This is a genomic window from Bacteroides sp. DH3716P (assembly GCF_025914115.1).
Taxonomy (GTDB): Bacteria; Bacteroidota; Bacteroidia; order Bacteroidales; family Bacteroidaceae; genus Bacteroides; species Bacteroides ovatus.
Genome location: NZ_CP083673.1, coordinates 3,813,435 through 3,975,796 on the forward strand (window position 1 = coordinate 3,813,435; position 162,362 = coordinate 3,975,796).

Below are 162,362 nucleotides of genomic sequence, written 5' to 3' on the forward strand. Positions count from 1 at the left end.
AACTTTGGGTAATAACAAAGCCCGGGCTTGAGAAAGTCTGGGCTTTGCGCATAAAAAAAGGCTGTGTCAGCGTTTTGACACAACCTCTTCTCTTAAATATTTTCAGTTGTGTAATTATGCCTCAGTAGCAGGAACAACAGAAACATATCTTCTGTCTTCTTTGCCAACTTTGAAGCTAACTGTACCATCTACTAAAGCGAAAAGAGTGTGGTCTTTACCCATTCCGATGTTTTCACCCGGGTGGAATTCAGTACCTCTTTGACGAACGATGATGTTACCTGCTTTGCAAGCTTCGCCACCAAATATCTTAACGCCTAATCTTTTACTTTGTGATTCGCGGCCGTTCTTAGAACTACCGACACCTTTCTTATGTGCCATTTCTTCTTACTTTTTAATTGATTAAGCTACTACTTCTGTAATTGTTAATTCAGTGAACTGTTGACGGTGACCGTTCAGTTTTCTGTGTCCTTTTCTTCTTTTCTTGTGGAAAACAAGAACTTTGTCGCCTTTAACCAAGTTTGAAACAACCTGGCAAACAACTTTAGCGCCTTCTACGGTAGGAGCACCTACTGTTACGTTTCCGTCTTTGTCTACCAAAAGAACTTTTTCAAATTCTACTGTTGAACCGTTTTCTGCACCTTCGATGTGGTGAACGAACAACTTTTGACCAGCTTCTGCTTTAAATTGCTGACCGTTAATCTCTACAATTGCGTACATCTTATATATAAATGTATAAGTTAGCTCCGGCGGGTGGTCTTTAATCACTTAAAGAACTCTTTATCGAACCCGTTGCGGAATAATCGGGCACAAAAGTACTATTTTTATTCGTTCCCGACAAATATTTCTTTTATTTTTTATAGGAGATAAAATGATTACGGCAAATAAATGAGCATTTTAGCTCTCATTGTAGCCTATTGGACTAATTCTCCTAAATTCTGCATAATGATTTTGTGTGGATAAACACGAAGTTCCTCTCCCGTTGTCATTCCGTTCAGCACACCTGCAAAATCGACTCCTGCATTCTGCGCTGTTTCGGCATCTACGGTGCTATCTCCAATATACAATGTCTCTTCGGGGCTACTTCCCAGATGTTCCAATGCAAATTTAACTCCTTCCGGCGAAGGTTTCGGTGCTTTTACATCTTCTCCTCCCACTACTATATCAAGAAAATCTTTAGGCAGAAATTCTTCCAGATAACTCAATATCCGGAAACGATACTTGGTAGAGATAATTCCGACGCGGGCACCCCGTTTCTTCAATTCTTTCAGTGTAGACAATGTGTCGGGAAAAAGACGGGTATTTACATTCATGTGTACATCAGCTTCCAGTCTGTACTCCTGCCGGAAGGCCTCCAGCTGTGCCGGGTTGGTAATTCCGGTAAGGATACTGAATGATTCTTCCAATGTTTTGCCGATTGTACGCTTGATAGCTTCATCAGTAACGGTTAAATACTGATGCCGGGTAAGCACAATTCTGAAACACTTAACGATACCACGCGACGAATCGGCTAGTGTGTAGTCGAAATCGAATAAATAGGTTTTGTAGTTCATTGGGGAAAACTTTTCCGCAAAAGTACTAAATACTTTTCTTATTTCACAGCTTCTACTGTGTATCCTTGTCTTTTTAGTAAGTTTAATAATCTTTTTTCTCCGGGGAGGTGCAGGGCGCCTACTGCAACAAAAGTCGGGGCAGCCTTCATGATTGCCGGTAGTTTTTCAGCCCATGCTTTATTACGGTTGTAAATCATGGTATCTTCTTCGCCGGGAAGTGCGTCACATTGATCGCCTTTACGCTCTTCGCTGATTTTAAGCATGGTGTTCAGATCTTGGTTCATGTAGGCGTTTGTGAGCTTTTTCAGGTTTTCTACTTCAGTCTCTATATGGTTAAGAGTGCACATTAATAGTTGTGCTTGCCGTTGTAGTGAACTGCCATTGAAAAGCAGGTTGAATTGGAATTCTGCAGTTTCCAGTCCGTCCACCTTTTTTCCGTTTTGGATGGCTTGACTTTGAAAGAATGTGTCGAGTTGCTCTTGCGGGTTGAATTTCCCTATATGTTTTACGTAAGCCATCACCACTACATTATTTAATAAGAAGGCAGGTTTTAGCTTCGGAGCCATATTTAAATCTACCATCAGGTTTTCTTTGCAGAATTTATTAGCAGTCTCAAAGTCTTTCGGAGAAAGGAGAGAGTTTAGCGTGGTATCACTTTCAATCATCATTGCCTTTTGCATCTTTTCCATGGTGGCAGGCGATTGCATTTCCGACATTTTTATCTCTCCATATACTTGTTGAGTTTCATTCATAGCCTTTTTAAGTCCGGCAATGCTATCCATGATGCTGAACGGTGCTAGATGGTGAGTGCCTATGATGTAGGAAGGTTGGTTCAGTCCGTTGCCGGACACTTTCCATAAAAGCTGTGCATTGGCGCTGAATGCCACGCAAATAAATAGAACTGCTCCGATGAATGATTTCATAATTTTATATCATTAGAAGTTGATAATTAACGTATCCTGCCGCCGCTTATCCAGTGTTTGGTATAATAGTTTTCGTTCAAGTTGCTGACGATCACTCCTTTACTGGTGCTGGAATGAATAAACTTACCGTTTTTGAGGTAAATGCCTACATGAGCTACTTTATTTTTTGAACGACTGCTGGTGAAGAATACCAAGTCTCCTTCCCGGAGATTCCGTTTGGCGACTTTATTGCTTTCTTTTTTTAGATCTTCCGTGTTACGCGGCACTTGGGTGCGGTATACCTTACGGTACACTTGATAAACTAATCCCGAACAGTCGGCTCCTCGTTTCGAATCACCTCCACCACGATAGGGAACCCCTATCCAGTCGGCTGCTTCCAGATAGAGCTTATGGTTATCCTCCATATTAATATCTACCCCCAACAATATAGAAGCTCGTGCCAATGCTTGATAATCCAGCCGGGGTGCGGAAGTGCGGCAGGAACTAAGGCTGGCAATCAGTCCTAATAAAAGGATGAATTGCAGGAAGTATCTTTTCTTTCTATCAGGTTTCTTTATACTAGACTTATGGGTATCAGACTTTTCTGTTATATATCTCATCATAATTAGTTTATGCAATAATTTTAGTAAGGATGGATACTTACCATTCATTATTTTATCATTTCCTATTTACCGTTTACTCTTCTTCTACATTAAAATAATCCTCCAGTTCTTTCTCTGCGGAGTTGTCCTCGTTGATAATATCCCGGATGATGACACCGTGTTCCAATAAAACAATCCTCGGACATACATCTACGGTATGATTGAGATTGTGACTGGATATGATAACCGTAGCTTGATGCTCCTCATTATATTTCTTGAGCAGATGTTTGATGATAGACTGAGAACTTGGATCGAGAAAGTTGAATGGTTCGTCCAGTATCAGTAATTGCGGGTAATGAAGCATGGCAGAAATAATTCCGATCTTTTGCTTGTTACCTGCGGAGTAGTTACGGATTAGCTTCTTGTGCCCGATCACTTCTCCACTCATAAAACGTTCGAAAGGAATCAGACGTTCGTCCACTTCTTCTTTCTTTAGTCCGTACATCTTTCCGATGAAATAGAAATATTCTTCCGGAGTGAGATAATCAATCAGAAAACCATCGTCAATGAAAGCACCGGTAATGCTTTTCCAGTCTTCGCTTTGGCTGACATCAATATCATTAATAATCACCTTACCATCGTCTGCTTTTAACAGATCCAGCATGATTCGGAAGAGAGTTGTTTTACCGGCACCGTTGTTTCCCACCAATCCGAGCATATCGCCTTGATTGATTTCGTAGTGTTCTATGTCTACGGCAATCTTCTCACCGAAATTCTTTTTAAGTTTGTCAATGATAATCATGATCTTCAATGTTTATATGGTTAATGATTCATGAGCGTTTATTGGCGGCTGTCTCTGAAGCCTTCCATGTTTTCGTATCGCCGTTTCATGAAACGATGATATACATTTTTAATCCATAAAGGAGAAGTCAGGGTAAATCCGAGACCGACAACTAACAGAATAATGTAAGTGATTGTTTCACCTAAAAATGCATTTAATAGACTGTATAAGATGAGAGGCACACCGAAAGCAGCGAAATTAACCACCATCTGTATAGCGCTATTCGTTTGTCGGCTTGCCACTTTCTCGTTTAAGGGGACCGTCTGTTTGTTGTAGACAGCCAGTTGGAAAAAACAGAAATAAATAAAGCCGATGGTATAGAAAAACCAGGCGAAGGCGCCCAGTAAAGTGAGTTTATTCATGATGATGGCGGGAATCATGAGTATGAAAGGTATGATTTCGCCAATGCTGTATGTGTAATATTTGGCTTTCAGTAGACTCATAATTGATTCTTTACGAGACATCAGGCCATCAATGTAATTACCTTCGAATGACATAATCTGTGAAAGGATAATCATTCCGAATACGGCAAAGTTGTATACACAGATGAAAGAAGTCATGAAATTCCCGTCGTAGACACTGGAAAAGCTAAGTGCGACGGAGAAAGCCACCACTACAATTGCGATATTGCGTAATGCACCTTTGCAGCGGCGGTTGCGTAAAAGCATTTTCAGTTCCAGCCTCATATATTCGCCAACTTCCCCGTAGCGTTCGAAGAATTTATATTCGGAGACATGTTTAATCTGACTATCTTCTACTTTTGCCAGCTCTGCATAGATAAGTCCGGACATGATCTTGCGGTTAATCAACCATAAAATGGCAATCACAAGTATGGTGCCGAGAAAATAGAGAATGTTGCCCTGTATGTATCCGTCTCCCAGATCCATGAAGAAATAGAAGAGAGGACTATCTTCGGGAATAAAAAGAAGGCAGCCTATTCCACCGTAGAAAGCAATAGGTAATAGAATCCACCAAATACGTTCGTTGATAAGAGTGCGGCAAAGCAAGTACCAGTAATTATTGGCAATAATCAATAGCAAGATACCGATAAGATAGGTGATGACATCGGGGATACCGAAAAACTTGGTAATAGTGATGAAGGAAAAAGGGACAAACAGAAACAACCAGAACAGGTTGAACAGGCTTAGTCCCGAGCGGATTAGTAAAAAGTCGATGACACGAATTCGTTTAACCGGCAGCAGGAGGTAAGGTTTTACCTCCTGCGTCGGTGTTTTTTGAAACGGAACACGCAACAGAAAGTCCAGTGCCAGGATAAAGATCAGAACCACTGCGTTCATCACATGATATGGTTCCCGGTTGGGAACCATATCAGAAAATCCGAACGCGAACGTCGTACCGAAGAATATCAGGTAACCAGCCCAGAATGCGCCCATGACATAACCGAGTATTTTAGCAACTTTGTTCTTTTCATACATCGGATGCCGTTTGGCGGCAAGCCTTCCATGTTTGCGTAATTCGTTGAATATCATCATTCGGTAGATATACTAGAGAATTTTTATTTGTTTTCTTCCGGCACGGTCATGATGACTTGAATTTCGTTGTTCTGTTTCAGCAATTTGGCGAGGAAGTCTTGCACTTCTTTCGCTGTAATGCTGTTGACCAACTTTTCATAGTCTTTTGTATTATCTACACCCGTGTAGAGGTATTCGTCCATATTATTAAGCCAGTAGCCGTTTTCTTTCTGGGCGTCTTTATACTTCTTCAGCATATATTCTTTGATCTTCTGCATGTGTTCGGCAGACGGACCTTCTTTTGCCATTTTGTGAAGTTGTTCTACAACAACAGCAGACAATTTATCTTTCTTGGCAGGGTCAGTTTGGAATACAATCTGAAGAACAAGTTCCTCTTTCGGGTATTTACCAAGACTTCCGTTACAGCTTACACCGTATGTACCTCCTTCTTTTTCACGGATTTCAGCAGTGTAAACCAAATCCAGAGCCTGATCTAAGAAGCTAAGCAGGACATTGTTGCGCAAGTCATATTTGCAAGTGCCGCTATAAAGGAACATGATGGTAGCCATCGGAGTTTCCTGTGCTTTCGCAAATACATTTTTGATCTCTCCCTTGCGGATGTCCATCTTGTTATCTTTGAAAGTCTCTTTACGGTTGATAGATGGCAGACCTCCCAGATATTTGGCGATTAACGGTTTCATTGTAGCCAAGTCTACGTTTCCTACCAGGAAGAAAGTGAAATCACTTGCATCTTTGTAGCGGTCTTTGTACATTTCAAGAATACGGTCATAGTTGATCTGGTCTACCATGTTTTCTTTCATTCTGATAGCGCGTGGATGGTGACCGTATAGTACGCTTGTAATAGTGTCACTGAAAGCAGTCATCGGGTTAGCGTCTGCATTTTGAAGTTCAGCTTTCAAACGGTTCTTGTAAGATTCGAATGCTTCGTTATCCTTACGCGGAGATGTGAAAGTCAGATAAGTAAGCTGCATCATTGTCTCAAAGTCTTTCGGAGCACAGCTACCGGAAACAGTTTCCGTAGTGTTGCCGATACCCGCACCTACGTTTGCACGTTTGCCAGCCAAAGCTTTACCCAGATCTACTTTGCTGAAATTACCGATTCCACCTACTAGAGCTACTCCGTTTAATTGAGAGATATTGATAATTTCTTCGTTCGGGAATACGCTGGTACCACCGAAGCTTACACCTTTCATTACAATCTGGTCAGCCTTGAAATCAGTTGGTTTCACATATACGGTTACGCCGTTGGAAAGTACCAACTTAGTTGTACCATAGATTTCGCCAGCTTTTTCAGAAACAATCTTACCGCCTTTAATATCTTCAGAGATCAGCGGTTCGTTAGAAACTTTATCTTCATAAGGTTTCAGATCGAATGACTTCATTTGTTTCAATAAAGCAGCAATTTCTTCTTTAGTAGGGTATTTTGCTCCTTCTTTTTCCGGACCGGCCAGCAAAACCACCTGATTGTTGTCAGTGATTAGTTGTTGCATCACCTGATTGACAGCTTCTACAGGGATATTCGGAGCCAGTTTGTTTACCAGTGTATATTCAACTTCAATTCCCGGAATCGGTTCTTTTTCAAGGAAATTGTTAACGTATTCGTTGACGTAAGAACCACTTTTAGTCTTTTCACGTTCGTTGTAAGCAGATTCTACGGCTTGCAAATAGTTGGCGCGTGCGCGTTCATATTCTGAAGCGGTAAATCCGAAGCGGCGTGCACGTTCCGCTTCTTCCAAAACAGTTTTCATTGCTAAATCGATACCGTCTATTTTGCTGCTTGCATCAAGTGCGAGTGCTTCTTTAGTCTTGGCAAGGAAATAGTTTCCATATTCTGCGCTTGCACTAGTGAAAGGAGGATTAGCGGTTTGACGGAGTTCGTTCAAACGGTTGTTCAGCATATTCATAGCCATGCTGACCATATACTGAGTAGCATAATAAGCAATGGTGTTTTTCAAAGAATCCGGTGTAGCGTCTTGTTTGAAGAAGATGTTCACATAAGGATTCTTCACTTCCTTGTCTGTACCGATATAGATAAGCGGTTCCTGATTATCTGCCACTGGATAGTAGATACGTTCGGCCGGGTTTACCGGAGCTTTTACATCTGCAAATACCTTTTTCAGTTTAGCTTCAATTTCATCTACATTGATATCACCTACAATAACGATTCCTTGTAAGTCCGGACGATACCATTTCGCATAATAATCGCGGATATCCTGATAAGGGAAGTTGTTGATAACATCAATACTTCCGATAGGCATACAGTCTGAATATTTAGAATCCGGATACAGAGTCGACTGTGCATCAGTCATGATGCGAAGCATACCACTGTTGCGGCTTCTCCATTCTTCGCGGATAACACCACGCTCTTTGTCAATTTCCTTGTCGGCAAGGTTGATAGCGTTCGACCAGTCGTGAAGGATCAGCAGACAAGAGTCTACCACGTTTATATTTTCAGTTGGTACGTTGCTGATGTTGTACACCGTCTGGTCGACACTGGTATATGCATTCAGGTTCGTGCCGAATTTGATACCTTTTGTTTCACACCAGGGCACGATGCCAAGTCCGGTTTCATCACCTGGGAAGTGCTTTGTTCCGTTGAAAGCCATGTGCTCCAGAAAGTGTGCCAGACCACGTTGTTGTGGTTCCTCAAGAATGGAACCTACTTTCTGGGCGATGTAGAATTCAACTCGTTTTTCGGGAAGGGCGTTGTGGCGAATGTAATAGGTAAGCCCGTTGTCTAGTTTACCGATACGAACATTCTTGTCCACAGGTAACTCTTGCATGGGTTGTGCAAGTGCGAGCTGGAAATTGCAGCATATAAAAAGGACTGCAATAAATAATCCACGTAATAAATGTTTCATGTTCTATTTAGTTTAAATAAATATTTCTGTGTTATTTGTCGTTGTGCTTGGTTGTAAATCACAAATAGACAGGGAAAAGAGTTATTTTATAGCTTCCCGTATCCTGACTAGCTTAGTTAACAGTCCTTCCAGAAGGTCTAACTTTAACATATTGGCACCATCGCTTTTGGCTACGGCAGGGTTTTCATGTGTTTCGATGAATATTCCGTCGGCACCTACGGCGATACCTGCTTTGGCGACAGTCTCTATCAACTGCGGCATTCCTCCTGTTACCCCACTGGTTTGGTTGGGTTGCTGCAAGGAGTGAGTGACATCCAGAATCACCGGATAGCCAAATGACTGCATTTCGGGGATACCACGGTAGTCTACAACAAGATCTTGATAGCCGAAAGTTGTTCCACGTTCGGTAAGCATCACATTCTTGTTTCCGGCTTCCACCACTTTGTCGGCAGCAAACTGCATTGCCTGCGGTGAAAGGAACTGTCCTTTCTTGATGTTAATCGTTTTTCCGGTTTTGGCTGCGGCAACCAACAAGTCGGTCTGGCGACAAAGAAAAGCCGGGATTTGAAGTATGTCCACGTATTCGGCTGCCATTGCAGCTTCATCTGCGGTATGGATATCGGTTACGGTGGGGACTCCGAAAGTCTCATGTACCTTTCTCAATACTTTGAGTGCTTTCTCATCGCCAATGCCGGTAAACGAATCCAGACGTGAGCGGTTTGCCTTACGGTAAGAACCTTTGAATACATAAGGTATTTGCAGTGCTTCGGTGATCTTTACTACTCGTTCGGCAATGCGCATTGCCATTTCTTCACCTTCTATCACACACGGACCGGCCAACAGGAAAAAGTTGCCGGTGGGGTTGTTCTTAAGTTCTATCATTTTATTATTTACCAATTACAAATTATCAATTAGATTGTGAGTATATGTCTCTCTCCTTGGGGGGAGTGATCCTGATTAGTTGGGGATGATAAGCGTTGTCTTTTCCGGGAGCACGCCTACTTCTAAAGGAAAATGTTTAGGCAACAAACGCCCGTCCAAATCCACCGCTGCATTCTGTGCCCGGAGTACCTTTACTTTTCTCGTCCGGTAGCTTTTCACCACTTTGTGATTCAGGATTCTTCCCTGAATCAGCATCCATAGTCCGGAAATAATTTGCAGGAATTCCGGGCGGTAGATTACAGATACATCCAGCCATCCGTTGTATGGAACGGCACTGGGAGTTTGTCCCCATCCCCAGGCACTGCCTATACATACGGTCATGATGCGTCCACGGATATGTTCATCATTGATGCGGAGATGCATTCTGTAGAGCTTCCGTTCGAAAATGAGGGAGAACAGGGCAGCAACGTATGAAAGGAACTTCACCCCCCAGAAACGTTTGGTCTGATCGGTGATTTTAACGATTCGTGCTCCCAGTCCGATATTAACGGCATTGAGGAAATAGCGACGCTGGTGTTCGTTTCCGTCGTAGAAGTTGCAGTAGCCTACATCTATTTTCTTCAACCGATGATTGATGATACAGTCGACAGCCGGCTTGTATTCGGTGCTAAGTCCCCAATATTTGGCGAAGTCATTTCCGATACCGTTCGGAATCATGCCGAGGGCGATGTTCTCTTTGTCTTCGGCATCGGATAGCATAATGCCATTGATGGCATCGTTCAATGCCCCATCACCTCCCACAATGACAATCGTGCGATAACCATTGTTGGCCAAAATTTTAGCGAGACGCTCTACCGAACCGAAACCTTCGGATTGTACATAGTCATAGTCTACACCTTTACTGTCCATGTACTCCTTAATTTCTTTCCAGCGCTTCTTTACCTTTCGGGTACCAGCTTTTGGGTTGTAAATCACTCCCCATTTCTTCGGTTCTACACTCATATTTGTTTATCTATCCTATTGTGTATTAAAAATCGCACTATAATAACTGCCAAAGATACTAATTCCCTTGCAGTTTCTCTTTTACAAAAGCTATCTTTTCTTCCATTGGCAGCTCTGCATTCATCCAATGGATCGTAAATCCTCTTCTTTCCATGCCGCGGAACCAGGTCATTTGTCGCTTGGCAAACTGATGGATGGCTATCTCCAAACCATTGAACATTTCTTCATAAGTCAGTTTGCCTATGACGTATAATGTCAGGTATTTGTATTCCAGTCCATAGTAGATGAGATCGTCCGGTGTAATTCCCTGTTCGATCAATCGTCTTACCTCGTCCACCATTCCTTCATCCAATCGTTGTTTCAATCGGTGGGTGATCTTTTCACGGCGCAGTTCCCGGTCAATGTCCACTCCGATGATGAGACTGTTCAGTTCCGGAAATTCTCTTTCGGGAACCGGATGGGCTGCATAATACTCTTCAATTTCTATCGCACGTATCGCCCGTTTTACGGTATCCACATCGGTAGAGTTATGCAAAACCTTGTATTGACTTAGCATTTCCGTCAACTCTTCCAGCGAATGATTTGCCAAACGGTTGCGTAATTCCTGATTTTCCGGTACGGGCATCAGTTTATATCCTTTCAACACGGATTCCAGATACATACCTGTCCCTCCACATAAAACGGGAAGACAGCCTTTTTGTTTGATGCTTTCGTAAGAATTCAAGAAATCACGTTGATATTCAAACACATTGTATTTATATCCGGGGTCTGCGATGTCAATCAGATGATAGGGGATTGTACGTCCGTTTACGGTATAGTCGGCCAAATCTTTTCCTGTACCGAGATCCATTCCTCTATATATCTGACGGGAATCGGCACTGATAATTTCTGTGTTGAGTTCATAGGCCAAGGCAGCGGCAAAGGGAGTTTTACCCGAGGCTGTAGGTCCGAGTATGGCGATTAAATCATAGTCCGGCATAGCTTCATTCTTTTATATCTGCAAAATTACGAAATATTTTTAACCTGTTTGGTATTCAATCGCTTTTTTATCAAGATTAATAAGGGGGATAGGGAAGGTTAATTTGTATTTTAACCTCTAATTGGTGGTATTCAATCTAATAATAATGAAGTGTATGAGAATACCGCCATCTGATATTATCTACTATGATATTTGTGTTGTTTTTATTGTCAATCTGTCATGATAGTAGCTAATCTTTTGATTTTTAGTGGAATATGGCTGATGATAGGAGCTGACAATAGGCTGACAATAAAGGTCTTGTTTTTTTATTGTCAGCTTTGTTTTTGCTGATTAAATAGTGTAACTATTTGATAAACAGTTGTTTATCTCCTTTTTTATCATGATGCTATTTTTGTGATAACTTCTGTATATCTGTATGTTTTTACGTTATATTACCACTAAGGTTGTGTTGAAAAATCAGGTGTGATAACTCTAGTATGCTGATAGAATAACACGGAGATACGGGTAAAGTAGCTTAAAGATACTGGCATTGTTCAGCTAGAGTGCCTTTATTGTTCTGCTAGAGTACCGTTCTTGTTAGTTCTCCACGGCCGTGGTAGCTTCTTCCCACAGTCGTGGTAGCTTCTTCTCACGGCCGTGGGAAGATCTCACCACGGCCGTGGTGAATGAATGATATCGGTAGCTTAACAGATGTATACCTGCTTGATAGAATAAAGATAAAGGTGCCTTAATAGAGTTGTGCTTACTTGCGTAAGTCTATAAACCTAGCATTCAAAATCATTTCCACATTTATCTGTTGTTTATTGTCTGTATGATTCGGCATACCTTTCCGTTTTTATCCACACCTTCTATGGTTATATCTTCCGGTGCAGTGCTGTCCGGAGTATAGTATTCGATAGTTGCTTTTCCATTGGCATCCAGTTGAAGGGTAGGATTCCAATAGATCGTACTTCGTAAATCCGAGCGTTGGTCATTCTTTTTTTCGGGCGTATCATAAGTCGGATGGTAGAATTCGACCGAGTCGCTGTACCCTAGTGGAGTGCACGTGATAATACCTTGTGCCGGTCTTGCCGGGATATCTTTGCCGTCTTTCAGCGTAATAACGATAGCACCTGCCGAACCGCGGGAACCTAAGATCGCTGCATCGGCACCGCGAAGAAGGCTCAAGCTCGACATATCACTGGTTTGTATCATGGTCAAGATGTCGTTATCGTCTTCATACACCACGTCGTCAACAACAATGACAGGTTGCTCGGGATTGTTGCGGATATGTATTTCATTTCCGTTTGTCACGCTAATGCCCGGAAGTCTGGTAACTGCATCAAAAGCTGTTTGCGCACCGAATCCTTCCAGTCTGTCCCCTTCGATCGTGTAGGTGTTGATACCTCCTGTGTAAATACTTTCTGAACTGGCCTTTTTACGACTTCCAGTGACTACCACTTCTTTCAGATTGTACACTCTCATTCCACCTTTCATGTAATATTGGTCGCGGGTGTTGAGCAAATAATCTTCCATAAACGTTGCTGTTCCATCATGGAAAGGAGACTTGTGCGAAGTTGCCGGGTATTGAGGAGTGTCAATCACGATGTCCACTCCGGCAAATCCTCTTTTGGTACGTGCCTGAACAAGGAAAGTCGTGCTATCTCTGAAAGATGTGTTCACGATAAACTCTCCTTTTTCGTCTGTGGTGGTAGTGGCGATGATGTTCTGTTTGGGAGCCAGAATACAAATAGGTCCTTTCTTAACGTTACCTCCAAAGAAACCTTTGATACGTCCGCTGATAGTTTGCCCCTTTTCCATATAGTTGGTGAGGTTCATTGAAGGTGCAGTCAGTACATTCTGGATATGGTGTCTGCGCCATCCGTGCGTCATCATCAGGAAGTCTACCGTGCGGAGAGTCCGGAGGTCTTGCTGCAAAAAATAATATCCGGGATTTTCTACATATCCTTTTAAGTCGGAGGTCAATAGAAAATTCGATACGATATTGTCAGCAAGCGAATCCGGGCGGATACTCTTTCTGTCGGTAATGCTGATGGAAAAACTACCTTCTACCGGAGTACCGTTATCGTCTTTTGCTGAAATTTGCAGGGATACCTTTTCTCTTTTTCCGTATGTCGGCTTATCTGCAAGAATTTGCCATTGATGCGGATTCCGGTCGGGTATGAAAACCAGGCATTCGCTAAGTGCGTTGCCCTGTTGGTCGATCAGCATGAAATGGGTGATGCCTGCGTTGAATAAACTGTCGTTCATTCTTCCAAAAGTCCTGTCGATACTGACTGGCTGCAGGATGACCAGCTTTCCACGAGTGTGCGCAATCAAGAATAACTTTTGAGGCCATTCGGTAGCTTCTGTTTTCTGGATTTCGTAACGGATTTCCTTTTTATAATGTGTCATGGAAAGTGTGATTCCTTTTTCTTCTACAGCTGGGAGGTCGAATCGTTTACTGATACCGTCACCGGATTTGGCAATCACATAGTAAGAGTTTCCCACAGTCGGATTCAGTGTGAAAACTCCCATGCCGTCATGCTCCGAGCGGAAAGCTGTCAATGTGTCTCCGTTGGCATCGAACAGGAATCCTTCTATTTCTGTAGAAAAGCCATCCGATCCTTGAGCCTTGAAAGCTATATTCTGATGAGCAACGGTCAGGAGAGCACCTCCTTCCGGGAAGAACTTAACATCAAAGTCTTTTGTAAACGAAGGCAGATAGAAAGTCTTTTTATAAATATATTGGGGATCATCGAACTCTACTTCAATGTGGCGTGTGGCAATAGGCTTCAAATCCGGCAGGGAAATAGAAATCAACCCATTCTCGTCTGTCTTTCTTTTACCTTTATCTTTAATCTTTCCGTTTTCAATGTAGCGGTAGCGGATGGCAGTATTTCCGAAAGCCTCTTGGGTATTGCTGGTAAATCTTACCTTGGCTGTATAATGTGATTCGTCTTCTTGCTGATACTCAATATTTGAAACAATCGTATTATCAATCGAATTACCGATTTTCAGATTGCGTGAATAAAAGAATTCCGGTTCCTGATTAAGCATCCAGTTGCTATATCCCCGCAAATAATAATCACCTGCAGGGAGAGTGGGAGGGAGGGTGAAAGCATTATGAAAACCCAATGAATCTCTACGGATCTTTTTCCGTTCTACAATAGAGTCGGAACGGTTGACAAGCTCTGTAATGATGAAGTTGCTTTGTGTATTATCTTGATGTGTAACAGAGTTTACCAGATATCCCTTGAACCATATTTTTTCTCCTGCCCCATAAAAGGGCTTGTCCAGATGTAAGTAGAGTTTCTCCTGTGGGACTTTTTCCAGTAGATTAAAATACGCAATAATTGTATCTTGTACGTTTTGCCCTGACAATGGGGCAAAACAGAACAGTATTCCGAAAAAGAAAGCTATTAAGCCTCTATGGATAGAAAATGTAGTTTTGTTTTTCATACGTTATGTGTTTGATTCTACATCTATGATTTGTGCATCCAGATCGAAAGCACTTTCTTTTTTACTGCCAGTATGTTAATCACCGATACAACGATAAATAATAGAATACCCATACTGATTGCTGCCCATAATGATCCGGTTTCCAGCTGTGGAAATAGGATGCGGATACTGTCTATGTAATAACTGCGCAACCAGGAGACTAATCCGATGGATAATACAAGCACAATAACGTTCAATCCTACCGTGAGCAACTGATAAGGCAATGCTACCTTGTTGGGACTGTATCCGATTAGTAATAGACTTTCCAGCTTGGTTGTATTCTTTTGTAAAAGCAGGAAGATGCTCAACATCAGTATATAGAATGAAAGGATACTGATAAATAAACCCACTCCCAATACAATACCTACGATAAGACGGAGGAAATAAGTTGTTTTTCCGGCATCCAGCTTACCATCTTCCGTTTCATATCCTTTCTTCTGAAAATAACTGGCGATGGCGGAATCTGCCGGATTGCTAACCTCGATAATCAATCGTGCCGGTTGGGCTTCTGCATTCGGTGCGAAATTCTCATTAGCCCATTTCATAAAGGACTGGGGAACAAGAATCGTATTCAGACGATTGGAGAAACCGACAATGTTTCCTTTGTACTGTTCCACCCGTCCGTTGCCACGCATCATAATGTCCATTTGAATCAGACTCATTAACCCTTCCGATAGTTTGGGGAGGCTGCGGCTTTGCGCAAAACCGAAGTTATAAAGGTTCAGATAGTTGCGCGGAATGATAATGGGTATGGTATGTGTGTGTTCATCGAAATGCCATTTATCGAGTTTGATGTCGACAAACTCATCGGGAACAGACTCAAAAAACATATCTGTGGAAAGATGAATACCGGCTTCCTTCATTCCCAATCCTGCTGAAACTTTGAATTGAGAAGGAGTGAAAGCTCCTATTGTTTTGGTAAACGGTTGCTTTTTCAGATCCGCAATTTCTTCGGCAGAGAATGTATTACTCTTTCCTGCAAAAGAACCGAGAGCACTGATTTTCTTTGTAGCTATGATGAAATCCTTTTTCATAAAGCTGTCTCCTTCGGTGAATACCGGAATGACATCTTTATAAAACTGTACGCTAAGCAATACAATCATCATGCCGAATAGGTTGGCTAAAAAGAAACCGGCTAATTGACCGATACTGATATGTTGGCGGAGAAGCTTCCAGACAAGAGTTGGCATTTTATTTACGATTTTACAATTTACGATTTACGATTTGAAATGATGCTGTGAAAAGAGGTTGTTTATTACCTGCTACCTGTTATTAACCAGCTTACTACAGTTGAAGTGTATGGTTGTAAGGCAACTCGATATGTTTACCGATGGAAGTGGCGATCACTCCGGCTCCTTGTGCCTTTGCTTCGGCGATGATAAGTTCACCCATGATGCGGCTGTTATCATCGTCCAGGTGGCTGATCGGTTCATCCAGAAATAAAAAGTCGAACGGCTGGCAGAGCGCCCGGATAAAGGCGACGCGCTGTTGCTGTCCGAAAGATAGCTTGCCGGCTTTCACATTTATTTTATCTGCGATCCCCAGTTGTTCGAAGAACGATAAGATTTCTTTTTTCTTTTTGCATCCGGTGAGGTTATTCTTCAATTGCACATTTTCAAGAGCGCTAAGTTCGGTGAAGATGCGTAAATCTTGAAAAAGCATACTTAGTGAATGCTTTCGCAGGTCGACCCATTGCTTCACGGAGTATGCTTTGATATTGGTTTCATCGAAATTAATAATCCCCTGATAGTCGTTGCGGTAGCCATAGATATAGCTGCACAACGAAGATTTGCCGGTGCCGGAAGCAGCTTCAATCAGATACATTTCTCCTTTCCGGAAGAAAAGATCCTGATGCCATACGTCCGAAGTCACCGAATTACGGTCAGCAAACACTTGGGGAAGTGTTTGCTGTAAGTGAATACTATTCATACCGTTGGTTTATACATTTATTACATGCCGGCAAATTGCTTGGCAAAGTCTACAATTTGTTTGAGGGCATTTACATCTTTGTCTTTCAGGCAGAGGTCGATCTCGCTGACTTTCCCTTCCGAACTCATGGACAGGTAAGAAACCTTGTTGGCCAGTTCGATATATGTCTTAGCTTCCTGTCCTCCGAAACCTGCTACCATTTTAACGATAGGCAGATCGAGGATTGCTTCGGCATTGATTGCTATAAATAGGCTCTTTCCCTTCATATCCGATGCATAAGGAGCATCTTTGACTGATTTGTCGGCAGCTTTACCTACGTTTTTGTAGAGTAACTCATCATTGGTTGCATACATTTGTTTATCCTTGATGCCGAAGAATATATTCATGCCTCTTGTCTTGTAGACATATTCGTCTTTGCCAAGTTGCATGATATCTTCCCCTCTCTTCAATCCCAATGATTCCTTGTTCTTGTAAATCATTTCAAGAGCATTGCCGTTCTTCACGTCAGCGTACATCATGAAAGTGGGAGCACTGCTCATCGTTACGTTGATTAATCCTGCAGAAATATCACCATTGAACGAGCTGAACAACTCTTTTACTTCGTCTGCCTTAGCGATAGATACTGTGTTGCGGAATTCCTTGTTTTCGCTCAACAGGTTATACAGTTCGCCTCCTTTTACACCTACGTTGAAGAACATCAGGGTAGAAGCCGGGAAGTATTTAACGAAAGTATTGTTCGCTTTTCCAACAGATTCCATTTGTTTTTTTAGGAGAGCTTTCACTGCTTCGTTTTCAGTATAGTTTTCTGTTTTGAGGGCAATCTTTCCTTTTTCAAAGTTCAGTCCTCCTATCAGAGTGATGTCTTCCGCTTTCACTTCAGTAGGTAATCCCATGGTTATCTGATCGCGGTAGGTTGAAGGAATAGCTGTCATGGAAGCAAAGAAGTTAATATCATTTTTCTGTTTCTCCATTTTCTGGAAAGCTCCTGATTTCACGATACTATTGCTTGCTGTCTGTTTCAACAAATTAGTAATGGCTTCTTTGGCTTTATCAGTTTGAGTTGTTCCGCTGACATTGACTACCAATATAGTAGAACTATTGAAAACAAGCAAACCGCTATTCATCGTTGTAAAACTGTAACCGTCAGCTTCGCCTACCGGTTGGCAGATCTGTTCTTTTGCCATCACGTCGAGTGAAGCATGCAACTTATCTTCATTGTTCACTTTACCTACAACAGTAGGATAAGGGAAAGAAGATGAAGAGAACACATAGAATGGAGATTCAACATCGATTCCCGATTCGCCCGGATTCTTCATAACCTTTTCCAGTTGTTGGAATGTGGCCGCATTCATTCCGCTTTTCAGTGCTTCCAGTACTTTTTGTTTAGCAGCTTCATTCTCTTTATCATCCAATCCCGCTTTGCTTGCGAGGGATTTAAGGTTGATAGAGGCAACTACCGAAGCGTCAGCCGGTATCACATTTGTATATTCCGATGTTTTGGAACATGCTGCCAGAAAAACAATCAGTACTGCCAGTACCGAGAGTCGTGAAATCGTTTTCTTTGCCATACTTATGTTATTTAAAAGTTGTATAATCATTGATTCAGACATTTACTGCTGTTATTGATTTTGCAGATTCAGCGTGTGGCAGGCCACCAATGCCGCTGTTTCTGTACGGAGCCGTGATTTGCCGAGACTAATCGGTACGAATCCCCGTTCGATGGCCTTCTTCACTTCTTCTTCACTGAAATCTCCCTCGGGACCTATCAGAACAAGGGCGTCTTCTCCTGGTTTCAGAACATTCTTCAATAGAGGTTTCTCCCCTTCATAACAGTGGGCGATAAACTTCTGTCCTTTAAACTCCTGCCTGATGAACTGATCGAACTCAATCATTTCGTTCAATTTTGGCAGTCGTGCCTTGAGAGATTGTTTGATGGCTGATACCAGAATCTTTTCAATCCGTTCGGTCTTGATGACTTTACGTTCCGAGAAACGGCAGTTGAGGAAAGTCAGTTCGTCAAAACCTATTTCGGTAGCTTTCTCTGCAAACCATTCGTTACGGTCCATATTCTTCGTCGGTGCCATGGCAATGTGTAAATGGCACGGCCATAACGGTTCCTGAAAAATGGTTTCTTTGATGTTTACGAAACAACGTTTGTTGGTTGCAACAGTAATTTCAGCTTTGTAGAAGTTACCCTTACCATCGGTAAGCGTGATTTCGTCTCCGATACTTAGCCGCAGAACACGGATACAGTGTTGTGCTTCCTCTTCGGGAAGCTCGTTGCTTTTCTGTATATCTGGAGTATAAAATACGTGCATAATATTACTTACTGATTTTTATTTCTTGAATTGATTTGATCGCGTATCTGCGCGGCTAACTCGTAATTCTCATCTTTAATAGCCTGTTCCAGTGCTTCTTCAAGCGTTCTGGAAGTAGCACCGGGCAAATCATGTTCTTCTTCAGCCACTTCGTCGTTGTCCGTTTCTTCAGAACGGGTTCTTTCTTCTGACGACATGTGAAGACATTCCTGTTCAAGAATAGATTCATAAATAAGAATCGGGCAGTCGGCACGCACTGCCAGGGCAACTGCGTCTGAAGTCCGTGCGTCGATACGTATAATCTCTTCGTCTTTTTTGAGGTAAATATAGGAGTAGAAAATACCATCCTTTGCTTTGTAAATTAATACACGTATCAGGCTGGCTCCCAGTATAGTAAGACTTGTTATAAATAAATCATGTGTCAACGGACGGGGAGTTTTCACTCCTTTCAGATATAAAGCGGTAGCCTGGGCTTCCGCTGGACCGATGATGATAGGCAGTTGCCTTTCACCGTCCACTTCGCCCAATAGCATAGCAAACGCGCCTACTTGCGCCTGGCTGTTCGTGATATTTATAACTTGTAATTCTACCTTTTTGTCCATCGTTCTCTTTTACTTAATTTGTTTTACTCTCCTGCTGGTGTTTGTACTTGAATACCAAGGCAAACAGAATGCCGATTACCAGCGCATAAGCGGCAAAGATCAGCCAAATGTTCATCCATTCGCGACTCACCAGTCTGCCGTCGGCATATACAGAGAATGCATCAACTACCGCACCGCTGGCATATCCGCCCATGATGGCTCCCAATCCGTTAGTCATCATAAAGAACAAGCCCTGTGCACTGGCACGGATAGAAGATTTGGCTTCTTGTTCAACAAACAACGAACCGGAAATGTTGAAGAAATCAAAGGCCATACCATAAACAATCATGGAAAGGATCAGCATCCATAGTCCTGATCCCGGATCTCCAAAACCGAACAGGCCGAACCGGAACACCCAAGCGAACATACTGATTAGCATGACTTGTTTGATTCCGAAATGACGCAGGAAGAAAGGTATGGCAAGAATAAACAATGTTTCGGACATCTGTGAAATGGATAACAGGATGACTGAATGTTTCACTCCGAAAGAATCTGCATATTCAGGGATGCTGGCAAAACTGCCTAGGAAAAGGTCGCCGTAAGTATTCGTAATCTGCAATGCTGCACCTAGAAGCATGGAGAAAAGGAAGAAAATAGCCATTTTCTTTTTCTTGAATAACACCAGCGCATCCAGTCCGAAAGCGGAGAGCCATGATTTGTTTTCAGATTTAGCCGGTCGACAGGCCGGGAGCGTAAATGAATAAAGTCCGAGTAGCAATGCGGAAGCACCTCCTACATAAAGTTGTGCACTTGAATTCTTGAATCCGGTAAGGTCGACAGCCCACATGGCACAAATAAAACCGATTGTTCCCCATACGCGGATAGGAGGGAAGTCTTTAATCAGGTCACATTTGTATTGCTCCAGTGCATTGTACGATACCGTGTTGGCGAGGGATAAAGTGGGCATATATACCAACAGGTTGAGTAACATGGCCCAATACATCTGGTCGTATCCCGTTGCGGTGGAAGCGTAGAAGAGACATCCTGCTCCTGCAATATGGCAAAGTCCGTATAAACGTTCTGCATTAAACCATTTATCGGCAATAATACCGATAATACCCGGCATTACCAAAGAGGCAATCCCCATGGTGGCGAAAATGGCTCCGATTTGTCCTCCTTCAAAATGAAGTTCTCTTCCCATATAACCACCTAATGATATTAACCATGACCCCCATACAAAGAATTGCAGGAAGTTCATAATAATCAAACGAACTTTTATACTCATGACTTTTTTAATTTGTGTTTCTCTTCACATTCATAAACCTTGCAAATATAATATTTTCGTTGAATAGGTGGATAAGTAATTTGATAAAAAGGGGATAAAAATGGCATAAATGCGAAGAAAAGATGAGATTTGGGTGTGAAAAAACAAATGAAGGGGGTATAAAAAAAAGAAGGCTATCTATCCCAGACAGCCAATCTTTGTTAACCTTAAATCTAATACCATGAAAAACACAGTGCAAAGATATAGGGTTTATGTTATACAACATAATGTTTTCTCGAAAATATTCTATTTGTTAACTCTAATTAACTTTGAATCTTCCGTTTTTCTGTTACTGCCCTCTCTAATCAGCCATACTTCCGGAGAAATGTCTGATATCCGAATGGAAACTTGGTTCCGGCACCTTGCCGGTTATTCTACGTAGAGTACCAATCCTTTCAGATATTCTCCTTCGGGATGATAGATGTTTACCGGATGGTCGGCCGGTTGAGTCAGCTGGTGTAGAATGCGTACGCTACGCCCTGACATGGCTGCTGCGGTAAATACGGCAGTACGGAAATTGTCTTTGCTTACCACTTGCGAACAAGAGAAAGTAAACAGGATACCGCCTGGTTTGATTTTCTCGAATGCTTTGGCGTTCAGTTTACGGTAACCTTGCAAAGCATTCCGCAGTGCATCTTTATGTTTGGCGAATGCGGGCGGATCAAGGATGATTAAATCATACTGGTCGCCCATGCGGTCGAGATATTTGAAAGCGTCCTCGGCAAACGCCTCGTGGCGGGAATCACCGGGGAAGTTTAATTCCACGTTTTTGTTAGTCAGATCAATCGCTTTGGCTGAACTGTCGACAGAGTGCACGAGTTTCGCACCTCCGCGCATGGCGTAGAATGAGAATCCGCCGGTGTAGCAGAACATATTCAGTACCGAACGGTCTTTGGCGTAACGTTCCAGCAAAGAACGGTTTTCACGCTGATCTACAAAGAATCCGGTCTTCTGACCTTTCAGCCAGTCCACATGGAACTTCAAGCCATATTCTTGTGCGATATTATCACTGCTTCCTCCTTTCAGAAAACCGTTTTCGGGGAAAAGGTCTGCCTTAAAAGGAAGAGTTGTTTCTGATTTATAATAGATATTTTCGATCTTGTCACCCATTACTTCGGATAAAGCTTCGGCAATTGTCATGCGGTCTACATGCATTCCCGCAGAGTGTGCCTGCATAACAGCGGTTTTGGCATAAACGTCAATCACCAGTCCGGGGAGATTGTCTCCTTCACCGTGAACGAGACGGTAAGTGTTGTTGGTCGGATTAGTGGCGATGCCGATACTGCGGCGCATATCGTATGCAATTTCCAGTTTGCGTTTCCAAAAATCGTGATCGATAGGTTCCTGGCGGAAAGACAGTACGCGCACAGCAATACTTCCGATCTGGAAATGTCCTTCGGCAATAAATTCTTTTTTTGAGGTGTACACTTCTACAACTTCACCTTCATCGGGCTCTCCGTCAAAACGAGCGATAGCACCGGAAAAAATCCAGGGGTGGAATCTCTTAAGAGAATCTTCTTTACCAGGTTTGAGATATACTTTATGCATAATGTAGTCTTTCCTCAACCCTCTCCCAAGGGGGAGGGCTTCAGATCGTTTTATTATTGGTTATTAATCACTTATTTTATTACTTATCACTTCTTCCGCGGGAGAGACAGTAGCTGTCAGCGGAGAAACCTCCCAATCTCCCGTCTGTTTCAGTTCTTGCAACAGATTGTAGATATTGAGGCATGCCCATGCATCGGTAGCAGCGTATTGTTTCTGTCCGTCACTTAATACATCAGCTTCCCAGTTGGACAAGCGTTGTGATTTGGATATTTTTTCTTTGAATAAGATGGCGTAAATCTTTTGCAGACTTTTGTCCTGTATTCCGAATTGACGCACATAGTCCTGTAATTCGATACAGCTTTGTTGGGTGAAAGGTGCACGTTTGTGCAGCATCATAAAGTCGTCTTTCAGTGAAAGTCCCACTTTGATTACAGCCGGATTTTCTAACAAGTCAACCAATGGCTGAGTCAATCCCGTCATATTGAGCCGGAATAAGAAACAGCATTCTTCGGAAGAAATCTGGAGAAGTGCTACTTTGTGCGATTGTCCTTTGGTAAAGGAAGGGCGAGTTTCGCTGTCGATACCTATCACTGGTCTGGATTGGAGGTAAGCTACAGCTTTTTCCGTTTCAGCTTCCGACTGGATAACATAAATACGTCCCGGAAAGACTGTTTTCGGGAGTTCTTTTAGTTCATCTTTATCTATGGTTCTTCTTACAATCATTTTTATTTTAATTCATCATCGTGGCAATGGCAACCGTCTTCGTGACAGTGGCAATCATCATCGTGGCAATGACAGCCATCTTCTTCACAACAATCGTTGTCGTCGCTTGGTTCGTAAAATCCTTCTTCATTACCTACTTCCTCTTCTTCTTCCTCCTGGTTGTATTTCACGTCATGAAGGGCGCGAAGTGTGTTTACCAGTTTCTGTCCCCACAGTGTACCGAAGTTTTCCTGGCAGATGGCCAATGAATCATTCATTGTTTCGTTCAGTCCCAGTTGGAAGACAAATATGAAATCTTTAATATCCTGATAAATGTCGGCCAGGTCTTCCGATATAGACTTCTTGATAGGTTGGTCGCTATACACCATATCTTGCACGAATACGTCCAGATAATCATCCTTGTCAGCCATCAATCCGGAAAGGTTGATACGCAGAATTTCGTAAATCTCTTCTGTGACATACGTTTCAAGTGCTTCGTCCCCGATAGTCTCACATTTGGGCAGCATAGATGCTTTGAGATAGAGTAGGGGAAGTATTTTTAATGATGTATCAACGAAAGTGCTACGCTTCATGCGTTCGGCACGTTCGAGAAATGCACAAAATTCGGCAGCTACCGTTACGAACTCAATTACGTTTTTATCAAATATCGTTTGGCTTTCTTTTTCCATGATCTATATTGATTTGAAACGCAAAGGTAAGAAAAAGGATTGAATGAGCGTAGTGCTCGTTATTTTTTTATTATTTTTGCAGCTTAGAATCTCATTCCAGTTTTATAAAAAAGAATTAAAGACTCATGGCAAAGAAGAAATTAGATAAGGAGGCGGAACGTACTCCCTCTTCCCCCAGTAAAATTTTGGCTGTATTTAAGAATGAAACCATTCATTTTGTAATCGGATTGATGCTGGTCATCTTTTCCGTTTACCTGTTGTTGGCTTTTTCTTCCTTCTTCTTCACGGGGGCTGCCGATCAAAGTATTATTGATAGTGGCAGTTCGGCAGATTTGGCAGCTGTTAATAATCAAGTGAAGAATTATGCAGGTTCACGCGGAGCGCAGTTGGCCAGTTATCTGATTAATGACTGTTTCGGCGTTTCCTCTTTCTTCATACTTGTTTTCCTGGCAGTGGCAGGATTGAAGTTAATGCGTGTACGTGTTGTACGTCTGTGGAAGTGGTTTATCGGCTGCACACTCTTGCTGGTCTGGTTCTCCGTATTCTTCGGATTTGCCTTTATGGATCATTATCAGGATTCCTTCATTTATTTGGGAGGTATGCACGGATATAATGTCAGTCGTTGGCTGATTTCGCAAGTTGGAGTACCCGGTGTGTGGATGATCCTGTTGATAACGGCTATCTGTTTCTTCATATATATAAGTGCACGTACCGTCATCTGGTTGCGTAAACTCTTCGCATTGAGTTTCCTGAAACGCGAAAAGAAAGAAGAAAAGGAGAATGTTCCGGAAGGAGAAGGAGATCCGGAATTTACGACCTCCCAACCGCAAGAAGTGGAGTTCAATTTGAAACGGACGTATAAACAGACACCTCCTCCGGCACCAGTGATGGATATTCAGGCTGAAGAACCTGAAGACGACTTTCCTATTAATAAACCGGAAAAGGAAGATACTTCCGTATCTGACGAAAGTGAAGGAGTGACTATGGTATTTGAACCGACTGTTTCCAATCCTGTTCCTATTGTGCAGGAAGACTCTTTGGAAGAGGCGGAACCCGGATTTGAGGTGGAACCGGCAGCTTCGGAAGAAGAATACCAAGGACCTGAACTCGAACCGTATAATCCTACTAAGGACTTGGAAAACTACCGTTTCCCGACTATCGATTTGATGAAGCATTTTGAAAATGATGATCCGACGATTGACATGGACGAGCAGAATGCAAATAAAGACCGCATCATCAATACATTGCGCAGCTTCGGAATCGAAATCAGTACGATTAAAGCAACTGTGGGACCTACGGTAACTCTATATGAAATTACTCCGGAACAGGGAGTACGTATTTCTAAAATCCGTGGTTTGGAAGATGATATCGCATTGAGCCTTTCCGCTGATGGTATCCGTATTATTGCTCCGATACCGGGTAAAGGAACCATCGGTATTGAAGTACCGAACAAGAATCCGAAGATTGTTTCCGGACAGAGTGTGATCGGAAGCAAGAAATTCCAGGAATCCAAATATGACTTGCCTATTGTATTGGGTAAGACGATCACGAACGAAGTCTTTATGTTCGACCTTTGCAAGATGCCGCACGTATTGGTGGCAGGTGCAACCGGTCAGGGTAAATCAGTCGGTTTGAATGCCATTATCACTTCCTTATTATATAAGAAGCATCCGGCAGAATTGAAGTTTGTACTGGTCGACCCGAAGAAAGTAGAATTCAGCATCTATTCGGTGATTGAAAATCACTTCCTTGCCAAACTTCCTGATGGAGGCGAACCGATTATTACGGACGTAACGAAAGTAGTGCAAACCCTGAACTCGGTTTGTGTGGAGATGGATACCCGTTATGACCTTTTGAAGATGGCACATGTGCGTAATATCAAAGAATATAACGAGAAATTTATCAACCGCCGCCTGAATCCGGAAAAGGGACATAAGTTTATGCCGTATATCGTAGTGGTGATTGACGAGTTCGGAGATTTGATTATGACCGCCGGTAAGGAAGTGGAACTTCCGATTGCCCGTATTGCACAGTTGGCGCGTGCTGTCGGCATCCACATGATTATCGCTACACAGCGTCCGACTACTAATATTATTACAGGTACGATCAAAGCCAACTTCCCGGCACGTATCGCATTCCGTGTATCTGCCATGATGGACTCCCGTACTATTCTCGACCGTCCGGGTGCTAACCGTTTGATTGGTAAGGGGGATATGCTCTTCTTGCAGGGAGCCGATCCGGTGCGTGTGCAGTGTGCCTTTATCGATACGCCGGAAGTGGAGGAAATTACGAAGTTTATTGCCCGTCAGCAAAGTTATCCTACTCCGTTCTTCCTGCCAGAGTTCGTGAGCGAAGATGGTGGTAGTGAAGTAGGAGATATTGATATGGGACGGCTTGATCCGTTGTTCGAAGATGCAGCCCGACTGGTAGTGATCCATCAGCAAGGTTCCACTTCGTTAATTCAGCGTAAATTCGCTATCGGTTACAACCGTGCCGGACGTATTATGGACCAACTCGAAAAAGCGGGAATCGTAGGCCCTACCCAGGGAAGCAAGGCACGCGATGTCTTGTGCATGGATGATAATGATCTTGAAATGCGATTGAACAATTTACAGTAACCGTTCGTTTATTAATCAAATGAGAAAATACATTTTTAGTGTTTTAATAGCTTTACTGTCTTTGCCTGTGATTGCCCAACAACAGCAGTCGCAGGCTAAAGTCATTCTTGATAAGACGGCAGAGGCGTTTCGTAAAGCAGGTGGTGTAAAGGCCGATTTTACTGTAAAGGCTGTGACGAACGGTCTGGTAGAAGGTGTTGAAAATGGAACGATTCAGTTGAAAGGAGAGAAATTCGTACTGAAAACGTCGGATATCATCACTTGGTTTGATGGAAAAACGCAGTGGAGTTATATGACAAAGAATGATGAAGTGAACGTCAGCAATCCGACACAGGAAGAGTTGCAGCAGATTAATCCGTATACATTTCTATATATGTATCAGAAAGGATTCTCTTATAAGTTGGGAGCAACTAAGATGTATCGTGGAAAAGCTGTTTGGGAAGTCGTTTTGACTGCCAGAGATAAGAAACAGGAGTTGGAACGTATCACTCTTTTTGTGACGAAGGATACTTATGAACCTTTGTATATTTTGCTTCAACAGCGTGGTCAACAGACACGTAATGAGATAACCATTACAAGTTATCAGACAAAGCAGAATTATGCGGATCAGGTTTTTACGTTTGATAAAAAGCAATATCCCAATGCGGAAGTGATAGATTTGAGATAATATACGTTTATAACAAAACGAAAAAGATAAATTAAAATGGCAGAAATAGAAAAAGTAAAATGCCTGATTATAGGTTCAGGACCTGCCGGATATACGGCAGCGATTTATGCAGGACGTGCAAATTTATGTCCGGTACTTTATGAAGGATTGCAACCGGGTGGCCAGTTGACTACTACTACGGATGTGGAGAACTTCCCCGGTTATCCGGAAGGAATCAGTGGTCCGCAGTTGATGGAAGACTTGCGTGCACAAGCAAGCCGTTTCGGAACAGACATTCGTTTCGGTATTGCTACGGCGGCCGATTTGAGCAAAGCTCCTTATAAAATAACAATCGACGGTGATAAGGTTATTGAAACAGAATCATTGATTATTGCTACCGGAGCTACTGCTAAATATCTGGGACTGGAGGATGAGAAGAAATATGCCGGAATGGGGGTAAGTGCTTGCGCTACTTGTGACGGATTTTTCTATCGTAAGAAAGTTGTAGCTGTAGTCGGTGGCGGTGATACAGCGTGTGAAGAAGCTGTTTATCTTGCCGGACTTGCATCCAAAGTATATCTGATTGTCCGCAAACCTTTCCTGCGCGCATCGAAGATTATGCAGGAACGAGTAATGAACCACGAGAAAATAGAAGTTCTTTTTGAACACAACGCAGTTGGTTTGTTTGGCGACAATGGGGTAGAAGGTGTAAATCTGGTGAAACGTTGGGGCGAACCGGATGAAGAACGTTACAGCTTGCCTATCGACGGTTTCTTCCTGGCTATCGGACATCAACCGAATACTGAAATATTTAAAGAATATGTTGATACGGACGAAGTGGGTTATATCATCACGGAAGGTGATAGTCCTCGTACAAAAGTTCCCGGAGTTTTTGCGGCAGGAGATGTTGCCGATCCGCATTATCGTCAGGCTATTACGGCTGCGGGAAGTGGTTGCAAAGCTGCTTTGGAAGCAGAACGTTATCTTTCTGCCAAAGGACTCATTTAATCCGGTTTATATCCGACCATAGGAGGGTATTAAAACCCTTATGAATATGAAAATCACCCACGCTAGAGTTTAATCTGTAGCGTGGGTGATTTTGTTGAGAGGGGAGTCTTGCTCCCCTTTATTTTATAAACTCAAAGCTTTTCGAACAATATTTGTCGATTGTCTTTGGTTAATACGCTTCTATTTCATCTATCCATAATTCGGCAGGAATGATTTCCGGCCCGTTATTCTTTTCAAAGTTGACACCATTACGCAGTGTGCCGCCATTCTTGATTTTGACTTTCAGGAATGTAGCCTGTGCCGGTTCAAATTCAATGGAATCGGTGAATGCAATTCTTCCTGTTTCCGGATAATCGTGTTTCAAAGCTTTTTCGGCTATCCGTGTGTATTGCTTGCCGTCTGCTGATACTTCTACAGCAACTCCTTCTGCAGGAAGAATTCTCATGGCAGGATTGAATAAAGAACCGAAAATAACTTTGCTGACTTGTGTCGGTTTATCCAGATGAACGATAAATTCCAAGTCCTTACCCTCCACGATGCCAAAACTACACCACGGAGTATAAGAAGCATTATTGCCTCGTTTGCCGTTGGTCAGTCCAAAGGTGGTTTTGTCAGCTCCTAATACATCGTTTTCATCGAATATATCGCCTGTCCATCCCATCGTATAATTAACCGTATAGGACTTTCCTGTCAATAAATTGCCATACAGTGGCTTGTGAGCTACTTTGCCCAACATCTTTCCGTCTTTGAAAGCAGCGGCTTTCAGGTCGATATTACCTTCAAGAACGAAAGGCTTTTCATATAAGATGGACACTTTGGACGGTTCGCTGCCGTCCGTTGTATACCGGATTTCCGCATTCGGGTAGAAACTTTCCAGCAATACCATTAAAGGGCCGTTTTCATCTGCGTGCGTATTTATATTTACGTCATAGAAGTTGAGACAAGGTTGGGTGTTCATAACTTTCAAACGTTCAAATTCAGTCACCATCCGTTCGCAGAAATTCTTCCAGTCTTTGTTTGCGTTTTGTGTCCAGGCCGTTTCGGCGATAGCCATTGCACGTGGGAAAGCTTGGTAGTCTGTACGTTCTGAAGTCTGCATATATTCTCTCCAAATATTACCTTGTATTCCGATGATATGCTTCTTGGCAAGCTCGTCAGCGTCGTCCGGAACAGGGTTATAGCTATATGTTTTCTTCAAGGTATTGTATCCGCCAATAGTAGTCGGAGCAATTTCCGGCTCTTCCTGATAGTAGTCCAGATATACATAAGGACTCGGAGTCATGATGGCATTATGCCCTGCTTTGGCTGCGTTCATACCGCCTTCTACACCGCGCCATGACATAACAGTCGCATTGGGAGCCAGACCACCTTCGAGAATTTCATCCCAGCCAATGATGTTTTTGCCTTTGCTATTCAGGTATTTCTCCATACGGGTAACGAAATAGCTCTGCAACTTATCTTCTTTGCTGTGCTTTATTCCGTCTATCTTACTGGGAGTTGTATCATCTTTCAACCCTAACTGGCGGATTAACTGCTGGCAGAAAGCACTGTTCTTCCACGCTGTCTTGGGACATTCATCGCCACCGATGTGAATGTATTCGCTGGGGAATAATTCTATAACTTCATCCATCACTCCTTCAAAGAATTTGAAAGTCGTTTCACTCGGACAGAATACCTGTTCGAATACTCCCCAGGTAGGAGATACTTTGTAAGTCTGTGTAGAGTCGCATGACAATTCCGGATAGGCGGCAAGTGCAGCCAATGCATGTCCCGGCATTTCTATTTCGGGAACAACATTGATGTATTTACTTGCAGCATAAGCCACTACATCTTTGATTTGCTCCTGCGTATAATAACCTCCATGTTCTTTTCCGTCGAATACTTGCGGATAGTTTACATAGTAATAGTCTACTAATGTCTTTTCACGTTTGGAACCGATTCCCGTCAATTTGGGATATTTCTTGATCTCGATTCTCCATCCCTGATCGTCTGTCAAATGCCAGTGGAAGACATTCATCTTGTTCATAGCCAGTAAGTCGATAAACTTGTAAATGTAGTCAATCGGTACATAATGGCGGCAAACATCCAACATGAGTCCGCGATGAACAAAACGGGGTGAATCTTCAATTTCTACGGCAGGAACCGACCAGTCAGCTTTCTTATCCAACTGCTTTCCGTAAATTGCCGGAGGGAGTAACTGATAAAGAGTCTGCACTCCATAAAAGAATCCGTTTGGCTGGGAAGCGGTGAGTGTAATGAGACTGGGAGTGACCGATAATTTATAACCTTCTTTCGGCATACCTTCCTGTACAACAAAAGAGATCGCCGTTTTTCCATCTGCACTTTCAGCTTCTTTCAAGGAGATTCCTGCTGTCAGTTTTAGTTGTTCGGCCAGGCTGTCGGCAATGCTTTTTACTTCCGGAGCATCCGAGGGAACTACGAGGCAGACTTTGTTGTTTAGTTCAAAGCGTCCTTCCTGTGGAAGAATCTGGTTGGGTTTGGGAACGATGTTGTACTCGTTCGCCGCTTCTTTTGTCTTCTGGCAACTGGGGGTAATCATTAGCAAGGACAAAAGAAGAAGAGAAATACTTTTCTTCATGGTCAAAATGTGTGTTAAGTTATAAATAGATTTGACAGGGCAAATGTACTTGTTTATATGATAAGTTCCAATAATATGGAAATAAAAAAAGCCGGAATGATGTCCGGCTTTTAGCTAAAGTTTCAGATTAATGTAGTTATATAATTAAGAGAGAGTTTTTATTTCAGTAGTTGCTCTTCGATGATTTGTACGTACTTCTCCGGAGTAGCTCCGACTTCAATAATCGGTTTGCCGCCTGCAGGTATGAAGAATAAGGTAGGCAATGCCTGTACACCGAAGTGATTGCATAAATCCTTTTCTTTGTCCGCATTAACCTTGTAGAATACAACTTTACCTTTATACTTTTCAGCCAGCTTTTCCATTTCCGGAAGTAAGCGCATGCAAGGTCCACACCAAGTTGCCCAGAAATCAATTATAACCGGTTTCTCGCCATTATAAACGAAATCGTTCCCTTTTCTGTAGTCGAAGATGTGTTCGAGGAAGAATTGGCGGGTAATCGGATTCAGTTTACCGTCTTCAACTTTAGTTTCCGTTACTTTAGCTTCCGCTTCCGGTATAGGAACCATGTCAAACGGCTGGAAATAAATTTTCTGATGAATATAGTCAATGGATATGATTCCGTAGTCCAGTATCTTTTTGCCTAATACGGAGCGTTTCAGGTATGGATTCTTCACTGCCATGGCATCCTCAATCTTTGTTTTTACAAACATGGTTTCAGGTAAGATGAGGCTTTCCTCTTCTTGAGTCGCTTCTTTATATCCATTGGAAACTTTTTGGTTGGTTCCTTTGGTATATTGTGTGCTCCATGTATTGAAATCTTTTTCGGTAAGATTCACTAATCCTTCGCTCCATGTATCCAGAACAAGAGAAACGGGTTTTCCCTGAATGGATATTGGACATACGATTCCTAATCCTGTAATTAGCTCAAAGTTCTCCCGGTAGTTTAATTTCATGTAAGAAGGACGATAGGGCTGCGTAATTGTGAGTTTTTTCCGCTGCATATCAATAGTCAGAACGGAAGTGCGGAAAATAGCACCGCTTAATACACCCATCACTCCCAGCTTGCGCAGATATGGTTCGTCTTCCAGAGTGAAAGCAGGCAGATCGTTGTTAAACGTGTTGTTGCCAATAGCAACTGTTGCCATTTCATATACTTTTCCAACAGGTACTTGTTTGAATACAAAATCCTGATAAGCACTAAAAGTACCGTTCTTCCCCGTGTCGATGCGTAACTTCTTGAGAGCCTCAGGAAGCAGGGCGTTATGTCCTGACAGATCGAGGACGAAGTCTGCCACTTCGCCATTAATGGCGGCTTCTACGATAATCTTTCCATCAATGGTTTTGAATGGAATGACCTCTGTCATACTGTTCTGTGTCTGTGCACTGATTCCTCCGGCAATACAAAATGCAAGTAGACAGAGATACATCTTTGTTATTATTCGCTTCATATCTTTTTTCTGTTTAAAGTTTATTTCTCTTTCCTGATTTCAATCTTTTTCTCTTGATTGTCTTTCTTGACAATAATATAACCGGTATCACCGCGGATGGCGTTCATGATATCTTCCACAGCCATTTGGCTCATGGGACAATCGTCCAAAGAAGTACCGTTGATGTTAATCACCTGGTCGCCGAAAGCAACTTTATCTTTCATGCTGTCCCAGATCGTTGTAATTTCGAATCTGTCATTGCGTGGCAGAATACTCACGTTCCAGAGAGCGGGAGCACCGCCCATGTCGGTTTTTCCTTCTTCAAACGGGAAAAAGTAGAATCGTCTGCGCATATAATCGATAATTACTTTACCGTATTCCAGTAAATCCACCCCGATGATGCTTCCATTCATCACTGTGGTCGTACTACCCACGTTCGTGAATTCTTTCCCCATGATGTTGATAGGAGGAACAGTCACCTTCTTTATATCCACCGGCTTGCCTAGACCTGTTATTCCGGCAGCTACGATACCATATCCATGGTTAGTAACTTTCGAAATGTCAGACAGCCTTTCATAATCTTCTGTAGAATAAAGCAGAAAGCCTCCCGCACCTGTATCGAACAGAACCTTGAAGTCATTGTCCCCTAAGCGGACATTGACAATGGAGTGATGATCCGTCTCATCCAACAGCGGAATCCCATCCGTTACTTTTAGTCCTTCGGGACGATACGGATAATTGATAACCATTATTTTAGAACGGGAATCGAATGTGACTACCGACTGTGCGAAAGCGTCTCCTCCAAGAATACCGACAACCCCTAGTCCGGTGAAGAATGGATTCTTAGGCAGTACCATCGTCTTCAACTGCTTGATTTTATAGTTTTCCCCGATAGAAACATTCTGTACGTGCGCTTCCTGATAATTGGAGCCTTGTGCATTCACATCGGAGATACGCATATATCCTGCGGCAGTAGCTTTCATTTCCGTTGCGGCATCATACATCGTTCCGGTTCTTCCTCCCGTATCGACGATATATTTCACTTTTATACCGTTAACAGTGACGGGGATAATGATTTTCTCTTGTATAAACTCATAAGGAATGGTGTCGCAAACCTTATTCCGGATTTGCGCTGCCATTCTTTGTCCGCAGTTTAGAAATAATAGCAGCCATAAGCCGGTCAGTATTCCTATACTTTTCATATTATTCTTTTTCATAGATAATATCCTTTACTCCGGAAGCTGTCTCAATCGTCAGTTTCGTCTTCTTTTTCTCTTTCAATTCCGGTATTCCGTTCAGAATACTTTCGCAGAAGTCATATTTCTTAGCAGGTTTGCCATTGATTTTAACTACCTTGTCTCCGACTGCTATCTTACCTTTCGTACTGCTCCATACGGTAGATACAAACAAATCTCCGTCTTTGACCGTTAAGTCAAAATTGTTACCTTGATTGTTTATTTCATTGTCCGGTTGAAATGCTTCGAAATAGAATCTTCCGCGTGGATAGTCGATGGTCACTTTACCGTATTGCAACAGTTTGACACCCAATAATGTGTAAGGGTGATTGTTGGTGCTGGTTGTTACGTTACGGAATTTGGTGGCTCCGACTGATAGCAATGGAATACGAACCCTGTAAGAAGAAGCTTTGTCCGCCTGACCGGATACTCCGATACTCCCTTCTCCATACCCTTCGGAAACCACTTCCATAGAGGCTTCCGGTTTGATTTTTTCAAAATCACTTTCGATAAGTGATAACAGGCTGGGACTACCAGTATCAAATAATACATTTATATTGCTGACCGGAGCTATCTGTACGCTGACGATCGGCATACCGCCCCCTTTGGTGAAATTCAACATCTTTCGTAAAGACACTGTCGATGGCTTTTCAGCAGAGGTAACTATAATATTTTTGGCTTGTGAATCAATAGTGACAATGGTGTTGGCGAATAAATCACTGCCGATGATGCCATCTACTCCAAAACATTCCCAGCCTTTTACTTCATCAATGACCAGTGACGGAGCATTTTTGAAATTAATAACATGGTCGGGGGTAGTCAGGTTCTCTATCCGGGTAGTCTTGTAATAGCTTTCCACGTTATTCACATCCGTTACTTTAGTCGAGTCGGTGGCTGCCATTTGCAGTGCCTGGCAGGCTTGAGTCGTGAGTGCCGTACGTCCTCCCGTATCAAATATGAAAGGACGTGCCGTGCCGTTCACTTTCATTTCGATAATCATCTTTTCACCTACCATCCGGTAAGGTATGGTTGCCTTATATTGTTGGGCGAATACAGGAACCGCCATGCAAAAGGCGACGACGGTTCCTATCATACGAGTCGTATACTTCATAAGCTAATTTTATTTGCTGACTTTTTCTGCTTCCAAAATTGCCTGATAAGCGTTTACAATACCTCCGGAAATACACAAATCATCGAAAAGGAACAAGTCTTGTGAAGGACTGTCGTTTACGCGGATTCCTTTTTCCACTTCCACCCCTTTGCGTGAAGTGACACTCTTCAGTAGTATGTCACGGATTTGCGAGCCGGTTAATTTAGGAAAATATGATTTCACTAAGGCAGCTACACCGGCTACAGTAGCCGAAGCCATTCCTTCTCCAGTTCCTTTTTGATAAGTGTCACCCATATAAGATGAATAAATGTCTGTTCCCGGAGCATAAATATCGAGAGCAGTTGCACCGTAATTGGTGTTCAATACCGGATTTCCATTCTTGTCTGAAGAAGCAACCACCATAAAATTGGTAAGTTCTCCGTCTTTTCTCATCTTCCGGTTAGGGAAAAACTCGTCTTTATCCATGTCTGCTGACAGATCCCAGACCGGAACTATTACCAATGCTCCTTTCTTTTCAGCTTCTTTCAGTGCATCTGCTACCCATTGTCTCTGTTCTTCCGGGTATAATGAATTTTGTTCCGGCAATAAAATAACATCCGCTCCATGGTTTACTGCATACTGGATAGCCAGTGCCATATCTTTTAAATAAGGTTCTCCTTCTCCCGGGTGGATGCGTAAAGTCATGATTTCTGCATTGTCTGCAATACCGTTACTTCCGATACCGTTGTCACGTTTAGCTGCGATAACGCCGGCCTTCATTACGCCTGTTGCCGCATCAGATGTCAACAGTACATTATTGCCGTAATGCGTGTCGTTAATATCCAGAGGATTATCACCTACAATTTCTTTCCGGTTATCAGTTCCGTATTTCTTTAAAGCATCTTCATAGGAAGTTTTAGCTGTTTCCACACTTTTTTTCCCCATTCTTTGGTATACGAGATCCCATTTGTCCGTTTGGTAAATGCTGAATGAATAAGCGGTAAAAACAAAAGCAATTTCAGAAAGGCTGTCTCTTTCTGCCTTAGGATCATAGCAGCTCTGGAAATCATCGACAGTTAGCTCTTTTCCGGGGAAACGCTTTTTCATGTCCTTATCAAACTTCTCAATATATTCTTCAATGACATAAGAGAGTTGCAGTCCACCGTATGAACCACCGATTCTGGATTCAGGCATTACTTTATAACGATAGTAATTGTATTCTTCCAAATTTTCCGGTGCGGGTACTTCCTGACGTTTTCCGTTAATGATTTTATAATATTTCTTTCCGTCAAAGATATAATCTGCATATTTATCTTTCAGACGGAAAAATTCACGTTCTCCTTCGCGTGTCAGAGATTCCATGACCTGACCGTCTTTGCCACCGATGAAATTCCAACCATTGATGTCGTCTATCCAACCATTCTTGTCATCGTCTTTCTGGTTTAGTTTTTCTTTGGGATTCACCCAGATAGCCTGTTTCAGATCTTCGTGTTCTACGTCCATTCCTGTTCCGATCAATGCAACAACCGGTCTTTTCTTTGCTTTCTTTTTGTTGGCATTCAAGTAATCATAAGCTTTGTTTACTTCAGCTCCGTATACACTGTCCTGGTCGAAAGAACAGTTAAACCAGTCCAGTTCGGATTGTTTTTTTTGTGTTTCTGCCTGCTGTTTGACTAACTGGGCTGATACTGTCATGCTGATAAAACAGCATACGATTGGAAATATAAGTTTCTTCATTGTCGAAAGAGTTATAATTTATATAGTTTGTTTATTGTCTTATTTTTAAAATGGCTTCTCGTACTTGTTCCCCTCGGACATTACGTGCAGCGAGTTTACCTTCTTTGTCAATGACAACAAGGAAAGGGATGGAGTAGAAACCGTAAGCAGTCTGAATAGCACTTGGAGTCTTGCTGTTTTTGGGAAATCCTGTTTTATCCCATAGCATCACCCACGGCAGTTTTTCTTCATCCAGCATTTTTCTCCATTTTGCTTCGCTGTCATCCAACGAAACACTGATGAATTCTAAATCATCTGCTTTCAGATCATTGTATATTGTCAGCATACTGCGCATCTCTTTGCGGCAAGGGCCACACCAGGAAGCACAGAAATCCAGTACGACAATTTTTCCACGGAAGTCCTTTAAACCTATGCTCTTTCCATTGTTGTCAATGAACGTAAAACCAGGACATTCTGCACCGATAATCTGGTGGGAGAGGACTTCTACTTTGTTGATTAACCATTTGGCAGACAACGAATTCCTATCTTGTTCCGGTATCATATCCAATAACATTTTGTTGGATGGGTAATCATTCACATCTGCCAGATAAGCTAATGCGGATGCCATGGCAGATGTCAGCTTCTCTTTGGCAGAAGTCGGGATTGTTGCTTTATCCGGATCTCTTTCGGTCGGCATATAGTTTTGTAAAGTCAGAAACGGATCAATGCCGGTGAATGAAAGTGAACTTTGTTCGGGATTCTTTTCATCGAAAAAACCATGAATGGTTACAGGTCTGTTTTCGAGGTATATGTTTTGCTCCGTATTCCCAATATATAGTGTATATACATCGGATATAATGTCTTTTTTTTCGGTTTCGAATACTCCATTTTGGTTAATAGGACAACTTAAAATGAGGTTCCCATTCAAATCCTTAACTTGCAAAGTGGTTGGTTTGAGTAGTCTCAACTTTCCTTTGAATTGAAGTCCGCTGTCGCTCCATAGAGGAGTGGTGCTGCATAAGAGCAATAATATCAATGAGAGTCTTATTAATTTCATGATTTGGAGTTTATAATATATGGTAAATTCTAAATATCTTTATTCTTATTTTATCTATCCTTTAATGAAATGACTAACTTAATCGTTATGGAAGAGTTTCTTTACCAATCTCCCCAGTCTCCCCAAGGATCATCATCATCGCCATCTCCTTCATCAGTTTTCGGTAGTTCCGGATAAGGTTTAATATCCCAATCTTCCGGTCCTTTGGCGATAGCTTCCAAATCAATATTATATTTTTTTAGATAGTTTGTCACAAAATCGAACTTAGTGCTTAGAAATGGATAGGTTGCCGAAGGAAACATTACTTCCCGTTCTTCTTTGGTATGACGCATGGCTATTTGCAGATAGCCGATAAATGTTTCTTTGGCTGTTGGAGGATTATCGGAATCGGGTTTAGAATGTTTACCTGATAATGAATTTACATTACCAGGATAGCCTCTTTTAAGATAATAATTAGGATCGGCTTTACTTTCGATGTCTTCACTTCTGACAATCGGAGTTAAATGGTCAAATCCTGCATCAAATTCATCTTCGGGTATGATAATATTTCCGTTGGCGATAGCTGTATTTATAACTTCATCAATTATTTTGAAGCGGCGTATGGTAAAACTATCCTTATTGCCGGCAATAGGAGTTTTCCATCCTGTGATTGGGTCATCGTAAGTACTGTGGGCTTTATCTCCCCAGAAACAAGTTATCCAGCAGTCGGTTTGGCCGTCATCATGCTCGGGCAGTGCAACATAATATTCCAGTACTCCCGGTATAATGGAAGTAAATACAGAATAATTGTATACCATATACCAGTACATGGGAAATACTCTATCCGTAACTTCCCGGTTGAGGTAAGGAAAAATGTGGTTCTTCATAAAAGTAATATAAAATGCTCCCATTTCGTCATTGAGACAATTCTCGAAGACTCTTGATGAACTACCGACTCCACCATTAGTCCAATTTTTATTGAGATCTTTTTCTGTGATATCTTTATATATTATTTTCACTCCGAAGTCTTGGTAGATTTTCATAACATCATTGTCCCATGAATTATTTCCCTGCGGAAACTCAAATCCTCCGGCAAGTGCAAGTGGATCTGGTGTCGGGTTGATAATATCTTCATTATAACAGGACGAGAATGTGAGACAGAATAGTAATATCCATACATTATATATTGGCTTCATGATTCTCTGTTGTTTAAAATTGACGATCATTATTTCTTATATTTATAGTTATTTTGTAACAGGAACTCCAGTCCGTTCCGGTCCGAACGGATTTTGTTCCAATAATAAGTTTCTTTGCAACACTTCTGTAGGAATAGGTAATACGTATGAAGGATCGTTTTTTGTTAGTGTATAAACTTTGCCTTCCCATTTGTGCTGTATGGAAGGCATACCATATCGACGTAAGTCGAACCAGCGTTGTCCTTCGTAGCAAAGTTCTTTTCTGCGTTCTTCACGTATTTGGGTGATCAAAGCATCTCCGCTCAATCCGGAAAAAGACGGTGCGTTTCCTCTATCATATCGTTTCTCCAGCAATGTATTCATAGCGGTGATGGCATCTCCTTCGGCTTGGCTCATGGCAGCGGCTTCTGCATAGTTTAGATAAGCTTCTGCTATTCGGAAGGAGAGTGCAAAATAATCACTGCTTCCGGAAGTGGGGACAGAACGTAGTGTCTTATATTTGCCATAGGGGAGATAAGTATCATAAAATGTGCTGTTCTCCGGAACCGCCTCGTTATATTGCATTTCCCTAGTAATATAACGGTCTTTGCGTAAGTCACCTTCTGAGAAACTGTTGATTAACCCGTCTGCTGCTTTGAACATTCTTCTGGTCTTTTCTTCATCGCTGTTTTCATCTTTCTTATCGATATAACCTTCGTATTCACCTGTCAAGTCTCTGATAGTTCCATAACTCCAGATGACTTCCGGCGAATCATATGTATTGAATGTGTAATAAGGTTCTTTTATACCTGCTTCCGGTGCAGGAATAGTATTCAGATCGCGTAGTGAGAAGTTCCAATCTTTGATAACTTTCTCCGCATACGTTTTAGCTTCTTCCCAATTTTCCATATATAGAGCTACACGTGATTTTAATAATTGTACCATAGGTAAACTGACAAGGTAGTTCGGTTCATATTGTTGTGTGGCGGAGAGAGTTAGGAATAAACGTTCTGCTTCGTTTAGGTCGGTAACAATCTGTCGGTATACTTCTTCTACCGTGTTCCGTCTCATCAATATATTGTCATCATCTCTCATTTTACTGTCCAGCTTGAGAGGAACTCCCAATGATTCTTTGTTATAATTATAGGGAAGTCCGTACTGATTGACTAACATATAATAATAAAAAGCCCGTAGGGCATAGGATTGTGCCTTAATATAATTCTTTTCAATTTCTGTACCGGATACTTCGTCAATATAGTCAAGTGTGGCATTAGCTCCTAAAATATATTCATAAAGGTTCTCCCAAGTATTGACTGTTTGTTGTCCCAATTTTTCTCGTATTTCGAACATATTGGGTTGCCAGCTATACAGTATCTCAAATATTTCCATATCTGCTTTGTCGTTTTCTGGGAATTCGTAACCTTCCACCTGATTCTGCTCGACATCATCTGCGAGTATTTCCTGATAGTTGAGAAATTTGGTATCCTTTTGTTGGGGATAGGCTTCTCCGATAAGCATCTCTTGCAATGCATTAGCGTCTTTAGGTATATATTGGCTCTGTGACTTTGGCTCTAAGAAATCTCCGCAAGCGGTGAGGCCGGTCAGTGTAATTGTATAAATTAAATATTTAAGTTTCATATCTCTCTTTGTTTATTGTTTAAAATCCTATATTAAGTCCCAATGAGAAAGAACGTGGCATGATGCTGTTTTCTAATTCCGGATCAAAACCATTAAAACGTTTGCTGGCTATTACAAATACATTGTCCATATTAAAGTTAATAGACAGGTTTTTAGCATGTATCTTGTCGCACCATTCTTTTTTCATCTGCCAGGATAATCCAATGTTACGGCAACGCAGGAATGAAGCGCTGACTACCATAGCATCTGATTTTTCCCACATATAAATGGGTGATTCTGCGGTCTCCGTGTTAGGCAAAGTCCAAGCGATCCCTAATGGCCATATCGGCAACCCGGGGATATTTGTGTAAGCTTCGTCTCCTGTTTTTTGCCAGCGATTCAATAAATCGCGGTTTATATTCTTGGTTGGATCGGGCATCATATTATGTTCTCCTCGGAAATCATTGTAAGGTGACGTCAAACGCTTTTTGCTACCTAACAAAAGGGAAAAGCTGGTATTTAGTGACAAAGATTTGTAGCGGAAACTCAAACCGAGACCTCCGGTGAAATACGGCTCTTTTTCTCCGGAATATACAAGGTAAGTGGTCGGGTCGATGCCTTTACTTTTTTCTTCTTCCGGGACTTCAACATAGTTGAACATCGGTTTGCCGTTACTTCCATCAAGACCGGCAAAGGAATATGACCAGAATCCGCTTAACGGATATCCTTCTTTTAATATCTGGGTGTTGCTTCCGGTCAAGTACATCCCCGTGGTTCTGTCAATCGTGGTTTCTCCGCCTTTGTTCCAGTTTTTAGAGGCATTCAGGTTAATATTCAGGCTGAAATCACGTTTCTGAACAGGTGTGAATGATAACGTGTATTCAATTCCCCGATTGTAAATAATTCCGCCGTTACGTTTCATGTCGTTAATTCCATATTCGAATGGTAAATCTACGGTGATTACCGCATTGGAACGTCGGGTGTAGTATTCCAGATTCATATAAAACATATGAAACAGTTCCAGGTCCACACCGAAATTCCAGTTTTTGGTACGTTCCCAGGAGAGATACGGATTGGGGATCTGGCTAATAGTGGAGTAATATCGATTATATCCTGCTTGTACTCCGTTCTGACTTAAGATTAGTTCAGGACTTTCACGTGTCAAAGCGTTTCCCTGAATACCAAATGTTCCTCTGAAATTGAGTGTTGTGATCCATTTCAGATGCTTTTGGAAGAAAGCTTCTTCCGATGCTCTCCAGGAAAAACCGAATGAATAAGTCGGGTCGATACGGTGATTGATATCCTGTCCGAAAACGTTGGAAGCATCATTTCGTACATTGGCATTGACTACATAGCGATTCTTGAATGAGTATGCAAAAGTAGCGAAGAACGAAAGGAAGTTGTTGGTATTGTTTGTTCTTTTCCAACCTCTGTCATAAAGTTCTTTTAATATTCCCCAGCCTGTTGGACTTCCGCCCGGTGATACTACTTGGCTTGGTATGGTAGGCGCTACAATACGTTCACCTCTGTCCGGTACATATCCCCAAACTGTATTGGCTGTTCCTTTAGCTGTAGACGAGCGAAGTTCCATACCCAATAGCGCATTCAATCGGTTATTAGGATTGAATGCTTTGCTGAATTGTAGCTTGTTCTGGATATTGTAAGAATACTGGTTATTGTCGTTTGTGTACAATCTACCTCCGAATGGAAGCTGTGCAGCTTTAAAATCGGCACTGGTGGGAGTAACAGAATTAAAATCGTAACCACGATACAGGTTGGCAATGTGGTACGTGTGTTCGGTAGCCCAGCTTTCATTTGTACTGTTATTAGTCGAATAACCGCCTGTAAATTGATAAGTTAACCAGTCAAGGACATGCCAGTTGACATCTAAGGAAGCGGACATGAAGTTGGAGCGTGCTTTTGAACCGCTGTTGTCCCGTTCATTGATAAAATTGTATGAAAGGGTTTCTTTATTTCCTGTTTTATAATAGTATCCGTTTTCTTGCATATAATAAGCATCCGGGTCGATGATACGGTTTGTATTGGTAGCATAACCCATTGGATTGATATCGTCGAAAAAGCCGTTAGTAGTAGAAACGCTACCGTTTAAAGTCATACTGATAGTCAGTTTTTCTATCGGACGTAACATCAGAGCGATGCGACCTGTCATACGTTCGTTATCATTGCCTATTTCCTGACCTTCGCTGTTGTTATATCCCATAGATGCCGAATAACTAAACTTGTTCGTTCCACCGGAAACACTAACGTTGTGACTATGGCTGAACGAACGGCGTGTCAGGCGTTTGAACCAGTCAGTATTGCGGGTTTCCATGTCGTTGTAAAGTTTTCTATATTCGATATCAGAAATGTCATGTTCCTGCAACATCCGTAATATACCTTCATAGGTGTTAGGATCCTTATAAGGCATTGTTGCGTAAGTGATTCCTGCATCGAACGCCTCTTGTGAGAAACGGATGCGTTCTTGAGAGTTCATAAAGTTGAACATTCCATAATTAGGGCGTTGCCCGATGTTAAAGTTGGCGGAATAGTTCACAGTCAATCTGTCAGTGGTATTCTTTTTGGTTGTGATTTCGATTACACCGTTAGATGCTTTTGAACCATAGATAGCAGTGGCGGAAGCATCTTTCAAAATTGTGATGTTTTCGATGTCAGCGGGGTTTAGCCATGAAATCTGGTTGCCGATGATATCCTTTAAACTTTTAGTCATCAGTTCGCCGCTATCTAGTGTTACTTGGAAATCTTCCTGAATAATACCGTCTACTACCCACAATGGATCACGATTTCCTTGTAGCGTACTGGTACCTCGAATCTGGATCTTAGGCGCCGTACCTACACGACTACTTGAGTTAGTAACCACCATACCTGCTACACGTCCTTGTAACATTTGGTCGATAGTAGTGTAGGAAGGTATTATAATGTCTTTCGCTTTTATCGTAGTAATGGAACCAACAAGGTCGCGGCGTTGAATATTCTGATAACCGGTAACCACCACTTCGTCAATTTCCGTACTGGAACTGGTCAGAGTGACATTGATTGTTTTCTTACCTGTATATTTCAACGTTTTCTTTTCCATTCCGATAAAAGAAAAAGTTAGAATCAATCCCTCTTGTGCCGGAATATTAAAAGTATAATGTCCGTCCAATCCGGCGATGGCTCCATGTTTGGAGCCTCGAATCGTAACAGTGGCACCGGGTAATGCTTCGCCACTGGCATCTCGAATCCAACCACTGATTGTAACTTTCTGGCTTTGCTTTTTCTTTATAACAATTGCGCTACCAGAGATTTCGTAAGTCAGGTTAGTGCCTTCCAGACATTCATCCAGAATTTCAGTAATTGTCTTATCTTTTGCCTTGATGGTGATATCGGTCACATTAGCAATGTCTTCCGTTCCATACATAAAGACAAATTTCGTACGATTCTGCAGATACCAGAGTGCTGCTTCCAGCGTTTCTCCTCTCAAGTCGATGGAGATTCTCTGATTGTCCTGTGCTTGAATCATGAGTGAAGAAAGGGAGAATATCCATAAAAGACAGAACTTCACAAAGTTTCTGCTTGCATAAGATACCACCCACGGCAGGGATTTTACTCGTTTTTTCATAATGCGTTAGTTATATTATGTATTATTACTGTTTGTAGGAAATGTGCAGGATGCCCTCCCGTTGTTTGATATTGACCAGATTTAATTCTGTAATCATGTCGATAATCGGGTTCATGTTGGCGTAGCGGTTAAGGTAAGCTCCGATACGCACCTGTTTGGCTGCTTCGTCTTCAAAAGAATATTGGAATCCATACCATTTGGACAGGTATGACATCACATTCTCAAGAGGGACATTTAAAAAGATAAATGATCCGGATTCCCAAGATGTATACAAATCAGTGTTTACGTTGGCGACGGTATTTGTACCGGTATTTTTATTATATGTATAGTGCTGGTTGGGAACTAATTCGAATTCTTCATTTCTACTGTTGATTCTTACTGTTCCACTGATTAAGGTCGTACTTTCCGTATCTTCATCAGCGTAGGCTCTTACGTTGAACGACGTTCCCGTCACCCGGATAGATGTATGCGATGTTTTTACGATAAACGGATGCTCCTTGTCCGGGGCAACATCAAAATAAGCCTCCCCTTCAATTTGCACAATACGTTCTTTACTACTGAAACAAACCGGATAAGTCAGCCGGGTTTCCGCATTGAGATGTACCCTTGTGCCGTCGGAAAGCGTGATAAGGCATTCCATCCCCTGCAATGTGCGTAGTGTGTTTTGGATTTCTTTTACTTGCGGTTTGTTGGCGGGAATCTGATAGTTAATCCCTTTCGAATCGATCACAAATGCTCTGACCGCATTCTCCGGAAAATTATTGTCGGAAAGATTGAAAGATTTGCCGTCACTCAAGATCAGTTCCCCGCCAAGGGTTCCCGGAGTGATGTCGCTAATCGTTTCTTCGGATATCCAATGATAGATAAAGTAAGAAGCAGGTACTAATAACAATAAGATGAGAGCTGCATATTTCAGACTCTTTTTCCACGAAAAAACAGTACCCGATTGATTGCCTCCTAATAACGGATAGACTTTCTCCCACGCTTTTTGTGAAGAGAAGCTTTTTATTAACCGGCTGTTTTCTTCATACGTTTCCTTATTTAATATCCGGTCGGCTATCTTTTGATGTTCCGGGTTTTCATCCAACCATGCACGATAGTTCTTTTCCTCTTCGGGGGTAGACGAATGAGTAAATAAGGAAGCTAAGATTTTTGCAATTTTAAATTTTTCTTTAAATGAATTCATCGTTTTTTCGATTTGTTATATAAGTAAAACAATCCAATCGAAAAAACGGGGTAATCAAAAAGTTACTTTATTTGCATAAAAATAGTAATAAGGTGTAATTTATGCCTTTGAGACTTTCGCGAAGTTTGCGATAGGCGAATTTCTTTAACGTATGGACAGTGCCTTCTGAAATTTGCAATTTGTCAGCAATCTCATGGTTTTTTAACCCTTTCATAGAATATAAGATGATATTTCGCATTTGGGTAGGCAATTCTTCTACCGCTTTGCGAACCATGTGGAATGTTTCCTGTTCGATAATGGCAGCTTCGAAGCCACTATCGAACTCTTCCTGTCCAGAAAAATAGGGAATATCTAATTGCTCATGTTTTAAGTGATTCAGACATTTATTTCGGGTGACGGTATAAAGGAAGCTTTTTACTTTCAAAATGTCGTCAAAATCTTCTTTCCGTTCCCAATAAGCTAACAATACATCTTGTGCGATGTCTTTGCAAACTTCTTTGTCTTCAATATAGTGGGATGCGAACACGCAAAGAATAGGATAGTAGTCATCAAATAGCTTTTTGAAAGCCTGTTTGTTGCCACGTTTTATGTCTGCAATTATATTTTCTATATGTATGTTCACTATTTAGGGTGGAACGATTGGTGCAGAAACTCTCTTACCCAATCTTGCTTATTTTCTTCAGCTTTTCTTCTTCGATGATTTTGATTTTTCTTCCGTCGATAGTAATCAGTCTTTCCGTAGCGAATTGCGACAAGGTACGGATAGCGTTCGAAGTAGTCATATTGGAAAGATTTGCCAGATCTTCACGTGAAAGATAAATGCTCAACGTAGAACCGTCTTCTTCCAGTCCATAACTTTCTTTCAGGAAGATGAGTGATTCGGCCAAGCGTCCGCGAATATGTTTTTGTGTCAGATTAACGGTACGTTCGTCAGAGATACCCAAGTCAATGGAAAGTTGGCGGATAAAGAACATGGCCAAGTCATTATTTTGGGCAACCAGCGTAGTGATGGCACTCATAGGAATCAGGCAAACAACGGAAGGTTCGAAAGCTGCTGCGGCAGTTACAAAATCTTGTTTGGCAAAATAAGCACGATATGCAAAGTATTCGCGTGGTTTAATCATGCGGATAATTTGACTTCTACCCCCCACACCATCTTTGAAGATTTTCACTTTTCCACTGATGAGACACATCAGATGATGTGGCGTTTCTCCTTCACAGTAGATGGTTTCATTCTTTTTGTAGGTTTGTATCGTATAATTATTCATCAGAAACTCCTTTTGCTCATTGTTTAGAGGAGCTAACATATCGGATAATGGTTCCGAAATATCGATGTCTGACATATTCATTTTTACCATGAGTGCTACAAAACTGTGTTATACAGCACAAAAGTAAAAAGAAAAAATGAGAAAATGAACGAATCTATAAAAAGATTGCACAAAAGTGGGAGCTTTCGTGCAATCTTGCAGACATTTTATTTGGTAAACAACAGTTCTCTATATTTAGGCAACGGCCATATTTCGTCATCCACTTCCATCTCCAGGTGGTCGATGTGGTCGCGGATTTGGTCAAGATACGGGCGTACTTTTTCTTCGTATGCGAATGCCCTTTCTTTGTAGTTTTCCATGTGGTTGGCTACTTTTCTTGCTTCGGTCATGTCGCGCACGAGTACTTTGATAGAAGTGACCCGGTGTGAAATCTCACGAATCAGTTCTTTACGGTCGGCACTTAATACTTCATATTCTTCAGCCGGGAATATTTCTTTCAGTCCGCGAAGATTTTCGAGCAAACGGTTCTGATAGGCAACGGCAGTTGGTACGATGTGATTGATGGCGAGGTCGCCCAATACACGGCCTTCGATTTGCACCTTCATGGTGTATTTCTCCAGTTCCACTTCCAGACGGCTGTTCAATTCGGTCTCGTTGAAGATACGTTCGCCGATAAGTACTGATTTGGATTGGTTATCAATATAGTGCATCAGGGCTTCCGGTACGTGGCAGATATTAGTCAGTCCGCGGCGTGCAGCTTCTTGTTTCCATTCTTCGGAATAACCGTCCCCTTCGAAACGAATCGGCTCGGAGGCGATAATTGTTTCTTTCAGCAGGCGGAAGATAGCTTCGTCTTTGCCAACTCCTTCTTCCATCAGCTTTTCTACCGATGCCCGGAATTCGTTCAGCTGGTTTGCCATGGCCGCATTGATTGCAATCATAGAGGCAGCACAGTTGGAAGAAGAACCTGCGGCGCGGAATTCGAAACGGTTTCCGGTGAATGCGAAAGGAGAAGTACGGTTGCGGTCGGTGGTATCCAGTAAAATTTCGGGGATACGTCCGATGCCTAACTTCAGTGTGGTTTTTTCTTCCGGCGTCATTTTCTCATTTCCTACCTGGCGGACAATTTCGTCGAGAGTAGACGAGAGTTGTGAACCCAGAAAGCAAGAGAGGATGGCGGGAGGAGCTTCATTGGCTCCCAAACGATAGCTGTTGCTGGCGCTCATGATGGAGGCACGCAATAAATCCTGGTTTTTATAAACCATCATTAAGGCGTTTACCAGAAATGTGAGGAATAGCATATTGCCTTTCGGATTCTTTCCGGGAGCGAACAGATTGATACCGGTATCTGTGCAGAGTGACCAGTTGTTGTGCTTGCCCGAACCGTTTACTCCGCTATATGGCTTTTCGTGCAGGAGTACATTAAAATGATGCTTCCTGGCGATACGCTTCATCAAATCCATGACGAGCTGGTTGTGATCGTTGGCAAGGTTACAGTTTTCGAAAATAGGGGCCAACTCAAATTGGTTGGGAGCTACTTCGTTATGACGGGTTTTGGCAGGAATACCGAGTTTGTGACACTCGATTTCGAGTTCTTTCATAAATGCAGTGACACGTGGAGGGATAGAGCCGAAATAATGATCCTCCAACTGTTGGTCTTTGGCAGAAGAGTGCCCCATCAGTGTCCGTCCTGTCAGGCAGAGGTCGGGGCGTGCATTATATAAGGAGGAGTCTACAAGGAAATATTCCTGTTCCCATCCTAAATTGGTATATACGCGTGTGATGTTCTTGTCGAATAGCTGACAGACTTCCGTTGCTGCTTTATCTACAGCGGCAAGTGCTTTCAACAATGGAGTTTTGTAATCCAACGCTTCACCTGTATAAGAAATGAAGATAGTGGGGATACAAAGAGTGGTATCTACTACGAATGCCGGTGAAGAAACATCCCAGGCTGTATATCCTCGTGCTTCGAAAGTGTTGCGGATGCCGCCGTTAGGGAAAGAAGAAGCATCCGGCTCTTGCTGGATCAGTAGTTTTCCGGAGAAGCGTTCAATCACTCCGCCATCTTCGCCGAATTCGATAAAGCCGTCATGCTTTTCGGCTGTTCCGTCTGTCAGAGGCTGGAACCAGTGTGTGTAGTGAGTGACGTTGAGTGACTTAGCCCAACTTTTCATACCGTTAGCAATTAAATCTGCTATTTCACGGCTGATAGGCGTACCTTTTTCGATAGCGTCGGTTACAGCTTTGTAAGCTTCTTTGGGAAGATACTCCTGCATCTTCTTGCGGTCGAACACGTGGCTACCATAATAATCAGAGAGTTTGTTGGAAGGGGCAATAACTTCCAGAGGTTTCCGGTTGGAAAGCTCTTGTAAGGCAAAAAAACGCATTTTTGACATAAATGGTCTATTTTTTTATCGGTTGATGGCGCAAAATTATATGTTTTTTCTGAAAGTACCCCTATTTTAGAGGGGGTATTTTGAAAAATAATGTGTTTTTCTAAAAGTACCCCCTCTGTTGATTCTCCAACTTCTATTCTTATTGTTGCTGTTCGTTGATTTCTTTAGCCATCTGTTTAACCAAACTTTCCACTTGGATATAATGGTTGTGATAGTTCTTGAATAACAGTTTGAACACTGGGCTGTTCACAGCCATTTGGGTAAGAAATTGTAGGTGTTTACCCATAGAGGTGTTCATCTGCATACGCTCTTTTTTGCTCAAGTTGTCTTGTAGGGAGTAAACACCGCATGAAATTTGGATTTCTGCAATGCCTTCATCCCAAGGATGGGTGTTGAGGTGAGTCAATGCTGCCAGGATTTTTTTCAGGTCTTTCAGCAGAATGTTTAAAAGTTCGAATTCGGTGCGGTTTATGGAGCAGGAATCCGGGTTCAGGAGGAAAGCGAATTTAAGGTAGAAATCCTTTAATTCTTCTTTAGGAATAACAAATGAATCTTTGGAAGCCTTTATCATGCCTCCCACCGCTGGTTGAACGGTAACTTGTTTTGTTTCCATAATATAATTATGAATAAGGTGGTAGGCGAAGATTTTCTATGAAATAAGAGCGGTTCCGCCTTTCCCGTTACTCTTCACCAACCAGGCAGTGGGTGCATTAACACTCCACACGGGGGTACGAAACCGCCATATGAAGCATCAGGACAGGCATAAAAATGCCTGCCACGAAACGAGGCAGGTTCCCTGCCTGGTTGATATGAAGAGTATCGCAAAGATACGACAATTTTCTTCTTTGTCAAGAATAAAGTGATAAATAAAAAGATAGAAGGGTTGATTTAGTCATTAATATGTTTTCAGGGGGCTCTTATATTTACAGATATTGGAACTTTGTATTTTTCCCATTATTGTTGAAATCCCCTTCATATTATAACTTCTTCCATACAGGTTTTATTAATTCCTCTTTCAACCTATCACCGCTCTGTAAGTGCGATGAATAAAGAGTTTTAGAAAGGTGGTGATAGGTTGAAAGAGGATTTTCGTTTTTTATATATGAAGAGAATAGCAGAATATGCAGAGCTTCCTGCATTTATTTCGAGACAACCGCGCCAAAGATTTAGTTCATCTCCATGTTATTTTGAATAATGTGAAGGTTTTCTTCTGATAACTCTTTTTAGTGTCCAACTTCTCTTGCTTTTCGATATTCTTTTTTATATTTGCCTACGTTAATGAAGGAGATACGACGATTGAGAGATAAAATATTGATAGGATGCATATTGTGTCTGTTCTCTTTTATACCAAAGGGGACAGCCAATAATTATATAATGAATCCTTATACCCATCAGGAAATCTCTGCTGACTCCATTATAGAACGTGTGATGACTTTTGCACCTTTGTATGAAACGATAGTCAGTGATTATCGCGCGAACCTATATATAAAAGGTAAGATGGACATTCAGAAGAAGAATTTTATTCTCCGTTATGTACCTTCTATGTTTCGTTTGCAAAAGGGTGTTCGCGAATATCTGCTTGAAACATATAGTGATCTTCATTATACGGCTCCCAATATTTACGATCAGAAAGTAAAGGCTTCCCAGGGAACTGTGAGAGGAAATAGGGGATTGCCTGGATTGCTCGAGTACTTTAATGTAAATATCTACTCTTCTTCTTTATTGAATGATGAACGCTTATTGTCACCACTGGCCAAAAACGGACAGAAATATTATAAATACCGGATAGACAGCGTGATGGGAGATCCTAACAATCTGGATTATCGGGTTCGCTTTATCCCCCGCACTAAGAGCGATCAGTTGGTGGGTGGCTATATGGTGGTCAGCAGTAACGTTTGGAGTGTTCGTGAAATTCGTTTTTCGGGAAGATCGGAGCTGATAACATTTACCTGTTGGATTCAGATGGGAGATGTAGGCAAGAAAAATGAATTCCTGCCGGTGCGTTATGACGTAGAAGCTCTTTTCAAATTTCTCGGAAATAAGGTGGATGGTAATTACACCGCTTCTTTAGATTATAAATCCATCGAACTGAAAGAAAAAAAGGTGCGCAAGAAAGAGAAGAGAAAATATAATCTTTCGGAATCTTTCTCTTTACAGTGTGACACGAACGCTTATAAGACGGACGCCTCTACCTTTGCTATCATGCGGCCGATTCCTTTGAATGAAAGTGAGAAAAAACTATATCATGACTATACGCTTAGACGTGACACGACAACGGTAGAAAAGCCGTCCAAGAGTCAGGCCTTTTGGGGAACGATGGGTGATTTGATGGTAGAAGATTATAAATTCAATTTGTCCAATATCGGAAGTGTGCGATTTTCTCCGTTTATCAATCCGCTCTTATTCAGTTATAGTGGAAGCAACGGTTTGTCTTATCGACAGGATTTTCGTTATAACCGTCTTTTCAGAGGGGATAAATTACTTCGCATTGTGCCTAAACTCGGATACAACTTTACGCGTAAGGAATTCTACTGGTCATTGAATGCCGATTTTGAATACTGGCCGCAGAAGCGGGGATTCTTCCGGTTGAATGTGGGTAACGGTAACCGTATTTATAGTAGTAAAGTGCTGGACGAACTGAAAGCTATGCCGGACAGTATCTTCAATTTCGATTTAATTCATCTCGATTATTTCAAGGACTTGTATTTTAACTTCCGTCATACCGTTGAAGTAGTCAACGGACTGGATATCGGTCTGGGGTTCTCGGCCCATAAAAGAACAGCGGTAGAGCCTTCCCGCTTTGTAATCACTGGCGATTATCCGATGCCGCCCCCGGAATTTATGGATAAATTCAAGAACACTTATATCAGTTTCGCTCCCCGCATCCGGATAGAGTGGACTCCGGGACTCTATTATTATATGAACGGAAAGCGAAAGATTAACCTCCATTCTTTATACCCGACTTTCTCGGTCGATTATGAACGAGGTATTAAAGGAGTGTTCAAGAGTACGGGTGAATATGAAAGAATAGAGTTTGACCTTCAGCATCAAATCCGGTTGGGATTGATGCGTAATATTTATTATCGTTTCGGATTCGGAGCATTCACCAATCAGGATGAGTTGTATTTTGTGGACTTTGCCAATTTCTCCCGCCATAATCTTCCCGTAGGTTGGAATGATGAAATCGGCGGAGTATTTCAGGTGCTTGACTCACGTTGGTATAATTCCTCCCGCCGTTATGTACGGGGGCATTTCACCTACGAAGCTCCGTTCCTTATTCTCCGGCATCTGATGAAGTACACCCGTTATGTGCAGAATGAACGTATTTATATCAGTGCCCTCTCTATGCCGCACCTTCAACCTTATCTGGAAGTAGGATATGGCATCGGTACGCATATTTTTGACGTAGGAGTTTTTGTGAGCAGCGAAAATTGGAAATTCGGAGGAATAGGCTGTAAGTTCACGTTTGAGTTGTTCAACCGATAGTTTTCTTCGTTCCGGTTGTTTTATCGAAAGATTTTACTTATCTTTGTATAAGAGAGGATGAGGGCAAAATTTAGCATCAAAGAGGTGTAGTCGCCTCATAAGCACAGGTATTTTCCTAGAAAATAAATTCTAAGGTATAAATACCTAAATTTATTTTAGTAATAACTCATCCTCTCTTCTCTCTTTTTTATATGCATATACAAAATGGACGGAATTTTAATAACGATCATTGTTATCACCGCTTTCCTGGTTTATAAGATGATTTCCTCAAGCAGGAAACAGGAGGGGTATAAAAGATGGAAAGCAACAAGCAGTGGTAAGGAAGAAAAGACTACTAAGGTAAAATGGGAACACGGAGCCTGGCTTAGGCATGCTTTGGGGGGAACTGTTCCGAGAGCGCAGTATGTTCAAAAGTTTGATGAATCGGCTGTTGTTTGGTGTGCCAACTTGTTGGGAGTGGAAACGGCACGGTTGAAGGAAATTCTACGGGATGTTTCCGAACATTACCGGGAGTTCTGGATGAGAAAAAGAAAGGGAGGTTATCGGATGATTTCTGCTCCTGACAAAGAATTACAATCTATTCAAACCACTATTAATTCTCGAATATTATCATCTGTGACAATGATTCATCCGGCGGCAGTAGGTTTCCGGAGCGGTCATTCTGTGGTTGATAATGCCAGTCCCCATCTGGGAAAACGGTATATCTTGAAAATGGATATTCATGATTTTTTCTTTTCGATACGGAGCCGGAGGGTGAAAAAGACATTTGAGAAGATTGGTTATCCGGAAAATGTGTCTAAAGTATTGGGAGTGTTGTGCTGCTTGTACAGGCACTTGCCGCAGGGAGCACCTACAAGTCCGGCGTTAAGCAATATCGTGGGGTATGAGATGGACAAGAAATTGGCTGCACTGGCAGCGGAATACGGACTGACTTATACCCGCTATGCCGACGACCTGACTTTTTCGGGAGATGTGTTCCCCAAAGAACAAATCATTCCCCGGATCAAACAGATCATCCGTGATGAGAAATTCGAACCGAATCATAAGAAGACCCGTTTTATCAATGAGTATGGCAGGAAGATTATTACAGGAGTATCTGTTTCTTCCGGTGCGAAACTGACAATCCCTAAAGCCAGAAAGAGAGAGATCCGGAAGAATGTCTATTTTATCCTGACGAAAGGCTTGGCGGAACATCAGTGCCAGATTGGCTCGAGTGATCCTGTTTATCTGAAACGGCTGATTGGAGAACTTTGTTATTGGCGGTCAATAGAACCGGACAATGCGTATGTATCCGATTCTATTAACCGTTTGAAATGTTTGGAGAAAGGGTATTAATCTAATTGGCAATCGTTACCCGTTCATTTTCTATCTTGGCGTAATTCCTTTTCACAGCTTCGCGAATACCTCTTTGCATGGCAGCGTCTATGTTCGATCCCATACGGGCAAAGCCGAACTGTTGTGCGCATGCTTTTATCAAATCTGCCGCAGGCAGGCTGATGGAGTCGGTCAATAGTTGCCGGATGGCATTGGCTATTTCTTCAGGTGGTATGTCTGTCGCTTCCCGGTCGGAAACCGGGCGATAGATTGAATAGGAAGCGCATTGCTCTTTGTCGTTCCAGCAGAAGACAAGTCCTTCGTATTCTGTGCGATAGATATTCAATGTGTCGAGTGCTGTTTCTATCTGTGCCTCTACCCGTGTTCCCAAGCGGCTGATTCCCCATTCGGACAGGATTTTCTTACAGAGCAGGGATTTACTGATTGGCGCCTCGCTTTCCATAATCTTCCGTATTTGGGAGAGGAGGATAGCGTAACTGTCCGTAAAGAAAAAGTCTTCCGGTGAATAACTGTATGGGGTGATCTTTGCAAACTTGTACTTTTGTTCTATCCGGTTTTGAGTAGAAAGAACGGAAGCTGCTTGCTTTTCAGGAGCAACAGGCGATGCCTTGAGTACAAATGAAATTTCATTGTTGGTTATCTGTGCCGTCGGTGCAGGTGCTGCCACTTCTGTCGGAGTAGAATTGATTTCGGCTGCTGTCATTGAACCGACCTTTGAATTCTTTTTCCGGGCGATAGCCTCTTGGATAGTTGCCATTACTTCGTCCGGCTTTTCCCACCAGTCCATTGTCCATATCCGGTAGATGTCCCATCCGAGTGCTTTCAATACATTATTCTGCACAATTTCCCGGTCACGTGCGGTCTTGGTACGTTTGTAGTTTTTGCCGTCGCAGATAATACCTAACTGATAGTTAGAGGTATTTTCGGTGTCGACGATACCTATGTCTATTTTGTATCCGGAGCAACCAATGTCTGTATGCACGGTGTAACCCAATGAGCGCAGTCTGTCGGCAATGATCGTTTCGATGGAGGCTGTTGCTTCCGACAGTTGTCTTGGCACACTGCTGATGGTGCTCCGGGTTCCCTTCTCCGCATATTCGAGGAAACGTTTTAGTCCGGCTACTCCAATAGAAGAAGTCCGGTTCAGGTCGATCATATCCGACCTTAGGGTGGAATAGATAATCATCTCATACCGGGCACGGGAAACGGCTACATTCAATCTTCTTTCGCCGCCTGCCCGGTTCAGTGGTCCGAAATTCATGCTGACGCGCCCTTCTGCATCCGGGCCATAGCCCACAGAGAAGAGAATAACATCGCGTTCGTCTCCCTGCACATTCTCCAGGTTCTTGATAAATAACGGTTCGTCGCATTCCAGCGCAAGAGTTTCCAGTTCGGGGTAAAAGATAAAAAGGTCGGATAATAAGTCTTCTATCAAGGCTTGTTGGACAATGCTGAAAGTGACTACACCGATACTTTTCTTTCTTAATTCCTCGCTTCTCAATCTTCTGGCTATTTCGTCCACCACAGCTTGAGCTTCCGCCCGGTTCTGGCGCGACTTGCCTTTATCATAGTAACCGTTGATGTTGACTATCCTGACTTTCGATTCAATGTTGTCCGGTGAGGGGAAAGTCATCAGTTTGTTATCGTAATATTCGGAGTTGCTGAAAGCGATGAGGCTCTCATGTTTGCTTCGGTAGTGCCATAATAAATATTTGGAAGGGATAGACAGAGCGAGACAGTCGTCAAGGATACTCTCCAAATCTTCCATTTCAATGTTGTCTTCATCAATGGTGTTGACCGAGAAGAAACTGGTAGGAGGCATTTGTTTCGGGTCGCCTACGATAATGACGTTTTTACCCCGTGCAATGGCGCCCACCGCTTCATAAGTAGGCATCTGTGAGGCTTCATCAAAGACAATCAAATCAAATTTATCAGCGTCCGTATCGATGAATTGAGCGACGGAAAGAGGACTCATCAGCATACATGGGCACATGCGCGACAACAAAGTGGGAATTTGGTCGAATAGCTTGCGAATAGATATGCCGCGGGCATTGTTGCGGATATTCTTTTGAAGGATACCCACTTCGGAACTTTGGATGGCCTCGTGAGTGAAAGACGGAATGTTGGAGGCCAACCGGGCAAATAATTCTCTTTGCGTCGTTTCTTCGAATTTGGCGGATATTTGTTTGTATTTAGCAATGATGTCATTGAATATCTTACCGTTGAATAATTCCAGAGTCGGCTCTTTGGCAATGATATACCGGATAGCTGCCTGATAGAAACTCTTGCGGAAGCTGTCTGTAAGTTGGCTGGTAGGAATATTCTTTTCTTTATATTCCGTCGCGATAAATCCTATTCCCAGACTATGCAGGGTTTGGTAGGCTTGTAGCCACTGATACCAGTCCTTGAGCTTGTCGAGGTTCTCTTTCCAGGTTCGGGCTTTTGACAAGGCAATCGTTATCCAGTCGGCTGAATCGGTATAAAGTTCTTCGATCGAGATACCCAGCATGCCGGACAATTTCTTTTCGGTGGCTGTGAGTGTATCTGCGAGCTGATACAGTTCATTGAAAGAATGAGCATGGATGTCTCTGAATGTTTGAATTCCTTCAGTGAGTTGTGCGGACAAATTCTGCTTGATTTGCGAAACTTTGGCAATGTCTTTTGCGTAGTTCAACAAATGCGAATGAAGGGAAGTCATGTCGTCGATTATCTGCTCAATGGTGTTCCAATCCTCGTTCTTGCCGGGGCGTCCGAATAGGGAGGGAAGTTGCCCGATGTATTTCCGGACGGCTTCTGCTTCTTCCTGATACCGGATAATGCGGTGGAGCAGAGGTTTGATGTCTTCTGTTTCAATCGTTTTTAAAGCATATACGTTGATTGCCTTTCTGATTTTCCGTTGTCCGAAATATCTGGGAAGGAACCATTGATCGGATACCCGGTTCCATTCGGCTAACATCTGCTTTGCGTTGATGGACAGGATTTCTTGGGTGAATCCGGTTTCTATCTCTTTCCTTTGTTCATCCCGTTTCCGTCCGTGAACCACTACTTCCCGGTATTCATTCAGTGTTTCGTTGAGCAATGGCAAAGTCAGCAATCCGGGAGTCAGTTCTGGAATGTCGAGTATTCTCCGGATGATGTGGGAGATTGTCTGGAAATCCTTGCGTGTAGGGTGTATATCCGTATCTTTTAGAAGTATGGAGAATACATCCAGCTTCTGCCGGATGGTGGTCAACAGGTCGATAAATCCGGTGAGCAGTTGGGAGGATCCCTCCTTAACGGCTGATGAATATTCGGTAATCGAGATACCGGTTAATGGATGCTGGTAAGGATGTCCACACGCATTGGCCGTCCGGACTAGCAGCTCGATGGCATCTTCCCATTGGGCAAATGTGTCTTTATCTAATGTATCCAGATAAGCTTGTGGAATATCAAAACAAGATTCGACGTCCACGGATTGATAATGAATAATGGCGTCATATAATGAAACTCCGAACGGGTATTCTTTATGCAGGGCTTCGATATATTGATTCAATTCCGCTCGTAAATTCAGCAGGCGTTCCGCTTCCTTTCTGAATTCTTCGGGAGGTGTCTGCCTGATAATTTCCGTGGTTTCTTTTAGTTGAGAGATAACGGCGGATTTCTTTGTCTTGTTGGAATGAATTTCCAGACAGAACGGAGCCAGCCCGATAGCTGCCAATCTGTTTTGCACAACGGAGAGGGCGGCCATCTTTTCCGCTACAAATAAAACACGTTTTCCTTTGTAAAGCGCGTTGGCGATAATATTGGTAATCGTTTGCGATTTTCCTGTTCCCGGAGGCCCGTGCAGGATGAAAGTCTTGTCGTGTACGGCTTCGTAGATGGCTTCCAGTTGCGAAGAATCGGCGATGATGGGTAATACAATGTCTGCGGGCGACACTTGTTTGTCCATATCCGTTGCATCTATTTCCTCTGTGGCGGCTTCCCACTCTATCTTTCCGTTGATGAGGCTGGACACAATCTTGTTCTGAACCAGTTTGTTGGCATTGTTGTGAATGTCATTCCACATAATGAACTTGTTGAAAGAGAAGATACCCAGAATCGCTTGCTCTTCCACGTCCCATTTACGCTGGTTCTTGATGCTGTTGCGGATAATGGAATAGATCAGTTTGACGTTTACACCGCTTTCGTCGGTAGGCAACGGGTCCAATCCTGATATGGAGATTCCGAAGTTTTGGCGAAGCATTTCCAATAAGGTGATATTCATCATCGTTTCCTCTTCCCGGGAGCGGATTACGTAACCTTTGGCTGCCGATTTACGGATAATTTCAACCGGTAATAGCAAGATGGGGGCATATCGGGGGCGTTCGCTGGAAGGTGTCTCGTACCATTTCAAAAGTCCGAGAGCCAGATAGAGTGTGTTGGCTCCATTCTCTTCGATAGAAGTACGCGAAGAGCGGTATAAGTGAGTCAGTGCCTTACCTAAATCGTTTTCGGGCAGATAGAAACGTAACCTTTTCTGTGAAAGTTCCGAGTTGATGAAACCAACCATGGGATCAGACTCCGGTATGGAGGAATAAATCCCGAAATCCATCGCCGGACTTTCCCAATCGGCAGGGCGGTGGAGGATGCGGAATTCTTCTCCGTCGGCCAATGCATCTTCCAGACAGGATAGATTAGCCGGGATGAGTTGGAGCGTGTTTTTGGTAATCCGGATATTCAGCAGGTTGTTGCGCAGGCTTAAATCCAGCAACCGTCTTTCCCATAACAGTTGTTTGGTAATCACGGCCTGGGTTTCATTGCCCGATAAATCATACGGATTGATACTTTGCGGAGTGGCATGAACGGCACTTCTTTGAATGTCGGTCTCCTTTTCTTCTACTCCCCATACCTGCCCGTGCAGAGTACGTTGGGGGATGGGGCGGATGCCCGAATGTCTCGCTCTTTTCACATCTATGGCAAGAATGAAACTGTTTCCATCCGTCAGCTTTCCGTTCGCTTTCTTCACTGCATTGTCGAAATCGGACGAATGTCCCATGTTCATGCAGGTCGTTTCAACTAAAGTAATGTCGTATATTCCTTCGGCTGTCCGTTTGGTTAACAGGGAAACATCGTCAATGGTAGGATCCGGAAAAGTCTCCGGCACTAGCCAGGCTCCCGCAAAAGTATGCCCTTGAGTGATGATAATGAGTGCATTCAGACCGATTGCTTCCAGGCAGGAAGCATAGAGCAAGGCCATATCCAGACAGGTTCCCAGTTTTTGTGCCATTACGGAGTCGGCTAGCCGTACACGTTGCCCATATTCCTCGAAGCTGGCGGGGATGGTGCTGTATATAATCTGTTGTTCCGTGATAGCCGTGTAGATGGCGGCCATCTGTTTCCTTACCCGGTCCGGAGTGCGGCTTTGATATTCGTCGAGGGACGGATTATCAGTCCATTGTCCCAGGATGGAAGCGGCTCTCTTGATGATTGGCACAATGGCTGTATGATTGGGGGTGATGAAAGCGGCCAGCATTTCGGGCAATACATTGAGCCCTCCCCATTGGTCGTATGCCAGAATGTCGATAGGGTAGGTTTGGCAGAATACGGATTCTGCTTCGGAAGTAATTTCAATTTTCAGATTGCCGGATAAACGTTCGGTCAGCTGTGTGAAATAGTTGGCGGACAAAGTGAGATTGAATGACGACAGGCATATCGATTCATTGGGCGGAATTTGTGCCACAGCTATCGGAGCGGCGTTTCCGAAAGTCGGTTCTGTCGTGATTTGTACCTGAATGTCCTTCAGCGGGGCAGGCGTTGTATTCTCAATAGAAAGCTGATGAATGATTGATGCACCGTTTTGTTGTATCGCAAAATTAATAAGCGGTAAATAGTCGCATTGCACCTTGACTTTGTCCAATCTCTCGTCCATGGCAAAAACTGTATAAATTAAAGATTGCAATATTACAAAAAATACGGATATAATTCTCTTTTCTTCTGCCATTCTTTTGTCAATCAAGAAAATATTCCTACCTTTGCGCCCGATTTATAGATAATATAATGTCTTATTTAATTAAAGTATTAAACAATTTATTTATTAATGGAAAACTTAAAGAACGTAGCTCCTATTGAAGATTTCAACTGGGATGCTTATGAAAATGGCGAAACAGTAACCAACGTTAGCCACGATGAACTGGAAAAAGCTTACGACGGTACGCTTAACAAAGTGAACGACCGTGAGGTTGTTGACGGAACCGTAATCGCAATGAACAAGCGTGAAGTAGTTGTGAACATCGGTTACAAATCAGACGGTATCATCCCATTGAATGAGTTCCGTTACAATCCGGATCTGAAGATCGGTGATACAGTAGAAGTATACATCGAAAATCAGGAAGACAAAAAAGGACAGCTCGTTCTGTCACACAGAAAAGCTCGCGCTACTCGTTCTTGGGATCGCGTTAACGCTGCTCTGGAAAATGAAGAAATTATCAAGGGTTACATCAAGTGCCGCACTAAGGGTGGTATGATCGTAGACGTATTCGGAATCGAAGCATTCTTGCCGGGTTCTCAGATCGACGTTAAACCGATCCGCGACTATGATGTATTCGTTGGCAAAACAATGGAATTCAAAGTGGTTAAAATCAACCAGGAATTCAAAAACGTTGTTGTATCTCACAAGGCTCTTATCGAAGCTGAACTGGAACAACAGAAGAAAGAAATTATCGGTAAACTTGAAAAAGGACAAGTTCTTGAAGGAACTGTTAAAAATATCACCTCTTACGGTGTATTCATCGACCTTGGTGGCGTAGACGGTTTGATCCACATCACTGACCTTTCTTGGGGACGTGTTAGCGATCCGAAAGAAGTGGTTGAACTGGATCAGAAACTCAACGTTGTTATCCTTGACTTCGATGACGAAAAGAAACGTATCGCTCTTGGCTTGAAACAACTGACTCCGCACCCATGGGATGCGCTTGATACTGACTTGAAGGTTGGTGACAAGGTGAAAGGTAAAGTGGTCGTTATGGCTGACTACGGTGCATTCATCGAAATCGCTCCGGGCGTAGAAGGTTTGATCCACGTTTCAGAAATGTCTTGGAGCCAACACCTGCGTTCTGCACAAGATTTCATGAAGGTAGGCGACGAAGTAGAAGCTGTTGTGCTGACACTTGATCGTGAAGAACGTAAGATGTCTCTGGGTATCAAACAACTGAAACAAGATCCATGGGAAACTATCGAAGAAAAGTATCCTGTAGGTTCTAAGCATACTGCAAAAGTACGTAACTTCACTAACTTCGGTGTATTCGTAGAAATCGAAGAAGGTGTTGACGGCTTGATCCACATCTCTGACCTTTCTTGGACTAAGAAAGTAAAACACCCATCAGAATTTACTCAGATTGGTGCTGACATCGAAGTTCAGGTATTGGAAATCGACAAAGAAAACCGTCGTTTGAGCCTTGGTCACAAACAACTCGAAGAAAATCCTTGGGATGTATTCGAAACTGTGTTCACTGTAGGTTCTGTACACGAAGGTACAATCATCGAAATGTTGGATAAGGGTGCTGTTGTAGCTCTTCCTTACGGTGTAGAAGGTTTCGCAACTCCGAAACACCTTGTAAAAGAAGACGGTTCACAAGCACAGTTGGATGAGAAACTTGAATTCAAAGTGATCGAGTTCAACAAAGACGCTAAGAGAATCATCCTGTCTCACAGCCGTATCTTCGAAGATGTAGCTAAGGCTGAAGAAAGAGCAGAAAAGAAAGCTGCTTCTGGTGCTAAGAAGTCATCTTCTAGCAACAAGAGAGAAGATTCTCCGATGATCCAGAACCAGGCTGCTTCAACTACGCTGGGCGATATTGACGCTCTTGCTGCATTGAAAGAACAGTTGGAAGGAAAGAAATAATCTGAATAGAATATTTTCCAATGAAAGGCGCTCCCGTTTGGGGGCGCTTTTTTTATTCACCACAGATTTAAGAAATGAAGATAAGAGGGAATTTAATTCAGACATAAGAACAAAAGAATAAAATAGCAGTTCAATAAGCAACAGAAATAATTTTCAAAGCGCTGCCTTTATGTTCTTTTGTTCTTATGTCTAAAAATAAATTATCAAAATCTGTATTAATCTGTGTAACCCTGGGGTGAAATATTTCCTTTTCCTTTGCAAGATTAAATGTGAAATGTCCTATCTTTGCATACCATGGAAAAATTTGAGTTACATATATTGGGATGCGGTTCTGCTTTGCCTACTACGCGACATTTTGCGACCTCTCAAGTCGTAAACTTGCGTGAAAAACTATTTATGATTGATTGTGGCGAGGGAGCACAGATGCAATTACGCCGCTCGCGACTGAAATTTTCCCGATTAAATCATATCTTCATCTCTCATCTACATGGTGACCATTGTTTCGGATTGTTGGGACTGATCTCTACATTCGGATTATTAGGGAGAACTGCTGATTTACATATTCATTCTCCAAGAGGACTGGAAGAGTTGTTTGCGCCGATGCTTGCTTTCTTTTGCAAGACTTTGACTTATAAGGTGTTCTTCCATGAATTCGAAACGAAAGAACCGATGCTCATTTACGATGACCGTTCGGTGACTGTAACCACAATCCCTTTAAAACATCGAATTCCCTGTTGTGGTTTCCTTTTTGAAGAAAAACAGCGTCCTAATCATATCATCAGAGACATGGTAGACTTTTATAAAGTCCCGGTCTATGAACTGAACCGCATCAAGAACGGAGCGGATTTTGTAACTCCCGAGGGAGAAGTAATACCCAATTTACGTTTAACCCGCCCTTCGGCTCCGGCGCGTAAATATGCTTATTGTTCCGATACAATCTATCGTCCGTCCCTTGCTGAACAAATTAAAAATGTAGATTTGCTTTTCCATGAGGCCACCTTTGCACAGACCGAGCAGGCACGCGCCAAGGAAACTTATCATACCACTGCTGCACAAGCTGCGCAGCTTGCTTTGGATGCCAATGTGAGACAACTGGTGATCGGACATTTTTCCGCCCGTTATGAAGATGAATCTGTCTTACTTCATGAAGCGTCCGCCATTTTTCCACAAACCATTTTAGCGAAAGAAAATTTGTGTATTGACGTTGATGGAGGGACTGTCTATGAAAAGTAGTCGACTGCTTTGGGGAGTAATCATCCTGCTCTTCGGTTGCTTGGCAGCCTGTAAAAAAGAGAAACCTCAATCTCCGATACCGGATTCTTTGTCTTCCCTCCAGGAACTGTTCCATCCTGCTTATCAAATAAATGCAGACAGCATTCATCAGATGATTCGTATTTGCCTGAACGAAAATCCGGTAACTCCCTGGGATTCGGTTTTGCTGGCACATTATCAGGAAAAGGATGAATTCTTTTGGCTGAACGATTCTCTCATATCCGATAAACCTGCCGTACAGGTGGCAGACTCGATGTTATTCTGGTTAGGAAACATTTCACAACATGGAGTTAATCCGAATCTGTATCCTGTCGATAGCATCCGTGAGGAATTGCAACAGATACGAACCTTGAAACTGCGTGAAGGGAAAACGATGAACCGTCTGCTGGCAGACGTGGAGTATCAGTTAACAGCCGCCTATCTTTCGTATGTGTGTCAATTGAAATTCGGATTCTTGCCTCCGGAGCGCAGATGGAATGATTCGATCGACCACATTCCTTTAAAACAATGTGACGTGAAGTTTGCAATGGCCGCTCTCGACTCTTTGCGTGCAAATCCTAACGCCGCTTTTCACCGGGCGCAACCCGCTTCCCCGCTTTATCATAAGATGCAGGAAGAGCTGGTTCGTGTGAATGGCTGGGGAGTGACAGATACTACGGATTATTATCGCGACCGCCTATTGGTAAACATGGAGCGGGCACGTTGGCAATATGCATTGGATAAAGGACGAAAATATGTGATAGCTAATGTGGCGGCATTTATGTTGCAAGCCGTCAACGAAGAAACAGACTCTATCCTGGAGATGCGTATTTGTGTAGGGACTGTGAAGAATAAAACTCCTCTATTGTCAAGCAGGATTTATTATATGGAACTGAATCCTTACTGGAATGTGCCTCAAAGCATAATTCGGAAAGAGATCATTCCTACTTACCGCAGAGATACGACGTATTTTACCCGTAACCGCATGAAGGTATACGATAAGAATGGATTTCAGGTAGATCCCCACAGTATTAAATGGGCGAAGTATGCAGGAAGTGGCGTACCTTATACGGTGAAGCAGGACAATAAAACAGGGAACTCCTTGGGACGTATCATCTTCCGTTTTCCCAATCCTCATTCCGTATATCTGCATGACACTCCGTCACGGTGGGCTTTTACACGGAATAATCGTGCGGTGAGCCACGGTTGCGTCCGTCTTCAAAAAGCACTCGACTTCGCGTTCTTCCTGTTGAAAGAGCCGGAAGAATTGTTGGAAGACCGTATTCGTATTGCAATGGATATCAAGCCGGTGAGTGAAGAGGGAAAGAAGCTGCCCATCAGTGCGGCTTATCGTGAATTGAAACATTATAGTTTGGAACAATATATACCTTTATTTATAGATTATCAGACGGTTTATCTGTCTGCCGATAATAATTTGAGGTATTGTGAGGACATTTATAAATATGATCCGTCCTTACTAGAGGCGATGAATAACCTGAATTTGAAACCATAAATAAACATACAGATACGAGAGATTATGATTCCTTATAACGAACGCGAAGTTCTGAAACTCCTTCAGGAGGAGAGTACACAGCGGAAAGGATTTGAAATGATTGTGGGGCAGTATAGCGAGCAATTGTATTGGCAAATCCGCCGGATGGTACTGTCGCATGAGGATGCGAACGATCTCCTGCAAAACACTTTCATCAAGGCATGGACGAATATCGATTATTTCCGTGCCGAGGCGAAGCTGTCGACCTGGCTCTATCGCATCGCGCTGAATGAGTGTCTTACCTTTCTGAATAAGCAGCGTGCCATGACTACCGTGGATATTGACGATCCCGAAGCAGTAGTTGTGCAAAAGCTGGAAAGTGACGCCTACTTTTCGGGCGACAAGATACAGATGTGCTTGCAAAAAGCCTTGCAGACTTTGCCCGAAAAGCAGCGTATGGTGTTCAACCTGAAATACTATCAGGAAATGAAGTACGAAGAGATGTCGGAGATCTTCGGCACGTCGGTCGGTGCACTGAAAGCATCTTATCATCATGCGGTGAAGAAAATTGAGAAGTTTTTAGAAGAAATAGATTAAACCTTTTAAATGAGACACTGTCTAATGAAAAGAGAGGAGAAAAACGTATGAAAGAAGAAGATATTTTATTGAAGAAGCTTGGAAAGGAAAATTCCTTCAAAGTGCCCGATGGTTACTTTGAGAACCTGACTTCGGAGGTAATGAATAAACTTCCTGAAAAAGAGAAAGTTGCTTTTAAGGAAGAACCTGTCAGCACATGGACAAGACTGAAACCATTGCTCTATATGGCAGCTATGTTCGTAGGGGCGGCCTTGATTATCCGGGTAGCGTCAACAGATCATAAACCTGCTGCAGCAGATGATGTAGCGGTGACAGAAGTGGATACTGAAGTAGTCGTATCTGACGAAATGATTGATGTAGCAGTGGATCGTGCCATGCTGGATGATTATTCGTTATATGTTTATTTGAGTGATGCAAGTGTAGAATGATTTATAAAAACTGATTGAATACAGAAAATGAGAAAACTTATCGCATTGGTCGTTTTGTTATGTGGCTTTATGCCTGTTCTTTGGGCTGCTGATGGATGTGATCAGCATTTATCCCGGGAGGAGTTCAGGGCAAAACAAAAAGCTTTCATTATCGAACAGGCTGGATTGAATAAAGAAGAAGCAGCCAAGTTCTTTCCCGTTTATTTTGAACTCCAGGATAAAAAGAAGAAACTGAATGATGAGTCATGGGATTTGATGCGCAAAGGCAAGGATGATAAAACGACGGAAGCTCAATATGCAGAAATCAATGAGAAGGTAGCCAACAACCGTATTGCTGCCGACCAGCTTGATAAAACTTATTTGGGTAAGTTTAAAAAGATTCTTTCAAGCAAGAAGATTTTTCTCGTGCAACGTGCAGAGATGCGTTTTCACCGCGAAATGATAAAAGGTATGAATCGTAGCAAAGACAAGGGAGACGATTCAAAGAAGAAATAAAGAAAACAGAGCGTCCGATTCGTATGAACAGACGCTCTGTTTGAGTAAAATGGAGGCTCTGTCCGGTGGGAATAGAGCCTCTGTTTTTTTATGTCGGTAAGGAAGTTACAGTCCTTTTTTCTTTGCTTCATTCCAAATGGCATCCATCTCTTCGAGAGACATATCTTTCAGACTTTTTCCTTCCTTGATGGTGTGCTCTTCCAGATAATTGAAACGGCGGATAAACTTCTGGTTGGTAAGTTCTAGTGCATTATCGGGATTGATTTTATAAAGGCGTGCCGCATTGATGAGGCTGAACATCACGTCGCCGAATTCAGCTTCCGCTTTCTCTTTATCCATGTTGGCCACTTCCTCCTGAAACTCACCTATTTCTTCTTTCACTTTATCCCAAACCTGTTCCCGTTCTTCCCAGTCGAAACCTACATTGCGGGCTTTGTCCTGAATACGGTAAGCCTTGATAAGCGAGGGCAGGGCAGCGGGCACACCGCTTAATACACTCTTATTTCCATCTTTCTCTTTAAGTTTCAACTGTTCCCAGTTCTCGGAAACTTGTCCGGCTGTATCTGCTTTCACCTCTCCGAAGACATGCGGATGGCGGAAAATCAGCTTATCGCACAGCTTGTCGCAAACATCTTTGATGTCAAAATCTCCTGTTTCCGAGCCTATCTTAGCATAGAAAGCGACGTGCAATAATACGTCTCCCAACTCTTTGCAGATTTCTTTCTTGTCATCCCTCATCAGGGCATCGCAAAGTTCGTAAGTCTCTTCTATGGTGTTGGGACGCAGACTTTCATTCGTCTGTTTACGGTCCCAGGGACATTTAACACGCAGTTCGTCGAGAATGTCCAGGAAGCGTCCAAAGGCTTCCATCTGTTCTTGTCTGGTATGTGACATAAATCTATCTATTTAATTCATTTTTTTCCATTCCTGGTAAGAAATCAATAACCCTACTACTTCCGAGTAGTTCTGGCGGCCACTTTCTATCTTGTTTCCTTTCAGGTAAAGATCGTATATCCAATCCTGTACGGCTCCCACTACCGGGCTATACTTGGCAGCCCAATAGGCTTGATTATTCTTGGCTAATTCAATAATTTCCGGTCGGATGCGTTGAAAGAGTTTTGCATATTCTTCTTCTGAAAGTAATCTTTTTGCATTCCCCAGTACATGCCCCAGTACAGAGAAATATCCGGAGAAACGGATACCCATTGCCTGTGAACGGGTACAAACCTGATAGGCATAGAAATTGGCTTCCGCTTCGCTGGTGATACCTAACAAGTGGGCTAGTTCATGAGCATAAGTGGCGGGGTAGTTAGCGGGAAGCAAATCTCCGTTAAGGGTGAATTCGCAGAAGAAAGGTCCCATGCTACCGGTTACTCCTACCATGGAAATGAACGGAGTAAACAACATGGTCTTTACTCTCGGATGATCGTGTGGAGGTCGGTGCACGCCCAAGCTATCACTTAACTGATTATAGATTCGTACGGTTTCTTCCCGTATCAAATCCTGGTTGATACTATTTACAGGGGTGTACGAACGATTTAATTGGGTGATATAGTCGTCAACGAACTCCTGAAAATTTTCGGGAGTGTAGGCTGTATACGGGATTTCGGTTCGTTGGTAAAAGTTCTTTTGAGAATAATTCAGTCCCCAAGCCAGATAGAACCATACATAAATCCACAACAGATATTCGCCGTCGCGCAATAAAACTTTCTTCCAAGGCAACTTTTTGCGGAGACGGGCATAAATAGGATAAATAATCACGCCCGCGATACTAAGGAAGATAAATAAGTCTCCTATCGCAAAAGGAAATAAATTGGAAAAAAACGACAAAACGTAAGAGATAAAAGGGTAGATTGTTTGCGAATAGATTGTTGCCAGAGCAGGAATCCATTGCGTTAGCCACACCAGGATTAAGATTGCTCCTAAGGCTAAATATCTTACATTTGGCTTCTTTTTCATCATTTGTCTAATATCAGTCAACAAAAATATGCATTAAATAGACGTCGCGCGAAAAAATACCTCTATATTTGCAAAAAATCTGTTAACAATGGCTTTATAACTTGTATAATAGGGAAAGTCATTCAACATAAACCGGATAAAAGATGGCTACATCAGAAGAAATTGAAAAGTATTGCCGGAATTGCGTATCACGTGATTTCGTGAATGGTAAAGGTCTTGTTTGTAAGCGCACCAGAGAACTTCCTGCTTTTGAAGAAGAATGTGAAAGTTTTGAGAAAGATGAAGAGCTGGAAAGATTAGCCCCTCCCAAGCCGGAAGACTTCCCGGTATCTATGACAGAAGAAGAAATGCTTGCCGAAGAGAATCTCTCCAAAGGAGTACTGTACGCAGTCGCTGCCTGTATTGTGGGTGCGGTGGCATGGGGACTGATATCTGTTTCTACGGGTCGTCAGATTGGATTTATGCCCATTGCTATCGGATTTATGGTTGGCTTTGCCATGCGGAAAGGGAAAGGAATACGTCCCATTTTCGGAATTATCGGTGCGGCATTATCCCTGATTAGTTGTGTCCTGGGTGATTTCTTTTCCATTATCGGGTATATTTCCCAGGATTATGATATGTCCTATTTCGACGTTCTGGTAAGTGTGGACTATGGAGAAATATTCTCTATTATGCTGGAAAATGTGATGTCAATGACTGCTTTATTCTACGGATTCGCTCTTTATGAGGGGTATAAATTCTCTTTCCGTGCACAGAAACACCCCGAGGGTGGTAAGATTTGAATTTAAATTATTAATTTTGCACCCGTTATTTTTAGAATATACATTATCATATATACATAAAACAATATGGAATTAGCAAGTAAGTACAATCCCGCTGACGTGGAGGGAAAATGGTATCAGTATTGGCTGGACCATCATTTATTCAGTTCGAAACCCGATGGACGTGAACCTTACACCATCGTCATTCCGCCCCCGAACGTCACCGGTGTGTTGCACATGGGACACATGCTTAATAATACCATTCAGGATATTTTAGTTCGTCGTGCCCGTATGGAAGGCAAGAATGCCTGTTGGGTACCGGGAACTGACCATGCTTCTATTGCTACTGAAGCTAAAGTAGTAAACAAACTCGCTGCTCAAGGTATCAAGAAAACCGACCTGACTCGTGACGAATTCCTGAAACATGCCTGGGACTGGACAGACGAACACGGAGGTATCATCCTGAAACAGCTCCGCAAACTCGGTGCATCCTGCGACTGGGATCGTACTGCTTTCACTATGGACGAGAAACGCAGTGAAAGTGTACTGAAAGTTTTTGTAGACCTGTTCAATAAAGGATTGATCTACCGCGGTGTCCGTATGGTAAACTGGGACCCGAAAGCGTTGACAGCTCTTTCTGACGAGGAAGTGATCTACAAAGAAGAGCACGGAAAACTATATTACCTCCGCTATAAAGTAGAAGGTGATCCGGAAGGACGCTATGCCGTAGTGGCAACTACCCGCCCTGAAACAATCATGGGTGACACAGCGATGTGTATCAACCCGAACGACCCGAAAAACGAATGGCTGAAAGGCAAGAAAGTGATCGTTCCGCTGGTAAACCGCGCCATCCCTGTGATTGAAGATAATTATGTAGACATCGAATTTGGTACAGGTTGCCTGAAAGTGACTCCTGCTCATGACGTAAACGACTATATGCTGGGTGAAAAGTACAACCTGCCTAGCATTGATATCTTCAACGATAACGGTACATTGAGCGAAGCTGCCGGTATGTATATCGGCATGGATCGTTTCGATGTTCGTATACAGATAGAGAAAGACCTCGAAGCTGCCGGACTGCTGGACAAGACAGAAGCCTATACAAATAAGGTAGGTTACTCGGAACGTACCAACGTAGTGATCGAACCGAAACTATCTATGCAATGGTTCCTCAAGATGCAGCATTTTGCAGACATGGCATTGCCTCCGGTAATGAACGATGAACTGAAGTTCTATCCTGCAAAATACAAGAATACCTACCGTCACTGGATGGAGAACATCAAAGACTGGTGTATCAGTCGTCAGTTGTGGTGGGGACATCGCATTCCTGCTTACTTCCTCCCGGAGGGCGGTTATGTGGTAGCTGCTACAGCAGAAGAAGCATTGGCAAAAGCGAAAGAGAAAACCGGCAATGCCGCCTTGACAATCGAAGATCTCCGTCAGGACGAAGATTGTCTGGATACCTGGTTCTCTTCCTGGTTGTGGCCTATCTCTTTGTTCGACGGAATCAACAATCCGGGTAACGAAGAAATCAACTATTACTATCCGACCAGTGACCTTGTGACAGGACCGGATATTATCTTCTTCTGGGTAGCCCGTATGATTATGGCAGGCTACGAGTACGAAGGACAGATGCCGTTTAAGAACGTTTACTTCACAGGGATCGTTCGTGATAAACTGGGACGTAAAATGTCCAAGTCACTCGGTAATTCTCCCGACCCGTTGGAGTTGATCGAGAAATACGGAGCCGATGGAGTGCGTATGGGTATGATGCTTTCCGCTCCTGCCGGAAACGATATTCTTTTCGATGACGCACTTTGCGAACAGGGACGTAACTTCTGCAACAAGATATGGAATGCTTTCCGTTTGATTAAGGGCTGGACAAATGCCAAAGGCACTATTGAAATTCCTACCGATGCACATCTGGCAGTTCAGTGGTTTGACCAAAGACTGGATGCGGCAGCTGTTGAAGTGGCCGATCTCTTCTCCAAATATCGTTTGAGCGAAGCGTTGATGCTGGTTTACAAACTGTTCTGGGATGAATTCTCTTCTTGGCTGTTGGAAATCGTGAAACCTGCTTATGGACAGCCTGTTAATGGCTTTATTTATAGTATGGTTCTTAGCTCTTTCGAGCGTCTGCTTGAATTGCTGCATCCTTTTATGCCATTTATCACAGAAGAATTGTGGCAACAACTGCGTGAGCGTGAACCGGGTGAAAGTTTGATGGTTACTCAACTGTTTGAACCGGTCGGAGCAAATGAACAATTCCTGGCAGAGTTTGAAGTAGCTAAGGAAATCATCAGTAATGTCCGTAGCATCCGTTTGCAGAAGAACATTGCTCTGAAAGAAGAACTCGAATTGCAGGTTGTAGGCACTCATCCGGTAGAGAAATTGAATCCGGTGATTATCAAGATGTGTAACCTGTCTTCCGTAACAGTGGTAGAAAGCAAATCAGAAGGTGCTTCTTCTTTCATGATAGGAACGACCGAATTTGCCGTGCCATTGGGTAATATGATTGACGTGGAAGCCGAAATCGCCCGTATGGAAGCCGAATTGAAGCATAAAGAAGGATTCTTGCAGGGAGTGATGAAGAAACTTAGCAACGAGAAATTCGTCAATAATGCTCCGGCTGCCGTTCTTGAACTGGAACGTAAGAAGCAAGCCGATGCAGAGAGCATCATTAATTCTTTGAAAGAAAGTATTGCGGCTTTGAAGAAATCATAATCCTTTGATACTTAATTTTATATAATAAAGGGCATCTCAATTCGTTTTGGGATGCCTTTTTTTTGCACTAAAGAAATTAATACTATCTTTGCTTCCGCTATTTATAGAATACCACAAATGAAACAATCGTTACGGATCATTCCATTCCTCCTTGGATTATTCCTTTTTATTGAAGGGTTCTTATCACCTGCGTCAGCCCGAACCGAAAATACAAATAAAGAAGTACTGGTTTTAAACTCGATTAATTTCAATCTGCCTTGGGCTAAAAACTTTTATTGGTGTCTTCATGATGCTCTTCAGAAACAAAGAATTTCTGTGAAGGCGGAATCGCTTTCCGTACCTGCTCTGGTGAATGAGATGGAGGCGAATGCCGTAGTCACCCATTTGCGTCAGAAGTATCCGGAACCTCCCACTGCTATCGTGATGATTGGAGATCCGGGATGGATTGTTTGCCGCGAATTATTTGATGATGTATGGAAAGAAGTTCCGGTAATCGTGACAAATGCCCGCGACCATTTACCTGCTTCTCTTGAGGTCTTATTATCTCATGCCCCGTTGACGGAAGCCAATACAGTTTCCGGCGATGAATGGAGGCGGGGATATAATATAACTATCTTGAAGCAATATTATTATGTAAAGGAGACAATCGATTTAATTTATAAACTGATACCTGATATGGAACGTCTGGCGTTTATCTCCGACGATAGGTATATCAGTGAAGAAACTCGCGGAGATGTAAAGGAAGCTGTAGAAGAGAACTTCCCGGACTTGAATCTGGATTTACTTTCCACCACTCAATTATCTACAGAAATGTTGTTGGATACTTTACGTTGTTATAAACCGAATACGGGAATCATTTATTATTCTTGGTTTGAGTCGCATAACAAAAATGATAATAACTATCTTTTTGATCATATTCAGGAAGTGATTGTCAATTTTACTCCATCTCCATTGTTTTTACTTTCTCCCGAAGACTTGTCGAATAATACTTTTGCAGGAGGATATTACGTTTCGACGGAATCGTTCTGTAAATCTTTGCTGGAAATACTTGGTCGTGTCTTGGATGGAGAACAGGCACGTGATATTCCCGGTGGGGCGGGAGGAGAAGGAAGTGCCAATCTCTGCTATCAAGTGTTGAAATCCTACAATATACCTTCTTCCCGCTATCCAGACGATGCGGTTTATGTCAATGAGCCCAAGACTTTTTTTCAACAGTATTACATTCAAATACTTTCCTGTTCATTCTTTTTGTTGATTTTGATTGTTGCTATCATATATTATATCAGCATTCTTCGGAAAGCATATAGTCGCCTGCATGAAGCAATGGAAAAAGCGGAACAGGCCAATCAATTGAAATCCGCATTCCTGGCTAATATGAGTCATGAGATACGTACCCCCTTGAATGCCATTGTAGGATTCTCCAATATGCTTCCTCATGTAGAAAACCGTGAAGAAATGTCCGAATATGTAGAACTCATTGGAACAAATACGGATTTGTTGCTCCAGTTGATTAATGATATTCTGGATTTGTCGAAGATTGAAGCCGGTACATTCGATTTCTATCCTGCCTTGATTGATGTGAACCAGACGCTTGAAGAAATCGAGCAAAGTATGCAGCTACGTCTTCGGCACAATAATGTGACTTTCACATTTGCGGAGAGACTGTCCCAATGTACATTGTATACGGATAAGAACCGTTTGATTCAGCTGCTTGCCAATTTTGCAGTTAACGCCATCAAATTTACAGAGGTGGGTACTATCCGTATGGGATATCGTTTGCTTGATCCTGAAACGATTTATTTTTATGTGTCGGATACAGGCTGTGGAATGTCTTCTGAACAGTGTATTCATGTCTTCGAACGGTTTGTGAAGTACAATTCCTTTGTGCAAGGTACCGGACTGGGACTTTCTATCTGCCATACGATTGTAGACCGCTTGGGAGGGAAAATAGGAGTGGAGTCGAAAGAGAACAAAGGATCTACTTTCTGGTTTACCTTACCTTATCGGCAGAATTAATGCTTTACTTCTTTCCAATCTATCAGTAGATAAGTTGCTATACTCTTATTGCAAACTTCCTTTCCCTTATTGGATAAGTTGTCTTTGACCAAGAAGAAACTATAAACGCAAGTTCTGATTGTATAATTGCAAGTTGCATTTATATAACCGGAACTTGCAGTTGTATAAATGAAGCTTGCAATTATAGTTTTCTCGTAGCCAAAAAGAAGTTTGGCAGTAGGGGAATGCAAGTTTACCTCTAATACAACGGAAGTTATCTATTAGTACTTTAATAGACAGATAGTAATAGATAAGAAAATAGATGGTTGGTTTTAAGGAAATAGAATCGGTAGTAATAATGGCAGATAATCCTTTAAATCTACGCGTAGTTGCTTTAATGCTTGTTGAATACGGTAATCTACTGTTTTGGGAGATATTCCCAGAATTTCCGCTATTTCTTTATAACTCATATCCCGGAACCTATGCATCACAAAAGCTTCCCGATAACTTTCCGGCAATGTGGCGATGGCATCCTTGATGCGTTGTGTCAACTCTTCAACTTGATAAAGATCCGTATCTTGCAGCATCTCCTGCATCTCTTCATAAAATCGAGTGTCGGCACGTTGGGTGGCATCAATATGTGCAAGCTTGTTCAGAGCTTTGCGGTATATCATTTTAAAGAGGTATGAACTAAGTGAAGTTTCGATAATCAGATTTTCTCTGTTTTCCCAAATCCATAAAAGAGAGTCCTGCACAATTTCTTCCGCATCTTCCAGATCTACAAAACGATGACCATAAGCACACAGTGCCGGATAATACCTCCGAAACAGTGCATCAAATGCTTTTTGGTCGCCTCGCTGTATAGCAGATAATAGGAAATTGCTTTCTGACAGGTGAACTTCTTTCATGTATTAGTTTGATATTTCACTGCAAATATAGCTTTTTTATAAGAAAACAAAGATTTTCTGAAAAAAAATGAGATTTGGTTTAGGAATTCCACAAGTCTCTCTTGTCTTATAGTAAAAGGCAATAAAATACGAATATGGATAAGACTGATAAAAATACAATAGAAGAATTGCTTCCCCGTTATTGTGAGGGACTGGCAACGGAAGAAGAGCGTCTGCAGGTTGAGATGTGGATGGATGAGTCGGAAGAAAACCGGCGGATGGCCAAACAGATACATGCTCTTTATCTTGCTACAGATACCGTTCACATCATGACGAAAGTTGACACAGAGAAAGCATTGACAAAGGTGAAAAGTAGAATGACAGGTAACAGACAAAGGAAAACGACATGGTGGGAATGGGCGCAACGTGCGGCAGCAGTGCTGTTCATTCCACTTCTCGTTACTCTGATGGTACAACATTGGGGAGGAAGCGAACAGGAATTGGCACAAATGATGGAAGTGAAAACAAATCCCGGAATGATGACTTCTCTGACATTGCCCGATGGCACATTGGTTTTCCTGAATTCCGAATCTACCTTGAGTTATCCCTCACGCTTCGATAGCGACACGAGAAATGTAACATTGCAGGGAGAGGCTTATTTTGAAGTAGCCAAGAACCCGGAAAAGAAGTTTATAGTTTCTACTTCCCACCAATCACAGATCGAAGTACTGGGAACTCATTTTAATGTAGAGGCTTATGAAAAAGAAGACCGGATTGCAGCAACATTGGTTGAAGGAAAGATAGGTTTTATTTATTCATCTGACAATGGCTCGAAAAAGGTGCTGATGGATCCCGGACAGAAGCTGGTCTATGATACAAGAGACAGTAAAGTGCAGCTTTATGCCACCTCCGGTGAGTCGGAAATAGCTTGGACAGAGGGGAAAATCATTTTCAAAGACACCCCTTTAGAAGAAAGCTTGCGAATGTTGGAGAAACGATATAACGTAGAATTTATAATAAAGAATGAACGTTTGAAAAAATACTCATTTACCGGAACATTTACCCATCAGCGTTTAGAAAGAATATTGGAATATTTTAAAATCTCATCCCGAATTCGTTGGCAATACATAGATTCTGCTGATATAAAAGATGAGAAGAGCAGAATAGAGATTTATTGATTTACAAACCTTAAAAAATGAATAATATGAAAAATAGAGCTCCTTAAAAGAAAAACATACGGGAAAATATTGGCGTATTTCCCGTATGAAAAATAAGTAAATCTTTCTACCGCTTGTTTGGCGACAAGCTTAGATATACTTTTTATTAACTTTAAGTCATTACAAAATTATGCAAAATTATTGTAGCATCCAATTATTACGGATGATAAACTCGTTTTGGATTACCTTAAAACAAATTCCACTATCTATGAAACTATTTATTATTTGCCTCATTTGTTCTGTCAGTATCACATGGGCTACTGAAGCATATGCACAGCAAGCAATGATAAGCATTGATGTGCGTAATCAAACAGTAGGGGAAATATTGAAGGAAATAGAATCTCAATCCGATTTTGATTTTTTTTTCAACAATAAACATGTTAATTTGGAACGTCGTGTTTCTGTATCTGCTAATAATAGTAATATCTTTCAAGTATTGAAAGAGGTTTTTGCCGGTACTGATGTGAAATTTTCTGTGTTGGATAAGAAGATAATCTTGTCAACAGACATAATATCACCCGAGCAAGATAAACAAATGAAAGTTGTTGGTAAAGTTGTTGATAGGAATGATGAACCTGTAATAGGAGCAACTGTTAAAGAAAAAAACGGCTCGGGGGGAACTGTAACTGATATTGGAGGAAACTTTAATTTGTCCGTATCATCGGATAATGCGATGATTGATGTTTCTTATGTTGGTTATCAGTCTCAGACAGTTAAGGTGAGAGAAGGGAAAAATATTAAGATAGTTTTAGAGGAAGATACAAAACTGCTTGAAGAAGTGGTAGTGGTAGGTTATGGTACACAGAAGAAGGTAAACTTGACCGGTTCTGTAGCTACAATTTCCTCTAAAGATATTGCAGAAACTCATGCCAGCAATACTTCTACTTTGTTGGCAGGTCGGTTACCTGGTGTGATTTCAATGGCAGCAAATGGATTTCCGGGGCAAGGAGCATCGGTGTTGATTCGTGGAAAATCATCTTGGAACGATGCGCCTGTGTTATATGTTGTAGATGGAATTCAGGTGGATAAAGAAGCTTTTGATGCGATTAATATTGATGAAATAGAAAATATTTCTGTTTTGAAAGATGCATCGGCGGCAGTATATGGTTCTCGTGCTGCTAATGGAGTAATATTGGTAACGACGAAACGGGGTGAGAATGGCAGACCTAAATTCTCTTTTTCTACAAATTTGGGTATTTCCACACCTACTGCCTATCCAGAATTACTCAATGCTTATGAGTATGCAACTCTATGGAATGAAGCGCAGACTAATATGGGATACGATATAAATAACTCCTCGGACGCACATCTGTTTTACGATGAAGAACAAATAAGAAGAGCGCAGACAGAGGGATCCGACTGGTTTGGAGAAACTTTTAAAAAACATTCATTGAATCAGAAATATAATATGAGTGTGAATGGTGGGAGTGACCGGATTAAATATTTTATGTCTTTAGGATATTTACATGATGAAGGGATGTATGATGGGATTGATTATAAACGTTATAACTTGAGAGCCAATGTTGATGCTAAGATTAATAATTATATAAATGTCCGTTTGGATTTGGAGGGGATGGAAAGCACGTTGGAACAACCACAAGTTAGTTCCGCCTCACTTTTTGAATATGTTGTCAGACGGAGTCCGATGGATAAAATATATAACACGGACGGTAGCTACTATGATATGGGTAGCAGACATCCGTTGGCAGAACGTGATGATAGCGGATATAAAAGAAATAAAAAGAACAATTATCGTGCAAAGCTGGGTTTTGATATAAAAATTCCTTATGTGGATGGTTTAAAATTTAATGCTTTGTTTAGTTACGTACGAGGTGCGAATCATTCGAAGTCATTTTTAACACCTTATTCTCTTTATTTGTTAGGAGACGACGGTAGCGTTGCCAATGAACGCATATTTGGTAAAACTTCTCTTTCAGAAGAAATGTATATTGGTCATAATATGACATCCACTTTGACACTGACATATAATAAAAAAATAAAAGGGCATTCTGTTTCCGGATTATTGGTATATGAACAATTTGAATCACTAGGATCAACGTTGGGAGCTTCCAGAACCAATTTCCCCTTTACATCCATTGACCAGTTATTTGCAGGAGGAGACGATGAAGAACAATCAAATTGGGGAAATCCTTCTCAGGATGCTCGTAAAGGTTTTATAGGTCGTTTTAACTATGATTATAAGGGTAAATACTTAGCGGAGTTTTCTTTTCGTTATGACGGTTCATTAAAATTTCATCCGGATCGTAGATGGGGATTTTTTCCTTCAGTGTCTTTGGGATGGCGGTTATCGGAAGAAGCTTTCATGAAGAAGTTTTCTAATTTGGATAATTTGAAAGTCAGAGGTTCGTATGGCATTTTAGGTAATGACGCTGTAGGAGGCTGGCAATGGTTGACTAACTATTCGTTTGGTGACGCTTACATTTTTAATCAGACTCCTATAAAATCGATAGTCAGTGGTGGTATTCCGAATGTAGATTTGACTTGGGAAAAAACAGCGACATTCAATTTTGGGGTGGATGCATCTATTTATAAAGGATTGCTTTCTGTGGAAGCGGATGTGTTCTATAAACGTACGTACGATATCTTAGGTTCAAGGAACGCGTCAATGCCGCAAACTTTTGGTGCAACTTTGCCTTCTGAAAACTATGGGGTTGTAAAAGTTAAGGGGTTTGAACTGCAAGTAAAACATGATAATAAAATAGGAGACTTTCGGTATCATGTAGGTGGAAATGTCAGTTGGGCGAGAAATAAGGTTGTAGAAAAGGATTATGCGGCAGGAGCAGAACCATGGAATAATCCGATAGGAAAGACAATGGGGTATCGGGCGTGTTTTGTGGCACTGGGATTATTTCAGAGTGACGAAGAAGCCGCTGCATGGCCTCGGTTCAAAGGAACTCAGCCGACGGCTGGTGATGTGAAGTATGCGGATTTAAACAACGATGGGATTATAGACGAGCGCGATAAAAAAGTTGTTTCTCCCTATAGCAATACGCCTGAAATAATGTTTGGCTTGAATCTATCAGCTTCATGGAAAGGTTTCGATTTTAGTGCTTTGTTCCAAGGTGCTGCCAATAGGAATGTGATGTTAGGTGGTTTTGCTACCCAAATGTTTATTAACGGAGATGCTAATTTGCCTAGGTATTTGTATGAAGATCGTTGGACTCCGGATAATCGTGATGCACGTTATCCTAAAGCATGGGGACCCGATCATCCTTCAAATAATAAATCTTCTACATTTTGGTTGATTAATGGTAACTATGTCCGATTAAAGAATGTGGAATTAGGATATTCCATATCAAAAGATATATTGTCGAGAGTGGGAGTAGACCGTTTGCGTATATATGTTGGAGGAAGCAATTTATTCTCTATAGATCACATGCCGGGTTATGATCCGGAAAAACAGGATGGAGGACCGAATTATTATCCTCAGCAAAAGGTTTTCAACATGGGAGTAAACATAACTTTTTAAATGAGTATACAATGAAAAAATATATATTTTATTTAATCGCATTTTTAGCTATTTCTTGCGAAGATGTTTTGGATAAAAAGAATTTAGGTGCTATTGATGATTCGTATGTATGGAGTGATCCGAATATGATAGAATTGAACGTTAATTCGTTTTATGCCAATTGGATGCCGGCTGGTTTGTTTAAGCAATCTGCACTTATTCAAAATGGGATTATTTCGGATGAAGCTCGTAGTGGATATAATGGTCGTGCGGTGAATATTATTAATGGAGTACGTTTTGGGGCGGATCGTACAGATGTGCCTTTTCAAAATTGGTATTATGGCGGCATACGCAAAGCCAATGAGTTTTTGCAGAATATTGAAGAACGTTATATTTTGCCGGCTAACGCTACTCAAGCCCAGAAGGAGCAACGTGATCGTTTTATCGGAGAGGTGAGATTTTATCGTGCTCATTTGTATTGGGAGATGATAAAAGTGTATGGAGGTGTGCCCATCATAACTCAAGTCATAGATAAAGATGAAACAGATGAGAGTTTGTTATATCCTAAAAGAAATACTACAGACGAGAGTTTCACTTTTATCATTAAAGAATTGAAAGAGGCTGCGGATTTATTACCGGTTACATACAGTGGAGATAATTGGGGAAGAATAACAAAAGGGGCTGCACTCGCATATTGCGCAAGAATACAATTGTATAGGGCAAGTCCGATGTTTAATCCGTCTAATGAAAAGAAATATTGGGAAGATGCGTACGACACCTATAAAGATGTGATTGGATTAGATGTCTATGATTTGCATCCGACGTTCTCGGACATTTGGAAAGAAAAAGGAGAAAACAATAAAGAAATTATATGGTTTAAAGATTATAAAAAGGGAACCATTACTCACGGTTGGGATGCTGGTAATATGATGCGTTCGCAAGCAGTGGGCGATGCGACAGCCAATTGTCCGGTGCAGGAGTTAGTCGATGCGTTTCCTATGAAAGATGGCACTCCGTATGTAAAGAGTAATCCGGAAACCAATCCGTATGATTATCGTGATCCTCGACTAAGAGAGACTGTAGTGTGGAATGGAGATACATATGGACCAAGAAAAGAAAAAGTATACACATTTGTTTCTGAATCTACCGACCCTAATTCTCCTATGTATAATTTTGATGGAATCGATTCTCATCAATCGGCGACAAGTACAGGATATTATATGAGAAAAATGAAAGATGAATCTTTGGACGGTACGAAAGGTGATTATGGATATGGAAAAGGAAGCTATACACAATGGGTCGAACTCCGATATGCCGAAGTATTATTGGGCTTGGCTGAAGCTGCAAATGAAATAGGAGAAACGGAGGAAGGGGTAGAACAAATAAAATTGATTCGCAAGCGTGCTGGCATATTGCCGGGAGAAAATAAACGTTATGGAATACCTGAAAATATATCTGTGGATGATTTCAGAACGTTAGTTCAAAATGAAAGATATATAGAATTGGCTTTTGAGGACAAACGTTATTGGGATTTGCGACGTTGGAAATTGGCACATTTGAAGTTGAATAATCAGTTAACAGCAATGGAAATACGCAAAAAAATAAACGGTGAGGAGATTTCATATACGTATACGCGTCGTGTTCAGCGTCACGATAAAACAAACAAGCCTGTGTTTTTAGAAAAATTCTATTTTCTTCCTTTGCCTAAAGAAGAGTTGCTTAGGAATCCGAACTTAGAACAAAATGAAGAATGGAAATAAAAGAATATGATTATGAAAAAGATTTATTTATATATATTAGTGTGTGTGTTAGTTGGTTATTCATGTGATGACATGAATGATTTTGAGCAAGGAATATTAAAAGGGTACGTGTTGGATGCTGTAACAGGAGAGGGATTGGCGGATGTTGATGTGGTTCTGGAACCTGTTGTTGCAGCAAATGGTAGTGTGACTTCAAAATCTGACGGTCATTTTAATTTATCGCGTTTAGTTGCGGGTACATACAGTGTGAATGTTCGTAAGAACGGAGCTTCCATTATAGATAATGCTCAGGATGAAATAACGATAACGGATGGTTGTGTTCTTAATAAGGAATATAAACTGACTCCCAGGATTTCAGTTTTTGATTTTAATGTTGATTATGACAAGAATGATCCTACGAAATTTGTGGTTCATTTCAAGGCACGAGGAAATCAAGGGAATAAGTTTAATTATTATTCTGTGATGTGGAACGAATATCCGAATTTTATATTTGCGGACTTGCCTAATACTCAAAGAAAGGCAGTAAAACATGCGACTTCAGAAGAAGCGGAAGTTACATACGAAGTGAGTGGATTGGATTTAAAAAGAGGAACGACATATTATATCCGTGTAGGAGTAACTCATATAGCCAATGGCGGAGATTACAATCATAGTAGAATGATTCCGATCAAATTTGAGTAAGTAATTATATTTTCTCGATAAATACTAGTTGTAGGAGGGAATTGTCCCTCCTGCTTTAGAATTATTTGCCGTAAAAATGCAAATATTATATGAGTAAACAACTGCAACAAACATACCTTTAGAGTTAAAATGAATCAAAGATGAGAAATAACTTTTTTCTTTCCGGATTGTGTTTATTAACCGCTTCTCAAAATCTGGAAGCAAAGGATAATAAACTGGAGAATGTGAATATACTTTTTATTCAAGCAGACCAACATCGTTATGACTGTACAGGATTTTCTCAAAGGGGACTCGTGAAAACTCCTAATATAGATAAATTGGCTTCAGAAGGAGTTGTTTTCACCAATTCCTATTCATGTATACCAACAAGTTGTCCTGCTCGTCAAAGTTTGATTTCCGGTAAATGGCCGGAACAACATAAGGGACTTTGGAATTATGATATAACGCTGCCTGTCACTCCTTTCAATGGTCCGACGTGGACCGAGAAATTATCAGAGAAAGATATTAAGATGGGATATGTTGGTAAATGGCATGTCAGCGATCGGAAATCACCGAAGGATTTTGGATTTGATGATTATATACCGGAGTGGAGTTATAATAATTGGCGTAAGAAAAATAATCTGCCGGATTATGTATGGCAAGATTCCCGGTGGGTAATGGGAGGATATGATCCGGTTGATAAAATGCAGTCCCGTACACATTGGTTGGCACAACGTGTCATAGAAATGATAAAGAAATATCAGTCCGAAGGTAAAAAGTGGCATATTCGTTTTGATACGAGTGATCCGCATTTGCCATGTTATCCTGTTCGTGAATTTCTAGAAATGTATGATAAGAATAAGATACAGGAATGGCCAAACTACAAAGATAATTTGTCGAATAAGCCTTATATCCAAAGACAACAGATCTATAATTGGGAGTTGGAAGATTCTGACTGGAAGATGTGGCAAGGATATTTGCAGCGTTATTTTGGCAATATAACTCAACTGGATGATGCTGTGGGTATGGTTATTGAGGCTTTGAAAGAAATGGGAGTGTATGATAATACACTTATTGTATATACAACTGACCATGGAGACGCTGCCGGTTCGCATAATATGGTGGATAAGCACTATGTTATGTATGAAGAGGAAGTGCATGTACCTTTGGTAATGAAAATTCCCGGAGTACCACATCGGATAGTCGATCAATTTGTCAATAATCAATTGGATATGGCTGCTACGTTTTGTGATATGTATCAGTTGGATTATAAAACACAAGGAGAATCCTTATTTCCTTTGATTGAGGGAAAAAAGGAATCGTTAGGAGAATGGCGGAAATATGCGTTCAGTAATTACAACGGCCAACAATTTGGTCTGTTTGTGCAACGTATGATACGTGACAAGCGTATGAAATATGTATGGAACCTTACAGATACGGATGAATTGTATGATTTGGAAAGTGATCCTTGGGAATTGAATAATCTAGTTTATTCGAAAGAATATAAAGTGGAACTTGTTCGTATGAGAAAAGCTCTTTATGAGGACTTAAAACATAGAAGAGATCCGCTGATTTGGCAAGATGCGGCAAAAAGGCAACTGATTGATAATAAAAAGTTGTAATATTGGGAGTATAATCACTATTCGTAGGATTTTAGTCAGTAACAATTGTAATATTTCAGTAGGTATAAACAATAATAAAATGTATGATAGAATGAAACGTCCAAATATAACGAAACTCTGTTTGTCTACTTTTTGTGCACTGCCGTTCTTGAGTTTTGCACAGAAACGTCCGCATATTATTCTAATCTTTACGGATCAGCAGAATGTAAATGCTATGAGTGCAGCGGGTAATCCATTTCTATGTACTCCAAATATGGATGCTTTGGCTAATGATGGAATTCGTTTTACGAATGTTTATTGTACCTCTCCTGTTTCCGGACCTTCACGTGCAAGTATTGTGACAGGGCTAATGGCTCGTGAAGCAGGAGTTGAATGGAATGATAATTCAAAATTGAGAGAAGGTATACAAACCGTTGGTGACTTGTTGGGTGAGAATGGCTATCGGACTGTGTGGGCAGGGAAATGGCATATTCCAGAAATCTATCCGCAGCGCTCAAAAGACAGCGTTAAATATTTGCATGGTTTTGAATTACTCCCTTTTTGGGACGCACCTAACAAACATTGGCTGTTGGGAGCGGAAACAGATCCTCCATTGACGGACGCAGTCGTTTCGTTCTTGGATAGTTATGATAAAAGAGAGAAACCCTTATTTTTGGCGGTCAGTTATCACAATCCTCACGATATTTGTATGTATCCCCGTAAAGTCGGTTGGGAAACAATGTCGGATTCTTTGTTGAATCTCAGTCCTTTCGGCAAATATAAATTACCGGAACCGATGGGGATACACCCTGATTCGTTGTCTTATTTACCGCCATTGCCAGGAAATTTTACTATAAATGTAGATGAGCCGGAATTTGTCATTGACAAACGCACCAAGTCTAACTCTTATGGTGATGAGGTCCAGTTATCGTCCCTGTTTTCTAAAAGAGAATGGCAGGCTTATTTAAATTCATATTATAGATTGACGGAATTGGTTGATAAGGAAGTCGGGAAGGTGGTTGAAGCCTTGAAACGTAATGGAATGTATGAAAATTCTCTTATTATATTCACTTCAGATCATGGTGACGGTATGGCTGCCCATGAATGGGCGGCGAAACTTAGTTTTTATGAAGAGTCTGTTAAAGTCCCTTTGATTATGGTATTGCCGGAAAAGTTACAGCGAGGAGCCGTTAATTCTAATTTAGTATCTTTAGCCGACCTTGTTCCGACATTTTGTGATTATGCCAAAGTGAGAGCGAAGACGAATTTTGCGGGAATGAGTTTGCGCCGGGCTATATTTCCAACCGAAGAACGGTGGCGTGATTTTATTGTGGCGGAATTGGCGGATCATTTGAAAGACAGAACAAGGAAAGGGCGTATGATTCGTACCGGGCGTTATAAATATACTATATATTCATCAGGTGAACGTAACGAGCAATTGTTTGACTTGATGACGGATCCTGGTGAAACAATAAATCTGGCTTATTCGAAGGATTATCGGAAGATTCTTGAAAAGCACCGTAATTTATTGGGTGAATGGATGAAAGAACGCAATGATAATTTTAAAATAGTGACTTATGAGAAATAATATATGTTTTGTATATCTTTTATTACTGATCGTTTTGCCAGTTTGTTCAAAGAATGTTTCGCATTTTAGCATTTATGAAATAATGTGTGAGCAACAAGTTGAACCGTTGGGTATAGAAAATAAGTCTCCGCGTTTTAGTTGGAAGGTTGTATCACAGCAACGTGCTTATCGTCAATCTGCTTATCGTATATTGGTGACAGATATTGAGGGTGCCTTAGCGGCTGACGAAGGTACTATCTGGGATTCAGGAAAGTGTTTTTCTTCAAATTCTGTTCTTATTCCTTTTCAAGGTAGGGAGCTTCATTCTGCGACTAGATATTATTGGAAAGTCAAAGTTTGGAATGAAGCAGGCGAAGAGTCCGTATGGAGCAAGCAGGGATCGTTTGTGACTGGGATGATGAAGGAACGTGACTGGGGAAAAGCCCAGTGGATTGCTTTAGAAAAGGATGATCCGGAGAAAAATTTATATCCGGGAATACATGCTCCGTTGGTTGGGAAGATGATTGGTGGACGGAAAGTAGGGGGATATAAATTGCCTATGTTCCGAAAAGAGCTGCTTATAAACAAAGAAGTCAAAGAAGCAATTGTGAATATTTCGGGATTGGGACATTTTGATTTCTATGTAAACGGGGAGAAAGTAGGGAACCATTTTTTAGACCCAGGATGGACAAATTATGCAAAAACGGCTCTTTATCTGACTTTTGACGTGACACCGTTATTGAAAAAAGAGAATGTATTGGGAGTTATATTGGGAAACGGCTTTTATAATGTACCTCGTGAGCGCTATTTCAAACAATTGATTTCTTTTGGGGCTCCCAAAGTAAAATTGGTTTTGTCTTTGAAGTATACAGATGGTTCTTCCGAGTTGGTTGTTACGAACCGGAACTGGAAAGTATGTGAAAGTCCGATAACTTATTCGAGCATTTATGGAGGAGAGGATTATGATGCTAGAAAATATCAGTCTTCTTGGATGAACCCCGGGTTTAATGATGATTTGTGGACAGCCCCGGTTATTACAAAAACAGAGATGGAACTGAAAGTTCAAACCTCTGCTCCGCTTACTGTACGTGATCAGCTTCCTGTTGTCCGGAAATATCAGAATTCGAAAGGAAATTGGATCTTTGATTTTGGACAGAACTTCTCAGGAATCGTCCGTTTGAAAGTAAGAGGTTATGGCGGGCATAAAGTAACGATGAAGCCCGGAGAACTTCTGGAGAAGGATAGTACGGTCAATCAACGGGCATCGGGCGGGCCTTATTTTTGGAGTTACACATTGAGTGGAAAAGGTGTAGAAGAATGGCATCCGCAGTTTACTTATTATGGATTCAGGTATGTTGAAGTATCTGGTGCTGAAAAGCTTGAGTTGATAGAATTGGCGGGGATGCATACTACAAATTCAGCTCCGGAAGTAGGACATTTTTCTTGCTCTTTGCCGATGTTTAATAAGATATATGAATTGATTGACTGGTCGGTACGTAGTAACTTAGCAAGTATTTTGACAGACTGTCCTCACCGGGAGAAACTTGGATGGCTTGAAGTGGCTCACCTTATGCAGTATGCTATGCAGTACAGGTATCAGTTGAATGGTTTGTACAGTAAAGTAATGGGGGATATAAAAGATTCTCAGACACCGGAAGGTATTGTGCCCTCCATTGCTCCGGAGTATGTACGATTTGCTGATGGATTTGAGAATTCTCCGGAATGGGGGAGTGCATTTATTATTATACCTTGGTATATTTACAAGTGGTATGGAGATAAAAGTCTGTTATCTGCTTATTATCCATATATGAAGAGATATTTGGAATATTTATCGACTCGTGCGGATGATTATATTGTTGCTTATGGTTTGGGTGATTGGTTTGATCTGGGACCTAAGCATCCGGGATATTCGCAGTTGACATCGAATGGGGTGACGTCAACTGGTATGTATTATTACAATGCGACGATAATGTCTCAAATAGCAGAATTACTTGGAGAGGAAAAGGATGAAGAACGCTTTACGCAATTAGCTGCTTGTATCCGAAAAGCCTATAATGAAAAATTCTACAATACCGCGACTAAGCAATATGACCGCAATAGTCAGACGGCAAACGCAATCTCTTTATATTTTGGCTTGGTGGAAGAATATAATCGGGAAGTTGTATTTCAGAACCTGGTTGATGATATTCAGAACCGTAATTATGCCTTGACATCTGGAGATATCGGCTATCGTTATCTGTTGAGAGTCTTAGAGGAAAATGGAGATTCAGATATTATTTATAAAATGAATACAAAATATGATGTACCCGGATATGGATGGCAGCTGGCTTATGGTGCCACTGCGCTGACGGAATCCTGGCAGGCATATGGATTCGTATCGAATAATCATTGTATGCTTGGGCATTTGATGGAATGGTTCTTTAGTGGTTTGGGAGGTATAAGCCAACAAACGGAATCAGTCGGCTTTAAGAGGGTAAAAATAAAGCCTCAAATGCCGGTAGGGATTAACTCGGTTTCTACATCCTATGTGTCACCTTACGGTGATATTTCTTGCCGTTGGATACGCAAATCTGATAAAATCCGGTTGTATGTACAAATCCCGGCCAATTCCGAAGCGATTGTTTATTTACCAGCAAAAACTGCTGAAGAAATTACGGAAAGTGGTATACCTTTGAAGAATGTTGATGAATGCCGGATTCTTGAGAGACCTGGTGAGAACTATATAGTAGTTTCCGTTGGTTCTGGCAATTATATTTTTGAGATGTAAAATCAAGTATTAAGATAATAATAAATGAATATATTAAAAAAAATGGTATGTATTTTATTGGGCATAATTGGAATACATACAATTCAAGCTGAAATAATCACTTATCCGGCTGAGGTTACTCCCGGTTCCTGGCTATGTTTCAGAAAAGATATATCAGTAGGGAAAGATGCGTCGCATAATCTACTGAAGATTGCTGCTGATTCAAAATATTGGTTGTGGATAAATGGTGAATTAATCGTTAGAGAAGGAAATTTGAAAAGAGGTCCTAATCCGAAAGACACTTACTGTGATATTCTTCGGGATGTAAAAGGTTTGGTTTCCGGGAGAAACACCATTGCACTTTTAGTTTGGTATTTCGGGAAAGATGGGTTTAGCCATAGAAACAGTCCGACGGCAGGAGTTTCTGTAGATTTGACGATTGGTAAACAACGATATATAAGTGATGATAGTTGGAAGGTGAGCATACATCCGTCATTTTATATCCCGAACGGTATAAACCCCAATTATAGATTGCCGGAATCAAATATCGGTTTTAATGCACAAAAAGAAGTGGCTTTCTGGGATAAGGATTTTGATGATGCATTATGGCAGGATGCCAAGGTAATCAAAAAGGAACTATCAGGATGGAATCAATTGGTAGAACGTCCTATTCCTATGTGGAAAGATTATGGATTGAAAGATTATGTGAAAGTTGAAAGAAAATCTGATACGTTGTTTGTGGCTTATTTACCTTATAATGCACAAGTGAATCCTTATATTAAACTGAAAGCTAAAGTCGGAGAAATAATTGATATTCGAACTGATAATTATTGTGGGGGCGGCACTCCCAATGTATATGCTGAATATATTACTAAAAATGGTATTCAGGAATTTGAAGCGTGGGGGTGGATGAATGGTCATCAGGTTTTGTATACAATTCCTAAAGATGTAGAGGTACTGGAATTGAAATTCAGAGAGACGGGGTATGATACGGAGTTTGTTGGATCATTTTCCTGTGAAGATAAGTTTTATAATAAATTATGGGATAAGTCGTTACGCACTTTATATATCACGATGAGAGATACTTATATGGATTGTCCGGATAGGGAACGTGCTCAATGGTGGGGGGATGTTGTTAATGAATTGGGTGAGGCTTTCTATTCGTTGGATCAGAATGCGCATTTGCTCACACGTAAAGCTATCCTTGAACTTATGAACTGGCAACGTTCGGATAGTACGATTTTCTCACCGGTTCCTGCCGGTAACTGGAATCAGGAGTTGCCGATGCAGATGCTTGCCAGTATCGGATATTATGGTTTTTGGACATATTATATGGGGACTGGAGACAAAAATACGATTAAAGCTGTCTATCCTAATGTGAAGAAATATATTCATGTATGGAAACTTGACGAAGAAGGACTAGTTATTCCTCGTAAAGGTGGATGGACCTGGGGAGATTGGGGTGATAATAAAGATCTTGTTTTATTGTATAATCTTTGGTATTCATTGGCCCTTGAAGGTTTTCATTTGATGGCCGATTTATTTGGTGAAAAAGAAGATTCCCGATGGGCTTGTCAGGTTAATGAGAGGTTGAAACGGGCTTTTCATACAAAATTTTGGAACGGTAACTTTTATATTTCCCCTCATTATAAAGGTAAACCAGATGACCGTTCACAAGCATTGGCTGTCATTACGGGCATTTTGCCTGAAAGTGCATATCCGGTAATACGTCCTTTTTTCAAGCAGCAATATCATGCCAGTCCCTACATGGAAAAGTATGTTCTTGAAGCTTTGTGTATGATGGGGTATTATGAGGATGCTTTAGAGCGAATGAAAAAACGTTATTATGACATGGTCGAAAGTAAATTGACAACATTGTGGGAAGGTTGGGGAATCGGTAATAAAGGTTATGGCGGTGGTTCATACAATCATGCTTGGAGTGGAGGTCCTTTAACGATTCTTTCTCATTATTTTGCGGGTATCTCTCCTATGAAACCGGCATTTAAGGAATTTGTCATAAACCCTGTGTGTAATTGCTTTGGGGAGATTCATTCTATAACTCCTACTAAATGGGGGAAAATAGAACTTTGTCTTACAAATAAATTGAATGTGATAGTTGTAGAAGTGAAGATACCTCGAAAAACAAAAGGGCATTTTATTATTCCTAACGGGATTGAAAAGTACCGGATAAACGGAAAGGGAAAAATAGCAAAAAAAGGTATAATAGTATTGAAAGAAGGAATATGGAAAATTGAATTCTGTTAATTCTAGTGTAGCGGGTTGTCGATTAATTATGTTTTGAAGATAATAAATTTATTGGTATACGATGAATATCTGTTGCTGAACTTAAAAATCCCCTAATCAACAACCATATTTGTGTGACTAAGAATGCTATGATTGAATTAAATATAACTGGCAATTTTAAGATAGTATATGTGTTTGTTTATTGTAATATTTATCTTGCTTTTATGAAGAACTTATTTGTTTTCTTATTTTTATTTTATGTATCCTCTAATTATTCGGAAGCGCAAACTACTGCCCACAAATTTGAAGCAGGCAAGAACACATTCTTGTTGGATGGAAAACCGTTTGTGGTGAAGGCTGCCGAGTTGCATTACACTCGCATCCCACAAGCTTATTGGGAGCATCGCATTGAGATGTGCAAGGCATTAGGCATGAATACTATTTGTATTTATATTTTCTGGAATATCCATGAACANCATCGCATTGAGATGTGCAAGGCATTAGGCATGAATACTATTTGTATTTATATTTTCTGGAATATCCATGAACAGGAAGAAGGAAAGTTTGATTTTTCCGGTCAGAATGATATTGCAGCTTTCTGTCGTGCGGCACAGAAACACGGTATGTATGTCATTGTCCGCCCTGGTCCGTATGTGTGTGCGGAATGGGAGATGGGAGGACTTCCCTGGTGGCTATTGAAGAAAAAAGATATAGCCTTGCGCACGCTTGATCCTTATTATATGGAACGGGTAGGCATCTTTATGAAAGAAGTAGGCAAGCAACTGGCTCCGTTGCAAGTAAATAAAGGAGGAAACATTATTATGGTGCAGGTAGAGAACGAGTACGGTTCTTATGGAATCGACAAACCTTATGTTTCTGCTGTGCGCGACCTGGTTCGTGAATCCGGTTTTACCGATGTACCTCTGTTTCAATGTGACTGGAGCAGTAACTTCACTAATAACGCGCTCGATGACCTGATTTGGACCGTGAACTTTGGAACGGGTGCCAATATCGACCAGCAATTTAAAAAACTCAAAGAACTTCGCCCCGAAACTCCATTGATGTGTAGCGAGTTCTGGAGCGGATGGTTTGACCACTGGGGGCGCAAACATGAGACACGTCCTGCAAAAGATATGGTACAGGGCATCAAGGATATGCTCGACCGGAACATCTCTTTCAGTCTCTATATGACTCACGGCGGAACGACTTTCGGGCATTGGGGAGGTGCAAACAATCCTGCTTATTCCGCAATGTGCAGTTCGTATGATTATGATGCTCCGATCAGTGAAGCCGGGTGGACTACCGAAAAGTTTTTCTTGCTTCGTGATTTATTGAAAAACTATCTTCCGGCAGGTGAAACGTTGCCTGAAGTCCCCGCAGCTTTGCCTGTTATTGAAATTCCCGAATTCCATTTCACTAAAGTGGCTCCGCTATTTTCGAATCTGCCGGAAGCCAAACAAACAGTGGATATTCAACCGATGGAACAATTCAATCAGGGATGGGGGGCTATTCTGTATCGGACCACATTGCCTGAAGTTACTGCGGCAGGAACCACTTTGAAGATTACGGAAGTGCACGACTGGGCGCAGGTCTATGCCGACGGCAAACTTCTGGCACGTTTGGACCGTCGCAAAGGAGAATTTACAACGACTCTGCCTGTCCTGAAAAAAGGTACGCAACTGGATATTCTAGTGGAAGCAATGGGACGTGTCAACTTTGACAAATCCATCCACGATCGCAAAGGAATCACAGAAAAGGTGGAATTAATTTCGGGTAATCAGTCTAAGGAATTGAAAAACTGGACAGTGTACAACTTCCCGGTAGATTATTCTTTTATTAAAGACAAGAAATATAACGATACAAAAATAGTACCGACTATGCCTGCTTACTATAAGAGTACCTTTAACCTGGATAAAGTAGGAGATACATTCCTGGATATGAGTACATGGGGTAAAGGTATGGTTTGGGTGAACGGGCATGCAATGGGACGTTTTTGGGAAATTGGTCCGCAACAGACCCTTTTTATGCCGGGGTGTTGGCTCAAAGAAGGAGAGAATGAAATTCTCGTATTGGATTTGAAAGGTCCTGTCAAAGCTTCTATCAAAGGTTTGAAGAAACCTATTCTTGATGTACTTCGTGAAAAAGCTCCCGAAACACACCGCAAGGATGGAGAAAAACTGAAACTGACGAGTGAGAAAGTGGGCCATGAAGGAGCTTTCACTCCGGGTAACGGCTGGCAGGAAGTGCGGTTTGCCACTCCGGTGAAAGGACGTTATTTCTGTCTGGAAGCACTTTCTCCACAAGCAAATGATAACATCGCAGCGATAGCAGAGTTTGATGTCCTGGGAGNGGTGAAAGGACGTTATTTCTGTCTGGAAGCACTTTCTCCACAAGCAAATGATAACATCGCAGCGATAGCAGAGTTTGATGTCCTGGGAGCTGATGGTAAACCGGTATCCCGCGAACATTGGAAGATTCGTTATGCCGATAGTGAAGAAACGCGTAGTGGCAACCGTACAGCTGACAAGATATTCGACTTGCAGGAATCTACTTTCTGGATGACCGTGGACAATGTTCCTTATCCTCATCAGTTGGTGATTGATTTGAGTAAAGTAGAAACAGTAACTGGCTTCCGCTATCTGCCTCGTGCCGAAAAAGAGTATCCGGGTATGATTAGAGAATATAGAATATTTATTAAAAAAGAGGATTTTGACTATGGGAAAGTTGTTTTATAGCAACAGAGAATCGGAAGTGATGCATATCTTTGAGCAGAAACTGGCGGAGTAGGAAGGGAAACCTGTTGAGCAACCTAATTTCTACGGGATGGAGAAAACATAGGCAGAAAAGAGTAAGATACAGGTATTGAAAAACTAAACAAAAGACCAATGATATAGCTGGGTATGAAACATTACCCGGCTATATTTGTCTTAGAACCCTTTCATAAAGAATTTCTAATTTCATTGCTAATAGGAAAATTCTTATATTTGCTGCAACTAATACTTAAACACCATAGTTGCAAATGGAATTTACAGAAGAGCAAATACTGTTGAGAGCTTTGTCACGAGGAGATGAGAAAGCTTTTGAGGTTTTGTTTATGCGTTATTTCCCGAGAGTAAAACGTTTTATATCCGGTTTGCTTCAGGATGATATAACGGCAGAGGATTTTGCACAAGATATTCTCCTCAAACTATGGCAGAAGCGTGAGGAGATGGCAAAAATCGAAAATCTGAATGCCTACCTTTATCGGACTTCCCGGAATGCTGTGTACCAGCATTTACGACATATACTTTTGGTGAATGAATATGGAGAAAAGCAACAGGAGAATCTTTCCCGTCAGCAGAATGAGGGTGCGGGAAACATCGAAGAAAATATGTTTGCTGAAGAATTACTGTTGTTGATACAGCATACGGTAGAGCAAATGCCCGCCCAACGAAAAAGAATTTATGAGATGAGCCGTAAAGAAGGCAAAAACAATGATGAGATAGCGCAACTGCTTGCAATAAACAAACGGACTGTAGAAAACCATCTCACACAAGCATTGGCTGATATCCGCAAGATGCTGAAGCACTTTTATCTTTTCTAAATAAAACCACTTCCTATTGACAAAAACTCTTCTTTTATTCTCCTTTCTCAAAAAAAGTAGAAAAAATAGCTTTTAGACTGTGTGTGTATTCTATCTCGTGCATCTTATTAATAAACGGATAAAATCATGAAGAAGAAAAGCATATCAGAACTAATACATTTTTTTGTTCGCCATCCCCTGCAAAACTCCTTGCAGATGAAGTTTTGGCGTTGGCTGGTTTTTCCTGCTGATGCAGAAGATAAAGAAGAAGCTATACAGGAAGAGTGGATGAATATCATCGCTGAACCTGATGAGGCTACCCGGCGTTCATGGTATGAGGTCCGGCGTAAAGCGGGACTTGCAAATCCGATAATAAAACCGCATTGGGAAATCAAACCACTTCTTCGCATTGCTTCTATGATATTAATCCCCTTATTTTCAGTGCTATTATCGTGGTATTATATAAATGATTATACTGATTCTTGCAAATTGGTAGAATATATTGTTCCCATGGGTGAACGGGGAGAATTGACTTTGCCGGATGGGACAAAGGTACAGATCAATTCGGAGAGCAGTATCATTTACCCGAAAAGCTTTCGAGGCGATACACGTACTGTTTATCTTTCCGGAGAGGCGAATTTTGATGTCCATAAGGATAAGAAACATCCGTTTATTGTCAAGACATCTTTGTTATCAGTTCGTGCTTTAGGTACGAAGTTTAATATACAGGCATATTCGGAAGACAGGAAAACGATTACAACTCTTGAAAATGGAAAAGTGCAAATCAATAACCTGCTGGCACCAGACAGCTGTTTTATTCTTACTCCCGGTGAACAACTTGAATACAATCACCTGACTAAGAATTATGAAAAACGAAAAATAGATGTGATGATGGCTTCCGGTTGGACACGTGGTGAATTGAATTTTGTCGATTGCCATCTGGAGGATATTCTGAACACATTGGGACGACATTATAATGTAGAAATAAAGGCAGAACCGCATTTATACACAAATGATTTATATACCATTAAGCTTAGAAAGGGCGAACCTCTTCAAGCAGCAATTCATATTGTAACAATGACCGTCGGAGGTATGGAAAGCAAGGTCACAGACAATAAGGTTGTGATACTGACAGCTGCTTCACCGGCGAATAAGAGTAAGAAAGGAGGTACCCATCCGTAAAAAGGTTGGACAAAACTGATCCTTTTGTCCAACCCGAAATAAATACCGTTATCATTTAAAATTTTAGGAAATAGTGAACCTTAAATGTAGTATTCATTTAATATACAAAAGTATGAATTTTAATTCTTATTTTACTATAAAACATACCAGTAATTTGCGTATTTTATTGTTAACCTTATTCTTTATAGTCCCTTTGGGTACTATCTATGGGCAGAATCAGTTGATTACTATTGCCGGAAAAAACATAACTTTGTTGAAAGCTTTTGATGCTATTGAAAGTCAGACTCAATTAAGCATTACTTATAGTCGGACTAAAATAGATGTGAATCGGACATTGAGTGTTGATTTTAAGAAACAAAAACTCTCTATTGTTTTGGATAAGTTGCTCGCGGGAACGGGGTTTACTTACAAGATAGAAAAAGGGTATATCGTTCTGGTTCCCGTACCGGTAAAACAAGAGCAAACGGAAGCAACTTCGAAAAAGATACAAGGAGTGATTGTAGATACGAATGGAGATCCGGTGATTGGTGCCAGTATTCAGGAGAAAGGAGTGGCCGGGAAAGGTACAGTGTCTGATTTGGATGGAAAATTTAACCTGTCAGTTGCGTCAAATGCTGTATTACTGATTTCATATATCGGTTTTCAGTCTCTTGAAGTAAAGGTGGGAAATCGGACAAGCTTGTCTTTGGTATTAAAAGAAGATCATCAGTTGCTGGATGAAGTAGTCGTTATCGGTTATGGAACAATGGAGAAACGTGCTGTGACCAGCTCCATTACTTCCATATCTTCAAAAGATTTAGTGACTGGATTGGGAGGCTCTACCATTGCGACTGCTCTGAAAGGAAAAATCTCCGGTATGAATGTTTCTGAAACTTCCAGTCCGAATGCCTCTGCTAGTTTCCAGCTTCGTGGGGTAGCTTCCATCAATGCTTCTTCTTCCCCTTTGATTGTGATAGACGGAATTCCTGGTGGTGATTTGCGTTCTATCAGTCAGGAAGATATTCAATCCATTGATGTTTTGAAGGATGCCTCTGCAGGTGCTATTTACGGAACAAGGGCAGCTGGTGGTGTCATTCTCGTGACTACCAAGAAAGCGAAAGAAGGTCCTATCACATTATCATATACAGGCGAGCTGTCCACCGAACAAGTTTCCAGAAGACCACAGGTCCTGGATCGCGATGCTTTCGTGAGGTTCGGTGTAGGAACAGATTTGGGAGCGTCTACCGATTGGTACGGTGAACTTTTAAATGAGGGAGCACTTTCCCAGCGCCATGTTGTCACCCTTTCGGGAGGGGGACATACAGCCAGAATATATGCCACTATTATGGCACAGGATCAGAAAGGTATTGCGATAGGCGATAATCGTAAAGACTATTCGGGGCGTATCAATGCAAACTTTAATCTTCTCAATGACTTGCTGGAAATAGGCTTACATACAGAATATCGTGAAGCACATCGGGATCAGCGGAGCAGTAGTTCCTGTTTCGACATGGCATTGAAGATGAATCCAACGGAACATGTTTATGATAGTACTAGTGAAACAGGCTATAATGTATTGGTTGGTGGTAGTGAATATTACAATCCATTAGCGGAAGTTATGCTCAAGCAGACGGATAATGTTGATAAATGGCTCAAGGCGGATGCTACGGTAAAGCTCAATCTGCCTGCCGGATTTTCGGCACAAGCCACTCTCGGCTGGGAAGACCGCCAGTATCAACAGACGCATTATGTATCCGCATTACACAGAACGTCTTTGAATGGAAGTTATAAAGGAAAGGGATTTCACGGATATAGTAAAACAGTCAATGTTTCTTTTGAACCTACCATTAATTTCATGCGTGTTTTTGCAGATGACCATACAGTCAGTGCGGTGGCCGGATATAGCTATTGGGAAAACAATTCTGAAAATTTTGATATGTCTAACTACGATTTCCCTGTGGATGGAGTAGGAGCTTGGGATATGGGAACAGGTAGCTGGCTTTCTGACGGAAAGGCGGCTATGTCGTCCCACAAATATCCTCGTGAACGTCTTATCTCCTTCTTTGGTCGGGCGAATTATAGCTATAAAGATCGTTATATGGTTACTGGAAGTGTCCGTCATGAGGGATCTTCCAAATTTGGAAAGAATCATCGCTGGGGAACATTCTGGGCTGTATCAGGTGGATGGCGTATATCCAATGAAGCCTTTCTGCGTGATGTCAGTTTTCTTGATGACCTCAAAGTACGTGTCGGTTATGGTGTGACGGGAAATAACAATTTCTCTGCAGGAGCATCCACGGCCATGTACTCCTCCAATTCAATGTGGCCTTATAACGGTACATGGATTACTTCTTATGGACCGGCTCGTAATGTCAATAATGACTTGCATTGGGAAAAGAAAGCAGAGCTTAACATCGGTTTGGATTATGCGTTTCTGAATAACCGGCTTTTTGGAAAGTTCGATATATATAAAAGAAGAGTTTCCGGAATGTTATACAATATCAGTGTACCCAATCCTCCCGCCGTTTACGAGAAAACGACCATGAATTATGGTAATCTTGAGAATACCGGATGGGAGTTTGAGATTGGCGGAGTGCCTGTTAAAACGAAAGACTTTAACTGGACAACTACCATGCGTCTATCCCATTCTTCTTCCAAAATTACCTCTTTGTGGGGGAATAATACTTACCAGGATCGTGTAGGATTCCCGTCACCGGGAACGAACGGATCAGCCGGAAGAATTGAAGCAGGAACAAAGATCGGAAGCTATTATATCTGGAAATATGCCGGTATCACGGATAATGGAAGATGGCTTCTGTATGATAAGAACGACAATGTGATTCTTAGCGATAAGAAGACCTATGATGACAAGCGGTACATCGGTAATGCTATTCCTGCATTGATGGTATCATGGGATCATACCTTCACTTACAAGAACCTCTCTTTAGGTATCAACCTGCGTAGCTGGATCGATTTCGACGTGTTTAATACCATAAATATGTACTATGGACTTTCTGAAGTAGCAGGCCAGAACGTTCTTCGCAATGCGTACATTGACAACCGGCACATCAAAGAAGTAAAGCAGCTTTGCGATTACTGGCTTGAGGACGGCACTTTCTTAAAGATAGACGCCATTAGTCTGGGATATTCTCTTAACATGAAAAAGTGGCAGAAATATATAGATAAGATTGATCTTTACCTGACCGTCCGGAATGTGGCATGTTTCACGAAATATTCAGGACTTAATCCGGAAGTGAATGTCAACGGACTGGACCCTGGTTATGAATGGTTTAATAATATTTATCCTGAAACTCGTAGATATACCGTTGGTATGAAAATCCAATTCTAATATTAAAGTACCTATAAACTAATAAAATGATATGAGACGAAATATTTTAATCATTATCTCCTTCCTCACCCTTCTGGTGTCATCCGGTTGTACAAATCTGGATGAGAAGTGGTATTCCGAAGTCACTCCGGACACTTATTTCACGTCTAAGGAAACTGTTTATTCTTTCTTGGTACGCTCTTTCACACATTGGCGTTGGTTTCACGGATTCGACCGTGCCATTCTTCAAGAATGTACAACAGATGAGATGTGTGTCACACAAAAAGGAATACATTACAATGATGTCAGATATTCCCAACTGCAGCATCACGACTGGACACCTCTTCACCCCAACAACGAAGAAACCTGGCGTGGGGTAGGCATGGGAGTGGCAATGGCTTTAGCTTGTAAGGAAGACTTATCCGGTGTGGATTATGTATCACTGGGCATGACGGAAGAATTGAAAGCAGATCATCAGATGCAACTTCAGACATTGGTTGCCTATTTTTATCTGCGGGGACTTGATTTCTATGGGGGTATGCCTATTTACCGGCGCTCTACTACCGAGGAAGTTCCACGTTCCACTGCACGCGAAACCTTTAATTATGTGGAAGAACTGTTGCTTGCCGCTATTCCCAAATTAGAGAAAAAAAGAGCAGATATGCTGGAAGAAGGCTATTTACGTCAAGGAACTGCCGCCGCCCTTCTTGCTCAGTTATATTTTAATGCGGAAGTCTACATGGGAGAGAACCGTTTTGCTGAATGTGCGCAGGTCTGCCAGGATCTATTAGATGGCAAATACGGTTATTACGAATTGGAGGAAGACTGGTTCGGTCCTTTCACTTTCGACAATAATAAATCTAAGGAAGTAATGTGGTCTGTTCAGTCGCAATATGCAAAAGGCACTTTGTTTCAATGGCAGTTCGAACGCTATAATCATTATAATGCAAAGAACTATTTTGATCTAAGCGGCTATTCTTCTACTAATGGTATGCATCTTCAGCCGTCTCTTAAACCCAATGGCGATCCCTATACGGATAAGCTTGGGCGACCTTTTGCCAAGTTCAACAATAAAGATCTTCGTAAAAAATTGTACTTGTATAAAGGGAATGGGAAATACGAAGGAATGTTCCTTTATGGAAAATTACAGCGTACATCAAGAAGTGGCACAGAGGTGAAGTGTACGGGACTGTACGAATATCCGGGTGAGGTTCTTGAATTTGTCGATCAGGTGGCACAATTCAAGAAAGTGAAAGACGGAGAATATTCTTCAGTGAATGAGCTTCCCTCCAATATAAGTACCGGGGAAGAGAATTCCGGAATACGTTTGTGCAAACTACCGGTTCCCGACAATATCGACAAAACCATTGCTTTTAATCCGGATTATCCGGTTATTCGTTTTGCTGAAATCTATTATATGCTTGCTGAATGTAAATATAGAAGCGGCTATAAAAAAGAAGCAGCCAATCTTTTCAATGAAGTGCGTAAACGCAATTTCGAGAATAAAGCCGATCCTGATCCGGTGACCGAAACGAATATCGACAAGTTCCGGATTCTTGATGAGTGGATGGTCGAGTTTCTGGGTGAACAGCGTCGTCGTACCGATCTTCGTCGTTGGGGGTTGTATACAACAGGTTCTTGGTGGGATCATAAACCTACTAACGACGATCATTATGAGCTTTTTCCTATTCCGGAAAAGTCAATTTCTGTCAGCAATGTCTTGAAGCAAAATCCGGGATACGGAGGCGGCAATGAAATGACTAAAGAAGAAGCCGGTATCTATAGTGTGAAGCAAATCGATTAATCAACTATTAAAGAATAATATAATGAATAGCAAGATATTTTTTTTAGGAGCCATCATGTTGCTGCCTACATTCGCAAGTTGCCAACAAGAAAAGCCTTTTCCTGATGATGCAGTAGATAAAGTGTATGAATACCTTCCGGAGTGGCAGGCAGGTTATTTGGATATTCATCAGATTAGTACCGGAAGAGGTAATGCAGCCTATCTTATTTTTCCGGATGGGACTACCATGTTATTGGATGCAGGAGATTTAGGAGTACATTCAGGCACACAGGAAATTATGAAAGCAGTGCCTAATGATTCTAAGCGGCCTGCCGAATGGATTGCTCAATATATAAAACATTTCTCATTGCCATTAAAAAATAACGGAGCACTTGATTATGCCTTGCTCACTCACTTTGATACGGACCATATCGGACAGAATGGAAAACTGGCAATCGAAAAAGTAGGACTGGATTACAAACTTACCGGAATCACTCATGTTGGTAATCTTCTCAATATTTCCACTTTGATAGATCGTGGTTATCCTACTTATGATTATCCGACAGCAGCTAAAGTCTCTGGTGCTCATATCTCAAACTATAAATTATATGTTGCCGCTCGTGACAGGGAAGGTAAAAAGAATGAGGGATTTGTAATAGGAAGCAATAGTCAGATCAAACTCTTGAAAGATCCGGGCTCTTATCCTACATTCGAAGTACGTAATATCGTGGGTAATGGTAAAATTTGGACAGGTAGCGGAACAACAGCCAAAGAGCTTGTGCCTTCTACAGCCTCTTCAAGTGAACAGTTGAACGAAAACCGTTGCAGTTGTGGAATCCGTATCACATACGGTAATTTCGATTATTTTTCGGCAGGAGATATTCTGGGCGTAGAAAAAGCACCGGAATGGTTTGATATAGAAACGCCGGTAGCCAAATTGCTCGGTGAGACGGATGTGGTTGTTGCTAATCATCACGCTTATTCTGATGCTATGTGCGATACCTACATTTCCCAAGTGAAACCACAAGTCTATGTAATTCCCGTATGGGATTACTATCACCCTCAACCGGCAACGTTGAGCCGGATGCTGTCTCAAACTCTTTATCCTGGTGAACGGTCGGTTTTTGCTGCCGGTATGGTAGACAGTAACAGGAGCAGACTGGGTGAAGACGGCTTGAAGATAAAGCCTGCCGGACATGTTGTTACGCGTGTTTATCCGGGTGGAGAGAAGTTTCAGATCTTTGTATTAAATGATCGGAATGAAGCTTATGAGATACTATATAAAACAGGTGAGATTAAATCTAATAATTGATGAACATGAAAATTAAAGAGTCAATAGCCTGGACAGCTTTTCTGGCTGTGATGGCAATCATAATGTTTCCGTCATGCTCTGACGAACATGAAGCCGGTATATTGGAAATAACAAATAATGAGATTATTCTTCAGGCGGAAGGTGATCCGGTTCAGGTGGAGGTGAAGTCCAATACCGAGTGGCGAATTGATTTTGTAGAATCAACCTGGTTCTCTACGGATATACGTGGAGCCCAGTCATCAAGAACTTATTTCACTGTGACTTATGATGAGAATATCAGTGATTCCGAACGTTTCTGTGATATTCGTGTGTTTACGAAAGATGGTAAGACTGCGGATGTAATCAAGATAAAACAATTATCCCGTTATCCATTTATTGTTCCTGCCAGTGATAAGATGGAGCTGTTTACTAAAGGAGGTGAATATGAAATGGAAATCTCTACCAATGTGCCCGAAACGGATATCGTTATTACGCCAACGGTGAACTGGGTGCAGGAGTATAGGATAAGTGATGGAAAGCTTTATTTTAATACGGAAACAAATTCGCAATCACCCCGTACAGGAAGTATTGTGTTGAGTTATGACGATCAGTACCAGCGTAAGGTCACGGCTACCATTAATCTCTCGCAAGCATATTCTGAATATGCGAATGCGGAACTTGTCAGTTATCCAACCGTACATGGTTATGCTGTCGGTGGAATTACTAACAATGTATATGTTGAAGGAACCATCGTAGCCAATGGCACTTCGAAGAACTTCCCGAGCAATCGCTATGTCATTCAGAATGAGGCAGGAGAGACAGTTGTGTTTGAGTCCGAATCTTTAATTACGTTTGCACAATTTGCCAAAGTGTCATTGTGTCTGAAAGATGGAATGATAAGAGAAGAATCAGAGGGTAGCTTTACTTATAGACTGATTAGCGGTATCACTGCTGCCCACGTAATCAGCTCGGAACTTTCTACCTTCACAATTCCTGAAAGAACGATTGCTGAACTTACGGATAATATGGTATTTAGTCTTGTGACCCTGAAAGATGTCGAGATTGCATCTCCGGTAGGTGCATTCACTAATTTCAAGACTACTGACCCGGGAGCTGCCGATCGTAAGATTAATAAAAACTATTGGGTAGAAAAGTTCCCTGCATATTACAGATACTATCCGACCTGTATAAGAGATAAAAACGGTTCTAATACATATATGCTTACTGCGTTTGAAGCTCCTTATGCTCACGAAACACTTCCTAAAGGTTCGGGAAGCATAACAGGAATGGTGGCGAAAGTGAAACTTACAAATTTCGACATCTCTGAAAGCCGGTTATGTATTCTTCCGCTTAACAGAGAAGATATTAACATCAGTGATATAAACGAGATCACTTCTGTGCTTGTAGAATGGGATTGTAATGTACCCGATTGGAAAGAAATAGGCTCTTCTACTTTTACGGATTACCATCCTACGGGTGGCGAGGCATCGCAGGCGAATGCTCTTCTTAGCAAAGACGGAAATAAATATTTCCAGCAAACCTATGCAGACTACATTCTGGGATTCCAGGATGATTTCAGAGGAGATGTTAACCTTAACACGACCGATGGATACTATGGTCGTATGCGAGGCGGTGCTTTTAATAGTAAACCGTGGTCTACAAGTTCATATTTCTACGTAGACAAAATATCGACAGTAGGTATTTCTACATCCTTGTCTCTTCAGGTTGAAATGAATGCAAGTTGGGGAGGTGGCCCTGTTGCAGTGGTTGAATATGCTTATTCGATGAATGGTGAATGGATTAAAGTAGATAATTCAGAGTTTACCATTCTGGGACAGTTTGATAGAACGGCTGCAGGTGGACAGACGGAGAAGAACATTCCTGGTTATAAAGTCTATGACTTTAAGTTGCCGGATGCCTTATTGAACCGTGATAATATTTGCATCAGATTGCGACCGGTCAGACTCCCGGCAGGGGTATCCAGCTTCATGCCGCTTAGACTTGCTAATATCTCAATCAAATACAACAAATAATCAATAGGGAATATATATAAAATAATCGGAAGCAATAAAGGACATATCCTGATTGCTTCCGATTATCTTTTTATATGTGGATCTTGAACGATCTCTATTCAAAAAGAACGATATCTTATTTCTCCAACAATTCTTCTTTATTTTTCCAACAAATCCTTTAAGAAGTCGTCCAACTCCTTATCCAACCCTTTCAGCAATTCATCATTCACCAGTATGGTATCGTCGTCAATCAACAGCAATTCTGCTACGGTTTCTTTCTCTTCATCTACCAAAACGAAAGAATAAGGTTTCAGAATAGTCACTTTGTCGAAATCTCCGGCATCCTTCATTCTGCAAAGAATGTTGCGAAGAGAAGGTTCCACGTTTTCAAGGAAATCATCCCCTTCATAAGTAGCCCATTCTTCGATCATGATGTTTGCCAGTTCTTCATCATCATCGTTGTAAATATTAAGTTGTCCCGATGCCTGATCCGGTTGGAGATGGATATCGGTTACAACTGTTTGTTCACAGCTACATACATATTTAGCGACTGCCTTTTGGATAGCCGATTCGATAATAGATAATGATTGTTGGCTCAATTTCATGGGTTCCTTCTTTTTATAAGTTCAAAGGTATAAAAAAAATAAGATTTGATACACAATTTCCTTAAAAATCATCATTAAATCGGCTCATTTGCAATTTTAACTTGGGTAATTGAGCATTTCTCTCCTTTAGTTCAGCTAAATACAAAGTAGTAAGATAATAATTCGGCACATCATCAATGGTAGCTTGAGGGCTATCTGTGATGTTCTTTTTATCTATTTTTTTAGCTAGTTGTTGGGCCTTTTCTGCCCATTCTTCTGCTTTAGCCAAACTATCTTTCATTTCGTAGTAAACAGCAATGTTGAGAGCTGCCCGCATTTTTTTCTTTTGGTTCTTGGTACCTTCGAAAGCCTGACGCCAAAGTTCGTATGCGTCGTCCCATGAATTTTCGCGTACATAAATGGCAGCGTCACGCATAGGAACCGAACCACCAGTATAAAGATACCGTGTTCCTTTTTTCCAAATAGGGACAATATTTTTCACCGGAACCGTTCCTGCGAATGCTGCCGCTTCTTCCAGCATCTGCTTGTCGGGAATCATGCGAGTGGCGGCTTCTATGGCTGTACCTCCAAACTCCTCCCAAAAAATGCTATCATTAGGATGGAGTGTAGTCATCGGTCTGCTACGTTCGGGAAGATAAACTTTCACCGTGGGATAAACTTTCACGTCTACCGCTCCTTGAAAGCAGTTGAACTCATCCAGATAGCGGACAGTCTTTGTTGCTTTGAGTTGCAGGTTTTCCAGCGCAATAATAAAGTCCACTCCCAAGTTAGAAGCCAGTTGACGCACTTCCTCCTGGCTCAATGTACTTTCGCGGGCCAGTTTATCATTGGCGCGTAAGGCAGAATCACAGATAACCACCTCATCGAAGTAGTTCTGCTGTGCTATTTCTTCTGCCAGTGATTCAGTGGCTGTCTTAGGATCTCCATTGGCATAAGCTGTTGCACGACTTATCAATGGTGTACCTTCTTTAATTTTTTCAGTCTCTGTTATCAGTTTATTATCCGGGGCGTCGCTGGTGTTATTCACAATAGCTACTTTCCGGAGTTGCGGAGGAAAGCTCAAGTCGGCAGGTTGCAGATAATCAATGGGGATCTGTTCCAGACTCTGACAGCTACCCAGAGTCAGCAGGAATAAAACGATGAAAACCAGTGAATAAGATTTTGCCATAGTTTTGTTCTATTTAGTAATTTGAACAAAAGTACAACTTTGGAAGAATAAAAGAAAGTCTCAAACAGTTTTTAACCGTTTGAGACTTTCTTTTATAAGTTGAATATAGAGAGACTATGCCATAAAGCACATTACCCTACAATTTCCAACCTTTAATTTTTAATTATTAATTAATCAAAGGTTCTTTCCGTGGCAGTTTTTATACTTTTTCCCGCTTCCGCATGGACAAGGATCGTTACGACCTACTGTCTTCTCTGCACGAATCGGTTCACGTTTCTGCTGTTCACGAGTATCCTGACTTGCAGCAGCCTGCTGGTTCGGATCACTCAAATTTTCTTTGTTTTCGCGATACTTGCTCATATCCTGGCGTTGTTCAGGAGCAGCCTGACGCACTTCTACACGGCGTGCAGCTGATTCATCCGGAGCTTCCTGTACAGGAATTTGTCCACGCATCAAAATAGATATAGTCTGGTTATTGATCTTGTTCACCATAGCGTCAAACAAAGTCACAGATTCCAGTTTATAAATCAATAGCGGGTCTTTCTGCTCGTAGCTTGCATTCTGTACGGAATGTTTCAGTTCGTCCAGTTCGCGCAAGTTTTCTTTCCATGCTTCGTCGATTACGTGGAGCAAGATTGATTTCTCGAACGACTTCACCACTTCTTTAGATTCCGATTCGTAAGCCGCTTTCAGGTTACAAGAGATATTATACATTCGTTTACCGTCTGTAATAGGAATCAGGATGTTTTCGTACATGTGTCCCTGGTTTTCATATACCTGTTTGATAACCGGGTTAGCGATCTGTGCCAGACGTTCAGTTTTGCGTTTGAAGTTATCCATCGCAATGTTGAAAGTCTTTTCGGCCAACTTTTCTTTTTTCTCGTTACGGAATTCTTCTTCAGTGAACGGAGTTTCCATCGCCAATGTCTGAAGCAGTTCCATTTGGCAACCTTCATAATCATTGTTTTCGATAGCATTGGCACAACGGTCCCAAATCATGTTCACGATGTCCATACCGATACGTTCACCCATCAAAGCGTGGCGGCGTTTGGTGTAAACCACTGTACGCTGCTTGTTCATCACGTCGTCATATTCCAACAGACGTTTACGAATACCGAAGTTATTTTCTTCCACCTTCTTCTGGGCACGTTCGATAGAATTGGAAATCATCTTGTGTTCGATCATTTCGCCTTCCTGGAAACCAAGTTTGTCCATTACGCTGGCGATACGGTCGGAGGAGAACAGACGCATCAAATCATCTTCCAGTGACACAAAGAATACAGAAGAACCCGGGTCACCCTGACGTCCTGCACGACCACGCAACTGGCGGTCTACACGACGGGATTCGTGACGTTCCGTACCGATAATTGCCAAACCGCCCGCAGCTTTCACTTCCGGACTTAACTTGATGTCGGTACCACGACCAGCCATATTGGTAGCAATGGTTACTGTTCCGCTTAAACCGGCGGTAGCAACGATGTCCGCTTCTTTCTGGTGCAGTTTGGCGTTCAATACCTTGTGCTCAATCTTACGCATGGTAAGCATCTTGCTCAACATTTCGGAGATTTCTACCGAAGTAGTACCCACCAATACCGGACGTCCTGCTTGAACCAATTTTTCGATTTCCTCGATAACAGCTTTATACTTTTCGCGTTTCGTCTTGTAAACGCGGTCGTTCATATCCTTTCTTGCAATCGGACGGTTGGTCGGGATCACGACTACGTCCAATTTGTAGATATCCCAAAGTTCGCCTGCTTCCGTTTCAGCAGTACCGGTCATACCGGACAGTTTGTGATACATACGGAAGTAGTTCTGCAAAGTAATGGTAGCGAAGGTCTGTGTAGCAGCTTCCACTTTCACACGTTCCTTAGCTTCGATAGCCTGGTGCAATCCGTCAGAGTAACGACGACCTTCCATAATACGACCGGTCTGTTCGTCTACAATCTTCACCTGACCGTCGATTACTACGTATTCATCGTCTTTTTCGAACATCGTGTAAGCCTTCAACAGCTGATTGATGGTGTGTACACGTTCCGATTTGATGGCATAGTTAGTCAATAACTCATCCTTCTTTTCAAGCAGTTGCTCGTTGGTCAGATTCAGGTTTTCCAATTCTGAAAGTTGTCCGGCGATATCCGGAAGCACGAACAATGTCGGGTCTTCAGAGTTACCGGTAATCAGGTCTACACCCTTATCAGTCAGGTCTACGCTATTTAGTTTTTCGTCAATTACGAAGTACAGCGGATCAGTCACTTCATGCATACGCTTGTTGTTCTGTTCCATGTAGATCTCTTCCGTCTTGAGCATACCTGCCTTGATCCCCTGTTCACTAAGGAACTTAATCAACGGTTTGTTTTTCGGCAATGCTTTATGACTGCGGTATAGAGCGAGGAATCCTTCTTCCACCTCTTTCTTATCGTTGGATGCGATCAGTTTTTTTGCTTCGGAAAGATATTTGGTAGCCAGTACCTTTTGTGCTTCTACCAGACGTTCCACTAGCGGACGGAGTTGCTCGAACAACTGGTCATCGCCTTTAGGTACAGGACCGGAGATAATCAACGGAGTACGTGCGTCGTCAATCAATACCGAGTCGACCTCATCGACGATGGCATAATTGTGCTGACGTTGTACAAGGTCTTTCGGGCTGATAGCCATGTTGTCACGCAGATAGTCGAAACCGAATTCGTTGTTTGTACCGAAAGTAATATCCGCCAGATACGCCTGACGACGTGCGTCGGAGTTCGGCTGATGACGGTCGATACAATCTACGCTTAAACCGTGGAACATGTAAAGAGGACCCATCCATTCGGAGTCACGTTTGGCGAGGTAATCATTCACGGTAACTACGTGTACGCCGTTTCCGGTCAATGCGTTGAGGAATACCGGGAGTGTAGCCACCAATGTTTTACCTTCACCGGTTGCCATTTCCGCAATCTTACCTTTATGCAGAACGACACCACCAAAGAGCTGTACATCGTAGTGAACCATGTTCCACAATGTATCGTTACCACCGGCTACCCAGTGATTCTGATAGATGGCCTTGTCGCCTTCGATGCGTACGAAATCTTTTGTAGCAGCTAGTTGACGGTCGAAGTCGGTAGCCGTTACAACGATTTCTTCATTTTCTGTAAAACGTTTGGCAGTAGCCTTTACGATAGAAAAAGCAACAGGCAGTACTTCGTCCAGTGCTTTTTCATATTTTTCCAGAATTTCTTTTTCTGTCTTATCGATTTGTGCGAAGACTTCTTCGCGGTCTTCCAGTTCGAGAGTTTCAATGCTTGCCTTCAACTCTTCCACCTTCGCACGTTCAGCAGTAGCCGATTCATGGATATATTTTTTGAGTTCTTCCGTTTTGGCACGGAGGGCGTCGTTGTCTAGTTTTTCAATCTCCGGGTAAGCAGCTTTGATCTTTTCCACCCAGGGCTTGATTTCTTTCATGTCTCGTGTGGATTTGTTTCCGAAAACCGAGCTTAAAAATTCATTAAATCCCATGTTATATTATTTAGTTTATTATTTATTTCAATTTCAACGCGGATTAACGCCGATTTACGCAGATTAAAGGAAAGATTAAATTGGATTTTTTTTAATCCGCGTAAATCTGCGTTAATCTGCGTTGGGGAATCTTTATATCAAGAAACCTCCGCAAAGTTACATTAAAATGCTGATTTATTTATGTTTTGCTCCCTGTTTTTGTGAGTAAATTTTTACCGCAGGTCGGTAATAGGAGCAGAAGTACAGGCGTTGGGAGCCCGGATGCGCATAAAATGTGCCAGTGTAGGCGCAATATGGTCGATGGTTACAGGTGTCTGGATAATGGCCGGTTTCACGGAATGTCCCATGAAAATCAGCGGTGAGGGAATATAGGAATGACGTACCACCTTGTTGTCGCCGCCGTTTTCGTTGACGATAGTCCATCCGGGGAGGACATCGATTACGAGGTCACCCGAACGTTTGCGGTGGTAGCCGTTACGTATTTTGTAGATTTCCGGAGTCCATGAACCCAGCAATAGCCGGTTAGCCGAATAGGCTTCGTTCACTCCGCTGAACTGCATCAGGAATTCTGCTGACTTTTGTTGGATCTCTGCCAGATTCAGTTCTTTCTTTTCCAATAACTTATGATTCAGATAAATCTGCTGGTTATGGTGAGCTTCCACATACTTTCCTTCGCCATACGTAGCCATCAGGTACATATTCAATAGAGCCGCACAACGGTTGAGGTAAAACTCTCCGCCGGGCACTTTGTACAATCCCGAATCAGGCGATTCGCTGTCTATATATCCGGTGGAAGTGACGAAAATAAGTACATTTTGCAGTCCTACTTTCTTATCAAGAACTTCGAGCAGGTCGGCAATGCTGCGGTCAAGACGCACGTAGGTGTCTTGTATTTCCATAGCACATTCCTGTACGGATTTGTGCGCATAGTTTCCAGCATAATAAGTGAGTGCCAATAAGTCAGTAATGTCATCCATGCCGATGGAGCTTTTGTTCAATGCTTCTTCGGCAAGCGCATTCACTTCATCATTCACAAAAGGGCTGGCGATGAAGCGGCGGTATTTATTACTGCGGTCATCATCGAATTTATATTTGAAGAGCATATCCCGCCAATCTGGCAGGAAAGTGTACATGCCCCGGGGAAATATGGGTTCCCATGTCATACCGGCAATACGGAAATCGATCGCTTGACGGTCGTTATATTGGCTTGCCCACCACGGAAACTCTCCATAATAGGTGGTTCCACTCCATTTTCCGGTGTTGGGATTGAGCCAAAAAGCAGCGTTTCCGGCATGTCCGGCTGCAAAAAGTGCGGCATCGCAATCAGGTGCAATGGCATATACGAGTCCTTTGCCTTGTGTCGCTATTTTCAGCTCGTCGGCAATGGTTGAAGTCAGAAGTTTGGTGGGGGCGACAGTCTGGTCGGTGTAATACCCCATAAATGCCGTGTCGTCTGTGCTGTTGACGGGGCGAAGGGTAGAGGCATCCATCCAGCGTTGAGAAATAATTCCGTTCATGGAAGGCGTCGTACCGCTATAAATAGCCGCTATGGCAGAAGCGCGGTCTATACCGCAGAAGGTATATTCGGCATTATGGAACACTCTTCCCTCTTTCCAAAGACGTTTGAAGCCTTTCTCACCGTAGAGTGACGAAAAAGCTTCCAGATAGTCCGTACGTAATTGGTCAATCGTCAGCCCTACCACTAATTTAGGGGCGGCAGGTAGTGACTGGGCTTGTAGCCCGGTGAAAGTCAGTACGGTGATGAGGGAAGTTAGTAGTCCTTTCATTATTTCTTTTTAGATGTCACAATCAGATTGCTCGCTGAACGTATCAGCAAAACGAGTGCCAAAGGTACAACAGCAAAGTCAAATCTTTGCGGAATTACCGGAAAAAGCACTATAAAAAGTGTTAAAACCGCCAGATTCAGGGTTAAATACCAACATTTCTTCCCTTTTCGGACACAATATATAATGTATGGCAAGAAAAGAAGTTGCCCCGGATGGAATACCAGTAATAGGAAATTAGAGTTGACTGCCGGGTGTTGGGAGAAGAGTGCGAGAAATGCAAGGACGCATCCCACAATACCTGCTATACCAAAAAGGAAGAGGTCGATTCCCCATAATCCGGTTCTCCGGCGGATTCCATAGATTGTGGCGGCGGTTGTCAATATAAATAAGAGTAAGGTGCATTGAAGCGGAGTAGGCATCCAGCCGCTTTCATCCGGTTCGGGAGTGGCATCGACTACCAGCTCGTTGGCCGTTATGAGTGGACGCTGGATAGAATCGCTTTTAATTTGTGCACCGTCGAAAGCATCCATCAGGTAGAAAGGGGCAAACATCATCTGACGTTGTGTGATGGGCTGGTCGGCTTCACTTCCGATACAGAGATCAATGCCGAAACGTGCCCACGGATGTCCTTTGCAATACTGATGTACAATGTCGCGGAAAGTGAGGGAGCCATCCTGTGGTTCTGCGGGATAAATCACTTTTCCTGCAATGCTTTCTTCTATCTTGTCCCGGGGGCGGGTAGCACAATTGTCGTAAAAGAAATTATAACGGTATACCCGGTTTTCCGGACGATAGTTTTCTTGTAATAACCGGATCAGTTCAGTCTTTTCTTCATCGGTCAGATTGAGCGTTTGCTGCCATACGCTGCGTCCGAAAAATGCGTATTCAGCTGCAAAACGTTCATAATCCGTTGCTCCCAGTTGGTAGTCTGTTTCTCCGAGCGAGAAGCGGAAGATGAAGTTGGGAGTGTTGAAACTGAACAGTCCGTAGTTGAATACAACGTCAATCCCTTGTGAAGGATTTTCGTAACGGATGGCAGTGTGTCCGAATAGGGAATATATTTCCTCTCCGGGGGCACAAGTCAACAGACTCAAACGGATGGAGTCGTTGTTGTTGGCAGATGCTTGTCCGGTGGGCAGAAGCAACAGGAAGAAGGAGAGGATGATGTATGAGAAAAACCGTTTCATTAGCTGGTTCGTTTTATTTCGGTGGCAAATATAGAAAGAATAGTTGGATTCGGGAAAACGGAGCCTCTATTTTATCAGAATAAAGGCTCTATATGGCTTAAACAGAGGCGCTGTTTTCTTTAAATGGAGCCTCTGTTTGGGTGAAATAATGTTTCTGCTTGAACGGAAAATCGGTTACAAAATAGTGGAACACTTTTTGGAACGCTGTTTTTTTCTTGTAATCTGTTGCTTATTAGTTGTTTATGATGTAATAAAAAAAGACTGCCGAACGCAAAGTGGAATACATAATAAACAATAAAAGATAATTGATCTATTTAAAAATAGATAGTTCGATTTTTTTGTTTTTGGGGATTTCTAAAATGAAAAAAGAAGATAATTCCTCTTCTATGCTTCAACTTTTCTTTTTTTACTTTACCTTTGCGCCCGCTAAAGAACCAAAAGATTTGAATTTAATAATCGACATAGGAAATACAAAGGCAAAGATTGCTTTCTTCGACGGCGGAGAAATGGTGGATGTAGTAGCTGAATCCAATCAGTCGCTGGGTTGCTTGAAAGCTCTTTGTTCTCAATATCCGGTTGAACAGGGGATTGTGGCTACTGTCATTGATCTAAACGAAAAGGTTTTAGCTGATTTGGCCGCTTTGCCGTTTCCTTTGCTCTGGCTCAATCATCAGACTCCGCTTCCGGTTGTCAACCTGTACGAAACTCCCGAAACATTGGGATATGATCGTATGGCTGCCGTAGTGGGTGCTAATGAGCAGTTTCCTCATCGGGATATATTGGTGATTGATGCGGGAACTTGCATTACTTATGAGTTTATTGACTCAAAAGGTCAGTATCATGGCGGTAATATTTCTCCCGGTATGCAGATGCGTTTCAAAGCACTTCATCAGTTTACAGGACGTTTGCCTCTGGTAGACACCAACGGGCGCAAACTCCCGATGGGACGGGACACCGAAACGGCTATACGTGCCGGAGTGATGAAAGGGATGGAATACGAAATTTCAGGTTATATTGAGTCTATGAAGCATAAATATCCTGAACTTTTGGTTTTTTTAACGGGTGGAGATGATTTTTCTTTTGATAGCAGCGTAAAAAGTATCATCTTTGCAGATAGATTTTTAGTGTTGAAAGGATTAAATAGAATTTTAAACTATAATAATGGTAGGATTTAAACACACACTTTGTGCGCTTTTGCTCACGATGGTTACCGGAACGGCAATCGCTCAAAATAATACAAACTCTCCTTATACACGATATGGCTATGGCGACTTGTCCGATCAGAGTTTCGGTAACAGCAGGGCGATGGGGGGAATTGCTTTTGGACTTCGGGATGGAGCACAGATCAATCCGCTGAATCCTGCTTCGTATACAGCCATTGACTCATTGACATTCCTCTTTGAAGGAGGTGTCAGTCTGCAAAATATGAATATTAGCGGTAGCGGTGTGAAACTGAACGCTAAAAACTCCAGTTTTGACTATCTGGCTATGCAATTTCGTTTGCATCCGAGGATAGCGATGAGTATCGGATTATTGCCGTTCTCCAATGTGGGATATTCAGTGTCGGATACACAGGCTGCAACAGATCCTACTACCGGTAATACGGCTGATTATGCCAGAAGCTATACCGGAGATGGAGGTTTGCATCAATTATATGCCGGAGTGGGAGTGAAAGTGCTCAAAAACCTTTCGGTAGGTGTGAATGCTTCTTATTTCTGGGGAGATATTAATCGGACACGTGTCCTTTATTTCCCAAGTGTATCAGGTGCTTATAATTATAATCACCAGTCGGTTGCGTCAGTGTCGAGCTATAAACTTGATTTTGGAGCACAATATACATTCGATATTAATAAAAAACATTCAGTGACAATTGGAGCTATATATTCTCCGAAGTTGAAACTGGGTAATGACTATAGTGTAACGACACAAATGGTTTCAAATTCTACGGGTACAGCGGTTTCTACTACAACATTGAAACCGGATGCAACGTTTGAAGTTCCTAATACATTTGGCGCCGGATTTACATATAACTATGACAAACGCCTGACTGTTGGTCTGGATTATAGTTTGCAACAATGGTCAAAAACGAAATTTGACGTAAATACATCAGATGAAGCTGTACGTGAGGATTTTAATGAAACATATACGTATTGCGATCGTCATAAAATATCAGTGGGTGCGGAATACATTCCTAATTTGATGGGACGTTCCTATTTATCCCATATTAAATACCGTCTGGGAGCTTATTATACGACTCCGTATTATAAGATCGGCGGCAAAGAGGCTACCCGTGAATATGGCGTAACTGCCGGTTTCGGTCTGCCTGTGCCTCGTTCCCGTTCCATTCTTAGCATCAGCGGACAATTTGTCCGTATCAGTGGACAGGAATCGGCTTTTGTAAATGAAAACATCTTCCGCGTGAGCATCGGATTGACGTTCAACGAACGTTGGTTCTTCAAACGCAGAGTGGAGTAATGAGATGAATGTAAGAAAGAATAGACGACTATATAATAACAACTAAAATTTAGATACAATGAAAATTAAAACGCTTGTGGCTATGTTGTTCCTTTCGGCAGGAGCAACCACTGTGGTAGCACAGGATGCGTCTAACTGTAACTCGAACAGTAGTATCTCGCATGAAGCTGTGCGTGCTGGTAATTTTAAAGATGCGTATACTCCTTGGAAAGCTGTGTTGGAAAACTGTCCGACGCTTCGTTTCTATACCTTTACTGACGGATATAAGATTCTGAAAGGCTTGATGGGACAAATCAAGGATCGGAATAATGCAGATTATCAGAAATATTTTAATGAACTGATGAATACGCATGACTTGCGTATTAAATACACAGATGAGTTTCTAGCTAAAGGTACAAAAGTGTCTTCTGCCGACGAAGCTCTGGGTATCAAAGCAGTAGATTATATCGCTTTTGCTCCGAAGATTGATGTGAACCAGGCTTATCAATGGTTGAGTCAGTCTGTAAATGCTGTGAAAGGCGAATCGGCAGGTGCGACTATCTTCTATTTCCTGCAAATGTCTTTGGATAAACTGAAAACGGATCCGAATCATAAAGAACAGTTCATTCAGGACTATCTGGCTGCTTCTGAATATGTAGACGCTGCTATTGCTGCTGAAGCCAGCGAAGCAAAGAAGAAACCTTTGCTGGGTATCAAGGATAACTTAGTGGCTTTGTTTGTAAACAGTGGAACAGCTGATTGCGAATCACTGCAAAACATCTATGGACCGAAAGTAGAAGCTAACCAGACTGACTTGGCTTACTTGAAGAAAGTTATCGACATCATGAAAATGATGAAATGTACTGAAAGCGAAGCTTATTTGCAAGCATCTTACTATGCTTATAAGATGGAACCGACAGCAGAAGCTGCTACCGGATGTGCTTATCAGGCATTTAAGAAAGGTGATATTGACGGTGCTGTGAAATTCTTTGACGAAGCAGTGAACCTGGAAACAGACAATGTGAAGAAAGCTGAAAAAGCATACGCTGCCGCAGCAGTATTGGCTTCTGCCAAAAAGCTGTCTCAAGCAAGAGCATATTGCCAGAAAGCAATTGGTTTTAACGAAAACTACGGTGCTCCATACATCCTGATTGCTAATCTTTATGCAATGAGTCCCAACTGGAGCGACGAACCTGCTTTGAACAAATGTACTTACTTTGCAGTGATTGACAAACTGCAACGTGCAAAACAAGTGGATCCGAGCGTAGCTGAAGAAGCTAACAAATTGATCGGTAGATATTCTGGTCATACTCCGCAAGCTAAAGACCTATTTATGTTAGGTTACAAGCAAGGCGACCGCATCACTATCGGCGGTTGGATAGGAGAGACTACAACGATTAGATAAATGTATGTTGCGAAAACGAAGAAACCGTTTATTGCATAAAAGCATGAGCATAACAATCACCTTCGGGGTGATTGTTATGCTTCTTTTATTATCTTCCTGTGGCGGAAAGAAGAAAGCTATGGGTGAGGCTATCACGGAACGTGATTCCCTTCCGATGATGACAACATTGGGAGTCACCACCCTTATCTCCGATTCCGGAGTGACACGCTACAGAGTGAATACGGAAGAATGGTCGGTGTACGACCGTAAGAAACCATCCTATTGGGCCTTTGAGAAGGGCGTATATCTGGAACAGTTCGACTCTATCTTTCATATAGAAGCCAGTATCAAAGCGGATACTGCCTACTATTATGACAAAGAAAGGCTTTGGAAGCTGATAGGGAACGTAGATATACAGAACCGGAAAGGAGAGCGTTTTAATACGGAACTGCTGTACTGGAACGAAGCTACCCAAAAGGTATATTCCGACAAGTTTATACGTATTCAACAACCGGACAGAATTATTACAGGGCATGGATTCGACTCGAACCAGCAAATGACCATATATACCATCCATAATATCGAAGGTATTTTCTATGTGGATGAGGAAGCAGGTGGTCCGCCCCAACCGGAAACAAAAGCGCTGCCGGATTCAGTGCGAAAAGATTCTGTGAAATAAACTATGAATATTTATATCTCTCTAATTATCACCATGGTCTTCTCAGCCTTCTTTTCAGGAATGGAGATTGCCTTTGTGTCGGTAGACAAACTGCGTTTTGAGATGGAACGCAAGGGGGGAATTACGTCCCGCATTCTTTCCATCTTCTTCAAGAACCCGAATGAATTTATCTCTACCATGTTGGTGGGAAATAATATCGCCCTGGTCATCTATGGTATCCTGATGGCACAGATTATCGGCGACAATCTGCTGGCGGGATTCATTGATAATCATTTCCTGATGGTGTTGGCGCAGACCGTTATTTCTACCCTGATTATTCTGGTGACCGGAGAGTTTTTGCCGAAAACAATCTTCAAAATCAATCCCAATCTGGTCTTGAATGTTTTTGCCATTCCGCTTATTGTTTGTTATGTGGTTCTCTATCCCATCTCCAAATTAGCCTCCGGCTTGTCTTGTATCTTCCTTCGCCTCTTTGGAATGAAGGTTAATAAGGATGCGTCCGACAGAGCTTTTGGAAAAGTCGACCTGGACTATTTCGTACAAAGCAGCATTGATAATGCCGAAAATGAAGAAGAGCTGGACACGGAAGTGAAAATCTTCCAGAACGCCCTCGACTTCTCGAACATAAAAATCCGCGACTGCATCGTTCCCCGTACCGAAGTGGTGGCTGTCGATCTGACTACCTCGCTGGACGAGCTGAAAAGCCGCTTCATAGAATCCGGAATCTCCAAGATAATCGTGTATGACGGGAATATCGATAACGTAGTCGGCTATATCCATTCGTCGGAAATGTTCCGTGCTCCGAAAAACTGGCATGAGAATGTGAAACAAGTGCCGATTGTGCCCGAAACCATGTCCGCCCATAAACTGATGAAACTCTTCATGCAGCAAAAGAAAACGATTGCCGTAGTGGTGGATGAATTTGGCGGTACGTCCGGCATCGTGTCTCTGGAAGACCTCGTTGAAGAAATCTTTGGAGATATAGAAGACGAACACGATAACACTTCCTATATCAGCAAGCAGATCGACGAACGCGAGTATGTGTTGTCCGCCCGCCTGGAGATAGAAAAAGTCAATGAGACGTACGGACTCGATTTGCCCGAGTCGGATGATTATCTGACAGTAGGAGGGTTGATCCTGAACCAATATCAGAGCTTCCCGAAGTTGCATGAAGTGGTCCGGGTAGGACGTTATCAATTCAAGATAATTAAGGTCACAGCGACAAAAATAGAACTCGTGCGATTAAAAGTCTTGGAATAATGACGATAATCAAGAAATTTTTAGCCAATAAATAGATGCATATTAGCATTTTTTGTATCTTCGTGCGCTAAAACGACAAAAGAAAGAAATAATAATAAACATAAATCGTATTAATCAAAATGGCAACGTTACAAAACATTAGGTCGAAAGGACCTCTATTGGTGATTGTTATCGGCTTGGCGCTGTTTGCTTTCATTGCGGGTGACGCATGGAAGGTGATGCAGCCGCATCAGGCACATGACGTAGGTGAGGTGAACGGAGACGCTCTTTCCGCTCAAGAGTATCAGAATTTGGTAGAAGAATATACCGAAGTGGTGAAACTCATGCGTGGGGTGACCGCCTTGAATGACGAACAAACCAATCAGGTGCGCGATGAAGTATGGCGTTCCTACGTAAACAATAAACTGATCGAAAAAGAAGCAAAAGCACTGGGACTGACTGTTTCTGCTGCTGAAATCCAGGACATCCTGAAAGCAGGCGTTCATCCTTTGTTGAGACAAACTCCTTTCCAGAATCCGCAAACAGGAAACTTCGACAAGGATATGTTGAACAAGTTCCTCGTGGAATATGCCAAGATGAGCGAATCACAAATGCCGGCACAGTATGCTGAACAATACAATAACATGTATAAATACTGGTCTTTCATTCAGAAAACTCTGATCGAGAGCCGTCTGGCAGAAAAGTATCAGGCATTGGTGTCTAAAGCTCTTCTTTCTAATCCGGTGGAAGCACAGGACGCTTTCGATGCAAGAGTGAATCAGTACAACGTGTTGATGGCTGGTATTCCTTACTCTTCTGTAGTGGACTCTACAATCGTAGTGAAAGAATCGGAACTGAAAGACTTGTATAACAAGAAGAAAGAACAATTCAAGCAGTATCAGGAAACTCGTGACATCAAGTACATTGATGTACAAGTGACTGCAAGTGCTGAAGACAGAGCTGCTATCCAGAAAGAAGTGGACGAAGCTACTGAACAGTTGGCTACTACTACGGAAGATTATACTTCTTTCATCCGCTCGACTGGCTCAGAAGCTCCTTATGTAGACTTGTTCTATAACAAAACAGCTTTCCCGTCAGATGTAGTTGCCCGTTTGGACTCTGCTTCGGTAGGTACTATTTATGGTCCTTACTATAACGGTGCCGACAATACAATCAACTCTTTCAAAATTGTAGCTAAAGCTGCTGCTGCCGACTCTGTTGAATTCCGTCAGATTCAGGTATACGCAGAAGATGCTGTGAAGACAAAGACATTGGCTGATAGTATCTACAACGCGATCAAAGGTGGTGCTAACTTTGCTGATCTGGCAAAGAAATATGGTCAGACTGGTGATGCAAACTGGCTAACTTCTGCACAGTACGAAGGTGCACAGATAGACGGTGATAACCTGAAATTCATCTCTGCTATCAATAATGCAGGTGTAAACGAACTGGTGAACTTGCCGATGGGACAAGCAAACGTAATTCTTCAGGTGACTAACAAGAAATCTGTAAAAGACAAATATAAAGTAGCTGTTATCAAGCGTGAAGTAGAGTTCAGCAAAGAAACTTACAACCGTGCTTATAATGATTTCAGCCAGTTTATCGCAGCTAATCCGAGTGTAGAAAAGATGGTAGCTAACGCTGAAGAAGCCGGTTACAGATTGCTCGACAGAATGGATTTGAGCAGCTCTGAACACAATATCGGTGGTGTAAGAGGTACAAAAGAAGCGTTGAGATGGGCGTTTGATAAAGCAAAACCGGGTGATGTTTCCGGCTTGTACGAATGTGGCGAAAGCGATCACATGATGGTAGTAGGTCTGGTAGGCATTAAGCCGGAAGGATATCGTCCGTTGAAAGCAGTACAGGATCAGTTGAGAGCTGAAATCGTAAAAGATAAGAAAGCTGAAAAGATTATGGCTGATATGAAAGCTGCCAATGCAACTTCATTCAACCAGTACAAAGAGATGACTAATGCAGTCAGCGACTCTTTGAAGATGGTTACTTTTGCAGCTCCTGCATACGTATCAGCATTGCGCAGCAGCGAACCGCTGGTAGGTGCTTATGCTTCTGCAGCTGAAGTAAATCAGTTGAGCACTCCTATCAAAGGTAATGCCGGAGTATTTGTATTGCAGGTATACGGCAAGGACAAACTGAACGAAACATTCGACGCAAAAGCAGAAGAAGCTACGCTGACTAACATGCACGCACGTTTTGCCAGCCGTCTGATGAATGATTTGTATCTGAAAGCAAACGTAAAAGATACACGCTTCTTGTTCTTCTAAACAAGTAGCAAGTAATAGATATTAGGCACGGATTACACGGATTTACGCGGTTTAAACTTTTGAGGGAACCGCGAACCCCGTGTAATCCGTGCCTTTTTTGTGCTCGTTTTTTTTGTTTATGGCCTTTGTTATCTGATTAAATTTCCATATCTTGCCAATCTTTATCAATTGGCTTTGCGAAATACTTCATTAACTAATACGAATCTATATTATGACTAAACAACTAGCCCAGTATTCAGTTCCCGCTGAAAATTCACGTGTTATCCGTGTTTTCCTTTCGTCAACGTTCAGAGACATGGAGATGGAACGTTCTGCATTAGTCAAACTCTTTAAGGGTTTGCAAGTGAAGGCTGCCAGTCGTGGTGCCACCATTTCATTGGTTGATTTGCGTTGGGGAATCACAGAAGAAGATGCGAAAAGCGGCAAGGTTGTTGAAATATGTCTGAAAGAGATCGTTAACTCCCGGCCTTTCTTCATTGGTATGGTAGGCGACCGCTATGGATGGTGTCCCAGTTATGAAGATTTATCTCAAACTCTGAATGACAGCTTGGAATATCGTTGGATAGAAGATGACTTGAATCACCATTTGAGTGTGACGGAAATTGAAATGCAGTTTGGTGTACTGCGCAATCCCAATCCGTTACATGCCTATTTTTATATAAAACAGTCGGCAGATGATGAACTGTCTTGCCCTGAAGAGGAGTCTCTTAAATTGAAACGTCTGAAAGAGAGTATTTTGCAACAGGATCGTTATCCTGTGCAGGAGTATGATTCGCCCGAGCAATTGTGTGACCTTGTGGAAGCTGCTTTCACGGAATTGCTTGAACGGGAGTTTCCGGATGTACTGACCGTTGAAGATAATCAAGCATTGCAAGAACAACTGACGCGCAATGAACTTTTATTCAATTATCACCCAATACCTGAAGCAGAACAGGCGTTTGCTGATTTTTTGGCGGTGGATGAACAGCGGTGCCTGGTGGTAACGGGCGGTTGCGGTCTTGGCAAGAGCGCTTTGTTGGCTCATTGGAGCGATTTGGTGAACAATGATATGCCGATGATTCCTATCTATCATCGCTTGGATAGTACTACATTGTCTTCTTATCCGGAAACGTTGGCGAGAATGTTAGCTTCCAAATGCCAGAACGCACTCAAGCATCAATCTTTGGGTGAAGAAAATTTGTTCGCGGCGGAAGTTTCAAAAGAACTGGACTCGACCCAAAGCACTGCCAAATCCATCATGGACGCCGTGAAAAACTCGGTTTTGATGGGAGATGCTGGCTTGAACACTTTTTCAGGGAATACACTTCGAAACCTCAAGGAGATTGAAGAAGATTTGAATTCTATCCAAAAGTTCAGTCAGTTGTGGAGTGCGTTGGGTGCATCAAGATATCCTATCATTTTGCTGATTGATGACATCAGTTATCTGAATCCGACTGAAGCATCCCTGTTTTCTTTATTTGCATCTATTCCCCCGAATGTGAAAGTCGTGTTGAGCTTTTCGGCGTCATCCACTGCTTACCTGCCCTTTGTTCAGAATGGCTACGCTCATTTCCAGTTGAATGGCTTTTCACAGGCGGATGCCAAGTCGTTCTCAAAGCAATATTTGTCTACTTACTCCAAGGCTTTGTCTGCACAGCAGGAAGATATTCTTGCTTCGTGGGTGCTGGCTGAACAACCGCGCTGTTTAAGTGTATTGCTCAACGAGCTGGTTTCGTTCGGTCAGTACGATGCTCTCAATGAATATATGCGTGGATATTGCCGGCTCAATGAGGTTGGGCAATTCTATGACAGTGTGCTACGGCGTTTGTCGGCTGATTATGGTTCCGAAGAGATTGGAAGAACGCTTCTGATGCTTTCACTTACTTTAGAAGGATTTACCGAAGATGAAGTGAAGAGCATGGCAGACATTAATCAGATACTTTGGTCGCAGTTGAGAGTGGAAATGAGCAGCTGGCTCACCAACAAAGGAGGACGATATTGCATTGGTGATACACAAATGGTAGAGGCGATCGAACGCTATTTCGCTCAAGATGACGAATGTATAGATGATAGTCGCCATGAAATTATTTCCGCTCTGCTGGATGAGGAAGAAATCCTTTCCCATCCGTTGACTTTTGCCGATTATAACTATCGCATGAAACAGTTCTGCTACCATGATTCGTATCGCTATAAAGTGGAGATTACCTATCAATGCTATAAGATGCAAGAATGGGATATATTGAAGGATTGGATTTGTGATGTGGAGATTTTCGAGATTCTGTATCGCACGAATCGTTTTCTGTTGGAAGATAGCTGGAAGGCGATCATGAACGACAATCCTGAAGTTACGCCTGAAGTCTATGCCGAATTGGACTTTGATGAGATCGATTCTTTTTTAATTCCTGTCATTGCTAATGATATGGCTACTTTCTTGAGCAGTTCTTTCCATCTGACGAAGGCGGCAGCTGCTGTGAGTGAGAAGAGTATGGAAGGTGCTGCCATGCCACTCATTGCCAAGTCGGTATTGAAGATGAATGAGGGATGCCGGTATGCCCGTAATGAAGAGTACGAAACGGCATGCGACTGTTTCCTGAAAGCATTGGTGATGCAGGAAAACATTGTGCCGACTCCGGAACTGGAGATTGCCAATACCTGCCGAAATCTAGCTCTGGCATATTACTACAATGAGCAATACAATGAAGCGGCGATCTATTTGAATAGGGCGCTTGATTATCATGCGGCTTCTGCTGACGAGAAGAGTCAGGCAGAAGTCATTGAACTTTCCGAATATCTGGCTTATTGTGATTACTATAAGGATGAGGAAGAGAGTGCTGCCGAGAAATTCCGGAAAGTAGCTGAAATGCACGAGTCATTGAATGGCAGACTGTCCGGTGGAGTGGCTAAATGTTTGCGTATGCAGGGTAAATGTCTTTATTATATCAAACGATACGATGAAGCATGGATGCTGATGAATCAGGCGTTGGACATTGCTATACAGATAGATAGCAAAAAACAGATCGTCGCTTGTCATAAACAGTTGTATTATCTGTGCAGGGAATTCAAACGGATGATGAATGAACGTGGCGATGAGCAGGCGTCTACTTTATTCTTCCGTGAGTCTCTTCTGCATGAAATGTATTTCAGCGAAAAACCGCGTCTGGCGGAACTGACTGTCCGATATGAGGCATTGAGATGTGATATTATGCAGCAGTATTACATGAATAAAGACTATGATAACGTGATTCGTATTGCGACGTCTTTGGATATTCACGATGATGCTGACCCTAATGCTTCCTGTCTGGTATATTATTACAAAGCACAGGCTTATGTGAAGTTGGAGAATTATCCAATGGCGAAAGAGGCTTTCTTCAGAGAACTTGAACTGCGAAAGAAGTATTTGGGATGGGAGGAAGAAGATACGATTCTGGCTTGTCAGAACTTAGGGGTTTTGCACAGCTTTTGTAATGAACGGGAAGAGGCGCTGGCTTGTTTCCGTGAGGCGTACGGTTATGAAGTGAAAAAGAATGGCGAGGATTCTGAAATGGCGCAAAAGCTACTTCAATATATCAGCGTGGTTGAATCATAACGGAGGCATACTTCCCTTTTTTGTTAACTTTTACATTCCTGCTATACGGAAATCGACTTTATTTCCTTACATTTGCAGATATAAACTATCAACAGAAAGAAGAATGTCTAAATATCCCCTTTTAGGAATGACTCTTGTAGAGCTTCAATCATTGACAAAAAGACTGGGTATGCCCGGCTTTGCTGCCAAACAGATTGCATCCTGGCTTTACGAAAAGAAGGTAGCCTCGATTGATGATATGACTAATTTGTCATTGAAACACCGGGAGTTGCTCAAGCAGAACTATGAGGTGGGAGCGGAAGCTCCGGTAGATGAAATGCGCTCTGTAGATGGTACGGTGAAGTATCTTTATAAAGTGGGTGAGAACCATTTTGTAGAGTCGGTTTATATACCGGATGATGACCGGGCAACGTTGTGCGTGTCGTCACAAGTGGGCTGCAAGATGAACTGTAAGTTCTGTATGACCGGCAAACAGGGGTATACCGCTAACCTGACCGCCAGCCAGATCATGAACCAGATTCATTCGCTGCCGGAACGGGATAAACTGACTAATGTCGTAATGATGGGAATGGGCGAGCCGCTCGATAACCTGGATGAGGTATTGAAGGCATTGGAACTACTGACCGCTACCTACGGTTACGCATGGAGTCCGAAGCGTATCACGCTTTCTACAGTCGGGCTACGGAAAGGATTGCAGCGTTTTATCGAAGAAAATGACTGCCACCTTGCCATCAGCCTTCACTCTCCGCTGACCGTTCAGCGTGCTGAATTAATGCCGGCGGAAAAGGCGTTTTCAATCACCGAAATGGTGGAACTGTTAAAAAACTATGATTTTAGTAAACAACGTCGACTTTCGTTTGAATATATTGTTTTTAAAGGGCTCAATGATTCGCAGGTCTATGCCAAAGAGTTGCTGAAACTTCTTCGCGGGCTGGATTGCAGGGTGAATCTGATTCGTTTTCATGCCATACCGGGGGTAGACCTCGAGGGGGCGGACATGGATACGATGACCCGTTTTCGTGATTATCTGACGTCACACGGACTTTTCACCACTATCCGTTCATCCAGGGGCGAAGATATTTTTGCCGCTTGCGGTATGCTGTCGACAGCGAAACAGGAGAAAAATAATGAAAGTTAATATATAAAACCGAACATCATGAAAAAGTACTCTTTTATTTTATGCATCGCTTTGGTAGCCTTTGTCGTTGCATCTTGCGGTCTGAAAGGAAATCACACCTCTAGTGGTCGTGCTTACGAGCTTTTGGTTGTAGTAGATCACGGTGTTTGGGATCGTGCTGCCGGAAGGGCTTTACATGATGCGCTCGATGCTGATATGCCCGGTTTGCCGCAGTCGGAACCTTCTTTCCGGATTATGTATACTTCACCGAAAGATTATGATTCTACGCTGAAGTTGATACGTAACATTATTATTGTAGATATACAGGATATATATACGAAAGCCTCGTTCAAATATGCGAAGGACGTGTATGCCAATCCGCAGATGATATTGACTATCCAGGCTCCGAACGAAGAAGAATTCGAGAAGTTTGTGGAAGAGAACAAAAAGACGATTGTCGACTTCTTTACCCGTGCGGAAATGAACCGTCAGATTACGTTCCTGGAAGGGAAGCATAGTAACTTCATTTCGCAGAAAGTGGACAGTTTGTTCGGATGCGACATCTGGGTGGATGCCGAACTGGCTAATTCAAAGACCGGGGATGATTTCTTTTGGGCTTCTACCAACACAGGTAGTGCCGACCGTAACTTTGTGATGTACTCTTATCCGTACACTGACAAGGATACGTTTACCAAAGAATATTTTGTGCACAAACGTGACTCCGTGATGAAAGCCAATATCCCCGGATTCAAGGAAGGCGTTTATATGTCAACCGATAGTTTGCTGACCGATGTCCGTCCGATCAATGTACAGAACAGCTACACAATGGAAGCACGTGGCCTGTGGCGTATGAAGGGCGACTTTATGGGTGGCCCGTATGTATCTCATACTCGTCTGGACGAGAAAAACCAACGAATTATAACAGCAGAAATATTTGTTTATTCACCTGATAAAATGAAACGCAACCTGGTACGCCAGATGGAAGCATCTCTGTATACACTGAAACTTCCGAATGAAGTTCAGCAGAATCAGATTCCATTGGGAGAAGCATCTAAGGAAGCGGAACAAACTAATAAATAAAAACATGGAAGATAACAAGATAAGGATAGGTATCACCCAAGGAGATATTAACGGGGTGGGCTATGAGGTGATTCTTAAGACATTTTCCGACCCTACGATGTTGGAACTATGTACTCCGATCATTTATGGCTCACCGAAAGTAGCGGCTTATCATCGCAAAGCACTGGATATACAGACCAATTTCAGTATTGTCAACTCTGCTACCGAAGCGGGGTACAACCGTTTGAGCGTGGTGAACTGTACGGATGATGAGGTGAAAGTGGAATTTTCCAAACCCGATCCCGAAGCCGGTAAAGCTGCGCTGGGGGCTTTGGAACGTGCCATCGAAGAATATCGCGAAGGGTTGATAGACGTTATCGTAACAGCTCCGATCAACAAACATACGATTCAGTCGGAAGAGTTCTCCTTCCCCGGACATACGGAATATATCGAAGAACGTCTGGGTAATGGTGATAAGTCATTGATGATTTTGATGAAGAATGACTTCCGGGTGGCTTTGGTGACGACACATATCCCTGTCAGAGAGATCGCGACTACGATTACCAAAGAACTGATTCAGGAGAAACTGATGATATTCCATCGTTGTCTGAAACAGGATTTCGGTATCGGCGCTCCGCGTATTGCGGTGCTCTCTCTCAATCCTCATGCCGGAGACGGTGGTTTGTTGGGAATGGAAGAGCAGGAAGTGATTATCCCTGCCATGAAAGAAATGGAAGAGAAAGGAATCCTTTGCTACGGTCCTTATGCGGCCGACGGCTTTATGGGTTCGGGCAATTATACTCATTTTGACGGTATCCTGGCGATGTATCACGATCAGGGGCTGGCTCCGTTCAAGGCCTTGGCTATGGAAGACGGGGTGAACTATACGGCAGGCCTGCCGGTAGTACGTACTTCTCCGGCTCATGGAACGGCATACGATATTGCAGGCAAGGGAGTGGCTTGTGAAGATTCTTTCCGTCAGGCAATCTATGTTGCCATCGATGTGTTCCGTAATCGTCAGCGGGAAAAAGTGGCTCGTGCCAATCCGTTGCGTAAACAGTATTACGAGAAACGTGACGATAGTGATAAACTGAAGCTGGATACAGTAGACGAAGATTAAAAACGAGTGATGACGAGAGCAGAGATACAACAAGTGAAACAGCGTTTCGGTATTATTGGAAATACCGAAGCATTGTCGCGCGCCATAGATGTTGCCATTCAGGTAGCTCCTACCGATTTGTCTGTGCTGATTACCGGAGAAAGTGGAGTCGGAAAAGAAAGTTTTCCGCAGATTATTCATCAATATAGCCGGAGGAAGCATGGACAGTATATTGCTGTCAACTGTGGTGCTATTCCGGAGGGCACGATTGATTCCGAACTGTTCGGGCATGAGAAGGGTGCGTTTACCGGTGCGATTGGCGAACGGAAAGGGTACTTTGGCGAAGCCGACGGTGGTACTATTTTCCTTGATGAAGTAGGGGAGTTGCCGATGCCTACCCAGGCGCGTTTGCTCCGTGTGTTGGAGAGTGGCGAGTTTATAAAAGTAGGTTCGTCCAAAGTGCAAAAGACGGATGTTCGTATTGTGGCAGCTACCAATGTCAATCTGACACAAGCGATTGCAGAAGGACGTTTCCGTGAAGATTTATATTACCGGTTGAATACGGTGCCTATCCAAATACCGCCTTTGCGTGAACGTGGTGACGATGTACTTTTGTTGTTCCGTAAGTTTTCCGCAGACTTTGCAGAGAAATACCGGATGCCTGCTATCCAGTTGACGGAGGATGCGAAGAAAGAGTTATTGGCTTACCCGTGGCCCGGCAACGTTCGTCAGTTGAAGAACATCACCGAGCAAATATCTATCATTGAAACCAACAGGGAGATCTCTGCTGCTATCTTGCAGAATTATCTTCCTGCACAAAATACGCAACGTCTTCCCGCGCTGATGGGAACGCGTGAGAGTAAAGGCTTTGAGAGCGAACGGGAGATTCTTTATTCTGTTCTGTTCGATATGCGCCAGGAAGTGGCGGAGCTGAAGAAGATGGTGCACAACCTGATGGCGGAACGTGCCGGACAGGTGGGGCAGGTAGGACAAGTGGGAACGGTGGTTACTACTCCGGTAGTGACGACACACCAGCCTTCGGTACCTGCGATCATTCATACCATGCAGCCTGCGGTTTGCAAGGATGATGACGACATACAAGACACGGAAGAATATGTAGAAGAACCTCCTTTGTCACTGGACGAAGTGGAAAAAGAAATGATACGCAAAGCACTTGAAAGGCATCACGGAAAGCGGAAGAGTGCGGCCAAGGACTTGAATATTTCCGAGCGTACACTTTATAGAAAAATAAAAGAATATGAATTGGATTAAGAAAATAATACGCCCTTTGCTACTGTTCGGCTTGCCGTTGGTAGTCATTGCGTGCACTGTTTCCTATAAGTTTAACGGATCGTCTATCAATTATGATAAGGTAAAGACCATTTCGATAGCCGACTTCCCGATCAAGTCGGAGTATGTATATGCTCCGTTGGCAACCAAATTCAATGAGGACCTGAAAGATATCTTCATCCGGCAGACCCGTCTGCAACTGCTCAAGCCGAGTCAAAATGCCGACTTGCAGATTGACGGAGAAATCACAGGGTACAATCAGTACAACCAGGCAGTATCTGCCGACGGTTATTCTTCGGAGACGAAGTTGACTATCACCGTCAATGTGCGTTTTGTCAACAACACCAATCATGCCGAAGACTTTGAACAACAGTTTTCTGCGTTCCGTACCTACGACTCTACCCAGTTGTTGACTGCCGTACAGGACGGATTGATTGCTGAAATGTCTAAAGAGATCACCGACCAAATTTTTAATGCAACTGTAGCAAACTGGTAATATAAATGACTTCTGTTAACTTTCAACAATGGATTCAGCATCCCGAGACGCTGAATAGGGATACTTTGTACGAACTGCGCAATCTTCTTGCGAGGTATCCGTATTTTCAGTCACTTCGTCTGCTGTATCTGAAGAATCTGTATATTCTCCATGATATTAGTTTCGGTGGAGAACTGCGGAAAGCAGTTCTTTACATTGCAGACAGACGGCAGTTGTTCCGGTTGATTGAAGGTGACCGCTATGATGTGCAGGCACGGAAAAAGGGAGTACCTCTCACGGAGGTGCTGAAAGACGAACCGTCCGTAGACCGCACATTAGCATTGATCGACGCTTTCTTGTCCACAGTACCCGAAGAGGTGACTGCCCGGACCAGTTTCGACTATTCGATGGATTACACCTCTTTCCTTTTGGAGGAGACTCCGGCCACGGAACAGCCGGCTGAAGAAACGCCCAAACTCAAAGGCTTCGAACTGATTGACGACTTTATAGAAAAGAGCGAGAGCGACTCTCCCCTCTGCATGAAACCTTTAAGAGAAGAAATGCCATCTTCGCCAACCTCTTCGGACGAACTTACCGAAGAAGAAACGATGAAGGAAGAAGAGGAAGATGACAGCTGTTTTACGGAAACTTTGGCAAAAATCTATGTTAAACAGCAACGATATTCAAAAGCTCTTGAAATAATTAAAAAATTAAGCTTGAAATATCCAAAAAAAAATGCTTACTTTGCAGACCAAATCAGATTTTTGGAGAAATTGATTATTAACGCTAATTCAAAATAACTAAAAATGTACTTATTATTCGTTATCTTAATGGTTATTGCAGCCTTGTTGATGTGTTTCATCGTGCTGATTCAGAACTCAAAAGGAGGCGGACTTGCTTCTGGTTTCTCTTCATCTAACGCCATCATGGGCGTACGCAAGACTACAGATTTTCTGGAAAAAGCAACATGGGGCTTAGCTATCTTCATGGTGGTAATGAGCATTGCTACTGCTTATGTAGTTCCTCGCTCTGCTGTTGCTAAAGACGCAGTGTTGGAACAGGCACAGAAAGAACAACAGACTAACCCGTATAACTTACCCGCAGGTACGGCTGCGCCGCAAACTGAAGCTCCTGCTACCAATGCACCTGCTACAGAAACTCCGGCACCGGCTACTGAAACTCCTGCTCCTGCAGCAGAGTAATTCACTCCGTTGTCAGGTAAGACTTTGGGGTAAAACCATTAATGGGAAGGTGCAGACGGATGCTGCATTTCTTTGATATTTAAGTGCGGATTACGCAGATTACACGGATTTTCAATCTTCCGCGTGGTCAGTGTAATCCGCACTTAACTTTTTCTTGTAAAAACAATCTCTTTTTGATAGAAACAAACGAGATTTAACTACCTTTGTTGGTCGTATGAAGATTATTAACTACTATTTTTAAATATAACAATGACAGAACATTTGAAACAGAAATTGAATGACTCCGCCGTACTCCGATGGAGTGTTCTAGCATTGGTCGCATTTACTATGCTATGCGGCTATTTCCTCACCGACGTAATGTCTCCTCTAAAACCCATGCTTGAGAAAGAACTACTATGGGACAGTCTTGATTATGGTTTCTTCACAAGTGCTTACGGGTGGTTTAATGTATTCCTATTGATGCTGATTTTCGGTGGTATCATTTTGGATAAGATGGGAGTTCGTTTTACCGGAATGGGAGCTTGCTTATTGATGGTGTTTGGTTGTGGATTGAAATACTATGCGATTTCTACTACTTTTCCGGAAGGTGCCATGCTCTTCGGATTCAAAACACAGGTAACCCTGGCTGCATTGGGGTATGCTATCTTCGGTGTAGGTGTGGAAATTGCCGGTATCACAGTTTCCAAAATTATCGTGAAATGGTTCAAGGGTAAGGAAATGGCATTGGCTATGGGACTTGAAATGGCTACGGCACGTATCGGAACAACTCTGGCAATGGTGCTCACGGTTCCTTTGGCCGACTTTTTCGGATCTACGGATGAGAGTGGCACATTTCATACCAATATTCCTGCTCCGATTTTGTTTTGTCTGATTATGTTGTGCGTGGGTACGATTGCTTTCTTCCTTTATACTTTCTATGATAAGAAGTTGGATGCTTCTTTGGATGCAGAAGGATTGGAGCCGGAAGAGCCGTTCCGTATGAAAGATATTGTGTATATCATTACCAATAAAGGATTCTGGCTGATTGCATTACTATGTGTATTGTTCTACTCGGCTGTATTCCCCTTTATCAAGTATGCTGCCGACTTGATGGTGCAGAAGTATAACGTAGATCCGAAGTTGGCGGGAACGATTCCCGGATTGTTGCCGATTGGTGCGATTATCCTGACTCCGTTGTTCGGCTCGCTTTATGACCGTATCGGTAAGGGAGCCACATTGATGATAATCGGATCAGTGATGCTTATTTTTGTGCATACGATGTTTGCTCTGCCTATACTGAATATATGGTGGTTTGCTACTATCATCATGATTATATTGGGATTTGCCTTCTCGTTGGTGCCTTCAGCTATGTGGCCGTCTGTTCCGAAGATTATTCCGGAAAAACAGTTGGGTACCGCATATGCATTGATTTTCTGGGTACAGAACTGGGGATTGATGGGTGTTCCTTTGTTGATCGGATGGGTGTTGAATACTTATTGCAAAGGTCCGGTAGTAGACGGTGCACAGACTTATGATTACACGTTGCCGATGGCTATTTTTGCTCTCTTTGGTGTGCTTGCTCTGATTGTGGCTTTGATGTTGAAGGCAGAGAACAAGAAGAAGGGATACGGTTTGGAAGAGGCGAATATCCAAAAGTAACTAGGAAATTCAATACCTAAAGTAACAAAGGAATTTTGTATCAAGGTGTAAACAGAAGAGTATCAGTATGAATACTCTGAAATAAAAAATAAGAAGTATGGCTGCCAAAGAGAAAATCAACCTGTTAGAGGTCATTCCCTGTCGCAGTGAACATATTACAGCAGAAAGGGAAGGGGAGACAATTGTGCTCTCCTTTCCCCGTTTTAAATATCCGTGGATGCAACGCTTCCTTGTGCCAAAAGGAATGTCGAAAGAACTTCATGTGAAATTGGAAGAACACGGTACAGCTGTATGGGAACTGATAGATGGAAAACGCAATGTTCGTGAGATTATAGAAAAACTCGCAGACCACTTTCAAAATGAAGAGGGCTACGAGTTGCGTGTATCGGCTTATCTTTCTCAAATGCAGAAAGATGGATTTATAAAACTGGTGATACCAGTCGTATAAATAGGAACTTATTATTATTTATTTGATAAATACAGCCCAAAGTATGACGGCAATTGCTATCAGGACTCCCATGATAATAAGCGTTCCCCAAACAAAATAATTGCTGTCTTTCTCTTTCTTTTTCTCCGAGTCGTGGATGATACGTTCCATTTCTTCGGGGGTGGTGTTGGGTAGTGGATAAGGTTCGTTTGCACGGTTTAGATGCTTCAACTTATCGTTAGCACGTTCACGACGTAGGCGGGAAGCTTCCCGTCCCTCTTTTATTCGGCGTATCATGTCGAATGCATGTCCTTCACCAACCATATTCTTTGTTTTTTAGAAGTTCACTTCCTTCGTTTTTCTATTTCCCTTCTTCTCTGTCCACTTTGAGCAATCCTCCCGTATTCGGATCAAAATAAACTTTGATGGTAGAATTCTTATTGAACAAAACCGGAGCCAGATATTCTATCACACCGAATTGGGTAATAGGAAGCTCACCTTCGTAAAGTTTCTTTTTACCGTCAGTCAGTGTAACCATAGCTTGTCCGGGTACGTTGTAGGCGATTCCATCCAAATCTTTCTTCTTCTTATCGTCTTCCTGTGGTATCTTGACCGATTTCAGGTCTTTCAGACTGATATAAAACGGAGTTCCTGCCAAATCATTGTTGGCAACTACACCTAACTTCTTCGAAAAGCGGAAAGCAACTTCATTGTTGAATTCCTTGTCAGGGGTAAGGCGGACAGTGAATGTTCTTTCTTCTTTGTTGCAGGTGCCGGAGAACATTTGCGTCATGGCTTCTTCCTGTGCATTCAGATTGTCGAGCATAATTTTAAGCTGTGCTCCGTCTGAAGGCATATTATCAGCCTGTCCGCGCAATAAGGCATTTTTGCTTTCGCGGATATTATAGATTTCTTTAGCCACCAGCTCGGCCATCTTGGCGGTGGAACTAGCCATCAGAATCTCTTCGGTCAGGAATTCGCGAGGATTCGCTTTCTTTTGGAGGACTGCGGGGGCGGGAGCAGCTTTTTTGCCTACACTGCTATTGCTGTAAGGAACATTGATCGTTTTCACAATGCCATCCTCTGTCAGTTCCATGAGCGGTGCTACTGTCTTATCCTTCAATTTTACGAAATACGTAGTTTCGCTGTTGGGCACACCTACGGATTTCACTTTTACGCTAGCTAGTTCCCAGTACTCTTCAGGGTCGGCGGAGACGTTGGTCAGTCGCAGGTAACGATCAGCATATTTGCTGAATTCTCCCGGAGTATAGTTGACTTTGTTGGCTTTTATTTCAAGTTCTATTTGGGTTTTGGGAAGACTGTAAACCACTCCATAGTCTTTTCCTCGGGTAACCCCTGTCAGTACTTCGGTTTGTGCATAGGCGGACGTTGTCATTAGTAGTCCTGCTGCTATAATCAACTTTTTCATATTCGGTTCTTTTTTAACTGGTTTTGAAAACAAAGTTAATGAAGTTATTGAAAAAACTGTAAGTTCTTAACTTTTATTCGCTTACAAGTCGCCATGCTGTCGGCAGACAGGTGATAATATCGCTTGCGATCATTCCGATCATTCCTTGCTTCTTTTGAGCGACATCGCCCGCCAATCCGTGAATGTAAGTGCCGATTTTAGCGGCTTCTTCGGTGGGATAACCTTGGGCAAGCAGCGCCAGGATTACTCCGGTCAGTACGTCACCGCTACCTCCGGTTGCCATTCCCGGATTTCCGGTTGGGTTGAAGAAACATTTACCTTCGGGGGTGATGATGGCGGAGTAGGCTCCTTTTAAAATAATGTGAACATGGGCGGCACGGGCCAGTTCGCAAGCCTTCATCAGACGTTCGTAAGAGTCCTGGCATTTGCCGGTCAGACGTTCCAGTTCTTTCGGATGCGGGGTGAGGATGGAACCCTTCGGCAGGTGGGTAAGGGCATGGCGGTGGTTGGCGAGGATATTAAGTGCGTCGGCATCCACCACAACAGGAGTATGGCAATGTTCCAGTTGCTCCAATAAAGCAGCTTCCGTTTCCTCGTTTCGTCCCAGCCCTGGGCCGATGCCGACTGCTTGATAGTCGTCCGTGTCGGTAGGTACGGCAAAACAGGTTTCGTTGATGTCGGTTTCTACGATTGCTTCGGGTATGGAGGTCTGCAAGATGTCGTTGTTGCACATTGGCGCATGGACAGTCAGCAACCCTACTCCCGAACGGAGGCAGGCGCGGGCAGCGAGAACAGAGGCTCCTGCCATTCCTTTTGAACCGGCAATCAATAGTGCATGGCCGAAGTTCCCCTTGTGGGCAAACTGTTTGCGTGGCTTGATGAGTGAACGGATTTGCTCTATTTCCAACATTTCGTAGTTCGTTTCCATCTCTTCAATACCGTCTTCGCTTAATTGGATGTCCAGCACTTCCCATTCTCCGACAAATTCCGTGTTCTCTGCGAAAAGAAAGGCGAGCTTCGGCAGTTGCAGACTGAAAGTTACGTCGGCACGGATAATATTAGCTTTTACGTTGAATGTGTTTTCTTCTCCCATCAGTCCGGAAGGAATGTCGATGGCTACTACCATAGCAGGGGAGGAATTGATGTATTTCACTACGGCAGCGAATCCGCCGCTTAACGGTTTGTTCAGGCCTGAACCGAATAATCCGTCGATTACCAGATGGTCGGGCGTCAGGACGGGAGGTACGAATTGGGTACTGATTTCGTGGAATTTTACTTCTTCCATCATTTCTACCAGTTCTTTATTGGTTTGGCAGTCGGGTGAAAGTTCTCCTTTCGTGTTGAAGAGAAATACCTCGATTTTATATCCTTTTTCAGCCATCATGCGGGCTACGGCGAGAGCGTCTCCGCCATTATTCCCCGGTCCGGCAAAGATAGTGACCGGCGTTTCCGTATTCCATCTGTCTGTGATGGCTTTTGTTAATACGGTTGCTGCACGTTCCATCAGATCGATTGATGCAATAGGTTCGTTCTCAATGGTATAAGCGTCCAATTTCTTGATACTGCTGCTTGGAAATATTTTCATTGCGATGTTCTTTTAGTTTTCGGATTACAAATGTACATGATTCTTCTGACTTTTCCCGTTTGTTGTGGGAAGAAAACCATAATTGCAACTTTTAATTCATCATTAGTTCTATCTTTGGGTCAGAGAAATATCTGCTTTTGAACTATTAAGTGTTAGAATAACTCCGCCAAAAAATAATTCAATGCAGCACCATTATGAACTTACTTTTATTTCTCCTGAAAAAGATTTGGTTCTTAATCAAATTCCGTGCTAGTAAAGCTCATTGAAAGGCCGATGGATAAAGGGATATCGGCATATTAGAAATAGCAAATAAATTATCCAAACTATATGCATCTTAAAGTACTCCGGAATAGCCATGAATAAGGTAATTGAACATAAATAAGTAGCACGGAATTTGAAGAAGAACCAAAGATTTCTTCATTTCATTTCTCATATTCTCATTGTTTTTCGATAAACGAAAGCTAATCAAATAGATATCTTATGAGAAACACTTTTTCGAAACGGTATTTCTCATAAGTTCTCCCATATTTTGGCTCAAAAGCCACCTTATTCTCATAGTATTTCAGGGTATTTCTCATAGTCAAAAGCCATTTGTTCTTCCTTTTTTCTTTCAGCCTGCCTTATTTTTATCAGGAAATGAAGCTACTATTTAGATAAAATAGTGGCTTTTTGCTTGAAGATGCTCATTGGTCTCGATTGTCCCATATATTGTGGGAAAGTTTTCCTTCAATATACGGGAATACTTTCCCACAAAATAAGGGAATACTTTCCCAAGCCTTAGGGAATCTTTTCCCACAATATGTGGAACTAAGACACTGTGTATGGAAGCAAGCAAAAGGAATACATAGTTTTATTTATTCAATGTCAGCTTCCGGCACACTACACTATGAGAAATGAAGCAAAATCCGGGTTATTTTGCGAAGAAACTATGAGAAATGCCTGTTTTTAAATCATTTCTCATAGTCTATCTTATTAGTTTACTGCCACTTGTTTCTTATTTATGAGAATATGAGAAATGAAAAATCTTTTTCTGTAGAGGCGCGGATGGAAATTGTGTTTAGTTTATCGCCATACCTTCTTAAACAAATTTTTAATGCAGTTCCCCTTATTAAGCCTTTGATTATTTGCCGTTTCCGATAAAAATGTTATCTTTGGAGATAGATAATGTGCATCACATCATTTTCCAGTGCTCACAATGAAAATGAATTAAAATCTAAATAACGGATTGTTTAATCTTCTAAAGTTTGCATGATGGAAAAGACAAAAATTGGCTTGAATGCCGGGAAAGTATGGCGCATCTTAAATGAAAAAGGTGAACTTTCAATGTTCGATTTGTGCCGTGAATTAAGTTTGACGTTTGAAGACGTAGCTCTTGCTATTGGTTGGCTGGCCCGAGAAGACAAGATCTTTTTGAGGAAAAGAGAAGGAATGCTTTTTGCCAGTATCGAAAATGTCGAATTTACTTTTGGCTAAGGTGGTAGCTAACCTACATTTAAGATGGATCTCCACTTTATTATTTACACTGCTAAAAAAGTAATGAAGTGGATCAGTAGGATTTTTTATGCTCGTTTTTACTATTCCCCCTATTATTCTGTTTGATAAGAGAAGCATCTAATCTACTTTTTCTGTACCTTTGCACCCCATAAACTACTAAACACATAAATTCATGAGTGCATTGAAAGGGCATCCGAAAGGCCTTTATCTGATTTTCGCGACAAGCACGGCAGAACGTTTCAGTTACTACGGTATGCGTGCGATCTTTATTCTTTTCCTGACGCAGGCATTATTGTTTGACAAAGAAGCGGCAGCATCCATCTACGGCAGCTATACCGGACTAGTTTATTTAACCCCGTTGATTGGCGGATACATTGCCGATAAATATTGGGGAATCCGTCGTTCTGTGTTTTGGGGAGCGGTGATGATGGCAGTCGGACAATTCCTGATGTTTATGAGTGCCTCCACTTTAGATAATACAAACCTTGCCCACTGGATGATGTATGGCGGACTAGGCTTCCTGATCTTGGGCAATGGTTGCTTCAAACCCACTGTCTCTTCTCTGGTAGGTCAGCTCTACGAACCCGGAGACAGGCGGCTGGATGCTGCATACACCATTTTTTATATGGGAGTGAATGTAGGCTCTTTTGCTGCTCCTTTGATTTGTGGTTATCTGGGTGATACCGGTGATCCGCATGACTTTAAATGGGGATTTCTTGCAGCCGGAATCATGACACTGTTCACCGTTGTCCTTTTCGAGACTCAAAAGAATAAATATCTTTTTTCTCCTTCCGGAGAACCGATTGGTATTATCCCCGATGCTAAACGTGAAAAGAAAGAAGACAAGGCCGACCATATCTCACACCCGAAGATGGACAAACGTACCAAAGTACGTAATACCCTTGTAATCACAATTCTTACCATTGCTTTAATAGCCTTCTTTAACTATGCATTTGAAGGCGATTGGGTGAGTATCGGCATTTTTACCGCCTGCATTGTTTTCCCTGTTCTGATTTTGTTAGACGGTTCATTGACCAAAATAGAACGCAGCCGTATTTTCGTTATCTATATAGTAGCCTTCTTTGTCATCTTCTTCTGGGCAGCCTACGAACAGGCGGGAGCTTCTTTAACTCTTTTTGCGTCCGAACAGACGAATCGTGACATTTTCGGTTGGGAAATGCCGGCTTCATGGTTTCAATCCTTCAATCCACTGTTTGTAGTTGTCCTGGCATATATCATGCCGGGTGTATGGGGTTTCCTAAACAAACGAAAGATGGAACCCGCTTCTCCTACCAAACAAGCGATTGGTTTGTTACTCCTTTCTTTAGGTTATCTTTTCATCTGTTTCGGAGTGAAAGATGCTGTTCCCGGAGTGAAAGTGAGCATGATTTGGCTGACAGGACTTTACTTTATTCATACCATGGGTGAAATAGCTTTGTCGCCTATCGGACTTTCAATGGTAAATAAATTGAGTCCGCTGCGTTTCGCCTCCCTGATGATGGGAATCTGGTATCTGTCTACTGCCACAGCCAATAAATTTGCGGGAATGTTGAGCGGGCTCTATCCGGAAGCCGGAAAAGTGAAGTCAATCTTTGGTTATCAGATTGCTACCATGTATGATTTCTTTATGGTATTCGTCGTGATGTCCGGTGTTGCTTCGTTGATTCTGTTCCTTCTCTCGAAGAAATTACAGAAGATGATGCACGGGGTAGAATAAAAAATCGTATTTTTGCAAGGTTATTTTTAAATTACCGGTTATGGATACCATTCAGATAAAAGACAAATTGTTTACCGTTTCTATTAAGGAACAAGAAATTCAGAAAGAAGTGATTCGCGTAGCGAACGAAATTAACCGCGATTTAGCAGGTAAGAATCCGCTTTTCCTTAGTGTGTTGAACGGTTCGTTTATGTTTACCGCTGATTTACTGAAGCACATCACCATCCCTTGTGAAATCTCATTTGTGAAGTTGGCGTCTTATCAGGGCATCACTTCCACCGGAGTGATTAAAGAGGTAATCGGCCTGAATGAAGACATTGCCGGACGTACCATTGTGATCGTGGAAGATATCGTAGACACAGGACTGACGATGCAGCGACTGCTCGAAACATTAGGTACACGCAATCCCGAAGCTATTCATATCGCTTCTCTGTTGGTGAAACCTGAAAAGCTCAAGGTAAACCTCAACATTGAATATGTAGCGATGGAAATCCCGAACGACTTTATCGTAGGTTACGGACTGGATTATGATGGTTTCGGACGTAATTATCCCGATATTTATACAGTAGTAGATTAATATTAAATAGGTACCAGTTTAAATGGTAAATAGTAAATCGTTAAATTGTAAATAACAAAATGTTGAACATCGTAATTTTCGGTGCTCCGGGTTCAGGAAAAGGAACACAGAGCGAACGTATCGTAGAAAAGTATGGAATCAATCACATCTCGACAGGAGATGTATTGCGTGCTGAAATCAAGAATGGCACAGAACTGGGTAAAACAGCTAAAGGTTACATCGACCAAGGTCAATTGATTCCTGATGAATTAATGATTGATATTCTGGCAAGCGTATTCGACAGCTTCAAAGATAGCAAAGGGGTAATTTTCGACGGTTTCCCAAGAACAATTGCACAGGCAGAAGCATTAAAGAAAATGTTGGCAGAAAGAGGACAGGACGTTTCTGTAATGGTTGACTTGGATGTTCCGGAAGAAGAACTGATGGTACGTCTCATTAAACGTGGCAAGGATTCCGGTCGTGCTGATGATAACGAAGAAACAATCAAGAAACGTCTGCATGTATATCATTCACAGACTGCTCCACTGATCGACTGGTACAAGAACGAAAAGAAATACCAACACATCAACGGCTTGGGTACTATGGAAGGTATCTTCGCTGAAATCTGCGAAGCAGTAGATAAATTGTAATAATACAATATTATAAATAAATAAGTCAGTAGCCGGAGTGTTCTAATTAACTGCTCTAACTACTGACTACTTTAACTTTTAAAAAAAATATGGCTGAATCGAATTTTGTTGATTACGTAAAGATATACTGTCGCTCGGGTAAGGGCGGAAGAGGCTCTACGCACATGAGGCGCGAGAAATATTGTCCTAACGGAGGTCCTGATGGGGGCGATGGTGGAAGAGGAGGTCATATCATCTTGCGCGGTAACCGTAATTACTGGACATTGCTGCACTTGAAGTATGACCGTCACGCAATGGCCGGTCATGGTGAATCGGGGAGCAAAGGACGTAGCTTCGGAAAAGACGGTGCGGATAAAATAATAGAAGTACCCTGTGGAACGGTAGTTTATAATGCCGAGACAGGGGAGTATCTTTGTGACGTAACAGAAGACGGACAGGAAGTGGTCTTGCTCAAAGGCGGCCGCGGCGGTCAGGGTAACTGGCATTTTAAGACGGCCACCCGTCAGGCACCGCGTTTTGCGCAGCCGGGAGAGCCGATGCAGGAAATGACCGTTATCATGGAGCTGAAACTGCTTGCCGATGTCGGTCTGGTAGGTTTCCCGAATGCGGGAAAGTCAACTTTGCTTTCTTCCATTTCGGCTGCCAAACCGAAAATTGCCGATTACCCGTTTACTACGCTCGAACCCAACTTGGGCATCGTTTCCTATCACGGTGGAAAATCCTTTGTGATGGCGGACATACCGGGTATTATCGAAGGTGCCAGTCAGGGAAAAGGTTTGGGACTGCGTTTCTTGCGTCATATCGAGCGTAATTCATTACTGCTGTTTATGGTTCCGGCAGACAGCGACGACATTCGTAAAGAATACGAAGTCTTGCTGAACGAACTGCGTACCTTCAATCCTGAAATGTTGGACAAGCAACGTGTGTTGGCTGTCACCAAGAGTGATATGCTCGATCAGGAGTTGATGGACGAGATTGAACCTACATTGCCGGAAGGCATTCCACATGTATTCATATCTTCTGTTTCCGGTTTGGGTATCTCGGTGTTGAAAGACATCCTTTGGGAAGAACTGAACAAGGAAAGCAATAAGATAGAGGACATCGTTCACCGTCCGAAAGACGTGACCCGTCTGCAACAGGAACTCAAAGACATGGGCGAAGATGAAGACATCGTTTATGAATATGAGGAAGATGTCGACGATGACGATGATATCGATTATGAATACGAGGAAGAAGATTGGGAAGAAAAATGATTTCACTTACAAAACGCAAAGAGTTGAAGGGGTATAAGTCACTCAAGGCATATCCTGAAGTCGCTCATTTCGTGACTACACGTCACGGAGGTATTAGTTCCGGGGCTTACGCCTCATTCAATTGCTCGCCTTATACGAACGACTCGTCTATGAATCTTATTCGTAACCGACATTGGTTGTTTCAATTGATGAAGTGGGAAATACAAGAATTATTCATAGCCGAGCAGCGACATGGTGCCGCAAGTATGGTGATTGATAAATGGTACTTTGATACTTCGGAAGGAATAAGACAGGATCTTTTGATAGGTATTGATGCTTTGATAACCAATGTACCGGGATATTGCGTTTGCGTTACAACTGCGGATTGCGTACCTGTATTGTTGTACGACAAGAAGTTGCAAGTGGTGGCTGCCATTCATGCCGGATGGAAAGGAACAGTGAAGCATATTGTCAGCAATGTGCTGGAGCATATGAATCAGAAGTTCGGAACGCAGGGCGAAGATGTGATAGCTTGTATCGGTCCGAGCATTTCACTCGCATCATTTGAAGTGGGTGATGAGGTGTACGAAGCTTTTAAAGAAAGTGGCTTCGATATGTCTCTTATTTCTGTTAAAAAGAGAAAAACCGGAAAGTATCATATTGATTTGTGGGAAGCAAATCGGATTGAATTACTGAATGCCGGAGTGCCTGCAGAGCAGATAGAAGTGGCTGGAATTTGTTCCTATATTCATCATGATGAATTCTTCTCCGCACGTAGACTGGGCATAGATTCCGGTCGTACATTGTCGGGAATAATGATTAGAAAAGAAAGTAATAATTAGCGTCCATAATAGAGCAGGGCACTGATGATTGGTTTATGATTAGTTATGTTTGAAATAAAAGTATCTAAAGAAATAAAAGACACATGCCCGGTTTTTGCCGGAGCTGCTGTGTACGCTGCGGTGAAGAATACAGCTTACAGCGAAGGTCTTTGGCAGGAAATCAACGCTTTTACTGAGCAACTGACTTCCACTACGCAGATGGAAGACATCAAACGTCAACCTGTTATCTTTGCTACCCGTGAGGCTTATAAACGTTGTGGCAAAGACCCCGGGCGTTACCGTCCGTCAGCCGAAGCTCTACGCCGCCGCCTGATGCGTGGAATTCCTTTATATCAGATTGATACGTTGGTAGACCTTATTAATTTAGTGTCTCTTCGTACGGGACATTCGATCGGTGGTTTTGACGCGGACAAAATACAAGGTACGCATCTTGAACTCGGTATCGGCAAAGCAGGAGAACCGTTTGAAGGTATCGGACGCGGTGTATTGAATATCGAAGGATTACCTGTATATCGTGATTCTTTCGGCGGAATCGGAACCCCGACAAGCGATCATGAACGTACGAAAATGGATCTCGGAACTACTCATATCCTAGCTATAGTCAACGGTTATAACGGAAAAGAAGGTTTGCAAGAAGCTGTTGAAATGATACAGACCTTATTAAGAAACTATACAGAATCGGATGGAGGCGAAATCGTATTCTTCGAATAATTAGAATGAGTGCTCTAAGAAAAAAGACATGAAAAACATACTTATCTTACTGACAGTTTTATTATTGCCACTGACTGCCGACGGGCAGGATAAACCTTCCTTCTCTGCCCGCGAAATGGCTGATGTACGGGTAGCTACTCCCGGATTATTTGCTAAAAGCAATCATATCTATCTGCATTTGGATTCTCTGAAAGATCACGAATATGCTTTCCCGTTACCCGGAGGAAAAGTAATCTCTGCCTATGGAACTCGTGGAGGACATTCGGGAACAGACATTAAGACTTGTGCAAAAGATACGATTCGTGCTGCTTTTGATGGAGTGGTGCGTATGTCGAAACCCTATTATGCCTACGGAAATATCGTTGTAATCCGTCACGCTAACGGATTAGAAACACTTTATAGCCACAATTTCAAGAATCTGGTTAAAACTGGTGATGTTGTAAAAGCCGGACAACCTATCGGGCTGACAGGACGTACCGGTCGTGCCACTACCGAACATGTACACTTCGAAACCCGTATTAACGGGCAACATTTTAATCCGAATCTCATTTTTGACTTAAAAGAGAGAACATTGCGGAAAGAATGTATCAAGTGTACCAAGAACGGGAGTAAAATCGTTGTGAAGACTCAAATTCCTGACAATCGGATTGCTCAAAATAAAAAGTAAAGGGCTATCAGTAGTTGATGAATAGCCGGGAGATTATGACAAATTATGGCACAAATTTTATGCAGACCGGCTTGTCTACTTTTATATCCTGCTGTACATCTGTTAATAGTCCTGTATCTGTATCTCTTTCATAAACTTGTATCACATTGCTGTCTCTGCAAGCAACCAACAAGTATTTGCCATTAGGCGTGATGATGAAATTGCGTGGATGAATCCCTGTCAGTTGGTAGCCTGCTTTTGACAACATTCCGTTATCCGGGTGGATATTGAATATGGCAATACCATCTGCTTTCAAACGATTGCTGGCATACAGGAATTTTCCATCCGGGCTGATATGAATATCGGCGCTTCCTTGTGCGTTTACCGTATCGGCAGCGATTGTCTGGATCTCTTTTAAATCTCCGTCTTTATATTCAAAAGCGATTACTGTGCCCGATAACTCATTAATCAAATAGGCGTAATGACCGTTTGGCGAGAAAGTCAGATGGCGGGGCCCGAACCGGCTTTCACTTTAAAGGCAGCAGGCGATCCTTCTTTCAGAAATGCTTCTTTATTCTCTGCATTTGCAGCTGGGTTAATGATAAACTTATGTATTTGATCTGTACCCAAGTCATCGGCAAACAAGTATTTACCATCCGGAGTGATACGGACACAATGCAAATGCGGTTTCTCTTGTCGTTCCTTGTCTACTCCCGTACCTTTGAATTGTATAATATCGGAAGCGGGTAGGAGCGAGCCATCTTTTGCGATAGGGAAAACGGAGATGCTGCCGCCACTGTAGTTGGCGGTTATCACATTATTTCCACTGGCGATGATATAACAGGGATCTTCACCTCCCGTTTGCTGTGAATTTAATAGTTGCAAAGTTCCTTTTTCTTTATTGAAGGCAAATGCATTGGCGGCAGCTTGTGTATTATTGAATTCACTGACTGCATAGACGAATTTCCCGTCGGCAGATGGAACAAGATAAGAAGGATTTTCAACTTCCGTGTCACTTAACGGAGTGGCAGTCCCGTCTTCTTCGTTGAAGCGGTAGCTATATATCCCTTTACTGGTTCCTGATGTGTAAGTACCCACCAACATGGTTAGTTCGTTTTCCGTTGTATCGGTTGTTTCCATAGGAGTCTTTTTTTTAGAAGTACAGCCACTGATACTGATTCCGAATATGCAAATAGCGGCAAATGCTTTGAATATAGATGTTTTAGATAGATATGTCTTAATCATAAGTAGCTTATTATTGGTTGATTTTTCATGATGCTTTTTCACCTTAAATATAAAATAGCTCCGTAAAGATAGTGCTTTGATATAATATTTGCTAACGTCTTCTCGTAAATTAGAAAACATTTCCTATCTTTGCACTCTTGGAAAGCGTTCTAAACAATCGCTATTCTGTACGAATAAAAATTTGGGCTTGACTGGATTTGACAGCGGGCAGAAATGGTAGGTAAGCATGCAGTGGGTCGGTAATTTCCACTTAAATATCAGTTATCAAAATTTTATCTGGCGAAACTAATTACGCTCTTGCTGCTTAATCGAATCACAGTAGATTAGCTTAATCCAGGCACTAGGTGCCAGGACGAGACATCACTCGGAAGCTGTTGCTCCGAAGCATTCCGGTTCAGTGGTGCAGTTACATCGGGGATAGTCAAAGGCGGCCTCGCACTTTTGATGAAACTTTAGAGGATAAGGCAGGAATTGATGGCTTTGGTTCTGTTCCTGCACGAAAATTTAGGCAAAGATAAGCATGTAGAAAGCTTATGATTTCCTCGTTTGGACGAGGGTTCGATTCCCTCCAGGTCCACAATAAATGCTGATTTTAAGTAATTTATGAGATTTGCACCCCGCTTTACATTATTAGAATGTAAAGCGGGGTGTTTTTGTTTTATTTAATATTTCTATTTTCTGTGATATTCATCTGTTCGTCAATGCTCGGGTCGAATCGGTCGTTGTATAGGTGGCAGACGGCTTAAATGTCAAGACTGTCCAAACGGGACTGATCGGATTACTTTTCGTCTTTCTTGTTATCGAGTAGCTGTGATAATTCTTCCTCCACTTCCTCGATACTTGGCAAGGCGGATTTCAGATTTTCGGGAATAGCTTTGCTTAGCTGGTAGTCGCTTACTCCTATGGGCTGTGCATAGCCCGTTAGGGCATATTGTGCCACTACTTCATCTTTACCTTTGCAGAGCAACAATCCTATTGTCTTGTTGTCGTTTTCACCTCTCAACTGGTCGTCTACGATGTTGATGTAGAAATTCAATTGCCCTGCATATTCTGGCTTGAATGGAGTAGCCTTTAATTCTACGACTATATAGGCGTGGAGTTTTATGGAGTATAGGATAAGGTCTGCATAAAAATCGCTGTCCCCGACTTGGAAATGTTTCTGTTTGGCTACAAAGGCGAAGCCGTTCCCCATTTCCAATAGATACCTTGTGACGTGTTCTACAAGCTGTTTTTCAATATCCCTTTCATCTGCCAGTTCTTTTGTACCTGCTACATCGAATATATACGGGTCTTTCAGCAAATAGTTGGCTAAGTCACTTTGAGGGGTGGGCAAGGTCTTTGTGAAATTGTTGACTTTCTGTGTTTCTATCTGCCGTTTGAACAGATTAGTCTCAATCTGTATCTTTAATACGTTGCTGCTCCATCCGTTTTCAACGGACTGTTTCATGTACCAATATTTGTTTCCTAAGGGTAATGAGCTATCCAATAGTATCACATGACTGGTCCAGTTTATTTTTGAAATGGGGGAACAAACAAAATCCTTTTCAATATCATCAATGGATGTTTGCAGCATTGCGGAGATTGTCTTGTCTATCTTTTGAATTTGCGCAAGAGGCTCTTGCGTAAATTCTTTTGATTGAAATATATTTGTCTGAAATTGCGCAAGAGGCTCTTGCGTAAATTCTTTTGATTGAAATATATTTGTCTGAAATTGCGCAAGAGGTTCTTGCGTAATTGGTAAACAGTTCAGTTCATCAGTCAAGGATAGCATATTGGGGATTGTTGGCGTTCTCAACACCTTGTCACAAGAAAGCATTCTTTGTAATATCTCTAGTGGGTATGTTCGGGCAAACTGACACATATAGGTAAGGCTTCTCGCTGAATATCCTTTCTTTTCGGGATAGTGCATCTTGATAGCCTTTGAAATCTGACTTATGGCTTTTGGATAGCCTCTTTTTATTATGGAGTCATAACTGAAGCACTCCCACTTCGCGAACCATTTATTTTTATATCCGTATCAGGCAATAATCTTTTAATACGCTCTATTTCCTCTTTAGTAATCTTTCCATATAAACTCAACGATCCGATTTTTATTTTTGATATTTCGTCCGGTATATCAATTGTATCGATAAATTGGATATCCAACCTTTTTATTTCTTTGAGCTCCAACAGTACAGCCGGAAATTCTTTTACTCTGATATTGATGCCGCTTCCCCAGCCATCCTTTTGAGCATCAGCACTTAATTTACTTTTTAATCCTTCCTTGTTAACATCTTTCTTCCCGACCATCCAACCAATTTGCGGTCGCAGAGCAAAAGTCTTGCTGTTTTGTTCTAACCCGATGAAACCTGCCCAAAATTCTAATGGAGTTTCTTTGACAGCGTCGCCATATACTTCCTGATACTTTACGTCTACCTTCACTATCTCATCAGGGAGACAATTCCTGCCTTCCAGCTGTTTCAGATTATTTCTTTTCCCTTCCTTATCGTAAGGGAAAAACTTCACGATCCATCCATCAATAATGTTTGGGGCTCCGTATCGTTTCTGTGAATGATATTTAAACATGTTGCGCCAAAAGTCCTTATTGACTTCTCCTTTAGATGCTTTGACAAATTCTTCCAAAAGAGGTTCCAGTTCTGAAATCCACCAATCGAGTTTGTATTCTTTCAACCCTCTGGCTTTGTGCAGTAGTTTTTCCCAGTCCTCCGGTGTTCCTTCGAGAGTTATTTCAGGTATTCCACAGACAATGTGTATGATGATAAACTCAAAGTAAGGTTTTACAGCCTCCATGATTGTTATTTCGGAAGCAACTTTCTCTAAAGAGGTAGTCGTTGAAAAATTGCAGGTGAGCAGTTCGGTCAGATGCTTACCGGCGTATTGGGATATTTGTTCTGTAAATTGCGGAAAGATTTTCTCCCACGAAAGAGTAGGGTCTTCCAATTTTTTGTCTTCTCTTACAATTAAGGATAGTTTGCCGGAGAAATCAACAAGTTCATTTCTCATAGATTCCTGATTGGCATTGATATGGCGTGCAAATCCCTGGCTGATTAATAGCCAAATCATGTCCGGAGACAATACGAATGGCCTGTGATCTGCATAAGCCTGATACATACCATTGAAAAAAGAATTAGGGCCAAAAGAAACGAGACTGTCGGGAGATTCGCTCTTTGCAATGATATGATAAGGAACCTTGATATTCTTCTCTTCTATCTCATAAGGCTCTATGTCCATATCTGATAATATAAGACTTTCGTAAATTTCATTCGGGGAGTGTAGATGAAGTAATTCTTCAGGCTTTGAAAGCTTTTCGACCTTAAAAGTGATTCCATTTTGAGCGAATGTGGAAACACTGCAAAATATGAATAAGCAAAATAATGTGTTTTTCATAATCTTAAAGAGTTGTATGGTGGCACAAACTTATTAACTACCTCTATATTTTGAATAGACGATATGCAAATATAATATAATAAGAACTGTCTTTGACAAGATATTGAATGTTTTTTTGACTTATATCTATAAAAATCATAAGCATATTATTTCTTGAACCGATAAGCAGGATTTATTCGGGAATTTATAGTAAGTTTGCTCTGCTAATCCTAAACAATGACGCAGAGAAAGATTATACATATCGACATGGATGCCTTCTATGCCTCTGTAGAACAGCGTGATAATCCAGAACTTCGTGGCAAGCCTTTAGCGGTAGGTCATGCAGAAGAGAGGGGAGTCGTGGCTGCTGCTAGCTATGAAGCCCGGCGTTACGGTGTCCGTTCCGCTATGGCTTCGCAAAAGGCGAAACGTCTTTGTCCCCAACTCATTTTTGTACCTGGCAGGATGGATGTTTATAAATCCGTTTCCCGTCAGATACATGAGATTTTCCACGAATATACGGATATTATCGAACCTCTGTCTCTGGATGAAGCTTTTCTGGATGTCACAGAAAATAAAAAAGATATTTCCCTGGCTGTGGATATAGCAAAGGAAATAAAGCAGAAGATTCGGGAGCAGCTCAACCTTGTTGCGTCTGCCGGAGTTTCTTATAATAAGTTTCTGGCTAAAATAGCTTCGGACTATCGCAAACCGGATGGCTTATGTACCATTCATCCGGAACAAGCCCTTGATTTTATAGCCCGTCTTCCTATCGAATCTTTTTGGGGAGTGGGTCCGGTGACTGCAAAGAAGATGCATCTACTTGGCATCCACAATGGACTTCAACTACGGAAATGCTCTCTTGAAATGCTGACAGCCCATTTCGGAAAAGCCGGTGTACTGTATTATGAGTGTTCACGAGGAATTGACGAACGCCCTGTCGAAGCAATTCGTATCCGTAAATCCATTGGCTGCGAACGTACATTGGAACGTGATATTTCAGCCCGTTCATCGGTCATTATCGAACTATACCATGTGGCAGTAGAGCTGATTGAACGTCTTCAGCGAAAAGACTTCAAAGGTAACACGCTTACTCTGAAAATCAAGTTTCATGATTTTAGCCAGACAACCCGAAGCCTTACTCAATCGCAGGAACTCACCACCTTAGACCGGGTACTCCCACTTGCAAAAGAATTGCTTAAAAGTGTCGAATTTGAGCAACATCCAATCCGGCTCATCGGTCTTTCCGTCTCCAATCCAAAAGAGGAAGCCGATGAACAACACGGTGTCTGGGAACAGTTGAGTTTTGAATTTAGTGATTGGGATTGAAGGCGAAGAGGAAGAAATAGAGGGATGAAGAAGAAAGAATAGAGGTGTGAAAAAGAAGAGAATTAAAGAATGAAAAAAGAAAGAGGATAGAATATCCAAACAGATACTTTGTCTGAAGTAAAACAGATACTTTATTTGAAATAAAATAGAGCCTTTATTTGACCTAAACAGAGCCTCTGTCTGGAATAAATAGAACCTCTATTTTCTCCAAAGGAAACCTCTGTTTTCTAAAACTGCATCTTTGTTTTTCCGAAATGAAAACCCAGTTTCCGTGTGACTTAAATTGTTTCTACAATGACTTAATTTGTTCTTATAATGACTTAAAAGCCTAAAATATAGCAATTAAGAGTACTATTTTTGAAGTATGTACTTTTTTGTCATCAGGTTCGTATGATTTACTCACCTCATTTTTTATCAGATACGTTATCTTTGCAATACTTAAATGAATAAAATACCATGAATCAAATGAAACATTTATTTTGTGTTCTTCTACTAGCAGCTTTGGGAAGTTTTTCTTTCAAGGCAAACGCTTACACCGAACGCAATATGCTGCAAAAAGCGGCAGACGAAACTACGTTGAAAAACGTGTTGGTAATGAAACAAGCTTGGGTGCCTTATCCTGCTTATACAGATCGTGCCGCCTGGGATTCTTTGATGGGCCCCAATAAGCAACGCCTCATCGAAGCCGGCGAAAAACTCCTCGACTATAAATGGCAACTGATACCTGCCACCGCTTATCTGGAATACGAACGCAGCGGTAACCGTAAAATAATGGAAGTCCCTTATGACGCCAACCGTCAGGCACTTAACGCCTTGATGCTCGCCGAACTGGCCGAAGGGAAAGGGCGTTTTATCGACCAATTACTGAACGGAGCATATATGAGCTGCGAAATGAATTCATGGGTTCTATCCGCACACTTGCCCCGTCAGAGCAGCAAACGTTCACTTCCCGACTTCCGCGAACAGATTATCGACCTCGGTTCAGGCGGATACGGAGCTTTAATGGCTTGGGTACACTATTTCTTCCGCAAACCATTCGACAAAATTAATCCTGTGGTATCCTTGCAAATGCGTAAAGCAATCAAAGAACGTATTCTCGATCCGTATATGAACGACGACGAAATGTGGTGGATGGCTTTTAACTGGAAACCGGGAGAAATCATCAACAACTGGAATCCCTGGTGTAACTCCAATGCCCTGCAATGTTTCTTACTGATGGAGAACAATAAGGATAAGTTGGCGAAAGCTGTTTATCGCTCCATGCAGTCAGTCGATAAGTTTATCAACTTCGTGAAATCCGATGGTGCCTGTGAGGAGGGAACCTCTTACTGGGGACATGCCGCCGGAAAGCTCTATGACTATTTGCAGATACTCTCTGATGGCACAGGCGGTAAACTGTCTCTGTTCAATGAACCGATGATTCGCCGGATGGGAGAATATATGTCCCGCTCATACGTGGGCAATGGCTGGGTGGTGAATTTTGCTGATGCATCGGCACAAGGCGGGGGCGATCCTTTGTTAATCTATCGCTTCGGTAAAGCTGTAAACAGCGATGAAATGATGCATTTTGCCGCATACCTGTTGAAAGGAAGAAAACCGTATGCTACCATGGGCAACGACGCTTTTCGTTCGCTTCAATCTCTACTTTGCTGTAATGAGCTGGCAAAAGCAACTCCGAAACATGATATGCCGGATGTAACCTGGTATCCCGAAACGGAATTCTGTTATATGAAGAATAAGAACGGTATGTTTGTTGCCGCTAAAGGCGGATTTAATAACGAAAGCCATAACCACAACGATGTAGGAACCTTTTCTTTATATGTAAATACAATTCCTGTGATAATTGATGCCGGTGTAGGTACATATACCAAACAGACGTTCGGCAAGGACCGCTATACCATCTGGACCATGCAGAGCAACTATCATAACTTGCCGATGATTAACGGAGTACCGCAGAAATTCGGGCAGGAGTATAAAGCTACCAATACCGTTTGCAATGAGAAGAAACGGATGTTCTCTACGGATATAGCTACTGCTTATCCGGCAGAAGCGAAAGTGAAAAGCTGGGTTCGCTCTTATGCTCTTGATGATAAAAAACTTATTATTGGTGATATTTATACGTTGGATGAGGCTATTGCTCCTAATCAAATGAACTTTTTAACTTGGGGCAATGTGACTTTCCCGTCAGCCGGAAAAATCCGCATCGAAGTAAAGGGACAAAAGGTAGAAATGAACTATCCGTCGCAGTTTAAAGCCGAACTGGAAACAATCAAACTGGATGATCCGCGCCTGTCTAACGTATGGGGCAAAGAGATTTACCGCATCACACTAAAGACTGAAGAAAAGAAAGTGACTGGTAAATATGGATTTGTTATTCAACAAGTGAAGTAGGGTGAAATAGATTTTTAAAGCTAGAAAAAATAAAGTATAAACAATTAAATCACAGTAAGATGAAAAAAGTATTATTTGCCGGGCTTTTGGTCCTTGCAGGAGTAAGCGTAAGTGCGCAGAACCTGATAAAAAACGAAAAATTCGCCACTGAAGTAAAGACTAAAGTGACTAATGCCAACAAAGCTACCGCAGGAGAGTGGTTTATCATGAATAATGAAGCTGACGGTGTAACTACTATTGCTTGGGAAGAAACAGGAGATGCCAAATATTCGAATGCAATGAAATTGGATAACTCCGGTGCTGAAAAGAATCTCTCTTGGTATAAAGCTTTCCTGGGACAACGTATTACCGATGGTTTGGACAAAGGTATCTATGTTCTTACTTTCTATGCAAAAGCTAAAGAAGCAGGAACTCCGGTCAGTGTATACATCAAACAGACCAATGAGGAAAAGAATGATAATGGTAAGTACAATACTACTTTCTTCATGCGTAGAGACTATGACGCAGATGCTCAACCAAATGCTTCGGGCGCACAATACAATTTTAAAATTAAAGATGCCGGTAAATGGACTAAAGTAGTGGTTTACTATGATATGGGACAAGTGGTAAATGCTATTAGCAGCAAGAAAGCAAATGCTAACTTGGAAGTGTCTGATACAGACGATGATGCTGCTATTCTGAAAGATTGTTATGTGGCTATTCTTTCCCAGAATAAAGGCGGCGTTGTAGAAATCAGCGACGTGACATTGAAAAAGAAATAAAGAGCAAAGGATTTAATATAGTAGGTTAACAAAAAAATAGGGCAGTGAAGTAGTGATACTTCGTTGCCCTATTTTTTTTGTTATATGAATATAATGGAGAGTTCCGAATAAATAAATGTATGAAACAGTCAATCTCCCTTCGGGACTGATTTCATGCGATTTATTGAATACCGAGTTTCTTCTTCAGTTCCTTAGGCAGAGAATCTTTGTGTACCATCACGCAGATTGTTTTAGCACGTACATAGCTTTCAGACATATTCAGATAACCTCCGGATTTGTTGCTTTCCGCTCCCCAGGAATTCTTGGTGATATAATATTTAGTACCATTCTGATCTTTTACAATGCCGGTGATGTGCATCAAGTGGTCGTCAGTTGTCACAAACTTCTCGTAACCATCCTGACGGATTTCCGGTGTTACGTTGATTTCCGGATAAGGATGCTCAAACTTGAACACTTCGTCCATTCGTTGATATTTTGGCATTTTCTCAAAACGGGCACGGTCGGTAGTCAAGTAATCTTTCACATCCTCCACTTGCGGATTGATGGCGATTCCGTTCTTGAAAGAGAAACCCTGTTCGCTTACGTCACCGTCCCAACATACGGTATATCCTTTGTTCAGTGCATAGTCGATAGCCTCGATCAGTTCGTCCAACGGAAGATTATACATTGGCTGGTTTTCCCAGTTGTCGGGAACTTCAGGTGAGAATGTCTCATAATAAGGCTTGTGAGTGAAACTAGTCAACTCAACGTAATCATCCATATTCAATCCCAGACTTTCTGTGAAAGATTGAGGAGTATATTCTTTTCCTTTATAAGTGAATTTTTCAGGAAGCTTGCCTAGATAAATATCAAACAGATTATTAATAAGCGCATCAAATTGCGGAGTGCGCTTTTTAGATTCAATATTTGCGTCTACCAATGCTTTGAGGTAGCGTGACAATGCACCGTGATTGTGGTCTTTGTTATCGCCTAGCAATCCGGTGTACACTTCTTCCGGAACGATTCCCGCTTTCTTATAAGCGTTTTTGAAAGTGTGTGCCAAACTTCCTTCACCGATACTTCCTTTACCACGACGGAGATAATTGTCCTCCATCTGATTCATGTACTTTTGGCGAACGATAAACATTTCCGAGAGATCATATTCTCCTTTTCCCATTCGGAGCAGTTCCGACTCCATGAAAGAAGCGGTGGCAAAGCACCAGCAGGTTCCTGTGGAACCCTGATCTTTAACAGGCGTTGCTTGGTGAGATACAACGGTTGTGAACTCATAACCGGGTGTTTGTGCAAAAGAGGTTACGACCAATAAGAGGAGCGCAACCGACATAAATAGCTTTTTCATAATGTGTTTTATTATCTTTCTTCTGCAAATGTATAAAAAAAGCGAAGATACTCGAAAGTTCCTCGCTCTATTTATTATAATTAGTGTGTTTATTTACATGGCAACCTGCTGTGACAGCAGTTTTTGAAGTTTACCGTTTAATGTTTGGCACATGGCACCATTTCCCATTGCTTGATAGCGTTTAATACGGTACTGTAACATCATAATTTTTTCATTTGCATTCTTTTTCATAATTTGTTTCCTCTTTTTTTGCCCTCCACGTTTTGAAGAGCGGTTTTACATCTTGTTTTCTCTAATAACACTGCAAAGATACAAATTGTTTTCGAATTATATGCTGTAAAACATAAAAATCTTCTTTTCCTTTTGAATTTTCTTTTTATAAGGGTTCGAACACGGTCTATATTACAAACCTGTTACAAAATTCCCGGATTTTCCCATCAATGACAATATTATTCTTATCTATCACATTTTTATGTACTTATCTAGGTATTCAGAAAATATTCTTCTATTTTTGTCAGTCAGCAACCTTATTAATAGAATAAACCAAACACTTATATGAAAACATTCACCCATCTTTTGTGCGTCCTGATTTTGTCGATTGTACTGTTTGCTTGTAACAATGCTCACTTCCTCAAAGAAGAATCCTACCGGAATCAAGTAGCTCAAGACTTTGAGCAGAAAAAACAGGCACTTCCTCATGGAGATTTATTTGCGATCTTTGCCGATTCTATTTTGTCAGTCTACGAGCGCGAAGCATTGATGTTTCTCTACGCTTATATGCCGATAGGGGACGTGACGGATTATCCGGGAGATTATTACTTGGAGAATGTCCGGCTGTCGAAGCAGACACGTGACGAGATGCCTTGGGGTAAAGAGATTCCCGATGAAGTGTTCCGTCATTTTGTTCTGCCGCTCCGGGTGAATAACGAGAATTTGGATGATTCCCGTCGTGTGTTTTATGGTGAACTAAAAGACAGGGTGAAGGGACTGCCGATGAAAGACGCGATATTGGAAGTGAACCACTGGTGTCACGAGAAAGTGGTCTATCGTCCGAGTGATGCGCGCACCAGCTCACCATTGGCATCTGTCAAAACAGCGTATGGACGTTGTGGCGAAGAGTCTACATTTACGGTGGCTGCGCTCCGGGCAGTCGGTATTCCGGCACGGCAAGTGTATACGCCCCGCTGGGCGCATACGGATGACAATCATGCTTGGGTGGAAGCATGGGCGGATGGACATTGGTACTTCTTTGGAGCTTGTGAACCGGAACCGGTTTTGAACCTGGGATGGTTTAATTCCCCTGCCAGTCGGGGAATGTTGATGCATACTAAGGTTTTCGGACGTTACAACGGTCCGGAAGAGATTATGCTTGAGACACCGAATTATACGGAAATCAATGTGATTGATAATTATGCCCCTACTGCTAAAGCTATCGTAACGGTGACGGATGCCGAAGGTCAACCGGTAGCAGATGCCAAAGTCGAATTTAAGATATACAATTATGCGGAGTTCTATACAGTAGCCACGAAATATACAGATGCAGAGGGGAAAGCCAGCCTGACTGCCGGTAAAGGAGATATGTTGGTTTGGGCATCCCGCAACGGACAATTTGGTTATGCCAAAATCTCATTTGGAAAAGATGATGCATTGCAACTCTCTTTAAATAGGAAAGAAGGTGAAGCCTATTCCTTGCCAATGGATCTTGTACCTCCGGTGGAAGGAGCGAATATTCCCGAAGACACTCCCGAACAACGGGCGGAAAATGATCGGCGGATGGCGCAGGAAGATTCAATCCGCAATGCGTATGTAGCAACAATGATGACGGAAAAACAGGCCAAAGAGTGGATAGATAAACTATATGGAAATACCTTACAATCGGAAAAGAAAGAAAAATTAGTAAACTTCCTGGTTGCTTCGCGAGGAAACCACCAAACCTTGAAAGACTTCCTTTCGCCTATCCGAAAAGAGAAAGACGCTGTTTCATGGGAAGAAATACGGGCTATATGGATATTAGAGAGTCTTTCGGCTAAAGATCTCCGCGATGTAACTCTAGATGTATTGAATGATCATCTGCTGACTAATATCTCGGATTGGGAGAAGATAGAGACTGATTTATTTAAAAGAATGTACCTCAATCCTCCTCGTATAGCTAATGAGATGTTGACTCCTTATAAAAAGGAACTTCGTGAAGCCATTGAAAAAACAGTGTACCAGTCTGTGCCCGATAGCATGAAACGTGATCCCAAAGTATTAATAGAATGGTGCAGAAAAGAGATTAAAATCAATAATGAACTGAATTCTCAACAGATTCCTATCTCTCCGATGGGAGTATGGAAAGCACGGGTGGCTGATGAAAAGTCGCGTGACATATTCTTTGTGGCAGCTTACCGGAGCATGGGATGGGCGTCCGCTGCCTGGATTGATGAAGTGACCGGAAAGGTGCAGATTCTAAATGAAGAATTTGCAAAGGAAGATGTCAACTTCGATACGGCAGAAGCTGCACAGTCTCGAAAGGGAGTATTGCAAGCTACTTATACTCCTATCCGCTCTGTGGAAGATCCTAAATATTATTCGCATTTCACTCTTTCCAAGTTTAAAAACGGCACATTCCAGTTGCTTAATTATGACGAAGGAGAGACGGATATGGGGGATGGAACTACCTGGCGTAATTTGTTAAAATATGGGAGAGAGCTTGATGAAGGCTATTATATGATGGTGACCGGAACTCGGTTGGCAAGTGGCGCGGTGCTTTCCAACAGTACATTTTTTACTATAGAACCCGGTAAGACAACCACCGTTGACCTTGTGATGCGTGAAAGCAAAGATCAGGTGCAAGTGATCGGCAATTTTAATTCGGAAGCGACCTATCGTCCGGTTGACAACACTGAACAGCGGAGTATTCTGCAAACCTGTGGACGTGGCTATTTTATAGTAGCTGTGCTTGGAGTAGGGCAGGAACCTACCAATCATGCGCTAAGAGATATAGCCGCTTTGGGCAATGACTTCGAACAATGGGGGCGTAAGATGGTCTTTCTTTTCCCTTCGGAAGAACAATACAAGAAATTTAATGCCGACGAATTTAAAGGACTTCCGTCTACCATCACCTACGGTATTGATGTCGATGACAGCATCCGCAAAGAAATAGTGCAGGCTATGAATTTGAACAATTCTATTCTGCCGGTATTTATTATTGCAGATACATTTAATAGGGTAGTTTTTGTTTCTCAAGGATATACAATCGGTTTGGGTGAGCAATTGATGAAAGTTGTACATGGGTTATAGAAAAGAGGAGGTATACAATAATCGTTAATTCTTGCCCTTAATGCGTTTTTTCGGAAAAGAATGATTACGTTTGCAGCAAATTATGACTAAGTACATTTTTTGCATATTAGCATGTGCATTTCTGGTATTGGGATTTAGTAATGTTTCCAATAAAGAATTGCAGGGATTTCAGAAAAAAACTGAAACCTCGTCTAATGACATGCGATATGAAGCAGTGTCATGCTGTTGCGTTTCTTCTGCCGGCTTCGACAAGCCAGGTAAAGATTCTCATTCGCAGTTTGTTGACGAGACATCCACTTGTAATGTTAGTGACTGCATTTTTGACAATATCTCTTTTCCGAGAAGCATTGTTCCTTTCAAGAACCTGAAGTTCAATACCAATACTGTCATTATACAGATATTGAGCTCTCTGAATGTTATGCTTCCGGAGAATCGTTTGGGGCATACCGGCCTTGATGTCAATTACACTAAATATTCGTGTAAGTATTACGTCTATACATTGGCGCATATTCTCATTTAGACTATATTCTTATCTTTGGGTAAGGTGAGGTGCCTATTCAGATCCTCCATCTACCATCATTTCCTTTATTTATTATCTTAGTTTTATTCATGTTAACATGGAAAACAAAGAATGTATTTCCTATGACTTGGAACAAAGGACGGATATTGATGTGCTTGTCTTTAAGGATTAAAATATTGTGTTCCCGTTGTGAAACGGGAGTTACGTCGTATAAAAGCAAGGATATTTGAATAAGATTATACAACCTAATTTTTTATATTACTATGATTCATTTATTACTATCTACTCTTGCGATGATGGGGCTTACGTTCCTCATCGGTTTTTTTGTCGCTGCGGTCATTAAGTTGATTGCCTATGCGGCCGATTCATTTGATTTTTATAGTTCCCACCGTTTGGAGCTACTCCGTTTGCGACGCTGGCGTCAGCATCGGCAAAAGGTGGAGAGATTAGTCCGACAGATTCCCATTGCAGATGAAGATGCTTTGGGAGATTTCCGTGAAGATTACAGTAAGGGGATCGACAGAAACTTTACTGGTTATTCCGGCTATTATCATGGCGTGAGTCCGGGAGCTTCTGAAAATAATCTGATGAATTATTATTATTCACAGGATACCCGCGAATTCTTTCTTCGGGAAGAAGAGCAGGCACATGTCAATAAGAAGAACTCAAAGAAACTTACTAACAACAAACAATAAAAGAAAACTAATTTATGGAAAATATAGATTTTGCTACCTTGTTTCAAGGTATTGGTACAATGATGGCAAGCGGATGGGTGCTTGCTTCTGCAAGAGTTTTTTTAGTACTTCTCGGTTTGTTACTGATCTATTTAGGCTGGAAAGGTATACTCGAACCGATGGTAATGATTCCGATGGGATTGGGAATGGTAGCTATCAACTGCGGAACCCTCATTATGCCCGACGGTACACTGGGTAATCTCTTTCTCGATCCGATGCTTTCAGATACGGATCAATTAATGAATACTATGCAGATAGATTTCCTGCAACCTGTTTATACCCTGACGTTTAGTAACGGGCTGATAGCTTGTTTTGTCTTTATGGGTATCGGGACGCTTCTGGATGTCGGCTTCCTGCTTCAGAAACCATTTGCAAGTATATTCCTGGCTTTGTGCGCAGAGCTGGGCACTTTTCTGACAGTACCTATTGCTTCTGCTCTTGGTCTGACTCTGAAAGAAAGTGCATCTGTGGCTATGGTGGGTGGAGCCGACGGACCAATGGTGTTGTTTACTTCGTTGGCATTGGCAAAGCATCTCTTTGTCCCTATTACGGTGGTTGCCTATCTTTATTTGGGCTTAACGTATGGAGGCTATCCATACTTGGTAAAACTGTTGGTTCCCAAACGCTTCCGCGCTATTAAGATGGTGACAAAGAAAGCTCCGAAGAATTACGATGCTAAAGTGAAACTGGCTTTCTCTGCTGTTCTTTGTGCTATTCTCTGTTTCTTGTTCCCGGTAGCTTCTCCTTTGTTCTTCTCTTTGTTTCTGGGTGTTGCTGTTCGTGAGTCGGGTATGAAACATATCTATGATTTTGTGAGTGGTCCGTTGCTTTATGGCTCCACTTTTATGTTGGGTGTCCTGCTGGGTGTACTTTGTGATGCACATCTGTTGCTCGATCCGAAGATTTTGAAACTATTAGTATTAGGTATTGTAGCATTATTACTTTCCGGTATTGGAGGAATAATCGGAGGATATATCATGTATATTATTAAACGGGGTAATTACAATCCGGTAATCGGTATTGCAGCTGTTAGCTGTGTACCCACTACCGCGAAGGTTGCACAAAAGATTGTAAGCAAAGATAATCCGGACTCATTTGTTCTGGGAGATGCCTTGGGAGCTAATATCTCGGGAGTAATTACTTCGGCTATTATTACTGGTATTTATATTACGATAATTCCATATTTATAAATAAAAGTATAACAGTTTCTTGAGATACTGTTGGTAATGATGCAAAAAAAGAAATGGTGAACAAAAGGCTTGAAGGCTGTATGTTCACCATTTCTGTCTTGTATTAGTACTATTATGAGACGATATCTCATCCCTTGCTGCCATATTTATCCATGTAAAGCGGCATCAATCGTTTCTTTTACTCTTCGTATGGAAGTTACGTTTCGTTCGTATTCGTTGATGTGTACCGTGCCTCCCATGGAGACGGCTTCATTTTTGAATATCATTTCGCTCTGAATACTTTCACGTGCCGAGAAATGAAACTCGTTGATTCCGGTTTCTGCGGCAATGCGTGCGATATTATTTTCATTTACTCCGCATCCGGCGAGTAATGTGATTCTTCCGGCAGCCTGTTTCTGTAACTCTTCTAAAAGGGGGATTCCCAGTTCAGCCGTAGGTTGTTGGCCGGAAGTCAGAATACGGTTACATCCCAGTTTGATGATCTGTTCCAATGCTCTCTGCGGGTTATGGCATACATCAAATGCCCGGTGAAAAGTCACAGATAGCCCTTGAGCCGCTTCCATTAGTTTCTGCATTACTGGCAAGTCTACTTCACCCTCTGCTGTCAGACAACCGAATACCACTCCGTCTGCCCCTAATTTTCGTGCAATTTCAATATCTTTCAGCATTGTCCGGATTTCGATATCCGAATACAGAAAATCTCCTCCACGAGGCCGGATAATAACGTGCAGGCGGGTATGAGTCAGTACTTCCCTTGCGATGGCGATCTCACCATAGGAGGGCGTTGTTCCACCTTCCGGTATTCCGGCACACAGTTCCACACGGTCTGCACCACCTTTCTGTGCGGCCAGGCAACTTTCCACTGAATTGGTACAAATCTCAAATTGATATTTTCCCATAGTCGTGTATTAAAAAAGGGCGAATTTCTTCGCCCTTATATGAATTTTCTTTTGAATCGTTACGTTATTTAGCGAAACTTACCGCACGTGTTTCACGGATGACGGTAATCTTCACTTGTCCCGGATAAGTCATTTCATCCTGGATCTTCTTGGCGATTTCACCTGACAGGCTTTCTGTCTGCTTGTCGTCAATCTTATCTGCACCAACGATAACGCGGAGTTCGCGTCCTGCCTGGATAGCATACGTCTTTGTTACACCCGGATAAGCCATTGCTAACTGTTCGAGATCGTTCAGACGCTTGATATAAGCCTCTACGATTTCGCGGCGTGCCCCCGGACGTGCACCGGAGATGGCGTCACAAACCTGTACGATAGGAGCCAGGAGACTGGTCATTTCTGTTTCGTCATGGTGAGCACCGATAGCGTTGCAGATATCCGGTTTTTCTTTGTATTTCTCAGCAAGTTTCATACCCAGCAATGCGTGTGGCAATTCCGGTTCTTCATCAGGCACTTTACCAATATCATGCAGCAAACCTGCACGTTTTGCTTTCTTCGGGTTCAGTCCCAGTTCCGATGCCATCACAGCACAAAGATTGGCTGTTTCGCGGGCATGCTGCAACAAGTTCTGACCGTATGAAGAACGATATTTCATCTTACCGATGATACGGATCAATTCAGGATGCAGACCGTGGATACCCAAGTCGATGGTAGTACGTTTACCGGTTTCGATAATTTCTTCTTCCACCTGTTTGCGTACTTTAGCTACCACTTCCTCAATACGGGCCGGATGGATACGTCCGTCAGTCACAAGCTGATGCAGGGCCAAACGGGCAATTTCACGGCGAACCGGGTCGAAGGCAGAAAGAACAATTGCTTCCGGGGTATCGTCTACAACGATTTCAACACCGGTAGCAGCTTCCAGAGCACGGATATTACGTCCTTCACGTCCGATAATACGTCCTTTGATTTCATCCGATTCGATATGGAATACTGTAACAGAGTTTTCAATGGCAGTTTCCGTAGCCACCCGTTGGATAGACTGGATAACGATACGTTTAGCTTCTTTGCTGGCAGTTAATTTAGCATCATCCATAATGTCGTTGATGAATGATTGTGCCTGCGTTTTAGCTTCTTCCTTCAGTGATTCTACCAGGCGTTCTTTGGCTTCTTCGGCAGACAATCCGGAGATTGCTTCCAGTTTATCGATTTCCTGCTGTTGCAGTTTATCGAGTTCTTCTTTTTTCTTGTCAACAATCACAAGTTGCGCTTCCAGGTTCTCTTTTACCGCTTCGGCTTCCATCTTTTTACGTTGGATTTCTTCCTGACGCTGGCTAAGTACCATTTCACGTTGCTTCAACTTGTTTTCCGCTTGCTGAATCTTCTGATTCCGCAATGCTACCTCCTTTTCAAGGTCCGCTTTCTTATTCAGGAATTTCTCCTTCACTTCCAGCAGCTTGTTTTTCTTAATTACTTCCGCTTCCGTCTCCGCTTCTTTCAGGACATTATCGTATTTGGATTTCAGTACATACCGGAATAGTATATATGAAAGGACTCCTCCTACGATGAAGCAAGCAATTGCTGTTGCTATTATTGCTATCATTCTACATTTAATTTAAGTATATAAATAAAAACGCACCGCCAAATATCAAAGCAATTATTTTTGCTTGGATATTGTGCAGTGCGTGGTTGTTTTATCTCTTATCAGCGAATAGCCGGTCGGGGATTTATTCTTCCTTAAAATAATCCTCCAGCAATTCTGTCAGTTCTTTTACCTTCTCCACATAGGGGCTGGTATCATTACGTTGCATCAATTGCAGTCTCTCTAACGAGAACTGATAGGCTACCATGGCAATAATTTTTTCGGGTTCCAGATTTTTATAGACTTCCCGATACTTATTAAGCCTGATATTTACCTGCTTGGCGGCTTCCCGTACCATTTGTTCTTCCTCACGGTTGATGGTTAACGGGTAGTTTGAGTCTGCTATCTGCAGGTTTATCTTTATTTTATCGTTCATACATCTTCTTCTTATTCATTCAACAAAGCGATGCATTTATCGACTTCACGCACTAATTTTGACAATCGCAGCTTCGTCTCTTTTACGTCGCTGCCGTTAAGGCTGATTGCCGTAGCTGTTTTTAGGTTTGTATAGCTGACTTCCAATTCATCGTATTGAGCTTGTACCTTCTCGTTTTTCAGCTTTTCATTTTCGAGAAGCTTCTTCAACTCGGCATTTTCACGCTTAAGTTCATCGTGCAAATAAATCAAATGCCGTAGTTGCGTTTCAAAGGAATTCAATAACTTTTTTTCTTCTTCTGTCATCACTACACCAAAATTGTACACAAAAATACGATTAACTCTGATATTACAAAAACTTTTCGGGAGAAAATGTTCTTTTTCGTCTAAATTAGCTATGAACGGAGGGGAAAGTAGAGTATTGCATAGGAAGCAAATACAGACTGCTTATAATATTATGGTATATTTTAAATTAATGCGAATTAGTAATTGAAAATGAATTGTCATTCATTTTTGTACGATTCTGAATCATTACAAAATCGATTAAATTTTTCTACTGGGTATTTATTTTCAATCTTTCTATTTCTTCTTTCACCTTTTCTCTGTCTCTTCGATGAATAAGGAGTTTGCGGGTGAAGAGTAACAATTTCACCATCTCTTCACCTGTAGCGAGTAGTTTCAAAAATAGTTTCAAGGCTTGAAACAATCTGTTTCACACCGAGAAACACTTCGTTTCGCTACTTGAAACAAAGTGTTTCCCGCCTTGAAACTTTTAGTTTCAAACAAGGTTGAAACTAATTACGAAATAGCTTTACTAATTTTACTCAATGGTGGAATCTGGAGGCTGCAAGTAAGCGTCTCCGCGATTCTATATTGCTGTCCGTTTTTAGCTCTCATATCTTTGCGAGGTATAAAAATGAAGCATTATGGATTTAGAAAATAGATTTAGAAGAACTTGGAAACGTTTCCAAGAAGTCTTAAAAACAGACTACAATTGTTCTTTAGCGGATGTTTGCCGCGAGCAGCATACCACTTTTGGAGGTATGAGTTCCTGGATGTCCCGACGGGGCTATAGCGTTAAACAAGCTAAGGCAGATGTGGTTCGTGATTATTATGGCGGCGTTGAGCCGTCCCCACTGAGCACTACCTCTCCTGCGTTCACTCAAATAGCACCCGCCATGTCGTCGGAAGAAGAGTTTAGTCTTGCCGGGATCACAATCACGTTTAACAGTGGAACCACCATTTCGGTCAAACGGGCCACACCCGGTGGTGTTATTAAAATGTTGCTCGATTACGAAAGAAAGGAGGGAGATCCATGTATTCTCTAACATCAGCCAATCGATACTATCTGTACCAGGGCTTTGTTCGTATGAACCTNCGAAAGAAAGGAGGGAGATCCATGTATTCTCTAACATCAGCCAATCGATACTATCTGTACCAGGGCTTTGTTCGTATGAACCTTGGCATCGACGGTTTATTCAAAATTATACGCTTGGAAATGAAGGACTTGTCTCCCGTTTCCGGAGATATATTTTTATTCTTTGGCAAAAACCGACAAAGTGTAAAAATACTGCGTTGGGATGGCGATGGCTTTCTTCTGTACTACAAGCGCCTCGAGGGTGGAAGTTTTGAGTTACCAACATTTAACCCCCATACAGGCAATTACGAGATTTCTTATCAGGTTTTGTCTTTTATCTTAAATGGAGTGTCATTGAAGTCTGTACGGTTGCGAAAACGTTTCAGGATTTAATATAACATCTTGATTGTTAATTATTTGTACTAAGTATATCATCCGATTTATTTGGTCAACTCGTTGATTTTTTATATCTTTATACCATGAAAAAGGATGAGATCATAGAGTTATTGAAGGAACAGATCAAGAGATTACGAGATGACAACAACAGACTCTTGGGGCAAGTAGATGCTTTGATAAAAGAGGTTTCTTCCCTTAAAGAAGCACTCCTTCAAAAAGGCGAATCTCTTAGCAAACAACAGCGCCTTGCTAAGGGGCTCGCCAAACTTGTATCCAACACATCCGAACAGCAACAAGCTCCCCAACCTGCCATGTCCGAAGAAGAGCGGCAGAAGAGAGAAGCTGAAAAAGCAGATAAGCGTAAAGCCAGAAAGAACAATGGTGCCAAACGTGACATGCATTATGAGATGGAGGAAGAAGAACATGTCGTTTATCCTGATGATCCCGATTTTGTAAGCGTCTCCGCGATTCTATCTTGTCGCCCTTTTTTCATTCTTATATTTTTGCGATGTATAAAAATGAAGCATTATGGATTTAGCA

Annotated in this window: 117 protein-coding genes, 1 other RNA gene and 2 pseudogenes; 64 read left to right on the forward strand and 56 right to left on the reverse strand. The window is 42.1% G+C overall.

Annotation, left to right across the window (positions count from 1 at the left end; genetic code table 11):
* Positions 1-114 precede the first annotated feature (114 nt).
* From rpmA to KQP79_RS14415, 21 genes are all read right to left on the reverse strand, one after another.
* The gene (gene rpmA / locus KQP79_RS14315) at positions 115-378 is read right to left on the reverse strand and encodes a 50S ribosomal protein L27 (RefSeq protein WP_004301792.1); all 264 of its coding nucleotides are present in this window, start codon (positions 376-378) and stop codon (positions 115-117) included.
* Between the two features lie 21 nt (positions 379-399).
* Positions 400-717, reverse strand: coding sequence for a 50S ribosomal protein L21 (gene rplU, locus KQP79_RS14320; RefSeq protein ID WP_004316691.1), 318 nt, complete (start codon positions 715-717; stop codon positions 400-402).
* A 194-nt stretch (positions 718-911) separates the two neighbouring features.
* Positions 912-1,550 (reverse strand): HAD-IA family hydrolase, encoded by a 639-nt coding sequence (locus KQP79_RS14325; RefSeq protein ID WP_004309869.1) that lies wholly within the window; start codon positions 1,548-1,550, stop codon positions 912-914.
* Between the two features lie 38 nt (positions 1,551-1,588).
* Positions 1,589-2,473 carry a TraB/GumN family protein gene (locus KQP79_RS14330; protein ID WP_138343906.1) on the reverse strand — a complete coding sequence of 295 codons (885 nt, stop codon included), beginning with the start codon at positions 2,471-2,473 and terminating at the stop codon, positions 1,589-1,591.
* A gap of 26 nt (positions 2,474-2,499) precedes the next feature.
* Positions 2,500-3,123 carry a C40 family peptidase gene (locus KQP79_RS14335; RefSeq protein WP_004324994.1) on the reverse strand — a complete coding sequence of 208 codons (624 nt, stop codon included), beginning with the start codon at positions 3,121-3,123 and terminating at the stop codon, positions 2,500-2,502.
* Between the two features lie 25 nt (positions 3,124-3,148).
* Positions 3,149-3,856, reverse strand: a complete 708-nt coding sequence (locus tag KQP79_RS14340; protein ID WP_138343908.1) for an ABC transporter ATP-binding protein — start codon at positions 3,854-3,856, stop codon at positions 3,149-3,151.
* Between the two features lie 38 nt (positions 3,857-3,894).
* Positions 3,895-5,388 carry a DUF5687 family protein gene (locus KQP79_RS14345; protein ID WP_171036040.1) on the reverse strand — a complete coding sequence of 498 codons (1,494 nt, stop codon included), beginning with the start codon at positions 5,386-5,388 and terminating at the stop codon, positions 3,895-3,897.
* A 23-nt stretch (positions 5,389-5,411) separates the two neighbouring features.
* Positions 5,412-8,249: a M16 family metallopeptidase gene (locus tag KQP79_RS14350; protein WP_004309865.1), complete on the reverse strand. Its 2,838-nt coding sequence runs from the start codon at positions 8,247-8,249 to the stop codon at positions 5,412-5,414.
* Between the two features lie 81 nt (positions 8,250-8,330).
* Positions 8,331-9,131 (reverse strand): 3-deoxy-8-phosphooctulonate synthase, encoded by an 801-nt coding sequence (gene kdsA, locus KQP79_RS14355; protein WP_008650894.1) that lies wholly within the window; start codon positions 9,129-9,131, stop codon positions 8,331-8,333.
* A 75-nt stretch (positions 9,132-9,206) separates the two neighbouring features.
* Positions 9,207-10,133: a diacylglycerol/lipid kinase family protein gene (locus tag KQP79_RS14360; protein ID WP_004301802.1), complete on the reverse strand. Its 927-nt coding sequence runs from the start codon at positions 10,131-10,133 to the stop codon at positions 9,207-9,209.
* 58 nt (positions 10,134-10,191) lie between these two features.
* Entirely contained in the window at positions 10,192-11,112 is a 921-nt protein-coding gene (gene miaA / locus KQP79_RS14365) for a tRNA (adenosine(37)-N6)-dimethylallyltransferase MiaA (protein ID WP_004309863.1), read from the reverse strand.
* 789 nt (positions 11,113-11,901) lie between these two features.
* Complete coding sequence (locus tag KQP79_RS14370; protein WP_004309862.1) at positions 11,902-14,553, reverse strand: TonB-dependent receptor plug domain-containing protein; 2,652 nt, start codon at positions 14,551-14,553, stop codon at positions 11,902-11,904.
* A gap of 23 nt (positions 14,554-14,576) precedes the next feature.
* Positions 14,577-15,782, reverse strand: coding sequence for a hypothetical protein (locus KQP79_RS14375; RefSeq protein WP_004309861.1), 1,206 nt, complete (start codon positions 15,780-15,782; stop codon positions 14,577-14,579).
* 94 nt (positions 15,783-15,876) lie between these two features.
* Positions 15,877-16,521: an ATP-binding cassette domain-containing protein gene (locus KQP79_RS14380; RefSeq protein WP_004304608.1), complete on the reverse strand. Its 645-nt coding sequence runs from the start codon at positions 16,519-16,521 to the stop codon at positions 15,877-15,879.
* A gap of 20 nt (positions 16,522-16,541) precedes the next feature.
* Entirely contained in the window at positions 16,542-18,089 is a 1,548-nt protein-coding gene (locus tag KQP79_RS14385) for a DUF4836 family protein (protein WP_032855970.1), read from the reverse strand.
* Positions 18,090-18,140: 51 nt separating this feature from the next.
* On the reverse strand, positions 18,141-18,839 hold the full coding sequence (locus tag KQP79_RS14390; RefSeq protein ID WP_004309858.1) for a 16S rRNA (uracil(1498)-N(3))-methyltransferase: 699 nt from the start codon (positions 18,837-18,839) through the stop codon (positions 18,141-18,143).
* An 8-nt stretch (positions 18,840-18,847) separates the two neighbouring features.
* Complete coding sequence (locus KQP79_RS14395) at positions 18,848-19,441, reverse strand: bifunctional nuclease family protein (protein ID WP_004301811.1); 594 nt, start codon at positions 19,439-19,441, stop codon at positions 18,848-18,850.
* 13 nt (positions 19,442-19,454) lie between these two features.
* Entirely contained in the window at positions 19,455-20,705 is a 1,251-nt protein-coding gene (locus KQP79_RS14400) for a nucleoside permease (RefSeq protein ID WP_004301812.1), read from the reverse strand.
* Positions 20,706-21,113: 408 nt separating this feature from the next.
* Entirely contained in the window at positions 21,114-22,292 is a 1,179-nt protein-coding gene (locus KQP79_RS14405) for a class I SAM-dependent rRNA methyltransferase (protein ID WP_004304613.1), read from the reverse strand.
* A gap of 63 nt (positions 22,293-22,355) precedes the next feature.
* Entirely contained in the window at positions 22,356-23,015 is a 660-nt protein-coding gene (locus KQP79_RS14410) for a 3'-5' exonuclease (RefSeq protein ID WP_004301815.1), read from the reverse strand.
* Between the two features lie 2 nt (positions 23,016-23,017).
* Positions 23,018-23,683: a DUF5063 domain-containing protein gene (locus tag KQP79_RS14415; protein WP_004304614.1), complete on the reverse strand. Its 666-nt coding sequence runs from the start codon at positions 23,681-23,683 to the stop codon at positions 23,018-23,020.
* 125 nt (positions 23,684-23,808) lie between these two features.
* On the opposite strand from KQP79_RS14415, the gene KQP79_RS14420 reads away from it, so the two are divergent.
* The 3 genes from KQP79_RS14420 to trxB are packed head-to-tail and all read left to right on the forward strand — an operon-like array spanning position 23,809 to position 27,955.
* Positions 23,809-26,301 carry a DNA translocase FtsK gene (locus KQP79_RS14420; RefSeq protein WP_004309853.1) on the forward strand — a complete coding sequence of 831 codons (2,493 nt, stop codon included), beginning with the start codon at positions 23,809-23,811 and terminating at the stop codon, positions 26,299-26,301.
* 19 nt (positions 26,302-26,320) lie between these two features.
* Entirely contained in the window at positions 26,321-26,968 is a 648-nt protein-coding gene (locus tag KQP79_RS14425) for a LolA-like putative outer membrane lipoprotein chaperone (protein ID WP_004309851.1), read from the forward strand.
* 36 nt (positions 26,969-27,004) lie between these two features.
* Entirely contained in the window at positions 27,005-27,955 is a 951-nt protein-coding gene (gene trxB, locus KQP79_RS14430) for a thioredoxin-disulfide reductase (RefSeq protein ID WP_004309849.1), read from the forward strand.
* A gap of 169 nt (positions 27,956-28,124) precedes the next feature.
* Here trxB and KQP79_RS14435 read toward each other — a convergent pair whose 3' ends face one another.
* The 14 genes from KQP79_RS14435 to KQP79_RS14500 all read right to left on the reverse strand — a co-directional run bounded on the left by KQP79_RS14435 (position 28,125) and on the right by KQP79_RS14500 (position 48,932).
* A complete protein-coding gene (locus tag KQP79_RS14435; protein WP_004309847.1) occupies positions 28,125-30,554 on the reverse strand; it encodes a beta-N-acetylhexosaminidase in 2,430 nt (809 codons plus the stop codon).
* A 158-nt stretch (positions 30,555-30,712) separates the two neighbouring features.
* A complete protein-coding gene (locus KQP79_RS14440; RefSeq protein ID WP_008775498.1) occupies positions 30,713-32,002 on the reverse strand; it encodes a thioredoxin domain-containing protein in 1,290 nt (429 codons plus the stop codon).
* Positions 32,003-32,022: 20 nt separating this feature from the next.
* Positions 32,023-33,198, reverse strand: coding sequence for a pepsin/retropepsin-like aspartic protease family protein (locus KQP79_RS14445; RefSeq protein ID WP_008775499.1), 1,176 nt, complete (start codon positions 33,196-33,198; stop codon positions 32,023-32,025).
* Positions 33,185-34,327, reverse strand: coding sequence for an aspartyl protease family protein (locus KQP79_RS14450; RefSeq protein ID WP_004309842.1), 1,143 nt, complete (start codon positions 34,325-34,327; stop codon positions 33,185-33,187). Before KQP79_RS14450 ends, KQP79_RS14445 begins: the two co-directional genes overlap by 14 nt.
* A 9-nt stretch (positions 34,328-34,336) precedes the next feature.
* Entirely contained in the window at positions 34,337-36,043 is a 1,707-nt protein-coding gene (locus tag KQP79_RS14455; RefSeq protein WP_004309840.1) for a S8 family serine peptidase, read from the reverse strand.
* 31 nt (positions 36,044-36,074) lie between these two features.
* The gene (locus KQP79_RS14460; RefSeq protein ID WP_004309838.1) at positions 36,075-37,079 is read right to left on the reverse strand and encodes a TlpA family protein disulfide reductase; all 1,005 of its coding nucleotides are present in this window, start codon (positions 37,077-37,079) and stop codon (positions 36,075-36,077) included.
* Positions 37,080-37,180: 101 nt separating this feature from the next.
* Positions 37,181-38,254, reverse strand: a complete 1,074-nt coding sequence (locus tag KQP79_RS14465; protein WP_004309837.1) for a hypothetical protein — start codon at positions 38,252-38,254, stop codon at positions 37,181-37,183.
* Positions 38,255-38,302: 48 nt separating this feature from the next.
* Complete coding sequence (locus tag KQP79_RS14470; protein WP_004309836.1) at positions 38,303-39,871, reverse strand: RagB/SusD family nutrient uptake outer membrane protein; 1,569 nt, start codon at positions 39,869-39,871, stop codon at positions 38,303-38,305.
* A 19-nt stretch (positions 39,872-39,890) separates the two neighbouring features.
* A complete protein-coding gene (locus tag KQP79_RS14475; RefSeq protein ID WP_004309835.1) occupies positions 39,891-43,469 on the reverse strand; it encodes a SusC/RagA family TonB-linked outer membrane protein in 3,579 nt (1,192 codons plus the stop codon).
* A 25-nt stretch (positions 43,470-43,494) separates the two neighbouring features.
* The gene (locus KQP79_RS14480) at positions 43,495-44,655 is read right to left on the reverse strand and encodes a FecR family protein (protein WP_004309834.1); all 1,161 of its coding nucleotides are present in this window, start codon (positions 44,653-44,655) and stop codon (positions 43,495-43,497) included.
* A 67-nt stretch (positions 44,656-44,722) separates the two neighbouring features.
* A complete protein-coding gene (locus tag KQP79_RS14485; protein WP_004301831.1) occupies positions 44,723-45,277 on the reverse strand; it encodes an RNA polymerase sigma factor in 555 nt (184 codons plus the stop codon).
* A gap of 34 nt (positions 45,278-45,311) precedes the next feature.
* A complete protein-coding gene (locus KQP79_RS14490; RefSeq protein ID WP_004301832.1) occupies positions 45,312-46,013 on the reverse strand; it encodes a Crp/Fnr family transcriptional regulator in 702 nt (233 codons plus the stop codon).
* 116 nt (positions 46,014-46,129) lie between these two features.
* The gene (locus KQP79_RS14495) at positions 46,130-48,319 is read right to left on the reverse strand and encodes a glutamine synthetase III (RefSeq protein ID WP_004301833.1); all 2,190 of its coding nucleotides are present in this window, start codon (positions 48,317-48,319) and stop codon (positions 46,130-46,132) included.
* A 139-nt stretch (positions 48,320-48,458) separates the two neighbouring features.
* Entirely contained in the window at positions 48,459-48,932 is a 474-nt protein-coding gene (locus KQP79_RS14500) for a hypothetical protein (RefSeq protein WP_004304628.1), read from the reverse strand.
* A 665-nt stretch (positions 48,933-49,597) separates the two neighbouring features.
* Between KQP79_RS14500 and KQP79_RS14505 the strand changes: the two genes are divergently transcribed.
* Together KQP79_RS14505 and KQP79_RS14510 are read left to right on the forward strand one after the other, a co-directional pair.
* The gene (locus KQP79_RS14505) at positions 49,598-51,805 is read left to right on the forward strand and encodes a DUF5686 family protein (RefSeq protein ID WP_032843129.1); all 2,208 of its coding nucleotides are present in this window, start codon (positions 49,598-49,600) and stop codon (positions 51,803-51,805) included.
* 204 nt (positions 51,806-52,009) lie between these two features.
* Entirely contained in the window at positions 52,010-53,140 is a 1,131-nt protein-coding gene (locus KQP79_RS14510) for a retron St85 family RNA-directed DNA polymerase (RefSeq protein ID WP_061448071.1), read from the forward strand.
* A 1-nt stretch (position 53,141) separates the two neighbouring features.
* On the opposite strand, the gene KQP79_RS14515 is transcribed toward KQP79_RS14510, so the two are convergent.
* Positions 53,142-59,099 (reverse strand): DUF3320 domain-containing protein, encoded by a 5,958-nt coding sequence (locus tag KQP79_RS14515; protein WP_032855969.1) that lies wholly within the window; start codon positions 59,097-59,099, stop codon positions 53,142-53,144.
* 96 nt (positions 59,100-59,195) lie between these two features.
* Between KQP79_RS14515 and rpsA the strand changes: the two genes are divergently transcribed.
* The 6 genes from rpsA to KQP79_RS14545 all read left to right on the forward strand — a co-directional run bounded on the left by rpsA (position 59,196) and on the right by KQP79_RS14545 (position 65,261).
* Entirely contained in the window at positions 59,196-60,998 is a 1,803-nt protein-coding gene (gene rpsA, locus KQP79_RS14520; RefSeq protein WP_004301842.1) for a 30S ribosomal protein S1, read from the forward strand.
* A gap of 294 nt (positions 60,999-61,292) precedes the next feature.
* The gene (locus KQP79_RS14525; protein WP_008775508.1) at positions 61,293-62,231 is read left to right on the forward strand and encodes a ribonuclease Z; all 939 of its coding nucleotides are present in this window, start codon (positions 61,293-61,295) and stop codon (positions 62,229-62,231) included.
* The gene (locus KQP79_RS14530; RefSeq protein WP_225483552.1) at positions 62,221-63,762 is read left to right on the forward strand and encodes a L,D-transpeptidase family protein; all 1,542 of its coding nucleotides are present in this window, start codon (positions 62,221-62,223) and stop codon (positions 63,760-63,762) included. The genes KQP79_RS14525 and KQP79_RS14530 overlap by 11 nt, the downstream gene beginning before the upstream one ends.
* Positions 63,763-63,786: 24 nt before the next feature.
* On the forward strand, positions 63,787-64,338 hold the full coding sequence (locus tag KQP79_RS14535) for an RNA polymerase sigma factor (RefSeq protein ID WP_004304634.1): 552 nt from the start codon (positions 63,787-63,789) through the stop codon (positions 64,336-64,338).
* A 47-nt stretch (positions 64,339-64,385) separates the two neighbouring features.
* Positions 64,386-64,766, forward strand: coding sequence for a hypothetical protein (locus tag KQP79_RS14540; RefSeq protein ID WP_004301846.1), 381 nt, complete (start codon positions 64,386-64,388; stop codon positions 64,764-64,766).
* Between the two features lie 27 nt (positions 64,767-64,793).
* Positions 64,794-65,261, forward strand: a complete 468-nt coding sequence (locus tag KQP79_RS14545; protein WP_004301847.1) for a hypothetical protein — start codon at positions 64,794-64,796, stop codon at positions 65,259-65,261.
* Between the two features lie 105 nt (positions 65,262-65,366).
* Here the strand turns inward: KQP79_RS14545 and mazG are convergent, their stop codons facing one another.
* A complete protein-coding gene (gene mazG / locus KQP79_RS14550; protein ID WP_004304635.1) occupies positions 65,367-66,155 on the reverse strand; it encodes a nucleoside triphosphate pyrophosphohydrolase in 789 nt (262 codons plus the stop codon).
* 12 nt (positions 66,156-66,167) lie between these two features.
* On the reverse strand, positions 66,168-67,223 hold the full coding sequence (locus tag KQP79_RS14555; RefSeq protein ID WP_004304636.1) for a DUF3810 domain-containing protein: 1,056 nt from the start codon (positions 67,221-67,223) through the stop codon (positions 66,168-66,170).
* Between the two features lie 140 nt (positions 67,224-67,363).
* On the opposite strand from KQP79_RS14555, the gene KQP79_RS14560 reads away from it, so the two are divergent.
* The 3 genes from KQP79_RS14560 (at position 67,364) to KQP79_RS14570 (ending at position 72,721) form a co-directional block, all read left to right on the forward strand.
* The gene (locus tag KQP79_RS14560) at positions 67,364-68,002 is read left to right on the forward strand and encodes a hypothetical protein (RefSeq protein ID WP_004309825.1); all 639 of its coding nucleotides are present in this window, start codon (positions 67,364-67,366) and stop codon (positions 68,000-68,002) included.
* A gap of 66 nt (positions 68,003-68,068) precedes the next feature.
* Positions 68,069-70,705 carry a valine--tRNA ligase gene (locus KQP79_RS14565; RefSeq protein ID WP_061448073.1) on the forward strand — a complete coding sequence of 879 codons (2,637 nt, stop codon included), beginning with the start codon at positions 68,069-68,071 and terminating at the stop codon, positions 70,703-70,705.
* A 117-nt stretch (positions 70,706-70,822) separates the two neighbouring features.
* On the forward strand, positions 70,823-72,721 hold the full coding sequence (locus KQP79_RS14570; RefSeq protein ID WP_004304639.1) for a sensor histidine kinase: 1,899 nt from the start codon (positions 70,823-70,825) through the stop codon (positions 72,719-72,721).
* A 311-nt stretch (positions 72,722-73,032) separates the two neighbouring features.
* On the opposite strand, the gene KQP79_RS14575 is transcribed toward KQP79_RS14570, so the two are convergent.
* The gene (locus KQP79_RS14575; RefSeq protein ID WP_004304640.1) at positions 73,033-73,608 is read right to left on the reverse strand and encodes an RNA polymerase sigma-70 factor; all 576 of its coding nucleotides are present in this window, start codon (positions 73,606-73,608) and stop codon (positions 73,033-73,035) included.
* A 134-nt stretch (positions 73,609-73,742) separates the two neighbouring features.
* On the opposite strand from KQP79_RS14575, the gene KQP79_RS14580 reads away from it, so the two are divergent.
* From KQP79_RS14580 to KQP79_RS14650, 15 genes are all read left to right on the forward strand, one after another.
* On the forward strand, positions 73,743-74,765 hold the full coding sequence (locus KQP79_RS14580; protein WP_234120767.1) for a FecR family protein: 1,023 nt from the start codon (positions 73,743-73,745) through the stop codon (positions 74,763-74,765).
* A gap of 247 nt (positions 74,766-75,012) precedes the next feature.
* Positions 75,013-78,294 carry a TonB-dependent receptor gene (locus KQP79_RS14585; protein ID WP_149951984.1) on the forward strand — a complete coding sequence of 1,094 codons (3,282 nt, stop codon included), beginning with the start codon at positions 75,013-75,015 and terminating at the stop codon, positions 78,292-78,294.
* An 11-nt stretch (positions 78,295-78,305) separates the two neighbouring features.
* Positions 78,306-80,033 carry a RagB/SusD family nutrient uptake outer membrane protein gene (locus tag KQP79_RS14590; protein ID WP_149951982.1) on the forward strand — a complete coding sequence of 576 codons (1,728 nt, stop codon included), beginning with the start codon at positions 78,306-78,308 and terminating at the stop codon, positions 80,031-80,033.
* A 12-nt stretch (positions 80,034-80,045) separates the two neighbouring features.
* Positions 80,046-80,714, forward strand: a complete 669-nt coding sequence (locus KQP79_RS14595; RefSeq protein WP_149951980.1) for a carboxypeptidase-like regulatory domain-containing protein — start codon at positions 80,046-80,048, stop codon at positions 80,712-80,714.
* Between the two features lie 140 nt (positions 80,715-80,854).
* A complete protein-coding gene (locus KQP79_RS14600; protein ID WP_149951978.1) occupies positions 80,855-82,315 on the forward strand; it encodes a sulfatase-like hydrolase/transferase in 1,461 nt (486 codons plus the stop codon).
* 91 nt (positions 82,316-82,406) lie between these two features.
* Positions 82,407-83,882, forward strand: coding sequence for a sulfatase (locus KQP79_RS14605; RefSeq protein ID WP_149951976.1), 1,476 nt, complete (start codon positions 82,407-82,409; stop codon positions 83,880-83,882).
* On the forward strand, positions 83,872-86,628 hold the full coding sequence (locus tag KQP79_RS14610) for an alpha-L-rhamnosidase (protein WP_149951974.1): 2,757 nt from the start codon (positions 83,872-83,874) through the stop codon (positions 86,626-86,628). Before KQP79_RS14605 ends, KQP79_RS14610 begins: the two co-directional genes overlap by 11 nt.
* A 24-nt stretch (positions 86,629-86,652) precedes the next feature.
* Positions 86,653-88,872: an alpha-L-rhamnosidase C-terminal domain-containing protein gene (locus KQP79_RS14615; protein WP_149951972.1), complete on the forward strand. Its 2,220-nt coding sequence runs from the start codon at positions 86,653-86,655 to the stop codon at positions 88,870-88,872.
* A gap of 203 nt (positions 88,873-89,075) precedes the next feature.
* Positions 89,076-91,586, forward strand: a complete 2,511-nt coding sequence (locus tag KQP79_RS14620) for a beta-galactosidase (protein WP_264386534.1) — start codon at positions 89,076-89,078, stop codon at positions 91,584-91,586.
* 284 nt (positions 91,587-91,870) lie between these two features.
* Positions 91,871-92,434: an RNA polymerase sigma-70 factor gene (locus KQP79_RS14625; protein WP_004304646.1), complete on the forward strand. Its 564-nt coding sequence runs from the start codon at positions 91,871-91,873 to the stop codon at positions 92,432-92,434.
* A gap of 126 nt (positions 92,435-92,560) precedes the next feature.
* Positions 92,561-93,595 carry a FecR family protein gene (locus KQP79_RS14630; RefSeq protein WP_264386535.1) on the forward strand — a complete coding sequence of 345 codons (1,035 nt, stop codon included), beginning with the start codon at positions 92,561-92,563 and terminating at the stop codon, positions 93,593-93,595.
* Positions 93,596-93,707: 112 nt separating this feature from the next.
* Positions 93,708-96,923 (forward strand): SusC/RagA family TonB-linked outer membrane protein, encoded by a 3,216-nt coding sequence (locus tag KQP79_RS14635; RefSeq protein WP_004304647.1) that lies wholly within the window; start codon positions 93,708-93,710, stop codon positions 96,921-96,923.
* A gap of 31 nt (positions 96,924-96,954) precedes the next feature.
* On the forward strand, positions 96,955-98,706 hold the full coding sequence (locus KQP79_RS14640) for a RagB/SusD family nutrient uptake outer membrane protein (protein ID WP_061448076.1): 1,752 nt from the start codon (positions 96,955-96,957) through the stop codon (positions 98,704-98,706).
* Positions 98,707-98,728: 22 nt separating this feature from the next.
* Complete coding sequence (locus KQP79_RS14645) at positions 98,729-99,997, forward strand: ComEC/Rec2 family competence protein (RefSeq protein ID WP_061448077.1); 1,269 nt, start codon at positions 98,729-98,731, stop codon at positions 99,995-99,997.
* Positions 99,997-102,009, forward strand: a complete 2,013-nt coding sequence (locus KQP79_RS14650; protein WP_032843173.1) for a DUF5689 domain-containing protein — start codon at positions 99,997-99,999, stop codon at positions 102,007-102,009. Before KQP79_RS14645 ends, KQP79_RS14650 begins: the two co-directional genes overlap by 1 nt.
* 137 nt (positions 102,010-102,146) lie before the next feature.
* On the opposite strand, the gene KQP79_RS14655 is transcribed toward KQP79_RS14650, so the two are convergent.
* The 5 genes from KQP79_RS14655 to KQP79_RS14675 all read right to left on the reverse strand — a co-directional run bounded on the left by KQP79_RS14655 (position 102,147) and on the right by KQP79_RS14675 (position 110,227).
* Positions 102,147-102,593: a hypothetical protein gene (locus tag KQP79_RS14655; RefSeq protein ID WP_004301870.1), complete on the reverse strand. Its 447-nt coding sequence runs from the start codon at positions 102,591-102,593 to the stop codon at positions 102,147-102,149.
* A gap of 61 nt (positions 102,594-102,654) precedes the next feature.
* Complete coding sequence (locus KQP79_RS14660) at positions 102,655-103,761, reverse strand: DUF6340 family protein (RefSeq protein ID WP_004304650.1); 1,107 nt, start codon at positions 103,759-103,761, stop codon at positions 102,655-102,657.
* Between the two features lie 174 nt (positions 103,762-103,935).
* Positions 103,936-107,253: a preprotein translocase subunit SecA gene (gene secA, locus KQP79_RS14665; RefSeq protein WP_004309814.1), complete on the reverse strand. Its 3,318-nt coding sequence runs from the start codon at positions 107,251-107,253 to the stop codon at positions 103,936-103,938.
* Between the two features lie 212 nt (positions 107,254-107,465).
* On the reverse strand, positions 107,466-109,040 hold the full coding sequence (locus tag KQP79_RS14670; protein WP_004301873.1) for an alkaline phosphatase family protein: 1,575 nt from the start codon (positions 109,038-109,040) through the stop codon (positions 107,466-107,468).
* Complete coding sequence (locus KQP79_RS14675) at positions 109,040-110,227, reverse strand: DUF4105 domain-containing protein (RefSeq protein ID WP_004309813.1); 1,188 nt, start codon at positions 110,225-110,227, stop codon at positions 109,040-109,042. Before KQP79_RS14675 ends, KQP79_RS14670 begins: the two co-directional genes overlap by 1 nt.
* 386 nt (positions 110,228-110,613) lie before the next feature.
* On the opposite strand from KQP79_RS14675, the gene KQP79_RS14680 reads away from it, so the two are divergent.
* The 16 genes from KQP79_RS14680 to KQP79_RS14755 all read left to right on the forward strand — a co-directional run bounded on the left by KQP79_RS14680 (position 110,614) and on the right by KQP79_RS14755 (position 130,158).
* On the forward strand, positions 110,614-111,402 hold the full coding sequence (locus KQP79_RS14680) for a type III pantothenate kinase (RefSeq protein ID WP_008020984.1): 789 nt from the start codon (positions 110,614-110,616) through the stop codon (positions 111,400-111,402).
* Positions 111,389-112,702: an OmpP1/FadL family transporter gene (locus KQP79_RS14685; RefSeq protein ID WP_004309811.1), complete on the forward strand. Its 1,314-nt coding sequence runs from the start codon at positions 111,389-111,391 to the stop codon at positions 112,700-112,702. The genes KQP79_RS14680 and KQP79_RS14685 overlap by 14 nt, the downstream gene beginning before the upstream one ends.
* 58 nt (positions 112,703-112,760) lie before the next feature.
* The gene (locus KQP79_RS14690) at positions 112,761-114,086 is read left to right on the forward strand and encodes a hypothetical protein (protein WP_004325020.1); all 1,326 of its coding nucleotides are present in this window, start codon (positions 112,761-112,763) and stop codon (positions 114,084-114,086) included.
* A 43-nt stretch (positions 114,087-114,129) separates the two neighbouring features.
* Entirely contained in the window at positions 114,130-114,744 is a 615-nt protein-coding gene (gene lptC, locus KQP79_RS14695; protein ID WP_004304659.1) for an LPS export ABC transporter periplasmic protein LptC, read from the forward strand.
* A gap of 3 nt (positions 114,745-114,747) precedes the next feature.
* Positions 114,748-116,004 carry a hemolysin family protein gene (locus KQP79_RS14700; protein WP_215667061.1) on the forward strand — a complete coding sequence of 419 codons (1,257 nt, stop codon included), beginning with the start codon at positions 114,748-114,750 and terminating at the stop codon, positions 116,002-116,004.
* A 119-nt stretch (positions 116,005-116,123) separates the two neighbouring features.
* Positions 116,124-118,265, forward strand: a complete 2,142-nt coding sequence (locus KQP79_RS14705) for a peptidylprolyl isomerase (RefSeq protein ID WP_151935579.1) — start codon at positions 116,124-116,126, stop codon at positions 118,263-118,265.
* 211 nt (positions 118,266-118,476) lie between these two features.
* The gene (locus tag KQP79_RS14710; protein WP_138343504.1) at positions 118,477-121,830 is read left to right on the forward strand and encodes a DUF4062 domain-containing protein; all 3,354 of its coding nucleotides are present in this window, start codon (positions 118,477-118,479) and stop codon (positions 121,828-121,830) included.
* A gap of 103 nt (positions 121,831-121,933) precedes the next feature.
* Complete coding sequence (gene rlmN / locus KQP79_RS14715) at positions 121,934-122,968, forward strand: 23S rRNA (adenine(2503)-C(2))-methyltransferase RlmN (RefSeq protein ID WP_008017001.1); 1,035 nt, start codon at positions 121,934-121,936, stop codon at positions 122,966-122,968.
* An 18-nt stretch (positions 122,969-122,986) separates the two neighbouring features.
* Positions 122,987-124,027, forward strand: a complete 1,041-nt coding sequence (locus tag KQP79_RS14720) for a DUF4837 family protein (protein ID WP_004301885.1) — start codon at positions 122,987-122,989, stop codon at positions 124,025-124,027.
* A 4-nt stretch (positions 124,028-124,031) separates the two neighbouring features.
* The gene (pdxA, locus tag KQP79_RS14725) at positions 124,032-125,126 is read left to right on the forward strand and encodes a 4-hydroxythreonine-4-phosphate dehydrogenase PdxA (protein ID WP_008645324.1); all 1,095 of its coding nucleotides are present in this window, start codon (positions 124,032-124,034) and stop codon (positions 125,124-125,126) included.
* A 9-nt stretch (positions 125,127-125,135) separates the two neighbouring features.
* Positions 125,136-126,377: a sigma-54 interaction domain-containing protein gene (locus tag KQP79_RS14730; RefSeq protein WP_004304664.1), complete on the forward strand. Its 1,242-nt coding sequence runs from the start codon at positions 125,136-125,138 to the stop codon at positions 126,375-126,377.
* Positions 126,364-126,891 carry an LptE family protein gene (lptE, locus tag KQP79_RS14735; protein WP_004301888.1) on the forward strand — a complete coding sequence of 176 codons (528 nt, stop codon included), beginning with the start codon at positions 126,364-126,366 and terminating at the stop codon, positions 126,889-126,891. Before KQP79_RS14730 ends, lptE begins: the two co-directional genes overlap by 14 nt.
* A 5-nt stretch (positions 126,892-126,896) precedes the next feature.
* Positions 126,897-127,670, forward strand: coding sequence for a hypothetical protein (locus KQP79_RS14740; RefSeq protein ID WP_008645322.1), 774 nt, complete (start codon positions 126,897-126,899; stop codon positions 127,668-127,670).
* A gap of 6 nt (positions 127,671-127,676) precedes the next feature.
* The gene (gene secG, locus KQP79_RS14745) at positions 127,677-128,072 is read left to right on the forward strand and encodes a preprotein translocase subunit SecG (RefSeq protein WP_004301890.1); all 396 of its coding nucleotides are present in this window, start codon (positions 127,677-127,679) and stop codon (positions 128,070-128,072) included.
* Positions 128,073-128,321: 249 nt separating this feature from the next.
* Positions 128,322-129,710, forward strand: a complete 1,389-nt coding sequence (locus tag KQP79_RS14750; RefSeq protein ID WP_004309797.1) for an MFS transporter — start codon at positions 128,322-128,324, stop codon at positions 129,708-129,710.
* Between the two features lie 97 nt (positions 129,711-129,807).
* Complete coding sequence (locus KQP79_RS14755) at positions 129,808-130,158, forward strand: PqqD family protein (protein WP_008645320.1); 351 nt, start codon at positions 129,808-129,810, stop codon at positions 130,156-130,158.
* Positions 130,159-130,176: 18 nt separating this feature from the next.
* On the opposite strand, the gene KQP79_RS14760 is transcribed toward KQP79_RS14755, so the two are convergent.
* The 3 genes from KQP79_RS14760 to KQP79_RS14770 all read right to left on the reverse strand — a co-directional run bounded on the left by KQP79_RS14760 (position 130,177) and on the right by KQP79_RS14770 (position 133,151).
* Positions 130,177-130,461, reverse strand: a complete 285-nt coding sequence (locus KQP79_RS14760) for a hypothetical protein (RefSeq protein WP_004301893.1) — start codon at positions 130,459-130,461, stop codon at positions 130,177-130,179.
* A 37-nt stretch (positions 130,462-130,498) separates the two neighbouring features.
* Complete coding sequence (locus KQP79_RS14765; RefSeq protein ID WP_008645319.1) at positions 130,499-131,566, reverse strand: DUF4831 family protein; 1,068 nt, start codon at positions 131,564-131,566, stop codon at positions 130,499-130,501.
* A gap of 73 nt (positions 131,567-131,639) precedes the next feature.
* Positions 131,640-133,151, reverse strand: a complete 1,512-nt coding sequence (locus KQP79_RS14770) for a bifunctional ADP-dependent NAD(P)H-hydrate dehydratase/NAD(P)H-hydrate epimerase (protein WP_008645318.1) — start codon at positions 133,149-133,151, stop codon at positions 131,640-131,642.
* A gap of 1,248 nt (positions 133,152-134,399) precedes the next feature.
* Between KQP79_RS14770 and KQP79_RS14775 the strand changes: the two genes are divergently transcribed.
* The 8 genes from KQP79_RS14775 (at position 134,400) to KQP79_RS14810 (ending at position 141,020) form a co-directional block, all read left to right on the forward strand.
* On the forward strand, positions 134,400-134,624 hold the full coding sequence (locus KQP79_RS14775) for a winged helix-turn-helix domain-containing protein (RefSeq protein ID WP_004301899.1): 225 nt from the start codon (positions 134,400-134,402) through the stop codon (positions 134,622-134,624).
* Positions 134,625-134,817: 193 nt separating this feature from the next.
* Positions 134,818-136,362 carry a peptide MFS transporter gene (locus KQP79_RS14780; protein ID WP_004325025.1) on the forward strand — a complete coding sequence of 515 codons (1,545 nt, stop codon included), beginning with the start codon at positions 134,818-134,820 and terminating at the stop codon, positions 136,360-136,362.
* 40 nt (positions 136,363-136,402) lie between these two features.
* Positions 136,403-136,939: a hypoxanthine phosphoribosyltransferase gene (hpt, locus tag KQP79_RS14785; RefSeq protein WP_004308350.1), complete on the forward strand. Its 537-nt coding sequence runs from the start codon at positions 136,403-136,405 to the stop codon at positions 136,937-136,939.
* 59 nt (positions 136,940-136,998) lie between these two features.
* Complete coding sequence (locus tag KQP79_RS14790) at positions 136,999-137,568, forward strand: adenylate kinase (protein ID WP_004301902.1); 570 nt, start codon at positions 136,999-137,001, stop codon at positions 137,566-137,568.
* An 89-nt stretch (positions 137,569-137,657) separates the two neighbouring features.
* Positions 137,658-138,821, forward strand: coding sequence for a GTPase ObgE (gene obgE, locus KQP79_RS14795; RefSeq protein ID WP_008021004.1), 1,164 nt, complete (start codon positions 137,658-137,660; stop codon positions 138,819-138,821).
* Positions 138,818-139,642: a peptidoglycan editing factor PgeF gene (gene pgeF, locus KQP79_RS14800; RefSeq protein WP_008645310.1), complete on the forward strand. Its 825-nt coding sequence runs from the start codon at positions 138,818-138,820 to the stop codon at positions 139,640-139,642. The genes obgE and pgeF overlap by 4 nt, the downstream gene beginning before the upstream one ends.
* 45 nt (positions 139,643-139,687) lie before the next feature.
* Positions 139,688-140,353, forward strand: a complete 666-nt coding sequence (locus KQP79_RS14805) for a B3/4 domain-containing protein (RefSeq protein WP_008645309.1) — start codon at positions 139,688-139,690, stop codon at positions 140,351-140,353.
* A gap of 28 nt (positions 140,354-140,381) precedes the next feature.
* The gene (locus KQP79_RS14810) at positions 140,382-141,020 is read left to right on the forward strand and encodes a M23 family metallopeptidase (protein WP_055235867.1); all 639 of its coding nucleotides are present in this window, start codon (positions 140,382-140,384) and stop codon (positions 141,018-141,020) included.
* A 43-nt stretch (positions 141,021-141,063) separates the two neighbouring features.
* Here the strand turns inward: KQP79_RS14810 and KQP79_RS14815 are convergent.
* Positions 141,064-142,244: pseudogene (locus tag KQP79_RS14815) on the reverse strand (lactonase family protein).
* Positions 142,245-142,427: 183 nt separating this feature from the next.
* Here KQP79_RS14815 and ssrA point away from each other — a divergent pair.
* Positions 142,428-142,824, forward strand: a transfer-messenger RNA (tmRNA) gene (gene ssrA, locus KQP79_RS14820).
* Positions 142,825-143,022: 198 nt separating this feature from the next.
* On the opposite strand, the gene KQP79_RS14825 is transcribed toward ssrA, so the two are convergent.
* Positions 143,023-144,207 (reverse strand): PDDEXK nuclease domain-containing protein, encoded by a 1,185-nt coding sequence (locus tag KQP79_RS14825; protein ID WP_264386643.1) that lies wholly within the window; start codon positions 144,205-144,207, stop codon positions 143,023-143,025.
* Complete coding sequence (locus KQP79_RS14830; protein ID WP_061448093.1) at positions 144,204-145,631, reverse strand: DUF4419 domain-containing protein; 1,428 nt, start codon at positions 145,629-145,631, stop codon at positions 144,204-144,206. Before KQP79_RS14830 ends, KQP79_RS14825 begins: the two co-directional genes overlap by 4 nt.
* A gap of 216 nt (positions 145,632-145,847) precedes the next feature.
* On the opposite strand from KQP79_RS14830, the gene dinB reads away from it, so the two are divergent.
* The 3 genes from dinB (at position 145,848) to KQP79_RS14845 (ending at position 150,091) form a co-directional block, all read left to right on the forward strand.
* On the forward strand, positions 145,848-146,939 hold the full coding sequence (dinB, locus tag KQP79_RS14835) for a DNA polymerase IV (protein ID WP_138343499.1): 1,092 nt from the start codon (positions 145,848-145,850) through the stop codon (positions 146,937-146,939).
* A 456-nt stretch (positions 146,940-147,395) separates the two neighbouring features.
* Positions 147,396-149,330 (forward strand): heparinase II/III family protein, encoded by a 1,935-nt coding sequence (locus KQP79_RS14840; protein WP_061448095.1) that lies wholly within the window; start codon positions 147,396-147,398, stop codon positions 149,328-149,330.
* Between the two features lie 59 nt (positions 149,331-149,389).
* Positions 149,390-150,091, forward strand: coding sequence for a DUF4627 domain-containing protein (locus KQP79_RS14845; protein WP_004313416.1), 702 nt, complete (start codon positions 149,390-149,392; stop codon positions 150,089-150,091).
* Between the two features lie 160 nt (positions 150,092-150,251).
* On the opposite strand, the gene KQP79_RS14850 is transcribed toward KQP79_RS14845, so the two are convergent.
* Together KQP79_RS14850 and KQP79_RS14855 are read right to left on the reverse strand one after the other, a co-directional pair.
* Positions 150,252-151,430 (reverse strand): aminopeptidase C, encoded by a 1,179-nt coding sequence (locus KQP79_RS14850; RefSeq protein ID WP_061448096.1) that lies wholly within the window; start codon positions 151,428-151,430, stop codon positions 150,252-150,254.
* 93 nt (positions 151,431-151,523) lie between these two features.
* Positions 151,524-151,661: a hypothetical protein gene (locus KQP79_RS14855; protein WP_004301914.1), complete on the reverse strand. Its 138-nt coding sequence runs from the start codon at positions 151,659-151,661 to the stop codon at positions 151,524-151,526.
* Positions 151,662-151,985: 324 nt separating this feature from the next.
* On the opposite strand from KQP79_RS14855, the gene KQP79_RS14860 reads away from it, so the two are divergent.
* From KQP79_RS14860 to KQP79_RS14875, 4 genes are all read left to right on the forward strand, one after another.
* Positions 151,986-154,712 carry a transglutaminase domain-containing protein gene (locus KQP79_RS14860; protein ID WP_061448097.1) on the forward strand — a complete coding sequence of 909 codons (2,727 nt, stop codon included), beginning with the start codon at positions 151,986-151,988 and terminating at the stop codon, positions 154,710-154,712.
* Between the two features lie 82 nt (positions 154,713-154,794).
* Positions 154,795-155,232, forward strand: coding sequence for a hypothetical protein (locus KQP79_RS14865; RefSeq protein ID WP_008645296.1), 438 nt, complete (start codon positions 154,795-154,797; stop codon positions 155,230-155,232).
* 263 nt (positions 155,233-155,495) lie between these two features.
* The gene (locus tag KQP79_RS14870) at positions 155,496-155,927 is read left to right on the forward strand and encodes a hypothetical protein (protein WP_008021027.1); all 432 of its coding nucleotides are present in this window, start codon (positions 155,496-155,498) and stop codon (positions 155,925-155,927) included.
* 14 nt (positions 155,928-155,941) lie between these two features.
* Positions 155,942-157,156, forward strand: a complete 1,215-nt coding sequence (locus KQP79_RS14875; RefSeq protein ID WP_004308326.1) for a sodium ion-translocating decarboxylase subunit beta — start codon at positions 155,942-155,944, stop codon at positions 157,154-157,156.
* A gap of 146 nt (positions 157,157-157,302) precedes the next feature.
* Here KQP79_RS14875 and KQP79_RS14880 read toward each other — a convergent pair whose 3' ends face one another.
* The 4 genes from KQP79_RS14880 to KQP79_RS14895 all read right to left on the reverse strand — a co-directional run bounded on the left by KQP79_RS14880 (position 157,303) and on the right by KQP79_RS14895 (position 160,396).
* Positions 157,303-158,055 carry a copper homeostasis protein CutC gene (locus tag KQP79_RS14880; protein WP_061448098.1) on the reverse strand — a complete coding sequence of 251 codons (753 nt, stop codon included), beginning with the start codon at positions 158,053-158,055 and terminating at the stop codon, positions 157,303-157,305.
* A gap of 64 nt (positions 158,056-158,119) precedes the next feature.
* Positions 158,120-159,655 (reverse strand): ribonuclease Y, encoded by a 1,536-nt coding sequence (gene rny, locus KQP79_RS14885; protein WP_004313412.1) that lies wholly within the window; start codon positions 159,653-159,655, stop codon positions 158,120-158,122.
* A gap of 124 nt (positions 159,656-159,779) precedes the next feature.
* On the reverse strand, positions 159,780-160,070 hold the full coding sequence (locus KQP79_RS14890; protein ID WP_004304741.1) for a cell division protein ZapA: 291 nt from the start codon (positions 160,068-160,070) through the stop codon (positions 159,780-159,782).
* Between the two features lie 11 nt (positions 160,071-160,081).
* The gene (locus KQP79_RS14895) at positions 160,082-160,396 is read right to left on the reverse strand and encodes a hypothetical protein (protein ID WP_004304743.1); all 315 of its coding nucleotides are present in this window, start codon (positions 160,394-160,396) and stop codon (positions 160,082-160,084) included.
* Between the two features lie 599 nt (positions 160,397-160,995).
* Between KQP79_RS14895 and KQP79_RS14900 the strand changes: the two genes are divergently transcribed.
* The 3 genes and pseudogenes from KQP79_RS14900 to KQP79_RS14910 all read left to right on the forward strand — a co-directional run.
* Entirely contained in the window at positions 160,996-161,397 is a 402-nt protein-coding gene (locus KQP79_RS14900; RefSeq protein ID WP_008642273.1) for a hypothetical protein, read from the forward strand.
* A 71-nt stretch (positions 161,398-161,468) separates the two neighbouring features.
* On the forward strand, positions 161,469-161,819 hold the full coding sequence (tnpB, locus tag KQP79_RS14905; protein WP_008023397.1) for an IS66 family insertion sequence element accessory protein TnpB: 351 nt from the start codon (positions 161,469-161,471) through the stop codon (positions 161,817-161,819).
* 86 nt (positions 161,820-161,905) lie between these two features.
* Positions 161,906-162,362: pseudogene (locus KQP79_RS14910) on the forward strand (IS66 family transposase); the annotation flags it as partial.

What these genes read in the sequence shown, in the direction of transcription:
- KQP79_RS14385 (WP_032855970.1), bottom strand. Translation starts at nt 18,089, where the DNA reads ATGGCAAAGAAAACGATTTCACGACTCTCGGTACTGGCAGTACTGATT.
- KQP79_RS14480 (WP_004309834.1), bottom strand. Translation starts at nt 44,655, where the DNA reads ATGAATTCATTTAAAGAAAAATTTAAAATTGCAAAAATCTTAGCTTCC.
- KQP79_RS14455 (WP_004309840.1), bottom strand. Translation starts at nt 36,043, where the DNA reads ATGAAGAAACTTATATTTCCAATCGTATGCTGTTTTATCAGCATGACA.
- KQP79_RS14415 (WP_004304614.1), bottom strand. Translation starts at nt 23,683, where the DNA reads ATGGAAAAAGAAAGCCAAACGATATTTGATAAAAACGTAATTGAGTTC.
- rpsA (WP_004301842.1), top strand. Translation starts at nt 59,196, where the DNA reads ATGGAAAACTTAAAGAACGTAGCTCCTATTGAAGATTTCAACTGGGAT.
- KQP79_RS14400 (WP_004301812.1), bottom strand. Translation starts at nt 20,705, where the DNA reads ATGAGTATAAAAGTTCGTTTGATTATTATGAACTTCCTGCAATTCTTT.
- KQP79_RS14875 (WP_004308326.1), top strand. Translation starts at nt 155,942, where the DNA reads ATGGAAAATATAGATTTTGCTACCTTGTTTCAAGGTATTGGTACAATG.
- dinB (WP_138343499.1), top strand. Translation starts at nt 145,848, where the DNA reads ATGACGCAGAGAAAGATTATACATATCGACATGGATGCCTTCTATGCC.
- KQP79_RS14345 (WP_171036040.1), bottom strand. Translation starts at nt 5,388, where the DNA reads ATGATGATATTCAACGAATTACGCAAACATGGAAGGCTTGCCGCCAAA.
- KQP79_RS14840 (WP_061448095.1), top strand. Translation starts at nt 147,396, where the DNA reads ATGAATCAAATGAAACATTTATTTTGTGTTCTTCTACTAGCAGCTTTG.
- KQP79_RS14805 (WP_008645309.1), top strand. Translation starts at nt 139,688, where the DNA reads ATGTTTGAAATAAAAGTATCTAAAGAAATAAAAGACACATGCCCGGTT.
- KQP79_RS14360 (WP_004301802.1), bottom strand. Translation starts at nt 10,133, where the DNA reads ATGAGTGTAGAACCGAAGAAATGGGGAGTGATTTACAACCCAAAAGCT.
- KQP79_RS14700 (WP_215667061.1), top strand. Translation starts at nt 114,748, where the DNA reads ATGAATATTTATATCTCTCTAATTATCACCATGGTCTTCTCAGCCTTC.
- KQP79_RS14790 (WP_004301902.1), top strand. Translation starts at nt 136,999, where the DNA reads ATGTTGAACATCGTAATTTTCGGTGCTCCGGGTTCAGGAAAAGGAACA.
- rpmA (WP_004301792.1), bottom strand. Translation starts at nt 378, where the DNA reads ATGGCACATAAGAAAGGTGTCGGTAGTTCTAAGAACGGCCGCGAATCA.
- KQP79_RS14560 (WP_004309825.1), top strand. Translation starts at nt 67,364, where the DNA reads ATGGCTACATCAGAAGAAATTGAAAAGTATTGCCGGAATTGCGTATCA.
- KQP79_RS14605 (WP_149951976.1), top strand. Translation starts at nt 82,407, where the DNA reads ATGAAACGTCCAAATATAACGAAACTCTGTTTGTCTACTTTTTGTGCA.
- pdxA (WP_008645324.1), top strand. Translation starts at nt 124,032, where the DNA reads ATGGAAGATAACAAGATAAGGATAGGTATCACCCAAGGAGATATTAAC.
- KQP79_RS14580 (WP_234120767.1), top strand. Translation starts at nt 73,743, where the DNA reads ATGGATAAGACTGATAAAAATACAATAGAAGAATTGCTTCCCCGTTAT.
- KQP79_RS14420 (WP_004309853.1), top strand. Translation starts at nt 23,809, where the DNA reads ATGGCAAAGAAGAAATTAGATAAGGAGGCGGAACGTACTCCCTCTTCC.
- KQP79_RS14375 (WP_004309861.1), bottom strand. Translation starts at nt 15,782, where the DNA reads ATGCCAACTCTTGTCTGGAAGCTTCTCCGCCAACATATCAGTATCGGT.
- KQP79_RS14660 (WP_004304650.1), bottom strand. Translation starts at nt 103,761, where the DNA reads ATGGCAAAATCTTATTCACTGGTTTTCATCGTTTTATTCCTGCTGACT.
- KQP79_RS14535 (WP_004304634.1), top strand. Translation starts at nt 63,787, where the DNA reads ATGATTCCTTATAACGAACGCGAAGTTCTGAAACTCCTTCAGGAGGAG.
- KQP79_RS14615 (WP_149951972.1), top strand. Translation starts at nt 86,653, where the DNA reads ATGAATATATTAAAAAAAATGGTATGTATTTTATTGGGCATAATTGGA.
- lptC (WP_004304659.1), top strand. Translation starts at nt 114,130, where the DNA reads ATGAGCATAACAATCACCTTCGGGGTGATTGTTATGCTTCTTTTATTA.
- KQP79_RS14525 (WP_008775508.1), top strand. Translation starts at nt 61,293, where the DNA reads ATGGAAAAATTTGAGTTACATATATTGGGATGCGGTTCTGCTTTGCCT.
- KQP79_RS14340 (WP_138343908.1), bottom strand. Translation starts at nt 3,856, where the DNA reads ATGATTATCATTGACAAACTTAAAAAGAATTTCGGTGAGAAGATTGCC.
- KQP79_RS14730 (WP_004304664.1), top strand. Translation starts at nt 125,136, where the DNA reads ATGACGAGAGCAGAGATACAACAAGTGAAACAGCGTTTCGGTATTATT.
- KQP79_RS14395 (WP_004301811.1), bottom strand. Translation starts at nt 19,441, where the DNA reads ATGGACAAAAAGGTAGAATTACAAGTTATAAATATCACGAACAGCCAG.
- KQP79_RS14335 (WP_004324994.1), bottom strand. Translation starts at nt 3,123, where the DNA reads ATGAATGGTAAGTATCCATCCTTACTAAAATTATTGCATAAACTAATT.
- KQP79_RS14540 (WP_004301846.1), top strand. Translation starts at nt 64,386, where the DNA reads ATGAAAGAAGAAGATATTTTATTGAAGAAGCTTGGAAAGGAAAATTCC.
- KQP79_RS14610 (WP_149951974.1), top strand. Translation starts at nt 83,872, where the DNA reads ATGAGAAATAATATATGTTTTGTATATCTTTTATTACTGATCGTTTTG.
- KQP79_RS14545 (WP_004301847.1), top strand. Translation starts at nt 64,794, where the DNA reads ATGAGAAAACTTATCGCATTGGTCGTTTTGTTATGTGGCTTTATGCCT.
- miaA (WP_004309863.1), bottom strand. Translation starts at nt 11,112, where the DNA reads ATGCCGGACTATGATTTAATCGCCATACTCGGACCTACAGCCTCGGGT.
- KQP79_RS14750 (WP_004309797.1), top strand. Translation starts at nt 128,322, where the DNA reads ATGACAGAACATTTGAAACAGAAATTGAATGACTCCGCCGTACTCCGA.
- KQP79_RS14860 (WP_061448097.1), top strand. Translation starts at nt 151,986, where the DNA reads ATGAAAACATTCACCCATCTTTTGTGCGTCCTGATTTTGTCGATTGTA.
- KQP79_RS14625 (WP_004304646.1), top strand. Translation starts at nt 91,871, where the DNA reads ATGGAATTTACAGAAGAGCAAATACTGTTGAGAGCTTTGTCACGAGGA.
- KQP79_RS14370 (WP_004309862.1), bottom strand. Translation starts at nt 14,553, where the DNA reads ATGAAAAACAAAACTACATTTTCTATCCATAGAGGCTTAATAGCTTTC.
- KQP79_RS14575 (WP_004304640.1), bottom strand. Translation starts at nt 73,608, where the DNA reads ATGAAAGAAGTTCACCTGTCAGAAAGCAATTTCCTATTATCTGCTATA.
- KQP79_RS14440 (WP_008775498.1), bottom strand. Translation starts at nt 32,002, where the DNA reads ATGAAGCGAATAATAACAAAGATGTATCTCTGTCTACTTGCATTTTGT.
- obgE (WP_008021004.1), top strand. Translation starts at nt 137,658, where the DNA reads ATGGCTGAATCGAATTTTGTTGATTACGTAAAGATATACTGTCGCTCG.
- KQP79_RS14530 (WP_225483552.1), top strand. Translation starts at nt 62,221, where the DNA reads ATGAAAAGTAGTCGACTGCTTTGGGGAGTAATCATCCTGCTCTTCGGT.
- KQP79_RS14390 (WP_004309858.1), bottom strand. Translation starts at nt 18,839, where the DNA reads ATGCACGTATTTTATACTCCAGATATACAGAAAAGCAACGAGCTTCCC.
- KQP79_RS14325 (WP_004309869.1), bottom strand. Translation starts at nt 1,550, where the DNA reads ATGAACTACAAAACCTATTTATTCGATTTCGACTACACACTAGCCGAT.
- KQP79_RS14510 (WP_061448071.1), top strand. Translation starts at nt 52,010, where the DNA reads ATGGACGGAATTTTAATAACGATCATTGTTATCACCGCTTTCCTGGTT.
- KQP79_RS14680 (WP_008020984.1), top strand. Translation starts at nt 110,614, where the DNA reads ATGCTTCAACTTTTCTTTTTTTACTTTACCTTTGCGCCCGCTAAAGAA.
- secA (WP_004309814.1), bottom strand. Translation starts at nt 107,253, where the DNA reads ATGGGATTTAATGAATTTTTAAGCTCGGTTTTCGGAAACAAATCCACA.
- KQP79_RS14450 (WP_004309842.1), bottom strand. Translation starts at nt 34,327, where the DNA reads ATGAAGTATACGACTCGTATGATAGGAACCGTCGTCGCCTTTTGCATG.
- KQP79_RS14685 (WP_004309811.1), top strand. Translation starts at nt 111,389, where the DNA reads ATGGTAGGATTTAAACACACACTTTGTGCGCTTTTGCTCACGATGGTT.
- KQP79_RS14850 (WP_061448096.1), bottom strand. Translation starts at nt 151,430, where the DNA reads ATGAAAAAGCTATTTATGTCGGTTGCGCTCCTCTTATTGGTCGTAACC.
- KQP79_RS14855 (WP_004301914.1), bottom strand. Translation starts at nt 151,661, where the DNA reads ATGAAAAAGAATGCAAATGAAAAAATTATGATGTTACAGTACCGTATT.
- hpt (WP_004308350.1), top strand. Translation starts at nt 136,403, where the DNA reads ATGGATACCATTCAGATAAAAGACAAATTGTTTACCGTTTCTATTAAG.
- secG (WP_004301890.1), top strand. Translation starts at nt 127,677, where the DNA reads ATGTACTTATTATTCGTTATCTTAATGGTTATTGCAGCCTTGTTGATG.
- KQP79_RS14495 (WP_004301833.1), bottom strand. Translation starts at nt 48,319, where the DNA reads ATGTCAAAAATGCGTTTTTTTGCCTTACAAGAGCTTTCCAACCGGAAA.
- KQP79_RS14675 (WP_004309813.1), bottom strand. Translation starts at nt 110,227, where the DNA reads ATGAAACGGTTTTTCTCATACATCATCCTCTCCTTCTTCCTGTTGCTT.
- trxB (WP_004309849.1), top strand. Translation starts at nt 27,005, where the DNA reads ATGGCAGAAATAGAAAAAGTAAAATGCCTGATTATAGGTTCAGGACCT.
- KQP79_RS14600 (WP_149951978.1), top strand. Translation starts at nt 80,855, where the DNA reads ATGAGAAATAACTTTTTTCTTTCCGGATTGTGTTTATTAACCGCTTCT.
- KQP79_RS14435 (WP_004309847.1), bottom strand. Translation starts at nt 30,554, where the DNA reads ATGAAGAAAAGTATTTCTCTTCTTCTTTTGTCCTTGCTAATGATTACC.
- KQP79_RS14870 (WP_008021027.1), top strand. Translation starts at nt 155,496, where the DNA reads ATGATTCATTTATTACTATCTACTCTTGCGATGATGGGGCTTACGTTC.
- KQP79_RS14380 (WP_004304608.1), bottom strand. Translation starts at nt 16,521, where the DNA reads ATGAATAGTATTCACTTACAGCAAACACTTCCCCAAGTGTTTGCTGAC.
- KQP79_RS14890 (WP_004304741.1), bottom strand. Translation starts at nt 160,070, where the DNA reads ATGAACGATAAAATAAAGATAAACCTGCAGATAGCAGACTCAAACTAC.
- lptE (WP_004301888.1), top strand. Translation starts at nt 126,364, where the DNA reads ATGAATTGGATTAAGAAAATAATACGCCCTTTGCTACTGTTCGGCTTG.
- KQP79_RS14900 (WP_008642273.1), top strand. Translation starts at nt 160,996, where the DNA reads ATGGATTTAGAAAATAGATTTAGAAGAACTTGGAAACGTTTCCAAGAA.
- KQP79_RS14410 (WP_004301815.1), bottom strand. Translation starts at nt 23,015, where the DNA reads ATGATTGTAAGAAGAACCATAGATAAAGATGAACTAAAAGAACTCCCG.
- KQP79_RS14760 (WP_004301893.1), bottom strand. Translation starts at nt 130,461, where the DNA reads ATGGTTGGTGAAGGACATGCATTCGACATGATACGCCGAATAAAAGAG.
- KQP79_RS14705 (WP_151935579.1), top strand. Translation starts at nt 116,124, where the DNA reads ATGGCAACGTTACAAAACATTAGGTCGAAAGGACCTCTATTGGTGATT.
- KQP79_RS14640 (WP_061448076.1), top strand. Translation starts at nt 96,955, where the DNA reads ATGAGACGAAATATTTTAATCATTATCTCCTTCCTCACCCTTCTGGTG.
- KQP79_RS14585 (WP_149951984.1), top strand. Translation starts at nt 75,013, where the DNA reads ATGAAACTATTTATTATTTGCCTCATTTGTTCTGTCAGTATCACATGG.
- KQP79_RS14780 (WP_004325025.1), top strand. Translation starts at nt 134,818, where the DNA reads ATGAGTGCATTGAAAGGGCATCCGAAAGGCCTTTATCTGATTTTCGCG.
- KQP79_RS14460 (WP_004309838.1), bottom strand. Translation starts at nt 37,079, where the DNA reads ATGAAATTAATAAGACTCTCATTGATATTATTGCTCTTATGCAGCACC.
- KQP79_RS14350 (WP_004309865.1), bottom strand. Translation starts at nt 8,249, where the DNA reads ATGAAACATTTATTACGTGGATTATTTATTGCAGTCCTTTTTATATGC.
- rlmN (WP_008017001.1), top strand. Translation starts at nt 121,934, where the DNA reads ATGTCTAAATATCCCCTTTTAGGAATGACTCTTGTAGAGCTTCAATCA.
- pgeF (WP_008645310.1), top strand. Translation starts at nt 138,818, where the DNA reads ATGATTTCACTTACAAAACGCAAAGAGTTGAAGGGGTATAAGTCACTC.
- KQP79_RS14470 (WP_004309836.1), bottom strand. Translation starts at nt 39,871, where the DNA reads ATGAAACTTAAATATTTAATTTATACAATTACACTGACCGGCCTCACC.
- KQP79_RS14490 (WP_004301832.1), bottom strand. Translation starts at nt 46,013, where the DNA reads ATGGTAAAAATGAATATGTCAGACATCGATATTTCGGAACCATTATCC.
- KQP79_RS14740 (WP_008645322.1), top strand. Translation starts at nt 126,897, where the DNA reads ATGACTTCTGTTAACTTTCAACAATGGATTCAGCATCCCGAGACGCTG.
- KQP79_RS14720 (WP_004301885.1), top strand. Translation starts at nt 122,987, where the DNA reads ATGAAAAAGTACTCTTTTATTTTATGCATCGCTTTGGTAGCCTTTGTC.
- mazG (WP_004304635.1), bottom strand. Translation starts at nt 66,155, where the DNA reads ATGTCACATACCAGACAAGAACAGATGGAAGCCTTTGGACGCTTCCTG.
- kdsA (WP_008650894.1), bottom strand. Translation starts at nt 9,131, where the DNA reads ATGATAGAACTTAAGAACAACCCCACCGGCAACTTTTTCCTGTTGGCC.
- KQP79_RS14655 (WP_004301870.1), bottom strand. Translation starts at nt 102,593, where the DNA reads ATGAAATTGAGCCAACAATCATTATCTATTATCGAATCGGCTATCCAA.
- KQP79_RS14515 (WP_032855969.1), bottom strand. Translation starts at nt 59,099, where the DNA reads ATGGCAGAAGAAAAGAGAATTATATCCGTATTTTTTGTAATATTGCAA.
- KQP79_RS14475 (WP_004309835.1), bottom strand. Translation starts at nt 43,469, where the DNA reads ATGAAAAAACGAGTAAAATCCCTGCCGTGGGTGGTATCTTATGCAAGC.
- KQP79_RS14865 (WP_008645296.1), top strand. Translation starts at nt 154,795, where the DNA reads ATGACTAAGTACATTTTTTGCATATTAGCATGTGCATTTCTGGTATTG.
- KQP79_RS14645 (WP_061448077.1), top strand. Translation starts at nt 98,729, where the DNA reads ATGAATAGCAAGATATTTTTTTTAGGAGCCATCATGTTGCTGCCTACA.
- KQP79_RS14565 (WP_061448073.1), top strand. Translation starts at nt 68,069, where the DNA reads ATGGAATTAGCAAGTAAGTACAATCCCGCTGACGTGGAGGGAAAATGG.
- KQP79_RS14595 (WP_149951980.1), top strand. Translation starts at nt 80,046, where the DNA reads ATGAAAAAGATTTATTTATATATATTAGTGTGTGTGTTAGTTGGTTAT.
- KQP79_RS14425 (WP_004309851.1), top strand. Translation starts at nt 26,321, where the DNA reads ATGAGAAAATACATTTTTAGTGTTTTAATAGCTTTACTGTCTTTGCCT.
- KQP79_RS14880 (WP_061448098.1), bottom strand. Translation starts at nt 158,055, where the DNA reads ATGGGAAAATATCAATTTGAGATTTGTACCAATTCAGTGGAAAGTTGC.
- KQP79_RS14635 (WP_004304647.1), top strand. Translation starts at nt 93,708, where the DNA reads ATGAATTTTAATTCTTATTTTACTATAAAACATACCAGTAATTTGCGT.
- KQP79_RS14810 (WP_055235867.1), top strand. Translation starts at nt 140,382, where the DNA reads ATGAAAAACATACTTATCTTACTGACAGTTTTATTATTGCCACTGACT.
- KQP79_RS14465 (WP_004309837.1), bottom strand. Translation starts at nt 38,254, where the DNA reads ATGAAGCCAATATATAATGTATGGATATTACTATTCTGTCTCACATTC.
- KQP79_RS14755 (WP_008645320.1), top strand. Translation starts at nt 129,808, where the DNA reads ATGGCTGCCAAAGAGAAAATCAACCTGTTAGAGGTCATTCCCTGTCGC.
- KQP79_RS14765 (WP_008645319.1), bottom strand. Translation starts at nt 131,566, where the DNA reads ATGAAAAAGTTGATTATAGCAGCAGGACTACTAATGACAACGTCCGCC.
- KQP79_RS14570 (WP_004304639.1), top strand. Translation starts at nt 70,823, where the DNA reads ATGAAACAATCGTTACGGATCATTCCATTCCTCCTTGGATTATTCCTT.
- KQP79_RS14830 (WP_061448093.1), bottom strand. Translation starts at nt 145,631, where the DNA reads ATGAAAAACACATTATTTTGCTTATTCATATTTTGCAGTGTTTCCACA.
- KQP79_RS14330 (WP_138343906.1), bottom strand. Translation starts at nt 2,473, where the DNA reads ATGAAATCATTCATCGGAGCAGTTCTATTTATTTGCGTGGCATTCAGC.
- KQP79_RS14690 (WP_004325020.1), top strand. Translation starts at nt 112,761, where the DNA reads ATGAAAATTAAAACGCTTGTGGCTATGTTGTTCCTTTCGGCAGGAGCA.
- KQP79_RS14670 (WP_004301873.1), bottom strand. Translation starts at nt 109,040, where the DNA reads ATGAAAGGACTACTAACTTCCCTCATCACCGTACTGACTTTCACCGGG.
- KQP79_RS14845 (WP_004313416.1), top strand. Translation starts at nt 149,390, where the DNA reads ATGAAAAAAGTATTATTTGCCGGGCTTTTGGTCCTTGCAGGAGTAAGC.
- KQP79_RS14505 (WP_032843129.1), top strand. Translation starts at nt 49,598, where the DNA reads ATGAAGGAGATACGACGATTGAGAGATAAAATATTGATAGGATGCATA.
- KQP79_RS14770 (WP_008645318.1), bottom strand. Translation starts at nt 133,151, where the DNA reads ATGAAAATATTTCCAAGCAGCAGTATCAAGAAATTGGACGCTTATACC.
- KQP79_RS14775 (WP_004301899.1), top strand. Translation starts at nt 134,400, where the DNA reads ATGATGGAAAAGACAAAAATTGGCTTGAATGCCGGGAAAGTATGGCGC.
- KQP79_RS14555 (WP_004304636.1), bottom strand. Translation starts at nt 67,223, where the DNA reads ATGATGAAAAAGAAGCCAAATGTAAGATATTTAGCCTTAGGAGCAATC.
- KQP79_RS14445 (WP_008775499.1), bottom strand. Translation starts at nt 33,198, where the DNA reads ATGAAAAAGAATAATATGAAAAGTATAGGAATACTGACCGGCTTATGG.
- rplU (WP_004316691.1), bottom strand. Translation starts at nt 717, where the DNA reads ATGTACGCAATTGTAGAGATTAACGGTCAGCAATTTAAAGCAGAAGCT.
- KQP79_RS14590 (WP_149951982.1), top strand. Translation starts at nt 78,306, where the DNA reads ATGAAAAAATATATATTTTATTTAATCGCATTTTTAGCTATTTCTTGC.
- KQP79_RS14500 (WP_004304628.1), bottom strand. Translation starts at nt 48,932, where the DNA reads ATGGAAACAAAACAAGTTACCGTTCAACCAGCGGTGGGAGGCATGATA.
- KQP79_RS14405 (WP_004304613.1), bottom strand. Translation starts at nt 22,292, where the DNA reads ATGCATAAAGTATATCTCAAACCTGGTAAAGAAGATTCTCTTAAGAGA.
- KQP79_RS14710 (WP_138343504.1), top strand. Translation starts at nt 118,477, where the DNA reads ATGACTAAACAACTAGCCCAGTATTCAGTTCCCGCTGAAAATTCACGT.
- tnpB (WP_008023397.1), top strand. Translation starts at nt 161,469, where the DNA reads ATGTATTCTCTAACATCAGCCAATCGATACTATCTGTACCAGGGCTTT.
- rny (WP_004313412.1), bottom strand. Translation starts at nt 159,655, where the DNA reads ATGATAGCAATAATAGCAACAGCAATTGCTTGCTTCATCGTAGGAGGA.
- KQP79_RS14630 (WP_264386535.1), top strand. Translation starts at nt 92,561, where the DNA reads ATGAAGAAGAAAAGCATATCAGAACTAATACATTTTTTTGTTCGCCAT.
- KQP79_RS14650 (WP_032843173.1), top strand. Translation starts at nt 99,997, where the DNA reads ATGAACATGAAAATTAAAGAGTCAATAGCCTGGACAGCTTTTCTGGCT.